Annotated in this window: 217 protein-coding genes, 1 tRNA gene, 1 other RNA gene and 1 pseudogene (2 of these 220 only partly in view); 95 read left to right on the top strand and 125 right to left on the bottom strand. The window is 29.0% G+C overall.

Features of this window, described 5'->3' with window-relative positions; all coding sequences use genetic code 11:
• The 7 genes from BLT70_RS04070 to BLT70_RS04040 form a co-directional block, all read left to right on the top strand.
• Nucleotides 1-646, top strand: partial view of a neutral zinc metallopeptidase gene (locus BLT70_RS04070; RefSeq protein ID WP_091891907.1) — the 3' portion only. It extends 242 nt beyond the left edge of the window; 646 of the gene's 888 nt are visible here — the last part of the coding sequence; its start codon lies off the left edge, out of view; the stop codon is at nucleotides 644-646.
• Nucleotides 647-665: 19 nt separating this feature from the next.
• Nucleotides 666-1181 carry an N-acetyltransferase gene (locus BLT70_RS04065; protein ID WP_091897387.1) on the top strand — a complete coding sequence of 172 codons (516 nt, stop codon included), beginning with the start codon at nucleotides 666-668 and terminating at the stop codon, nucleotides 1179-1181.
• Nucleotides 1182-1427: 246 nt separating this feature from the next.
• Nucleotides 1428-2738 carry a hypothetical protein gene (locus BLT70_RS04060; protein ID WP_091891904.1) on the top strand — a complete coding sequence of 437 codons (1311 nt, stop codon included), beginning with the start codon at nucleotides 1428-1430 and terminating at the stop codon, nucleotides 2736-2738.
• A gap of 14 nt (nucleotides 2739-2752) precedes the next feature.
• Nucleotides 2753-3274 carry a hypothetical protein gene (locus BLT70_RS04055; protein WP_091891903.1) on the top strand — a complete coding sequence of 174 codons (522 nt, stop codon included), beginning with the start codon at nucleotides 2753-2755 and terminating at the stop codon, nucleotides 3272-3274.
• 204 nt (nucleotides 3275-3478) lie between these two features.
• On the top strand, nucleotides 3479-4228 hold the full coding sequence (locus BLT70_RS04050) for a hypothetical protein (RefSeq protein WP_091891900.1): 750 nt from the start codon (nucleotides 3479-3481) through the stop codon (nucleotides 4226-4228).
• A 287-nt stretch (nucleotides 4229-4515) separates the two neighbouring features.
• Nucleotides 4516-4749 carry a CopG family transcriptional regulator gene (locus tag BLT70_RS04045; RefSeq protein ID WP_091891897.1) on the top strand — a complete coding sequence of 78 codons (234 nt, stop codon included), beginning with the start codon at nucleotides 4516-4518 and terminating at the stop codon, nucleotides 4747-4749.
• On the top strand, nucleotides 4749-5036 hold the full coding sequence (locus BLT70_RS04040; protein ID WP_091891894.1) for a type II toxin-antitoxin system RelE/ParE family toxin: 288 nt from the start codon (nucleotides 4749-4751) through the stop codon (nucleotides 5034-5036). The genes BLT70_RS04045 and BLT70_RS04040 overlap by 1 nt, the downstream gene beginning before the upstream one ends.
• Before the next feature lie 42 nt (nucleotides 5037-5078).
• Here the strand turns inward: BLT70_RS04040 and BLT70_RS04035 are convergent, their stop codons facing one another.
• The 3 genes from BLT70_RS04035 to BLT70_RS04025 all read right to left on the bottom strand — a co-directional run bounded on the left by BLT70_RS04035 (nucleotide 5079) and on the right by BLT70_RS04025 (nucleotide 9436).
• Nucleotides 5079-5960: a carbohydrate kinase family protein gene (locus tag BLT70_RS04035; protein WP_091891891.1), complete on the bottom strand. Its 882-nt coding sequence runs from the start codon at nucleotides 5958-5960 to the stop codon at nucleotides 5079-5081.
• Between the two features lie 71 nt (nucleotides 5961-6031).
• On the bottom strand, nucleotides 6032-7306 hold the full coding sequence (locus BLT70_RS04030; RefSeq protein ID WP_091891888.1) for a glycosyltransferase: 1275 nt from the start codon (nucleotides 7304-7306) through the stop codon (nucleotides 6032-6034).
• A 36-nt stretch (nucleotides 7307-7342) separates the two neighbouring features.
• Nucleotides 7343-9436: an HAD-IIB family hydrolase gene (locus BLT70_RS04025; RefSeq protein WP_091891885.1), complete on the bottom strand. Its 2094-nt coding sequence runs from the start codon at nucleotides 9434-9436 to the stop codon at nucleotides 7343-7345.
• A gap of 267 nt (nucleotides 9437-9703) precedes the next feature.
• On the opposite strand from BLT70_RS04025, the gene BLT70_RS04020 reads away from it, so the two are divergent.
• Complete coding sequence (locus BLT70_RS04020) at nucleotides 9704-10276, top strand: YdeI family protein (protein ID WP_091891883.1); 573 nt, start codon at nucleotides 9704-9706, stop codon at nucleotides 10274-10276.
• Between the two features lie 14 nt (nucleotides 10277-10290).
• Here BLT70_RS04020 and BLT70_RS04015 read toward each other — a convergent pair whose 3' ends face one another.
• Together BLT70_RS04015 and BLT70_RS04010 are read right to left on the bottom strand one after the other, a co-directional pair.
• The gene (locus tag BLT70_RS04015; protein WP_091891880.1) at nucleotides 10291-11373 is read right to left on the bottom strand and encodes an HmuY family protein; all 1083 of its coding nucleotides are present in this window, start codon (nucleotides 11371-11373) and stop codon (nucleotides 10291-10293) included.
• 10 nt (nucleotides 11374-11383) lie between these two features.
• The gene (locus BLT70_RS04010) at nucleotides 11384-13510 is read right to left on the bottom strand and encodes a TonB-dependent siderophore receptor (RefSeq protein WP_091891878.1); all 2127 of its coding nucleotides are present in this window, start codon (nucleotides 13508-13510) and stop codon (nucleotides 11384-11386) included.
• 96 nt (nucleotides 13511-13606) lie between these two features.
• On the opposite strand from BLT70_RS04010, the gene BLT70_RS04005 reads away from it, so the two are divergent.
• The 5 genes from BLT70_RS04005 to BLT70_RS17220 all read left to right on the top strand — a co-directional run bounded on the left by BLT70_RS04005 (nucleotide 13607) and on the right by BLT70_RS17220 (nucleotide 19157).
• Nucleotides 13607-14509: a DUF6607 family protein gene (locus BLT70_RS04005; protein ID WP_091891875.1), complete on the top strand. Its 903-nt coding sequence runs from the start codon at nucleotides 13607-13609 to the stop codon at nucleotides 14507-14509.
• A 4-nt stretch (nucleotides 14510-14513) separates the two neighbouring features.
• A complete protein-coding gene (locus BLT70_RS04000) occupies nucleotides 14514-15986 on the top strand; it encodes an ankyrin repeat domain-containing protein (RefSeq protein WP_091891873.1) in 1473 nt (490 codons plus the stop codon).
• Nucleotides 15987-15993: 7 nt separating this feature from the next.
• The gene (locus BLT70_RS03995; protein ID WP_091891870.1) at nucleotides 15994-16488 is read left to right on the top strand and encodes a DUF2271 domain-containing protein; all 495 of its coding nucleotides are present in this window, start codon (nucleotides 15994-15996) and stop codon (nucleotides 16486-16488) included.
• 106 nt (nucleotides 16489-16594) lie between these two features.
• Nucleotides 16595-18793 carry a PepSY domain-containing protein gene (locus tag BLT70_RS03990; RefSeq protein ID WP_172824384.1) on the top strand — a complete coding sequence of 733 codons (2199 nt, stop codon included), beginning with the start codon at nucleotides 16595-16597 and terminating at the stop codon, nucleotides 18791-18793.
• A gap of 10 nt (nucleotides 18794-18803) precedes the next feature.
• On the top strand, nucleotides 18804-19157 hold the full coding sequence (locus tag BLT70_RS17220; RefSeq protein ID WP_172824383.1) for a DUF6686 family protein: 354 nt from the start codon (nucleotides 18804-18806) through the stop codon (nucleotides 19155-19157).
• Between the two features lie 225 nt (nucleotides 19158-19382).
• Here BLT70_RS17220 and BLT70_RS03980 read toward each other — a convergent pair whose 3' ends face one another.
• From BLT70_RS03980 to BLT70_RS03950, 7 genes are all read right to left on the bottom strand, one after another.
• Nucleotides 19383-20309, bottom strand: coding sequence for a leucine-rich repeat domain-containing protein (locus BLT70_RS03980; RefSeq protein WP_091891867.1), 927 nt, complete (start codon nucleotides 20307-20309; stop codon nucleotides 19383-19385).
• 120 nt (nucleotides 20310-20429) lie between these two features.
• Nucleotides 20430-21623 carry a glycoside hydrolase family 99-like domain-containing protein gene (locus BLT70_RS03975; protein ID WP_157691833.1) on the bottom strand — a complete coding sequence of 398 codons (1194 nt, stop codon included), beginning with the start codon at nucleotides 21621-21623 and terminating at the stop codon, nucleotides 20430-20432.
• Between the two features lie 13 nt (nucleotides 21624-21636).
• A complete protein-coding gene (locus BLT70_RS03970) occupies nucleotides 21637-22926 on the bottom strand; it encodes a hypothetical protein (protein WP_091891861.1) in 1290 nt (429 codons plus the stop codon).
• Between the two features lie 20 nt (nucleotides 22927-22946).
• On the bottom strand, nucleotides 22947-24182 hold the full coding sequence (locus BLT70_RS03965; RefSeq protein WP_091891858.1) for an MFS transporter: 1236 nt from the start codon (nucleotides 24180-24182) through the stop codon (nucleotides 22947-22949).
• 13 nt (nucleotides 24183-24195) lie between these two features.
• On the bottom strand, nucleotides 24196-25209 hold the full coding sequence (locus tag BLT70_RS03960; RefSeq protein WP_091891855.1) for a glycosidase: 1014 nt from the start codon (nucleotides 25207-25209) through the stop codon (nucleotides 24196-24198).
• Nucleotides 25210-25229: 20 nt separating this feature from the next.
• The gene (locus BLT70_RS03955) at nucleotides 25230-26723 is read right to left on the bottom strand and encodes a RagB/SusD family nutrient uptake outer membrane protein (protein WP_091891853.1); all 1494 of its coding nucleotides are present in this window, start codon (nucleotides 26721-26723) and stop codon (nucleotides 25230-25232) included.
• Nucleotides 26724-26743: 20 nt separating this feature from the next.
• The gene (locus BLT70_RS03950) at nucleotides 26744-29842 is read right to left on the bottom strand and encodes a TonB-dependent receptor (protein WP_091891850.1); all 3099 of its coding nucleotides are present in this window, start codon (nucleotides 29840-29842) and stop codon (nucleotides 26744-26746) included.
• A gap of 242 nt (nucleotides 29843-30084) precedes the next feature.
• Here BLT70_RS03950 and BLT70_RS03945 point away from each other — a divergent pair, with 242 nt between their 5' ends.
• Nucleotides 30085-30999: an AraC family transcriptional regulator gene (locus BLT70_RS03945; protein WP_091891847.1), complete on the top strand. Its 915-nt coding sequence runs from the start codon at nucleotides 30085-30087 to the stop codon at nucleotides 30997-30999.
• A 246-nt stretch (nucleotides 31000-31245) separates the two neighbouring features.
• Nucleotides 31246-31371: pseudogene (locus BLT70_RS17550) on the top strand (DUF6686 family protein); the annotation flags it as partial.
• A gap of 50 nt (nucleotides 31372-31421) precedes the next feature.
• Here BLT70_RS17550 and BLT70_RS03940 read toward each other — a convergent pair.
• Both BLT70_RS03940 and BLT70_RS03935 read right to left on the bottom strand, forming a co-directional pair.
• Complete coding sequence (locus BLT70_RS03940) at nucleotides 31422-32888, bottom strand: magnesium chelatase (RefSeq protein ID WP_091891845.1); 1467 nt, start codon at nucleotides 32886-32888, stop codon at nucleotides 31422-31424.
• A gap of 126 nt (nucleotides 32889-33014) precedes the next feature.
• A complete protein-coding gene (locus BLT70_RS03935; protein WP_091897378.1) occupies nucleotides 33015-34136 on the bottom strand; it encodes a VWA domain-containing protein in 1122 nt (373 codons plus the stop codon).
• Between the two features lie 125 nt (nucleotides 34137-34261).
• On the opposite strand from BLT70_RS03935, the gene BLT70_RS03930 reads away from it, so the two are divergent.
• Nucleotides 34262-35137 carry a TIGR01777 family oxidoreductase gene (locus BLT70_RS03930; protein WP_091891842.1) on the top strand — a complete coding sequence of 292 codons (876 nt, stop codon included), beginning with the start codon at nucleotides 34262-34264 and terminating at the stop codon, nucleotides 35135-35137.
• A 4-nt stretch (nucleotides 35138-35141) separates the two neighbouring features.
• On the opposite strand, the gene BLT70_RS03925 is transcribed toward BLT70_RS03930, so the two are convergent.
• Genes BLT70_RS03925 through rsfS form a run of 7 tightly spaced genes read right to left on the bottom strand, consistent with a single transcriptional unit; the run spans nucleotide 35142 to nucleotide 40471 of the window.
• The gene (locus tag BLT70_RS03925; RefSeq protein WP_091891839.1) at nucleotides 35142-35777 is read right to left on the bottom strand and encodes a YceI family protein; all 636 of its coding nucleotides are present in this window, start codon (nucleotides 35775-35777) and stop codon (nucleotides 35142-35144) included.
• 31 nt (nucleotides 35778-35808) lie between these two features.
• Entirely contained in the window at nucleotides 35809-36081 is a 273-nt protein-coding gene (locus BLT70_RS03920; RefSeq protein ID WP_172824382.1) for an acyl-CoA-binding protein, read from the bottom strand.
• Entirely contained in the window at nucleotides 36056-36712 is a 657-nt protein-coding gene (locus tag BLT70_RS03915) for a phosphatidylserine decarboxylase family protein (protein ID WP_091891836.1), read from the bottom strand. The genes BLT70_RS03920 and BLT70_RS03915 overlap by 26 nt, the downstream gene beginning before the upstream one ends.
• Nucleotides 36713-36714: 2 nt before the next feature.
• On the bottom strand, nucleotides 36715-37509 hold the full coding sequence (locus BLT70_RS03910) for a phosphatidate cytidylyltransferase (protein ID WP_091891833.1): 795 nt from the start codon (nucleotides 37507-37509) through the stop codon (nucleotides 36715-36717).
• 1 nt (nucleotide 37510) lies between these two features.
• Nucleotides 37511-38095: a hypothetical protein gene (locus tag BLT70_RS03905; protein WP_091891831.1), complete on the bottom strand. Its 585-nt coding sequence runs from the start codon at nucleotides 38093-38095 to the stop codon at nucleotides 37511-37513.
• 6 nt (nucleotides 38096-38101) lie between these two features.
• Nucleotides 38102-40081 (bottom strand): ATP-dependent zinc metalloprotease FtsH, encoded by a 1980-nt coding sequence (gene ftsH / locus BLT70_RS03900; protein WP_091891828.1) that lies wholly within the window; start codon nucleotides 40079-40081, stop codon nucleotides 38102-38104.
• Between the two features lie 21 nt (nucleotides 40082-40102).
• Nucleotides 40103-40471, bottom strand: coding sequence for a ribosome silencing factor (gene rsfS / locus BLT70_RS03895; protein ID WP_091891825.1), 369 nt, complete (start codon nucleotides 40469-40471; stop codon nucleotides 40103-40105).
• Between the two features lie 86 nt (nucleotides 40472-40557).
• Here rsfS and BLT70_RS03890 point away from each other — a divergent pair, with 86 nt between their 5' ends.
• Nucleotides 40558-41295 (top strand): biotin--[acetyl-CoA-carboxylase] ligase, encoded by a 738-nt coding sequence (locus BLT70_RS03890; RefSeq protein WP_091891822.1) that lies wholly within the window; start codon nucleotides 40558-40560, stop codon nucleotides 41293-41295.
• Here BLT70_RS03890 and BLT70_RS03885 read toward each other — a convergent pair.
• Entirely contained in the window at nucleotides 41292-41681 is a 390-nt protein-coding gene (locus BLT70_RS03885; RefSeq protein ID WP_091891819.1) for an orotate phosphoribosyltransferase, read from the bottom strand. The two genes, BLT70_RS03890 and BLT70_RS03885, sit on opposite strands and share 4 nt — an antisense overlap.
• Nucleotides 41671-42336 carry an orotate phosphoribosyltransferase gene (gene pyrE, locus BLT70_RS03880; RefSeq protein WP_091891816.1) on the bottom strand — a complete coding sequence of 222 codons (666 nt, stop codon included), beginning with the start codon at nucleotides 42334-42336 and terminating at the stop codon, nucleotides 41671-41673. The genes BLT70_RS03885 and pyrE overlap by 11 nt, the downstream gene beginning before the upstream one ends.
• A gap of 7 nt (nucleotides 42337-42343) precedes the next feature.
• On the opposite strand from pyrE, the gene BLT70_RS03875 reads away from it, so the two are divergent.
• Both BLT70_RS03875 and BLT70_RS03870 read left to right on the top strand, forming a co-directional pair.
• Nucleotides 42344-42940 carry an NUDIX hydrolase gene (locus BLT70_RS03875; RefSeq protein ID WP_172824381.1) on the top strand — a complete coding sequence of 199 codons (597 nt, stop codon included), beginning with the start codon at nucleotides 42344-42346 and terminating at the stop codon, nucleotides 42938-42940.
• Nucleotides 42941-43116: 176 nt separating this feature from the next.
• Nucleotides 43117-45009: a SulP family inorganic anion transporter gene (locus BLT70_RS03870; protein ID WP_091891813.1), complete on the top strand. Its 1893-nt coding sequence runs from the start codon at nucleotides 43117-43119 to the stop codon at nucleotides 45007-45009.
• 602 nt (nucleotides 45010-45611) lie between these two features.
• On the opposite strand, the gene BLT70_RS03865 is transcribed toward BLT70_RS03870, so the two are convergent.
• The 4 genes from BLT70_RS03865 to BLT70_RS03850 form a co-directional block, all read right to left on the bottom strand.
• Nucleotides 45612-45806 (bottom strand): hypothetical protein, encoded by a 195-nt coding sequence (locus BLT70_RS03865; RefSeq protein ID WP_091891810.1) that lies wholly within the window; start codon nucleotides 45804-45806, stop codon nucleotides 45612-45614.
• A 43-nt stretch (nucleotides 45807-45849) separates the two neighbouring features.
• A complete protein-coding gene (locus tag BLT70_RS03860) occupies nucleotides 45850-48990 on the bottom strand; it encodes a DUF3427 domain-containing protein (protein WP_091891807.1) in 3141 nt (1046 codons plus the stop codon).
• Complete coding sequence (locus tag BLT70_RS03855; RefSeq protein ID WP_172824380.1) at nucleotides 48987-49376, bottom strand: (deoxy)nucleoside triphosphate pyrophosphohydrolase; 390 nt, start codon at nucleotides 49374-49376, stop codon at nucleotides 48987-48989. The genes BLT70_RS03860 and BLT70_RS03855 overlap by 4 nt, the downstream gene beginning before the upstream one ends.
• A 484-nt stretch (nucleotides 49377-49860) precedes the next feature.
• Nucleotides 49861-50415 (bottom strand): transposase, encoded by a 555-nt coding sequence (locus tag BLT70_RS03850; RefSeq protein WP_091891804.1) that lies wholly within the window; start codon nucleotides 50413-50415, stop codon nucleotides 49861-49863.
• Nucleotides 50416-50828: 413 nt separating this feature from the next.
• Here BLT70_RS03850 and BLT70_RS03845 point away from each other — a divergent pair, with 413 nt between their 5' ends.
• A complete protein-coding gene (locus BLT70_RS03845) occupies nucleotides 50829-51227 on the top strand; it encodes a DNA-binding protein (protein ID WP_091891801.1) in 399 nt (132 codons plus the stop codon).
• Nucleotides 51228-51288: 61 nt separating this feature from the next.
• Here the strand turns inward: BLT70_RS03845 and BLT70_RS03840 are convergent, their stop codons facing one another.
• The 7 genes from BLT70_RS03840 to BLT70_RS03810 form a co-directional block, all read right to left on the bottom strand.
• Nucleotides 51289-53502 (bottom strand): xanthine dehydrogenase family protein molybdopterin-binding subunit, encoded by a 2214-nt coding sequence (locus tag BLT70_RS03840; RefSeq protein ID WP_091891798.1) that lies wholly within the window; start codon nucleotides 53500-53502, stop codon nucleotides 51289-51291.
• Nucleotides 53499-53963, bottom strand: a complete 465-nt coding sequence (locus tag BLT70_RS03835; RefSeq protein WP_091891795.1) for a (2Fe-2S)-binding protein — start codon at nucleotides 53961-53963, stop codon at nucleotides 53499-53501. Before BLT70_RS03835 ends, BLT70_RS03840 begins: the two co-directional genes overlap by 4 nt.
• A 324-nt stretch (nucleotides 53964-54287) precedes the next feature.
• Nucleotides 54288-55394: a lactonase family protein gene (locus tag BLT70_RS03830; RefSeq protein WP_091891793.1), complete on the bottom strand. Its 1107-nt coding sequence runs from the start codon at nucleotides 55392-55394 to the stop codon at nucleotides 54288-54290.
• A 2-nt stretch (nucleotides 55395-55396) separates the two neighbouring features.
• Nucleotides 55397-55864: a pyridoxamine 5'-phosphate oxidase family protein gene (locus BLT70_RS03825; protein ID WP_231962812.1), complete on the bottom strand. Its 468-nt coding sequence runs from the start codon at nucleotides 55862-55864 to the stop codon at nucleotides 55397-55399.
• A 53-nt stretch (nucleotides 55865-55917) separates the two neighbouring features.
• On the bottom strand, nucleotides 55918-57675 hold the full coding sequence (locus BLT70_RS03820; RefSeq protein WP_091891788.1) for a M14 family metallopeptidase: 1758 nt from the start codon (nucleotides 57673-57675) through the stop codon (nucleotides 55918-55920).
• 8 nt (nucleotides 57676-57683) lie between these two features.
• Complete coding sequence (coaD, locus tag BLT70_RS03815; RefSeq protein ID WP_091891785.1) at nucleotides 57684-58139, bottom strand: pantetheine-phosphate adenylyltransferase; 456 nt, start codon at nucleotides 58137-58139, stop codon at nucleotides 57684-57686.
• 182 nt (nucleotides 58140-58321) lie between these two features.
• Entirely contained in the window at nucleotides 58322-59296 is a 975-nt protein-coding gene (locus BLT70_RS03810; RefSeq protein WP_091891782.1) for a D-alanine--D-alanine ligase, read from the bottom strand.
• A gap of 94 nt (nucleotides 59297-59390) precedes the next feature.
• On the opposite strand from BLT70_RS03810, the gene BLT70_RS03805 reads away from it, so the two are divergent.
• Entirely contained in the window at nucleotides 59391-59948 is a 558-nt protein-coding gene (locus tag BLT70_RS03805) for a PASTA domain-containing protein (RefSeq protein WP_091891780.1), read from the top strand.
• Between the two features lie 103 nt (nucleotides 59949-60051).
• Entirely contained in the window at nucleotides 60052-61089 is a 1038-nt protein-coding gene (locus BLT70_RS03800; RefSeq protein ID WP_091891777.1) for an RluA family pseudouridine synthase, read from the top strand.
• A 75-nt stretch (nucleotides 61090-61164) separates the two neighbouring features.
• On the opposite strand, the gene BLT70_RS03795 is transcribed toward BLT70_RS03800, so the two are convergent.
• The 9 genes from BLT70_RS03795 to BLT70_RS03755 all read right to left on the bottom strand — a co-directional run bounded on the left by BLT70_RS03795 (nucleotide 61165) and on the right by BLT70_RS03755 (nucleotide 67677).
• Entirely contained in the window at nucleotides 61165-61785 is a 621-nt protein-coding gene (locus tag BLT70_RS03795) for a bifunctional 2-polyprenyl-6-hydroxyphenol methylase/3-demethylubiquinol 3-O-methyltransferase UbiG (RefSeq protein ID WP_091891774.1), read from the bottom strand.
• A gap of 22 nt (nucleotides 61786-61807) precedes the next feature.
• A complete protein-coding gene (locus BLT70_RS03790; RefSeq protein WP_091891772.1) occupies nucleotides 61808-62275 on the bottom strand; it encodes a DUF6428 family protein in 468 nt (155 codons plus the stop codon).
• 126 nt (nucleotides 62276-62401) lie between these two features.
• Complete coding sequence (locus tag BLT70_RS03785; protein WP_091891769.1) at nucleotides 62402-63778, bottom strand: sulfatase; 1377 nt, start codon at nucleotides 63776-63778, stop codon at nucleotides 62402-62404.
• A 12-nt stretch (nucleotides 63779-63790) separates the two neighbouring features.
• Complete coding sequence (locus tag BLT70_RS03780) at nucleotides 63791-64117, bottom strand: helix-turn-helix transcriptional regulator (RefSeq protein ID WP_091891767.1); 327 nt, start codon at nucleotides 64115-64117, stop codon at nucleotides 63791-63793.
• 57 nt (nucleotides 64118-64174) lie between these two features.
• Complete coding sequence (locus BLT70_RS17390; protein ID WP_231962810.1) at nucleotides 64175-65017, bottom strand: hypothetical protein; 843 nt, start codon at nucleotides 65015-65017, stop codon at nucleotides 64175-64177.
• A gap of 82 nt (nucleotides 65018-65099) precedes the next feature.
• A complete protein-coding gene (locus BLT70_RS03770; RefSeq protein WP_091891764.1) occupies nucleotides 65100-65567 on the bottom strand; it encodes a hypothetical protein in 468 nt (155 codons plus the stop codon).
• Between the two features lie 53 nt (nucleotides 65568-65620).
• On the bottom strand, nucleotides 65621-66496 hold the full coding sequence (locus BLT70_RS03765) for a hypothetical protein (RefSeq protein WP_091891761.1): 876 nt from the start codon (nucleotides 66494-66496) through the stop codon (nucleotides 65621-65623).
• Nucleotides 66497-66577: 81 nt separating this feature from the next.
• On the bottom strand, nucleotides 66578-67096 hold the full coding sequence (locus BLT70_RS03760; protein WP_091891758.1) for a hypothetical protein: 519 nt from the start codon (nucleotides 67094-67096) through the stop codon (nucleotides 66578-66580).
• 41 nt (nucleotides 67097-67137) lie between these two features.
• The gene (locus tag BLT70_RS03755; RefSeq protein ID WP_091891755.1) at nucleotides 67138-67677 is read right to left on the bottom strand and encodes an RNA polymerase sigma factor; all 540 of its coding nucleotides are present in this window, start codon (nucleotides 67675-67677) and stop codon (nucleotides 67138-67140) included.
• Between the two features lie 193 nt (nucleotides 67678-67870).
• Between BLT70_RS03755 and yaaA the strand changes: the two genes are divergently transcribed.
• On the top strand, nucleotides 67871-68629 hold the full coding sequence (gene yaaA, locus BLT70_RS03750) for a peroxide stress protein YaaA (RefSeq protein WP_091891752.1): 759 nt from the start codon (nucleotides 67871-67873) through the stop codon (nucleotides 68627-68629).
• A gap of 117 nt (nucleotides 68630-68746) precedes the next feature.
• Here yaaA and BLT70_RS03745 read toward each other — a convergent pair whose 3' ends face one another.
• Together BLT70_RS03745 and BLT70_RS03740 are read right to left on the bottom strand one after the other, a co-directional pair.
• Complete coding sequence (locus BLT70_RS03745; RefSeq protein ID WP_091891749.1) at nucleotides 68747-70171, bottom strand: L-serine ammonia-lyase; 1425 nt, start codon at nucleotides 70169-70171, stop codon at nucleotides 68747-68749.
• Nucleotides 70172-70261: 90 nt separating this feature from the next.
• Entirely contained in the window at nucleotides 70262-70603 is a 342-nt protein-coding gene (locus BLT70_RS03740; protein ID WP_091891746.1) for a DUF2853 family protein, read from the bottom strand.
• Nucleotides 70604-70851: 248 nt separating this feature from the next.
• Here BLT70_RS03740 and dnaK point away from each other — a divergent pair, with 248 nt between their 5' ends.
• Both dnaK and BLT70_RS17385 read left to right on the top strand, forming a co-directional pair.
• A complete protein-coding gene (dnaK, locus tag BLT70_RS03735) occupies nucleotides 70852-72756 on the top strand; it encodes a molecular chaperone DnaK (RefSeq protein ID WP_091891743.1) in 1905 nt (634 codons plus the stop codon).
• A gap of 177 nt (nucleotides 72757-72933) precedes the next feature.
• A complete protein-coding gene (locus BLT70_RS17385; RefSeq protein WP_231962808.1) occupies nucleotides 72934-73110 on the top strand; it encodes a hypothetical protein in 177 nt (58 codons plus the stop codon).
• A gap of 663 nt (nucleotides 73111-73773) precedes the next feature.
• Here the strand turns inward: BLT70_RS17385 and BLT70_RS03725 are convergent.
• Nucleotides 73774-75948 (bottom strand): response regulator, encoded by a 2175-nt coding sequence (locus BLT70_RS03725; protein WP_091891740.1) that lies wholly within the window; start codon nucleotides 75946-75948, stop codon nucleotides 73774-73776.
• A gap of 719 nt (nucleotides 75949-76667) precedes the next feature.
• Between BLT70_RS03725 and BLT70_RS03720 the strand changes: the two genes are divergently transcribed.
• The 11 genes from BLT70_RS03720 (at nucleotide 76668) to BLT70_RS03670 (ending at nucleotide 89828) form a co-directional block, all read left to right on the top strand.
• Nucleotides 76668-77717, top strand: a complete 1050-nt coding sequence (locus BLT70_RS03720) for a hypothetical protein (protein WP_091891738.1) — start codon at nucleotides 76668-76670, stop codon at nucleotides 77715-77717.
• Nucleotides 77718-77762: 45 nt separating this feature from the next.
• A complete protein-coding gene (locus BLT70_RS17380; RefSeq protein ID WP_091891735.1) occupies nucleotides 77763-80741 on the top strand; it encodes a leucine-rich repeat protein in 2979 nt (992 codons plus the stop codon).
• A 568-nt stretch (nucleotides 80742-81309) separates the two neighbouring features.
• Nucleotides 81310-82140: a hypothetical protein gene (locus tag BLT70_RS03710; protein ID WP_091891732.1), complete on the top strand. Its 831-nt coding sequence runs from the start codon at nucleotides 81310-81312 to the stop codon at nucleotides 82138-82140.
• A 275-nt stretch (nucleotides 82141-82415) separates the two neighbouring features.
• Nucleotides 82416-82940 (top strand): hypothetical protein, encoded by a 525-nt coding sequence (locus BLT70_RS03705; protein ID WP_091891729.1) that lies wholly within the window; start codon nucleotides 82416-82418, stop codon nucleotides 82938-82940.
• A gap of 273 nt (nucleotides 82941-83213) precedes the next feature.
• Complete coding sequence (locus tag BLT70_RS03700) at nucleotides 83214-84509, top strand: NAD(P)/FAD-dependent oxidoreductase (protein WP_091891727.1); 1296 nt, start codon at nucleotides 83214-83216, stop codon at nucleotides 84507-84509.
• Between the two features lie 2 nt (nucleotides 84510-84511).
• Complete coding sequence (locus tag BLT70_RS03695) at nucleotides 84512-84817, top strand: hypothetical protein (RefSeq protein ID WP_091891725.1); 306 nt, start codon at nucleotides 84512-84514, stop codon at nucleotides 84815-84817.
• A 1-nt stretch (nucleotide 84818) separates the two neighbouring features.
• Complete coding sequence (locus BLT70_RS03690; protein WP_091891722.1) at nucleotides 84819-85178, top strand: hypothetical protein; 360 nt, start codon at nucleotides 84819-84821, stop codon at nucleotides 85176-85178.
• Entirely contained in the window at nucleotides 85168-86085 is a 918-nt protein-coding gene (locus BLT70_RS03685; protein WP_091891720.1) for a GyrI-like domain-containing protein, read from the top strand. The genes BLT70_RS03690 and BLT70_RS03685 overlap by 11 nt, the downstream gene beginning before the upstream one ends.
• Nucleotides 86086-86235: 150 nt before the next feature.
• Nucleotides 86236-88392, top strand: a complete 2157-nt coding sequence (locus tag BLT70_RS03680; protein WP_091891718.1) for a TonB-dependent receptor — start codon at nucleotides 86236-86238, stop codon at nucleotides 88390-88392.
• 331 nt (nucleotides 88393-88723) lie between these two features.
• A complete protein-coding gene (locus tag BLT70_RS03675) occupies nucleotides 88724-89143 on the top strand; it encodes a DUF2141 domain-containing protein (protein WP_091891715.1) in 420 nt (139 codons plus the stop codon).
• Between the two features lie 61 nt (nucleotides 89144-89204).
• Complete coding sequence (locus BLT70_RS03670) at nucleotides 89205-89828, top strand: M48 family metallopeptidase (RefSeq protein WP_091891713.1); 624 nt, start codon at nucleotides 89205-89207, stop codon at nucleotides 89826-89828.
• Between the two features lie 82 nt (nucleotides 89829-89910).
• Here the strand turns inward: BLT70_RS03670 and BLT70_RS03665 are convergent, their stop codons facing one another.
• From BLT70_RS03665 to kynU, 10 genes are all read right to left on the bottom strand, one after another.
• Nucleotides 89911-90993, bottom strand: coding sequence for an amidohydrolase family protein (locus tag BLT70_RS03665; RefSeq protein ID WP_172824379.1), 1083 nt, complete (start codon nucleotides 90991-90993; stop codon nucleotides 89911-89913).
• 68 nt (nucleotides 90994-91061) lie between these two features.
• Nucleotides 91062-91595, bottom strand: a complete 534-nt coding sequence (locus BLT70_RS03660; protein ID WP_091891707.1) for a 3-hydroxyanthranilate 3,4-dioxygenase — start codon at nucleotides 91593-91595, stop codon at nucleotides 91062-91064.
• Nucleotides 91596-91684: 89 nt separating this feature from the next.
• Nucleotides 91685-91903 carry a DUF6500 family protein gene (locus tag BLT70_RS03655; RefSeq protein ID WP_091891704.1) on the bottom strand — a complete coding sequence of 73 codons (219 nt, stop codon included), beginning with the start codon at nucleotides 91901-91903 and terminating at the stop codon, nucleotides 91685-91687.
• A gap of 77 nt (nucleotides 91904-91980) precedes the next feature.
• A complete protein-coding gene (locus BLT70_RS17505) occupies nucleotides 91981-92115 on the bottom strand; it encodes a hypothetical protein (RefSeq protein WP_302847800.1) in 135 nt (44 codons plus the stop codon).
• A 15-nt stretch (nucleotides 92116-92130) separates the two neighbouring features.
• Nucleotides 92131-93264: a DUF6090 family protein gene (locus BLT70_RS03650; protein ID WP_091891701.1), complete on the bottom strand. Its 1134-nt coding sequence runs from the start codon at nucleotides 93262-93264 to the stop codon at nucleotides 92131-92133.
• Nucleotide 93265: 1 nt separating this feature from the next.
• Complete coding sequence (locus tag BLT70_RS03645) at nucleotides 93266-93511, bottom strand: hypothetical protein (RefSeq protein WP_091891698.1); 246 nt, start codon at nucleotides 93509-93511, stop codon at nucleotides 93266-93268.
• 26 nt (nucleotides 93512-93537) lie between these two features.
• On the bottom strand, nucleotides 93538-94071 hold the full coding sequence (locus BLT70_RS03640; protein WP_091891696.1) for a DUF1697 domain-containing protein: 534 nt from the start codon (nucleotides 94069-94071) through the stop codon (nucleotides 93538-93540).
• A gap of 136 nt (nucleotides 94072-94207) precedes the next feature.
• Complete coding sequence (locus BLT70_RS03635) at nucleotides 94208-95617, bottom strand: NAD(P)/FAD-dependent oxidoreductase (RefSeq protein WP_091891693.1); 1410 nt, start codon at nucleotides 95615-95617, stop codon at nucleotides 94208-94210.
• The gene (locus BLT70_RS03630; RefSeq protein ID WP_091891690.1) at nucleotides 95601-96812 is read right to left on the bottom strand and encodes a S41 family peptidase; all 1212 of its coding nucleotides are present in this window, start codon (nucleotides 96810-96812) and stop codon (nucleotides 95601-95603) included. The genes BLT70_RS03635 and BLT70_RS03630 overlap by 17 nt, the downstream gene beginning before the upstream one ends.
• On the bottom strand, nucleotides 96809-98068 hold the full coding sequence (gene kynU, locus BLT70_RS03625) for a kynureninase (protein WP_091891687.1): 1260 nt from the start codon (nucleotides 98066-98068) through the stop codon (nucleotides 96809-96811). The genes BLT70_RS03630 and kynU overlap by 4 nt, the downstream gene beginning before the upstream one ends.
• 269 nt (nucleotides 98069-98337) lie before the next feature.
• On the opposite strand from kynU, the gene BLT70_RS03620 reads away from it, so the two are divergent.
• Complete coding sequence (locus BLT70_RS03620; protein ID WP_091891684.1) at nucleotides 98338-99525, top strand: C40 family peptidase; 1188 nt, start codon at nucleotides 98338-98340, stop codon at nucleotides 99523-99525.
• A 184-nt stretch (nucleotides 99526-99709) separates the two neighbouring features.
• Here BLT70_RS03620 and serA read toward each other — a convergent pair whose 3' ends face one another.
• Together serA and BLT70_RS03610 are read right to left on the bottom strand one after the other, a co-directional pair.
• Nucleotides 99710-101602: a phosphoglycerate dehydrogenase gene (serA, locus tag BLT70_RS03615; protein ID WP_091891681.1), complete on the bottom strand. Its 1893-nt coding sequence runs from the start codon at nucleotides 101600-101602 to the stop codon at nucleotides 99710-99712.
• A gap of 139 nt (nucleotides 101603-101741) precedes the next feature.
• Nucleotides 101742-102563 (bottom strand): hypothetical protein, encoded by an 822-nt coding sequence (locus BLT70_RS03610; protein WP_091891679.1) that lies wholly within the window; start codon nucleotides 102561-102563, stop codon nucleotides 101742-101744.
• Between the two features lie 170 nt (nucleotides 102564-102733).
• Between BLT70_RS03610 and gcvP the strand changes: the two genes are divergently transcribed.
• The 20 genes from gcvP (at nucleotide 102734) to BLT70_RS03510 (ending at nucleotide 123116) form a co-directional block, all read left to right on the top strand.
• On the top strand, nucleotides 102734-105571 hold the full coding sequence (gcvP, locus tag BLT70_RS03605; RefSeq protein ID WP_091891676.1) for an aminomethyl-transferring glycine dehydrogenase: 2838 nt from the start codon (nucleotides 102734-102736) through the stop codon (nucleotides 105569-105571).
• 316 nt (nucleotides 105572-105887) lie between these two features.
• The gene (locus BLT70_RS03600; RefSeq protein ID WP_091891674.1) at nucleotides 105888-106220 is read left to right on the top strand and encodes a helix-turn-helix transcriptional regulator; all 333 of its coding nucleotides are present in this window, start codon (nucleotides 105888-105890) and stop codon (nucleotides 106218-106220) included.
• Nucleotides 106221-106272: 52 nt separating this feature from the next.
• Nucleotides 106273-106905, top strand: a complete 633-nt coding sequence (locus BLT70_RS03595; RefSeq protein ID WP_091891672.1) for a low molecular weight phosphatase family protein — start codon at nucleotides 106273-106275, stop codon at nucleotides 106903-106905.
• A 2-nt stretch (nucleotides 106906-106907) separates the two neighbouring features.
• Nucleotides 106908-107942 carry an ACR3 family arsenite efflux transporter gene (gene arsB, locus BLT70_RS03590; RefSeq protein ID WP_091891670.1) on the top strand — a complete coding sequence of 345 codons (1035 nt, stop codon included), beginning with the start codon at nucleotides 106908-106910 and terminating at the stop codon, nucleotides 107940-107942.
• A gap of 94 nt (nucleotides 107943-108036) precedes the next feature.
• A complete protein-coding gene (locus tag BLT70_RS03585) occupies nucleotides 108037-108843 on the top strand; it encodes a hypothetical protein (protein WP_091891667.1) in 807 nt (268 codons plus the stop codon).
• Nucleotides 108844-108890: 47 nt separating this feature from the next.
• The gene (locus BLT70_RS03580) at nucleotides 108891-109628 is read left to right on the top strand and encodes a sulfite exporter TauE/SafE family protein (protein ID WP_091891664.1); all 738 of its coding nucleotides are present in this window, start codon (nucleotides 108891-108893) and stop codon (nucleotides 109626-109628) included.
• 109 nt (nucleotides 109629-109737) lie between these two features.
• Nucleotides 109738-110043 (top strand): helix-turn-helix transcriptional regulator, encoded by a 306-nt coding sequence (locus BLT70_RS03575; protein ID WP_091891662.1) that lies wholly within the window; start codon nucleotides 109738-109740, stop codon nucleotides 110041-110043.
• A 52-nt stretch (nucleotides 110044-110095) separates the two neighbouring features.
• Complete coding sequence (locus BLT70_RS03570) at nucleotides 110096-110332, top strand: thioredoxin family protein (RefSeq protein WP_091891659.1); 237 nt, start codon at nucleotides 110096-110098, stop codon at nucleotides 110330-110332.
• A gap of 11 nt (nucleotides 110333-110343) precedes the next feature.
• A complete protein-coding gene (locus BLT70_RS03565) occupies nucleotides 110344-110751 on the top strand; it encodes an OsmC family protein (RefSeq protein WP_091891656.1) in 408 nt (135 codons plus the stop codon).
• The gene (locus tag BLT70_RS03560) at nucleotides 110744-111721 is read left to right on the top strand and encodes a permease (RefSeq protein ID WP_091891653.1); all 978 of its coding nucleotides are present in this window, start codon (nucleotides 110744-110746) and stop codon (nucleotides 111719-111721) included. The genes BLT70_RS03565 and BLT70_RS03560 overlap by 8 nt, the downstream gene beginning before the upstream one ends.
• A 17-nt stretch (nucleotides 111722-111738) precedes the next feature.
• The gene (locus BLT70_RS03555; RefSeq protein WP_091891650.1) at nucleotides 111739-112176 is read left to right on the top strand and encodes a nitrophenyl compound nitroreductase subunit ArsF family protein; all 438 of its coding nucleotides are present in this window, start codon (nucleotides 111739-111741) and stop codon (nucleotides 112174-112176) included.
• Nucleotides 112177-112887: an aromatic aminobenezylarsenical efflux permease ArsG family transporter gene (locus tag BLT70_RS03550; protein WP_091891647.1), complete on the top strand. Its 711-nt coding sequence runs from the start codon at nucleotides 112177-112179 to the stop codon at nucleotides 112885-112887.
• Between the two features lie 520 nt (nucleotides 112888-113407).
• On the top strand, nucleotides 113408-115438 hold the full coding sequence (locus BLT70_RS03545; RefSeq protein ID WP_091891645.1) for an ATP-dependent endonuclease: 2031 nt from the start codon (nucleotides 113408-113410) through the stop codon (nucleotides 115436-115438).
• A gap of 1 nt (nucleotide 115439) precedes the next feature.
• The gene (locus tag BLT70_RS03540; RefSeq protein ID WP_091891642.1) at nucleotides 115440-117242 is read left to right on the top strand and encodes a UvrD-helicase domain-containing protein; all 1803 of its coding nucleotides are present in this window, start codon (nucleotides 115440-115442) and stop codon (nucleotides 117240-117242) included.
• 93 nt (nucleotides 117243-117335) lie between these two features.
• Nucleotides 117336-117770, top strand: coding sequence for a UPF0158 family protein (locus BLT70_RS03535; RefSeq protein ID WP_091891639.1), 435 nt, complete (start codon nucleotides 117336-117338; stop codon nucleotides 117768-117770).
• 129 nt (nucleotides 117771-117899) lie between these two features.
• A complete protein-coding gene (locus BLT70_RS03530; protein ID WP_091891636.1) occupies nucleotides 117900-118481 on the top strand; it encodes an acetate uptake transporter family protein in 582 nt (193 codons plus the stop codon).
• A 218-nt stretch (nucleotides 118482-118699) separates the two neighbouring features.
• Nucleotides 118700-119488 carry a DUF1080 domain-containing protein gene (locus BLT70_RS03525; RefSeq protein WP_091891633.1) on the top strand — a complete coding sequence of 263 codons (789 nt, stop codon included), beginning with the start codon at nucleotides 118700-118702 and terminating at the stop codon, nucleotides 119486-119488.
• Between the two features lie 6 nt (nucleotides 119489-119494).
• Nucleotides 119495-120460, top strand: coding sequence for a sugar phosphate isomerase/epimerase (locus BLT70_RS03520; RefSeq protein ID WP_091891630.1), 966 nt, complete (start codon nucleotides 119495-119497; stop codon nucleotides 120458-120460).
• 159 nt (nucleotides 120461-120619) lie between these two features.
• Nucleotides 120620-122260 (top strand): alpha-glucan family phosphorylase, encoded by a 1641-nt coding sequence (glgP, locus tag BLT70_RS03515; protein WP_091891628.1) that lies wholly within the window; start codon nucleotides 120620-120622, stop codon nucleotides 122258-122260.
• A gap of 229 nt (nucleotides 122261-122489) precedes the next feature.
• On the top strand, nucleotides 122490-123116 hold the full coding sequence (locus BLT70_RS03510) for an outer membrane beta-barrel protein (RefSeq protein WP_091891625.1): 627 nt from the start codon (nucleotides 122490-122492) through the stop codon (nucleotides 123114-123116).
• A gap of 252 nt (nucleotides 123117-123368) precedes the next feature.
• On the opposite strand, the gene BLT70_RS03505 is transcribed toward BLT70_RS03510, so the two are convergent.
• The 3 genes from BLT70_RS03505 to BLT70_RS03495 form a co-directional block, all read right to left on the bottom strand.
• On the bottom strand, nucleotides 123369-124334 hold the full coding sequence (locus BLT70_RS03505) for a YpdA family putative bacillithiol disulfide reductase (RefSeq protein WP_091891623.1): 966 nt from the start codon (nucleotides 124332-124334) through the stop codon (nucleotides 123369-123371).
• A 14-nt stretch (nucleotides 124335-124348) separates the two neighbouring features.
• Entirely contained in the window at nucleotides 124349-125863 is a 1515-nt protein-coding gene (locus BLT70_RS03500; protein ID WP_091891620.1) for an FMN-binding glutamate synthase family protein, read from the bottom strand.
• A gap of 289 nt (nucleotides 125864-126152) precedes the next feature.
• Nucleotides 126153-126404: a type B 50S ribosomal protein L31 gene (locus BLT70_RS03495; RefSeq protein WP_091891618.1), complete on the bottom strand. Its 252-nt coding sequence runs from the start codon at nucleotides 126402-126404 to the stop codon at nucleotides 126153-126155.
• A gap of 254 nt (nucleotides 126405-126658) precedes the next feature.
• Between BLT70_RS03495 and BLT70_RS03490 the strand changes: the two genes are divergently transcribed.
• From BLT70_RS03490 to BLT70_RS03470, 5 genes are all read left to right on the top strand, one after another.
• Entirely contained in the window at nucleotides 126659-127696 is a 1038-nt protein-coding gene (locus BLT70_RS03490) for a glutaminyl-peptide cyclotransferase (RefSeq protein ID WP_091891615.1), read from the top strand.
• A 119-nt stretch (nucleotides 127697-127815) separates the two neighbouring features.
• Nucleotides 127816-129327 (top strand): hypothetical protein, encoded by a 1512-nt coding sequence (locus tag BLT70_RS03485; protein WP_091891613.1) that lies wholly within the window; start codon nucleotides 127816-127818, stop codon nucleotides 129325-129327.
• A gap of 54 nt (nucleotides 129328-129381) precedes the next feature.
• A complete protein-coding gene (locus BLT70_RS03480) occupies nucleotides 129382-129843 on the top strand; it encodes a hypothetical protein (RefSeq protein WP_091891610.1) in 462 nt (153 codons plus the stop codon).
• Between the two features lie 156 nt (nucleotides 129844-129999).
• Nucleotides 130000-130680, top strand: coding sequence for an SDR family oxidoreductase (locus BLT70_RS03475; protein ID WP_091891607.1), 681 nt, complete (start codon nucleotides 130000-130002; stop codon nucleotides 130678-130680).
• 20 nt (nucleotides 130681-130700) lie between these two features.
• The gene (locus BLT70_RS03470) at nucleotides 130701-131294 is read left to right on the top strand and encodes a SprT-like domain-containing protein (protein ID WP_091891603.1); all 594 of its coding nucleotides are present in this window, start codon (nucleotides 130701-130703) and stop codon (nucleotides 131292-131294) included.
• A 41-nt stretch (nucleotides 131295-131335) separates the two neighbouring features.
• Here the strand turns inward: BLT70_RS03470 and BLT70_RS03465 are convergent, their stop codons facing one another.
• From BLT70_RS03465 to BLT70_RS03450, 4 genes are all read right to left on the bottom strand, one after another.
• The gene (locus BLT70_RS03465; RefSeq protein ID WP_091891600.1) at nucleotides 131336-132805 is read right to left on the bottom strand and encodes a DUF389 domain-containing protein; all 1470 of its coding nucleotides are present in this window, start codon (nucleotides 132803-132805) and stop codon (nucleotides 131336-131338) included.
• Between the two features lie 115 nt (nucleotides 132806-132920).
• Nucleotides 132921-132993: transfer RNA gene (locus BLT70_RS03460), tRNA-Lys, on the bottom strand.
• Nucleotides 132994-133053: 60 nt separating this feature from the next.
• Nucleotides 133054-133821 carry an ABC transporter ATP-binding protein gene (locus BLT70_RS03455; protein ID WP_091891597.1) on the bottom strand — a complete coding sequence of 256 codons (768 nt, stop codon included), beginning with the start codon at nucleotides 133819-133821 and terminating at the stop codon, nucleotides 133054-133056.
• Nucleotides 133822-134562: an ABC transporter permease gene (locus BLT70_RS03450; protein WP_091891594.1), complete on the bottom strand. Its 741-nt coding sequence runs from the start codon at nucleotides 134560-134562 to the stop codon at nucleotides 133822-133824. It abuts the gene before it with no gap.
• 111 nt (nucleotides 134563-134673) lie between these two features.
• Between BLT70_RS03450 and pafA the strand changes: the two genes are divergently transcribed.
• Nucleotides 134674-136323 carry an alkaline phosphatase PafA gene (gene pafA / locus BLT70_RS03445; RefSeq protein WP_091891590.1) on the top strand — a complete coding sequence of 550 codons (1650 nt, stop codon included), beginning with the start codon at nucleotides 134674-134676 and terminating at the stop codon, nucleotides 136321-136323.
• A 7-nt stretch (nucleotides 136324-136330) separates the two neighbouring features.
• Nucleotides 136331-137461, top strand: coding sequence for a T9SS type A sorting domain-containing protein (locus BLT70_RS03440; RefSeq protein WP_091891587.1), 1131 nt, complete (start codon nucleotides 136331-136333; stop codon nucleotides 137459-137461).
• Here the strand turns inward: BLT70_RS03440 and BLT70_RS03435 are convergent.
• From BLT70_RS03435 to rpsL, 38 genes are all read right to left on the bottom strand, one after another.
• Nucleotides 137451-138125 (bottom strand): PrsW family intramembrane metalloprotease, encoded by a 675-nt coding sequence (locus BLT70_RS03435; RefSeq protein WP_091891584.1) that lies wholly within the window; start codon nucleotides 138123-138125, stop codon nucleotides 137451-137453. The two genes, BLT70_RS03440 and BLT70_RS03435, sit on opposite strands and share 11 nt — an antisense overlap.
• 14 nt (nucleotides 138126-138139) lie before the next feature.
• Nucleotides 138140-139075 carry a citrulline utilization hydrolase CtlX gene (gene ctlX, locus BLT70_RS03430; protein WP_091891581.1) on the bottom strand — a complete coding sequence of 312 codons (936 nt, stop codon included), beginning with the start codon at nucleotides 139073-139075 and terminating at the stop codon, nucleotides 138140-138142.
• A gap of 65 nt (nucleotides 139076-139140) precedes the next feature.
• Nucleotides 139141-140055, bottom strand: coding sequence for a dimethylarginine dimethylaminohydrolase family protein (locus BLT70_RS03425; RefSeq protein ID WP_091891578.1), 915 nt, complete (start codon nucleotides 140053-140055; stop codon nucleotides 139141-139143).
• 72 nt (nucleotides 140056-140127) lie between these two features.
• A complete protein-coding gene (locus tag BLT70_RS03420) occupies nucleotides 140128-141414 on the bottom strand; it encodes a citrate synthase (RefSeq protein ID WP_091891575.1) in 1287 nt (428 codons plus the stop codon).
• Nucleotides 141415-141589: 175 nt separating this feature from the next.
• Nucleotides 141590-142876, bottom strand: a complete 1287-nt coding sequence (gene eno, locus BLT70_RS03415) for a phosphopyruvate hydratase (protein WP_091891573.1) — start codon at nucleotides 142874-142876, stop codon at nucleotides 141590-141592.
• A gap of 274 nt (nucleotides 142877-143150) precedes the next feature.
• Nucleotides 143151-144269 (bottom strand): glutamine-hydrolyzing carbamoyl-phosphate synthase small subunit, encoded by a 1119-nt coding sequence (carA, locus tag BLT70_RS03410; RefSeq protein WP_091891570.1) that lies wholly within the window; start codon nucleotides 144267-144269, stop codon nucleotides 143151-143153.
• A gap of 92 nt (nucleotides 144270-144361) precedes the next feature.
• The gene (rplQ, locus tag BLT70_RS03405; protein ID WP_091891568.1) at nucleotides 144362-144838 is read right to left on the bottom strand and encodes a 50S ribosomal protein L17; all 477 of its coding nucleotides are present in this window, start codon (nucleotides 144836-144838) and stop codon (nucleotides 144362-144364) included.
• Nucleotides 144839-144898: 60 nt separating this feature from the next.
• Nucleotides 144899-145891 carry a DNA-directed RNA polymerase subunit alpha gene (locus BLT70_RS03400; protein WP_091891565.1) on the bottom strand — a complete coding sequence of 331 codons (993 nt, stop codon included), beginning with the start codon at nucleotides 145889-145891 and terminating at the stop codon, nucleotides 144899-144901.
• A gap of 93 nt (nucleotides 145892-145984) precedes the next feature.
• Nucleotides 145985-146590, bottom strand: coding sequence for a 30S ribosomal protein S4 (rpsD, locus tag BLT70_RS03395; RefSeq protein WP_091891562.1), 606 nt, complete (start codon nucleotides 146588-146590; stop codon nucleotides 145985-145987).
• Between the two features lie 116 nt (nucleotides 146591-146706).
• Complete coding sequence (gene rpsK, locus BLT70_RS03390; protein WP_091891560.1) at nucleotides 146707-147090, bottom strand: 30S ribosomal protein S11; 384 nt, start codon at nucleotides 147088-147090, stop codon at nucleotides 146707-146709.
• A 78-nt stretch (nucleotides 147091-147168) separates the two neighbouring features.
• Nucleotides 147169-147534, bottom strand: coding sequence for a 30S ribosomal protein S13 (gene rpsM, locus BLT70_RS03385; RefSeq protein ID WP_091891558.1), 366 nt, complete (start codon nucleotides 147532-147534; stop codon nucleotides 147169-147171).
• Nucleotides 147534-147650, bottom strand: coding sequence for a type B 50S ribosomal protein L36 (ykgO, locus tag BLT70_RS03380; protein ID WP_004568720.1), 117 nt, complete (start codon nucleotides 147648-147650; stop codon nucleotides 147534-147536). Before ykgO ends, rpsM begins: the two co-directional genes overlap by 1 nt.
• 15 nt (nucleotides 147651-147665) lie before the next feature.
• Nucleotides 147666-147881: a translation initiation factor IF-1 gene (infA, locus tag BLT70_RS03375; RefSeq protein ID WP_004568721.1), complete on the bottom strand. Its 216-nt coding sequence runs from the start codon at nucleotides 147879-147881 to the stop codon at nucleotides 147666-147668.
• Nucleotide 147882: 1 nt separating this feature from the next.
• Nucleotides 147883-149205, bottom strand: coding sequence for a preprotein translocase subunit SecY (gene secY, locus BLT70_RS03370; RefSeq protein ID WP_091891555.1), 1323 nt, complete (start codon nucleotides 149203-149205; stop codon nucleotides 147883-147885).
• A gap of 13 nt (nucleotides 149206-149218) precedes the next feature.
• Nucleotides 149219-149668, bottom strand: a complete 450-nt coding sequence (rplO, locus tag BLT70_RS03365; RefSeq protein ID WP_091891553.1) for a 50S ribosomal protein L15 — start codon at nucleotides 149666-149668, stop codon at nucleotides 149219-149221.
• 14 nt (nucleotides 149669-149682) lie between these two features.
• Entirely contained in the window at nucleotides 149683-149865 is a 183-nt protein-coding gene (gene rpmD / locus BLT70_RS03360) for a 50S ribosomal protein L30 (RefSeq protein ID WP_091891550.1), read from the bottom strand.
• Nucleotides 149866-149876: 11 nt separating this feature from the next.
• Nucleotides 149877-150401: a 30S ribosomal protein S5 gene (gene rpsE / locus BLT70_RS03355; protein WP_091891547.1), complete on the bottom strand. Its 525-nt coding sequence runs from the start codon at nucleotides 150399-150401 to the stop codon at nucleotides 149877-149879.
• A 3-nt stretch (nucleotides 150402-150404) separates the two neighbouring features.
• Nucleotides 150405-150755: a 50S ribosomal protein L18 gene (gene rplR, locus BLT70_RS03350; RefSeq protein WP_091891544.1), complete on the bottom strand. Its 351-nt coding sequence runs from the start codon at nucleotides 150753-150755 to the stop codon at nucleotides 150405-150407.
• Between the two features lie 11 nt (nucleotides 150756-150766).
• Nucleotides 150767-151312, bottom strand: a complete 546-nt coding sequence (gene rplF / locus BLT70_RS03345) for a 50S ribosomal protein L6 (RefSeq protein ID WP_091891541.1) — start codon at nucleotides 151310-151312, stop codon at nucleotides 150767-150769.
• A 10-nt stretch (nucleotides 151313-151322) separates the two neighbouring features.
• The gene (gene rpsH / locus BLT70_RS03340) at nucleotides 151323-151721 is read right to left on the bottom strand and encodes a 30S ribosomal protein S8 (protein ID WP_091891538.1); all 399 of its coding nucleotides are present in this window, start codon (nucleotides 151719-151721) and stop codon (nucleotides 151323-151325) included.
• A 161-nt stretch (nucleotides 151722-151882) separates the two neighbouring features.
• The gene (gene rpsN / locus BLT70_RS03335; protein ID WP_091891535.1) at nucleotides 151883-152152 is read right to left on the bottom strand and encodes a 30S ribosomal protein S14; all 270 of its coding nucleotides are present in this window, start codon (nucleotides 152150-152152) and stop codon (nucleotides 151883-151885) included.
• Nucleotides 152153-152155: 3 nt separating this feature from the next.
• Nucleotides 152156-152707 carry a 50S ribosomal protein L5 gene (rplE, locus tag BLT70_RS03330; RefSeq protein ID WP_091891532.1) on the bottom strand — a complete coding sequence of 184 codons (552 nt, stop codon included), beginning with the start codon at nucleotides 152705-152707 and terminating at the stop codon, nucleotides 152156-152158.
• A gap of 8 nt (nucleotides 152708-152715) precedes the next feature.
• Nucleotides 152716-153018: a 50S ribosomal protein L24 gene (gene rplX, locus BLT70_RS03325; RefSeq protein ID WP_091891530.1), complete on the bottom strand. Its 303-nt coding sequence runs from the start codon at nucleotides 153016-153018 to the stop codon at nucleotides 152716-152718.
• A gap of 13 nt (nucleotides 153019-153031) precedes the next feature.
• Nucleotides 153032-153400, bottom strand: coding sequence for a 50S ribosomal protein L14 (rplN, locus tag BLT70_RS03320; RefSeq protein ID WP_068451523.1), 369 nt, complete (start codon nucleotides 153398-153400; stop codon nucleotides 153032-153034).
• Nucleotide 153401: 1 nt separating this feature from the next.
• Complete coding sequence (gene rpsQ / locus BLT70_RS03315) at nucleotides 153402-153659, bottom strand: 30S ribosomal protein S17 (protein WP_091891527.1); 258 nt, start codon at nucleotides 153657-153659, stop codon at nucleotides 153402-153404.
• Between the two features lie 20 nt (nucleotides 153660-153679).
• The gene (rpmC, locus tag BLT70_RS03310; RefSeq protein WP_091891524.1) at nucleotides 153680-153871 is read right to left on the bottom strand and encodes a 50S ribosomal protein L29; all 192 of its coding nucleotides are present in this window, start codon (nucleotides 153869-153871) and stop codon (nucleotides 153680-153682) included.
• 11 nt (nucleotides 153872-153882) lie between these two features.
• Nucleotides 153883-154314 carry a 50S ribosomal protein L16 gene (gene rplP / locus BLT70_RS03305; RefSeq protein WP_091891521.1) on the bottom strand — a complete coding sequence of 144 codons (432 nt, stop codon included), beginning with the start codon at nucleotides 154312-154314 and terminating at the stop codon, nucleotides 153883-153885.
• A 22-nt stretch (nucleotides 154315-154336) separates the two neighbouring features.
• Complete coding sequence (rpsC, locus tag BLT70_RS03300) at nucleotides 154337-155059, bottom strand: 30S ribosomal protein S3 (protein ID WP_091891517.1); 723 nt, start codon at nucleotides 155057-155059, stop codon at nucleotides 154337-154339.
• Nucleotides 155060-155070: 11 nt separating this feature from the next.
• Nucleotides 155071-155475, bottom strand: coding sequence for a 50S ribosomal protein L22 (rplV, locus tag BLT70_RS03295; protein ID WP_091891514.1), 405 nt, complete (start codon nucleotides 155473-155475; stop codon nucleotides 155071-155073).
• A 6-nt stretch (nucleotides 155476-155481) separates the two neighbouring features.
• The gene (gene rpsS, locus BLT70_RS03290; RefSeq protein ID WP_015482224.1) at nucleotides 155482-155760 is read right to left on the bottom strand and encodes a 30S ribosomal protein S19; all 279 of its coding nucleotides are present in this window, start codon (nucleotides 155758-155760) and stop codon (nucleotides 155482-155484) included.
• A 6-nt stretch (nucleotides 155761-155766) separates the two neighbouring features.
• Nucleotides 155767-156591, bottom strand: a complete 825-nt coding sequence (gene rplB / locus BLT70_RS03285) for a 50S ribosomal protein L2 (RefSeq protein WP_091891511.1) — start codon at nucleotides 156589-156591, stop codon at nucleotides 155767-155769.
• 15 nt (nucleotides 156592-156606) lie between these two features.
• Entirely contained in the window at nucleotides 156607-156897 is a 291-nt protein-coding gene (rplW, locus tag BLT70_RS03280; protein ID WP_091891508.1) for a 50S ribosomal protein L23, read from the bottom strand.
• A gap of 9 nt (nucleotides 156898-156906) precedes the next feature.
• Nucleotides 156907-157536, bottom strand: coding sequence for a 50S ribosomal protein L4 (gene rplD / locus BLT70_RS03275; protein ID WP_091891505.1), 630 nt, complete (start codon nucleotides 157534-157536; stop codon nucleotides 156907-156909).
• Nucleotides 157536-158153, bottom strand: a complete 618-nt coding sequence (gene rplC, locus BLT70_RS03270; RefSeq protein WP_091891502.1) for a 50S ribosomal protein L3 — start codon at nucleotides 158151-158153, stop codon at nucleotides 157536-157538. The genes rplD and rplC overlap by 1 nt, the downstream gene beginning before the upstream one ends.
• 293 nt (nucleotides 158154-158446) lie before the next feature.
• Nucleotides 158447-158752 (bottom strand): 30S ribosomal protein S10, encoded by a 306-nt coding sequence (rpsJ, locus tag BLT70_RS03265; protein WP_004568745.1) that lies wholly within the window; start codon nucleotides 158750-158752, stop codon nucleotides 158447-158449.
• A gap of 19 nt (nucleotides 158753-158771) precedes the next feature.
• Nucleotides 158772-160889 carry an elongation factor G gene (fusA, locus tag BLT70_RS03260; protein ID WP_091891499.1) on the bottom strand — a complete coding sequence of 706 codons (2118 nt, stop codon included), beginning with the start codon at nucleotides 160887-160889 and terminating at the stop codon, nucleotides 158772-158774.
• Between the two features lie 5 nt (nucleotides 160890-160894).
• Nucleotides 160895-161374 carry a 30S ribosomal protein S7 gene (rpsG, locus tag BLT70_RS03255; protein ID WP_091891496.1) on the bottom strand — a complete coding sequence of 160 codons (480 nt, stop codon included), beginning with the start codon at nucleotides 161372-161374 and terminating at the stop codon, nucleotides 160895-160897.
• 26 nt (nucleotides 161375-161400) lie between these two features.
• Nucleotides 161401-161775, bottom strand: coding sequence for a 30S ribosomal protein S12 (gene rpsL, locus BLT70_RS03250; RefSeq protein WP_018943587.1), 375 nt, complete (start codon nucleotides 161773-161775; stop codon nucleotides 161401-161403).
• 290 nt (nucleotides 161776-162065) lie between these two features.
• Between rpsL and BLT70_RS03245 the strand changes: the two genes are divergently transcribed.
• The 6 genes from BLT70_RS03245 (at nucleotide 162066) to rlmB (ending at nucleotide 171052) form a co-directional block, all read left to right on the top strand.
• Nucleotides 162066-163613: a hypothetical protein gene (locus BLT70_RS03245; protein WP_157691832.1), complete on the top strand. Its 1548-nt coding sequence runs from the start codon at nucleotides 162066-162068 to the stop codon at nucleotides 163611-163613.
• 234 nt (nucleotides 163614-163847) lie between these two features.
• Nucleotides 163848-166946 (top strand): SusC/RagA family TonB-linked outer membrane protein, encoded by a 3099-nt coding sequence (locus BLT70_RS03240; protein ID WP_091891491.1) that lies wholly within the window; start codon nucleotides 163848-163850, stop codon nucleotides 166944-166946.
• Nucleotides 166947-166960: 14 nt separating this feature from the next.
• Nucleotides 166961-168463 carry a SusD/RagB family nutrient-binding outer membrane lipoprotein gene (locus tag BLT70_RS03235; RefSeq protein WP_091891488.1) on the top strand — a complete coding sequence of 501 codons (1503 nt, stop codon included), beginning with the start codon at nucleotides 166961-166963 and terminating at the stop codon, nucleotides 168461-168463.
• A 24-nt stretch (nucleotides 168464-168487) separates the two neighbouring features.
• Nucleotides 168488-169327, top strand: coding sequence for a hypothetical protein (locus BLT70_RS03230; RefSeq protein WP_091891485.1), 840 nt, complete (start codon nucleotides 168488-168490; stop codon nucleotides 169325-169327).
• A gap of 11 nt (nucleotides 169328-169338) precedes the next feature.
• Nucleotides 169339-170232, top strand: a complete 894-nt coding sequence (locus BLT70_RS03225) for a hypothetical protein (RefSeq protein ID WP_091891482.1) — start codon at nucleotides 169339-169341, stop codon at nucleotides 170230-170232.
• Nucleotides 170233-170305: 73 nt separating this feature from the next.
• Nucleotides 170306-171052 (top strand): 23S rRNA (guanosine(2251)-2'-O)-methyltransferase RlmB, encoded by a 747-nt coding sequence (gene rlmB / locus BLT70_RS03220; RefSeq protein ID WP_091891479.1) that lies wholly within the window; start codon nucleotides 170306-170308, stop codon nucleotides 171050-171052.
• A gap of 32 nt (nucleotides 171053-171084) precedes the next feature.
• Here rlmB and BLT70_RS03215 read toward each other — a convergent pair whose 3' ends face one another.
• Nucleotides 171085-171780: a rhomboid family intramembrane serine protease gene (locus BLT70_RS03215; protein ID WP_091891476.1), complete on the bottom strand. Its 696-nt coding sequence runs from the start codon at nucleotides 171778-171780 to the stop codon at nucleotides 171085-171087.
• 76 nt (nucleotides 171781-171856) lie between these two features.
• On the opposite strand from BLT70_RS03215, the gene BLT70_RS03210 reads away from it, so the two are divergent.
• The gene (locus tag BLT70_RS03210; RefSeq protein WP_091891474.1) at nucleotides 171857-173128 is read left to right on the top strand and encodes a replication-associated recombination protein A; all 1272 of its coding nucleotides are present in this window, start codon (nucleotides 171857-171859) and stop codon (nucleotides 173126-173128) included.
• On the opposite strand, the gene BLT70_RS03205 is transcribed toward BLT70_RS03210, so the two are convergent.
• The 4 genes from BLT70_RS03205 to BLT70_RS03190 are packed head-to-tail and all read right to left on the bottom strand — an operon-like array spanning nucleotide 173125 to nucleotide 176549.
• Nucleotides 173125-173913: a hypothetical protein gene (locus tag BLT70_RS03205; protein ID WP_091891472.1), complete on the bottom strand. Its 789-nt coding sequence runs from the start codon at nucleotides 173911-173913 to the stop codon at nucleotides 173125-173127. The two genes, BLT70_RS03210 and BLT70_RS03205, sit on opposite strands and share 4 nt — an antisense overlap.
• Before the next feature lies 1 nt (nucleotide 173914).
• Nucleotides 173915-175285: a DUF5723 family protein gene (locus BLT70_RS03200; protein WP_091897362.1), complete on the bottom strand. Its 1371-nt coding sequence runs from the start codon at nucleotides 175283-175285 to the stop codon at nucleotides 173915-173917.
• 1 nt (nucleotide 175286) lies between these two features.
• Nucleotides 175287-175832, bottom strand: coding sequence for a hypothetical protein (locus BLT70_RS03195; RefSeq protein ID WP_091891469.1), 546 nt, complete (start codon nucleotides 175830-175832; stop codon nucleotides 175287-175289).
• Between the two features lie 24 nt (nucleotides 175833-175856).
• Nucleotides 175857-176549, bottom strand: coding sequence for a YjjG family noncanonical pyrimidine nucleotidase (locus BLT70_RS03190; RefSeq protein WP_091891466.1), 693 nt, complete (start codon nucleotides 176547-176549; stop codon nucleotides 175857-175859).
• A 31-nt stretch (nucleotides 176550-176580) separates the two neighbouring features.
• On the opposite strand from BLT70_RS03190, the gene BLT70_RS03185 reads away from it, so the two are divergent.
• Genes BLT70_RS03185 through BLT70_RS03175 form a run of 3 tightly spaced genes read left to right on the top strand, consistent with a single transcriptional unit; the run spans nucleotide 176581 to nucleotide 180076 of the window.
• A complete protein-coding gene (locus BLT70_RS03185; RefSeq protein ID WP_091891463.1) occupies nucleotides 176581-177858 on the top strand; it encodes an oligosaccharide flippase family protein in 1278 nt (425 codons plus the stop codon).
• Nucleotide 177859: 1 nt separating this feature from the next.
• Nucleotides 177860-179452, top strand: a complete 1593-nt coding sequence (locus BLT70_RS03180) for an asparagine synthase C-terminal domain-containing protein (RefSeq protein ID WP_091891460.1) — start codon at nucleotides 177860-177862, stop codon at nucleotides 179450-179452.
• On the top strand, nucleotides 179453-180076 hold the full coding sequence (locus BLT70_RS03175) for a DapH/DapD/GlmU-related protein (RefSeq protein ID WP_091891457.1): 624 nt from the start codon (nucleotides 179453-179455) through the stop codon (nucleotides 180074-180076).
• Here the strand turns inward: BLT70_RS03175 and BLT70_RS03170 are convergent.
• The 4 genes from BLT70_RS03170 to BLT70_RS03155 form a co-directional block, all read right to left on the bottom strand.
• Nucleotides 180054-180959: a hypothetical protein gene (locus BLT70_RS03170; RefSeq protein WP_091891454.1), complete on the bottom strand. Its 906-nt coding sequence runs from the start codon at nucleotides 180957-180959 to the stop codon at nucleotides 180054-180056. The two genes, BLT70_RS03175 and BLT70_RS03170, sit on opposite strands and share 23 nt — an antisense overlap.
• Nucleotide 180960: 1 nt before the next feature.
• Complete coding sequence (locus BLT70_RS03165; protein ID WP_091891452.1) at nucleotides 180961-182265, bottom strand: polysaccharide deacetylase family protein; 1305 nt, start codon at nucleotides 182263-182265, stop codon at nucleotides 180961-180963.
• A 70-nt stretch (nucleotides 182266-182335) separates the two neighbouring features.
• Nucleotides 182336-183022, bottom strand: coding sequence for a DNA repair protein RadC (gene radC / locus BLT70_RS03160; RefSeq protein WP_091891451.1), 687 nt, complete (start codon nucleotides 183020-183022; stop codon nucleotides 182336-182338).
• A gap of 150 nt (nucleotides 183023-183172) precedes the next feature.
• Nucleotides 183173-185386: a tetratricopeptide repeat protein gene (locus tag BLT70_RS03155; protein ID WP_091891448.1), complete on the bottom strand. Its 2214-nt coding sequence runs from the start codon at nucleotides 185384-185386 to the stop codon at nucleotides 183173-183175.
• Between the two features lie 241 nt (nucleotides 185387-185627).
• Between BLT70_RS03155 and trkA the strand changes: the two genes are divergently transcribed.
• From trkA to BLT70_RS03130, 6 genes are all read left to right on the top strand, one after another.
• On the top strand, nucleotides 185628-186974 hold the full coding sequence (gene trkA, locus BLT70_RS03150; protein ID WP_091891445.1) for a Trk system potassium transporter TrkA: 1347 nt from the start codon (nucleotides 185628-185630) through the stop codon (nucleotides 186972-186974).
• 1 nt (nucleotide 186975) lies between these two features.
• Nucleotides 186976-188475, top strand: a complete 1500-nt coding sequence (locus BLT70_RS03145) for a TrkH family potassium uptake protein (protein WP_091891443.1) — start codon at nucleotides 186976-186978, stop codon at nucleotides 188473-188475.
• Nucleotides 188476-189046: 571 nt separating this feature from the next.
• Nucleotides 189047-193360 carry a Calx-beta domain-containing protein gene (locus BLT70_RS03140; protein ID WP_091891440.1) on the top strand — a complete coding sequence of 1438 codons (4314 nt, stop codon included), beginning with the start codon at nucleotides 189047-189049 and terminating at the stop codon, nucleotides 193358-193360.
• Nucleotides 193361-193386: 26 nt separating this feature from the next.
• Nucleotides 193387-193557: a hypothetical protein gene (locus BLT70_RS17215; RefSeq protein ID WP_172824377.1), complete on the top strand. Its 171-nt coding sequence runs from the start codon at nucleotides 193387-193389 to the stop codon at nucleotides 193555-193557.
• Nucleotides 193558-193647: 90 nt separating this feature from the next.
• Nucleotides 193648-194784 carry a hypothetical protein gene (locus tag BLT70_RS03135; protein ID WP_091891437.1) on the top strand — a complete coding sequence of 379 codons (1137 nt, stop codon included), beginning with the start codon at nucleotides 193648-193650 and terminating at the stop codon, nucleotides 194782-194784.
• Nucleotides 194774-195886 carry a nucleotidyltransferase family protein gene (locus BLT70_RS03130; protein ID WP_091891434.1) on the top strand — a complete coding sequence of 371 codons (1113 nt, stop codon included), beginning with the start codon at nucleotides 194774-194776 and terminating at the stop codon, nucleotides 195884-195886. The genes BLT70_RS03135 and BLT70_RS03130 overlap by 11 nt, the downstream gene beginning before the upstream one ends.
• Here BLT70_RS03130 and BLT70_RS03125 read toward each other — a convergent pair.
• Nucleotides 195870-197222 (bottom strand): UDP-N-acetylmuramate--L-alanine ligase, encoded by a 1353-nt coding sequence (locus tag BLT70_RS03125; RefSeq protein ID WP_091891431.1) that lies wholly within the window; start codon nucleotides 197220-197222, stop codon nucleotides 195870-195872. The genes BLT70_RS03130 and BLT70_RS03125 overlap by 17 nt on opposite strands.
• A gap of 171 nt (nucleotides 197223-197393) precedes the next feature.
• On the opposite strand from BLT70_RS03125, the gene BLT70_RS03120 reads away from it, so the two are divergent.
• Together BLT70_RS03120 and BLT70_RS03115 are read left to right on the top strand one after the other, a co-directional pair.
• Nucleotides 197394-204056, top strand: a complete 6663-nt coding sequence (locus BLT70_RS03120) for an alpha-2-macroglobulin (RefSeq protein ID WP_091891428.1) — start codon at nucleotides 197394-197396, stop codon at nucleotides 204054-204056.
• A 91-nt stretch (nucleotides 204057-204147) separates the two neighbouring features.
• Nucleotides 204148-204606 carry a hypothetical protein gene (locus tag BLT70_RS03115; protein ID WP_091891425.1) on the top strand — a complete coding sequence of 153 codons (459 nt, stop codon included), beginning with the start codon at nucleotides 204148-204150 and terminating at the stop codon, nucleotides 204604-204606.
• A 33-nt stretch (nucleotides 204607-204639) separates the two neighbouring features.
• Here BLT70_RS03115 and BLT70_RS03110 read toward each other — a convergent pair whose 3' ends face one another.
• Genes BLT70_RS03110 through BLT70_RS03100 form a run of 3 tightly spaced genes read right to left on the bottom strand, consistent with a single transcriptional unit; the run spans nucleotide 204640 to nucleotide 206536 of the window.
• Nucleotides 204640-204996, bottom strand: coding sequence for a TfoX/Sxy family protein (locus BLT70_RS03110; protein ID WP_091891422.1), 357 nt, complete (start codon nucleotides 204994-204996; stop codon nucleotides 204640-204642).
• 2 nt (nucleotides 204997-204998) lie between these two features.
• Complete coding sequence (locus BLT70_RS03105) at nucleotides 204999-205523, bottom strand: DUF4136 domain-containing protein (RefSeq protein WP_091891419.1); 525 nt, start codon at nucleotides 205521-205523, stop codon at nucleotides 204999-205001.
• 11 nt (nucleotides 205524-205534) lie between these two features.
• Complete coding sequence (locus BLT70_RS03100; protein ID WP_091891416.1) at nucleotides 205535-206536, bottom strand: M28 family peptidase; 1002 nt, start codon at nucleotides 206534-206536, stop codon at nucleotides 205535-205537.
• A gap of 68 nt (nucleotides 206537-206604) precedes the next feature.
• On the opposite strand from BLT70_RS03100, the gene kdsA reads away from it, so the two are divergent.
• The 3 genes from kdsA to BLT70_RS03085 all read left to right on the top strand — a co-directional run bounded on the left by kdsA (nucleotide 206605) and on the right by BLT70_RS03085 (nucleotide 209468).
• Complete coding sequence (gene kdsA, locus BLT70_RS03095; protein ID WP_091891413.1) at nucleotides 206605-207423, top strand: 3-deoxy-8-phosphooctulonate synthase; 819 nt, start codon at nucleotides 206605-206607, stop codon at nucleotides 207421-207423.
• Nucleotides 207424-207544: 121 nt separating this feature from the next.
• Complete coding sequence (locus BLT70_RS03090; protein ID WP_091891410.1) at nucleotides 207545-208504, top strand: transglutaminase domain-containing protein; 960 nt, start codon at nucleotides 207545-207547, stop codon at nucleotides 208502-208504.
• Nucleotides 208473-209468 (top strand): transglutaminase domain-containing protein, encoded by a 996-nt coding sequence (locus BLT70_RS03085; protein WP_091891407.1) that lies wholly within the window; start codon nucleotides 208473-208475, stop codon nucleotides 209466-209468. Before BLT70_RS03090 ends, BLT70_RS03085 begins: the two co-directional genes overlap by 32 nt.
• Nucleotides 209469-209473: 5 nt before the next feature.
• Here BLT70_RS03085 and BLT70_RS03080 read toward each other — a convergent pair whose 3' ends face one another.
• Nucleotides 209474-209845 (bottom strand): DUF1801 domain-containing protein, encoded by a 372-nt coding sequence (locus BLT70_RS03080; protein ID WP_091891404.1) that lies wholly within the window; start codon nucleotides 209843-209845, stop codon nucleotides 209474-209476.
• 32 nt (nucleotides 209846-209877) lie between these two features.
• Between BLT70_RS03080 and BLT70_RS03075 the strand changes: the two genes are divergently transcribed.
• Complete coding sequence (locus BLT70_RS03075; RefSeq protein WP_091891401.1) at nucleotides 209878-210441, top strand: hypothetical protein; 564 nt, start codon at nucleotides 209878-209880, stop codon at nucleotides 210439-210441.
• Here the strand turns inward: BLT70_RS03075 and BLT70_RS03070 are convergent.
• Nucleotides 210438-210659, bottom strand: a complete 222-nt coding sequence (locus BLT70_RS03070; protein WP_091891398.1) for a DUF3820 family protein — start codon at nucleotides 210657-210659, stop codon at nucleotides 210438-210440. The genes BLT70_RS03075 and BLT70_RS03070 overlap by 4 nt on opposite strands.
• Entirely contained in the window at nucleotides 210660-211865 is a 1206-nt protein-coding gene (locus BLT70_RS03065) for an NAD(P)-dependent oxidoreductase (protein ID WP_091891395.1), read from the bottom strand.
• Nucleotides 211866-212117: 252 nt separating this feature from the next.
• Here BLT70_RS03065 and ssrA point away from each other — a divergent pair.
• Nucleotides 212118-212511, top strand: a transfer-messenger RNA (tmRNA) gene (gene ssrA / locus BLT70_RS03060).
• Between the two features lie 238 nt (nucleotides 212512-212749).
• Nucleotides 212750-213835, top strand: a complete 1086-nt coding sequence (locus tag BLT70_RS03055) for a glycosyltransferase (protein ID WP_157691830.1) — start codon at nucleotides 212750-212752, stop codon at nucleotides 213833-213835.
• A gap of 11 nt (nucleotides 213836-213846) precedes the next feature.
• Here BLT70_RS03055 and BLT70_RS03050 read toward each other — a convergent pair whose 3' ends face one another.
• Together BLT70_RS03050 and BLT70_RS03045 are read right to left on the bottom strand one after the other, a co-directional pair.
• The gene (locus tag BLT70_RS03050) at nucleotides 213847-214734 is read right to left on the bottom strand and encodes a glycosyltransferase family A protein (protein WP_091891390.1); all 888 of its coding nucleotides are present in this window, start codon (nucleotides 214732-214734) and stop codon (nucleotides 213847-213849) included.
• Nucleotides 214731-215420: a cell division ATP-binding protein FtsE gene (locus tag BLT70_RS03045; RefSeq protein ID WP_091897359.1), complete on the bottom strand. Its 690-nt coding sequence runs from the start codon at nucleotides 215418-215420 to the stop codon at nucleotides 214731-214733. The genes BLT70_RS03050 and BLT70_RS03045 overlap by 4 nt, the downstream gene beginning before the upstream one ends.
• A 163-nt stretch (nucleotides 215421-215583) precedes the next feature.
• Between BLT70_RS03045 and BLT70_RS03040 the strand changes: the two genes are divergently transcribed.
• The 6 genes from BLT70_RS03040 to BLT70_RS03015 are packed head-to-tail and all read left to right on the top strand — an operon-like array spanning nucleotide 215584 to nucleotide 224639.
• The gene (locus tag BLT70_RS03040) at nucleotides 215584-218613 is read left to right on the top strand and encodes a tetratricopeptide repeat protein (RefSeq protein ID WP_091891387.1); all 3030 of its coding nucleotides are present in this window, start codon (nucleotides 215584-215586) and stop codon (nucleotides 218611-218613) included.
• Nucleotides 218614-218619: 6 nt separating this feature from the next.
• Nucleotides 218620-220401, top strand: a complete 1782-nt coding sequence (locus tag BLT70_RS03035) for a TonB-dependent receptor (protein WP_091891384.1) — start codon at nucleotides 218620-218622, stop codon at nucleotides 220399-220401.
• Between the two features lie 35 nt (nucleotides 220402-220436).
• Nucleotides 220437-221156 carry a CDC27 family protein gene (locus tag BLT70_RS03030; RefSeq protein ID WP_091891381.1) on the top strand — a complete coding sequence of 240 codons (720 nt, stop codon included), beginning with the start codon at nucleotides 220437-220439 and terminating at the stop codon, nucleotides 221154-221156.
• A 59-nt stretch (nucleotides 221157-221215) separates the two neighbouring features.
• On the top strand, nucleotides 221216-222649 hold the full coding sequence (locus BLT70_RS03025) for a M20/M25/M40 family metallo-hydrolase (RefSeq protein ID WP_091891379.1): 1434 nt from the start codon (nucleotides 221216-221218) through the stop codon (nucleotides 222647-222649).
• A 4-nt stretch (nucleotides 222650-222653) separates the two neighbouring features.
• A complete protein-coding gene (locus BLT70_RS03020) occupies nucleotides 222654-223016 on the top strand; it encodes a MauE/DoxX family redox-associated membrane protein (protein WP_091891376.1) in 363 nt (120 codons plus the stop codon).
• Between the two features lie 9 nt (nucleotides 223017-223025).
• Nucleotides 223026-224639 (top strand): amidohydrolase, encoded by a 1614-nt coding sequence (locus tag BLT70_RS03015; RefSeq protein ID WP_091891374.1) that lies wholly within the window; start codon nucleotides 223026-223028, stop codon nucleotides 224637-224639.
• A 24-nt stretch (nucleotides 224640-224663) separates the two neighbouring features.
• On the opposite strand, the gene BLT70_RS03010 is transcribed toward BLT70_RS03015, so the two are convergent.
• A complete protein-coding gene (locus BLT70_RS03010; RefSeq protein WP_091891371.1) occupies nucleotides 224664-226880 on the bottom strand; it encodes an FUSC family membrane protein in 2217 nt (738 codons plus the stop codon).
• Nucleotides 226881-227074: 194 nt separating this feature from the next.
• Here BLT70_RS03010 and BLT70_RS17375 point away from each other — a divergent pair, with 194 nt between their 5' ends.
• Nucleotides 227075-227917 (top strand): FKBP-type peptidyl-prolyl cis-trans isomerase, encoded by an 843-nt coding sequence (locus tag BLT70_RS17375; RefSeq protein ID WP_231962805.1) that lies wholly within the window; start codon nucleotides 227075-227077, stop codon nucleotides 227915-227917.
• 51 nt (nucleotides 227918-227968) lie between these two features.
• Here the strand turns inward: BLT70_RS17375 and trpA are convergent, their stop codons facing one another.
• From trpA to BLT70_RS02990, 3 genes are all read right to left on the bottom strand, one after another.
• On the bottom strand, nucleotides 227969-228736 hold the full coding sequence (trpA, locus tag BLT70_RS03000) for a tryptophan synthase subunit alpha (protein WP_091891368.1): 768 nt from the start codon (nucleotides 228734-228736) through the stop codon (nucleotides 227969-227971).
• A 124-nt stretch (nucleotides 228737-228860) separates the two neighbouring features.
• A complete protein-coding gene (gene trpB / locus BLT70_RS02995; RefSeq protein WP_091891365.1) occupies nucleotides 228861-230045 on the bottom strand; it encodes a tryptophan synthase subunit beta in 1185 nt (394 codons plus the stop codon).
• A gap of 57 nt (nucleotides 230046-230102) precedes the next feature.
• Nucleotides 230103-230686, bottom strand: the 3' portion of a protein-coding gene (locus tag BLT70_RS02990) for a phosphoribosylanthranilate isomerase (protein WP_091891363.1). Its footprint extends 124 nt past the window's final position; the window shows 584 of its 708 coding nt (coding positions 125-708); its start codon lies off the right edge, out of view; it ends in the stop codon at nucleotides 230103-230105.

Raw genomic sequence — 230686 nt, 5'->3', positions numbered from 1 at the left:
AGGCACAGCAAAAGAAAACGAATTGGCAGCTTTTAGCAATAGAGTTTTAGTAAGTACAGAAGATGTTTGGAATCAAATTTTACCAAATTATAAAGAGCCAACTTTAGTACTTTTTACAAATTCAGTTTCTTCTGCTTGTGGTTCTGCATCTAGTGCAACGGGCCCTTTTTATTGCCCTGGAGATGAAAAATTATATATCGATTTAAGTTTTTTTGAAGAAATGGCTACCAAATTAAATGCTCCTGGAGATTTCGCTCAAGCTTATGTAATTGCGCATGAAGTTGGTCATCACATTCAAAATTTAATGGGAACAACAGATAAAATGCAACAAATTCGTGGAAAAGTTAGTCAGAAAGAATACAATCAATTTTCTGTAAAATTAGAATTACAAGCAGATTTTTTAGCGGGTGTTTGGGCGTATCATGCTAAAAATAAAGATCTTATTTTAGATGAAGGCGATTTAGAAGAAGCCTTAAAAGCTGCTTTTGAAATTGGTGATGATCGTTTGCAAAAAAAATCTTCTGGCAGTGTTGTTCCAGATTCTTTTACACACGGAACTTCTGCGCAAAGAATGCGTTGGTTTAAAAAAGGTTTTGAAACCGGCGATTTAAGCCAAGGTGATACTTTTAACACAAAATCTTTATAAATTTTCTCTCTTTATTGTTATGTTTAAAATAGTAAAAGCAACTTTAAAAGATGCTCAAATTTTATCCGTAATTGGTAAAACTGCATTTTTAACTGCTCATGGGCATTCTGCTCCACAAACAGATATTGATAATTATGTTGACAATAATCTTACTGAAAACAACTTTTTAAAAGAATTAGAAGACACCAATAATATTTATTATTTAATTTTTTCTGATGATACAATTGCAGGTTATTCAAAAATCGTTTTGAATACCGAAAATGAAAATATTGATGCAAAAAACATAACATTATTAAGTAGAATCTATTTACTGAAAGAGTTCTATGGATTGAATTTGGGCAAAGAATTATTCAATTTTAATGTAAAGGTATCAAAAGAAAACAATCAAAAAGGAATTTGGTTAGCAGTTTGGGTAGAAAACAAAAGGGCAATAAAATTTTATGAAAAAGCAGGCTTTGTAAAAGTTGGTAAGTTCGATTTCAAAATTTCAGAAACGCATTACAACCCTAATCATATCATGTATTTAGATTTTTAGTTTTTTACTGATATCAGGTTTACTCATCAAGACAGACCAAGTAATTATATACAAACAGAGACTTTTTACTTAGCATCAATCTTTTTATGTGCAGGAGCTTCATTATTAATTGGTTTTAACATCACAAAAAAATTAGACAACGAATTAATAGTATTAAATTTTACTTCTATTAAAGCATTTCAATTTTATTGAAGTGATTTTTTTGTTTTTAAAAAGTCTGTATCTTAGAGCAAAATAATATTGCAAATGAAAAATGACTACAAAGACAATAAATTTAAAGAATTATTAGATAAATTACAACAAGAAAGTTGGCAATTAGAATTACTAATTTCTGGTTTTGCTATTTTTGGTTTATTTTCTGCTTTAGAACCTTTAGAAAGAATGGGGCAAGAAGCTTCAGCATCCGAAAGTTATACAAAAACTTTTTTTGTTGTTGCGGCTATTTCTTGTATCGTTTTAATTGTAAACTTAATAATACATGTTGTTTTAAGAGGTTTATGGATTGGTGCAATTGGTCTTCGGTATGTTTCTGGCGAAATTGATTACGAAGCTCTAAATTATAAAAAACGTTTTACAAACCATTTAAAGAAAAAAGTTGGCTCTTTTGATAAGTATATTGGATCTTTAGAAAACTATTGTAGCATTTTATTTGCAGTTACTTTTTTGTATTTATTTTACATTATATCTTTCTTTATTATATTTCTAGTGATTTTTATTGCTGGCTCTTTTTTTATAGAATCTGGAATATTTCCAGAAATATTTGGTATGTTTTTATTAGGCATTTTTGCCATCTTTTTTCTCTTTCTCTCCTTATTTGTATTTATAGATTTTATAACACAAGGTTATCTAAAGAAAGTAGAATGGACTTCATTTTTATATTTTCCATTGTATAAAATTTTTAGTGTAATTACGTTGTCTTTTTTATACAGACCTTTGGTTTACAATTTTTTAGACAATAAATTTGGAAGAAGGTTATTGTTTATATTATTCCCAGTATATCTATTAACTTTTTATGTAACAACCTTACATAATGTAAGATCAAATTTTGTAAATAATCAATCGTATTCTACTATAAATTATGCTAATAACAACAATTATTTAAACTCTTTAACTAAAAATGAAAACATAAATAAAGCCGCAATACAATCTAAAATAATTGAAAAACCTTTTTTACAAGTTTTTATTCCGTTTAGAAAAAAAATGGAAGATATTATTATAAATCAAAATTTAGATTTAAAATCTGAGAATGACAAAAGAGGTTATAGTAGTTCTCTTTTTTCTTCAAATACGAGTAATACATCAAAAGATAGTTTACAATCAAAATACCTAGCTGCGTTTAAAAAAGCATATCTTTTAAAAATTGATAGTTTGCAAATACAATCCGATTTTATAATTACTGAGATTAATAATCAATTGGGTTTTGAAACTGTTTTTCCAATACATACAATTAAAGAAGGAAAACATTCACTAAATATTAGCAGGTTTATAGCTTCTAAAAAAACAAAAAAAATAGAAAATGAAGCTGTTATAGAAATTCCTTTCTTTTATTATAAATAGTTACACACAAACTAATGACAGAAATCTTCACCACAAAGAAACTTGAAAAAATAATCAATAAAAAAATTGAAAATAATGATTTAATCGTTGAAAGCATTCTAGGGAATTGGAATGCAACAATTATTTATATTGCTAAAAAGAAATGCCTCCTTTTTGTGAATTCTGAAACATTTTTCTCTGTAATCATTCCTAGATTTTCAATGAAAGATATTGACAAAATTGATGAGCTTTTTATAAACTGTTTTTATAATCAACTTTTATTTGAAAAAATAAATATTGACTTTAAAACCATCTCTTCTATACTTGGAAAAATAAGCTTTCATCCAACGAACAATAACAAAAAGGTAATTGGTGTTCTTAACTACAATGTTGAAAAAATAAATTATTTTAAATATGATTACCCAATTTTGAATTCTTCAATAATCAGAAAAATGACTCATAAATTAAATATAACTCCATTCAAACAATTAGGCTGGAAACTTCCTTGTGAAACAATGGTTGCAAAATTGAATATTGAATCAGAAAAAGTAAATTAAATTTGAAAAAAAAGTGAGTAATAAAGTATATTTTTTACTGCTAATTTTAGTAAACTTTAAAAATCTTAACAGATTTTCTACATTGTTATTACATACTAAATTAAGTAATTAAACATACAACTAATTCTACTAAAAAGTTGGCTAGAATTTAAAAAAACTATAAACCAATTTAAAAAGTTAAACTTTAATGCCGAGTAAAAATTTATGCATAACTACATTGAAAAAGATTTTATTGGCGTAATTGGCAACAGACCAGTTTACAAAATTTTAAGAGCAGATATTACAAAACTACCTTTTAAAGCTAATAAGAGAACACTCTTAATTGGAGATGGAATTCACACACCATTTCTAATTGTAAAAGATGCTTTAAAAGCAATGTATCATTTTATTTTAGAAACCCCAATATTTAATTTTAAAGAATTAGATTTTCCTGGAGATTTAGGTTTAACAGATAAAGAAATACTTACCTATATTGTTTTTAAGCACGACACAAATGGTCATTTCATTTATCATAACTTTACACCACAAAACACAAACACTTTTATTCAATTATGTAAGAGCAACTTATTAAAAACGCCATACAATGAAAACAATGAGCTAGATTTTAATAACTGGCTTCATATAAACATTGGCGCTTTTGTTTGGTTTAATTGTAAAGAATTAATAGATTTTATTACTTTTTCTTCGTACGATTATTTTGATGAAAATTATTTAGACAATGTTGCAATTACTAATTCAACAAATAATATTATAGGATTAAAAGATCGTATAAATTCATTCAAAGATTTATTTTTAGAAAACAAAAGAGAACTAAATTATAACACCTTTAAAAGTATCGATGACGATTTTCTTTATACTGAAATGCTAGCAGGAAATAATTGGGACTTAGATAATGTGTACTCTTATTACAAAGAAAGAGAACAAACAAATTCAAAAAGAGATACTGAATTATAAATTAGTTTTTTAATAAATAAACATACAATAAAAAGTATAGAAAAATTTAATAAAAAAGGTAAAAGCTACAGCTAACACTATATAGTAAGAATTACAATATATAGCTAAATTAAAAATTTATTTCATTTTTGAAAACTTTTGAATTTTCAAAGGAAATTCCTTGTTCATAAAAACGTAATTTTCAAAATACAAATACGTTGCAACTATAAAAAATGAACAAACTTAGATTAAAAATTAATTTGCTAAACTAACACTTATGGTGTAAATTAGCACCAAAATAAAATATTATGGCAAGGCAAAGTATTTCATTCACTCAACCAAATGACGAATGGTTAAAAAAACAAGTTGATAAAAAAGAGTATTCAACTAAAAGTGAATTAGTAAACGATTTAATTAGACAAGCTAGAAAACAACAAAGACAAATTGATTGGATAAGTGCTAAATTGGAAAAAGCAGAAAATAGCGGATTTACGAATTTAAGCAAAGAACAAATATTAGCAGAATCTAAGTCGTTGATTTAGTGGCTGATTATAAGTTAAGTAATTTAGCCAAAGAAGATTTAATAAGGATTCATAGATATGGTATTGAAAAATTCGGAACGAATCAGGCTGATAAATATTTCGACTCTTTCTTTGAAAATTTTGATACAATAACTAAAAATCCATTTTCTTTTGAATCTGTAGATTATATAAAAATTGGATATAGACGTTGTGTTTGTGGTTCAGATAGTATTTATTACAAAATAAATGATAATATTGTTGAAATTATGGCAATAATTGGGAAACAAGATTTAATAAAAATCCTCTAATTTGTTAACTAAATAACCATTAAAATCAAAAAAAACATAAACTTATAAACAACTAAAATCTAATATTTCTTTTTCTGATATTACAGGATTTGCGCCTTCATTCTGTGCTACTAAAGCACCAACCGCACAAGCAAAATCTATGGATTTCTGTGGATTTTTGCCATTGATTAACTTACTAATTAAAGAACCTAAAAAAGAATCTCCAGAACCAACAGTATCTGCAACTTTAATTTTGTAACCACTATTGTAAAACAATTTATTATCATATAATAAAACAGCTCCATGTTCACCTTTGGTAACACAAATATGTTTCGTTTTTGTTTTTTCTGATATAAAGTGCATATTTTGCTCTAAATTATTAAACTTAGAACCTAAAAATGCTGCAATTTCATACAATTCTTCATCATTAAATTTGATAAAATCTGCTTTCTGCATCAATTCAACTAAAACAATTTTATCATAAAAAGGTTTGCGTAAATTAACATCAAAAACTTTATAATTTGCAAATTCTAATAATTGATAAAGTGTATTTTTAGAAACCTCATCTCTAGTAATCAAGCTACCAAAAACAAAAGCATCAGATTGTTGTACAACATCTGATGCTGATTTTGTAAATTGTATTTTATCCCAAGCTTTTGGATGTTCAATTTTATAAGAAGCTGCACCTTTATCATTTAGTTTAACGGTAACAGAACCGGTTTCAAAATCATTTAAAACCTGAATATATTCTTTATTTATTTGGTGTTCTTGTAAATAATCTAAAATCAAATTTCCAAATTCGTCTTTACCAATGGCACTAATCATTGCAACGTCATTTTTAAAAGATTTTAAACGGATGGCAACATTTAAAGGTGCTCCTCCTATTTTTTTATGTGTAGGAAAAACATCCCACAGAACTTCACCAAAACATACAATTTTAGACATATATTACTATAAATTTAGGTTCCGATAAAAATCAGAATTTTTTAAATTATAAAAACTTACTTTTTATTTTACTAATAAATATTAGATTCCATTGTTTGCTGATTTATAGAACTACTAAAAATAGACAACATCCTTTTAGCAATACCAGTCCAACCAAAATTACGGCGAGCAAAACGTGCGCCTTCAACAGACATTTCGTTTCTTAATTTTGGATACAAAAGTGGCATTGCCATCATTGCACCAAATTCTGCTGGTCTGTGTGGATCTGCAAATAAACCTTGATTTCCAAAATCAATTAAATCGCATAAACCTCCATGAACTGTTATTACACTTGGCGTTCCACAAGCCATAGCTTCAATAGCAACCATACCAAAAGGTTCATACCTAGAAGGCATTGCAAAAACACTTGCAGACCTATAAACATTTGCTAAATCTTCATCTTCTATATACGTTTTCCATTTAATTTTATCCATTACCCCTAGTTCTGATGCTAGTTCTTTTAATTTTTCTATTCCGTCTTTATCTTGTTGAGAATCTCCACCAATACAAGCCACTAATCTTGCTTCCGGACATAAATTAAAAACAGTTGGCAATGCATTTATTAACAAATCGTACCCTTTATTATGTGCCATTCTTCCTAAAGCTAAAATATCTGTAGGTTTTATATCGTATTTTAATCGAATCTTATCATTTTCTTTTGATGGCACAGGAAAAAATCTATTTTCATCAATTCCAGGAGGAATCATACTACAATTTTTAGAAAGAACATCATACTGTTCAATTAGTAATTCTACTTGTGGAAGCGTTGTTGCAATTACATAATTACACATCTGATATACAAAATATTCTTTTCTAATACGCTCTTTAAATCGATACGTTTTTTCCATTTCCTTTTCATCCATATCACTTCCCATAGAATGCTGTTTCCACCAACCTAAAGAATGCGGTGTATGAACGTGACAAATACCTAACTCTTCTGCAATTTTTTGTCCAGCCCAACCTGCATCCCAATAATGAGAATAAACTACATCATATTTTTTATTTTCTTTTTTAATTGCTGCTAATGTATTGGTTACAAACTTTTTTAAATGGTCATGCATGTCTTCTTTTCTGATGAATTTTTTTCCACCAAAAGGAATTCTCCAAACATTATAATTCTCATTTACTTCATCATATTCTGGTTGATCTTCGAACTGACGTGTAACTAAATCTACTCTTTTACCAAGCCTGCTAAATCTTTCTGCTAATTCTAAAACATATACTACTTGACCACCGGTATCTGGTTTTCCTAATTCTGCATGTGCACCTACATATCCATGTAAAGAGATCATTAAAATTGATTTCATCGTTTTATTTTTTAGTTTTACTTTTTAATTTTAGTTTTACTTTTTTGTTTTTGTTATTTTTAAATCATTATAAGCCGAAATATATTGAGCTGCAGACCAAGCTTGATACGCTTTACCCATTGGTTTACCTGTAACTCCATGTGCCCATTCTGTAAATTCCCATTCTTCTGAAATTCCTTCTTTATTTATTAAAGCTAGTTTGTGTAATTCTGCAATAGCTACATCTCTAAAACCTAATTTATTTACGAATTTTACCCAAAAACCACCAACAAATGGCCAAATTCCTCCATTGTGATAATGATTTGGCAGGTTTAGTAGATTTACAGTATAATAAGGTTTCCAATCTGGATCTCCAGGACTTACAACAGGATACACATTTGCAACAGGAAAAGGATCGTTTGCACCAACACCTAACATAAATCTAAATGTTTGATGTGCTTTTTCTGCATCAATTGTACCGTGTAAAAAGGCTAAAACATTTCCTAGAACATCACAACGCCAACTAAAATCGAAAGGTGTAGTTTGTGCAATTAAATAAGAAGTATCACCTAAAGTAAATTGTTTTTCAGCAAAAGAAACCGATTGAAACAATTTTTGTTGAGTTGATGGCCAAAAGTTTTGTACAATTTCTTTTTTAATTACTTGAGACCATCTAATATATTCTCCAGCTTCTTCATGGCTTCCTAACATTTCTAACATTCGCCCAAAACAAACGTTAGATCTATACCAAAGAATTTCATCATATAAAATATTGTAACTTCTACCAAATAAATCTGTCCAATCACCAGCTTCCGGAATTTCTAACAGTGCATCATTATTACTATCATGTGCGCCTAACCATCTCATTGTTTCTTTAATATCGCCAATATATTTTCTTAAAAATTTAATATCTTTTGTAACATTTACATATTCGTAAAAAGCAATAACTACCCAAATACCACTATCTATAGAACAAATTCCACCAACTCCAGAATAATCTGGCTCTTGATCTTTTAATCTTACATTTGCAGGAATTTGACCATTTCTAGAAATATTTTCTAGCAATGTTATTAATGTTTGTCTTTGGCATTGATGTATTTCTTCATCATCAATTAAAGACAACGAGCCAATTACTGTAATTGCACCATCTCTAGCCCAAACACTATGATAATTTTCATCTGTTCCATTTGGTATATTATCTTTTATAGAACATGCAGAAAAACCAAGCGGTGTAATATTTTTCTTTAATGCTTCAATAGCTTTTAAATATCCTTCTTTAATTAATGCTATTTTTTCATCAGTATCTTCATGCGCAATACTTTCTATTTCCTTTTTGATGAAAAAATCATCTGAATGATCAATTTTTGTATCTTCTAGCGCTTCTTCTGGCAAAATTTCATAAAAAATAAGACCTTCTATTATACCATCTCCTTTTTCTTTTTCTGTGTGATAAACTTTTTTATGTTTTGTGTATATATATAATTCGTCATGAGCATTTGCAACTACAATTCCAAAAACATCTTTTAAATCGAACATTGCAGAATCGTTACCACTATCTCCCGCTACTAAAACCTGATTTGATTTTAAACCTAACATTCTTAACAGCCATTGTAAAGCATTTCCTTTATTTGCCCATTTTGGCAAAACATCTAAAAATTTATTGCCAGAATACACAATATTCACATCCATATCTGCATCAACAAAATCTTGTTCTATGCTTTCTATAAGTTCTGTACTTGCATCATGAAAAAAATAACTTCTCTTGTAAGAATGTTGAAATTTACTTGGTTGATCACTTATTGGATGTTCTATTCTTTGAACTATATTTTCTACAGATTCAAGATTCCAACCATCATCTAAAACATCATTAAATTCTTTTTCTACAGCTCCTTTTTTAAAATTATAAATATGTGTACCAACACCAGAAATAATATAATCTGGTTCTGGCAACACTCCTTTTTCAATTAAATGTAACACGTCGTCTATTAGTCGCCCCGTATTATACGTTAAAATTACTTCGTTTTGATCTTGATACTTTTCCCATATTTTTTTAAAGTTACTTTTATAGGTGTGAAAATCAATTAAGGTATTATCAATATCAAATGATAATAATTTTATTCTATTTTCAGTTATTAAGCTTTTTAGGGTCATTTCATTGTATTTTTAAGAGTAAATCATTAATAAAACTTAATTTAATTAAAAAATTACAAGCAACCAAAACATACGAGTAGTATCGTTATTTCTAGCCCCATTTTTATGATTGTGATAATTATGAGTATCAAAAAATAGTAAATAGGGAATGATAAAAATTATTTTCTTATTTTCCTCTTTATATGTAAAAACTCTTAAAAATTTGAAATTTCAAAGCCCAAAAATTGGATAATAAAACTAAAAGAGTTATTCTTAACATAATAAATTATGAAAGAAATCGAAGTATTTTACTTTAAAAATGATATTGAATGGAGAAATTGGCTATCTAAAAATCATGAATTTTCAAAAGGTGTTTATCTAATATTTTATAAAATAGAAAATAAAGAGGAATCCATGCGTTGGGAAGAAGCTGTTAAAGTTGCTTTGTGTTTTGGTTGGATAGATGCCACTGTTAAGAGTTTGGGTGATGGAAAACGAAGACAATATTTTTGCCCTAGAAAACAAAAAAGTGTTTGGAGCGCTGTTAATAAAAAACACATTAAAAACTTAATTGCTGATAATTTAATGCATCAAAAAGGATTAGAAATTATTGAAATAGCAAAACAAAATGGTTCTTGGTTTGCTTTAGATGTAGTTGAAAAAGGTATAATTCCTAATGATTTACAAGCTGAATTTAATAAAAATAAAACTGCTTTTATCAACTTTAAGAATTTTGCACCAAGTTACAGAAAGAGCTATTTGTATTGGATACACCAAGCAAAAAGAGAAACGACAAGAAAAAACCGAATTATAGAAATAATTCGGTTGTGTAATGCTAATATTAAAACTCGTAATAATTAGTCATAAAAAATAAACTATTGTAATAAACTATATACAAATTCTGGATGACCACGCTCACCATCAGCGTTTGTTAATGCTAAAAATTTAAGCTTGTATAAATTACCATCTGTATCTTTTACAATATAAAACACATTTTCTTTTAATGAAGGTAAACTACCTGGTCCTCCTCCATTTCTCCAACTACTACCAATACTTCGTTGATCGTTTGTAAAGTTTGTATTATTTACATCTAATAGCGAAAAACTATCGTAAGTAAAAGCATCTACATCTGTATCAATCATATACACTTTTACTTCTGCTTTTGTATTATTTGTTACGTAATCTGAATATCCGTAAGAACCGTATCCTGAAATTTCATTTGTAAAAACAGTAAAGTTTAAATCCCATTTTGTTTTTTCTGGCGCTACTATAACTTCACTTTCTGTATTAAAACTGAAAAAAGTAAAACTATGAGTTGCGCTTTTAGAAATTGTTATTTCTTTATGAGTTGTAGCATCTAAATCTGCGTATTGTAAAACATAATCATTTCCGCTTTTTAAAATCCTTATTTTTTTCCATCCTCTAGAATCATCAGAAATATCTACACTTCCTGTTGCTGGTGTTTCAGTACCTATTTCATCTCCTAAATTTAACAAATACACTTTATTATTAGCATCCGTAGCAGAAATTTCTGCAATTGCTGTTGCTGTTATTGTTCCATCTGGCGAATCTACATAAGTAGTATTTGCTGCATCAAAAGTACCTACTGCAACTTTTGGTTGTAATTCTTGTACTTCTGCAGAAGTAGAAATTACTACATCTATATCTGTTTCTGATAATTGACCTGCTGCCATGTAGAGAGATCCGTTTAAAGTTACTCTATATTCTGATCCAGCATAAAAACCTAAGTCCCAAGAATCTCTTTTTACTGCATTGGTTGTATTTGTACTTAAATCAATATATACTTGATTAGGTTCATTTGGGCCACCAACTTCTGGAGAAATTGATGCACCTTCTATGACCACTTTTATTGGTTCTATTGGTGAGTCATCGCTACTACAACTTGTAAATGAAAATACAGCTGAGCATAAAATAAAAGTTAAAAATTTGTTTGTCATATTAATAAATTTAAAAATTAAGGTTATATAATAGTTTTAAGTAATAAGAGCGTCCATAGCCGAGTAGTAAAGAGTTGTTGTTAGAAGCGTGAGTTCCTCCTGCACCTGAGTTACTAACATTAACATTAGTAACATCAAATAAATTTCTACCTCCTAAAGTTGCTTGAATTTTATTTTTAAAAAATGATTTCTTAATGGAAGCATCTAACCAATTATAAGCACTGGTTGTTGATTTTGAGAATATCGAGTTTCCATCAGCATCTGTCTCTGAAGCAATATAATCTTGCTGACTACCATTATGTTTTAATAATAAGGTAACTGTTGTTTGCCATTTTTTTATGTTATAGCTTGCTCTTGTGTTTAATTGAAAAGAATATAAATAGTTGTTTTCTGCATTAACTTCATTATTTAAAATTCTAGAAATACCTTGTAAAGTAGCTCCAAAATTAAAAGTCCAATTATCTTTTTTAATGCTATTTTCTGATGAAATTCCCCATAATTTATAAGCATCAATATTAATATATTGATATTGTAACGGTGTAGGATTAACGATTGCCAAATCTATTTTATCAGCAACATTTAAATAACTAATTTTAATAGTATTTAATACTGAATAATCATCTAAATAACTATATTTTTTTAGGTTGATAAAAGACGTAAATCCATTTTCTGGATTTAAGTTTTCGTTACCTCTAAGATCATGATTAGAATCTACAAAGTAATAATACAATTCTTCAAAATTTGGAGTTCTGTAGGAAGTTCCAATATTTGCACGTAGTTCAAATCCTTTTTTCATTAAATAACGTGCACTAATAGAAGCTAAAATTTTAGATTTAAAAAGAGAATTATATTCATATCTAATTCCATGTCTTACTAAAAAAGCATCAGAAATCGTAAATTCTGATGAGCCATAAACAGCATAATTATCTTGAGATTGTGTTTTATCTTGCTGAGTAACATCACCTGAAGCCTGTGTATCAAAACCACTTATAAATCTTGTTTCGTAACCTAATTGAATATTAAAAAAATCACTTTTTACAAAATTATTAATACTTCCTTTAGAAAAGAAAACTTTACTAGATTGATAAACTTCATCCGTTTCATTACTTCTTTCTTTACTTAAAATAAATAAGTTAAATTCGTTTAAATTCCTTTTTTGTTCTTGAAATGAAAAAGATGCATTATAAACTGCTCCTGTATTTAATTTACCACTAAGATTTATATTATTTACAAATCTATTTGTTGTAAAAATTTTATCTGTTGCAGACGGGTTACTTGTTTGTGCTTGGGTATTTATATTTGCTCTAACACTGGCGTCATAATAATTTAAAAGCTCATTAAAATATTCAAATTTGTAAAAAAGCTTAAAATTTTCTCTTTGATATTGCAATAATCCTGTAGTACTAAATTGTTGCTTTGGCAACCAATCAAAACCTCTTAAACCATCGTTCTTATAATAATTTCCACCTTGCTTTTCATTGTAAAAACCTTTAAAATCATTTCTATTTACACCAATTCTTGCAAACCAATTTTTATTAATATTATTAGCAACATTAAATGTTTGTATATGCCTTCCTTTATTAAACAATGCATATTCATTGCTAATAGTTTCTTCTTGTATAGAAGTATTAATGCGCCACTTAGTGTCTATATTTTTTTTAGTGATGATATTTATTACACCAGAGACTGCATTTGCTCCATACTCTACGCCCATTGCACCTTCTACAATTTCTATACGCTCTATATCTTCTAAATTAATTTGTGTTAAATCTATATTATTACCTAAACCATTATCGCTTACAATTGGAATGTTATCTGCCAAAATATTAAAATATTGAGAGTCTAAACCAAAAAATGAAATAGTAGATTTTCCTGTTTGAGAACTAGGAATAATTGTTAAGTTTAAATTGAAATTTAATAAATCTGCCAAGTTATTTGCTGCTTGACTTTCTATCTGCTCTCTTTTAATTACAGTTACATTATGAACAGATTTTTTTATTGATGCTGGATTGTATTGCCCAGTAACAACTACTTCGTCTAATACAGTAATTCTTGCTGAGTCTTTTTTTTTCTCTTGACAAAAACTAGCAACTGCAAATAAAGTTAAAACAATAATAATTCCTTTATTTAGAAACATTCTTAATAATTTTCGGCAAATATATACCTTATTTTTAATCAATCTAAATAAATTTTATATTTTTGTCAAAAATTAATAAAACCTAAAAATTATATAATGAACAAATTATTATTTAGCTGTTTACTACTTTTAGTATCAATATCAATAAATGCACAGAGCAAAAAATCGAAAGATAAAAATGCCATAAAAGAGATGTGTGGCTGTTTTGAAGTGACTTTCAATTTTTCGGAAACGTTTAATTATAGTGATGATGCTACTTATAAACCATCAAAAACAAAAGTTGATAAAGGTTTAGAATGGGCTGGTTTAGTAGAAGATGAAAATAATAAAATTTCTATTCAGCATCTTTTACAAGTTGGTAATCCTGCAAAACCAATGATTATTAAACACTGGAGACAAGATTGGTTATTTCAAAATAGAGATTTTTACATGTTTAATGGAAACAATAACTGGACTTTTGAACAAAAAGATAAGAAAGAAGTTAAAAAACAATGGACACAAAAAGTATATCAAGTAGATGATAGTCCTCGTTATGAAGGCTCAGGAACTTGGGTGCATGTTGATGGAAAAAGTTATTGGGAAAGCGAAACTACTGCACCTTTACCAAGAAGAGAATATACAAAAAGAAGCGATTATAATATCACCCTTAGAGGAAATAGACATGAAATAACTAATTATGGTTGGGTTCACGACCAAGATAATAGTAAGATCATTCGCGAAGCAGATAAAGAAGATATTCTTTTAGCAAAAGAAAAAGGATATAATACCTACATAAGAGTTGCTGATAGTAAGTGTAAAGCTGCTGCTGATTGGTGGAAAGCAAATAGCAAAAAATGGCAATTAGTTAGAAATAAATGGGATGAAGTTTTTAGTAGAAACACAAATCTAACTTTAGAAACTAAAGTAGATAATAAGCCTTTATACAAGCATTTATTTTCTGATGAAATTACTGAAGAAAAGGAAATGAATAAAGTTATTGAATCGTTTGTAAAAAAATAAAAAAATGATAAAATCAATTAAAATAACACTTCTTTTGTTACTGATTAGTTTTTCTGTATCTGCACAAAAAAACAATATTTTCCATGATAGAAGTTTTTGGAAAACAAATCCTAGTATTACAATTATAGATCAAAAAATTGATGAAGGCAATGATCTTACTGCCTTAAACATCAATGCTTTTGATGGTACTATGTATGCTATTTTAGAGAAAACAGACAATAAAACCATTAAATATCTTTTATCAAAAAAAGGAAATGGAGTAAATAAACTAACACACGATGGTAGAACGTATATCTTTTGGGCAGCATACAAAGGCAATGTAGAAATCATGAAACACTTAATTGCCAAAGGAGCACAAACAGATGTAATTGATACTCATGGTAATACTTATATGAATTTTGCAGCTTCTACTGGTCAATTAAAAAAAGAAGTATATGAATATGCTTTTAAAGTTGGCGCAGATATTACAAAAGAAAAAAATCATGATGATGCTAATGCGCTTTTGTTGATTGCTTCACATTTAAAAGATGATAAATTAGTAGATTATTTTATATCAAAAGGTGCTACTTTAAATGATAAAGATATTAACGATAATGGACTTTTTGAATATGCTGCAAAAGGAGGTAATATTCAATTCTTAAAAATACTTTTAAATAGAGAAGTTAATAAAGGAAAAAATGCAATGATTTTTGCGGCAAATGGATCTAGAAGAAGCCAAAACAAATTAGAAACATATCTGTTTTTAGAAAAAAATGGAATAAAACCAAATATTGTAGATGCAAATAATAGAAATCCATTACATTATATAGCAAGAAACAATAAAGATCTTGCAAGTTTTAAATACTTTATTAATAAAGGTGTTTCTATTAATTTACAAGACAAAGATGGTAATTCGCCATTTATAAATGCTGCAAGTAATAACTCTTTAGAAATTGTAACATTTTTATCTAAATATGTAAAAGACATCAACCTAAAAAATAAAAATGGAGTTTCTGCTTTAACAAATTCAGTAAATAGAAATTCGGTTGATGTAATTGAATTTTTATTAAAGAATAAAGCAGATATTAATACAATTGATAAGGAAGGAAATACACTTTCATATTATTTGATTCGTAATTTTAGTACTAAGAAACCTGAAGTATTTGAACAAAAATTAATCCTTTTAGAAAAAAATGGACTAGTTATAAATCAACTTCAAAATAAAGGAAATACTTTATTACACATTGCAACAAGCGAAAATAATTTGGCTTTATTACAAAGATTATCGAGCTTTAATATTGATGTAAACACAAAAAATGAAGACGGTTTATCTGCTTTACAAATTGCTGTAATGAAAGCAAAAAACACAGAAATTATTAAATATTTAATAAGTATTGGAGCAGATATAAATGTAAAAACAGATTATGATGAAACTCTTTTTGATTTAGCATCAGAAAATGAATTGTTAAAAAAACAAGATATCAACTTTTTAAAATAAACTCTAAATGAAAACTAAAAAAACAATACTTATAACTTCCGCTTTTTTAATATTGATTTCAACATTGTTCAGCTTTAAAAAATTTAGCGAAAGTTCTCCTTACAAATGTATGATTCAAATGAAAAATTATACTGGTGAAGGCGCTTATGTAGTAGTCTCATTATTAAACCCAAAAGGAGAATATGAAAAAACATTATACGTGCAAGGAGATGATGATGAATGGTATTTTGACATTACAGAATGGTGGACTTTTCAAGGAAAAAAAAGAGCTGATATTGATGCAATTACTGGTGCAACTATAAGCGGAGGGCAAAGAACAATTAGTGTTATCAGAATAGATAATGACAAGCTTAATAAAGGATATAAAATCCGTTTTGAAACTGCTGTAGAAGACCAAGAATATCATAAAGATGATGTAGAATTTGATTTAACTTCAGAAAATGTGAAATCTAAAATTGAAGGAAAAGGGTTTATTCGTTATGTAAGAATGATGCCACAATAAGTTAAGATAACACGAATTTTACAAATTAAACGATTAAGAAATCTAAAGATTTTTTCTTTGTAAAATTGGTAAAAATAATAAAATTTAATCCTCAATAAATTTCTAAATGACAATTTCTATTTGGAGATATAGTCACTTAACGTTGGCTATATCTTCTGTTTTATTTATTATAATTGCTTCTATTACAGGAATTATTTTAGCTTTTGAGCCTATTTCTGAAAAGCTAAATCCATATAATATTGTTTCTATTGATGCTGTTTCTGTTTCTGAAACACTATCTGTTTTGAACGAAAAATATGATGAAATAATTACTTTAGAAATTGACGAAAATAATTTTGTTTCCGCAAATGTTGTTTTAAAAGATGGTAAAAGTGATACTTTTTATATCAACCCAAAAACAGGAGAAAAAATCAGTGAAATTTTAGAAAAGAAGCCCATTTTTGAATTTGCAACCAACTTGCATCGTTCTTTATTTTTAAAATCTACGGGAAGATTTATTATTGGTTTTGTTTCTTTTTTACTTTTTTTAATTAGTGCAACTGGCGTTATTTTAATAGCGAAAAGACAAGGTGGATTTTCTAAGTTCTTTTCTAAAATTATTAAAGAAGATTTTAATCAATATTATCATATAATTATTGGTAGATACACTTTAATTCCTATTGTAATTATAACAATAACAGGTGTTTATTTGTCTTTAGAAAAATTTTCTTTATTACCAAAAGACACTTCTTCTCATCAAAATATTACTCAGAAAAAAAATGCTTCAAATATTAATTTAGCTGATTTTGAGTTTTTTAAATCAACTAAATTAGATGAAGTTAAGAAAATAGAATTTCCATTTTCTAAAGATGAAGAAGATTATTTCTTTGTAAAACTTGCGAATAAAGAAGTTGCAATTCAACAATTTACAGGGCAAATTGTAAGTCAGAAAAAAGAACCTTTAGTTGCTTTTGGTTCATATTATAGCTTATTGCTTCATACAGGTAAAGGATCTATTTTATGGTCTATTGTTTTATTATTAGCTTGTTTTGCTATTCTATTTTTTGTTTTCTCTGGATTTTCTATGTCTTTAAAAAGGAAAAAAAATAAATTCGAAATTAAAAACAAGTTTCATAAAGATGAAGTAGAGTTTATCATTTTGGTAGGTTCAGAAACAGGTAGCACTTTTAATTTTGCAAATGCATTTTATAACGCATTATTAATTGCTGGTAAAAGCGTTTATTTATCAGATTTAAACCAATACACTACTTACGAAAAAGCAGAAAACATCATCATATTCGCAGCAACTTACGGAGAAGGTGAAGCGCCTGTAAATGCTACTAAATTTATTAAATTAATTGAAAAAACATATCAGAAAAGGATACTAAAACTCTCTGTAATTGGCTTTGGATCAAAATCATATAAAGAATATTGTAAGTTCGCCATTTTAGTGCAAGCTAGTTTACAACTACATCAAAAATTTGTGCCAATATTACCTCTTTTTAAAATTAATAATCAATCATTTGTGGATTTTGAAAATTGGCTAAAAGAATGGAGTTCTTTTTACAAATTAAATTTACTTATTAATCAAGAAGATTTAGACAAAAAAAATTTTAAAGAACAAATTTTTACAGTTATCAATAAACCTGAAATAAATATTGATGATACTTTTTTAATTGAACTAAAACCATCAAAAAAAATAAAATTTGAGTCTGGAGATCTGCTTTCTATTACTCCTAAAGGAGAGACTAGGAGTCGTTTATATTCTATTGCAAAAATTGATAACACAATTTTATTAAGCATAAAAAAACACGAATTTGGCCTTTGTTCTAACAATTTAAACAATCTAAACAAGAAAGATATAGTTGTAGCTAATATTCAAAAAAATGAAAACTTTCATTTTCCCAAAAAAGCAAAAGGAGTAATTTTAATTGCCAACGGAACTGGAATTGCTCCTTTTTTAGGAATGATAAATGAGAAAAAATCAAAAGGAAAAGTTCATTTATTTTGGGGAGGAAGAACAAAAAAATCATTAGAAATTTATAAAAATTACATAAATACTTCTTTAGAAAATAAAGCTTTAACATCTTTTAATGCTGCTTTTTCTCAAGAACAAAAAGAGAAGTTTTATGTACAAGATCTTTTAAAAAATCATTCTGATTTAATAGCAAACACTTTAAAATCTGGAGGCGAAATTTTAATTTGTGGGTCTTTGTCTATGCAAAAAGGAGTTACTGAATTATTAAGTAATATTACAGAAAATTCTTTAAAAAAATCGTTAAAAGCTTTTAAAGAGAATTATCAAATTAAAACAGATTGTTACTAAATTAAAATGTATGTGTCAGAATTCTAAAATAATATCAAGTGTAAAAAATGGAGAACTTGCAGTTTGCTATGGTTGTAAAAATTATGCATTAACGTTTAATAATGTCTATTTTCAATTTGATAAAAATCAACTTTTAGAATTCAGAAAATATATTGCAAATATAGATGTAAATTACTGGCAAAATTATTATGCATCAACCACTAAAAAAAGAAAAATCCCTGTAACAACATTACATCAAAATTTAATTTTGATTTTTAGTTTAGAAGAAATTGAAGATTTAAAAAAACTCTTATTATTAAAAAAAACTTCAGACAACGATTTTATATCTTTAGAGCAAATCAACTATGCTTTTATTTTAAATTAAAAAATCTCACAAAATTTAGATTGTGAGATTTTTTGAATTCAAATGCTCTTATAGATTTTTTTATCAAAAAAATGAACTAATTTACAAATAGTAAAAAAACAAATTCTACCCTTAAACTCATATTTAGTAATACATTAATAACTGTTAAAAATTACAATACTATTTAATGTTAGGTTTGATAATTCTAAGTTAAAAAACTATCTATAATTAGTATTATAGAAAACCTTAACTTTTTATAAATCTTTTGATAGATTTACCCTTATTCGTTTCTATGAGTGTAAAATATTGTCCTTTTGATAAATTTTGAACATCTATTTTGTTGCTATCTTCAACTAAAATTAATCGCCCCTTAATATCGTAAATTTTGATACTTTTCAAAACTATATTTTGTGGTATATTAATTCGAAGTTCTTTAAATACAGGGTTAGGGTAAACTGTAATTAAATATTCTTTTTCAAAAACATTTGTATTTAACACTCCAATATTAAAGCCTTGCCAGTTTGATGAACTTGAATATGTTGATACGCTTTCACTTGGTACAGATAAATTAATATTAGCTAATACTAAACCTTCAAATGAATTTGCATTTAAAGATGGTGGTGTAATTGCAGAACTGCTTACACTAGACAATGGGTTACAATAAGCAAATGCTTGACTTCCTACAGAAGTTAAACTACTTCCAAAATTAATTTCTTCTAAAGCTATATTTGCAAAAAAAGCTACATTATCTATGGTAGTTACAGAGTTGGGAATACTTATGCTTTTTAACCCAGCTTTGTAAAATGCACCTACTCCAATATAAGTTAAACCTTCTCCAAGACTTACAGAAGTTAATAAGGTATTGTTTGCAAAAGCATCATTAGAAATACTTGCAACTGTATTTGGCAAAGAAATACTTGTTATAGAAGATACTGCTGCTTCACCTTGAGCAAAAGCCCATCCTTTTAAAGAAACAACAGTGTAGGTATTTGTTCCGTCTGTTACTGTTTCAGGAATTACAATATCTCCTGTTAATTCGTTATTACTACCTACTTGGGCAGTCATTGTAATATTGCTTACTATTTCGTAATTAATTCCACCATCTTTAAATTGGGCGAAAGCTGTGTTACAAATTAGTGCGAATAACACATAAATAAAATAAATTTTTCTCATAATAAATTAGTTTTAGTTAATAAAAATTAAACACATTTAGAGGCTAAATTTTAGCATAAATATCCTATTCAGTTTATTCATAAAATTAAACTGTTGATTTTAAGCGAAATAAATTATTTGTTATTTTAGTTTTTCTTGAACTTGTTTGTAGCTTTTTTTACAAAATAATTCAATGGATTCTTTGAGTATTTCTGAAATTGTATCATTATTTTTTTGAATGGCATCATGAATTTCTTTTGCCAGCTCAAATTTTAATGAATTCTCTTTAATACTTGTTCCCTTTAATTTGTTAATATGTTTTACTGTCTTTGTTAAATATTGATAACCATACTCCAGGCTAGGTTCAATCTCAGTACCTTCATTCCAATCATTCCATGTTTCTAATACTACATAATCCATAGGTAATTTTCCTTTGTAATTATGTATAAAGTTCCAAGTATCATCATAGACTTTTCCATTTTGTCTACTAATTAACCTGTTTCCTCCCCAAGAAGTATTTTTTCTATCATCAAAACCTGCCCATACACCTCCAACTACAAAACTGTATTTGGTTTCAAACTTATTTACCTGATCATAGAAATAATTTAAATACCCTTTTCCCCAATTTAAACCTTCTGTATCCCATTCTCCTCCTGGTTGTACCCAAGGATAAAAAGCATTTACATAAGTTTGTACTTCTTCTCCTTCACCAAAGGTGTTCCAGATTAAATAAGGTTTGTTTTCTTTAAATACAGAATCTATAACTGTTCTAAAACTCTTTGCTGTTAAGAACTTCTTAGGATAATCAAAAGAGAAAAATAAAGGATTATTTTTATGAAAAAGATAGTTTTTACGTTTTATGATATGTTCTTTAAAATCTTTCACTTTCACAAAAGTTGTATCTAAAGGTTCTTGCAAATCAAATCCTTGATCATCGTAACTAATTAAGTATTTAAGATTAAATTTTCCTTTAGAAATAGATTGCAACTCATCTATAGTGTTAAATAATTCTTCCATAGTTTCATAATCATATTTATCTTTTACATTAATTGCAATGGCATCTAAACCAGATGACCATGCTAATAAACTATGGTATACTAAAGTGGCTTTACTTTTAGAATTATATGCTCCAATAATTGGTGTGTTTGCATAACCATGCTCCCAATGCCTGAGTTTTTTATTCTGAGAATTTTTATCAGAATACCATCCCATATAATGCGCAATTACCTTTGTCTTGTTTTTTGGCAAGCTACTTTTTGTAATTTTAGATTTGTTACTATCTACACATTGAAACAAAAACAAACAAAAACAAAGACCTATTATAAAGTTTTTCATTAGATTTTTAGTATTAAGAACCAGATATAATCTCTTCTGCCAACTCATAAGCTTTTTGCCCATTTGTTTTTAAATAATGCTTAATAGACTCCTCTAAAACAGGATAATAGACATTGTAATCTCTATCTCCATCTTCAATTAATTTAGCAGCCTCATAAATTCTTATTGGTGCACCATACATCCATTTTTCACTGTCAATTAAAGTAGAGACACCTTTATAAGTGGCAATATGGTTTGCTGTTAAATCCATATACTGATAATTGCCAGAGCCAGCTATTGGTTCAAGCTCGGAACCTTCATTAAAATCATTCCATGTTTCTAAAATAACCCAATCAATTTCACCTGGATGTGTATCGTTTATAAGTGCCCAAGTATCATCGTAAGTTCCACCATTTCTACGATCTATCCATCTTCCTTGCCCCCAAGATGTATTTCTATCATCAAAACCAGGCCAAACTGCACCAGTTACAAACTCAACTTTATTATTTAATTTAAAATCGATTTGTGTGTTGTAAAACCAATTCATATAACCTTCTCCCCAAGCAGACCCATCATCTGCCCAACCTTGAACCCAAGGATAAATGGAATTCATAACAAATTGACCAGGAATTGCTCCTAAATCCAATTCATTTTTTAATAAAAGAGGTATATTGTCTGTAAAAACTAAATTGGCAACATCTCTATAATCTTGAGAAGTTAAATATCCATCGTAATTCCAAATAAAAATAACTGGTTCTCCATCTTTATATAAATAATGATTGGTATTTGGAATTATATCATCTCTTAAATCTGTAAACTCTGCAATTGCAGAAGCTGGTGTTGCATCTTGATCGTCGTAACTTACAGCAATATCATATTTAAATTCTGGATAAATGGCATCAATACGTTCTATAGATTCTACAAATTTCTTAAAAGAGGTCTGATCGTAATCTGTTCTTACATTTATTACAGCGCCATCAATACCTACAGCAGCAGACAATAAAATATGATACAAATGTGTTGCCCAAGATTGTGAGCTATAATACCCAATTAAAGGCTCGTTCACAGTACCATTTTCCCAGTGATTTCCTTCTACACCCTCGCTAAACCAAGGTAAATAATGCATGTATACTTTTTGATTTACTGTAGATGGTTTACCTACCTCAAAAGTTTCATTTAATGGTAATGTAATTCCACTATTTGGTAAATCATTTGCTCCTGGGTCATACCTTCTTTCTCCATCTTCGTTTTCACAAGAAAATAAGGTTACTATTAATAAAATTAGAACAAGTCTAACTTTTGGATTTATTATTTTTAAACTCATATGATTAAAATTTTATTTTATTATTTAGTTTTTTTTATGATATGTTTAGCTAAAGGAATAGATAACAATTGAACTATACCAATAATTATAAGTGAATACCTTAATGCAATGGTATCTGAAGCAAAAGCCGCTAACATTAAAAATAAGCCAATACCAACTATTCTACCTATGTATAAACCAAATTCATGATTTAAGATATAAGAAAACTCACTTTTATTTTCTTTTTCTGATAAAACATCTATTACTCTTAATTGAATTGGAAAATATGAAATATCATGTAATGGTTGATATAATACTTTACTTAAAATAAAGATGATTACACCTAATGCTGAAAACAGATAAGCATGTATAAAAGCGCCGATAAAAAAGATAATATAAGCGATAGCAAAAATGTAAATACGATGATTTGGTTTAGTAAACCTACCTAACAAATACAATGTAACAGCTGCAATAATACCACTGAAGCTCAAAACAGTAGAAAGAGTTTCTTCATTCCCAACCAATTTTAAAATTAAAATCGCAGGAACAGTTACCAAATATCCTTGTGCCAACCCCTTAAGAGCAGAAAGTACTAATAATTTATTCCATAAATTATCAAATTTAAAATAGATGAATTTTTTAAGTTTTGGGTTTTGAAATTTTCCACGATGAATAATAACCGTTGATGTAATAGTAAGTACAAAAACCAAAACAGTTAATAACCTATAACTTATCACTTCTCCTCCTCCAAACCAATTAAACTCATTGGTATAAAAGAATAATGCTCCTACTAATGCAGGAATTATAATAGCAGATATGGTATAAAAGAAAGTTTCTAAGCCATAATAATAATTCCTATTTTCATCATTAGTGGTTTCTAAGGCTAAAAAGTCGCGATTTGACCAGAAAAAACCATAAGACAACCCCATTAAAAAACCTGATATTATTATTGCAGTTAAGTCTAAATTATCTAAAAACATCATTATAAACATAGACACGCCACTAAGTAACATTCCTAAACTATATAAATGTGCAACCCTAATGCGGTTAAGTAAATAACCATTAACTATAAATGTAATTGGAATTCCGGTAAACACAGCTAATTGATACTTTAACACCAAACTTGGATCGTTTTGACTACGCATAATATAAGCACTAACAAACACCTCTATAATTGGTAATACCATAGAATAAATCATGTTAGTAATGAGCAATACTCTCATGCCATGTGGCATAGTTTTAAAATGCAAAAACTCTCCTTTTATCTTGCTTATCATTTATAATTTTTTATTAAGAATTAGGATCTAAAATATGATTAACCAGTTCTTCTGTTTTAACAGTTGCCAAGCAAATACTTGTGTCACAAGCTCCATAGTAGATATATAACAAACCATCTTTTTCTACCAAACTAGTTGGAAAAACAACATTAGGAATAATTAAACCAACTTTTTCATAATATTCTTCTGGCTCCATAATGTAATTTTTAGTTCTTGCAATTACTTTTGTTGGGTCTTCTAAATCTAATAAAAGAGCACCAACTTTATATACAGACCCCTTATCTACACCGTGATACATAACCAACCAACCTTTACTTGTCTTAATAGGATTGGCTGCTGCTCCTATTTTTTTTCCTTCCCATTGTTCTTCAGAACGTGCTATTAAAACTGGTTTAGACCATTCAAATAAATCATCTGAAAAACAAATCCAAATACCAGGTCTATCTGTTCCATATTCATCTCCAACAAATTCAATAGGTCTACGTAACAAAGCAAATTTATCTTTAATTTTTTCTGGAAATAAAATATGATCTCTATCGTCTATTTCCTTTGGTGATGTGTAACATAATTGTTCAAAATTGATTCCATCATCTGAAACAGCAATTCCAGAACGTGTAATCATAGGATAAACTTCTTCTTTCCATTTAGGATAATTAGAAACATCATAAAAAGGAACTCCTTCTCCTGTTGGATAACAATTAAAACCATAAGGTTGAAAAGCATAATTCATATAATATTTACCATCAATTTTAACCACTCTTGGGTCTTGTACACTACCTTCTGGGAAACCTAATTTTTCTGAAGTAAATACAGGCTCATCTTGTAGAGGTTTAAAATCTACTCCATTATCACTTTCAAGAATTCCAATAGTTGTTCTAAAAGGGCTTAAAGTTATTGCTGCTCTATCATATAAATAAAACTTGTTATTATCATAAATTGCACCTGGATTAAAGGTAACTACTTTTCTAATTTCTTGTTCTCCAGGAATTACAATTGGGTTCTGTGGATGTCTTTTAATTTCTAACACTTGATTTTTTTTATAAGTTATTAATTACCTAAATTAGGATTCAATAATATTTCTGATTCTGGAATTGGAGCATAATAATTATCTGTACCTGTGCTTCCAATAATTTTAACTTGTTCTTCTGAACTTCTTTTATTGTTTACTTCTGCTACTTTTTCTGTTCTTATCAAATCATACCAACGTTGTCCTTCTCCTGCTAACTCCCAACCTTTTTCGTCTATTACTGCTTCTATAAACTCATCTGTTCCAAGTCCAGACAATGGTATTAAACCAGCCCTAACTCTTACTTGATTTAAAGCATCATATGCAGAAGAACTTGGAGAACCATCTGCTCTTGATTGAGCTTCTGCATAAATTAATAAGACTTCTGCATATCTAATTAACATATAGGCAGCATTATTAAAAAATGTAGCTGTTGAAGGATTTGTTTCATCAACGGCACCATCTCTAAACTTTGCATAATATGGATGTTTTGTTGCACTATTTGTGTAATGCACTGTAACCCCATCTGATGTTAAAAAGCTGGTTCTAAACGTGGCATCTTTTCTAGGTCCATCAGGAAACTCATTAAAGAAATTTAATTCTACAAAAAAATCATCCCAACCATTTTCTTCACCTTCTGGCATAGAAGCTTTTCCTGAAATGTGAAAGGCATTTGCTCCATCTGAATTATCGTATTGTAAAGAAAAAATAGATTCTGAACTATTATCATAACTTCTAAGCCAAAGACTAGCAAAGTCTGGAAGAAGATCATATCCATATACACCTTTATTGTCTATTACTTCCTTGGCTTTATCTGCAGCTAATTTATAACTAGCTTGCACATTTAAAGGCCAACCTGCTTGGGTTAAATATACTTCAGAAAGTAATGCTTTAGCAGCTCCTTGTGATGGTAACCCTAGTAGACTTTGAATTGTTGGTAATAAATTTTCGGCTTGTAATAAATCGTCTATAATTACTGCATAAACATCTTCAACATTAGACAAGCCAATATCTGTAGGTAAAGTTTTAGCCGAAGTGTATAGAGGAATACGTCCCCAACTTCTTACTAAATAGAAATAGCTAAAAGCTCTAACAAAATACGCCTGGCCAATTAAGTTATCTATTTCTTCTTGGTCTCCAATGGTTAAATATCCATATTCAATAACTTCGTTAGCATTTAAGATAGCATTGTAACAACCACGCCATAGATTCATCATAGCTCCGTTGTTTGCTGATTTATTAAACGAATCGAACTCACGAAATTCTCCTTTGTTTCCTCCAATTTGAGTAGTTAAGTCATCTGCCCCGAACATAGTGGTCATATAAGCAGAAGTAGCAAAACCTCTAGACCAATTAGCATCTCCACGAATGCCTGCGTACATTGCCATTACAGTTGCTTCTAAGTTTGCATATTGTTTATAAATGCTTTCTGGATCGTTAACCTTACCTCTTGGTTCTTCTTCTAAATTATTTGCACAACCCAATAAGGCAACTAGAATTGCAAATACAAGTAATTGTTTTATAGTTTTTAGCATGATTACTTTATGTTTTTTTATTAAAATTTAGCTTTAAGTCCTATTGTAAATGTTCTTGGTACTGGGTAAGCCCCAGTATCTATATTTTGATCTACATCTGTAGTAGAACCTCCACCTGTAGAACGACCAGCACTTGAAATATCTGGACTATAGCCTGTGTAGTTTGTCCAAGTAAATATATTTTCTGCATTAATGTAAAACTGGAATTCTGATAAGTTTAACTTAGATATAAATTCTTTTTTAAAGTCGTAGGAAAGCGTTATATTTTGTACTCTTAAATAACTTGCATCTTGTAACCAACGATTACTATTAGGAAAGTTTTGAGAAGTTGAACTAAAAGCAGGAACATCGGTATCTTCATGATTTACCCTCCATCTATTATACCATTCTGGACTTGTAAATGCTCTATTTTGCCCAAACAATCCAATAGATTTTTGATAAACTCCGTTAAAGATTTTTCCTCCTTTTTGCCCCGTGATAATAAAACTGAAATTAACATCACCAAAATTTAAAGTATTACTAAATCCAAACGTGAAATCTGGTTGTGCATTTCCGATTATTTTTAAATCTTCAGAATCGATTTGTCCATCTCCATTAACATCTTCATATTTAGCATCACCAGGTTTGTTACCAAAAGTAGCAGCTTCTGTTACTTCATTAGATTTCCAAACACCTAAAAAATTATATCCATAAAAAGATCCTAAAGGCTCATCTACTTTTATTGCTGTTATTGGTGTGGTAGAATCTGCATAAAGTGTTGAAGCTAATACCAACTCATCTCCACCCAAATCTACTACAGTATTTCTATTTACTGATATATTTGCAGAAACATCCCAAGAAAAGAAATCATTAATAATTGGTTTTGAATTTACCGAAAACTCAAATCCTTGGTTATTGATAGTTCCAATATTTTTAAGAATACTCTCGCCTCCAATATAATCTGCTAAAGTTACATCTACCAATAAATCGTTAGTATCTTTATTGTAATAGTCTGCTTCAAAATTTAACTTATTATTAAAAAGCCCAATCTCTATACCTAAATCATATTGAGCTGTTGTTTCCCATTTTAAATTCTCATTTCCTGGAGCACCAACTCCCAACCCTACATAAGTTTGAGTACCAGAACCATTTGGATGATAATTACTTTCTCCATTCTGAATAAAATAAGGGAGCGTAGCATAAGAACCTATAGCATGACTACCTGATTCACCCCAACTAGCACGTAATTTTAAATTACTAAATACATCAAAATTTTGAATAAATTCTTCTTTTCCTAGATTCCATGCTAGTGCAAATGATGGAAAAGTACTATACCTATTATTTCCTTGAAATTTAGAAACACCATCTCTTCTTACTGTTGCTGTTACTAAATAACGCTCAAGAAAAGAATAATTTACTCTTAGTGCTAAAGAATTATAGTATTCATCATAATAATATGAAGATGAGGTTTGCGATTCACTTAAAGCCAAATTATTCCAACCTAAAGTTACATCGTTAAGACCATTTGCTCCATTAAAATTTCCTTTTTCTATATAACTTCCAGATTCATAAATCCCAGTAGCCTGAAGTTTATGCTCTCCAATTTCTTTAGAATAATCTAAAATAAAATTTACTTGTCCTCTTTCTCTTCCTATATTATTGATAGAGGCTCTAGAAACCACATCTGGACTAGGGTCTAAAATATGATTGTTTTCTAAATTATATACTGTTGTGTTTGTATTTTCATATGAACCAAAAAGATTTGCTTTTAATCCTTCTATAATTTCATAAGAAAACTTTGCGCTAGGCTGAAATATTGAGGTTTCATTATGACTAATATTTGCATATTGTAATCCTACAGGATTTCCACTTACGGCACCATATTGAGGAGTATTATTATATAACACACCTTCAACATCCCAAATAGGTTCTATAGGAGACCATTGAGGTAAACGACCAATTGCTCCTAATTGATGTCCTACATCTTCATTATTAACGCCTTTTAACTTACTCCAACCCATATTTAGAGTTAAGTCCATTTTATCATTCAACTCTACATCTACTTTTGAGCGAAGATTGTATCTTTTAAAATCAGAATTTATAACAATACCTTCTTGATTTAAATACTCTCCAGACAAATAATATTTAACTTTGTCTGCACCACCTGCAACAGATATTTGATAATTGCTAGAAAATGCTTGTCTAAATAATTCATCTTGCCAATCTGTACCTCCTTCTTGTTCGTAAATAGCAATGTCTGCTGCTGAAAAAGGAGCTGCATAAACACCTGGAATAAAGTTTAAATCTCTATCATAAGAGTTATATAATTCTGCAAATTCGGCAGCATTTAGATAATCTATCTTTTTTGGCAGAAAAGACATACTATGAAAAGTATTAAAACTGATACTAGGCTTTTTATTTTTACCTGATTTAGTTGCAATAATCACCACACCATTTGCTCCACGAGATCCATAAATTGCTGTAGAGGATGCGTCTTTTAAGATTTGAATAGACTCAATATCATTTGGATTAACCAATTGAAAATTAGCACCAATTACACCATCTACAACCACTAATGGTTGGTTATTACCTTTTATTGAATTTGAACCACGAATACGTATTGACAAATTACCTCCTGGAGCTCCAGAATTACTTTTTACTTGCACACCAGCTGTTCTACCACTTAAGGTATGTTCTACTCTAGTTACAGGTTGATCTTTAAAGTCTTTACCTGAAATTGTACCAACAGCACCAGTTAAATCTTCTTTTTTCTTTGCTCCACCATAACCAATTAATACAATTTCAGACAATTGGTTTATGTCTTCTTTTAAAACAATTTCAAATTCTAATTTGTCTACTAATAATACATTTTGAGTTTTGTACCCAAGCATTGAGATTTGAAGTTCCTTAGCATCTTTTGTAATACTTAGCTTAAAAAAACCATCAAAATCTGTTATAGTTCCAATGTTTCTTTCTTTAACCAAAATATTAGCCCCAATTAAAGGCATACCAGTTTCATCAATAACTTTTCCAGAAACTTCTCTTTTTACTTCTTGTGCACTGGCCATAAAAACGGTTTGAAGCACAAAAAATAACAATAAACAACTACGAGTAATTACTTGTTTCTTATTTTTTTTCATTTTTTAGTTTAATTCAATTATTTTAGTTTTTAGTATATTAATGAAAATAATAGCAATCAAATATTAGTGACTTACTAACGATACTTAACATTAATTTTCGGTATGGTAAAATTAGTTATTGTTATAAGTTAAAAAGTACACTTTAGAATTAAAACATAATACTTTTATGAATTTTCTAATATTATATCAATAAAAATGTTAAATTACCTAAAATAGAACTAAAATTAATTAATAATATAAAAATGAAAGTTTATTCAGAAATTACACCTTTAAGAGATGCTAATATTTTTGTTATTCAAAACCACATTAATGCACGTTTTGATTACCCAATACATTTACATCCAGAGTTTGAACTAAACCTAGTGATGAATTGTTCTGGTAGAAGAATAATTGGAGATTCTGTAAATGACTTTCATAAAACGGATTTAGTTCTATTGGGACCTAATTTATATCATAAATGGGAAAGAACTGATGATAAAAACTCGATAGCTAAAGTTATTACAGTACAATTCGATAAAAATTTATTATCAAATAATATTCTAAACAAAAACTCCCTAAAACCCATAAAGAATCTATTAGAAAACTCATTTAGAGGGTTATGTTTTTATGAACAAACTAAAAAAGACTTAATTATTCAGCTCCATGATTTATTTAATTTAAAAGGGTTTGATGCTACAATTAAATTTCTTTCTATATTAAATAATCTAGCTAAATCTGAAAGTTATAATTATATTGCAGGAGCTGGTTTTAGTTCTGATCTTGAGCTTTCAAAAAATCAAAAAATTCATAAAACCTACGATTATATAACTGCAAATTATAAAAGCAATAATCTCAGTGTAAAGAAAATAGCTGAAATTAATAATATGAGTGAATCTGCCTTTAGTCATTTCTTTAAAAAAAGAGCAAATAAAAATTTTACAGAATTTGTTATTGATTTTCGAATTACTCAAGTTATAAAACTACTACAGGAGACTAATAAAACCATAAGAGAAATATGTTATGAGTGTGGTTTTAACAATATATCTAACTTTAATAGAATTTTTAAGAAAAAAATGAATGTAACTCCTAAAAGTTATAGAAATAAAATTCAACGTATATCAAACCTAAAAAATGCAGGTTTTAATGAAGAGCATAATATTAATAAATACACTCTTTAACAATAGTTTAATCTAAAGTATTTATTTTTTCTACACTTTATTATTAAAATTAAATCGATTTAAAAGGTAGTATCGTCCAAATTGAAATTAGCTATACTTTCTTTTTTATTAAGTAAAAATGTATTTTCAGTTTTATAAAAACCAACTTTTACAATTCAGAAATTAAATTACGAATATAGATGTTGCTTATTAGTAAGATTATTATGCTTGTAAAACTAAAAAAAGTCTCTAACTAAATTATATCAAAATTTAATCTTGATTTTTAGTATAGAAGAAATTAAAAATTTAAAAACATTGTTATTATTAAAAGAAAACAGTGCAGAATATTTTTTAAACCCTACAGAAATAGATTACCCATTAATTTTGAATTAATGTTAACTAGAAACCTCATAGTTTTTTGTCTATGAGGTTTTAATTTTTAATTACAATCCACTTATAAAATTACCATAAGGATCTTTAAATTGTGTGCCTTCTGCAAAACGATATTTACTTAATTTTTTAAATTCTACTAACGCCCATAAAACAAATTCTTTTATGAAATAACTTTCTTCTTTTGTAATATTTGGTTGATATTTTTTCACAAAATCATCTAAAGGTTTTACCTTATCTAATTCAGTTTTATATTGTTCCTCAGAATATTCATCTAACAATTCAAAATCTTCATCTGCATTAAAGAACCAAGAAATAATATCATCATAAGGAGATTCTGCATCTTGTCTTTCTAACTTTTTAATCTCGGGAAAATAACTTGGGAATAATGTTTTAATGGCATTCTTAATTAAAGTTTCTGCCACTACTTGTGCGCCTTCTTGTTCGCCTTCATACACCAATTCTACTTTTCCTGTAATTGCAGGAATAATTCCGTCGAAATCATTTAGTCGAATCATTGTTTTATCATCACCAGATATTAATGCTCTTCTTTCTGCTGTGCTTAATAAATTTTCAAAAGCAGAGATACTTAAACGGGCACTTACACCACTTTTAGCATCTATATATTCGCTTTCTCTAGCTTCAAAAACAATTTGTTCTAACAAATCTTTTGCTAATTCTGGCACTTCTATAAATTCTTTTTGAGCATTTACTTTGTTTGCTTCTTGCTGGGTAATGGTTTTAGCCGTTTCTATATCTTCTGGATAATGCGTTAAAATTTGCGAACCAATTCTATCTTTTAAAGGCGTAACAATACTTCCTCTATTGGTATAATCTTCTGGGTTTGCTGTAAATACAAATTGCATATCTAAAGGTAAGCGCAATTTAAATCCTCTAATTTGAATATCGCCTTCTTGCAAAATATTAAACAAAGCAACCTGAATTCTGGCTTGTAAATCTGGTAATTCATTAATTACAAAAATACATCTGTTTGCTCTTGGAATCATACCAAAATGGATAACCCTATCATCTGCATAACTCAACTTTAAATTGGCTGCTTTTATAGGGTCTACATCACCAATAATATCTGCAACGGTAACATCTGGAGTGGCTAATTTTTCTGCAAATCGTTCACTTCTGTGCAACCAAAAAATCGGAGTTTCATCTCCTTTTTCTTTAATCAATTCCAGTGCATATCTAGATATTGGATTAAAAGGATCATCGTTAATCTCAGAACCTGTAACCACTGGAATATATTCATCTAACAAGTTTACCATCAATCTTGCTAAACGCGTTTTTGCCTGACCTCTTAAACCTAATAAATTGATATTGTGTCTACTTAAAATTGCTCTTTCTAATTCTGGAATTACTGTGTTTTCATAACCATGAACACCTTTAAAAACAGTTTCTTTATTCATCATTTTACTGATGAGATTTTCTCTTAACTCATCTTTAATTGATTTAGATTCGTATCCAGATTTCTTTAATTCTCCTAATGTTTTTATATTTTCTAAATTCATAATCCTCTCTCTAACTCTCTCCAAAGTAGAGAGAAATATTCTGTTTGTTTTATTAATTATATTTTACTTTTTACCATAAACCTCTTCAATTCTTCCCTTTGGGAAGATGCCTGAAGGGCAGATGGGCTACCTAATTCTTTTTTTTCTATTTGTTTCGTAATCTTCAAAAATCATTTCTCCCAAACCTTTTAAGCCTGTATAAAATGCTTTTCCTTGATTTGCTTTTGTAAACGCTCTTACAAATTGCATTAAATAAGGATCTTGTGCAATCATAAAAGTAGTAATAGGAATGTGTAATTTTCTGGCTTGTTGTGCCATTGCATAACACTTGTTTACAATATATTTGTCTAGACCATTACTGTTTTTATAATATTGTCCATCAGGTAAACGCAAACAACTTGGTTTTCCATCCGTAATCATAAAAATTTGTTTGTTGGTATTTCGTTTTCTACGTAATAAATCCATTGCCAACTGTAAACCTGCAACGGTATTTGTGTGATAAGGGCCAACTTGTAAGTACGGTAAATCTTTAATTTTAATAGCCCAAGCATCATTACCAAAAACAATAATATCTAAGGTATCTTTTGGATAACGTGTAGTAATTAGTTCTGCTAAAGCCATGGCCACTTTTTTGGCAGGTGTAATTCTATCTTCTCCATATAAAATCATAGAATGACTGATATCAATCATTAACACCGTACTCATTTGGCTTTTATGTAAGGTTTCTTCAACCACTAAATCACTTTCGGTTAAATTAAAATTATCAATCCCGTTGTTAATTTGAGCGTTTCTAATACTTTCTGTCATAGAAACTTTATCTAAAGCATCACCAAATTGATAATTTCTAAAATCTCCTGTATGTTCATCCCCTATTCCTGGAGATTTACTTTTATGATTTCCTGCGCCACTTCTTTTTATTTTTCCAAAAATATGATTCAACGCTTGCTGACGAATAGCACGTTCTGTTTTTGGAGTGATTTTTGTTCCACCGGTTCCATCTCCTTTTATTTCTTCTTTTATATACCCTTTCTTTTTTAAATCTTCTATAAAATCATCAATTGTATAATTTTCATCTGTCAATTTATATTCTTTATCTAAAGAGCGCAACCAATCGATAGCCTCATCAAAATCGCCAGAAGTATGTGTAATTAATTCCTTAAAGATTTCGAATAATTTCTCGAAAGGCGATTGATTTTCTGCCTCATAAGTTTTAAAAACAAAACCTTTTCTCTTACTATTATTTTTCATCGAGGATAAAAATACAGCTTTAAATGCATCAAAAATAAAGATTAACATTGCTTTAATATATCTTAACATAGATTTGTTTTATTAAATCTACAAAACATTAAACAAAAAATAATTATCTTTACAATATGGCAAAAGTAATTATTACAGGTGGCACAGGTTTAGTCGGCAAAAGATTATCAAAATTACTGATTGATAAAAATCATCAAGTTGTAATTTTAAGTAGAAGTCCTAAAAACAAAAATGAGTTTAAATGGGATATTTCTACAAATTATATTGATGAAAAAGCACTTTTAAATGCAGATTATATCATTCATTTAGCTGGTGCAGGAATTGCTGATAAACGTTGGACTACAGAAAGAAAACAAATAATTATTGATAGTAGAGTAAACTCTGCCAATTTACTTTTTGATAAAATAAACGAACTTAGCATAGCTTTAAAAGGATTTATTTCTGCTTCTGGAGTTGGTTATTACGGTGCCATAACTTCGAATAAAATTTACACTGAAACAGACAAACCTGGAAATGATTTTTTAAGTGAAGTTTGCCAAAAATGGGAAAATGCTGCGCATCACTTTTTAGCAAAAGACATTCCTGTAACTATTTTTAGAACAGGAATTGTATTATCTGATAAAGGCGGAGCTTTAGATAAAATGAAAACTCCAATTATATCACCTTTAGGTTCTGGTAAACAATTTTTACCTTGGATTCATATTGATGATTTATGCGAAATGTATATAAAGGCTGTTGAAGACAATTTAACCGGAATATATAATGCTGTTGCGCCAGAACATCAAACAAATACATCTTTTTCTAAAATATTAGCAAAAAGTATTAAAAGACCTTTTTTACCAATTGCTGTTCCTGATTTTTTATTAAAACTTATATTTGGTAAAATGGCTATTATTTTATTAGAAGGAAGTAAAGTTTCGGCAAAAAAAATCGAAAAGAATGGCTATTCTTTTCGATTTAAAACACTTAAAAAAGCATTAAATAATTTATAATTCTTTAAAAAGTTGTTGTAATATCTAAAGCTACATCATTCCAAGTTTTAGAAACTCCATCTGCACCTTTGTGTAAATCAAAACAAGCTTTATTTAAAGCCTCTAAAGCTTTAGAAGCATTCCAATTGTTAATATGCATTGTAGCTTTCATATTAAAAGTTTTATCAACAATGGTATATGTAAAAGGTACATTTTTACTAACTCCGTTCATTTTAATTTCTGCAGTTCCGTTTGCATCATCAGTAATCATTAACTTACCAGAAAGTAATTGTGTATCTTCCATCATACCAAAAAAGAACTTTTTAACTTTAAAGTCTCTACTTGTATCTTTTGTAAAAAGACTACTAACAGGAATTGAAAATTCTGTATTATTAATTGCTTCTTTTACGCTATTACCTTCGCCTCCAGCAATTATATTAATCTCTTTAAATTGACCACCAACAGCTACTTTTTCTGAAGTTTTATAAGCTGTAAAGTTAATTTCATTTTTAGCATTTGTTACAGAAAAAGTAGATTCACTTTTAGTAGTACTTTCTATTTCTTCTGTTTTACTTTCTTCTTTTTTAGTATCAGATTTACATGCAGTAAAATTAAATGCAGTTGCGATCACTAAAAACGAAATAATAAATATTTTTTTCATAATTGTAATTAATTAAATTAGTATTTTTTTATTAAAATTCTTTGGCTAGTTCAATGTACTCTCTTTTTGCCTCTTCTGTAGTCATACCATTTAACTGCATCCAAGCATTAAATTTAAAACCAGTTCTAAGATCAGAACCATTATTAAAAGAAAATTTATTACCAAAATTAGCTTGCTTATAATAAGCATAAAATTTTAGCATAATATCTGGTGCTACAGCTTCTTTTAACTTAGAAATCTTGTCAAAAGCAGCTTTATACTCAGTATCTAAATCTATATTATTTTTCTGCGATAACTTGGACACCACCTTTTACTTTATCTCCTAATTTTACATTCACTTTAGTTCCTATTGGTAAATATACATCAACCCTAGAACCAAATTTTATAAAACCTGCATCTGTTCCTTGTACAACTTTATCTCCTACTTTAGCATAATTTACAATCCTTTTTGCTAAAGCTCCAGCAATTTGTCTGTATAAAACATTACCAAAAGTTTTATTTTCTACAACTACTGTTGTTCTTTCATTTTCTGTTGATGCTTTTGGATGCCAAGCAACCAAATATTTTCCTGGATGATATTTACTGTATTTTATAATTCCGCTCATAGCATATCTTGTAACATGCACATTAATTGGAGACATAAAAATTGAAATTTGTAATCTTTTATCTTTGAAAAACTCTGGTTCTTCTACCTCTTCTATAACCACAACTTTACCATCTACAGGTGCAATTATTTGATTTTCGTCTAATTTTGTATGCCTTGCCGGATTTCTAAAAAACTGTAAAACGATAACTACAAAACCTAACATTATTACTTGTATAGTTTTTAATAACCAAGTAATATCAATAAAATAATCTGCGAGTAAGATTACAGAAATTGCAATAATAAAAGTTATCGAAATAATTTTATACCCTTCTTTATGAAAACGAATCATTCTTAAATTATAAAGTTAATATACAAATATACAAATGGTGCAGCAAACAACAAACTATCTAGCCTATCTAAAATACCTCCATGACCAGGCATTATATTACCACTATCTTTTATTTTAGCTTGTCTTTTAAATTTAGATTCCACTAAATCACCAATTGTACCAACTACAGAAACAATAACTCCAATAACTAGCCAATTTATCATAGAAAATTCTAGATTAAACTTACTAATAAATAATGCAGCTATCAACGAAAAAGTTAAACCACCCAAAAAACCTTCAATAGTTTTTTTTGGTGATACTGATGGAAATAACTTATTTGCTCCAAAATTTTTTCCAATAAAAAAAGCAAACGAATCGTTTATCCAGATAATTGATAAAATACTGATCATTAAATACGGATGAAAGGTATTTTTATGAAACGGAAGTAACACTAAAAAACATATTGAAAATATTATGTATCTAATGGTAACTCCTAATTTTGCCCTATCATTAGAAAAGGTAATTTGTTTTTTTGCAAATAATTGATAAATCAGAAATAAAGAAGACAATAAAGTAATTGATAAAACTAAAACAGTAGCATAACTCTCTTGTCTTTGTAGCATTAAAAATAAAACAAATGCATAAAAAATATAAGATGCATAATTTTTTAAGTCAACCATTTTATTAAATTCCCAAATACATAAAAACCCAAAAATAGTAGTTAATACGATATAAGATTCTCTTGAAAAGAGAATTGCAAAAAGAAATAATAAAACATAAATTATTCCAGAAAAACTCCTTTTTAAAAGGTGGCGCATATTATAAATCTTCTAATAGCAACAAATATAAGTTTTTTGAATTACTGTTACCATAGTTTAGAAAATTATCATCATTTTTATTAATAACATAATTTTTTATTGGAGATATATTTGTTGGTATCTGCTCTTTATTGTTTGTTTTTATACCAGTTAAACCTTGACCAGTATCTTTAACCAATTGACTTGTAGTTGCATAAACAATAAAGTTATCAGAAAAATCACCTAACTTGGTGCTTTTTAATTGATTTGATGAAAATAAAATATCTCCACTATCTGCAATTAAATGCTCGCAAGGGGTAAGTATTGGTGTATTATCGTTAAATTTATTTAATATTTTTACTTCATTTTTATTAAATAAAGACGCTAATTTATCATTTAACAAGTAAACTTCATCCCAACTATTCTCAGAAAGAACTTTTTTAAAATTATCAATTACCTCTTCTTTATTTAAACAATATAAAAACTTACCTCCTTTTTCTACAAAATTATGAACAAAAGATTCATCAAGAGATAAATTTATCTCTTGTTCTTGTATTTCTTTATCCTCTGTTTCTTGGATATTAAAGAGCTTTTTAAAAAAATTCATTAAAACTTATTCTTCTGAAATTTTATCTACTGTAGGTTTTTCTAATTCTTGTTTGGTAGCATCAACTTCTGCTTCTTCAATTTCATCAAAAAGTCTTTTACCAAATATTTCTTGTAAATCATCTTTAAAAATAACTTCCTTTTCTAATAATAATTCTGCTAATGTTGTTAATTTTTCTTTATTATCCTCTAAAAGTTTAATTGCTCTTTGATATTGATTTTCTATCATTTTAGAAATTTCTTTATCAATTTTTCTACCTGTTTCTTCACTATAAGGTTTTACAAAAGCATCGTTACCAGAAGAATCATAATAAGTAATATTACCAACTTCATCATTTAAACCATATACAGTAATCATTGCTCTAGCTTGTTTAGTAACTTTTTCTAAATCACTTAAAGCACCTGTAGAGATTTTATCAAACATTACTTTTTCTGCAGCTCTACCCCCCATTGTAGCACACATTTCGTCTAGCATTTGTTCGGTTTGAACAATCATTCTTTCTGCAGGCAAATACCAAGCAGCCCCTAAAGATTGCCCTCTTGGTACAATTGTAACTTTTACTAAAGGTGCAGCATGTTCTAACATCCAACTTACCGTTGCATGACCAGCTTCGTGAAACGCTATTACTTGCTTTTCTTTTGGTGTAATTACTTTATTTTTCTTTTCTAAACCACCAACAATTCTATCAACTGCATCTAAAAAATCTTGATGATGAATCGCTTTTTTACCATTTCTTGCTGCAATTAATGCTGCTTCATTACACATATTTGCAATATCTGCACCCGAAAAACCTGGTGTTTGTTGTGCTAAAAAACCTATTTTAACATCTTCTGCTAACTTTAATGGTTTTATATGAACTTCAAAAATTTCTTTTCTTTCGTTAATATTTGGTAAATCAACATAAATTTGTCTGTCAAAACGACCAGCACGCATTAAAGCGCTATCTAAAACATCTGCTCTATTAGTTGCGGCTAATACAATAACATTTGTATCAGTACCAAAACCATCCATTTCTGTTAATAACTGATTTAAGGTATTTTCACGTTCGTCATTACCACCAGTCATGCTATTTTTTCCACGAGCTCTACCAATTGCATCAATCTCATCAATAAAAATTATTGAAGGTGATTTTTGTTGCGCTTGTTTAAATAAATCTCTTACTCTAGATGCACCAACACCAACAAACATTTCAACAAAATCTGAACCAGATAAAGAGAAAAAAGGAACATCTGCTTCACCAGCAACCGCTTTTGCTAATAATGTTTTACCTGTTCCTGGAGGTCCTACTAATAAAGCTCCTTTTGGTATTTTACCTCCTAATGAAGTATATTTATCTGGATTTTTTAAGAAATCTACAATTTCTTGTACTTCTTCTTTTGCTCCTTCTAAACCTGCAACATTTTCGAAAGTAGTTTTTACTTTAGTGTCTTTATCAAATAATTTAGCTTTCGATTTACCAATGCTAAAAATTTGACCTCCACCGCCTGCGCCACCACCGGCCCCAGACATTCTTCTCATAAAAAATAACCAAACAGCAATTAAAATAATAAACGGTAAAAATCCAAGAATAGCATCAAAAATGCTCGTACTTTCTTTATTATCTACATCTACAATTAAATTATTTTCTTTTTTTATACTAGCTACATTTTCTTCAAAAGTTCTTAAATCTCCAAAATTATACTCATAAACAGGAGAACCAGGTCTATAAAAAGTTGTGGTAGTTTGTTTAGAATGCTTCTCTTTTTTTAACGCTTCTGTAGTTAAATAAATTTGTGCTATATCTTTGTTAACAACAACAATTTCTTTGATGTCATTATCTTTTAAAATTTCTTCAAATTTATTTTTTGAAATACTTTTTGAAGCTAAATCTCCACTACTAAAAAATTGTACGGCTATAATTATGATAAAAATTGCACCATAAATCCAATACGAATTAAATTTAAATTTAGGTAAATTTGATTTGTTTTCTTTATTTGAATCGCTCATTTGTTATAAAAATCAATAAGATTAAACTGGATTTATTTCTGTAATTTTCGCATCTCCCCAAAGGCTTTCAATATCGTAAAAGTCTCTAACATGTTTTTGAAAAACATGAACCACTACATTTACATAATCCATTAAAATCCATTCAGAATTTCCTTGCCCTTCTATATGCCAAGGCTTGTCTTTTAATGCTTTGCTTACTACTTTTTGTACAGAACCAGAAATTGCGTTTACTTGTGTATTAGAGCTACCAGAACATACTATAAAATAATCACAAACTGTGTTTTCTATTTCTCTTAAATCTAATAATAAAATATTTTCTCCCTTAACATCGTCTATCCCTTTAATAATCAAAGAGATTAAATCGTCTGCGCTTGCTTGCTTTTTTGCCATTAATATTTTTCTAATTTAGTGCAAAGTTATTATTTTTTTGCGAGTATTTTGCGTAATATTGAACTAGTTTACACTTTATTTAACACTTGAAAATAATCAAACTTAATGCCATTGATTCTACCAATTCTTTTTTAAAAGAAATGGGACAAAATTCTACCCTTAAAAATTTCACGGTTGTGGTTACAAATAACCAAGAAAAAGGCCGAGGACAAGTAGAAAATAAATGGATTTCTAAACCTTTTAAAAACCTTACATTCAGTGTGTTTACAAAAGATTTTGATTTAGAAATTAAAGATCAAAAATATTTAAACTTTGCTATTTCATTGGCTATATTTAATACACTTTCTAATTACAAAACACCTAACCTTTCTATAAAATGGCCTAACGACATTTTGTCAGCAAATAAAAAAATATGTGGCATTTTAATAGAAAACAATATTAAAGGTACTAAAATTACGAGTTCTATTATTGGAATTGGATTAAATGTAAATCAAGAAAAATTTGCAGATTCATTAAAAAATGCAACCTCTTTAAAGAATAGTACTAATTCTAAATATGATTATGATTTAGATGATTTATTGCTAGAAATTATTGAAAATTTAAAAAACACGATACACTTACTTTCACTTAAAAAATATCAAGAATTAGAAACGGGTTACTTAAATGTATTGTATAAAAAAAACATCCCTTCTATGTTTAAAGATAGAAACGATGTTTTATTTATGGGTAAGATAATAGGAATTTCTTTATATGGAAATCTTCAAGTTGAACTAGAAGATGAAATCGTTAAAGAATTTGGCCTTAAAGAAATTTCTTTCGCTTAAACTTTTCCTAAATTATCTGTTAATGTATCAATAAAACTGGTTAAAGGTTTTTTAACCATCATTGCCATCATCATATTAAATTCTCCATTAAAATCTAATTGAACTTCTGATGAACTCTCATTAATTTCATCAATAATGGCAACTAATTCAAAACTTAATTTACTACTTGCAGCGCCTAAAGTTATGTTAGAAAACTCTGTACTTTCTTTTAAAATCAATCTTATTTCTGGCATTCCTTTTAATCCAAAAATAAAAGAATCTCCTTCAACTTCAAATTTTTGAATAGATTCTGGCATCAATTGTTCAAAGTTTTTTAATTCTGATAAAAATTCAAAAGTTTCTTTTTGAGATTTTTTAACCACTACTTTAGTACCACTAATATTCATAATTATCTACTTTTTCTTGTTTCCACTGGCTAGGATTTCCCTTCCACTCTTTTAATGTATCTAACTCTTTTAAAGAAATATATTTACTATCTAACGCTTGCTCAAGTAAATTTTCATAATTACTTAAAGTTGTTATACGAATATTATTTTCTTTAAAATTATCTTCGGCTATTTGAAAACCATACGTAAAAATTGCAACCATTCCTTTTACAACTCCACCAGCTTCTTTTATTGCCTTAACAGCATTTAAACTACTATTTCCAGTACTAATTAAATCTTCTATAACAACCACATTTTGACCTCTTTCTAAATAGCCTTCAATTTGGTTTTTTCTTCCGTGGCTTTTAGGTTCTGGTCTAACATATACAAATGGTAATCCTAATTCTTGAGCTACTAAAACACCAATAGCAATTGCACCAGTAGCAACACCTGCAATTACATCTGGTTTACCATATTGTAACTCAACAATTTTAGCTAATTCTTCCTTTAAAAAAATACGAACAGGCGGAAAAGATAAAGTTATTCTATTATCACAATAAATAGGCGATTTCCAACCAGAAGCCCATTGAAATGGATCATTAGGGCTTAACTTTATTGCTTTTATTTGCAATAAATGTTTAGCTGTTTTTTTTGCGTTATCTTTGTTTAAAATCATATTGCAAATGTATAAAGTTTTTATAAATGACAAACCAATTATTATCACTTCTTCTTTAAAAAAAGAAAATATTTTTCCGGTATATAACTTTAAAAATATTCTTTTTGACGAAGTGTTAAACAAGCTTAAGAATGATGACATTAAAGGTATAAAATTAATTTCTTCTGATATAGAAACCGATTGGTTAATTTTCTTAAAAAACATGAAAGTTATTCCTGCCGCAGGCGGATTGGTTTTAAATCAAAAAAAAGAAGTGTTATTTATTTATAGAAATAACTTTTGGGATTTACCGAAAGGAAAAATTGAAAAAGGAGAAAGCATTGAAACTGCCGGAATTAGAGAAGTTGAAGAAGAATGTAGCATTTTTAATTTATCCATCAAAAAAAAGTTAATTACTACGTATCATATTTATTTTTACAAAGGCATAAAACTAAAAGAAACGCATTGGTTTTTAATGACCTCTGACTTTGACAAACCATTAGTGCCGCAAACCGAAGAAGGAATTACAGAGGTTTGCTTTAAAAATGAAAAAGAAATTGATGAAGCATTAAAAAATACTTTTGCAAACATCAAACTTGTTTATGATGCTTATAAAAAAGCCTAATAATCTAGTTTTAAGTTGCAGTAATATATAAATGATATTATTTGTTTAATCTTAAAATTCATCCTAAGAATAAGACAAATTCGTAATTTTAAGCACTAATATGCATAAACTTTTACACTAGAAGCCTATCTAAAAAAAACAAACTATCTTTGCCGACTTTTAAAAGTAACTATATTATGACTGAATTTATTAGAAAAATAATACCAAATGCCAAAGACGATGTATTAGCAGGAATCACGGTTTCTTTAGCAATGATTCCAGAGGTTGTCGCTTTTGCTTTTGTGGCACAAATAAGCCCAATCGTTGCTTTATTTGGTGCTTTTGTAGTCGGAATTATTTCAGCTAGTTTTGGCGGAAGACCCGGATTAATATCTGGTGCAGCAGGCGCTGTAGCTGTTATTTTTGTTCATATGATACAAGAAGGACACGCAAAAGGTTTGCTTTTTGACAATCCTGTTGAAAACATGGGTTACTTTTATCTCTTAGCCGCCGTTGTATTAATGGGAATTATTCAAGTTTTTGCAGGTGTTTTTAAACTAGGTCGTTTTGTGCGTTTAATTCCACATCCTGTAATGATGGGATTTGTAAACGGTTTGGCAATTGTGATTTTTATGGCGCAATTGGGAATGTTTAAAGAGAATAAAAAAGATTTCTTCGGACAAAATATGCGTAAAACCGAATCGAAAGAATTGGTATATAATGTATCTAACAATCAAGTAAAAGATTTAAAATCGAATACCTTACTATTTACGATTGATGGAAAATCCGTAAAAAACAGTAATACAAACGAAGAAGTATTTCTTGTGTCTGATGGTCAAGTTTTTGATGCAAAAACGAAGAAAGTAGTTTTTAACGCTTCTGATGAAGGATTTTATACTGTAAAAGATAGTGGTGTTGTAAAAACAACCATGCAAGGTAACACTTTGTATGTAATGATTGGTTTAGTATTATTAACCATGTTTATTGTTTGGGGCTTACCTAAATTAACTACAAAAATTCCGGCGGCATTAACAGCCATTTTAATTGTTACACTAATTTCAATTTTTAGCGGATTAGGGTCTATTAATGTAGGCGATTTTATTAGAGATGGTGGTGGCGCAGGTTTAAACGGAATTGCAGAACTTTCTAAGAATTTAAACGTTGTAGAATTGTGGAGCAACCTTCCTTTTAATCTTGATACCTTAAAATTTATTGCTCCGTATGCTTTTTTAGCGGCATCCGTAGGTTTAATAGAAACTTTAATGACCATGAATTTAGTGGATGAATTAACAGAATCTAGAGGAAACGGAAATAAAGAATGTATTGCACAAGGAGCAGGAAACATTGTTAGTGGCGCCTTTGGTGGAACTGGTGGTTGTGGTATGATTGGGCAAACTGTTATTAATATTAATGCTGGCGGACGTGGACGTTTATCTGGAATTATGATGGCGTTAACGCTTTTAACTTTTATTTTATTTGCTGATAAATATATAGAACAAGTACCTATTGCAGCACTTGTTGGTGTAATGTTTATGATGGTAATTGAAACATTTGCCTGGTCTAGTTTTAGAATTTTAAAGAAAATTCCAAGATCGGATGCTTTTGTATTAATCATCGTTTCTGCTGTAACTGTATTTTTTGATTTAGCAATTGCCGTTTTTGTGGGTGTTATTGTTTCTGCCTTAGTTTTTGCTTGGGAAAGTGCTAAAAAGATTAGAGCTAGAAAGCGTTTTAGAGAAGATGGCACGAAAGTATATGAAATTTGGGGACCATTATTCTTTGGAAGTATTGCTACTTTTAACGAAAAATTTGATATAAAAAATGATCCTGAAAAAGTAGAAATAGATTTTGTAGAAGCTCGTGTTTCCGATCATTCTGCTATTGAAGCTATTTATGCCTTGGTAGAAAAATACCAAGCTGCAGGCAAAACAATTACGTTAAAACATTTAAGTGAAGATTGTAAATTGCTACTCTATAAATCTAGTCCTGTTTTTACAGATATTATTATTGATGATATAGATGATCCTCGTTATCATTTAGCGGCAAACCCAGAGAAGTTTCCAAAACCTTTGAAAGAGTATAAGTTTTAAAATACTTACTACATATAGTATATAAAAATCCAAGACAACATCTTGGATTTTTTTTGTTTAGTATTTATAGACTTAATTTAAAGATAATACTTATTTGTATGTTAACTGACGTAGATTAACAGTCTATTTTTTCTTAAAATTACTAGCATTACGATACAAATTAGAAGAAGGCAAATTGTTAAATATAAATAGCGCGGATTTGTAATCCGTGCCCACAACTGTAAGAATTAAACAACTTAAAAAACTTTTAAAACAATAACATCTAAGTCTGCATAATTACGAGCAAAATTAAACATGATAGCGCGGATTTGTAATCCGTGCCCACAACTGTAAGAATTAAACAACTTAAAAAACATTTAAAACAATAACATTTAAGTCTGCATAATTACGAGCAGAACTAAACCTGATAGCGCGGATTTGCAATCCGTGCCCAAACTGTAAGAATTAAACAGCTTAAAAAACATTTAAAACAATAACATCTAAGTCTGCATAATTACGAGCAGAATTAAACATACAATCTTTTGGTTAACGGTTTTATATAGATATTTAGTATTCTCGGATTGCAAATCCGCGACATCGGGGTATAAGTTTTAAGGGAATAATTATAAGAAATGTATTTTTTTAATCGATTCTTTACCTGAATATAAAGAAGCGAATTCCTTATCCTCTAAAAAATCCTCATACAATGATGCAATAAGGTATTTTCTTATTGCATCATTAATATTTATGCCTTTTTCATTACCTAAGTGTATACCATTCTTATAAATGGCATATAAAGTATTTGTTTCTTCTTTCATTTTGAAAAATGATTTTATTTTACACTTTTATTAGCACAAATAATTAACCAATTGATAATTTGGCTGCATCCTTCCATAAATAATGAGGCATCGGTTCTTGAAGCTCCCAATTAATACTCATTGGTTTAGAACCTCTATGATCTTTTAAATTTCCTTCTCCAATAAAAATAAACCCTAAACTTTTACCAAACTCATTTATAGCTTTTTCTCTAACAAAAAGTAATATTCTTTTTTTTGTTTTTTTATGGTTTATGTAAGATAAACCCTTGCCTAAATCTGGTCTTGCTGGATTTTGAGTTTGCCAATGAAATAAAGACTCAGTTACAGCATAATCATTATACATGGTTGTTGGTGAAAAATTTTCTTCTGTTTTAATAAGATTGATAAACAACACTTCTGTATTCAAATCTTTGTTTTCAGCAGTTCCTTCTCTGTTAGATGATTTTTTTTCGAAACTACTAAACTTAAAAGCAACTAAAATTTGGTCTCTAGTGTAGCGACTATGTAATTTCAATGGTTGTTGATAAGGAAGTTCAATAGGTAGTTCTTTAAAGTCTATGTTTTCAATTAACACCTCAAGAACTTCTGTTATTTCTTCAACTAAAATTGTATTCAAACCAATTGCCTTTATGCTTTCTTCTAATGAATCAAATCCTCCTTCTTTTTGCCAAACATCATAATGCAACATTAAGAGCATTGTTTTTTCATTCGAATTAAATTCAGAAATATTTATAGCGAAATTTTGTTTTGCAATTTTTAAAATAAAAGTAAAATAGCTCAACGAATTTGTAGAAAGCCACTTATTTGAGATTGCTGAAATAATTGGTTTTTCATTTTTAGAATCAAAATCATTTATTTTACCTGCAAGTTGACATAGTCTTTTCCAACTATTTCTTTTGTAAATTGATTGCAATGGTATATTGTAAAAGGCACTAAAATTTCCAATGGTTAGTGATAAATCAGTATCATGTTGAAATTGCTGAATTCTTTGAATTAATTTATTTTTATTTAATGATGTTGCAGCAGAAATATTTTTAAGAATCGTTTCTTTAGTCTTTTTCTCTAAAACTATTGAGCACCCTAATGGTAAGTGAGGAAAATTATCCTCAACTTCTTTAACAACAGTAGTATTTGTTTTACCTATTAATGCTCTAAACTTACTTTCAAAATTATACTCTGGTCTAGAATTTCCAACAAAATCTAAAACGGTTAAGCAATCTTTTTCTTCAAATAACCTTAAACCTCTTCCTAATTGTTGCAAAAATATAGTTAGGCTTTCTGTTGGTCTTAAAAATAGTAAAGTATCTATTTCAGGAATATCAATCCCTTCATTAAAAATATCAACGACAAACAAATAATTAATTTCCTTCTTCTCTAGCTTTTTACGAATATGAACTCTGTCTTTACTATTGTTACTTGTTAAAAAATCCGCTTTTAATCCTGCTAAAGTAAATTTTTCTGACATGTATTTGGCATGTTCCATTGAAACACAATATCCTAATGCTCTAACATCATTTACATCTTTTGTATACTTATCTAATGCATCAATAATTTCGCGAACTCTTCTGTCATTTACAGTGTAAACATCTGTTAATTCACTTGCTACATACCTTCCTTTAACCCATTTAACATTTGATAAATCGATACTATCTGTAATTCCAAAATATTGAAAAGGGCAAAGCAATTTTTTATTCATTGCTTCAGGTAATCTAATTTCTGCTGCAATTTTGTTGTCAAAATCTTCTAAAATATCTCCACCATCCATTCTTTCCGGAGTTGCTGTAAGGCCAAGAAGTATTTTAGGTTTGAAATAATTAATTATTGACCTATAACTTTTTGCTTTTTGATGATGACATTCATCAATAATTATATAATCATAGTAATCTGCAGATATGTTTACATTTTCAATTTGATTATTGACTGTTTGAACAGATGCAAATACACATTCGAAATTATCAGGAACTTGTCCATCTACCCATAATTCACCAATATTATTATTTTTTAAAACACCTTGAAAAGTTGAATGTGATTTTTGTAATATCTCTTTTCGATGTGCTAAGAATAATAGTTTTGAAGATTCATTATTTTGTTTGAATCTCTTATAATCAAAAGCAGAAATTACCGTTTTCCCAGTTCCAGTTGCTGCAACAACAAGATTTCTAAATCTTTTGTGTACTGTTCTTTCTACTTCTAATTTTTCTAAAACTTCCTTTTGATAAGGAAATGGTTTGATATCAAAAAAGGCAGTTGTATTCTCATAAGGCTTACTAAACTTACTTTGCTTTAATGCATCTTGAAGTTTCTCTTTATGAATAGAATCGTTAAATAATTCGAAATCATTACTTTGCCAATATGCATCAAATGTTTTCTGAAACTTATCAATTATATGGCTAACTTCTTTAGTTGTCACTTTTAAATTCCATTCTAAACCATCAGTTAAAGCAGACCTTGAAAAATTTGAAGAACCAATATAAGCAGTATGAAAGCCAGTATTTCTGTAAAATAAGTAGGCTTTTGCATGCAATCTTTCGTTTGAAGTATTGTAAGATATTTTAACCTTGGTATTTGGTAGCTTAGCAAGTAATTGAACGGCTTTATAATCTGTTGCACCAATATAAGTTGTCGTGATTACATTTAGTTCTCCTCCTCGTTCTGTAAATTCTCTTAATTCTTTTTCAAGAATTATTATTCCTTTGAACTTTATGAAAGAAACTAATAGATTGATTTTATCAGAAGAAAGTATTTCTTTTTTAAGCTCACTTTCTAGAGATAAACCACCATTTCCACCAGTAAATAATTCGCTTTGTGTTAAAGTTGTATAAGGTGTTATTTCTTTGAGGTGCAAATCTAAATTTGAAAAGTGGGCATCAGTTTTAGAAAAAACAGCTTTTAAAATTTCTCCTTCAACATGAACCAAGTCTTCATCAAAATCTTGTTTTTTTAATTCCTGCTTAAGTAGCTTAATTATTTTATTAGCTATTTTTATTTGTTCCTCTACCTTGTTTTGACCTTTAATTAAATCAAAAGCTTGCTTAACCGTTTTAGATAAATGTTTAGATAGAATACCAGAAGCTTCTTCTTTATCAATTAAATTTTTCTTTAAAAAAAACTTGTCCTTATCTATTTCATTTAGTTTATCATTAATAAGTTGTGTTATTAACTCTTCGTATATTCCTTTATTCATAGCTTCATATATTCTTTTAAAATTGGCACATCTGCTTCTGCCCAATCTAAATTTAGCATTTCTTTTTTATTGGCTAATACAAAATCTGAATGTTCTCTCAATTTCAATTCTCCTTTAATATATTCCGCTATAAAAGGTATTAGTTTTATCTTAAAATTAGGATATTGATGAACTACCGAAGTCAATCTTTCTTTGACTTCTATTTGAATGTTTAACTCTTCTAAGATTTCTCTTTTAATGCAATCAATTTCAGATTCTCCAACTTCTATTTTACCTCCAGCAAATTCCCATTTCAAAGGAAGTTTCATTGTTTCACTTCTCTGAACAGCTAAAGTTTTATCCTTAAAACTGATGATAGCACAAGTTACATTTATAATTTTATTCATAGCTAAGTAAAGTACTAAAAATAGTATAAACGAATTTACAAATTATTAAGGATACTGCATAAAATCCTTTTCAATAAAAAACATTTAGCAGAAGCAATAAAAACTCCCCGATAGCGCGGATTTGTAATCCGTGCCCACAACTGTAAGAATTAAACAACTTAAAAAACATTTAAAACAATAACATCTAGATCTGCATAATTACGAGCGGAGCTAAACACATCATCTTTCGAGGAAATATTTGATATAGACATGTAATATTCACGGATTGCAAATCCGCGACATCAAGTTAAAAAACATTTAAAAACCGATAGCGCGGATTTGTAATCCGTGCCCACAACTGTAAGAATTAAACAACTTAAAAAACTTTTAAAAAAATAACATCTAAGTCTGCATAATTACGAGAGGAGCTAAACACATCATCTTTCGAGGAAATATTTGATATAGACATGTAGTATTCACGGATTGCAAATTCGCGACATCAAGATTAAAAAACATTTAAAACAACAACGTCTAATTCACTATCTAAATCTGCATAATTACGAGCAGAACTAAACATATAATCTTCTGGATTTGCTACAATTTTATCAATTACAGGGTTGTTATGGATATAATTTAATTTTTGTTTTATAAAAGTATTAGAATTACATATTTCTGCATGATAGCCATCTTGCCATACTTTATAGGTTTGTTTTCTATTTAAATGTTTACAAGCATTCTTAAAAAAATCTAATAACCATTCACGTCTACTTTCAGGATAATTTATAATAGTATCTATTATTTTTTTTGATGTAAATTTTTTAAAATCTCGCATAATATTAGATAATAAATATCCTTCATTTGCCTTACATAACATGTGTACATGGCTTGGCATAATGCAATATGCATAAATTTCTAAACCTTTTTCTTTTTGGCAATAATTTAAAGCATTAATAATTATGTAGCGTTGCTTTAACCTCGTAAAAACATCTACCCAACCTACAATTGTAATAGTTACAAAATAGCCTGTATCTGTCATGGTTGCTTTATATTTAGTTGACATTGTTTTTTTATTACAATTTAAGTTTTATTTTTTAACTAGCTACTTGATATAGAGATTTAGTATTCACGGATTACAAATCCGCGCTATCAAGTTGCAAATCCGCGACAACATCAGGTATTCACGGATTGCAAATCAGCGATATCAAGGTTAGACTCTAAGTACAAACTACACCCTCATCAACTTTATCAAACATACCTATCTATTTTATCAAAGTATAGATACTTTTACAACACGCACACGTATTAACTTTGTAATTATACTAGTATAATTGCACAGATATACTAATATATTTTTAAGAATATACTAGTATAATTTTTTAAAAAATGTAGTATTTTTACAAAAGAGGTACAAAGAAGCTGTACGATTAGATTTGGCAGCAAAAAATAAAGGTACAAAATAAAATCTAGAAAAGAATGGCAATACGTTACAGAATCACCAAAAGAAGCAATAGCATACAAAACAAAAAAGAACAATACATTATGCAAGCCGTTACTACAGGCACTGTAGATTTAGAAACCATTAGCAATGTAATTAGCAATGAATGTAGTTTACATAGTGTAGATGTGCAAGCTGTATTAATTGCGCTTGGTAAAAAGTTAGATTTTTATTTACAAGAAGGTAATATTGTAGACTTGGGTGCTGTAGGCAAGTTTAAAATGGGGTTTCAATGCACGGCAGAAGAAGACCCAAAACTCTTATCCCCAAAACGAAATATTAAAAAGTACCATGTAAATTACCAACCTTCGGTAAAATTAAAACGCGTATTAAAAAAAGGAATAACTACTTATAAAGAAGGTAGTAGGAGTATCTAGTTTTTATCATAACGTGTTGTTACCAACACACTCCTACTTTCTTTATTTGTTATATGTAGTTTTAAACCATCCCAAAATCCGACAAAGGTAAGCTTCTAACTCTTTTACCAGTCGCATTAAAAATAGCATTACAAATAGCAGGCGCCATTACAGGAACGCCAGGTTCACCAACACCTGTAGGATGTTTATCCATAGCATCTATAATATCTACATGAATCTTTGGTGCATCTTTCATTCTTGTCATTTGGTAATCAAAGAAATTTTGTTGCTCAACGGCTCCTTCTTTTACAGAAATTTTTCCGTACAAAGCTAAAGACATTCCAAAAATAGCAGCACCTTCTAATTGATTTTTAATATTGTCTTTGTTTAATGCCAAACCACAATCTATGGTTGTCCAAACATTTTCTACTTTTACTTTTTCATTTACAACAGAAACCTCTACAATGGTGGCTACATAACTGTAAAAACTATAATGAATCGCCACTCCTAGTCCATGATTCTCAGGAAGTTCTTTGCCCCAATTAGAAATTTTAGCGGTATTTTTTAAAACGGCTTTCATTCGTTTAGAATCATACGGAAACTCAGATCTACCTTCAATAACTCTATCTTCTCCAATTAAATCTAAATGAAATTTAATTGGATCTTTTTTAGCAACAAATGCTAATTCATCTACAAAAGAATTATTACCAAAACCGCTATGAATATGAACTACAGAACGCATCCAACCAATTCTTAAATTTGCTTCTGCTTTTGCGTTTTCTAAACTAAAGTTAGCTAAATTGTAAGGATTATTTGTAAATCCTTGATTAAGCTCAAAACCCCCAGCATATTCAGACAATGGTTTAAAGGTAGAGCCAATTGAAGGAAATGCAACTCTTTGCAACCAACCAGTTACTTGACCATTTTTATCTAAAGAACCTTTTAAATATTGTGTACTTGTAGCATGATAATAACTATTTTGAATATCATCTTCACGGGTCCAAACTACTTGTACAGGTGCTTTTATTTCTTTGGATAAAGCAACGGCTTCAACCACAAAATCAGATTTTGATTTACGCCCAAAACCACCACCTAAAAAAGTAACATTTATAGTAATACTTTCTAAAGGAACTTCAAAAAAATACGCAAGTTCTGCTCTTGCCGTTTGCGGATCTTGTAAAGGTGCCCAAACTTCTATTTTATTTTTTTGATACCAAGCTGTAGCGTTTGGCACTTCCATTGGCGTATGCGCTAAAAACGGAACATAGTAGGTTGCTTCTATTGTTTTTTCTGCAATTTCAAAAGCATCATCTACATCTCCAGAATTACCAGGAACTGATTTTCCTTTTTCTTTAACTCTTTTGGTAAGTATTTCTTTAAATTTTTCTGAATCAAAAGAATGATTTTTACCATAATTCCATTCAATATCTAAGTTTAATTTTCCTTGAAAAGCAGCCCAAGTATTATTTGCAATTACTGCAACGCCACCTAAGGCGCCATAAAACTTACCAGTTGGAGGTTCCATTCTATCTAACTGAAAAACTTTTTCTACACCTGGCGTTTTCTCTGCATCTGTACTATCAAAACTTTTTACGGTTCCAAAAGTTACAGGACACCTTGCAATTGCAGCAAATTTCATATCAGGAATTCTAACATCATTACCGTAAGTTGCCGTACCATTTGTAAAATCTTTTAAATCTACACTTTTTAAGGTTTTACCTATAAATTTAAAGTCTGCTACTTTTTTTAGTTTAATAGTTTCTTCATCTGGAATGGTAACTTTAACAGCATCATCAACCAAATCACCAAAGAAAATTTTATCGTTATTTTTTGTATTAATTATAAAGTGATTTTTTGCAATACAATCAGTTTCTGCAACCTTCCATTTTTTTGCAGCAGCTGTAACTAACATTGCTTTTGCAACTGCACCCATTTTACGCATTGGTGCTAACAACGTTCTTACACTTCGTGAACCATCTGTATTTTGATTGCCGTATTTGGCATCTCCTGTTGCTTGTTTTACAGTAATATATTTCCAATCGGCTTCTAATTCATCCGCAATTGCGGATGCTAAAGAAGTTCTAATTCCTTGTCCCATTTCAGAACGAGAAGCTATTAAAATAACAGTTCCATCTTTTTGAATTTGCACAAATAAGTTAGGCGCTAAAGTGCCATTTGTATGCGGAATAAAATCTTTTTTACCAGATGAAATATTACATCCTAAAAGAAGCCCTCCTGTTGCTAAGCCAAATAATTTTACAAAATCTCTACGATTTATTTGCTGTATGTTACTCATAATGATTCATTTTTAAGTGCAACAGCTTTATGAATTGCTTTTTTAATTCTAGAATATGTTCCACATCTACAAATATTATTGCTCATGGCAAGATCAATATCTTCATCCGTAGGATTTTCTATTTTATCTAACAAAGAAGTTGCTGCCATTAATTGACCAGATTGACAAAAGCCACATTGTGGCACATTACCATCATTCCAAGCTTCACGTAAATATTCTAGATTTTCTGATGATCCTTCTATCGTAAAAATTTCTTTTCCAACTCCGTAGGAAACTGGCATGCTACAAGATTTTGTAAGAGCTCCATCAATTATAACAGAACAAGATCCACATTCACCAGCTCCACAGCCAAATTTTGTACCTGTTAAACCAACAATATCTCTAATTGCCCACAAAAGAGGCATATCATCCTGTACATCAACAGTGTACACTTTTCCATTAATTGTTAAATTTTTACTCACTTATTTAAATTTTAATGCTACAAGTTACGGAATTGAATTTGAATTATAAAAAAGAAAATTCTATTCAATTTAAACTAAAAAACTAAACATTATACTACTATGTTTAAATAGAATTCATTAATATATAATAAAAGACAAAACATCGCTTTTCCTTTAAAACCAAGAACCAGAAATCTTAAAAAAGAACTTTTGTGTCTTTGCGGTAAAATGTCCACAGAAAAATTAACAAATTCAATGTAAGCGTACGAGGTGTACTTACAATACAAATATCTTACATTTCTCGAAAAGCCTTGGGGAATTAACACCTTGGCAATCGCTCTTTGATTAAAACAAAATACAAACTGGCATTGGAGCTGCAATTTCACTTACAAAAGTTAATAATCCGGTTTTAGCGTTTCGTTTAAAAGAAATAATATTGTCTGTATCTTGATTAGCTACTACTAAAAATTCTTCATTTGGCGATAATGAAAAGTTACGCGGACTTTTACCTAAAACATCCTGAAACCCAATAGTTTTTAAGGTTCCATCTTTTTGATTTACCTTGTAAATAACAATAGATTCATGCCCACGGTTTGAAGCGTATAAAAATTTACCATCTTTTGTAATATGAATATCTGCAGCTTTACTATATGATTTAAAATCTGCTGGAAGCAAAGAAACTGAAGATGCAATAAAGTAATTTTTGTCTTTTTCTTTTACCAAAGAAACCGTATTATTTAGTTCGTTTAAAACATACATCCATTTATTATTAGGGTGAAAAGTTAAATGTCTTGGCCCTGCTCCTTCTGCCATTTTTAATGTTTTCTGATTTGTTAAAACCAACTCGTTTTTTTCTTTATCAATTGTAGAAAACCATAATTGATTTGTACCTAAATCTACAGAAATTAATTCGTTTTTTGTTGGATAAAACCAAGCAGAATGTGCATGAGGTGCTTTTTGTCTATTTGTAGATCCTTTGCCAAAATGTTGTTGCACATTTAATAAACTAGATAATTTGCCTGATGTATCCGTTTTTAATAAACCTACATTTCCACCACCATAATTTGCAGTTACAATATAATTATCATCATTTAAAGCCACAAAACAAGGTCCAGCGCCACCACTTTCTTCTTTGCTTATTAATAATAAAGAATCATTTTCAATTTTAAAAGATTTAACAAAACCTGATCCGTTTTCATTGGTTTCTCCTACTGCAAAAAGTGTTTTATTGTCTTTTGATTTTGCTAAAAAAGTAGGGTTTATAGTTTCGGCAACCAAAGCTATTTTTTTGAGCTCTCCTTCTGATGAAATTGCGTATTTATAAATCCCTTTAGATGTTGTTTTTGTATAAGTACCTACATAAAAAGAATAATTTTCTTTCTGTATTGCTTTACATCCTGTTATTAATAAGGTCGAAATTAGCATTAAAAAAACTATTGCTATCTTATTCATTTTTAAAATTTAATTATTGGCGTTTCCCAAGAAATCGAGTCACCCAAAATGTTATATTTTTCGCTAATTATTGTTGCTTTGTTGGGTATAAACTTTATCAACATATAATCTGTTGCTTTGTTCTTATAAAAATTTTCCCACTCATTTTTCCAAAATTTTTCTTTTTCTTTTTGAGTATTTACAATATGTGCAACACCTTGCAAGGTTACATAACTTACATTTTTTGCATCAAAATAATATAAAGTAACCAACTTGTTTTGTTTAATTTGGCGCACTTTTAAACTCTTAGAATTTGTACCCAACCAAACAGTAAAATCTTCTTCTGGCAAAAAAGGATCCATAGTTCTTGCATGTGCAACACCCAAAGAATCTACTGTAATTAATGCGCAGTTTTTTGCACTAATCATAATTTCTTTTGCAATTTCTTTTAGGTCTTTTTTGGCTACTTCTGATGTGTTATTGCAACTCACCAAAATAATTAAGAAAACGGAACAAAGAAAAGATTTCATCAAAAAAATATAATTTAGAAAATTTTAAAAACTGGCAAACGTAAATGTGCATCTTCATAATACGGAGAATTTTTATAGATAAAATCTAATTGCATTCTCGGGTTTTTAGCAAAATCTTCATCCGAAGTTAATTTATTTTCAAATGCTTTTTTTATTGCTGGTTTTTCTGCTAAAATTTGTGCTGCAACATCTTCAAAAACATAGGCAGAATACCCTTCTTTTTTCTGTAAAACTGTATCGAAAAAGTTCCAATTAAAAAACGAATCTGTTGCTGCTGCTTCTAGTGTTTCTATTAGATACCGAACGCCGTTCTGATTGGTATCAATATAAATATCGCCCTTTTTAAAGTTGATTTTTGCTAATGTTGAAGTTACAGTAGTTTTTGAATGCAAGTAATGACCTTCATAAGGCGTTTTTGATGTTTTAAAGTCTTTAATATGATTTACCTCAACAGTAATTATTGTATCTTTTTTAAAACGAGTAAATTCTATATGATTGTTTTTTAATCGATCAATAACGTTGTGCCAACCTTGCTGTAAAATATAGGCTTTCGGAATCGTAATTTCTTTCGTTGCTACAAATTCATCATAATATTTCACCACTTTTTCAAAAGGTTTATTTCTATCGTAAAATAATCTTTTTCCGTTGGTCACTTTACTATCAATTATTTCGCCTTCGTAGCCTTTAAAAGACAAATCTCTGTATGCTTCTTTATCAACTTTAAACTGAATTGGATATGTTTTTTTAGCTAAAATTTTATCCGAAGCATTTAAACGCAACTCTTTTATTTTTTTTGATTTTTCTTCTGTAACATCAAAAACAGAAAATAGCAATTCATAGGTTTGTTCTACTCTAATTTTATAAGGTTTTAACATGTGCGTTTCTACCATTAAACCCAACGTATTAAAGAGCGTTGTGTAACCTGTAGAATACCTTGGCGAATCGAAAAACTGAGAAAAACCAGCTTCTGGCGTTGTGCCCCAAACATTTACATAAGGCGTAATTATAATGTCTTTTTTCTCTAAAGATTCTTCTATTTGAGATTGCATTTCGTTTTGTAAAAACATACCTAAATTACCTCCTAATTTATTGTGCTGCGTAAATAAATGCGTAATTGCATATTGATAATCTGCGCCATTACTTACATGATTATCTACAAAAACATCTGGATTTACGGCATGAAAAATAGCTGCAAAAGCAGCTGCGTTTTTTGTGTCTTGTTTTATAAAATCTCTATTTAAATCGTAATTTCTTGCGTTTCCTCTAAACCCGTATTCTTTAGGCCCGTTTTGATTGGCTCTAGAATGCGAATTTCTATTTAAAGATCCGCCAATATTGTAAACAGGAATTACGCAAATAATCGAATTTTTATATTTTTCTTGTAAAGAGTCGTTTTGTACAATATCTCTTAACAACATCATTGAGGCATCAATTCCGTCAGATTCTCCAGGATGAATTCCGTTATTAATTAGAATTCTGTTTTTTAGAGAATTTTTAATTTCATCAACATTAAAAATACCTTCGCTGTTATAGACTGCCAGATGCAAAGGTTCGCCAGAATCTGTTTGTCCAAAAGAAAATAATGAAATTTGATTATATGCTTCTGATAACTTTTTATAATATGTAATTACATCTTTATATTCAGGAGTTTCTGTTCCGTTAGATTTTTCGAAAAGTGTAGTAAAATCTGTGTTTTCTTTAGATGAGTTATCACAAGAAATCATCAGAAAAAAGAAAGAAAAAAAGAAAATTTGCTTTAAAATATTTTTCATTTAATTATTTATTTAACGATAACTGATTCTGGAACTAAACCTGTATAATCTCCTTTATTTCTAATAACATCTCTAACAATAGACGATGAAATAAAGCTTTTTCCTGAAGATGTTAATAAAAAAACAGTTTCTACTTCTGATAATTTTCTATTTGTATGTGCAATTGCTTTTTCGAACTCAAAATCTGCTGGATTTCTTAAACCTCTTAAAATAAAATTAGCATTTTGTTCTTCGCAAAAATTTACGGTTAAGCCTTGATATGTAAGAACTTTTATTTTTGGTTCGTCTTTAAAACAATCTTCAATAAATTTTTTACGCTCTTCTAAGGTAAACATGTAATTTTTATCTGCATTAATACCAATTGCAATAATTAATTCATCAAACAATTTTACACCTCGTTCTATAATATCAAAATGACCTAATGTTATTGGATCAAATGATCCTGGAAAAATTGCTCTTTTCATATGATTTTGTTTTTAAAAAATTTGGATTCAAGACTTTTTAGATTCAAGAATTACTACTTTTTATGCTAACTTACTATTAAATTTTAATTTACTTGATGTTTTGATATTTTTGAATTATGAAACACGACTTTCAAATCTAACTAAAGTTAAGTCTTGTTTCTTATTTCAAGATTATCCTGATGCTATTCACAAGCACTCTCAATAGCATTTTCAAATAACTCAGATAAAGAAATTCCGGCAACTTGTGCTTGTTGTGGTAAAATGCTAGCTTCTGTTAAACCCGGCACGGTATTCATTTCTAAAAAATGAGGTTCGCCATTTACCAAAATATATTCTGATCTAGAAAAACCAGACATATTTAAAACCTTATACACTTTTTCTGCAATTGCTTCTATTTTAATTTTTTCTTCGGATGAAATTTGTGCAGGCGTAATTTCGTGCGATTTTCCTTCGTATTTTGCTTCATAGTCAAAGAAATCATTTTCTGTAACAATTTCTGTAATTGGCAACACTTTTATAGCTCCTTTATATTGAATAACGCCAACAGAAACTTCTCGTCCGTCTAAAAAAGACTCAATTAAAATTTCTGAATCTTCTTTATAAGCAACTTCAATTCCTTTTAAAATTTCTTCTTTATTATAAGCTTTAGAAATACCGTAACTAGAACCCGCGTTATTTGGTTTTATAAAACAAGGCAAACCAACTTTGGCAATAATTTTATCGGTATTAATAACATCACCTTTATTTAAGTATACAGAAGTTGCTGTTTTAATGCCATATTCTTTTACCACACTTAACGTATCTCGTTTGTTAAATGTTAGCGCCATTTGATAATAAGGCGCAGAAGTATGTTTTAATCCTACTAAATTAAAATAGGCAAGTAATTCTCCGTTTTCTCCAGGATTTCCATGAATTGCATTAAAAACACAATCAAAAGTTACCGATTTACTATCAATAACAAAAGAAAAATTATTCTTATCAATAGGATATTCTTTAGATTCATCATCTAAAGCAACCCATTTTTCTTTTAAAATATGAACTCTATAAGGAGTATATTTTTTTCTGTCTAAATGCTTAAAAACTACATTTCCGCTTTTTAAAGAAATGTTTACTTCGGATGAGAAACCACCCATTACAATAGCTATATTTTTTTTCATCAATGTAAAATAAGAAAAACAAATTTATCAAAATATTAATAGAATCCACGACGTTTAGTTTTTATATCTTTGCGTGTTCTAAAAAATTAAAAAAATGAGTATTCTTAAGTTCTTAAAAAGTAAAACTTTTTTTAAACAAATAGCTTTTGCTATTATCGGTTTGGTAATATTTGTGTTTTTTCTTAAATTTTGGTTAGGTGTTACTACAAATCACGATCAAAAAATTCAGGTTCCAGATTTACATAAATTAACAATTACCGAAGCAGAAAGAACCTTAAAAGAATTAAATTTAGACTTTATTGTTATTGATAGCGCTAGTTATAACCCAACCTATCCTAAAAAATCTGTAATTGAACAAAATCCAGAAGAAGGAGACTTTGTTAAAGAAAAACGTAAAATATACCTTACTTTAAATCCATCAAAATACAGAGATATTACAATTCCTGATTTAAACGGACGCACAAAAAGACAAGCAATTTCTGAACTACAAGCAATTGGTTTTATTGTTGGTACAGATTTTACCTACGTAAATGACATTGGCAAAGATGTTGTTAGAGGTTTAAGACATAAAGACAAAATTATAAATGCAAATGATAAACTACCAAAAAATTCTATAATTGAATTGGTTTTAGGTGACGGAGAAAGAAACTAATTTATCAGTTATCAAAGCTAAAAATTAATAATTAAATAACCTCAACCAATGCCTTTTTATCTGGGTTGAGTAAATTTCAACTTTAAAACTTAAACAATAAATTTTGCAAGAAAATCAATCTCAAGATATAGAAAACGACGATTTATATGAGCATTATAGATTTACAGCTAGTGAAGGTCAAGAACCTTTAAGAGTTGATAAATTTTTAATGAATTTTGTAGAAGGTGCAACCAGAAATAAAATTCAACAAGCGGCAAAAGCAGGCAATGTTTTAGTGAATGATATTGCTGTTAAATCTAATCATAAAGTAAAACCGAACGACATTGTAAGAGTTGTTTTGGCTTATCCGCCTGCAGAAAATTTATTAGTTGCAGAAGATATTCCTCTAGATATTGTTTATGAAGACGATACGGTTATTGTTGTAAATAAACCTGCAGGAATGGTTGTACATCCAGGTCATGGAAATTATTCTGGCACTTTGGTAAACGGTTTAATTTATCATATAGAAAATTTGCCTTCAAACTCTAACGAAAGACCAGGTTTGGTGCATAGAATTGACAAAGATACCAGCGGTTTATTAGTAGTTGCTAAAACCGAATTTGCAATGGCAAATTTATCACGACAGTTTTTTGACAGAACTACAGAACGTTTATATTACGCCTTAGTTTGGGGAAATATAGAAGAAGACGAAGGTAGAATTGAAGGTAATATTGGGCGTAGTTTAAAAAATCGTTTACAAATGTCTGTTTTTCCTGATGGAGATTTTGGTAAACATGCTGTTACTCATTTTAAAGTTTTAGAGCGTTTAACGTATGTAACTTTAGTACAATGTAAATTAGAAACCGGAAGAACGCATCAAATTAGAGCGCATTTTAAACATATTGGTCATACACTTTTTAATGACGAGCGTTATGGTGGAGATGATATTTTAAAAGGAACTACGTTTACCAAATACAAACAGTTTGTACAAAACTGTTTTAAAGTATTGCCAAGACAAGCTTTACATGCAAAAACATTAGGCTTTACACACCCAAAAACTGGAGAATTTATGCAGTTTAATTCAGATATTCCTCAAGATATTGTTGATTGTTTAGAAAAATGGAGAACGTATTCTGAAAACTCTAAACACGAATTTGAATAATTTTAGCACCTATTTATAAAAATAAAGAGCGATTTAGTTTTAACTAAATCGCTCTTTATTTTTATAGCATACTTTTTACTTTTCTTTTTTTCTACCAATAAACCGAATAACACTAGATTCTCCGTTATGAAATTTTCCTTCGGATAAATTTACGTTACTTTCTTCGAGCAGTAGAATTTCAAAATCGGGAAAATCGTTTTGAATGGATTCTTTAGAAAATAGCACTTCTATATTTTTGGGACCACCTAAACTAGGATTCTTCTCACTAAGTTTTAAATGGTTTTTACTAAAGCCCTCTAAAATAACCAATCCATTTGGTTTTATTAAATCACCAATCTTTTTATGATATTTCGACAAAATTGATACTGGAAAATGTGCAAAAATTAAGGCTACAGATTCATATTTATGATTAACAATATCTAAATTAAAAAAATCGCCAACTTTATAATTGATAGTAACATTCTGCTTCGCTGCCAATTTTAATGCTTTTTTTTTACCTTCTTCACTAATATCAAAAGCAAGAACATTTAAACCTTTTTTTGCAGCAAAAACAGCATTTCTTCCTTCACCTTCTGCAGGTAACAAGATAGTACCTTCAAGTTTATATTTCTCTAAAGTTTCTTTAAAAAAAGTATTTGGCTCAATTCCGTAAGCATAATCTTCAGCAGAATATCTGCTTTCCCACATTTCTTTCATTTAAGTAGCTTTTAGAATTTAATTAACAACAACCAGAACCTGGGTTACAACAAGAACCTTGAGCTTCCGAAAATTCTAATTTTGGTTTTTCTTGTGGAATTCCGCATGCATCTTTAGCCAAACAAGCAGTAATTTTAGATGTTAATAAGAAGTTGGTTCCATCAAAATCTAAATTATATTTACCAATAGTTTGTTTTCCTTGATATTCTACTTCAATTTCTAAATCATCAAACTTAAATATCTTTTCTGATAATTCTATTATGCCTATTAATTTCTCTGGATGCAACCTGTGATCGTAATCATTTTCTTCCCAAAGTTGAAAATTAATTACGTTTTCACTTCTTACTTTACCTCCGCAATCAATAAAATCTTTTGTTATTTTACCAACTTCAGTAACATGAAAATGACTTGGAACTAATTCTCCGTTTGGTAATTGAAACGCTATTTTTTCTAATCCTTTTAAATGATTTTTAATTTCTGATAATTTCATATTTTTATATTTATTTTTTTTTTATAATGACGATATTACTTAAGTTGTTTTGAATGTTTTATACTTTCTATTTTTTGTAACAACTTCTTATTTAAAAAATTGTTTAAAGTATTTTTTTATAAAAAACTATTTCATTCGTGGTGCATTTTGATTTTGCCATTTACTTAATTCTTTTTTTAGCTCCTTAGCAATCTCTGGGTATTTATCTATTAAATTTATTTTTTCACCAATATCCTTTTTCAGATTGTATAAATGCAATTCATTCTTAGTTACATAATCTATAAGTTTCCAATCACCTTTTCTAACTGCTGCATCATTGCGTTGCCAAAAAAGAATTTCATGTGGTGAATTTGTGTTTTCTCCTTTTAAATAAGGCATTAAGTTTACTCCATTAAGAGGTTTTGGATTCGCAGATGGGTTTCCTCCTGCAAGTTTTATAAACGTAGGCATTAAGTCTAAAGAAATAACTGGTAAATCATAACGCTTATTTTCAGGTAAAATATTTGGCATACTTAGCAAAAAAGGCACACGTATACCACCCTCCGTTTCTGCCCCTTTGAAACCTTTAAGTGGCCAATTATTGGTATGCATTTTTTTGCCTTGTCCACCATTGTCATTTACCCAAACAACAAGTGTATTTTCACGTAAACCATTGGTTTCAAGATAGTCTAAAAGTTTTCCAAAACTACGATCTAAAGAGGCTGTCATACCTCCTGTTATTCTTCGAACAGGATCTTTTAAATCCTTATAAACCGCAATATCTTCTGGTAATGCGTTTAGCGGTCCATGAATTGCATTATAGGAAAGGTATAAAAAGAACGGTTTTTTCGATTTCTGACTATCTGCCATAAATTCCATTGCCTTATCTGTGAAAAGGTCTGTAGTGTAAAAATCCATAGATGCTTCTGGCAGTATACTATCATTATGGCGAAGATTATCTTTATACCTTCTTTTCTTATTCATCTTTTTAGGTAGCGGAAAATAACTTCTATTACCCGAAAGAAAACCATAGAAATAATCAAAACCTCTGTCATTAGGATGAAAATTTTCTTCAAACCCCATGTGCCATTTACCTATTATACCTGTTTTATACCCATTTTCTTTTAAAGCATCGGCGATAGTAGTTTCATCTTTAGGCAAGTTTTGAGAATCATTTGGATTCATAAAAAACCCAAAACGTTGCTGATAACGCCCTGTTAATATACCAGCACGAGAAGGTCCGCAAACGGAAGCACTTACATAGCCATTGGTACAAAAAATTCCAGAAGCAGCCAATCTATCAATTTGAGGTGTTTTAAAATCTTTAGAACCCTGAAAGCCATAATCATGATACCCAGCATCATCAGTAAGAATAAAAAGTATATTCGGCTTAGATTCTTCAGTTTCTATATTCGTGACTGTACTTAAAACAGTAGTTCTACACGATACATTTATAGTTATAATAACAAATAATATACAAGTAATTGACAACTTATATTTTCTTACTAATTTATTAGAATACATGACAAAATATTTTTAGCAACAACTTTCTGTTGAATTCTTATTTAAAAATTTACCTAAAATGTTTTTTATTTTATCCCAATTTTCTTGGTCTATACAATAACAAACACTTGTGCCATCTATGGTACCTTTTATAATTCCTACTTTTTTTAACTCTTTTAAATGCTGAGAAATAGTAGGTTGTGCCAAACCTATATCTTTTACCAAATCTCCACAAACACAAGATTTTAGTTTAATTAAAAACTCTAAAATTGCTATTCTAGCAGGATGACCTAAAACTTTTGCAATTGCAGCAATTTTATTTTGTTCTTCTGTAAATATTTCTGATTTAGTTAACCCCATATCAATTTGTTTATTGCAATATTACGATTAATAATTATAAATAAAAAGATTTTTAATTTATTTATTCAAATCAAACATATAACCAACTGATAAATTAAAGAAACCTGTTGTTGGCAAATCGCTTTCTGTGGCAGTTGCTCTTGGCAGGTTTAAATTGTAACCCAATTCAAAGTCCCAAGAATTTGTGGTTAAAGAAATAGGAAAATTTAGTTGTGTATTTAGTAAATCAAAAACATTGTCATTTAAAGTTTGTAATACACTTTGACCGTTATAAAAAACTATATTTTTAATTGCTAAAGTTTGTTTTGCTATAATAAAATTAATGCTAGGTCTAAAACGTAACGCAAAATTAGCTGCTCTTGTTAGTGTAAAATTAGCAAATGTACTAGTGATAATTTGGTAAGAATTGTCTTTACCAAAAATATAGGATGCAGAAACCGTGGTTCCTAAAGTTCGTTTTTTATTTCTGATACCTAGACTAATATCTAAAGAATTGGTAAAATCATCATACCCATCAGAATAAAAATATTTAGTATAACCTAAATTATAAAGTAAGTTTTTCTTTTTTCCGAAGGAATTAAAATATCCTAAAGAAACACTTGTAAAATCCCAACTTGGCTCAAAATTTTGATAATAAATTCCTGAAATACTTGCGTTAAAGCCAGAGGAATGATAGTAAGAAACTTGTGGAATTATATTAAATTGATCTGTGCCAGAATCTCGCCCAGAAAAAAAAGTATTGCTATTGTAAGAAACTGAAGTGTATAAAAAATTGAAAGAAAAATCGCTTTCTATTAATTCATCTAAAAATTGTTGATCATTAAAAAAAAGCTCATCAATTAAACTATCTAAATCATCTAAATTTTCTTCTTGTGCATAAGAACAAAAAGAGGTTGCCATTGAAATCAATAGCAACCCAAAAACCTTAAATCTGTTTTTTAAACCCTGAAAAAGACGTCTCATAAATAATTAACTAGTTATCTCAATTTCTTTTTTTCCTTTCATTTTTAGTATTATTTATTCTTGATCCATCTTTAAGCTCTCCTCTATCTTTCGAGTTTCTAATTTTATCTATTCGCTCTTTTAACATTTTTCTTTGTTCATTAGTTAAAGTACTTCTAAAATTTTCTCTAGTTTTTCTTAAACTAATTTGTTGATCGCTAACCATTTTCTTTTGATCTATAGAAAATGTAGCTACTAAACGTTTTCTTATTTCGCTTTTAGATATTGTTTTGTCTTTTAAAATAGCTAATTGCTCTTTTGTTAGTGATGCTTTAAATGCTTCACGATTTGTTTTCATTACCTCTTTTTCTTGTTGTAATAGATCTCTTTGTTGTTTTGTTAATTCTTTTTGAATTAGATTAAAGCTAGATTCTTGAGCAAAAACTTTGGTATTAAATAGCATCAAACTAAAAAAAGCTAGAGTAAATATGATGTTTTTTAATTTCATTTTTATTGTTTTTTTCTCTTTAGAATCTAAAGTACAAAATTATAATTTAAAATTTAACAAGCATCTTTTGCTGCATCATATTCTGTTTGGTCATTAACAGTTGCAGTTGTACCATCTCTATATTCGATATCTACAGGAAAATTTAAACTCTTTTTTTCTGTAGCATCAGGATTTGCTTTACACCATTCTTTAAGTAATTTATAATCTGATCTTTCTGTAATATCTATTACTGTTGCATCTGGCATTGTAAAACTTACAGGCAACACTAATTTAAAACATTTTCTTTTACTTTTTCCTTTTTTGCAAGAATCTTTAATTGCGTCTAAATCAGAACTATCAATTAAAGTTTGCACTGTTCCGTCTTCTATAGTTACATCAACAGGGTACACCAATTCTGGACGCTCTGTAGCACCAGGATTCTCTTCATACCAAGTTCTAATTAAAGTCCAATCATCTTTACTATTTAGGGTAATTGATGAATCATCTGGCATAATAAAATCTATAGGAAATACAAATTCAAAACATTTAGATCTTCTCTTAGTTCTTTTCTCATTTGAGTCTGCCAATTGTTTTCCTTGCAAAGAAAAATATACATCGCTAGTTACTTCTTCTCTAGATTGATTGTCTGTAGCTATTGCTACTTTGTAACCTAAACCAGCTGCAAATTCAGCACTTTCTATATAACTATCTGCTAAATCTCCACTAAATGCCGAAGCAGTTTCTACTGGCAAACTAGCTATGGCAACAGTAACTTTAGATGCACTTTCTATTTTTTCTACTAAAGCTGTATCGCTTATCGCAAGTTCGTTTTCTGAAGTTTCAGAATCTGAACAAGATGTAAATAATAATGCAGATAAAACAAATGCAGAAATTGTTAAAAATAGAATACTCGATTTAAAAATACGTTCTCTTGAAATTGATGTTTTCATAATATGTTTATTTTAGTTAATAAATGATTCTATTATTTAGAACCATCAATTTTAAAATAGTTTGAAAATTTTTATTTTTTTTTACAAAATAATTGTCTTCAACAATTCATCATCAATATAATTATCTAACAATGAGTCCTCTAAAATTAAATTATTAAAGATTAAATTATCAAGTTTTTGTTCAGAAAGTTCAGCTTTTATCACAATTTCATTAAACAAAGTGGCTTCTGTAAAATCATCAATTTCAGAATCTTCTATCAATAATGATTCTAATAAAACATCATCAGAAAAAACTAATAACTCAAAATTAGCATCATTATTCGCTGAATTTTGCAACCAAACCGTTAAAGCAAAAAGAAACACTAAAGATGCTGCAATCATATATTTAAACTGAGGTTTCATCCAAAAAACGATTTGTTTTTTAGGTTCTTCTCTGTTAGATTCTTCTTTTATTTTATCTAAAATTGACAGTTTTGATTTCGTAAAATATCCTTTAGGAATTTCTGTACCTAAATATTTTTTATGATGTTTAGAAATATTACCTTTAAAGCCTTGTTTTAAAAAGTTTTTATTGTTGTTATTTTCTATTGATTTCCCCATAATATATTAGTTAGATTCAAACTTTTAAAAATAGTTTTATTTTATAAAAATATTTTTTCTTCAATTGTTTTTACTGATGAATAATAAGACGATTTTAATGTACTTTCTGATACTTCTAATATTTCTGATATTTGCCGAAAACTTAAATCATCGAAATATTTCATTTTAAAAATTTGTTTCTGTTTTTCTTTAAATCCTTCAATAATTTTATGCAGTTTTTTCTTAATTTCATCTCCGTCAAAATAGGCATCTTCAAACAAAATAGCTAAATGAGATTCTGAAACTTCATCAATATTATCTGCTCTTTTCTTGTTATTTTTTTCTAAAAACCTAATTGATTCATTGTAAGCAATTCTATACATCCAAGTATGTAAACTACTTTTTTCTTGAAAATTTTGTATGCTTTTATAAATTCTGATAAAAGTATTTTGCAAAACATCATCTGCATTTTCATGCGTTGCAACTATTTTTCTAATGTGCCAATACAATCGTTCTTGATAAACGTCAAGAAGCTCACTAAAAGCAGAATCTTTTTGTGTAGCATCTTTTAACTTTTTTACAAGTTCTGCGTCTTTATTCAAGTATTGTTTTGTTGATTTCTATTCTTTTGACCCAAGATAAATGAAATAGTTTGATTATTTGTAGAAAAAAAATATGAATCAATTTTTCAAATAGTTTTATCAATATAAATTAATGAGTTTCTTTGAAGATTGCAACAATCATTTGTACTTTTATCATTCAATTTTTAAGAATTAATTTTTTCAATTTCAGCAAATGAAAATCATAATATCACCAGCAAAATCTTTAGATTTCGAAAGTAAAGTAGCAACTAGTTTACACACGCAACCACGATTTTTAGAAAAATCAGAAAAACTAAATAAGAAACTAAAAACACTTTCCAAAAAGAAATTATCAGAATTAATGAAAATTTCTGATGATTTGGCAGCGTTGAATTATGACCGAAATCAAACTTGGCAAACTCCTTTTACAACCAAAAACTCTAAACAAGCTATTTATGCATTTACAGGCGCTGTTTTTCAAGGAATTGATGTAAACTCTTTAGATGAAAAAAAACTACCAATTTTACAAGAAAATTTAAGAATTTTATCTGGTTTATATGGCATCTTAAAACCCTTAGATTTAATACAACCTTATCGTTTAGAAATGGGAACTAAACTAAAAGTTGGCAGAACAGAAAATCTGTACAAATTTTGGGATGACACAGTTGCAAAGTCTTTAAATGATGAGTTAAAAGATGATGAATTACTAGTCAATTTAGCTAGTTTAGAGTACTTTAAAGTAATACCTAAAAAGGTTTTAAAAGTACCAATGATTACACCTGTTTTTAAAGATTTTAAAAACGGAGAATATAAAACTATAATGACATATGCAAAAATTGCAAGAGGTTTAATGGTACGTTATATAATAGACAACAACGTAAAAACTATCGAAGATTTAAAAGGGTTTAATGTTGATAAATACCGTTTTTCTGAAGAAATGTCTTCTGGAAATGAATTAGTTTTTACACGATAAAAAAGTAAATAGAAATTAGTTGGCAGTATTTAGCAGTCGTAGTTACGGTATTAAGTAACAAACTGACTCCAAACTGCCAACTGAAGACTACTGCATACTGCCACTGATAACTGAAACCTAACAATCAACAATTCTCACAGTAACTGCCAAGCCACCTTCCGACGTTTCTTTATAGTTTTTATTCATGTCTTTTGCGGTTTCCCACATAGTGTCAATTACCTTATCTAAAGGTACCAAAGCTTCTTTAGGATTTGTTTCTAACGCAATTTCTGCGGCATGAATTGCTTTTATTGCTCCCATAGAATTTCTTTCAATACAAGGAACTTGTACTAAACCAGCAATAGGATCGCACGTTAAACCCAAATGATGTTCCATAGCAATTTCTGCGGCAGATAAACATTGAGCTGGCGAACCACCTAATAATTCTGTTAAAGCTGCAGCTGCCATTGCAGATGACACACCAATTTCTGCCTGACAACCTCCCATTGCGGCAGAAATTGTGGCATTTTTTTTAAAAATACTGCCAATTTCGCCAGCAACTAATAAAAATCTTTTTATGTGACTAAAATCTGCTTCATGATTCTCTATTACTAAATAATACATTAAAACAGCTGGTATAACACCGGCACTCCCATTAGTAGGCGCCGTTACAACTCTACCCAAAGCTGCATTTACTTCATTTACAGAAAGAGCAAAACAGCTTACCCATTTTAAAATTTCTCTAAATTTTACTTCAGTACTTCTAATTGCTGTAATCCATTCCTTCGGATTTTTATATGTTGTATCTTTTATTAATTTATTGTGTAAATCAAAAGCTCTACGTTTTACATTTAAACCGCCAGGAAGTTTACCTTCTGTATGACAACCTAAATACATACATTCTAACATCGTATCCCAAATTCTATTTAATTCAAAATCAATTTCTTCGGATGTTCTAAGTTCTAATTCGTTTTTATAAACAATTTCTGATATTAATAAATTTTCCTTCTCACAATATTCTTCTAATTCTATAGCTCTGTTTATTGGATATGGAAAGTTTTTTTCAGTGATTTCAATTTCTTTTTCTAAAGTATCATTTTCTTGAACTATAAACCCACCACCAATTGAAAAATAGGTTTCTGTTGAAATTTCTACATCATTTTGAAAACCTCTAAAAGTCATACCATTTGCATGAAAGGGTAAAAAATCTCGATTAAATTTAATAGAATTTTTAGGAAATGGTAATTTTTTGCCTCCCTTAAAATAAATTTCTTCTTGAGTATTAATTCTCTCTACAATAATTGCAATATCCTCTATAGGAATGTATTCTGGATCCGCCTCGCTCAAACCCAAAAGTATAGCTAAATCTGTGGCGTGCCCTTTTCCTGTTAAAGATAATGACCCATATAAATCAACTTTAACAGCATCAATTGAATCAAATAATTGATTGTTTTTTATTTTTCGAATCCAAGCTTCTGCAGCTCTCCATGGTCCAAGAGTATGAGAACTTGATGGACCAACACCTATCTTGAGCATATCAAAAACACTAATAAATTGCGACATTCGTAAAATTTTGACTTATTATGGCTGTAAATGTAAAAAATCCAACTCAATGAGCTGGATTTATTTTTATTTTATTAAAAGAAATCTTTTTTACATTCCGTAAACAGACTCTTTTCCAAATTCAACAGCCAACATATAGTAAACCACTGCTCTATACTTACTTCTTTCAGATTTACCTATAGCTTCAACAACCTTAGCAATTGCTTCGTCTAATTTTGGTCCATCTTCTAAACCTAACTTTTTCATTAAAAAGTTCTTTTTAACTGTTTCTAATTCTTTTGCATCAGAACCAGATACAGTTTCTGCATCTCTCTTATAGATAGATGGGCCTAAACCTTTTGTTACAGCTTTTAATAATTCTGCATTGTATTCTAGACCTTTATCGTCCATAAATTTAGAATATTGTGCTACTTTTTCGTCAAATTTACTCATGATTTTGTTTTAATTTATTAGATATAATATTTTGATTCATAAAGAACAACCCAAAGATAAGAAAATAATTATGCAATTCAAATCTTATAAGTGTCCTATACTTTAGACACAACTTATGTCATGTTGTCACAAATTTTTTAAAAATATTTTTTAAAACTGACATTTTCTAGATAAAAAGTAGTTGGCACACAGTTTGACAATTAGATAAACGTAAAACTGAATTAAGAATTTTTTAAATAAATATAGTTATGAGTAAAATAATTGGAATAGATTTAGGAACAACAAACTCTTGTGTATCTGTAATGGAAGGTAACGAGCCAGTTGTGATACCTAATGCTGAAGGAAAAAGAACAACACCATCTATCGTTGCCTTTGTTGAAGGAGGAGAACGTAAAATTGGTGATCCAGCTAAAAGACAAGCTGTAACAAACCCAACAAAAACAGTTTCTTCAATCAAACGTTTTATGGGTAATAAATTCTCTGAATCTTCTAACGAAATCAAGAGAGTACCTTATAAAGTAGTAAAAGGTGATAATGATACACCAAGAGTAGATATTGATGGTCGTTTATATACACCTCAAGAAATTTCTGCAATGGTATTACAGAAAATGAAGAAAACTGCAGAAGACTATTTAGGAACTGATGTTTCTGCCGCTGTAATTACTGTACCTGCATATTTTAATGATGCACAAAGACAAGCTACAAAAGAAGCTGGTGAAATTGCTGGTTTAAAAGTAGAAAGAATTATTAATGAGCCTACAGCCGCTGCGTTAGCTTATGGAATGGACAAAGCACATGACGATAAAAAAATTGTTGTTTTTGACTTTGGAGGTGGTACACATGACGTTTCTATCTTAGAATTAGGAGATGGTGTTTTTGAAGTATTAGCTACAGATGGTGATACACATTTAGGTGGTGATGATGTTGATGCTAAAATTATTGATTGGTTAGCGGCAGAGTTTAAAGCGGATGAAAATATGGATTTAACTACAGATCCTATGGCTTTACAACGTTTAAAGGAAGCTGCTGAAAAAGCTAAGATTGAATTATCTTCTTCTGCACAAACAGAAATTAACTTACCTTATATTACTGCAACTGCTAGTGGACCAAAACACTTGGTTAGAACATTAACAAAAGCAAAATTTGAGCAGTTAATTGATGATTTAATCAAGAGAACAATAGAACCTTGTAAAACTGCATTAAAAAATGCTGATTTATCAACTTCTGAAATTGACGAAATTATATTAGTTGGTGGTTCTACAAGAATACCTGCTATACAAGAAGCTGTTGAAAAATTCTTTGGTAAAGCGCCTAGTAAAGGTGTAAATCCTGATGAAGTTGTTTCTTTAGGAGCTGCAATTCAAGGTGGAGTTTTAACTGGTGACGTAAAAGATGTATTGTTATTAGACGTTACACCTTTATCATTAGGTATTGAAACAATGGGGAATGTTTTCACAAAATTAATTGATGCAAACACAACAATTCCTACCAAAAAATCTCAAGTATTCTCTACAGCTGTAGATAATCAACCATCAGTAGAAATTCACGTTTTACAAGGTGAAAGAGCGATGGCTGCAGATAATAATACAATTGGTCGTTTCCATTTAGATGGTTTACCACCAGCACAAAGAGGTGTTCCTCAAATTGAAGTAACTTTCGATATTGATGCAAATGGTATTATTAAAGTTTCTGCTTTAGACAAAGGAACAAACAAATCTCATGAAATTAGAATCGAAGCTTCTTCTGGATTATCTGAAGAAGAAATCGAAAAAATGAGACAAGATGCAGAAGCAAATGCGGATGCAGATAAAGCGGCTAAAGAAACTGCTGAAAAAGTAAATGGAGCTGACTCTATGATCTTTCAAACAGAAAAGCAATTAAAAGAATTTGGTGATAAATTATCTGATGATAAAAAAGGACCAATTGAAGCTGCTTTAGTTGAATTAAAAGCTGCTCATGAATCTAAAGATTTAGCACAAATTGATGCTGCAATGGAAAAGATTAATGAAGCTTGGAAAGTTGCCTCAGAAGAAATGTATGCTGCTGAACAAGCTGCAGGTGGAGCTGATGCAGGTGCACAACAAGGTCAACCAGAAGCTGGTGCAGATCAAGGTGACAATGTAGAAGATGTGGATTTCGAAGAGGTTAAGTAAGCAGAGAACCAATTTTGTAAAACAAAATTGTGTAAATCGCTTATTCCGACGAAAGGAGGAATCTTTTAAAAAGAAAATTATATTTTCTTAAAATAACTAAAACGCAATCATTAATTTGGTTGCGTTTTTTTGTGCAAATAACTACAGAAATTATCTTTTTGATTACTATTGATAAATATGAAAAAACTTCTAATTCTATTTTTACAAATATCAATTACAAACTGTTCTAAAAAAACTATATTTAAAGTAGGTGTAATTGCAGAGTGTAAATATTGTGATAGTGCCATAAAATGGAACAGATATTACAAAATATTACCTCAAAGATTAAAAGATGCTGCAAACAAAAATTATTAAACAAGTTAAATATCAAAAATAAATATTACAGCTTTATAGAAAACGATTGGAAATTTATAGTTTTAGATGGTAACGTCTTTAGTTTTTATGTAACTTTAACTAAAGAAAAAGAACAACAAACAGATTCTCTTTTCAATATATTAAAAGATAAAAAACCTACCATACTTAAAAAATAGGATGATGGTTTAGGCAAAACACAAATCAACTAGTTTAAAAAAGAACTCGACAAAGCATTACAGAAAAAGCAAAAAGTAGCTTTTTATTCTCACTTCCCTATTTTTCCAATTGATAATGATAATCTAAGGAATAGAAATCAGTTTTTAGAGGTAATTAATCCTTACAAAAACATTAAAGCATTCTTTAACGACCATAATCATAATGGTACTTATAAAATGTTGGATAATGTATATTACCTTACTTTTAAAGGAATGGCAAATACCGAAAACACCTCAGCTATTACAAAAATAAAGTTTGATAAAGATACTATTTATGTGGAAGGTTTTCGAAAGAGAACTGTCAAGAAAATTAGTGATTCAATAAATGTCTTTTGTAGAGAAATATAATACTACGAACTTTTTGTGAATTGTAGTTTTTAGTTAACAATTACCCTTAAAACTATTTAATTCTAACAGGTTTTAATATTTTGAAGACAAACAATTACTTTTAAGTACCATAACGTTCTTTTAGTTTATCAAACAAATAGGTAGAGTTTGTAATACCAACAGCTTCTGCAATTTGCTTTTTAGATGCAAAAGGATCTTCTGATCTTAAATTTCGGGCTTTTTCTAAACGCGCCTCTTGTATTAATTGATTAACAGTTTGACCAAGAATACTTTTTACTTTTCGGTTTAAGGTGCTTCTAGAAACTTTCATATATTCAGAAATAGTATCTACTGTAAGTAATGGCGAATTTATGTTTTGGTTAATATAAGATGTAATTTTAGTATTAAATTTATCTGCATATTCATTTAAACTTTTTAAAACTTCGGGAGATTTTCCTTTATCAAATTCTATTACATTTTTATAAAGAGAGATAGAGTTTTTAATATTAATTAAAAGTTCCTCTTCCATAAAAGGTTTGTATAAATAACCATCAATACCTAAACGCAACATAGATAGTTTTCCTTGTTGATCTGTTCTTGCAGTAAGTACTATAATTGGTGTTTTGTTTTGTTGCTTTTTTAATTGTTTTACTAAAGCTTCTCCATCCATAACAGGCATCATATAGTCTGTTAAAATTAGGTCGAAACTATTATTTTGAAGTATATGAAGCGCTTCTTTTCCATTTTCAGCTTCCGTAACATCGTAATTTTGTAAAACTTTTTTTAAATACACTCTCATTTGAACATGATCGTCTACTACAAGTATTTTTTGCTTTTTATTTATTGAAATTGTTTTTGATTGTTTTTTAATATTAGTAGTCGCTACTTCAATGTTGTCTAAAGTATCAAGTATTTTTGTTGATGATTGATTAACTGTAGAGTTTACAAATGTTTTTGGTATCGAAATGGTAAAGCAACATCCTTCACCAAAACTACTTTTTACCGCGATTTTAAAATGATGAGCATTAACAATACTCTTTGTAAAAGCTAAGCCAATACCACTACCTTGACTTTTTGTAATATCATTTTTTACTTGATAAAAACGATTAAAAATAGCTTCTTTTTCTTCTATGTGTATGCCCGTTCCAGAATCTATAACATCAATTTTAAGACCTTCATCAGTAAAAGCAGTATTCATAGAAACGTGTCCGTTTGCAGGTGTAAATTTTAAGGCATTACTTAATAAATTGGTTATTGCTTTAGAAAACAGTTTTTCATCAACTAAAATGGTTGTTTTTAAAGTATTGTTATTAAATACAAAATCTATGTTTTTTTTAGCAAAAAGACTTTGAAAATCTGTAAAATGTTTTTCTAAAAAGGAATTGATATCAACAGGTTCACTTATCAATTGAAATTGGTCACTTTCCATTTTACTTAAATCCATGATACTATTAATAATATCTTGCATTTGTTGGCATTGTTCTTTAATAATAGTTGCTTTCTGCTTGTTTTCTGTATCAGAATCTTTAAAGCTTAATTGATTTGTATATCCCTGAATTAATGTTAAAGGTGTACGTATTTCGTGAGAAAGATTTACAAAAAAATGCGATTTAAATTCATTCAATTCGCGTAATTCTGCTTCTTGTTTTTCAAGTATTATTTTATCAGAAAGCACTTTATCTCTTTCTAATGCTAAAAGTTTTTCATATTTTAAATTATTTGCTTTAAAATAATTTACCAAAAGGTGTATAACTACAAAAATACAAGCGGTTTCTAGAATTATTAATTTATCAACATAATCTGGTGGATAAACGATGTAAATATAATAAGGTGTTAAAAAACATAAGAAACCAATTGCTAAAAATAAGTATGATGTGATTTTTTTCTGATAAAGTGTAATAGCAATAGGCGAAATTAATAAGAAATAATATTCTATATAACTACCTGGAGAAATAATAAGTGAAGCATATAAATTTGCAATAATAACAGTAGTTATAAAGACAAAACGCCCCGGTTTAAATAGAAACCGTTTATTAAGAAAAAGTATGAGTATTAGTAAAATTAATATATATAAATGAGTTAAAAACATATTAAAATCAAAAAAATCTAAAGTAATGGTGTTTTGGCTAATTGTTTCAAGTACCAAACCAACAATTACATCTAAACTTAAAAATAACAAAATTACATGTCCCCAAACTAGACAATAGGTATTTAATAAACGTATTCTTTTATTTAGGCTATTTGAAAAACTATCCTTTGTTCCTAGGGCAATTATACTTTCGTATTTTTTTTTCATAAATAAATTAAATATTAATCGAAAACAATTCCTTGAGGCTTTACCTCAAGGTTTCTGTTAAAATTGTCATCCCCATTAAAACGAGCATCTAAATACAGTTTTTTTTAAAGAAAATGATTGAAGTTTCTACTTAGATTGGCTAGGTTTTAAACTACAGAGACATCCCTATATCTTTGATTTCTATGGTAATTGATTTTAATAATTTCATTATTATCTAACAAAAAACATCTTTAATTTTAACAAACAAAGCAACCAAAAATACCTGATTTTAACACAATTCTTTTTTTTGTAAAAATATCTTTTTTTTAAACAAATATACTCTTCTAAAATGTTTTTTGACTCAAATGGTCATTTTTTGACCCTATTAGTTGTTAAAATAACTCAAAACGTAGGTTTACGAACTATAATCTTGTGCATTTATATGTAAAGCACTAACCAATAATACGAGTAACAATCCTTTTAATTTCATAATTTTTAATTTTAATTAACTTGTATATATAATAAATATAGCAGTAAATAATTAACTTATATAAACTAAATATGACTCATATATATTTTGTTAAATTTTAAGTATAACATCAGTTTGACCCAAATGGTTGTTTTTTGACCTAAATAGTAGTTTTATGGTGTAAATGGATGTTTTTTGAATGATTTAGATGCTTGTTTAGTAATAGTTTTGAAACGAAAAACAAACTAATATCATTACAAAAACAATACAAATGAAAAAAATGAAACAAATAATTTTAGCAATCGTTTTATTAGTTGCTACAGTAACACAAGCACAAAAAAGCTTTTTTGATAACATTTCTGAAGACGATATATATAATGTATATATAAAGATGTCTAAAGCGGGCAATGGAACTTACAAGGCCGAAGAAAGAGGAACTCCTGTTAAATTTAAAAAAGAATATTTACCAACAGGAGAAGGTTATAAATTTTCTACTATTCTACAAGAAGGTCCAAAAAAAGGAGAAACTGATTTTACAGTTGATATTTCTGATAAAAAAATAGAATGTAAAGGATATCCTTATGAATCTGTTATAAGTGGAGAAGATTGGGGTTATCGTTATTACTATGTATCTATTGGCGATTATGTTTTTTCTCTTAAAGGAGTTTCAACAAAATTTGCCACTTTTAAAGGTATTAATGCTGTATATATTAAAGCAGGAAAACCTGAAAAAGCTGATACTGAGAAAAAGACCAAAAAGAAAAATTCTTTTTTCTCAAAAATGAAAGCGTTAAAAAATCAAGCTTTAGGATCTGCAGGTGTTTTTGGATCTGAATATAAAGAGTTCAAAAATAAGAATATGGACAAAATAATTACTGATTATTTAGTTGCCATGAAAGCAAAACAAGAAGGTAGAACTGCAGCCCAAAAACAATCAGATACAAACGTTGCAAACCTTACTAAAAACAAAATGGCAAAAGAAAAAGCAGCCAAAGATGCATCTTATGCAGAAGCTAAAAAATATAATGATTCTGTAAAAGCTACACCAGAATGGAAAGACTTAGAGCGCAGAAAAAGACAAAACGAAGCAAATTATCAAAGTCGTCAAAAAGCAGATTTTGTAACGCTACGAAATACTAGCGGAAGTGCTATTTATGTAGCACGTAGTGGAAGCAAGAACAGAGGAACAAAAATTAGTACTGGAGGTTCTGTAAAGTGGAGTTGTGGTCAAGATGCATATATACAAGTAAATAATACAACTACCAATACAAAAGTGTACAGTAAAAATTCTGGATGTGGTAACACCATTACTGTAAGATAATTAAGCCTTAAAAAACGAAAAAATAAATATTAAAAACATTAAATTATGAAAACAAAATTAATTTTATTCTTAGTAACATTTGTTGCTATGGTGGCAAATGCACAACAAACTGTTGGAACTATCTTTACAGTAGGTGGTTTTAAATATCAAATAACTGTAGCAGGTTCAGCAAATGCTTCTTCTGTTAGAGAAGTCGCTGTTATAGACTACTTAGATGTAAATAATTTTACACCTACCATACCTTCAACCGTTTTTTCTGGAACGACGTATAATGTAACTTCGATAGGAGAAGAAGCTTTTCGTTCAAATTCACTAACAAGTGTTAGCATTCCTACTTCAATAATTTCAATAGGTGAAGATGCTTTCCTTTTTAATTCATTAACAAGTGTTAGCATTCCTAATTCTGTAACTTCAATAGGACAAAGTGCTTTTAGTTATAACCCATTAACAAATATTACCATTCCTGCATCTGTAACGGCTATAGGTGCTTATGCTTTTAATTATAATTCATCTTTAGTATCAGTTGTTTCAGAAAGCACAAACCCATCATTTTTATTAAGTGGTGTTTTTGATAACAATAATAGTATAGATTTAACAATACCAGTTGGTTTAGAACAGACATATATAGATGCCAATTGGGTTGGTTTTAATACCATTAATACAATTGATTATACGTTTACTCAAAATGATATCGTTTATCAAATATTAGACATTACAAATAATGATATCGTTGCTACTTATGATTATATAGGAACAAGCACTACAATTAGCATACCAGCAACAGTTACTAATTCTGGATCTACTTATAATGTTACAACTATAGGAGATGCTTCTTTTGATTACAATTCATTAACAGATGTTACCATTCCTGCATCTGTAACAACTATTAGAGCTGCTGCTTTTAAAAATAATTCATTAACAAGTATCACCATTCCTGAGTCTGTAACAACTATTGGAGCTTCTGCATTTGAAAATAATTATTATTTAACAGACGTTACTTCAAAAAGTACAACACCAGCAACATTATTAAGTTTTACTTTTAGTAATAATAATATTGATACAGATTTAACCATACCAGAAAATACAACAACGGCTTATACTACAGCAGGTTGGGTTGGTTTTAAAAGTGTAACAGAAGTAGCATCACTTTGTACCGTAAACATACCAGACGCAAATTTTAAAGCATATTTAGTAGGTAATTCATTAATAAATACAAATGGAGATACAGAAATACAATGTAGTGAAGCAACTGCTTTTACAGGTTCAATAGTTGCTATATCTTTAAATATTTCAGATTTAACTGGTATTGAAGCTTTTACAGCTTTAACAAGTATAGATTGTCGAGACAACCAATTAACGAGTATAAACCTTCCTTCTAGCACTGCTTTAACAGAATTAAAATGTGGTGAAAACCAAATAACGAGTTTAGATGTTTCGGCTAACACGGCTTTAACTAATTTAAGTTGTCATACTAACCAATTAACGAGTTTAGACGTTTCAAGTAATACAGCTTTAACAGAACTTGATTTTGATACAAACCCAATAACAAGTATAGATGTTTCGGCTAATACTGCTTTAGTAAGGCTAGCTATTAGTAGAACCCAATTAACGAGTATAGATGTTTCTACTAACACCGCTTTAGAGGACTTTTTTGCTACTGATTGCCAATTAACGAGTTTAGACGTTTCTGCGCAACCAAATTTAGTATTATTATGGTGTAATGAGAACCAATTAACAAGTTTAAATATAGCCAATGGAAATAATGGAAATATGACCTCTTTTTATGCTACAGATAATACGGCGTTAACTTGTATTGAGGTAGATGCTGCTATTGTAGGCACTTCGCCAACTGATTGGTATAAAGATACTACTGCTACTTATAGTGCAAGTTGTACAACTTGTACCGTAAACATACCAGACACAAAATTTAAAACGTATTTAGTTGGTAACGCAGCAATAAACACAAACGGGGATACAGAAATACAATGTAGTGAAGCAAGTGCTTTTACTGGAACAATAGACGTTAGTAGTTTAACGATTAATTATTTAACAGGTATTGAGGCATTTATTAATATTACAGAGTTAAATTGTAATTATAATAACTACATAAGCAGTATAGATGTTTCTACCAATACAGCTTTAACATCCTTAGCTTGTAATGGTAATGTAATAACAAGTTTAGATGTTTCTAATAATACAGCTTTAACATATTTAGATTGTGCCAATAATTTAATACCAAGTTTAGATGTTTCTGCTAACACTGCTTTAACAACCTTAGCTTGTAATGGTAATTTATTAACAAGTTTAGATGTTTCCCAAAATACCTTATTAATAAACTTATGGTGCCATATCAATCAATTAACAAGTTTAGATGTTACTAATAATATAAATTTAGAATTTTTAACTTTATATATTAACCAATTAACAAGTTTAGATGTTTCCAATAATATGGCTTTAGAACAAATACAATGTTTTAATAACCAATTAACAAGTCTAGATGTTTCTAATAATACGGTTTTAGAACAGTTACATTGTTCTAATAATCAATTAACAAGTTTAGATCTTTCTAATAATACAGCTTTAACAAGATTATCTTGTGCTATTAACCAATTAACGAGTTTAAATGTAGCAAATGGTAATAACAGTAATATAGTAAACGCAAGTTTTTATGCAGGTACAAATCCTAACCTTACTTGTGTTACTGTAGATGATGTTGCTTATAGTGATGCCAACTGGACAAATATAGATGCACAAACAAGTTTTAGTACAAATTGTGGAGCATTAAGCACAGATAATTTTAGTTTAAATACGGTTTCTATATACCCAAACCCAACAACTTCAGTTTTAAATATAAAAATGGATAGCAACTTAAAACGTGCAACTATCTATTCTGTATTGGGTACAAAGGTTTTAGAAACTTCATCAAAAAATATTACAACATCTAACTTAAATAAAGGTATATATTTAATTAAAATAGAAACTGAAGATGGTGCAGTTTCTTCTAAACGCTTTATGAAAGAGTGAAAATAGTAGTTAGTTTGTTTTTAAACCTTGTAAGCGAAAGCCTACAAGGTTTTTTGCTGTCATATAAATAGAATATAAAAATATTATTACCAGTAATTATTAAAGTTGTAAAGCCTTTAATAGAGTATAAATAAAAATTTTATTATCATTTTAATTGGTAAAGTTTTATGAGGATACAAACTATCATCATTATAATGTTCTTACTAATCAAAAAAATGCGACAATTACATTTTAAATTTATCGATAAAAAGCACTAATAAAGATTTCACCATCTTTTTAATTCATAAAGTTTTTATTACGATTTAAGCTATGACTATTATTTTGTTCTTATTAATCAACAAAACCTGCTATAAATAATATTTTTATAATAAAACAGGTTGTTTTTATGCTTTAAAAAAAATGATTATTGATACTTTTTCAGCATAAATTAGATTAAAAACCACAAATGACTCAAATGGTTGCTTTTTGAAATAAATAGTTACTTTTTGACTCAAATAGATGGTTTTTGAATGACGTAAATAACTGTTTACTAATAGATTTGTGGATATAAACAAAAAAACATATTATAATGAAAAATTTTAAAAAAACACAATTAGTTAGCGTAACAAAATTAGTAGTATTAGCTATCACAATGGTATTTGCTTCATGCTCTTCAAACAATGAAGATGATGTTATTAAAGAACAAAGTATTACAGCTGCAAATTTTGAGTCGCACACAAGTTATAGTGATAATGGCTATACAAACATTCAGTTTGGAGATGTAACCAATAATAGTTTTGTACCTATTATTAAAGTAGAAAATTATAATGATGCTTATAATTATAGTATTGTTATTAAAGGAGATTATTTAGAAAATGAATATAAAGTAGCTTTAACGTTTGATGAGGTTAATAATAGTGGAGACACTATTTTAAAATTTGATAATGCCGAATTTGATGCAGTTCCAGATACTTACCAAGCGTATGTTTTAGAAGAAGATAGCAATACAGAGGTTATTATAAATAATAGACCAAACCAAGGAGAAAGAACATATTACGTATACGATGCAGATCATTCAGAATACTTATATAATTTAACTTTTAAAACATCAAGAACAGACTTTACAAGACCAACTGCAATTTATAAAAATGAAGATATTTATGTTGGATTTTCACAGGGGTTTAGCCAAGATCTTAAACTAGAAATGGTTGTGTATGATACAGACTTAAATGCATTAGGTAGAGTAGATATTCATAATGTTAATACTTCATATACAAATAAGTTTTATGGTACAGATTTAACTTTTATAACAGAAAGTGGAAATTATATTTTTCAAGTAGAAGGAACTCCATTAGCTACAAGTAGTTCAAATACAATTAAAAAAAGTACTTACAAAACAATGACAGTAAATATAAATTAATGTAAAAACTATAATTTTAGTAAAGTATTAAATCACACGTTTTAATAATTACAAAAACCTACAATCCAAATTGTAGGTTTTTGTAATTATTAATTTAGTAAATATTAAAACTACTTTTTTCCAGAAAAGCAGACGCTAATTATACACAGTCTAAAAAGTTTCTGCATCAGCTTTCTAAGACCCTTGTTTTATAGCAATAACCAATTAACAAGTTTAAATATTACCTTTAGATATCATGTAAATATTAAGAATAGTATTTTTGCAAAAACAACGTTTTGAAAAATTTTAACAAAAATAACTTCTTTAAACATACTTTTTGTGAATTTACACAAATAGAAAATTTCGAATTTCCAGAAAACACCAATTACAAAAGTAAATCAGACAGCATGTATTTTTATACTGATGAAGGTGTTTATAGAAAATCGAATCATTGGGGACGCGTTGCCAATTGCAGATGGAAATTGATTTCTACAGAAAATTACAAGAATCAAAATATCGTTATTGCTTTTGCAAAATGGAGTGACTTCTACCCTATTAATTCATCAGAAAAAATATTTTTTATTGATGTTGATTTTGACAGTAAATCAGCTAAACTTCAACCTAAAATAGAAAACTCTACAAACTTTCTATTTACATTTTCTGAAGCTCAAAAAAGAATCAAACAAATAAATCATTTATTTAAAGATGATAAATGGGCAAAATATTTTAATGGAAATTTAAATGATATACGCTTTAAAATTATTTCTGATTTTATGAATTCGGATAAAATACTTCAAGAAATTAAAAGAGAATTTAATTAAAAAACTTCTCGATATAATTTTAATAAAAAATTAAAATCACTCGAAGTGACAATGAGTAAAATCGAATCAAATTAACATACTGTCACTTCTAGTAAAATTATTTTTTCAAGAATTTTGTATCGAAAAGTCTCATAAAATGAAAACTAATAAAACTTAATTTAAGTTTTTAAAACCTATAAAATTCAATTTATTTTTATTGAGAGCAATAAATTCATTTTCAGTAAATTTGCAATCTAAAATTCTAATAATCCAACTTTCAAACCATCATAAAAAATGAATATTCCACAGTCAAGTTTTCCTAGAATTGTTATTATTGGTGGTGGATTTGCTGGTTTAGCTGCTGCAAGAGGTTTAGAAAAACAAGAATTACAAGTTGTTTTAATAGACAAACATAATTATCATACTTTTCAACCTCTATTATATCAAGTTGCAACGGGTGGTTTAGAACCAGATTCTATTGCTTTTCCGTTAAGAAAACGTTTTAATGATGTAGAAAATTTCTATTTTAGATTAGCTGATGTAGAAAAAATAAACCCCGAAACTAATTCTATTGAAACCTCAATTGGGAATTTAGAATACGATGAATTAATTATTGCAACAGGTTCTACAACCAACTTTTTTGGAAATACCAACATCCAAAAGTTTACGATGGAAATGAAATCCATTCCACAATCTTTAAACATTAGAAGTTTAATTTTAGAAAATTTTGAAGAAGCACTTTTAACATCAAATATGGATGAAAGAAATGCTTTAATGAATTTTGTAATTGTTGGTGGTGGACCAACTGGAGTTGAATTGGCTGGCGCTTTAGCAGAAATGAAAAAAGGAATTTTACCTAAAGATTATCCTGATTTAGACATCCGTCAAATGCAAATAAATTTAATTCAAAGTTCTGATTGTCTCTTAAAAGGAATGAGTGCAAAAGCATCAGAAAAAGCAGAAGATTTTTTAATTAATTTAGGCGTAAATGTTTGGAAAAATTTACGCGTTTTAGATTATGATGGAAAAACAGTTACTACAAATAGCGAAGATTCATTTGTAGCAGAAACCGTTATTTGGGCTGCTGGTGTAAAAGGTGAACTAATTGATGGTTTAGCAACAGAATGTGTTATTGAAAGAGCTGCTAGAATAAAAGTAGATGAATTTAATAAAGTTATAAATTATAAAAATGTCTATGCAATTGGTGATGTAGCTTGTATGTCATCAGAAAAAAATCCTTATGGCCATCCAATGATGGCGCAACCTGCTATTCAGCAAGGAAAATTAGTTGCAAAAAATATTTTGGCTAAATTGTTTAACAAAGAACAAAAAGCATTTGTTTATAATGACAAAGGTTCTATGGCTACAATTGGTAGAAATAAGGCGGTAGTAGATTTACCAAAATGGAAATTTCAAGGAGTTTTTGCTTGGTTTGTTTGGATGTTTGTTCACTTATTTTCTTTAATTGGGTTTAGAAACAAAGCTATTGTTTTTCTAAATTGGGTTTATAATTATATTCGTTTTGATAGAGAAACTAGATTAATTATTAGACCTTATAAAAAGAAAAATAAGTATTCTTTTAAAGAATAATTATGAAAGCAAAAACCATTAAATGCCCAAATTGTGGAACTCTAAATACTGGTAAGAAATATTGTACAAACTGCAACAAATCTCTTACTCAAGAGATTCTTCTTCAAGAAAAATTAGAGAAAATAAAACAGCAAGAAATTAATAAAGTAATTTACAAAAGAGAGAATCCAAATTTTATAGAACGTTTAAAAAAACATTCCTTTTTCTTATATCGTATTTTTGGATGGATTTTGTATTCGGGATTTGTTGTTGTCTCTGCAATTGGCGCTGGTTTAGCTTGGTTTATAGCAATGGTTGCAGCTGGTTGATATGAAAAAACTACTTCTATATTATTTTATTTTTTCAATAATAACAGGTGCTTTTATTTACTTTTCTTCGCATTTAAACATTCAACTTCCTCGTTTTGTTCGTCATTATGTAAACGATTTTTTAATAATTCCTATCATTCTTTTTATCAGTTTACAAGTTTTAAAATGGTCTAAAAATGATACAAATTACACTTTAAGTATTTGGGTAATTTTATATTTATGTTTGATGTATAGTGTATTATTCGAATTTATTTTTCCAGAATATTTAGCAAGATATACCAAAGACTTTATCGATATAATTTTATATTTTGCAAGCGGATTAATATTCTACTATCTACAAAAAACTAAAAATGAATTCTGATAAAATTGCGAAAGAAAATATTGCTCGTTTAAATACTGCAATCACTTTTATTGAAGGTAATTTATCAAAAAAATTATCTTTAGAAATTATATCAGAAAAAGCATACTTCTCTCCTTTTCATTTTCATAGGCTGTTTAAATTAGTTGTTGGAGAAACACTTCATAATTTTATCAATAGAAAAAGAATTGAAAAATCTGCAGCATATTTATTACATCAAAAAGAAAAAAATATTACGCAAATTGCAGAAGCTGTAGGTTTTGGTGATTTGTCTGCTTTTTCTAAATCTTTTAAAAAATTCTACGGAATTTCTCCAAACAAATTCAAAGAAGAAAGTCCAAAAAAATATAGCAAAATTAGCAAAAACGAAAGCAAGATTGGAAAAGTGATTGTTACTTTTGAGCAATATATTTGCAACATCAATAACGCTTTAAAATGGTTACAAATGAATGCAAAAACTGAAATTAAAAAAACTCCGAGATTAGACTTGGCTTACATTGCGCATAAAGGAAAAATGGAAGCAATTGGAAGTATTTATAATAAATTAGTAAAATGGGCAACTCCAAAAGGTTTGATAAACGAACAAACAAGAATGGTTACTATTTATCATGATAGCCCTAAAATTACAGATCCTAATAATTTAAGAATGAGCGCTTGTATTGTTTTAAATGACCCTATTGATCTTGATGAAGAAGTAAATTTAAAAATATTAAGTCCTACAAAATGTATTGTTTCTCGATTAGAAATTGCACCTTTTGAGTTTCAACAAGCGTGGGAATCTTCTTTTGCTTTTATGGTAGAAAATGGTTACAAAAAGTCCGAAATTGATCCGTTTGAAATTTATTACAACAACGCAGCAGAACATAAAGAAAACAAGTTTATTGTAGATTTATGTATTCCTATTTTGTAACGTCGTTACAAGTTTTCAGGGCAATCTAATGATAAGAAACAAATAGTTTATCATATTTACAATTCATCATTCAAATTTTACAACTCGGTATTTGTTTTTATTTTAAAAACGAATAACGCTACATCTTTGTATCATCAAAAACCAATACTGATGAAACGAATACTATTTATATTTTTTACTATTTGCCAATTTTCTTTAATTGCACAAAACACAATTTCAGGAAAAGTTACTAATAACAAAAATGAACCTATTATAGGCGCAAACATTTATTTAGACGGCACTTACGATGGAACTTCGACCAACGATAAAGGAGAATTTTCATTTTCAACATCAGAAAAAGGAACACAAACTTTGGTTATTTCTTTTATTTCTTTCGAAACTTATATTAAAACTGCTGATGTATCATCTCTCAAAAACTTAAAAATAAAATTAAGAGATGACGTTAATTCTTTAGATGCAGTTGTTATAAATGCTGGTACTTTTGAAGCTGGCGAAAAAGCAAAAGTTACCGTTTTAAAACCATTAGATATTGTTACAACTGCAAGTGCTTTGGGCGATTTTGTTGGCGCTTTGCAAACCTTACCAGGAACAACAACTGTAGCAGAAGATGGACGTTTATTTGTAAGAGGTGGTGAAGCAGAAGAAACACAGATTTTTATAGACGGTGTAAGAGTTTTTACACCATTTACACCATCAACAAATAACATACCTTCTAGAGGTAGATATTCTCCTTTTTTATTCAAAGGAATTTCATTTTCTACTGGCGGATATTCTGCAGAATATGGGCAAGCTTTATCAAGCGTTTTATTATTAAATACTATAGACAAACCTGTACAAGAAAAAACCGATTTAGCTTTTATGACTGTTGGTTTAGGATTAGGAAATACCCAAATTTGGAAAAAAAGTTCTTTTAGTATCAATACTTCATATGTTAATTTATCTCCTTATTTAGAAGCTTTTCCAGACAGAAATACTTGGAACAAACCTTTTCAAAGTCTTAATGGAGAAATGGTTTTTAGACACGAATTTAAAGATGAATCTCTACTAAAATTGTATGGCGCTTATAGTTATACAGATTTTGACGTAATTCAAGAAGACATCAATTATGCAAATGGATTTCGTTTTGCAATGCAAAATAGAAACCTATATTTTAATACTTCTTACAAAAATAAATTTGGCAATAATTGGAAATTTGAAACAGGAATTAGTTTTACAAATGACAACTCTAAACTAAAAATTATTGATGATAATGTAAATAGCAATCAAAATTCTGCTCATTTTAAATTCAAACTTAAAAAACTATTTTCTAATAGATTTAAATTAAACTTTGGTTCAGAATATTTTATTAGCGATTATAATGAAAATTACACACCAATAAATGCATCAAAATTCGAATACGGATTTAGCAACAACATATTCGCTTCATTTATAGAAACAGATATTTTCTTTTCTAAAAATTTAGCAACTAAAATTGGTGTTAGAGCAGAAAACACAGGCTTATTAAATGAGTTTACCTTATCACCAAGAGCTTCAATTTCTTATAAATCAAGTAAAAATTCTCAATTTTCTTTTGCTTATGGTCAGTTTTATCAAAATCCAAAAAGCAACTATTTAAAATTTTATAACAACTTTAAATCAGAAAACACATCGCATTTTATTGCCAATTATCAAGCAACAAAACAAGGGCAAATTTTTAGAATAGAAGCCTATTATAAAGATTATAACAATTTGGTAAAATACAATGAAACTCAGCCAACTTTTAACAGCACTTTTAATAACAACGGAAATGGTTATGCAAAAGGAATTGATGTTTTTTGGAGACAAAATGGTAAAATTAAAAACACAGATTATTGGGTTTCTTACTCATATTTAGACACAAAAAGAAATTACAGAAACTACACAACCTCTGCAACTCCTAATTTTGCAGCAAAGCACAACCTATCTCTTGTTACAAAACATTGGATTGAAGATTGGAAAAGTCAAGTTGGTTTTAGCTATAATTTTGCTTCTGGCAGAAATTATACAAACCCAAACAAACCTGGTTTTTTAAATAATAAAACAAAAAACTACAACTCATTAAGTTTAAATTGGGCGTATTTAATAAATCAACAAAAAATCTTATATTTCTCTGTAAATAATGCCTTAGGAACCAAAAATGTATTTGGTTATAATTACAAAAACACGCCAGATAATAATGGTAATTTCGATAGACAAGCAATTATACCTAATGCAGATCGCTTCTTTTTTGTAGGTTTTTTCTGGACAATTAGCGATAATAAAAAAACAAATCAGTTAAATAATTTATAATATTATTAGAAGCTATTTCCTGCTTTCACTACTCGCTTTTTTATGCTGAATTTATTTCAGCATCTATTTATATTTTAAATTAATTTTATTATTTGTAAGAGATATTAAAACGAGTTCGGCATAAAAAGAGCTCAAACAGAAAGCCTGTCTTGAGCGTAGTCGAAAGATTCAATCAGGGCTAAGCTTTTTTAGAAAACGAATAGAGAACTTTAAAAACTAGTAAGATTTTAACAATAATTACAGTTCAGAAACAAAAAATTACAATTCGGTATTATTCTTGTGAATTACTCATAAAAACATCAGATATTTGAAATATCAAAAAAAAACAATCATGAAAAAATTACTTTTAATTACAGCTTTTATATTTATTGGCTTCTCATCAACATCAGCACAAGAAAACCATACAATTACTTTAGATTTTAAAGGAATGAAATCTAACAATGGTAATTTATATGTTGCCTTATATAACAAAGAAGATAGTTTCTTAAAAAACCCAATAAAAGCAACTATCCTAAAAATTGAAAACAAAAAAGCATCCGTAATTTTAAAAGATATTCCATCAGGAATTTATGCAGTTTCTGCGTTTCATGATGCAAATAATAATAAAAAAATGGATACAAATTTTATAGGAATTCCAAAAGAACCAATAGGAATATCAAATGATGCAAAAGGATTTATGGGACCTCCAAAATATAAAGATGCAAAATTTGAAGTATCAAAAGATACCGAACTAACTATAATAGTAAAATAAAAAAACCTAATTATTAACACTCTTTTCTAGAGTTTACAACAAAAACTTAAACTTTTACATCATGAAAAAATTTACAATTATCATCGCAATTTTCATTGCGACAGGGATTTCTGCGCAAACAAATTATCAAACAGGAATGCAAAAAGCATTTGGATTATGGGAAAAAGGTAATACAACTGAAGCTTCTCAACTTTTTGAAAGAATTGCTTCTGTAGAAAAAGACAATTGGTTGCCAAGTTATTATGCTGCAACTTTAGAAATATTAGGCAGTTTTGGTTTAAAAGATGAAGCCGTTTTAAAAGCAAAATTAACCAAAGCCCAAGAATTTTTAGATACTGCAAAATCAATATCAAAAAATAATCCAGAAATTATAATTACGCAAGCACTTTTAAATTTAGGTTATATTGCTTTTGATGGTCAAAAATATGGCATGACTTTATCTGGAGCAAACAATCAATTATATGCCCAAGCTTTAGCTATTTCGCCAAACAATCCTAGAGTAATTTTAGGAAATGCAGAATGGAATATGGGCTCTGCACGCTTTTTTGGAAAATCTACAAAACCCTATTGTGACGAAATAAAACGCGCAATTGAATTAGGGAAAAAAGAAGAAATAGATATTGAATTTTATCCAAAATTTATGCTAGAAAGAGCCGAAAGTGTATTAAAACTATGTCAAGGATAACTTTCAGTTTTCAGTCGCAGTTTTCAGTTCTCACTGTTAACTGCTACTGAAAACTGTTATTAGATACTAAAAAAACTAATATTTAAGAAAGTATTTTATCTATTAAATTTTGTTTCGCTTTTTCATCATCTCCAAACAACCATTGCAAAACATTATCTTTCCAAATTTGATCTTTTTCATCATTAGAAATAATACCTTTTTCTACAGCTAAATCTAAAATTTTTCCAGGATAAGATGATTGTTTATCACTTTCCATTTCTCCTAAAGGATAAGGATCATCTAAACCCATTAACACTTGTTTTGTACCCTGTCTTTTAAACATTAAGCCTAAAGAATCTGTATCATGAACCAATGTATCAAAGAAAATGTTTTTATGTCCAACTGCTTTTCTAGGATGTATTTTACCTTCAAATAAATCTGGTCTTCCATCAAAACCTTGAATTCTTCTTCCTAAATTCATTTGTGCTAATTGACCTCCATGTGCAAAACAAGTTCTAATATTTGGATAACGTTCTTGCATGCCATTTAAAGTATAAAAATGATACGCATCTCCACATTGAGCTAACATCCAAATTAGGTGAAAACGCCAGTTTGTATTTTCTAGTTTTATCATTTTATCTCCATCATAAGGATGAATTTCAATGGCTAATTTATACTTGTTTGCCAATTCAAAAATTCGGTCATTTTCTTCATCAAAAACACAACGCCATTGCCCAATAGAATCCATAAAATGTGTTGGCAAACACAACACTTTTAAACCTAATTCTTCTACACAACGTTTCATTTCGTCTAAAGCACCATAAATAAATCCTGGATGAATCACAAAACCACAAGTAAATTTAGAAGGATGATTGTGTTGAACTTTTGCATTAAAATCATTCTGAAAACGCAAGGCTTTTTTCATTTCTTCTAAACGCAATCCATTACCATAAAGTTGAGAAAGATTTAAAACAACAGCATGATCTATTTTATTTTTTTCCATCCAAAGTAATTTTTCGTCTAAGAAAAAACTAGAATCTGTTACAGGTCGTTTCCAACCTTTTTGCAACATATGTTTACGTTCATTATCTACCCAAAAAATTTCTTTTTCCTTCATAAATTGAGGAATTTCTTCTGGATAAGGTAATAAATGTGAATGGCCGTTTATGCGTAGTTTACGTTTCATTATTTATTAAAGATTGAAAAATTAAAAAGATTCAAAAAAAAAGTACTAACTAAAAAAACTACTATTGATTAATTGCTTACTTTTTTGGGTGCTTCCATAATTTCTCCACACTTATCACAAGTACATTTTTTTATATCAGAATAAAAATTATCAAAAATAATTGGCATATCTGTTTCAATATTATCTAACTTAAATTCTTCTCTGTATAACTGATTTCCACATTTTTCACAATACCATTCTAAAGCATCTAACATTTTTTTAGAACGCGGATATTCAATTACCAAACCAACAGTATTTGCTTTTCTCTGTGGCGAATGTGGCACTTTTGCTGGCAATAAATAAATATCACCTTCGTTTATTTCTACATCCATCATTTTTCCCTTATCGTCAATGATTTTTAAAATCATATCTCCTTCAACTTGATAGAAAAATTCTGGAGTTTCGTTATAATGATAATCTTTTCTGTTATTTGGCCCACCAACAACCATAACAATATATTCGCCATTTTTCCAAACTTGTTTGTTACCAACTGGCGGTTTTAATAAATGACGATTTTCGTCAATCCATTTTTTAAAATTTAAAGGCTGTACTAAGTTGCTCATATTCTTTAGATTTTTTTTGATTTTTAGAAACAAGAATCAAGACGCATGTAAGGTCGTCAAAATTATCTTAATTCTAAACATCTTCATTCTTATTTACTATTCAAAATCATTTGTTTAATCTTAGTTGCTTTTTCAAAATGATCTAATTGATGAGTTTCAATCCACCATTTTGCAACTTCCATTAATAATTTTGGGTTATCATTTTTATTCTTAAAAAAAGCGTAAAATGATAAACCTACATTTTCTCCTTTTTTAGTAATTTTATCATTACAAACTTGAATGATTTTTTCTTTTATTTCTTTATTCATATTATTAATTTTAATATTGAATAATTCAAAAATTGAAAATAAACTTTAAATATTTTAATTCTTAAATGCTTCAAAACCTACTTCTCTACATCTTCTTTTGTTGAGTTTGGAATTTTACAATAAGCCTCATCATTTGATGGATTGTAATTATCTATATAATTACCCAAAATAGAATTTTCAAATTCTCCGTTTATGTAGTTTTGGATTTTCATTTATTTGCTCTATTTTTAATTATCTACTTTCAATTTTGAAAGTACTTTTAGAGCACTTTGATTCTTAGGGTTTAATTCTAAAGACTTTTTATATGCTTTAATTCCATTTTCTGTATCTCCCAACAGCAATAAACACTCACCATAACTATCATAAGTATTCCAAGCTTTAGGATATAATTCTGTATTTAATTTAAAAATTTTTAGGGCATCTTTATTGTTTTTTGCAGTATTTATATACCAATATCCTAATGCATTTATATAACTTTCAGAGATATCATAAACTGGTGCATTTTTATCTTGTTTTTTTATAACTGCAATAATCTCATCAATCGTTTTACCAGATTCTATTAGTGTTTCTAGTTTTAATAAACTATTGGTTACACTTTCTATGTTCGCATAAGGATTGCCCAATTCCTCATTTATCAGATTGAATAAATTATTGATAGACGCTAACATAAGTGTAGAACTTTTTAATTGTTCTTGCTCTGTAATATCTTTAAGACTATACGCAGAATTGATAATTAAAGCAATTTTAGAAAAATTATCTTCAACTTTTAAATCTTTATATAATTGATTTGACTGATTACTTTTAATAAGTTTATCAAACACATTTGGCATGAATCCTAATTTTGTTGCATTCATAAACTCTTTCATAAAACTATCATAATTACCTGATGCTGTATTTACTTGAATATCTTGTAACCTTTTTAAATCGATTAATTTGTTCCTTATTTCAGTGGGAATTAATTTAATATCACCTGTATTTTGAAGAGTTTCTATCGTATTTACATTAAATTTTATATACTTAAAATAATAATTAAGTTTACCCGATCTAATAATAAGGTCCTTTACACTTTTTTGTTTTGCAAAATCTTCTTGATATTTTTTGTAGAGTGTTATATTAGCATTTAGCCAACTAATATTACCTCTAAGAAAAATGTAATCTTTGCCTAAATCTTGTAAAATTTGAGCATAATAATTCTTTCTAATAGCATCACTCTTTCTATTTTCATTCCAATTGTTTATTTGAAGTGCAATTAAAATACCAATTACCACCAAAAAGATTTCTCCAATTGCATATTTGAAATATTTTACGTTTTTCCCTTCATTAAGAAGGTTATGTCTGATATTTCGAAAGATTTTAATCATATTAATTTTTCTTAATTGTGTTTTCTAAAAAAGTAGAAATAGCAACTACATCTTTTATTTGTATTAAAAAATAAAAATATTTTTTAAATAAACGACAAGATAAAATCGATGCTATTGGGTGAATATATTTCTTTGTCAAGACAAAAAAATATAAATAATTTATATCCTCAATAAAAATATTCTCTCCATTATTTCCTTGATTGAAAATATGATAATAATTATTTGATTCTAGTACTTCGTATTTCATACCCTTTTTAGTAGACTTCACTGATTTCAAAAACCTGTAAGGTCTTTTGCTAACTCTAACAACTTTAAAGTTGTTCTTAAATTTCTTGTTGTTGCAATTACTTGTAACTTTTTTTCTAATAAATTATTAGAAATTTTTGTTTTTGCAAATGTTGACGGACAGTTTAAATAAACTACATCTCCATTTATTTTATATTCATCTTCTCCAACATTTTTAATTTCAATTTCTGTAATTTCTGATGCTTTGTCTAAAAACGTAAAAGCAACTATTTTTTCGTTTTGTTTTGAAAAAGGATAATTGTTAATTGCTTTTTCCCATTCTAGAATTGTTCTTGCAATTACAGGAACATCAAAACCAAATTTATCTTTAATACCAACATTTATCATTTCACAAGTTACTGATTTTGTTTTACTTGATTCTAAAATAATATTTCCACTTTGGATGTATGTTTTTACTTTTTGAAAACCTAAACTGTTTAATAAATCTCGTAAATCTGCCATCGGAATTTTGTTTTTACCTGAGACATTAATTCCACGTAATAAAATAATGTAAGTATTCATTATAGTTTTTAAATTTTCTATTGATAGCAAAATTCAATAGTTTTTATAAATAGGTTTAGCCCTGATTGAAATGGCATCCTTTTTTCTTTTTCAGAAAAAAGATATAATGGAAAGCAGGAAATAGCTTCTAAAAAAACTACAATCCTGCAATTTTATCTTCTTCTAATATTTTATCTGTTTCGTGAATTACTTTGTCTAAAATAGTTCTTAGTTCTTCTCTTGTCATATTTAAATGCGTGTGGACTTCATCATCTGCAATTAAATTCAACAAAGCTTTATCTTGTGCTCTACCTCTTTTCATAGCTTCATTATAGCCTATATTTTCGTTGAATGTAACTAAAGAATATTTAGAAAAATATTGATTTGGAAACATTTTTTCTAAATCCATTTCAATTTTTCTTTTTTCTTTAAACAACGGATTTGCAACGTGATCTCTCATTTCGTAAAAATTATCAATCGCCAAATCTGCAATGGCATCTGTGTCTTTTTTTCTTGCTTTTTCATAAGCTTTAAAAACAGATTTCCAATCTGATAATTCTTGATTTAGTATTTCATCAAACACAAAAACATCTTCGAAAGAAGCGTTCATTCCTTGTCCGTAAAAAGGAACAATTGCGTGAGCAGCATCACCAATTAACAAAGTTTTGTTAAGATAAGACCAAGGAGAACATTTTACGGTGCCTAAAGCTCCTGTTGGATTGTGTGAAAACTCCTTTTTTATATTGGGAATTAACGCTAAAGCATCTGGAAATTCTTTTTCGAAAAACTCATTTATCTTTTCTGTATTTGTTAAATTCTCGAAATTATATTCGCCTTCATTATAACTTAAAAAGAGTGTTACTGTAAAACTGCCATCTAAATTTGGTAAGGCAATTAACATAAAATCGCCTCTTGGCCAAATGTGTAAATGACTTTTGCTTATTTGGTGATTTCCTGAATTATCAGCAGGAATTTCTAATTCTTTATAGCCGTGATTTAAATAGTTTTGCGAATAACTAAACAAAAATTTACGCTCAGAAATATAGCTTTTTCTTAAAGCAGATCCTGCACCATCTGCACCAAAAATAACATCGGCTTTTACAAAAAACTTTCTTTTACTTTTATAATCTTTAAAATGTGCAATGGTATTTTCTATGTCTACACTCTCACATCCGCTATTAAAATGAATGTTTACATTTTCGTGCTTTTCGGCTTCATCTAACAAAATAGCATTTAAATCTCCCCTAGAAATTGAGTTGATGTACTCACCTTCTCTACCAGAATAATTAGAAGTAAAAGTATTGCCTTCTTTGTCGTGCATTAATCTGCCATACATTGGTATGCTAATTTCTTTGGCTTTTTCTTCCATTCCACATAATCGTAAAGCTTTTAAACCTCTATCTGATAATGCTAAATTTATAGATCTACCTGCAGAAATATCAACCTTTCTTAAATCTGGTCTGCTTTCATACAATTCTATTTTATAGCCCTTTTGTGCTAATCTTAAGGCGAGTAAAGAGCCACATAAACCTGCTCCTATAATCAGTATTTTATCTTGTTTGTTCATCAATTAATTCTAAGGCTTTTAAATACGTTTCTTTATAACTATTTGTTGTAAAATCTGGTTTAAAATATTCTCTAGGTAAACCATTTACATTGTATAATTTCTCAAAAGGATAGCAAAATCTGATTCCTGAATTCTGCAATTGTTTGCACTTAATTGCACCTAATAATTTTGCCATTGTTGTACCTACAACTGTTACGTTATTCATATTAGAAAAACCTTGTGCAATGGCTTCGCCAACACTACCTGTCCATCTGCTTACCAAAACATAAACTGGTTTTGTATACGGATTTTTAAGTGGCGATAATAGTTCTATATATTTTCTTTTGATGCCAAATTCTCTTTCTAAACCTACTCTTTCGTGAATTTGATAAGGCATTTCTTCTTTTACAAATTTGCCCATAATTGATTTTGCAACATCTGTGTTACCACCATTTGCAGTATTTCTTAAATCGATTATAATAGCTTTACTATTTTGTAAACTATCTACAATTTTCGGAAATTGCTTAATAACATTATTATTACCCAAAGAATTATTAATTCTAATATAACCAATATTTTCTGGCAGCAATTTATAATCTAAAAGTGTTGAATTGTATTTTTTAAGATTAGGTTTTGGCAGTTTTAAAATGATGAATTTACCATTACGTAAAACTTTAATTTTTCTTGGTTTATCATGCCTACCTGCAAAAATTAAATTGGCAAAATACTCTTTTACTTTATGGTCTGGACTTTCTATAGATTTAGGTAAGTTCAATTGTACAATATCAGCAAAATTAACTCCATTCATTTTTACAATTTCGTCACCAATTTTTAGATTAAAATTTGTGATTGTATAATTTTGTCTGATGTCTTTAATGTAATATTTATTATTCTTTATAGATACAAAAGCATCAACATCATTAGGAATTAATCGAAATGAAAAAGCCAGATTTTTATTTAAGGTAAAGTGTGCATCATAAAGTTCGTGTTTCATTAACTCTATTAAATAGGTAAACTCCCAATCTTCTTTTATCGAATTTAGACGTTTGCTATATACCTCTTTTACCTTTTGCCAATTGGTTTGTTTTACATCAAAATAAGCATATTCCATTTGGATGGTTTCCCAAAAATAATTGAAATCAGACAAATATTTATTTTGAGAAAAAGTTACAAGAGACTGTAAAGTCAGTAAAATAATTAAGATGTTCTTTCTCATAAAAGATCCTTTAAAATTGTAACCATTTTATATACATCTTCAAACGAATTGTACATTGGTGTTGGCGCACAACGAATTACATCTGGCTCTCGCCAATCTGTAATAATATTTTTTTCTGTTAATTTTTGGTGTAAACTTTTATCCGCATTTTTAACTTGAATGGATAATTGACAACCTCTTTCTTTCGGATTTTTTGGTGTGATAATTTTGATGCTATCTGCACCTATTTCATTGATTAAAAACTCGAAATAACCAGTTAATTTTTCTGATTTTTCTCTTAAAACATCCATCCCAATTTCATCAAATAAATCTAAAGATGCTTTTATGGCTGCCATAGATAATATTGGTGGATTTGACAATTGCCAGCCTTCTGCACCTTCCATAACATCAAAAGGCATTCGCATATTAAAACGAGTAGATTTGTTATGATTCCACCAACCTGCAAAACGTGGTAAATCTTTATTTTTAGAATGTTTTTCGTGTACAAATAAACCCGCTAAACTTCCTGGACCAGAGTTTAAATATTTGTAGGTACACCAAGCTGCAAAATCTACATTTGAATCGTGTAAATTTGGTTGAATATTTCCAGCTCCGTGAGCTAAATCAATACCAACTACACAGTTTTTTGAGTGCCCAATTTCTGCGATTTTTTTAAGATCCAAATACTGACCTGTGTAATAATTTACACCTCCAATTAACAACAAAGCAATTTCATCACCTTGTGTAGCAACGATTTTTTCTAAATCATCAATATTTAATAATTCTTCTCCTTTTCTTGGTTTCCATTCAATGACATCATCCTCAGAAAAACCGTGAAATTTTAATTGAGATTGCACAGCATATCTATCTGAAGGAAAAGCATCTGACTCAATTACAATTTTGTATTTTGTTTTTGTAGGCCTGTAAAATGACACCATTAACAGATGTAAGTTGGTTGTTAAGGTATTCATCACCACAACTTCTACTGGCTTTGCACCCACAATTTTAGCCATTTTATCTGTTAAATATTCGTGATAATGTAACCACGGATTTTTAGCTTCAAAATGGCCTTCTACTCCTAAATTTGCCCAATCTTCTAATTCTTGATTGATATATTCTTTTGTTGATTTTGGCTGTAAACCCAAAGAATTTCCTGTAAAATACAACCAGTCATTTCCGTTTTTATCTTTAGGAATATGAAATCGATTTCGCAAATAAGAAAGTCTATCCTCTTTATCTTGCTGTTGTGCAAAAGCTAATGTGTTTTGATAATTCATCGACAATAAAAATGATTTATCCCAAATATAAAACAATCCTTTTGAGATTTCAATATTTAGATGCTAATTTCATAATTTAATCTACAACCTCGCTCCAAGAGTACTAGGTTTGCTTCGAAAACAAATATGTTACATTTCCAGTCAAAACTTGGGGAATTAAACTCCTTGGCTATCGCCCCACAATTAAATAAATTAAAGAGATGTTAAATGATTTTCTTCATTTTATAAAACAGAATTTTGTTTTGTATTTTAGCATAAAATTTATTCTAATGAAAATCTTAAAATACTTTTCGTTTTTAGTATTGATTGCACTCTTCTCTTGTAAAAATAATTCAGAAATAATTCCTGAACTTGAGAATATTCATGCAAAACTAAAATCAGAATTTGCGCCTGATAAACGTGTTGAATTATTTGATATCAATTTTAAACTGAAAGATAATCAACTTATTTTAGAAGGAGAAACCACTTCTAAAAAAGCATTCTCGATACTTTTAGATAGTTTAAAAAAAAGAGAATTAGAATTCGCAAATAATGTACGTGTTTTACCAGATTCTGCAGTAGGAATTAAAACTTTTGCAGTTGCTAGAAATTCTGTAATAAATATAAGATCAAACCCAAAACATTCTGCAGAATTGGGCACACAAGGTTTGTTAGGAATGGCTTTAAAAGTATTAGATAAAAAAGGTGATTTTTATAGAATTCAAACTCCTGATAATTATATTTCTTGGGTTGATAAAGGCGGAATTCAATTAATGAATAAAGAAGAAATTGATACTTGGAATCAAACAAAAAAAGTGCTTTTTACCAAAAATTTTGGATATGTTTTTACTGATAAAAAAAATGAAACCAACATTATTTCTGATATTACTTTAGGCGGACTTTTACAATACATTTCTGAAGATAATCAATTTTATGAAGTAAAATATCCTGATAATAGAACAGGTTTTATCAAAAAAGAGGAAGCTGTAATTTATGATTCATGGTTAGAAAACTTAGGATCATCCAAAGAAAATATTGAAGTTGTTGCTAAAAATTTCACAGGTTTTCCTTATCTATGGGGCGGAACTTCATCTAAAGGAATGGATTGTAGCGGATTTACAAAAATGGTATATTTAATGAATGGTTTTATCATTCCTAGAGATGCTTCTCAACAAATAAATGCAGGTAAAATTGTAGATGATCAATTAAACTTTAAAGATTTACAGAAAGGAGATTTACTGTTTTTTGGAACAAAAGCAACATCAGAAAAAAAACAACGCGTTGTACATGTTGGTATTTGGTTAGGAAATGATAAAATGGAGTTTATTCATTCTTCTGGTAACGTGCATTTGAGTTCTATGGATGCTTCTCAACCAAATTATGACGAGTTTAATAAAAATAGATATTTAGGAAGTAAACGTTATTTAGGTATAAAAGACAAAATGATTATTGACTTGAAAGAAAGCATAAAGCTTTAGACTTCAAATCAAATAGCTATAAACAAGCTTAGCCCAGATTGAAACGGCATCCTTTTTTGAGGAACGAAAAAAAGATATAGTTGAAAGCTGGAAATAGCTTCAAAAAAATAGCCTTTCAACTAAACATTGAAAGGCTACTATTATTTAAAAGATTGCTTTGTTACTCGCAATAATGTAGATTAGTTTAATATAGAACTCTAAACTTAATTGTACCTTCTACATTTCTTAATTTTTCGATAACTTCTTTGTTATATTCTTTATCTAAATCTGTAATTACGTAACCAACTTTTGGATCTGTAGATAAATACTGACCAGAAATATTTAATTCGTATTTAGCTAAAATCTTATTAATTTTTGCCATTACACCAGGTACATTCTTGTGAATATGTAAGAATCTGTGTGATTTTATTTGTCTTGGCAAACGAATATTTGGAAAGTTTACAGCATCAACTGTATTTCCAGAATTTATATATGCCATAATTTTACTTGGCACAAAATCTGCAATATCTCTTTGCGCTTCTTCAGTACTTCCACCAACATGAGGTGTTAAAATTACGTTTGGTAATCCTTGTAAATCAGAGAAGAATTCACCATTTTTTGCTGGTTCTTCTGGATACACATCAATTGCAGCTCCAGCTAATTTTTTGCTTTTTAAAGCTGTAACTAATGCAGGAATATCAACAACAAAACCTCTTGCTAAGTTTACTAAATACGCGCCATCTTTCATTTGAGAAATTTCTTTTTCTCCAATAAAATTCTTGTTAGCTGCATTGTCATCAATATGTAAAGTTACCACATCAGATAGTGCTAATAAATCTTCTAACTTGTCAACTTTTGTAGCATTTCCTAATCCTAAAGTATCTTCTACATCATAATAATATACATCCATTCCTAAGCCTTCTGCCAAAATTGATAATTGCTTACCAATATTACCATAACCTACAATTCCTAGTTTTTTACCACGAACTTCTCTTGAACCTTCTGCAGTTTTATTCCACTGACCATTATGTATTTCTGTACTTCTTTGAAAAACACTACGCATTAACATAATAATCTCGCCAATAGCCAATTCTACAACAGAACGTGTATTACTGTAAGGTGCATTAAAAACAACAACTCCTTTTTCTTTACAAGCCTCTAAATCAATTTGTTTGGTACCAATGCAAAATGCACTTACTACCATTAGTTTGTCTGCAGCATCAACTACTTTTTGCGTAACATTTGTTTTAGAACGAATTCCTAAAACGTGTACATCTTTAATTTTTTCTATTAATTCATCTTCGGATAAACTTTTAGAAACAGTTTCTACAGAAAAGCCATCTGTAGATAACTTTGTAAAAGCATCTGGATGTACGTTTTCTAATAATAAAATTTTAATTCTATTCTTTGGGTATGAGATATTTCTTGGCAACTTGTTTACGTATAAAAATTCGTCTAAATTTGGGGCAATGAAATCTGCGTTTTCTGTAGTTTTTACTCTAGAAACGTTTTCTGTGTAAGCAAAAAATTTATCTGCTACACCCGCTTTTCGAGTTACATAATCGCTATAACCATCGCCAATAACTTGTATTTCTCCTTCTAGTTCCATGTCTTTTAAACACTTTATTTTTCCGTTATGCTGAGATAATGGATTATTAGCATCAAAGCCAATAATTTTTCCATCATTCGCAAACTCAAAAGTATTTGCAAAAACTCTTTCTGAAGGTATATTGTATTGTGCTACAATAGGATCTATAAATTCTTTAAATCCGCAGGAAATAACATAAATATCATCTGCATAATTTTCGAAAAATTCTTTATTACTTTCTATGGATTTTGATACTTGTTTTTTTAAAGCATTTACTAAATTGGCTAAATCTGCTTCATTAGCATTTAGTAATTTAATTCTTCTTTCTAAAGATTCTGTAAAAGATATTTCGCCATCTATGCCTAAATTGGTAATATCAATTATTTCTTGAATAATTTTATCTTTATTAGGATTATCTTTTAACGTAATTTCTGCTAAAACATCTAAAGCTTCTACTCTTGTTAAAGTACTATCAAAATCGAAAATATAATTTCTTTTTGTGGTAATCATTTGTAAGAATCTTGGTTGAATTTAAGCTGTAAATCTACAAAGATAGTAGGGAATTATGAAGCTTTTTTAAAATTTTTACGAAATCAATTTCTTTAGTTATATATCAATAAAGACTTCATAAGAAAAAGGTTTTTTTAGCTTAAAAATTATGAAATCCTAAAAGAATTAACCACCAAACAATTGGCAAAGACTCAACCCAAAAAGAACTATAGTATTTTGGTTGCTTAATTTTAGCTCTCATCAAGAAAATAGTCAATAAAAAAAAGAACATCATAAAAGGACTCTTCGTTGTAATTTCTGTGGATGACATAAACTCTAAAACCAACGAAAAAACGAGTAATGTTAGTCCTAATTTCTTTGTTTGCTCTACACCTATTTTCTTCGGAATTGTTTGCAAAGAAATGGCGTCAAATTTCATATCTCTTATATCAAAAGGAAGAATTAGAACAAGAACTATTAAAAACCGCTGAATTATAGTAAAAACGACTGACAAACTAAATTCTTTTTCTGCATCAAAAACCGGAATTAAAACAGTAAATCCAGCCCAAACAAAGGCAACTACAATAATTTTTAAATAACTAATTTCTCTTAAATTTTTATCAAATCCGCTTAAAAAAGGAACTGCATACAACACTGTTAATAAGGTGAAAGGCACTGAAAGAAGCAAAGTTTTAAAATCAATTAAATGGCCATAATAACACATGGCAAAAAAGCATCCCAAAGAAAAAATTTGTATAATTTTTAAGCCTTTTGTTAACCTTTTGTGATGCAGTTTTGCAACACCAGCATATTTTACAAAATTGTAACCCGTAATTGTGCCATAAAAGATAAAATAATCGAGGTTTTCATTATACGAAAGTTTAAAATAAATTTCTGTAATTCTCACAAAAGCATATACAGCTAAAGCTACGTGAATACTCGCGTTTATATAAAAATTTAAAATAGTTTTTAAAACCTTCATGCAGCAAAAATAAAGTTTATGTTCATAACATTCACTTTTGGTTGATAATTAATCCTTTTTTAACTGTTTTTGATGAAGTTCAAACTTTATGAAATGATTATTTTTGCCTCAGTAAATTCAAATCAGCAATCAACTTCATCGATTGAAAAAAGACATATAAAAAACTTTAAATGAACACAAATTCGTTTCAACTAAGACATATTGGACCCAATAAAAAGGAACAAGAAAAAATGTTATCAGCAATTAAAGTTGATAGTTTAAATCAGTTAATTAATGAGACTGTTCCAGAAAAAATTAGATTAAAAGAAGAATTAAATTTAGATCCTGCAATGAGCGAATATGAGTATTTAGCTCATATTAAAGAACTATCAGAAAAAAATAAAGTCTTTAAAAGCTATATTGGTTTAGGATATCATGAAGCAATTGTGCCAAGTGTTATTCAACGAAATATTTTAGAAAATCCGGGTTGGTACACAGCTTATACTCCTTATCAAGCAGAAATTGCACAAGGTAGATTAGAAGCGTTGTTAAATTATCAAACGATGATTTGCGATTTAACTGGAATGGAATTGGCAAATGCTTCTTTGTTAGATGAAAGTACTGCTGCTGCAGAAGCAATGGCTTTATTGTTTGATGTTAGAGAAAGAAGTCAAAAGAAAAATAATGTAAATAAGTTTTTTGTTTCTGATGAAATTCTACCTCAAACATTATCTGTTTTACAAACTCGTTCAATTCCTATTGGCATTGAATTAGTTGTTGGAAATCACGAAGAATTTAATTTTTCTGATGAATTTTTTGGAGCAATTTTACAATATCCAGGAAAATACGGACAAGTATTTGACTATGCAGATTTTGTTGCCAAAGCAAATGAAAAAAATATAAAAGTTGCTGTTGCTGCAGATATTTTATCTTTAGTAAGGTTAAAAGCGCCAGCAGAATTTGGGGTTGATGTTGTTGTTGGAACAACGCAACGTTTTGGAATTCCTTTAGGTTATGGAGGTCCTCATGCAGGATATTTTGCCACAAAAGACACTTATAAAAGAAGTATTCCTGGAAGAATTATTGGTGTTACCAAAGACAAAAATGGCAACAGAGCTTTAAGAATGGCTTTGCAAACTAGAGAGCAACATATTAAGCGAGAAAAAGCAACTTCAAACATTTGTACAGCACAAGTTTTATTGGCTGTTATGGCAGGAATGTATGCTGTTTATCATGGAAAAGATGGATTGAAATTTATTGCTGATTATGTGCACACAAACACAAAAACACTCGCAATAATTTTAGAAGATTTAGGTTTTAAACAATTAAACACATCTTATTTTGATACCATTTTAGTTGAAGTTGAGGCTGCTAAATTAAAAAAGGTTGCAGAAGCAAATAACATCAATTTTAATTATGTTGATGAAAATCATGTTTCTATTTCTATCAATGAAACTGCCGGAATTAAAGAAATAAAAGCAATCGTACATTGCTTTGAACAAGCTTTTAATGTAAAAAGTGGCGATTTACCTTTACCAATTAAGGTACTTCCAGAAAATTTATTGAGAAACACTCCTTTTTTAGAAAATGAGGTATTTAATACGTATCAATCTGAAACAGAAATGATGCGTTATATTAAAAAATTAGAGCGCAAAGATTTAGCTTTAAATCATTCTATGATTTCTTTAGGTTCTTGTACAATGAAACTAAATGCCGCTTCAGAAATGTTGCCTTTAAGCAATCCACAATGGGGAAATATTCACCCTTTTGTGCCCTTAAATCAAGCAGAAGGATATCAAGAAGTACTTAAAAAATTAGAACATCAATTAAATATTATTACTGGTTTCTCTGCAACCTCTTTACAACCAAACTCTGGTGCACAAGGTGAATTTACAGGTTTAATGGTTATTAGAGCGTATCATGAAAGTAGAGGAGATTCTCATAGAAATATTTGTTTAATTCCTGCTTCTGCACATGGAACAAATCCTGCTTCCGCAGTAATGGCTGGGATGAAAGTTGTGGTAACAAAAACAGATGAAAGAGGAAATATCGACTTCGAAGATTTAAAAGAAAAGGCAGAAATCCATTCTAAAAATTTAGCTGCTTTAATGGTTACATATCCTTCAACTCATGGAGTTTTTGAAACCGGAATTAAAGATATTACAAATGTTATTCATGAAAACGGCGGACAAGTTTATATGGATGGCGCAAATATGAATGCACAAGTTGGCTTAACAAATCCTGCAACAATTGGGGCTGATGTTTGTCACTTAAACTTACACAAAACATTTGCAATTCCGCATGGTGGTGGAGGTCCTGGAGTTGGCCCAATTTGTGTTGCTCCTCAATTAGCGCCTTTTTTACCTACAAATCCTGTTGTAAAAACTGGTGGAGAAAATGCAATTACAGCAATTTCTGCAGCTCCTTGGGGTTCTGCATTAGTGTGTTTAATTTCTTACGGATATATTACAATGCTTGGTTTTAGAGGATTAAAAAATGCTACTAAAATGGCAATTTTAAATGCAAACTATATTAAAGAGCGTTTAAACGAATTTTATCCAACTTTATACACAGGAGAAAAAGGAAGAGCTGCTCACGAAATGATTATTGATTGTAGAGGTTTTAAAAACAACGGAATTGAAGTTGTAGATATTGCAAAACGTTTAATGGATTATGGTTTTCATGCGCCAACTGTTTCTTTTCCTGTAGGCGGAACTATGATGATTGAGCCTACAGAATCTGAAAGTATGGCTGAATTAGATCGCTTTTGTGATGCAATGATTTCTATTAGAAAAGAAATTGATGAAGCAACAAAAGAAGATGAAAATAATCCTTTAAAAAATGCGCCACACACACAAGAAATGTTAACTGCGGATGAATGGACATTACCATATTCTAGAAAACAAGCTGCTTTTCCTTTAGACTATATTGCTGATAACAAATTCTGGCCAACTGTTAGAAGAGTTGATGATGCTTTTGGAGACAGAAATTTAATTTGTTCTTGTAGCCCAATTGAAGATTATATGTAAACATTAAGTGTTTTTAAATATTTAAAACCATCTCTTTTGAGGTGGTTTTTTTGTTAAACGGTTTACAAATAATTATTCCGTGTAAATAAATTTCAAATTCAAAAAAAGTTCTCGATACAATTTTTATTACGCTACCGCTTCATTAAAATCACTCGAACTGACATGAGAAATATTTAATAACAAATCGCATAGGAATCAATATAACTGATTTTTATAATACACGCTAGCAAACACAAAAAAGACTAAAAAATATTTAATTTTTATTTGTCAATTTAAACTTTAATCGTAACATTGCAATTAATAAATTAAACAAGAAATGGGATTAGCAAAAACCGAAATGTTTACCGACTTACAAAATGAAATTGCCTTATTCGCAAAAGTTTTTGGGCATCCTGCAAGAGTGGCTATTTTACAACAACTCTTTAAAATAGACGCTTGTTATTGTGGCGATTTGGTAAACGAAATTGGTCTTGCGCAACCTACAATTTCTCAACATTTAAAGGAATTAAAAAATTTAGGACTCATTAAAGGAAATGTAGAAGGAACAAGTGTTTGCTATTGCATAAACACCGAGAATTGGACAAAAATGAAAGAAACTATGTTGCAATTTCTAAATCAAGATATTTCTATAAAAGGAGATTGTTGTTAAAAAAATTTAAAAACATTAATCGTAAAATCGCAATAAACAAATAATTAATAAAATGATAACTACACAACCAACATTATTTCTAGAAATAGAAAATTTAATCAAGAATTTAAAACCTGAGAGTATTTCTGATGATCGAAAAGAAATCTTAAAACCGCTAACTGAATTTATTCAAGCTAAAGTTTCAAATGATCAAGAAATTCGAATCAATTTTATTTGCACCCACAATTCACGAAGAAGTCATTTATCACAAGTTTGGGCTCAAACAATGGCAAATTATTTTAACATCAAAAATGTTTTTTGTTATTCTGGTGGTACAGAAGCAACAGCTTTATTCCCTATGGTTGCAGAAACACTAAAAAATTCTGGATTTGAAATCAAAACGCTTTCAGAAGGTAAAAACCCAGTTTACAGCATTAAATATGCAGAGAATGAACATCCAATTATTGGTTTTTCAAAAAAATTAGATGATGGTTTTAATCCAAAATCTAAATTTGCAGCAATTATGACTTGCTCGCAAGCAGATGGAGGTTGCCCGTTTATTGCTGGTGCAGAAAAACGAATTCCTATAACTTTTGAAGATCCAAAAGCTTTTGACAACACACCTCAACAAGCTGAAAAATATAATGAAAGAAGTCTGCAAATTGCAACTGAATTATTCTACATTTTCTCTCAAATAAATTCTTAAAAATGGCTTCAAAAAAATTAAGTTTTCTTGATAGAAATCTAACACTTTGGATTTTTGTTGCAATGGCAATAGGAGTCGGACTTGGATATTTTATTCCAACATTTCCTACTATTATAAATTCGTTCAATAGCGGTACAACCAACATCCCAATTGCAATTGGTTTAATATTAATGATGTATCCGCCTTTAGCAAAAGTAAATTATGCGCTCTTGCCAAAAGTTTTTAGAAACACAAAAATCCTGTCAATTTCATTAATTCTAAATTGGATTATTGGTCCTGTTTTAATGTTCGTTTTGGCAATTACATTTTTACGTGATTATCCAGAATATATGGTTGGTCTTATTCTAATTGGCTTGGCACGTTGTATTGCAATGGTTTTGGTTTGGAACGATCTTGCAGAAGGAAGTAGCGAATATGGTGCAGGTTTAGTTGCTTTAAATAGTATTTTTCAGGTTTTTGCATACAGTTTTTATGCGTGGCTTTTTATAACTATACTTCCACCCTATTTTGGTTTTGAAGGTGCAATTGTAGATATTTCTATCAGCACAATTGCAGAAAGTGTTGCTATTTATTTAGGAATTCCATTTTTAATGGGAATTTTAAGCAGACTCATTTTAGTGAAAATAAAAGGAGAAGAATGGTATACTAAAAAATACATTCCAACAATTTCGCCAATAACATTAATTGCGCTTTTGTTTACGATTGTAATCATGTTTTCTTTAAAAGGAGAATTAATTGTAGAAATACCAATGGATGTTTTAATTATTGCAGTTCCTTTATTAATCTATTTTACAGTAATGTTTATCATTGGCTTTTTCTTTACAAAAGCAACTGGAGCAGAATATGATAAAACAGCAGCAGTAGCTTTTACAGCAGCAGGAAATAATTTTGAATTGGCAATTGCAGTTGCTATTGCGGTTTTTGGACTAAATTCTGGACAAGCATTTACAGGAGTAATTGGACCTTTGGTAGAAGTGCCTGCATTAATTTTATTAGTTCGTGTTTCGTTTTGGTTAAAGAAAAAATATTATTCTTAAAATAATAGCTGACATATGACATAAGTCATATGTCAGCTCATTAACCAATCGTAGTTTTACGATAAGTTTTGTAAAATTAAAAAAGGTGAGTATTATGAAATTCAATCTATTATTGGTGCTATTTTTTGTTGGTTTAATAAGCTGTAACTCAAATAAAAAAAACAAAGAAAATTTAAAATCAGAAAATTCAAATAAAAAAGAAATTGTAGTACATAAAAAAGTTACATCAACCATTAAAGTACAATCTAAAGGATATAAATTGATGCAACAAAAATGCTATATCTGTCATTTTGAAACTCCAAATCCGTCAAAAAGAGATCAAATGATTGCGCCACCAATGTTAAGAGTTCAAGAGCATTATAAACCTACATACACAAATAAAGAGGAATTTATAAAAGCTATTATGGCGTTTACTAAAAACCCATCAGAAGAAAAAACGTTAATGCCAGGTGCTGTTAAAAAGTTTAATTTGATGCCTAAATTGCCTTATGATGACGCCGAATTACAATTGATAGCAGAAACGATTTACGATTATGAATTTGGCAAAGCGCCTAAAATGAAAATGATGGCTAGCGTTTTACAATTGAATAATGGTAAAAAATGGGTTTTAAAAAAAGAATCTATACTTCTGATAAATACCATTATTAAAAAAACATCAAATTTTAAATCAACAAAAATTGAAGCCTATAATAAATTAGGGAAAGATGTTTTTAATGATGCAAAAACAATCATGTTAGACGATTCTTATCAAGATGAATTATTTAATCAAATACATATTTTTTTCGCTGGCATAGAAAACAATATGCACACATTAATGTCTACCACATCAATTTCTGAAGCCAATAAAGAATTAACGGAATTAAACCAACAATTAAAAGGGTTTCACAACTATTTTGAATAGCATTACTTATAAATTTCTTTTTCAAAAAAAATAAATTGTAAGTCTTTATGGATTTTTATTTAGCTATAATTTCATTTCTTGCCGCATTTATTTTCTCTTTAGGAGGCGTTGGTGCTGCCATTATATTAATCCCGATTATGGATGCTTTTGGAATTCCCATTTCGGTAGCAAAACCTGTGGGGTTATTTTATAATACCATAAGTTTAGCAGGAGCAAGTGCTAACAATATCAAAAACAACCGCCTAGATTTTAAATTAGGTATTCCTCTAATTATCTTTTCTTTTATTTTTGCGAGTGTAGGAGCTTATTTATCTCAATACATTCCGTCGAGAATTGTATTAATTATGTTTGTAGGTTTCTTACTTTTCTCTAGTTGTATGTTTCTGTTTTTCAAAAAAAAGGATGAAACTATTTTTAGAGAAGATATCCCTTATTTTCCACTCGCCCTCATTGGTGCTTTTGCAGGTTTATTATCTGGAATTCTTGGTATTGGTGGAGGCGGAATTATTTCTCCACTTTTATTAGTAATGGGTTTTAATCCTAAAAAAATTACAACATTAACGGCTTTTGTTGTTCCTTTTTCTTCTTTGTCTGGTTTTTTAACCTATTGGTCTATCGGCTCTGTTGATTGGAAATTAATAGCAATAACCGCTATCGCCGGAATTTTAGGCGCAACAATTGGTACATCAATAATGCAAAAAAAATTAAATCCTAAAACCGTAAAAAAAATTCTTGCTATTATTTTGATAATTATAGCTATAAAAATGGGCGTTAAAATAATTTAATGATGATAATCGGTTTCCTTTAATAAAAATAAATTCTAACAAAATAAAAAAAATCTGATAATTATCACATTGTATCTAATAAATGTATCGTAAATTTGCGATAGACAATATGAAAAGAAATTTAGAACCTATAACATACAAAGAAAATACAGAAGCTTTAGCTAAATACGCAAAAGCTCTAGCGCACCCAACACGCATTGCTATTTTAAAACATCTAGAAAATCAATCTTGTTGTTTTACTGGTGATTTGGTAGAAGTTTTTCCGTTGGCACAATCTACAATTTCTCAACATCTAAAAGAGTTAAAAAATGCGGGTTTAATTCAAGGAGAATTAAAACCACCCAAAATAAAATATTGTATCAATAAAGAAAACTGGAGCATTGCAAAATCGTTATTTCAGCAGTTTTTTGATTGATATTTTTTTTAATAATCATATCGCTTATTTACGATAAACAAATTTTAAAATTATGAGTAAAGTAATTAAAGTATTAGGTACAGGTTGCCCAAAATGTCAATCTATGACAGCAGTTGTTAAAGATGTAGTATCAGAAAATAACATTGATGCAACTATTGAAAAAGTAGAAGATATTATGGAAATTATGAAATTTAACGTAATGAGCACTCCTGCTTTAGTAATTGATGATGTAATTACCATAAAAGGCAGAATACCATCAAAAGAAGAGGTATTGGCGCTCTTAAACTAAATTATAGTGTTATGAATTATCAGATCAAAGCGTCTTCTATCTCAAATAAAGATGCTGTTATTCATATAAAAGAATCGAACATCAATTTTGGCACAACTTCAAAAACTGCCGAGGTTTTACCAAATCCGGCTGAATTATTTCTTGGCTCATTTGCAGCTTGTATGTTAAAAAATGTAGAACGTTTTTCAATTATGATGAAATTCACATATTCAAAAACTACACTTGAAGTGAATGCTACGCGATTAGAAAATCCGCCAAGAATGGATAACATTTTTTACGATTTAAAAATCTACAGCAACGATAAAAAATTAAATATAGATTTATTAAAAAAGAATATTGAAAAGTTTGGAACAATCTATAATACCATAAAATTATCTTGTGCTATTTCGGGCACAATTAATCAATTTGAAAATGTTTGATTGGATACAAAATATAGCAGATTGGTTTGTTTATGATATTTTGAACTTAACCAAAGGGCAACACTTGGCAGAAGCGCTCAACTTCTTTATTTACGACACCACAAAGATTTTAATTTTACTTTTTGTTATTATCTTTTTTATGGGAATCGTCAATAGCTATTTCCCAATAGATAAAGTCAAAAATTATTTATCAAGAAATAAATTATACGGTTTAGAATATTTAATGGCAAGTCTTTTTGGTGTTGTTACACCTTTTTGTTCTTGTTCTTCTGTTCCTCTATTTATTGGTTTTGTGAGAGGTGGAATTCCATTAGGAGTTACGTTTGCATTTTTAATTACTTCTCCGTTAGTTAATGAAGTTGCAATCGGACTTTTTGTTGGCTTATTCGGACTTCAAACAACTATTATTTATGTAATTAGTGGTATTTTACTAGGAACAATTTCTGGTGTAATTCTTCAAAAATTAAAACTAGAACGCTATTTAACTCCTTGGGTAAAAGAAGTTTTAGCAAATGCACAAAAAGATCAAGATACTTTTATTGCAGAGAAACAAACCTTAAAACAACGCTTACCAATTATTTGGGATGAAGTTCTAAAAATTTTAAAAGGAATTATTCCGTATGTACTTATTGGTATCGCCATTGGCGGATTGATGCATGGCTATATTCCTGAAGGTTTTTTTGAACAATATATGGACAAAGACAATCTATTTGCTGTGCCAATTGCAACTATTTTAGCGGTGCCAATGTACTCTAATGCATCAGGAATATTACCTGTTGTTCAAGTGTTAGTTGCAAAAGGAATTCCGTTAGGAACCGCAATTGCTTTTATGATGGGCGTTGTAGGTTTGTCATTACCAGAAGCAATGTTATTAAAGAAAGTAATGACTTTAAAACTAATTGCTATCTTTTTTGGTGTTGTTACACTTTGCATTATTATTTCTGGCTATTTATTCAACTTACTATTATAAATTTTAAATCTATAAAAATGAAAAAATTCAAATTTCTTACCGTTTTAGTAATTAGTTTAGTACTAAATTCTTGTAATAATCAACCTAAAAATAAAACAGCATCTGTAGATGAATCAGTTTCTAAAATAGAAGTTTTCGATTTCCATTCTACACACAGATGTATGACTTGTAATGCTATTGAAGCCAATACAAAATATACGTTAAACACCTTTTTTGCTGATGAATTAAAAAACAATAAAATTACTTTTCAGGTGATTAATGTTGATGAAAAAAAGAACGAAAAAATTGCCGAAAAATTTGAAGCTTCTGGTACTTCTTTAATTTTAAATGTGATTAAAAACGGAAAGGAAACGCAAATAAATCTAACTGAGTTTGCTTTTATGGAGGGAAACGATCAAGAAGCCTTTTCTAAAGAATTAAAATCTAAAATAGACATGGAATTAAAAGCTCTCTAAATGGATTTTTTACAATCACTTTTAGAGAATTATAACATTCCTATTTTATCGGCATTTATACTCGGATTAATGACTGCCATTAGTCCATGTCCTTTAGCAACAAATATTACCGCAACTGCGTTTATTTCTAAAAATATTTCGAGCAAACGAAAAGTGTTATTAAGCGGATTATTATACTCTTTAGGAAGAGGATTTAGTTATACAACAATTGGCCTGATATTATATTTTGGCGCAAGTAAGTTCCATATTGCTAGATTTTTTAATCAGAATGGAGAAAAATTTTTAGGGCCTTTATTAATCATCATTGGTTTGATTATGCTAAACGTAATCAAACTTAATTTTTTGGGAAAATTAAATTTTCAAGAAAAATTATCAGAAAAATTTAAAGGCAAAGGTCTTTTAGGTTCTTTTCTGATCGGTATCGTTTTTGCGCTCGCGTTTTGCCCATATAGTGGCGCCTTATTTTTTGGCATGTTAATTCCGATGACAATTGCTTCTGCAGACGGATTGTATTTACCAATCGTCTTCGCTTTCGGAACAGGTTTACTTGTATTACTTTTCACCTATTTATTAGCCTTCACAGCAGGAAAAGTTGGTGTTTTTTATAACCGCATTACAAAAATTGAAAAAGTAATGCGAACCATTGCAGCCGTTGTTTTTATACTAACAGGATTGTATTATGTTTTTATTTTTCTTGGAATTATTAAATAGCTGATTTTAAAATTAAAGACGTCTATTAAGTTACCTAAGGACTTTTAAAGAGTGATTTTTTTTATTATTTAATTTCATTTTCTCGTTGTATGTTATTCTTTTTTTTGTACCTTTATAAAACTACTTTTCTACCAAAGAAAAAAGCATTTTTGAGTTAAGCACTAAAAATCCTACAACTTTTTATAATTTAATCTACAATTTTTAAAAATTTATTGTACAATAAATTATAAAATATACTACAACTTTTGCACAATACCTTACAAGCAATGTAACAAAACCTCAGCAGCTTTTAACTAAAACCTTATAAGCTTTTACAAGATTGCTTATAAGGTTTTTAGCAACTGCTTGAAAGCTTTTTGTAAAACCTGAATAAAGGGGTTTTTCTTTATTGATTTTATGATGGGAAAGTGGTAACTTGCTCTTTATATTGAACTTGACAGATGACTTCTATACTAAATTTTCGATGTAAATATATTTAAATCATATAAAATTATACAACCTAGTTCTTAATAATAATAAAATGAAAATTAAAAAAATTGAGGTTACAAATTTCCGCCTATTAGAAAAAATAATTTGTACCTTAGAAGACGACATAACACTAATAGTCGGGAAAAATAACACAGGAAAAACCTCTTTTTTTGAAGCAATAAAGTTAGCTACTTCTACAGATGGGAAATTTATTTTTGAGGACTTTTCTCAGAGTACTTATGCCGTGTTTAAATCCTCTTTCAATAAATATTTAGAATCTAAAAAAGAAGGAATCACAGAAGAAAACCAAGAAGAACTTGAAAAACAACTATTAGCTGAAATTCCTAAAATCAAAATCAATTTTGAAATTGAATACAATAAAGATAATAATGAATCTCTTGTAGAACTTAGTGAATTTATAACAGACTTAGAAGATTCGAGAAATGATGCTACAATTTGTATTTCTTTTGAACCAAAAAACACTTTAAAAGTCTTTCATTCATTTGAAAACAGAGAAGATAAAAGCATTGATATAATAAAATACCTTCAGCAGAACATCAAGTTTTTATACGATACTGTTTGTTATGCAATTGATAAAGAATCTGACTATAAAAGAAAAATTGAAGACAGTTTTAAAACTAAAATTCAGAAAGTAATGCTTTTTGAAAATATAAAAGCAATGCGAATTTTAGATGATATAAATGGTGATTCTAACAATGCTTTATCACTTGGTTTTTCTAATTATTACAAACAAAGAGACAAAACCAGTAATCAGGATGTTAAAGATTTAGAGGATAAATTAAAAACAGTTTCAGGAGAGTTAAAAATCAAATATGAAAAGGTATTAGAAAGTATAATGTCGAAATTAGGCAGATTTGGAGCTAAAACTCGAATTTCAATTCCTACTATAACAATCGATTCAAAATTTGATTCTGAAAAAGTCATTAAAAATAATATACAATATCTTTATTTACAAAATGAAGTTAACTTACCAGAAAGTTATAATGGACTTGGTTATAGTAATCTAATATATATGATATTAGAGTTAGAAAGTTTTATTGAGAAGTTTAAAAACTCCAAAGAAGAGAAATTCTCAAATTTCCTTGTTATACTTATTGAAGAGCCTGAAGCCCATATGCATCCGCAAATGCAACAAGTATTTATCAGTCAAGTTTCAGAAGTTTTAAAAGATGCTAAGAATGATACTGGAATACAAATACAGGTAATTATCACAACACATTCTTCGCATATACTTTCAGAATCAGGGATTGAAACAGAATTAGGATTCAATAGAATTAGATATTTTAATAGATTAGAAACTGAATCTGGAGGATATAAAATAACAAATCAAGATTTTAATAATTTAAAAATTAAAGATGATAAACGAACTTTTAGATTCTTAAGGCAGTATTTAACACTTCATAAATCGGATTTATTTTTTGCTGATAAAGTTATATTAGTTGAAGGTACAACTGAACGTATGCTTTTACCTCAGATGATTAAAAAATCTGCAGAATCATTGTGTAACGAATACGTCTCTATACTTGAAGTTGGTGGAGCTTACGCACATTCTTTCCGTGAAATGTTAGAGTTTATAAATGTTCGAACTTTAATCATTACAGATATTGATTCAAGTAATAAAAAGGATGGCAAATGTCCAGTTGAACAAGGCGAATACACAAAAAATTATACTTTGATAAGGTGGCTACCACAAAAAGAATTAATATCAGAGTTAACTAGTTGCAAAACTGAATACAAAATACAAGAAAACATTCGTGTGGCATATCAAACAAAGGAAAATGGCTTTAACGCAAGGAGTTTTGAAGATGCTTTTATAAACACTAATAAAGAGTTTTTTTTAACTGGACACCCAATTGAAAAAGAAAAAAACATAAAGGATGAGTTTGCTTATCTAAGAAATAAAAACATTGATTTATCTAAAAAAATACCAGATAAATTTAGTTCTAAGCAAAAAACAGAGTTTACATTCGATATTATGTCTTTTAACGAAAAGGAATATGGAGAATGGAAAGTTCCAGAATATATAAATGAAGGTTTGATTTGGTTAGCTAAAAAAGATTAGGATGGTAGCTATTGAACAAATAAAAAAACATATAATAGAAAATAAAAGCTATGTACTTGAAGCTGGTGCAGGTTCAGGAAAAACATATACATTAATTCAAACCATAAATCACGTTTTAGCAACTAAGGGAGAAAGCATCAAATTAAACAATCAAAAAATTGTTTGTATTACTTATACTAATGTTGCAAAAAATGAAATTATTGAAAGGCTTGAAAATAATCCTTTAGTCATTGTTTCTACCATTCACGAATTTTTATGGGATTGCATTAAAAGATTCAACAAACAACTAATTACTGAATTAGATGTTTTAAACGAGTTTATGATTGCTAATAGTAAAAAACCTGAAAAATATAAAACTGGATTAAAAGACAGGATTAAAACAGATGTGAAATATGATGACAGTGGTTATAGAGATTTTGAACAAGGAAGTATCCATCACGATGATGTAATAACTTTGTCGTTACAAATGTTTAAAAATTATTCTACTCTAACTCAAATCCTAGGTCAGAAGTATCCTTATATTTTTATAGACGAATATCAAGACACAGCAAGTGAAACAGTTGATGCTATTGTAAATTATCTACTAGAAAGAAATAAAACAAAACTATTAATAGGTTTCTACGGAGATTCTTATCAAAAAATCTATGATGAAGGTGTTGGCTCATTGCAAACTTATATTGATTCAAACAAACTTGAACTCGTAACAAAAGATGATAATTATCGTTCTTCTGAAAATGTGGTCAATCTTTTAAATAACATACGAGATAACATAATACAAAAAATACCGGAAAGTAAAGAGAGTCTTAAAGGAAGTGTACAATTTATTAATTGTATAAACGCTCCTAAGCAACTAAAAGAAAAAGTAGCAGATTATAAAGAAAGAATTGCACCTAAAAAAGATTCAGACTACAATAGTGTGGTGTCAAGTTTAGAAAAAAATGGTTGGGATTTCTCAGAATTAGGAGACGACAAAATTTTAATAATTGCAAATAGCAAAGTTGCAGAAAGAGCAGGTTTCTTAAATCTTTATAAGATTTATACTAAAAGATACACCTTAGGTGCTAAAGAAGCTTTATTAAAAAGAGAAAATATATTTTCATCATACTTTATGGGTTCTATTGATAAAAAAACTTCTAAAGAACGTGAAACAGGAATTGAACATTTAGTTTCTTTTTGGGAAGACAAAAATTACAATAGAGTTATAAAATATTTAAAACAACAAGGAAGTTTTAGTTCTCTGACTAATCATTCTGATAAAAAAGAAATAGAAAGTAAATTAAAAGAATTAATTACTTTAAGAAAGACTGGAACAGTTCAAGATGTTTTTGATTTTTGCCAAGAAAACAAATTGTCGCTTCCTTCTAGAAAATTACAAAAATTCATAGAAAAGCTAAATATCGACATTACTACTATTACTGATGAAGATGAAAAGAAGAGAGCAACTAAAAATAAAGTATTTTATGATTCATTTATGCTTATAAATTATAATGAGATAATTTGTGCTTTTAAGCATATTCAAGAACAAACTTCGTATTCAACTAAACACGGAACAAAAGGAGAAGAATATAGAAATGTTTTAGTTGTAATTGATGATACCAGTTGGATTGCTAAATATAATTTTGAAAAATTCTTTAATGACACTGATGATAAAGAAGACAGAAAATTAAGAACTAAAAATCTTTTTTATGTTTCTTGTTCAAGAGCTAAAGAGAATTTAGTCGTTTTAGCTCTTTCTCAAATGGGAGATTCAGCAATGAATAAAATAACTGAATGGTTTGGTGTTGAAAACATACAAACAGAGTAAAATTATTCAAATCATTGATAAAAAAGTAATAAATACTACTATTCTAAATAAAACCTAAACACCAATACCTTAAATCTAAAACAAAACTCCAAAATGCATAACTCAAAAATCATAAAAGAGATTGCTCAAAACCTTACTTGTGGAGAAGATTCTTATTACAATTATAAAACAGAAGAATTGGTAACAATCCCGAACGCATCTATCGGATTTGATGAAGAAGAATTTCAAGAAATTTTTAAAGACGATTTAGAAAAGATAGCGAAACATAAAGCCGATTTCATAAAAATAGAAGTTTTAGAAAGCTTTCAATCCTATAAACTCATGGAACTTTTTATAGATCAATTACCAGAAATCGAATTGAAACAAATTCTAAAAAATGTCATCCAAAAGAAAAAATCATTTCAACGATTTAAACATCATATTGATGCTTCAACTTTTAGAGAATCATGGTTTGAATTTCAACAAAATGAACTCGAAAAAATAGTAGCAAAAGAATTAGAAAATGCAATTCGATTAAAAAAGCTTTAAAAACCATCTTTTTTATATGAGAACTCTCTAAAATAAATATACGCTATTCTTTTAAAAAAGAAGCACTTAGAAACTAATAAAAATCTTATATTAGACAGCAATAATAACTAACCAACTAAATATAAAACTATGAGTACTATTAAATTAGGTAATCCTGCAGTAGTAGGTTTATCGGGCTTTGGACTAACAACTTTACTTTTACAATTTCATAATTTAGGCTGGTGTGGCTTAGGACCAATTGTGGCAATGGCGTTTATATTTGGCGGTTTAGCACAATTAATTGCTGGTTTTATGGAACAAAAAACAGGAAACAATTTTGGTTTTGCTGCCTTTTCTACTTACGGTGCTTTTTGGATTGGTTTAGGCATTATTTGGCTCTTAAATTATTTTAAAGTTTATACATCAAGCACAACAGACGTCGGTTTTTACTTAGTAGGTTTTACCCTTTTAACGCTTATTTTTTGGATAGGTTCACTTTTTATACACGCTGCTATGTCAATAACTTTTACCACATTAGCATTAGGTTTTATCTTATTGGATTTAGCACATTTCGGTTTTCCAGAGGTAACAACTTTGGCAGCAATCGTATTAATTATTTGTGCTTTTAGTGCTTGGTATATGATGGCATCAATTGTAATAAATGACGTTGCCGGACGAGAAATACTAAAAACAGGAAAACCTTGGATAAAAAAAACTAGTAAACTTCTTTAAGTTTTATTTAAACAATATTTGTATCACTTTCTTTTAAGAATAAACAAAAGTTTAACTTAAAAGAAAGTGATTCTTTTTTGTAAAAATTTAGTTATACAATTATAGTTTCATAGCATAAAATAAACTCTCAGCCACCTTTTATATATCCTTGTTAACATTAAAGCAAAATATTTAAAATAACTTCGTCAATAATCAACATTATAATCGAAATACAAGATATGCTTAAACTAAAAATAATTCTATCACTAATTACAATAATTTCGTTAAACTCATGTACCTCTAACACTGCCAAAAAAAATAATAAGTGGGTTTATCTTTTTAATGGTAAAGATTTAAATGGCTGGGTTACCAAAATTAACCATCATAAACTAGGCGATAATTTTGCAAACACCTTTAGAGTCGTAAATGGTGCAATACAGATTAATTACAATGAGTATTCTGAATTTAATGAACGCTTTGGACACCTTTATTATGAAAAACCTTTTTCTTCTTACCACTTAAAATTTGAATATAGATTTACAGATCAATGGATGGAAGATGCTCCACACAACACTTATAGAAATAGTGGTATAATGATTCATTCTCAAAATCCAAATAGTATATTAAAAGATCAGAACTGGCCAATTTCTATTGAATACCAAATTTTAGCTGAGAGAAAAGAAAAAGAATCTAGACCTACAGGTAATATGTGCTCTCCAGGAACAGAAGTGTTTTTTAAAGGAGAAATGGAGCCAAAACACTGTATATCTTCAAGCTCTAAAACCTATAAATGGAATCAATGGATATCTGGAGAAGTAATTGTTTATAAAGACTCGTTAATTCAACATATTGTCGAAAACCATAAGGTATTAGAATATACTAAGCCACAAATTGGCGGTAAAATAGTAAAAGGCTATGATAAGCATGTAAAAATTGACGGCAAACCTCTAAAGGAAGGTTTTATCGCTTTACAAGCAGAAGGTCAAGGAATTGAATTTAGAGAAATAAAAATTAAAAATCTTAATTAAAAAACGATGATAAGCAAACCTATACCTTCATTTGTACAATTTATACTCCTTTTATTTGTTAATTTTTTATTACTTTCTTGTAATTCTAAACCAAAATCATCAAAAATAACTGACCAAAAATTAACCATCAAAGCAAAATCTACTTCAGATTTTAAAATATCACTTGCCCAATGGTCTTTACATAGAGCTTTTAAAGACGGTAGCTTAGATCCAATGGATTTTCCTAAAATAGCAGCCTCATATGGCATTTATTCTATTGAACTTGTAAATAGCTTTTATCTAAAAAAAGTAAATGACAAAACCTATTGGAAAACTTTTAAGCAAAGATGTGATGAGAATAAAGTAAGCGTTGGCATAATTATGTGTGATCGTTTAGGAAATCTTAGAAATCCAAATGTGAAGGAGCGAATAAAAACAGTAGAAAACCATTATGCATGGATAGATATTGCTAAATATTTAGGAGCTCATTCTATTCGTGTAAATGCAACCGGTAAAGGTAACGCAGATGAAGTAGCTCTAAATGCTATTGATGGTCTTAATAAACTAAGTAAATATGCATCAGAAAAAGATATTAATATAATTGTAGAAAACCACGGAGGGAATTCCTCTAACGGCAAATGGCTTGCAAGTATTATAAAACAAGTTGACAAAAAAAATGTAGGAACTCTTCCCGATTTCGGCAATTTCTGCTTGAAGCGTGATTCTGATAAAAATTGTCTTTCTGAATATGACAGGTATAAAGGTATTAGTGAACTAACTCCCTTTGCAAAAGGCATTAGTGCAAAATCCTACGATTTTGACAAAAAAGGAAATGAAACAAAAATTGATTTTCTTAGAATGATGAAAATCGTAAAAAACTCAGGATATAAAGGATATATAGGTATTGAATATGAAGGGAACTCTCTTTCTGAACCCGAAGGAATAATTGCAACAAAAACGTTGCTTGAGATGGTTTTTACAGAATTAGAATAAAGAAAACCTTTAAAATCCACTTCTACTTAAAATGATTAATATCATAAAAATTTAAACACATTATAAATTAACTTAAATTACCTAAATTTAACTTACTAAAACAAAATAAACTGTGTATTTTCCTTACTTTTAATACTTAAAATCAAAAAAGATTATTTTATGGAACACATATATAGTAAATGGCATCACCCATACAAACCGGCAGCAAAATACAAAAAGAAAGTTGCATATTTTAGTATGGAATTTGGTATTGATCAGGCTTTTAATATTTACTCTGGAGGACTCGGTTTTTTAGCAGGTTCTCACATGCGTTCTGGATTTGAACTAAAACAAAATATGATTGGTATTGGTATGCTTTGGAAATATGGATACTACGACCAAGCTAGAAATGAAGACCAAACATTAAAAACTGAATTTAATGAAAAACACTTCGATTTTTTAGAATATACAGGTATAGAAGTAACTATTAAACTTCATGACAACCCAAATGTAAAAGTAAGAGCGTATGTTTTAAAACCAGAAGTTTTTGGGACTGTGCCAATGTATTTTTTAAGCACAGATGTTGATGGAAATGATCATTTATCAAGAACAATTACCAATCATTTATACGATCAAAATCCGGTAACTAGAGTATCGCAAAGTATTGTTTTAGGCATTGCGGGCGCAAAAGTCGTTGAAGCTTTAGGTGGCGCTGAAACGTATCACTTAAATGAAGGTCATGCATTACCTGCATTTTATTATTTAAGAGATAAAGGTGTAACAAAAGATCAAATGGTATTTACAACTCATACACCAGAAAAAGCAGGAAATGAAGAACGAGATGCACGTCATTTAAACAGATGTGGTTTCTTTGGAAGAACGCTTTCTGAAGAAGAATTACACAAAGAAATGGTAAATGGAGGCATGATTAATTATACCATTTCTGCTTTACGAATGGCTAGAAAAGCAAACGGAGTTTCTAAATTGCACGCAATCGTAGCAAATGATATGTGGAAAGATTATGATGGTATTTGCGAAATTATTCCGATTACGAACGCTCAAAATCAGAAATTTTGGCAAGATAATGTCATCAAAGAATCTTGGAAAAAAAGAGATGCTGTTGTTTACAAAAACAAAAAAACACAATTAAAAAAAGAACTTTTTGATGAAGTTTATAAACAAACTGGTAAACAATTTGATCCAAATGTGTTAACGATTGTTTGGGCTAGACGTTTTGCTGGTTATAAAAGAGCCGATTTACTTTTACATGATTACAATCGTTTTAAAGAATTAATCCATAACGAAAAATATCCCGTACAAATTATTTGGGCTGGTAAACCTTATCCGTTTGATTATGGTGCTATAGATACTTTTAACCATTTAGTACATCAATCTAAACAAGAAGCAAATCTTGCCGTTCTTATTGGTTATGAAATAGACTTGTCTAGAAAATTAAAATGTGGTTCTGATGTTTGGTTAAACACACCTAGAATTACACGTGAAGCTTCTGGAACTAGTGGTATGACTGCTGCCATGAATGGTTCTGTAAATGTTTCTACGGATGACGGTTGGATTCCTGAATTTAAAAAAGACGAAGAAAACTGTTTCGTATTGCCTGCTTTAGATTATAAATTGCCTACCTACGAACAAGATAAATTAGACACCGATAATTTATACAATATTTTAGAAAACAAGGTGTTACCAACGTATTACGACGCTCCTAAAAACTGGCAAAAAATAGTGTTTAAAGCGATGGATGATGTTATTCCTGAGTTTACAACCCAAAGAATGGCTGATGATTATTATAAAAAATTGTTTTAGGTAAAACCAAAACAATTACTAGTTTATGCATCAATAAAGATGAATGATTTAAACCTTAATATTTAATTATTAAGGTTTTTTTTATTTTAAAACCTTATTTAATTCATAATTAATTTTTCTTAATACTCTAAACCATTTATTTAAATTATTAGATACACAAACTTAACATACAAAGGAAAGACTTGGAATACTAATTGTGTTTAAACAAAACTAACTTTAAAACCATTACATGAAAAAATTAATACTAGTAGCCTTATTAATTGTTAGTGCAATTACTGTAGGACAAGAAAAAAAAGAAAAACAAAACATTAAAAAAGGAACTTGGGTTTTTGGTGGAGATCTTAATTTTTCTAGCGGAGGAAATGATTATACGGATCCATCAATATCAGACACAGATTATACAGGCTTTGGTATAACAGCAAAAACAGGATATGTTTTTACAAAAAACAATTTAGAACTTGGTCTTGGGCTTGGGTTTAGTACTAGTAAAAATGCATCTGGAGACTATGAAAACAAAACCAATTCTTATAAAATAGCTCCTTACGTAAAAAAGTACCTTCCAGTTAACGATATCTTTAGTTTTTTTCTGCAAGGTGAAGTTGCTTTTTCTAATTATAACATAGAAGAAAACTATAATAATTCTACTGATATAGAAAGCAATTCATTATTTATTGGAGTAAGACCTGGTTTTGTTTATTTTGTAACCAAAAAACTTGCCCTTAATGCAAATATTGGAGCTCTAGGTTATAATACAAATACTTATAAAACAGATAATGTAACTCAAAGTAAGAACAATTCTTTTAGCTTTAATTTAAGTTCTTCGGATCTTCTCTTTGGTTTTTGTTATTTTTTGTAATTAAAACTAAAATCGCTTCTTTAAAACTAGACTTCATTTCTGGTTTTAAAGAAGCGATTTTTTCAAAATACTCATAAAAGTGATTTAAATAGATAGTCGCATACATACTATTTTAACTTATTACTTCCTAAAAATATAGTTTTGATTAAATTCAATATAAATATCAATGAAATTTTCATCTATATATTTCAATTTTGTTGACTAAATTACATTTATCTTAAGTATCCTTAAGACAATAGAAAAGAAGAAAATCTATTTTTTATTCAGAATATCATGAACAATCATTTTTGCATGAATTCTAGAGTTTTCTATAAACCATTTGTGCGTTTCCATACCTCCACAAATAACGCCTGCTAAATACACCCCTTTTATATTGGTTTCCATAGTTTCACAACTATAAGAAGGAATTTTCTTTTCATCTTTAGACAATTCAACACCAATTTGATTTAAAAAAGTAAAATTTGGTTTGTAACCTGTTAAAGCTAAAACAAAATCATTTTGTATTTTTTCTATTCCGTTTTCTGTGTTTATTGTAATGTTTTCTTCGGATATTTCTTTAACAGTAGCATTATAAAATACTTTAATACTTCCTTCTTCAATTCTGTTGATAATATCTGGTCTTACCCAATATTTAACACGTTGCCCAACTTCTGTTCCTCTAATAATTAAAGTAACCTCTGCTCCTTTTCTATAACACTCTAAAGCTGCATCTACAGACGAATTACTTGCGCCAATAACGGCTAATTTTTGTCCCGCATAAAAATGCGGGTCATTATAATAATGAGAAACTTTTGGTAAATCTTCTCCTGGAACTTGTAACAGATTCGGAATATCATAAAAACCTGTTGCAATGACTATATTCTTAGATTTGTAGGAATTTTTATCAGAAATAACTGTAAACTCATTTTCTATTTTAGCTACTGATGTTACTTTTTCAAACAGCTTTATATTTAATTTATTTGAAGTTGCAATTCTTCTGTAATATTCTAAAGCTTCACTTCTTCTTGGTTTTGCTTCTTTACTGATAAACGGAATTTCATCTATTTCTAACTTTTCTGAAGATGAGAAAAACTGCATATTCACCGGATAATTATACAACGAATTTACAATAGGTCCTTTTTCTAAAATCACATAACTTAAGCCCTTTTTTTGAGCTTCTAATCCGCAAGCAATTCCTATAGGACCTCCACCAATAATAACAATATCAAAAAAATTCATATAAATATACTTGTTTACTTTTTATAATAAATGTTTTCTAAACTAACAATTTCTTCGTCTTTTCTACGTCTAAAAACCTGATTTGGTTTTAAGTCTGCTATAGAATCAACGCCCATTGAAGCAACAACTTCTTTTACAGATTTAATGGTTTCGTTATGATAGTTTTTTACACGCAGATTTTTCTTTTCTACCACCAAAGCTTTTACTAAATCTTCATCTTGTGTTGCAACACCTACTGGGCACGAATCTAAATTACATTCTCTGGCTTGTATACAACCTAAACTTAGCATAAAACTTCTTGCCATTCCAATAGCATCTGCGCCTAAAGCTAAAATTTTAACAATATCAAATGCATCAATTGCTTTACCACTTGCAATAATTTTAACTTGATTTTTTAACTTATATTTTACTAATAATTTATTTACAAAAACCAAACCTTCAACTAACGGTGTACCAATATAATTTGTAAATTCCATTGGTGCAGCACCAGTACCACCTTCTCCTCCATCTACAGAAATAAAATCTGGATAATTATTGGCATCAGCAAAAGCTTTAATCATTGCTTCTATTTCGTCATTATCTCCAACACAAAATTTAATTCCTACAGGTTTTCCTTCAGATAAATCTCTTACTTTTTGAATAAAGAGAATCATTTCTTCATAATTAGAAAAAGCAGAATGACTTGGTGGCGAATCTACTTGCGTACCTGATACAACTGCTCTAATTTCTGCAATTTCTGGAGTGTTTTTTACTGCAGGTAAAATTCCTCCGTGACCAGGTTTTGCACCTTGAGAAAATTTAATTTCTATCATTTTAACTTCAGGACGAATGGCATTTGCTTTAAAAATTGCGTCATCAAAAATACGTTTGCCATTAATATCGTGTTTACCAGCACCAAAATATCCGGTTCCTACTTGAAAAATAACATCTCCGCCTTGTAAATGATATGGAGAAATTCCGCCTTCACCAGTATTATGCGCAAATTTGCCCATTTTTGCTCCTTGATTTAATGCCATAATTGCATTTTTACTTAACGAACCAAAAGACATTGCAGAAATATTAATAATTGAAGCATCGTATTTTTGAGTACATTTATCAGAACCAAAAACAACTCTTTCACCTTTAATATAATGATGATCTTTAGGAAATAAAGAATGTTTTACAAATTCATAGCCTTTAGCATATACATTATGTTGCGTACCAAACGGAACTGTTTCTTTAGATAACTTAGATCGCTGATAAACAATACTTCTTTTTTCTCTGTTTATGGGCGTTCCGTTTAAATTATCTTCAATAAAATATTGTTGAATTTTATCTCTTTCGTCTTCAAAAAACCAACGTAAACGAGCAATTACCGGAAAAGCTCTTAATAAGGAATGTTTGGTTTGTAAACTATCGTAAATGGCAATAACTGTTAAAAAACATGCTATTGATAATAATATAATAGTTCCTGTTTGCGGAATGAAGTAAACTAAAACTCCAGATAAAATAGTGATTCCTATAAAAATAGAAAGTATGGTATTTCTCATTATAAAATAGTTATTTAAAAAGACTTTAAAAATACTCAATTAGTACGAGATTTTGTACTAGCCTTACAAATAGTTTGCGTTAGGGATTGCAATGACATCCTTTTTGTTTTTTACAAAAAGATATAATGGAAAGCCCGACCTGCAAGGTAACGCCCAACTTATAACTAGAACTCGAATTATATAAATTACCTTAGCAAAAATGCCTTGTAATATTAACGTAAAAATGAAGCACAAAAAAAACTTCAACAAATAAATGTTGAAGTTTATATATTTTAAAATTCTAAAAAGATTACTTTTTGAATTTTGCGTATTTGTTTTTAAATTTATCAATACGTCCTGCAGCATCAATAAGTTTAGATTTACCAGTGTAAAATGGGTGAGAAGTTCTAGAAATCTCTAATTTTACTAAAGGATACTCTACACCGTCAACATCTAAAGTTTCTTTAGTGTCTACAGTAGAACGTGTTAAAAAAACATCATCGTTAGACATGTCTTTAAAAGCTACCATTCTATAATTTTCTGGATGAATTCCTTTCTTCATTGTTTTATATTTTAATACTTTAATGTTATGTTTGTATGCGAAAAGTTGGTAAAGTTTTACGCGATTCTCTAAACAGTTAATAATTAACCATTTTGAGGTTGCAAATTTAACCTTATTTTTTAATTTACAAATAAAAAAATGTTTTTATTTGGTCTTTTAAATACTTTACGTAAAAAACGGATTAACTTTGTAATTAAAATTAGATAATATCACTGATTTTTAAATATTTAAACTAAAAATATAATACTTTAATAATGAAAAAGCTTGCTGTACTAATTTCCTTTTTAACCTTCTTGTTAGTTACTTCTTGTAATGATGATTATAAATTTACCTTAGATGTTGTTAAAAAAACGACACTAAATAGTTCTATTACTATTACACTTAAAGAAAAAAATGACAAACCTGTAGATAATGTTCAGTTTTTTGTTGATGGTGTAGAAATTTCTGCGGATGGAAATTCTGTAACTATTAATACGTCGGATTTTGGCGTTGGTAAACACGCTGTTTCAACTTTGGCATTTTTTCCTGGTAAAACTAAAAAGACAAATAATTCGTTTGAAGTTTTAGCAGATAAAGCACCAGCAATTTATACGTTTAAAATTATAAACTCTTTTCCTCATGACACTAAAGCATACACGCAAGGTTTAGAATACCACAATGGTTTTTTATATGAAACTACAGGACAAAGAGGTGAATCTTCTTTAAGAAAAGTAGAAATTTCTACAGGTAAAGTGCTACAAAAAATTAATTTAGACAAACAATACTTTGGAGAAGGAATGACAATTTTAAACAATAAAATTTATTGGTTAACATGGCAAGCTAAAAAAGGTTTTGTGTATGATTTAGCAACGTTTAAACAAGAAAAAGAGTTTGCATTTAATAAAAGTAAAGAAGGTTGGGGTTTAACTAATAACGGAACTGAATTGATAAAATCTGACGGAACTAACAAAATTTGGTTTTTAAACCCAACAACTTTTAAAGAAAAACACGCTATACAAGTGTATACAAACAAATATGCGCTGGATAATTTAAATGAATTAGAATTGATTGATGGAAAAATATATGCAAACAAATATCAACAAAATGCAATTGTAATTATTGATGTAAAAACAGGAGCCGTTTTAGGTGTTGCAAATTTATCTGATTTAAAAACAGAAATGGAAAAAACACAAACCTTAGTTCCTGAAGATGAAGTTTTAAACGGAATTGCTTTTGACAAAGAAAACAATCGCCTTTTTGTTACCGGTAAACATTGGGGAAAACTTTTTGAAATTGAGTTGATTAAAAAATAATAAACTACTCATTTTTAAGTTCTATTTTATACAAAATATTTAGTTGAAGATTCTTTAAAAAAGTTTACAAGACTTATACTAACCTCTCGATTGCTTTCGAGAAGACAGAAAATAAATATATGCGTTACTTTTTATCATTTCTTATTTGTGTTGCTTTAATATCTATGAGTTCTTGCAGAAAAGATTTTTCTACAATACCAAGTTTTGGAAGTTTAGAATTTTCTAAAGACACTGTTTTTTTAGATACCGTATTTACAAATATTGGTTCTGCTACTTATAATTTAAAAGTTTATAACAAAGGTAAAAATGCAATTACGATTCCTAAAATTGCTTTAGAAAACGGAACCTCATCAAACTACAGATTAAATGTTGATGGAATTCCCGGAAAAGAATTTAACGACATCGATATTTTAGCTAAAGACAGCATTTTTGTTTTTATAGAAACTACAATTGATGTTAATAATACAGTAAATCCTTTATACACAGATAGAATTTTGTTTGATAACGGAACAAATGAACAAGATGTAGATTTGGTTACTTTGGTACAAGACGCTAATTTTATTTATCCGGGTAGAGATGCATTAACAATGAAAATTGATAGTTTAACTATTGATGGAGAACCTACAACTCTAAAAGGACGATTTTTAACAGATACAGAACTTACATTTACAAACACAAAACCAACGGTAATTTATGGTTATGCTGCAGTTGCCGCAAATAAAACATTAACGATTAACGCTGGTGCAAAAGTCCATTTTCATGATAATTCTGGTTTAATTATTGACGATAAAGCTACTTTAAAAGTAAACGGAACTTTAGCTGAAAAAGTAATTTTTGAAGGCGATAGACTAGAAAATAGTTTTAGTCAAACTCCCGGACAATGGGGCACAATTTGGATGCGAGCAGGAAGTAAAGACAATGAGATTTATCATGCACAAATTAAAAACGGAATTATTGGAATTTTAATTGATAGTATTGGGGCTACTTCTACTCCAACTTTAAAGTTACAAAACACCGAAATATACAATCATTCTACCTACGGAATTTTAGCTAGAGAAACCAATATTGAAGCACATAATGTAGTTATTGGTTCTGCTGGTGAAGCTTCTTTTGCTGCCACAATTGGTGGAACTTACAATTTTACACACAGCACATTTGCCAACTTTTGGAACAACGGAATTCGTCAATTACCAGCCGTTTTAATTAATAACTTTTTTACGTATCAAGATGATTCTGGACAAGATATTATAGAAACTAGAGATTTACATGCTGCCAATTTTACCAATTGTATTTTTGACGGAAATAACAATATTGAATTTGTAATTGATAAAGTTGATGGCGGAGGAATCTTCAATTACAACATTAGTAATTGTATGATTCAGTTTAATGACACAAGCAATTCGTTTGAAGATAATACCGAATTAGATTTTACAAACTCATTTTATCAGAACATCATTTTAAATGGATATACTAATTTCAGAAATTCTCAAAATGAAGATTTTATTATTGGGCTAGATTCTGATGCTATAAACAAAGCAAAAACCTCTACTTTTAATGTAGATATTTTAGGAGTTGACAGAACTACAAATCCTGATATTGGCGCTTACCAACATATTACTTTTGAAGAGTAACCTATAGACCTCACGGATTTAAAAAAATCGTAAGGTCTTCTTAATTTCTCAAAAATGAAAAAATTTCGTTTACCAAGAAAGATAAAAAAGAAATTAAGTGGACTTTGGCTATATCCAAAAGATGAAAAAGGAAATTCTTTAATGGCACATCCTAAAACATCCCAAGAAGATTATACTGCAGTAAAACAAGGTCTCGTTCATAATATTCTTGATAGAAAAAATTCAAGAAAAAGAAGTATTGAATTTCACCAAAAGATTGACGTAGAAATTTCTATTTCTGATGAATTGCTAAAAAAATATGTTGATGATTATTTTAGAGAAGATGTAAGAATAGCATCTTATCAAACATTAATAAATGCTAAAAATAATTTACATACTATTAAATATTACTTCAATTTTATAAATGCATATCAACTAAATAAAAAAGATGGCAGTTATAGTAATATTCCTGCTTTGGCTGTAGAACAAGCGCAAAAATTATTAAAGAAGAAATACATCAGAAAAAACAATAAATAAAGTAATTGACTACATAAAATATAGTTAGTTTGCGCGGCTATAATTTATATTATAACAAGCGTAATAAAAACTAAAATTATTTTTCTTTTTGTTTGATTTTAATTCTTAAATGTTTGAAAATTTGAGTAGATTGCTTCATCAAAATTTTTAATTTAAATGAAAAACGTTGTTATTACAGGAACAAGTAGAGGAATAGGTTTTGAACTAGCTAAATTGTTTGCAAAAAAAGGTCATCAAGTTTTAGCTATTTCTAGAAATACAAAACCTTTAGAAACTGTAAATCATAAAAATATCTCTTTACTTTCTGTTGATATTTCTAATAATTCTGATGTTAAAAAAGTAACCGATTTCATCCAAAAGAACTGGAAACAAGTTGATATTTTAATCAATAATGCTGGTAAACTTATTAACAAACCTTTTACAGATTTAACTTCTGATGATTTTTTAGAAGTCTATAAAGTAAATGTTTTTGGAGTTGCAGAAATTACTAAAAATTTAATTCCGTTTTTACAAAAAGGAAGTCATGTTGTTACTATAAGTTCTATGGGCGGTATTCAAGGAAGCATGAAATTTCCTGGTTTAGCAGCATATTCATCAGCAAAAGGAGCCGTTATTACCTTATCAGAATTATTAGCCGAAGAATACAAAGAACAACAAATTGCTTTTAATGTTTTAGCTTTAGGAGCTGTACAAACAGAAATGTTAGAAGAAGCTTTTCCAGATTATAAAGCGCCGCTTTCTGCAGAAGAAATGGCAAACTATATCTTTGATTTTTCTTTAACAGGAAATAAATTTTATAACGGTAGAGTTTTACAAGTTTCAACAACAACACCGTAAGTAGTAAGCAAATTTAAATTTTGAGTTTAGAATACCAAAAACACATTCCACCAAAAGCAATTCCGTTTGTTCAATTTTTAATTGATGAGCATTCTTTTGATTTGTTTATTGTGAATCAAAGAGCAACAAAACATGGTGATTTTAGAAAATTACCAAACGGTAGATTTCAAATTACGGTGAATAATAACTTGAACAAATATCAGTTTTTATTGACTTTAGTTCATGAAATTGCACATCATGTAACACATCAGAAATTTGGACGTGTGCAACCTCATGGCATAGAATGGAAAACTGTTTTTCAGCATTTAATGTTGCCATTTATCAATCCAGATATTTATCCGAAGGAAATATTACCTTATTTAGCAAACTATTTAAAAAACCCAAAAGCAAGCACAGATGCTGATGTAAATTTATCTTTAGCTTTAAAAGGTTTTTCTGCTGATTCTGGAAAACATTTTATTTTTGATATTCCTTTTGGTAATTTATTTGTATTTAAAAATACCATTTACAAAAGAGGTAATAAACGAAGAACACGTTATGAATGCATGGAAATGCACTCTAAAAAGGTATATTTATTCAATCAAAATGTAGAAGTAAAAATTTACAAACCTTAAATAGTTTACATAAAAAAAGCACCCAAATGGATGCTCTTTTTTTATCGTTCTCTTTTAATAAAAAGTGTATCTAACTCCATTTCTTTTTGAAGCCAAGTTCTTAATTCTCTTTCTTTAGGTCTAATAATACTATCAGTTAATCGATAATTCCATTTAATAGTTGCTGTAGGAATTGTATCAATCTTTATAAAATCTTTAGATGATAAAACATTTGCAAAACTAATTTTCTCAACATCACTATATCTTATCTTTGTATCTTTAGCTATTCTACTAAAAGCAACAATGTTTTGGTGTTTGTTTAACGCATCTTGTTCAATTCTATTATTTAAAGAAGATATTGTTGCCTGCAAGTCTACAATTTGGCTTTGCAAATCGACAATAATCTTTTTACTTTCTAGAAGTTCTTCTCTTTTTTCTTTATAAGCTGTTGTTATTAAATCATAACTTTTAGTGTCGCTTCCTTTAATTCTAAGTTTAAAATCGTTTAAATTAGGATATAACTGTTTATTTAAAAGTTCGTTATTTAAATCATTTATGGTTGCATCTGTAACTTCACTTAAAAAATTTAGATATAACTCCTTTTTCTGATAATCTGGATCCCAATCAATTAATTGTAATGAATTGTTATTTTTAATTTCATTTTTTATAAATCCACCAATTTGTGAATCTATTTTACTTTTATTAAAAACATTTATAAAGGTAAAAATAGCTGGTATCATAACAGCTACACCCACTATCGTAGCAATAATTGCATATCTTTTTCTTTTGGCTGCATTGGCATATTTATGCATTGGAAAACTTAAAAGTTTCAAAACCAAAAATGTAGCTAAAGCAATAAATATAGTATTAATTGTAAACAAATACATTGCCCCAGTAAAGTAGGTTAAATTACCTTTTGCCAAACCATAACCAGCAGTACACAAAGGTGGCATTAATGCAGTTGCAATAGCTACACCAAAAATTACAGAAGCAATAGTACCTTTTTTAGTTCTTGCTACCATTAAAGCTAATCCTCCAAAAAAAGCGATTAGAACATCTCTAACATCTGGACTAACTCTACCTAATAACTCCGAATTATCTTCACTTAGCGGAAAAAAGTAAAAGAATAAAAAAGAAGCTAATAAACTTAAAACAATCATCGTTCCAAGGTTTACAAACGATTTTTTTAACGTATTGATATCGTTAATGGCAAAAGACATCCCAATTCCAAGAATTGGCCCCATTAAAGGCGATATAAGCATGGCTCCAATTACTACCGCAGTAGAATTTGCATTTAAACCAATTGACGCCACAAAAACTGCAAAAATAAGAATCCAAGCTGTTGCTCCTTTAAAAGGAATATCTGCCTTAATAGCATTTATTGTAGCTTCATGATCTGTATCATGACGAAAATCTAAGAGTTCTATTAAGAATTCTTTAATACTTAAAAACAATCCTTTTGCATCACTTTTTACGTCATTTTTAGATTGTTCTATGACATCTATATTTTCGTCTTTTTTTTCAGTTTCCATTTCTACCTAATTATATTTTATGTAAATATATATAAAATACAACTATCTAAATTTAAAAAATTATAGTGCATAAAAAAAACTCTGCAATAATTTGCAGAGTTTTTAACTTTGATTGTGACCAGGCTGGGGCTCGAACCCAGGACCATCTCCTTAAAAGGGAGATGCTCTACCAACTGAGCTACCGGGTCATCTTTCTTTCTTAGCGGCTGCAAATATATAAGTTATTTTAAATAAAACAAACATATTTTTTATTTTTTTTCATTTAAATATGCTTCCCTTACTTTTTTAAATAAATTAGAAGAATACACAAAGTCTACAACAGCCTCATTATTAGTTTTAAATATCTCTTCACTACTACCTTCCCAAGCTTTATTTCCATTCTTTAAAAAAATTATTTTTTCTCCAATTTCCATTACAGAATTCATATCATGAGTATTAATTACGGTTGTAATGTTATATTCATCTGTAATTTCTTGAATTAATTTATCAATTACAATAGCAGTTTGAGGATCTAAACCAGAATTTGGTTCATCACAAAATAAATATTTAGGATTCATTACAATCGCTCGGGCAATTGCAACTCTTTTTTGCATTCCTCCAGACAATTCTGATGGAAGTTTTTTATTTGAGTTTGGTAAATTTACTCTATTTAATGCAAAATTTACTCTATCTAACATTTCTGAATATGTATTATCAGTAAACATTTTTAAAGGAAACATTACATTTTCTTCTACGGTTTGAGAATCGAACAAAGCACTCCCTTGAAAAACCATACCAATTTCTTGTCTCCATTGTCTTTTTTCTTCAATAGTAAATTGTGTATTAATTCTACCATCAAAAGAAATTGTTCCTTTTTCTGGTGTATGTAATCCTATTAAACATTTTAAAAAAACTGTTTTTCCTGATCCACTTTGACCAATAATTAAACTAGTTTTTCCTGCCTCAAATGTTGTTGAAATTCCTTTTAACACTTCTACATCGCCAAAACCTTTATATAAATCTTTAACTTCTATCATTTAGGTTAATAACATTTGGGTTAAAATATAATTAGCTATTACTATTAAAATGGTGGTCCAAACTACTGCTTTTGTACTTGCTTTACCAACAGCAATAGAACCTCCTTTTACATAATAACCATGATATGATGGCACAGAGGCAATTAAAAAAGCAAAAATTAATGTTTTAATCATAGAATATACAATTAAAAAAGGCTTAAATTCAGTTTGTAGTCCTATTACATAATCAACTCCACTAAACAAACCAGAAAGAAGACCAGTAAGCCAGCCACCAAAAATTCCTAAAATCATTGCCAAAATGATTAAAAAAGGATAAAATAAAACTGTTGCCAATATCTTTGGAAGTACTAAATAATTTAATGAGTTAATACCCATAACTTCTAATGCATCTATTTGCTCTGTTACCCTCATTGCACCAATGCTTGATGTAATATAAGAACCAACTTTACCAGCTAAAATAATTGAACAAAATGTAGGCGCAAACTCTAAAATAATAGATCTTTTTGCTGCAAAACCAATTAAGGAATCGGGTACAAAAGGATTATCTAAATTTAGCGCAGTTTGTAAGGCAATTACACCACCTATAAAAAAAGAGATAAACATAATAATACCCAAAGATTTTAAACCAAGTTCTTCTATTTCTTTGAACAAAGCTTCATAAAAAACCTTCTTTCTTTGAGGCTTTTTAAAAACCTGAACAAGCATCATAAAATATTTACCAGTGTGCTCTATGTAATTCATAGATTAAATTTTGTGCTAAAGTATTAAATTTACATCAATAGAGGGTAAAATCCATCCATCAAAAATAAAAATTAACGTACTTTTGATCTTATTACTAAAGTTTAATTAATTATGAAAAAACACATTTTATTCTTAACTTTTTTTACAATTCTAATCTCTGGATGTAAAGTTCAAGAAGTAAAACAAGAAACTACATCTGCAAAACCAAAACTTGTTGTGGGCATTGTTATTGACCAAATGAGATATGACTATTTAAGACGATTTTCTAACAGATATAGTGATGATGGTTTTAAACGTTTGTTAAACAATGGTTTTTCGTTAGAAAATGCACATTATAACTACATACCTACATATACAGCTGTTGGACATACATCAATTTATACTGGAACAACACCAAGTAATCATGGTATAATTTCTAACAATTGGTATGATAAATTTTTAAAAAAATCTATTTATTGTGTTGATGATAGTAATTACAAAACTATTGGAAATGAAAGTTCTACAGGAAAAAAATCGCCTGTAAGAATGCAAACAACAACAGTAACAGATCAATTACATTTAGCGCAAAACATGAATGGAAAAACCATAGGAATTGCTATTAAAGATCGATCTGCAATTTTACCTGCAGGTCATACAGCTAATGGTGCTTATTGGTTTGATGGCGGTAAAAATGGAGAATGGGTTTCTTCTTCTTTTTATATGGAAAACTTACCAAAGTGGGTATTAGATTTTAACAAATCTGGAAAAGCAGACAGTTATTTAAAAACGCCATGGAATACTCTTTATGACATTAATACATACACAAATAGTATTGTTGATGATAATATTTTTGAAGGAAAATTTACAGGTGAAACTACAACATCTTTTCCTCATGATATTCCTAATTTAAAAGAGAAAAACGGTGGTTTTAATATTATAAAAGCAATTCCTGCAGGTAATTCTTTTACAGCAGATTTTACAAAAGCTGCTATTATTGGCGAAAATTTAGGTAAAAGTAATTACACAGATTTTTTAGCTGTAAGTTTTTCTTCTACAGATTATGTTGGGCATCAATTTGGACCTGCATCCAAAGAAATAGAAGATACTTATTTACGTTTAGATAAGGATCTTGCAGATTTATTATCGTTTTTAGACCAACAAGTAGGGCAGAATAATTATACTGTTTTTTTAACTGCAGATCATGCTGCTGTTGATGTACCTTCTTATTTACAATCCCTAAAAATACCCGCTCACTATTTAAGTTTTAGCAAATTTAAAAAGGCTGCATTAGAGATAACTAAAAAATATTTTAATTCGATTGAGTTGATAGAAAACATTTCTAATTATCAAATATTTTTAGATAAAGATAAAATTGAATCTTTAGGTTTAGATAAAAATGTTGTTGCAGAAAAACTAGTAGAAGAAGTTATTAATTTCGACGGAATTTATAAAGCTGTATCTGCCAAAACAATGCAAACAAGCAATTTTACAAGTGGTATTTTAAACTCGTTACAAAACGGATACAATCAAAAGTTTTCTGGTGATGTACTACTTATTCCTTATCCTGCAACTTTAACTGGTGGTAGAACTGGTACTTCTCATGGTTCTGGGTATTCTTATGACACACATATTCCTGTTATTTTTTATGGAAACGGAATTAAAAAAGGAGTTTCTAAAAAGAGTTATGAAATTATTGATATTGCTCCTACAATTTCAAATTTATTACAAATAGAAGCTCCAAATTCATCCACAGGAAAAATTATTGATGAAGCTCTTAAATAACTAATTTATGAAAATTAAAACTCCATATTTATTTTTATTAATTTTTCTAAATTCCTTTTTAATTCAAAGTCAAATTACCGAATTTAAAGAAAAGTTTGAAATTCCGGCAGTTGCAAAAGAAACTTCTGGCTTACTTTTTTTGAATGGAAAAATTATTACACATAATGATAGTGGAGATAATGCATATTTATATGAATTAGATAGTTTAACAGGTGTTCTTAACAGACGAATTACCATAACAAATGCCACTAATGTTGATTGGGAAGATTTAGCTGATGATGAAACTTATATTTACATTAGTGATTCTGGAAATAATAAAGGAACAAGAACAGACCTAAAAATTTATAGAGTTTTAAAATCTGACTTAAAAAAAAGTAACACTGTTTCTGCTGAAACAATTTCATTTTCTTATGAAGATCAAACAAGTTTTGATGGTTCTGATACTCATAATTTTGATGCTGAAGCCTTAGTTGTTTATGAGAATAATTTTCTGATATTCACTAAAAACAGAGGCGATTTAAAAACCAATGTTTATAAATTTCCAATTACGCTTGGCAATCATACAGCTGTAAAAGTTAGTTCGGCAAATATAGTAGGGTTAATTACTGGTGCAACAGTACAAAACAGCAACTTTTTGCTTTGTGGTATTAACGCAAATGCAATTCCGTTTTTAGTTCATATTAGTGCTAACAGAAGCCCTGGAGATGATATTTTTAAATCTGGATTTAGCAAATACACACTAACAAATGAACTTGGCGTTGGTAATCAAGTTGAAGGAATTACAAGTTTTGATTACGGTAGATTTTATATTTCTAGAGAAGCTGTAAATGAAGACATTATCTCTCTAAAACAGAAATTATTTGAATTTAGAGATTATAGATCTCTACTTTTATCAATTGAGAAAAATACTTTAGAAAATTTAAATATTTATCCAAATCCTACTTCTGGAAACATAACTATCCGAAGTGAAAAAGAAATACAAACTATTTCTATATATAATACTTTAGGAAAAAAAATTAAAGAGTTTAATGCTAATCAAAAAGAAATAAACATTTCTAATTTTTCTAAAGGAATTTATCTATTAAAAATTAAGTTTGATGACAAAAAAAATGTAATTAGAAAAATAATTAAACATTAAAATTAGAGTTTTTCTGATGTATTTTAATTGCTTTTCTTGATAAAACGATGCCTACTAATAATGAAGATAAAGCACCAATTACTGTTCCTGGAATAAAGTTAATAAACAAAAAGAAATCATAGGCACCATGAAAAATTATTGCAACTAATAATCCAATTAAATTTAACTTTCTTTTATTTTTAGAAAACTTAGCTTTCCCCATATAATAACCCAATAAAATAGCAAAAGTAGCGTGTGCCGGAACCGCCGTAAAAGCTCTTGTAATTCCTGTTTCAATTCCATGTTTATACACAAATAAAACGTTTTCTAGTGCAGCAAAACCCATAGAAACCATAACAGCGTAAACTATACCATCAAAAGGTTCATTAAATTCTTTATTGGGTTGTGCATAATATCTTACTATGATATATTTAGAAAACTCTTCTACCAAAGCAACAACAATAAATGCTTTTATAAATTGATTTAAAATACTATTATCATTCGTTAAATCAAAAAGAAAACCAGTAATAATACTTAAAACAAAAGTAATTAATACGCTTACAAAAGCACCCAAAAGAAAGTTTTTAAATAAAAAATGAATGGGTTCTTTTTCAAATTTATCTTTAAAATAAATGTATAAAATAATTACCATAACGGGAGCTACGGCAAGGAATAATAAATGCATTTCTATATATCTAATTAATTTCTAGGCAAAAAAACTTCTGCCATCATACAACGTGCACTTCCACCACCACAAGCTTCTATTGTAGCTAAAGAACTAGATATTATTTTACAATATCTGTTAATTTGTGATTTTTGACTCTGTGTTAAACAATCATGTGCTGCTTGACTCATTACTAAAAAAAGTTCGTCATTTGCACCTTTTACTTGCAACATATTTCCCGCAAAATTGGCTACTTGTTCTTCAGTAATATCAATAACAAGCTTTTTGTCTTCTTTTAAATTTTTTAACACGTTTTTACGTTCACTTTTATCATCAATAGAAGATAAACAAATTACTGCAAAAGTTTCTGTAATGCACATCATTACATTGGTATGATAAATTGCTTCTCTTCTATTTTCTACTGTTTGATATGAAGTAAAAATAACAGGCGTATATTCAAAATCTTCACAAAACTCTATAAATAAATCTTCATCTGCTCTAGGAGATAATGCACAATATGCTTTTTTATTTTCACGATCTAAACTCATACTCCCTGTGCCTTCTAAAAACACTTGTTCTTCTTCTGCAGCAGTATAATCTACAATATTTTCAATTAAAAAACCTTTTTTTTCTAACTCTAAAAACACATCTTCTCTTCTTTCTAAACGTCTATTCTCTGCAAACATAGGATAAATTGCAGCAGTTGCATCATCATGAAAAGAAACCCAATTATTAGGAAAAATAGAATCTGGAGTATCAAATTCTTTATTATCGGATACAACAATTACCTCAACACCAAAGCTTCTTAACTTTTCTACAAAAGTATCAAATTCTTTTTGTGCTTTAGAATTTATTGTAGCTGGTAATAAATCTTTTAACGATTTTTGATAGTAATTATTTACTGCAGTTTGTTCATTCATCCTAAAATTTATAGGACGAATCATTAGGATTGAATTTGTAGTTTGTTGCATGGGTTAGAATTCTTTCAAAAAATAATATTTTAAAATAATTTAAATTTAAGCTGGTAATTTATAGGTTAATCTCTAATCAAAGGTAATGTAGAACATCTTAATAATCCTTCTTGTTTTGCAATTTCTGTATAAGAAACTTCTTCAACAATAAAATCGTTATTTCTTAACCAAGTATTTAAACGTGTAAAATTTTGTTCTGAAATAACTACTTTTTCAGAAATAGAAAACACGTTACTATTCATGCTATACATTTCTTCTTTGCTAATTTCAAACACATTTTCTTTTCCAAAATAATTTAATAACCACTCATATTCTCTTTCTATTAAAAATCCGTTTTTATGTAAAATTGCTTTATTTTTTCCTATTGGCTGAAAACAACAATCTAAATGTAAGGCATTTTCTTTAGGATCTGTATTAGATTTTCTTAACTCAAACGATTTTACAATTTTATCAGGAAATAACTCTTGTAAAGCGATTACCGCATCTGTATTTGTACGAGCAGTAATATAATCTGCATAATCTTCTCCAGAATATGTACCAACAAAAATATAATCATTCCAAGGCATCACATCACCACCTTCTACATGACATTCTTCTGGCAAATGAATAATATTTTCTTCTTTAATCTGATCTAATACATGTTTTATAGCTAAATATTCCTCTTCTCTATCAGGTAAAATATTTGCTTTTATCAATTTATCTTCAATAACAAAAGCAATATCTCTTGAAAAAATTTGATTATAATTTTGAATAATCGTTGGTCTAAAAACCTGAACATTGTATTTTTCAAAAACTTTAGCAACAGCTTCCATTTCTAAAATCATGTCTTCTTCTTTTGGATAAGTACCAGCTAAGACATGCTGTATACTTTTAGGGTCATAACAATCTTCAACTCTTGGAACTGGCCCATTACTTTTTGCTGTTCCTAAAATAACAGATCTTAATTTAGACGTTTCATTTTGTATATTAAGTTGCAACATATTTTTAAATTGATAAAAAAAGCTTCATATAATATGAAGCTTTTAAATTTTTAGTAAAAATAATACATTTTTTTATCTTTTATCTAATTCGACAAAATGTCTTTCTGTTTCACCAATATAAATTTGACGAGGTCTTCCTATTGGTTCTTTGTTTAATCTCATTTCTCTCCATTGCGCAATCCAACCAGGCAAACGTCCTAAAGCGAACATTACTGTAAACATATCTGTAGGAATACCCATTGCTCTATAAATAATTCCTGAATAGAAATCTACATTTGGATATAATTTTCTTTCAACAAAATAAGGTTCGTTTAAAGCTTCTTGTTCTAATCCTTTAGCAATCTTTAAAATAGGATCATCAACACCTAAATCATTTAAAACTTCATCTGCGGCTTTTTTGATAATTTTTGCTCTTGGATCAAAATTTTTGTAAACTCTATGTCCAAAGCCCATCAATCTAAAAGGATCGTTTTTATCTTTAGCTTTCGCCATGTATTTTTTAGTATCTCCTCCATCTGCTTGTATAGCTTCTAACATTTCTAATACTGCCTGATTAGCGCCTCCATGTAGTGGTCCCCAAAGAGCAGAAATCCCTGTTGATAAAGAAGCAAATAAACCTACATGAGAAGAACCAGCAATTCTAACTGTTGATGTAGAACAATTTTGTTCGTGATCTCCATGTAAAATTAATAATTTATCTAAAGCATCTTTAATGATAGGATTCATTACATATTCTTCATTTGGCTGTTTAAACATTAAATACAAAATGTTCTCTACATAGCCTAAAGATTTTTTTCCATAATTTAAATGCAATCCTTTACTCTTACGCATTGTCCAACCAACTAGTACAGGAAATTTAGCTAAGATTCTAACAATAGCATGATACATATCTTCTTTAGAGGCTGTATTTACAGAAGAAGGATTAAAAGCAGTAAGTGCACTTGTTAATGAAGCCAAAACACCCATTGGATGAGCTGCTTTTGGAAATGCTTCTAAAATTTTTCTTACATCATCATCAACCAAAGAATGCTCTTTAATATCTGCATGAAATTTATCTAATTCCTGTTTTGTTGGTAAATTACCAAATATCAATGCATAAGATACTTCTAAGAAATCTGCTTTTTCAGCTAACTCTTCAATAGGATAACCTCTATACCTTAAAATACCTTTTTCACCATCTAAAAATGTTATAGCACTTTCACAAGAACCTGTATTTTTAAAACCAGGATCGATGGTTATTATACCATTCGTTACTACTCTTAATTTTTTTATATCGATGGCAACTTCATTCTCTGTTCCTTTTACTAAAGGAAATTCATACGAATTATCTCCAATCTGTAATTTAGCTATATCTGACATTTAACGATGATTTTTAGTTTTGTTAAGTTTGACGAAGATACTTAATTTTACAGCATTTTAAAAGGCCACACCAATAGAATTTAGATATTTTAAAATAAGTTTAACTTATTTGCGAAATACACAAAAAAAAACCTCATAATAACTTATGAGGTTTAATTATTTTTAAAATTATTCTTTATAAATTAAACGCATTTTCTTTTGGAAAATATGCAGTTGTACCTAATTCTTCTTCAATACGTAATAATTGGTTGTATTTAGCCATTCTATCAGAACGAGAAGCAGAACCTGTTTTAATTTGACCACAGTTTAAAGCTACTGCTAAATCTGCAATTGTGTTATCTTCAGTTTCACCAGATCTGTGAGACATTACTGTTGTATAACCTGCATTTTTAGCCATATTTACAGCTGCAATAGTTTCTGTTAAACTACCAATTTGGTTTACTTTAATTAAAATTGAATTTGCAATACCGTTTTCTATACCTCTAGATAAACGCTCTACATTTGTAACAAATAAATCATCACCAACTAATTGAACTTTATCACCAATTAATTCAGTAAGATATTTTGTTCCTTCCCAGTCATTTTCATCCATTCCATCTTCAATAGAAATAATAGGATATTTAGCAGACAATTCAGCTAAATAATCAGCTTGTTCTTTACTTGTACGAATTACACCTTTATCTCCTTCAAATTTCGTATAGTCGTATTTTCCATCAACATAAAACTCAGCAGAAGCACAGTCTAAAGCAATTTTTACTTGCTCTCCAAAAACATAACCAGCATTTTTAACTGCTAATGCAATTGTTTCAATAGCATCTTCTGTTCCATCTAAAGTTGGCGCAAAACCACCTTCATCACCAACAGCTGTAGATAAACCTCTATCGTGTAAAACTTTCTTTAAATTATGGAAAATTTCAGATCCCATTTTTAAAGCTTCAGAGAAAGTTTCTGCCAGTACAGGCATAATCATAAATTCTTGAAACGCAATTGGAGCATCTGAGTGAGAACCTCCATTAATGATATTCATCATTGGTAAAGGTAAAGTATTTGCAGAAACACCACCTACATATCTATATAAAGGCATTCCTAATTCAATAGCAGCAGCTTTTGCAACTGCTAATGAAACACCTAAAATAGCATTTGCTCCTAATTTAGATTTGTTTGGCGTACCATCTAAATCTATCATTAATTTGTCTATAGCATTTTGTTCAAAAACAGAAACTCCTAAAAGTTCTTCAGCAATAATTTCGTTTACATTTTTTACAGCTTTTAAAACCCCTTTACCCATGTAGTCTTTTCCACCGTCACGTAATTCAACAGCCTCATGTTCTCCTGTTGATGCTCCAGATGGAACTGCTGCTCTACCTAGTGATCCATTATCTGTAGTTACATCTACTTCTACTGTAGGATTCCCTCTAGAATCGAAAATTTGACGTGCATGAACGCTAATAATTATACTCATTATATTGATATTTATTTTATTAATTTATACGTTTTATTTCTGATGCTAAGTTACAAAATATAGGAGGTTTTAAATAATTTGTCTTTAATTAATTACGAAAACGTTTACTCAAAAAAATAACTTATAAAAAAAAACCCACTCAATAAATTGAGTGGGAAAATTGCTATGAAAAAGAATGTGATTTTTACATCACATCTCAAAAGTAGTAATAAAAAGTTATTAAAACACCAAAAAAAGTTAAAAAATAACTTACTATCGATGAGTAACATTAAAGTTACGATGAAATTTTTTTTGTTTTTTCAATATTTGCTATAAATTGATCAAATAAATACTCAGAATCATGAGGTCCAGGACTTGCCTCTGGGTGATATTGAACAGAAAAAACATTTTTATTTTTCATTCTGATACCTGCCACCGTGTGGTCATTTAAGTGAACATGCGTAATCTCTATATTTTCATTAGCCTCTGCTTCTTCTCTATTTATTGCAAAACCATGATTTTGAGAAGTAATTTCTCCTTTTCCTGTTAATAGATTCTTTACAGGATGATTTATACCTCTATGACCATTGTGCATTTTATATGTAGAGATTCCATTTGCTAAAGCAATTACTTGATGCCCTAAACAAATACCAAATAGAGGTAAATCTCTATTAATAATTTCTTCTGCTACTTGTTGTGCTTCAATTAATGGTTGTGGATCTCCTGGCCCATTTGAAATAAAATAACCATCAGGATTAAAAGCTGATAAATCTTCAAAAGAAGAATTAAAAGGGAAAACTTTTATATATACTCCCCTTTTTGCTAAATTTCTTAAAATATTTTTTTTAATTCCAATATCTAAGGCAGAGATTTTAATATCAGAATTTTTATCACCTACATAATATGGTTCTTTTGTAGATACCTTTGAGGCTAATTCTAAACCTTCCATACTTGGCACTTCGGAAAGTTGTTTTTTTAGCGAATCAATATTATCAACATCCGTAGAAATAATAGCATTCATTGCACCATTATCTCTAATATATGCAACTAAGGCTCTTGTATCAACATCAGAAATTGCTACTAAATTATGTTTTGTAAACCAATCTAATAAGTTTTCTTCAGAATCTACTCTAGAATGTATAAAACTAAAATTTCTACAAATTAATCCAGAAATTTTTATACTATCGGATTCTACTTCATTAATATTTACACCATAATTTCCAATATGGGCATTTGTTGCTACCATTAATTGACCAAAATAAGATGGATCTGTAAAGATTTCTTGATAACCAGTCATCCCAGTATTAAAACAGATTTCTCCTGTAGATGTGCCTTCAATTCCAACAGATTTTCCATAAAAAATTGTACCGTCTGCTAATAAAACTAAAGCCTTTTTACGTGTTTGATATTTCATTGATTAGTGTTATTTTGATGATGTAAAAATATAAAAAAAGGGATAAACGTAAACGCCTATCCCTTTTATATGATTCAAAAAATTTTCATTTTTTATTCTTCAGATTTTTCTTCTGTTGATGCTGATCCTTCTACTTGAGCATTATCTGCTTTTTTGCTTCTTCCTCTACGAGTAGTTTTCTTAGCTTTTGTACCTTTAGGGTTGTAAATTTCATTGTAATCTACAAATTCAATCATTGCCATAGGGGCATTATCTCCTTGACGATTTCCTAATTTGATGATACGTAAATACCCACCAGGTCTATCTGCAACTTTTACAGAAATTTCTTTAAATAATTCTGTTACTGCAAATTTATCACGTAAATAAGAGAAAACTATACGTCTGTTATGCGTAGTATCCGACTTAGATTTTGTAATAAGAGGTTCTGCAAATAAACGTAAAGCTTTAGCTTTAGCTACAGTAGTATTAATACGCTTGTGCTCTATTAAAGAACAAGTCATATTTGCTAACATTGCTTTTCTGTGCGCTGTTTTTCTACCTAAATGATTGAATTTTTTTCCGTGTCTCATGACGTTTGTTTTATACTTTCATCTTGCATCTACTCAGTTTGAGGAGCAAAATATGAAAGATTAATCTCTATCTAATTTATATTTTGTTAAATCCATTCCAAAGTTTAAACCTTTAACAATAACTAGTTCTTCTAGTTCTGTTAATGATTTTTTACCAAAATTACGGAACTTCATTAAATCACTTTTGTTAAAAGAAACTAAGTCTCCTAATGTATCTACTTCTGCAGCTTTTAAACAATTTAAAGCTCTTACAGATAAATCCATGTCGATTAATCTAGTTTTTAATAACTGACGCATGTGTAATGATTCTTCATCATACGTTTCTGTTTGTGCAATTTCATCAGCCTCTAAAGTGATACGCTCATCAGAGAATAACATAAAGTGGTGAATTAAAATTTTTGCAGCTTCAGTTAATGCTTCTTTAGGATTGATTGATCCATCAGTATCTATATCGAAAACTAATTTTTCATAATCCGTTTTTTGCTCTACACGATAATTTTCGATTGCATATTTTACATTCTTAATTGGTGTGTAAATAGAATCTGTAAAAATTGTTCCAATTGGTGCAGAAGCCTTTTTATTCTCTTCTGCTGGTACAAATCCTCTACCTTTTTCTATCGTAATTTCTGCATTTAATTTTACAGATTTATCCATATTACAGATTACTAAATCTGGATTCAACACTTGAAAACCAGAAATAAACTTCTGTAAATCTCCAGCAGTAAATTGCTCTTGACCAGATACAGATATAGAAACAGTTTCTCTATCTGTGTCATCTATTTGTTTCTTAAAACGAACTTGTTTTAAGTTTAAGATAATTTCTGTAACATCTTCTACAACTCCAGATACTGTAGAAAACTCATGTTCTACACCATCTACCCTTAAAGATGTAATTGCAAATCCTTCTAAAGAAGATAAAAGTACTCTTCTTAAAGCATTACCGATTGTTAAACCGAAACCAGGTTCTAAAGGTCTAAACTCAAATCTACCAGAAAAATCTGTAGATTCTATCATTATTACTTTATCTGGTTTCTGAAAATTTAAAATTGCCATTTTCTTCGTTTTAATTGTTATTCAGTTGCGCGGTTTATAAGTGTGAAGAAGTACTTATAAACCCTTTGGCTGAATCTCAATGTTATTAATTTATTACTTAGAATATAATTCTACGATTAATTGCTCTTTGATGTTTTCTGGAATTTGTAATCTTTCTGGTACTTTAACAAAAGTTCCAGTTTTAGTATCACCATTCCAAGTTAACCATTCAAATACATTACTGTTAGATGCTAATGCATTTTCAATAGCTACTAACGATTTAGATTTTTCTCTTACAGCAACTACATCACCTTCTTGTAAACTATAAGATGGTATGTTTACGATTTCTCCGTTAACAGTTATATGTCTGTGAGATACTAATTGACGTGCTCCGCTTCTTGAATTTGATACTCCCATTCTGTAAACTACATTATCTAAACGAGATTCACACAACTGTAATAAAATTTCACCTGTAATTCCAGATGCAGCTTGAGCTTTTTTAAATAAGTTACTGAACTGACGCTCTAATATACCATAAGTATATTTTGCTTTTTGCTTCTCCATTAATTGAGTTGCATATTCAGATTTTTTACCTCTTCTTCTAGCATTTCCATGCTGTCCTGGTGGGTAATTTCTTTTTTCGAAGTTTTTATCTTCTCCAAAAATTGCCTCGCCAAATTTACGAGCAATTTTAGTTTTTGGTCCTGTATATCTTGCCATTTCTTGATAATTATAGATAGGGATTATGAATTAAGGCTTTCTCCTTCGATAATCTAAAAATCCTACCTTGTTAAAATATAAATATAAAATAAATATAAACTGAAAATTAATTCAGCTTATACTCTTCTTCTTTTAGGTGGACGACAACCATTATGAGGAATTGGAGTAACATCAATAATTTCTGATACTTCAATACCTGCATTATGAATAGATCTAATAGCAGATTCTCTACCATTACCTGGTCCTTTTACATAAACTTTTACTTTACGTAAACCTGCTTCTTTTGCAACATTTGCACAATCTTCTGCTGCTAATTGAGCTGCATATGGAGTATTCTTTTTAGAACCTCTGAAACCCATTTTACCTGCAGATGACCAAGAAATTACGTCACCTTTTTTATTTGTTAAAGAAATAATAATGTTATTGAAAGATGCAGTTACATGCGCCTCACCAATAGCATCAATTATTACTTTACGTTTTTTTGAACTTGCTTTTGCCATAATTATTTAAGTTTTAGTAATTTAGTTTTCTAACTTTATAGTTATACTATTATTAGATCTTTATTACTTTATCTAACTTTATTTTTTCTTGTTAGCTACCGTTTTTCTCTTACCTTTTCTAGTACGAGAATTATTCTTAGTTCTTTGACCTCTTAAAGGAAGACCAAGTCTATGACGAATACCTCTTTGACAACCAATATCCATCAAACGTTTGATGTTTATTTGAATTTCAGAACGTAATTCTCCTTCAATAGTAAAAGATCCAACTTGTTCTCTAATCGCTGCAATTTGATCATCAGTCCAATCTTGAACTTTAATACTTTCGTCAACTTCTGCTTTTGCTAAAACTTCTTTAGCTCTACTGCTTCCAACACCAAAGATATAAGTTAAAGCAATAACTCCTCTTTTGTTTTTTGGAATATCTATACCTGCTATTCTTGCCATTACCCTTGTCTTTGTTTAAATCTAGGATTTTGTTTATTGATTACGTATAATCTACCTTTTCTACGAACAATTTTACAGTCCGCACTTCTTTTTTTAACTGATGCTCTAACTTTCATCTGTTTATATTTTTTTTAATATCTGTAAGTAATTCTTGCCTTAGATAAATCGTATGGACTCATTTCAAGTTTTACCTTATCACCAGGTAATAATTTAATATAATGCATACGCATTTTACCTGATATATGAGCCGTTACAATATGTCCATTTTCTAATTCTACTCGAAACATTGCATTTGATAATGCTTCAGTAATGGTTCCGTCTTGTTGAATCGCTGATTGTTTAGCCATATTATTTATTCGATTTTCTGTTACTATTTCCTGTTTTCATTAAACCATCATAATGACGATTTAATAAATAAGAATTTATTTGTTGCAAAGTATCTATTGCAACTCCTACCATTATTATCAAAGATGTACCTCCATAAAACATAGCCCAACTTTGTTGTACTCCAAATTGAATTACAATCGTTGGTAATATAGATAACGCAGCTAAGAATAACGATCCAGGAAAAGTAATTCTAGATAAAACACTATCTAATTTATCTGCTGTATCTTTACCAGGTCTAATTCCAGGTATAAAACCACCACTTCTTTTTAAATCTTCTGCCATTTTATTCGTTGGAATTGTAATAGCAGTATAGAAATAACTAAAAATAATAATTAATAACGCAAATATTACATTATATCCTAAACCATGCATATCTTGCAAACTAGCCATAAATGGAAATCTTTGAGCTAATGCAACTGGCAAAAACATAATTGCTTGTGCAAAAATTATAGGCATTACACCTGCTGCATTTAATTTCAAAGGGATATAATCTCTAGATCCTGCAACATTTTGCACACTTCCTGCAACTGTTCTTCTAGCATATTGAACTGCTATTTTTCTAACAGCAGTAACTAATAATACAGTTAATAAAATTACAACAAACCAAATAATAATTTCAATTAAAACCATCATTAAACCTCCAGCTCCAGCATTTGTTGTTTTAGCAACAAACTCTTGTAAAAATGCAGCAGGGAAATTAGCGATAATACCTACAGTTATTAATAATGAAATCCCATTACCGACTCCTTTATCAGTAATACGTTCACCTAACCACATTGCAAAAATTGTCCCTGCAGTTAAAATAATTATAGATGAAATCCAAAAAGTTGCACCACTTACTAAAAAAGCTTCTGGTCCTAAACCAAATTGAGTTTTAATAGCTGTGATATAAGTTGGCGCTTGAACCAAAGTAATAACAATGGTTAACCATCTAGTAATTTGAGTAATTTTTTTACGTCCACTTTCTCCATCTTTTTGTAATTTTTGCAAATAAGGAACAGCAATTCCCATAAGCTGAACAACAATAGAAGCAGAAATATATGGCATTATACCAAGAGCCATTACTGACGCCCTAGCAAATGCCCCTCCTGTAAATGCATTTAATAAACCTAAAAGACCACCTGAAGTACTTTCTTTTAACGCTGCCAATTGTAATGGATCAATTCCTGGAAGAGGAACAGATGCCATAAAACGGTATACAGCAATTAAACCGATTGTAAGAAGAATTTTGTTTTTCAACTCTTCTATACTAAAAATGTCTTTTAATCTATTTATAAAATTCATCATTTACAATTTCTTATAAAGTAACAACTTCACCACCAGCAGCCTCAATTGCTGCTTTTGCTGTAGCTGTAAATTTATGTACAGTTATATTTAATTTAGCTTTTAACTCACCACCACCTAGTATTTTTACTAAGTCGTTTTTACTTGCTAAACCAATAGCAACTAAAATATCTAAATTAACTGTATCTGTTATCTTTCCATCATCAACTAAAGATTGTAATTTATCTAAATTGATACCTTGATATTCTTTACGGTTTATGTTAGTGAAACCAAATTTTGGTACACGTCTTTGAAGTGGCATTTGACCTCCTTCAAAACCTATTTTTCTAGAATAACCTGAACGAGATTTTTGCCCTTTATGACCTCTTGTAGAAGTACCTCCATGACCTGAACCTTCTCCACGTGCAATTCTTTTTCCTTTTTTAACGGAACCTTCTGCTGGTGTTAAATTATGTAAACTCATTTTTTCTAAATATCTTATTTAATTTCTTCGAAAGAAACTAAGTGTTTAACTGTATTTACCATACCTACTATTGACGGAGTTGCCTCATGTACAACAGTTTGGTTCATTCTACGTAAACCTAAAGCCTCTAAAGTTCTTTTTTGACTTTGTAGACGCCCGATTTGACTTTTTACTTGTGTAACTTTAATTTTTGCCATCGTTCTTAGGTTTATCCGTTAAATACTTTCTCTAAAGAAATTCCTCTTTGTTTAGCAATTGATGCCGCACTACGTAATTGTAATAATGCATCAAAAGTAGCTTTAACAACGTTATGAGGATTTGATGATCCTTGAGATTTTGATAATACATCATGAATACCAACTGACTCTAATACGTGTCTTACAGCTCCACCAGCAATAACTCCAGTACCATGAGATGCTGGTTTAAGGAACACTTTTGCTCCACCAAACTTCCCTTTTTGTTCATGAGGTAAAGTTGCTTCTAAAATTGGTATTCTTACTAAATTTTTCTTAGCATCTTCAATTGCTTTTGCAATTGCAGAAGAAACATCTTTAGATTTACCTAATCCATGACCAACAACCCCATTACCATCTCCTACAACTACAATTGCAGAGAATCCAAATGCTCTACCACCTTTTGTAACTTTAGTAACACGTTGTACACCTACTAATCTATCTACAAGCTCTAGTCCACTTGGTTTAACTCTTTCTACGTTTTTATAACCTTGCATAATTTCTTAAAATTTTAAACCAGATTCTCTAGCAGCCTCAGCTAATACTTTAACTCTACCGTGATATAAATATCCATTTCTATCAAAAGAAACGGTTTCAACTCCTACTTTAGAAGCTTTTTCTGCGATAGCTTTACCTACTGATCCTGCAGCTTCAACCTTAGTATCTGCTTTAATTCCTTTATCTCTAGATGAAACGGAAGCTAATGTTACTCCATTTACATCGTCAACTAGTTGTGCGTATATCTCTTTATTACTTCTATAAACCGATAATCTTGGTTTAGTAGCAGTACCAGAAATAATTTTTCTAATTCTACGCTTAATTCTAGCTCTTCTTTGTAGCTTTGATAATGCCATATTGCTATATATTATGCAGATTTACCTGCTTTTCTTCTTAATAATTCACCAACAAACTTAACTCCTTTTCCTTTATAAGGCTCTGGAGCTCTGAAAGAACGAATCTTAGCAGCTATTTGACCAACTAACTGTTTATCAAATGAAGATAATTTAATGATTGGGTTTTTCCCTTTCTCAGATATCGTTTCAACTTTAACCTCAGGAGCTAATTCTAAAACAATATTATGAGAATAACCTAAAGCTAAATCTAATTTTTGACCTTGACTAGAAGCTCTATAACCAACTCCAACCAACTCTAAATCTTTAGTCCAACCTTTACTTACACCTTCAATCATATTACTAACTAAAGCTCTCATTAAACCATGTTGTGCTTTATGGTCTTTACTTTCTGATGCTCTATCAAATGTGATAATACCATCTTCAATTGTAAGTTTAATACCATCAGAAATAGTTTGAGATAATTCTCCTAACTTTCCTTTAACAGTAATAACACTGTCTACTATGTTTACATCTACACCTTGTGAAATGCTAACGGGATTTTTTCCTATTCTACTCATTTCCTATAGATTAATAAACGTAACATAAAACTTCTCCACCAACATTCTCTTGACGTGCTTTTTTATTTGTCATTACACCTTTAGATGTAGAAACAATAGCAATTCCAAGTCCGTTTAAAACTCTTGGCATCTCCGTAGAGCCAACATATTTACGTAACCCTGGTGTACTGATGCGTTGAATTTTTCTAATTACTGATTCTTTTGTTTCTCTGTCATATTTTAAAGCTATTTTGATAGTTCCTTGAACTTTATCATTATTAAACTGATAGCTTAAAATATACCCTTGATCAAACAAAATTTTTGTCATTTCCTTCTTCAAATTTGAAGCTGGAACTTCCACTACTCTGTGCCCTGCTGCGATTGCATTTCTTACTCTAGTAAGAAAATCCGCGATTGGATCTGTATACATATTTATTTAAATTGCGATTACGGTTTTTAATTACCTCTATTTTCCTACAGATTTCTCTGTGATAATTAAACCTATAATCAGTTAAAATTCTAATACTCAAAAAAAATAGAGCGTGCAAAGATACACATTCTATTTTTAATATTATATTTTATTTTTGATTTCTACCAACTTGCTTTTTTAACACCTGGGATCAATCCTTGATTTGCCATTTCACGAAACGTAACACGAGAAATACCAAATTGTCTCATATATCCTTTTGGACGACCAGTTAATTTACATCTATTATGCATTCTAATTGGTGAAGCATTCTTTGGTAATTTTTGCAAAGCTTCATAGTCTCCAGCTTCTTTTAAAGCTTTTCTCTTTTCTGCATATTTTGCAACTGTTTTTGCTCTTTTACGTTCACGAGCTTTCATTGATTCTTTAGCCATTTCTTAATTTTTTTTGAATGGTAAACCTAATTCTCCTAATAATGATTTAGCTTCCTTATCAGTATTTGCAGATGTAACAAAAGTAATATCCATACCGTTAATTTTTTTCACTTGATCAATATTAATCTCTGGGTAAATGATCTGTTCAGTAATACCTAAATTGTAATTACCTCTACCATCAAAACCGTTAGCTTTTATACCGTTAAAGTCTCTTACACGAGGTAAAGAAGCTGTAACAAGTCTATCTAAAAATTCATACATTTTATCTCCACGTAAAGTAACTTTAACACCAATTGGCATACCTTTACGTAATTTAAAAGATGCAACATCTTTTTTAGACATCGTAGATATAGCTTTTTGACCAGTAATTTTAGTTACTTCTTCTAAAGCGTAATCTATTAATTTCTTATCTGCAATTGCAGCACCAACACCTTTAGAAACAACAATTTTTTCTAATTTAGGTACTTGCATTACATTCTTATAACTGAATTCTTCAGTAAGAGCTTTAATAACTCTTTCTTTGTATTCTGCTTTTAATCTTGGTACGTAACTCATGATTATTCTTATTTTTTAGTTTTTTTAGAGATTCTAGTTTTAGTATCTCCATCAACTTGATAACCTACTCTTACAGCTACACCATCTTGAACTAACATTAAGTTAGAAATATGAAGTGATGCTTCTTTTTTTACAATACCTCCTTGAGGATTTTGAGCGCTAGGTTTAGTGTGCTTAGAAACTAAGTTTACACCTTCTACTAAAACTCTATCTTTATCCTTAATGATTTGTAAAACTTTACCTTCAGATCCTTTGTGATCTCCTGCAATTACTTTTACAGTATCTCCTGATTTAATTTTGAACTTCTTCATCTTATATAATGATTTAAAGCACTTCAGGTGCTAATGATACTATTTTCATGAATTGTTTCTCACGAAGCTCACGTGCAACAGGTCCAAACACACGTGTTCCTCTCATTTCCTCTGTAGGATTTAAAAGTACACAAGCATTATCATCAAATCTGATATATGATCCGTCTTTACGTCTTACTTCTTTCTTGGTTCTTACAACAACTGCTCTTGATACTTGACCTTTTTTTACAGTTCCGTTAGGAGTTGCAGATTTAACCGCTACAACAATCTTGTCTCCAATACTTGCATAACGCTTTCTAGTTCCTCCTAAAACTCTAATAACTAAAACTTCTTTAGCTCCAGTATTATCTGCTACTTTTAATCTTGATTCTGTTTGTAACATATTATTTAGCTCTTTCTAGGATTTCTACTAATCTCCAACGTTTAGATTTACTCATAGGTCTTGTTTCCATGATTCTAACAGTATCTCCTTCGTTGCAATCATTCTTTTCGTCGTGTGCAACGTACTTCTTAGTCTTTAATACGAACTTTCCGTACATTGGGTGCTTAACTCTTTTAGTTTCTGATACAACAATAGATTTCTCCATTTTGCTACTAGAAACAACACCAATTCTCTCTTTTCTAAGATTTCTTTTTTCCATCTTTAAAACTGACTATAGAATTATTGTAATTCTCTTTTTGTTAATTCTGTTGCAATTCTTGCTACAGTTCTTCTTAAACCTCTCAATTGCAATGGATTCTCTAAAGGAGTTATTGCATGAGCCATTTTAAGATCAGTATAATTCTTTTGCAACGCTCCAAGCTTCTCTTTAAGATCTGCGATGGATAATTCTTTTATTTCTGATTGTTTCATTCTATTTCGAATTATGCGTTAATATCAAAATCTCTTGCTATTACAAACTTCGTTTTTACAGGAAGTTTTTGAGCTGCTAAACGTAAAGCTTCTTTTGCAACATTAAGTGGTACACCACCAATTTCGAACAAAATTCTACCTGGTTTAATAACTGCAACAAAATGATCTGGTGCTCCTTTACCTTTACCCATACGAACCTCTAGAGGTTTCTTTGTAATAGGTTTATCTGGAAATATTTTAATCCATAATTGACCTTCTCTTTTCATATGACGAGTTGCAGCAATACGAGCTGCCTCAATTTGACGAGAAGTCAATAGATTCTGATCTATAGATTTGATACCAAACATTCCATTAGAAAGTTGACTACCACGACCTGATAACCCAGACATATTTCCTTTCCCCTTCTGTACCTTACGGTATTTTACTCTTTTTGGCTGTAACATTTTTAATTTCTAATTTTAAAAATTATTTTCTTCTTCGAGGTTGTTGGCGCTTAGATCTATCGCCTCCTTTACCACTGCTTTGTTTCTTAGACAAACCAACTAGTGGAGATAATTCTCTTTTGCCATATACCTCACCCTTCATAATCCATACTTTAACTCCAAGTCTTCCGTATTGAGTATGAGCTTCTACAAGTGCATAATCGATATCAGCTCTAAAAGTAGAAAGAGGAATTCTACCTTCTTTATAATGTTCAGAACGCGCCATTTCAGCTCCATTTAAACGACCAGATATCTGAATCTTAATCCCTTCTGCGTTCATACGCATTGTAGCTTGAATTGCCATTTTAGTAGCTCTCTTATAAGAAATTCTATTTTCAATTTGACGAGCAACACTAACTGCAACTAATTTTGCATCTAATTCTGGACGTTTAATCTCAAAAATATTAATTTGAACCTCTTTGCCTGTAATTTTTTTAAGCTCTTCTTTTAACTTGTCTACCTCTTGACCACCTTTACCGATAATAATACCAGGTCTAGCAGTAGTGATAGTAACGGTTACAAGTTTAAGTGTACGCTCTATAATTACTCTAGAAACACTTGCTTTAGATAATCTAGCATTTACATACTCTCTTATCTTATAATCTTCAGCAATTTTATCTCCGTAGTCATTACCACCATACCAGTTAGATTCCCAACCTCTGATGATTCCTAAACGATTTCCTATTGGATTAGTTTTTTGTCCCATTTCTACTTTGATTAATTACTTAAATTTTTACTACCTAACTCTAAAGTAACATGATTAGAACGCTTACGAATTCTATGTGCACGCCCTTGAGGAGCTGGTCTTAATCTTTTTAACATTCCTGCGCTATCTACATAAATAGATTTTACAAATAACTTAGCGTCCTCGATAGACTCATCTTCATTTTTAGCTTGCCAGTTTGCAATTGCAGACAATAACAATTTCTCTAAATTTATTGATGCTTCTTTAGGGCTAAATTTTAAGATTTGTAAAGCTTTTTCAACTTCAACACCTCTTACTTGATCTGCAACTAAACGCATTTTTCTTGGTGACGTAGGACAGTTAGTAAGCTTTGCGAAAGCACGTTGCTTTCTATCTGCTTTTAACTGATCTGCCATATTTTTTTTACGAACTCCCATTTCCTGCTATTTTTTACCTTTATTTTTTGCACCAGCATGTCCTCTAAAAGAACGAGTTGGTGAAAATTCGCCTAATTTATGCCCTACCATGTTTTCTGTAACATATACTGGTACAAACTGACGTCCATTATGAACAGCAATTGTTTGTCCTACAAAATCTGGAGTAATCATACTTGCTCTAGACCAAGTTTTGATTACAGTTTTGTTACCAGCCTCTACATTAGCTAACACTTTTTTCTCTAATTTATAGTGAACGTAAGGTCCTTTTTTTAATGATCTTGCCATAACTTATTATTTCTTTCTACGTTCTATAATGTACTTATTACTAGCCTTAGTCTTAGATCTAGTTTTAAATCCTTTAGCAGGAATACCATTTCTAGATCTTGGATGACCTCCAGAAGCACGACCTTCACCACCACCCATTGGATGATCTACAGGATTCATTCTTACTGCATTTACTCTTGGTCTTCTACCTAACCATCTTCTTCTACCTGCTTTACCAGATACCAATAATTGATGATCAGAATTAGAAACAACACCAATTACAGCTGTACATGTTAACAAGATTAATCTTGTTTCACCAGAAGGTAATTTTACAGTTGCATATTTACCATCTCTTGCCATTAACTGAGCAAAAGAACCAGCAGAACGAGCCATTACAGCTCCTTTACCTGGATGTAATTCTATACAAGAAATTGTAGTTCCTAAAGGAATTTCACTTAAAGGCATTGAATTACCAATCTCTGGAGAAACTCCTGATCCTGAAATAATTTCTTGACCTACATTTAAACCGTTTTGTGCAATTACATAACGCTTTTCACCATCAGCATAATTTAATAGAGCAATAAATGCAGTACGATTTGGATCGTATTCTATTGTTTTAACTGTAGCAGGAACACCGCTTTTATCTCTTTTAAAATCGATAATACGATATCTTTGTTTATGACCACCTCCTATGTTACGAGTTGTCATTCTACCTTGACTGTTTCGACCTCCAGATCTTTTTTTCGGAGCAAGTAAACTTTTCTCCGGCTTATCAGTTGTTATGGTGTCGAACCCATTTACAACTCTAAAACGCTGACCTGGTGTTATTGGTTTTAATTTTCTAACTGACATTTTGTGTCTTTGTTCTTAAAGATTGTTATAAAAATCAATGCTTTCTCCTTCTGCTAATTGAACGATAGCTTTTTTATACCCACTCTTGATACCAGTAACTAAACCTTTTTTAGTAAACTTAGTATTTCTTTGAATTGGATAATTTAAAGTCTTTACACTCGATATAGAAACTCCATAAGCTGATTCAACAGCATTTTTAATTTCTAATTTATTAGCTTTTTTATCAACAACAAAACTATAACGATTAAATAGTTCGCTATCATTTGTTGCTTTTTCCGTGATAATAGGTTTTATTAAAATACTCATTTTGAATCCCTATTTACTTAAATTAGTATTAATTTCTTCTAAAGAACCTTCAGTAATAACAACTTTATTAGCATTTAAAACACCATAAGTATTTATTTCCGAAACGTTGATTACTTTAGAATTCTTAATGTTACGTGATGATAAATAAACATTTGTATTTTCATTACCTAACACAAATAATGATTTTTTAGTATCTAACTCTAATGATTTTAAAACACTCACAAAGTTTTTAGTCTTTGGGTCTTCAAAATTAAAGTCTTCTATAATCATTAAATTATTATCATTTGTTTGAATACTTAAAGCAGACTTACGCGCTAAACGCTTTAAGTTTTTATTCAATTTAAAAGAATAACTTCTTGGTCTTGGCCCAAACATACGACCACCACCTCTAAAAACTCCAGACTTGATTGAACCTGCTCTTGCAGTACCAGTTCCTTTTTGTTTTTTTATCTTTCTTGTAGAACCTGTAATTTCTGCTCTTTCTTTAGATTTATGAGTACCTTGACGTTGATTAGCCAAATACTGTTTTACATCTAAATAAATTGCATGATCATTAGGTGCTATACCAAATACATCGCTAGAAAGTTCAACTTTCCTACCTGTATCTTTTCCTGTAATATCTAAAACTGCTACTTCCATTATCTCTGAATAGTTACAAAAGCATTTTTGTGTCCAGGAACAGCTCCTTTAACAACAAGTAAGTTCTTTTCAGCAACCACTTTTAATACTCTTAAGTTTTGTACTTTCACTTTATCTCCACCCATTCTTCCGGCCATACGCATCCCTTTAAACACTCTTGCAGGATATGACGCAGCACCAATAGAACCTGGAGCTCTTAAACGATTATGTTGACCATGAGTTGCTTGACCAACACCACCAAAACCGTGACGTTTAACAACACCTTGAAAACCTTTTCCTTTTGAAACACCAGATACATCAACAAATTCTCCTTCAGTAAAATGTTCTACTGTAACAGAATCCCCTAACTTAAATTCACCTTCAAACCCTTGAAATTCAACAACTTTCTTTTTAGCTGTGGTACCCGCTTTTTTAAAGTGACCATCTAACGCTTTGTTAGAACTCTTTGATTTTTTGTCATCGAAACCAAGCTGCAACGCACTATAGCCGTCAACCTCTTCGGTTCTGACCTGAGTGACAACGCAAGGACCCGCTTCGATTACCGTACAAGGAATATTCTTGCCGTTTTCATCAAATAAACTGGTCATTCCAATTTTTCTTCCTATTAACCCAGACATTTAGTTAAAATTTTAGACGATAGATATTTATCCAGCGCGTCTATTATTAATAATTATTTTTTGAAACAATTGTTTCGCTCTGCCATTAAATTTCGATAAAAAAAAACAGCGCAAAACAAATTCAACGCTGATTTTGTTTTTTCCGTTTTTCCTTCGCGAAACGCTCTGGACATGTCACTATTATTGAATAATAATTCAAAAAATAGCTTCCCCTACTCTATTTCGGGTTGCAAAAGTATAAAAAACTTTCGATCTAACAAAATTAAACCGAAAGTTAATTTTCAACTTTTAAATTACACTTTGATTTCAACTTCAACACCACTTGGTAACTCAAGTTTCATTAGTGCATCAATAGTTTTCGATGAAGAACTATAAATATCTAATAACCTTTTATAAGAAGCTAATTGAAATTGTTCTCTAGATTTTTTATTTACGTGTGGAGAACGCAATACAGTAAAAATCTTTTTATGTGTTGGTAATGGTATTGGACCATTTACTACAGCTCCAGTACTTTTTACCGTCTTTACAATTTTTTCAGCAGATTTATCTACTAAATTGTAATCGTAAGACTTTAATTTTATTCTAATTTTTTGACTCATCTTAATTTTATTTAGTAAATTAACCTTTAGATTTAGCTATTACCTCTTCAGAAACATTAGAAGGAGTTTCAGCATAATGTGAAAATTCCATAGTAGAAGTTGCTCTACCAGAAGACATAGTTCTTAAAGCTGTAACATATCCAAACATTTCAGATAATGGCACTAAAGCTTTTACAACTTTAGCTCCGTTACGATCACTCATATCATTAACCTGACCTCTTCTTCTATTTAAATCTCCAACAATATCCCCCATGTTCTCCTCAGGAGTTAAAACTTCTAACTTCATTAAAGGCTCCATAATTTTAGCCTTAGCAGCTTTAGCAGCAGCTTTAAAACCTAATTTTGCAGCTAATTCAAAAGATAGTTGATCAGAATCCACTGCGTGGAAAGACCCATCCTTTAAAGTTACTTTCATAGAATCCATTTCATAACCTGCTAAAGGACCATTCTTCATAGCTTCTTTAAATCCTTTTTCGATAGAAGGCACAAATTCTTTAGGAACATTACCACCTTTAATTACAGATTCGAAAACTAAACCTTGAACACCTTCATCCGCAGGTTCTAAAGTAAATACAATATCTGCAAACTTACCACGACCACCAGATTGCTTTTTATAAACTTCTCTATGATCAGCACTTGCAGTAATAGCTTCTTTATATTCAACTTGAGGTTGCCCTTGATTTACTTCTACTTTAAACTCACGTCTTAAACGGTCTACAATTACATCTAAGTGTAACTCACCCATTCCAGAAATAATAGTTTGACCAGAAGCTTCATCTGAACGAACTGTAAAAGTAGGATCTTCTTCTGCTAATTTACTTAATCCAATACCTAATTTATCTACATCCGCTTTTGTTTTAGGCTCTACAGCTATACCGATTACTGGATCTGGAAAATCCATAGATTCTAAAACAATAGGAAATTTTTCTGCTGATAAAGTGTCTCCTGTTTTAATAGACTTAAATCCAACAGCAGCACCAATATCTCCAGCCTCAATATAATCAATTGCATTCTGTTTATTAGCATGCATTTGATAAATACGAGAAATTCTTTCTTTTTTACCTGAACGGTTATTTAAAACATAAGAACCTGCATCTAAGCGACCAGAATACGCTCTAAAAAACGCCAAACGACCAACAAAAGGGTCTGTAGCAATTTTAAATGCTAAAGCAGCAAACGGTTCATCTACACTAGGCTTACGCAATTCTTTTTCTTCAGTATCTGGATTTACACCTACAATACCTTCCTTATCCATAGGAGAAGGTAAGTAACGACATACAGCATCTAAAAGAAACTGAACACCTTTATTTTTAAAGGCAGAACCACAAATCATAGGAATGATAGCCATATCCATTACAGCAGCTCTTAATGCTTTATGCACCTCCTCTTCAGTAATAGAGTCTTCATCTTCCATGAACTTCTCTAAAAGGTTCTCATCGTAACTTGCTACTTCTTCAATTAAAAGTGCACGATACTTACGAGCTTCTGCTTTCATATCCTCAGGGATTTCGATAACATCAAAAGTTGCTCCTTGAGTTTCATCATGCCATACAATAGCACGATTCTTTACTAAATCTATAATACCTCTAAAATCATCTTCGTCACCAATATTTAAAACGATTGGCACCGCATTAGATTTTAACATATCTTTTACCTGCTGACAAACATTTAAAAAATCAGATCCTTGACGGTCCATTTTATTAACGAAACCAATTCTAGGCACTTTATAGTTATCTGCTAATCTCCAGTTAGTTTCAGATTGTGGTTCTACACCATCAACTGCACTAAATAAAAACACTAAACCATCTAATACACGTAATGATCTATTTACTTCTACAGTAAAATCAACGTGTCCTGGAGTATCAATAATATTAAAGTGATATCCTTTAGTTTCTGGAGTTGGTTTTGCATTTTCTAACGGAAACTGCCACTCACATGTAGTTGCAGCCGAAGTAATTGTAATACCTCTTTCCTGCTCTTGCTCCATCCAATCCATTGTAGCAGCACCATCATGTACTTCTCCAATTTTATGAGAAACACCTGTATAATACAATACACGTTCTGTTGTTGTAGTTTTACCAGCATCAATATGTGCTGCAATACCAATATTTCTTGTAAATTTTAAATCTCTAGCCATTTCTATTAAAATCTAAAGTGAGAGAAAGCTTTATTTGCTTCCGCCATTTTATGTGTATCTGTACGTTTTTTAACCGCCGCACCCTCTTCTTTAGCTGCTGCTAAAATTTCTGCTGCTAAACGCTGTGCCATAGTTTTTTCGTTTCTCTTACGAGTATACAAAATCATCCATTTAATAGCCATAGACACTTTACGGTCTGGTCTAATTTGCATTGGAATCTGAAATGTTGCTCCACCAACTCTACGAGATCTCACCTCGACATGTGGCATTACATTTGACAAACCATCTTTCCAAATTTCTAAAGCCGATTTTTCTTCGCCTTCTCCTTTTCTTTCTTCTACAATGTCTAATGCATCATAAAATACTTTAAATGCTACTGACTTCTTACCACTCCACATTAAGTTATTAACAAAACGCGTTACTAGCTGATCGTTAAACTTTGGATCTGGTAATAAGACTCTTTTTTTTGCTGCTCTTTTTCTCATGTCTTTACATTAAAAAAGTTACTAAATTACTTTTTTGGGCGTTTCGCACCATACTTAGACCTACGCTGAGTTCTTCCCTCAACACCTGCTGTATCTAATGCTCCACGTACCACGTGATATTTAACACCTGGTAAATCTTTTACCCTTCCACCTCTAACTAATACTATCGAGTGCTCTTGCAAATTATGTCCTTCACCTGGGATGTATGCATTTATCTCATTACCATTTGTTAATCTAACTCTGGCAACTTTACGCATTGCTGAATTAGGTTTCTTTGGTGTTGTAGTATAAACACGAGTACACACTCCACGTCTTTGAGGACAAGACGACAAAGCAGCCGATTTACTCTTCTTAGTTATTTTGGTTCTTCCTTTACGAACTAATTGTTGAATAGTTGGCATACTAAATTATTACTGTTTTTCGTTTATAATTAAACATTATCTCTTTTTTAAGAGTGCGCAAATGTACAATTAAATTCTAATTATTCAAGTATCAACAAGTTATTTTTTTAATTTGATTTTATTTTGGCTAATTATTATGATTTTAATTTACATTTGAGCTCAATATCTTAACAATTTTGAATAAAAAAATTACTCATTATATATACGTATTATTTTTTATTTTTTTTTCAAGTGATTTTATTGCTCAAAAAATTAATTTAAAAATCACTTCTAAAAGCAATATTGATAATTTGATTTTAGAAGAAGTTGATTTTAAAAAAACCCATAACAACACGACCTCCATCAATTCAGAAGTTAATAAAGTATCTAACTATTTAAAAAATATAGGATATTTTACAAACACGATTGATAGTATTATAACAATAAAAAATAAACAAATTGCTTATTTTTCTTTAAACGAGAAGACAAAAAACGCCCGAATACGAATTAACAATAACATAAATCTATTACAAACTAAATATAAAATTGAGAATAAAATAATTTCTATTCCGATAAAAAAAATTAAAGCTCTACTATTAGAAATATCAAACTCCCTAGAGAAACAAGGAAGATCATTTTCTAAAGTGCAATTAAAGAACATATATATAAAAGACAAAATTTTATTTGGAGAAACAGAGATTTTATCATCAGAAAAAAGAAATATCAATAAATTAATAGTAAAAGGATATAAAGAATTCCCCAATTCATATCTAAAAAACCATTTCAATCTAAAATTAAATTCAGTTTTTAATCAAAAAAAAATAAAAGACATTTCTAACTCAACAAAAAGTATACAGTTTATAAAAGAAATTAAACCTCCAGAAATATTATTTACTAAAGATTCAACCATATTATATTTATATTTAAAAAAAATTCAAAATAATAGTTTTGATGGCATCATAAGTTTCACATCCAAAGAAAACGGAAAAGTAGTTTTTAATGGAAACATAAATTTAAAACTACATAATATATTAAATACTGGAGAAAAATTTGAATTATTCTGGAATAGCATCGGAGGTGAACGGCAAGAATTTAAAATCTTAACTGAAATTCCTTATATTTTTAACTCTACAATTACTCCAGAAATTTCATTTTCCATCTACAAACAAGATTCAACTTTTTTAAACACCAATTTTAATTCGAAAATTAAATATTCAATCACAAGAAAATTAAAAATTGGTTTGAGTTACAACACAGAAACTTCATCAGAATTAGAACAACCAAATTATATTAATAACATCAATAATTTTACTAATAATTTTATTGGCTTTCAATTATCTTATACAAAACCAAAATTCGACTTGTTTTATAACAACAAATTTTCTCTAGAAATAAATCCATCAATAGGAAAAAGAAAATCTAAGAACAATACATCTAATCAATATAAATTAAGAGCTACTACATCTTATATATTTGACATCAATTACAGAAATAGTATTTACATTAAAAATGATACAGGTTTATTAAATTCTGATACTTACTTAAATAATGAACTTTTTAGGATTGGAGGAGCAAATTCAATTAGAGGATATAATGAACAAAGTATTTTTACAAAAAGTTATACATTTTTTAATCTTGAATATCGATTTTTAACAACTGAAAAATCTTATCTATATTCTATAACTGATATTGGAAAAATAAAAGAAAACAACAATAAATTGTTAAGTTTTGGGTTGGGCTACAAATTCATTAATAATAGCTCTTTTTTTAACATTGGAGCAGCAATTAGTAAAGATCAAACCGATCAAATTCTACTTAAAAACACTAAAATTATTATTGACTGGTCAATTTATTTTTAACAAAATAGCTATTTCAGTTCTAAAAAAACAACAAAAAGCCAAATACCTTATTAATTCCATAAAAAGACCAAATTCACAGCAAACAACTAAATATCTCTTTTGCAATTGTTTACAATATATTATATTTAAAAAAATTATATATTTTCACTTATCTGATTCATTTTTGTGTTAAAAAATTGTTTTTTTAAGATTAATTTAAGACTTTTGGGGTTAATTAATTCAAATAATTATAAAATGAAGACAAAGTTTAATGGAATTTTAACGCTATTACTGGCGTTTGTAGTGCAAATATCCTTTGCACAGCAGAAAACTATTTCTGGAACAGTATCTGACAAATCAGGATCTTTACCAGGGGTAAGTATTTTAGTTAAAGGTACCAACGTAGGTACTGAAAGTGATTTTGACGGAAAATACTCTATAAAAGCTAAAGCAGGAGATGTTTTGGTTTTTAGATATCTTGGTTACAAAATGGTTCAAAAAACTGTTGGTAGCTCGAATAGCATTAATGTTGCTATGGAAGAAGATTCTAGTGTATTAGATGAAATTGTTGTTACAGCATTTGGTATTAAAAGAAAACCAGATGAGTTAACAACTTCTAACCAAGTGGTAAAAGCAGAAGAGCTTACCAAAGCTGGTGCACAAAATTTAGCAGCTGCATTAACAGGTAAAGTATCTGGTTTAGACGTAAGACAAGTAAGTAGTGGTGTAAACCAAGACTTTACTATTACTTTAAGAGGTATGAGGTCTTTTTCTGCAAATAACGAAGCTCTTGTTGTAATTGATGGTGTACCATCTACAGCTGCTTTATTTTTCGCTTTAGATCCAGACATCATTGAAAATGTTAACGTTTTAAAAGGTGCAAATGGAGCTGCATTATATGGTCCAAGAGGATCAAATGGTGTGGTTATTGTTAACACAAAAAAAGGTGGAAACGGTTCTGAAAAAGGATATACAATAAATATCAAAACTTCTTCAGAATTTGAAAGTTATGCATATTTACCAGAGAGACAAACTAGATACGGTCAAGGTTGGGCTAGTGCTGGTCTTTTTCAACACTTTGTATATGAAAATGGAGCTTGGGGTCCTGAATTTGACGGATCAAGTATTCCTGTTGGTTTACCTTTAGAAGATGGTACATTCCGCTATTCTCCTTATGAAACTTTAGGATCAGACAATATTGGTGAGTTCTTTCAGACTGGAAACACTCAAAATTACTCTGCTTCGATTAGCGGTGGTAATTTAGAAGATGGTTATGCTAACTTTAGTGTTTCCCATTTAAATAGAGAATTTATTATTGAAGATGATACACAAAAAAGAACAACTATTTCTTTAAGAGCTGGTAAGCAACTAGGTAAATTTAGTTTAGAAGGAAATATTCAATATGTAACTTTTAGAACTCAAAATGCTGGTACTAGCTTATATGGTGATTTATTACATACAGCAACTAATATTGACTTAAGTCAATTCTCAGATGGGAATAATGCTACACACTGGAATGGTTATTTTGATAGTCCTTATTGGAATCGTAAAAACATTAGAACTTTTTCTCTTAGTGACAGAATTAATGCAAGTGTTAATTTAGGTTATAAAGTAAATGATAACATTAATATAAGATCTACAACAAGTCTTTATTCTTCTACAGGTAGTGGATATAACTACAATAATGGTTATGTAGATCCTACATCTGTTTCTGATTTAAGTGGATTTACAAGAACAATCACATCTTCTTATGGATCTAATACTAGTTCTTATATTAGACTTTACTCAGATCTTATTGCTAATTTCGATTATCAATTAACTGAAGATTTTAATTTAAATGCAAATTTAGGTGCTACTGTAAACCAAACTACAACTACCAATAATGGTCAAAGTGGTACAAATTTAACAATTCCTGGTCTATATAACATTCAAAATGTTATTAATACAAATCCTGCTACGGATTCTAAAACAATATCTAGACAACAAGCTATTTTTGCAGATGTTACTTTAGGTTATAAGGATTATTTATTCCTAAATGCTACTGCTAGAAATGACTGGTTATCTACTTTAAATGGTCAAAACTTCTTTTATCCAAGTGCAGGTGTATCTTTTATACCTACAAAAGCATTTGAAAGCTTAACAGATAATGACGTAATTGATAGAATAAAATTATCTTATAGTTTTGTACAGGTTGGTAACGCAAATGCTGTTAGCGCATATGATACTAATAACTTATATTCTCAAGCTAGTGGTACTTTTTATGGAACATATCCTTTTGGAACTGCAAATGCATTTTTACCATCTGCAAGTATTACTGACCCTAACTTAAAGCCTGAGTTTACTAATAGCCATGAATTTGGATTGACAGCAGAGTTCTTAAAAAGAAAAATTAGATTTGATGTATCCGGTTATATTGGATCTACAACAGATCAAATTAGTGAAATTAGTACATCTTATGCATCAGGATTAACTTCTAATACAATTAATATTGGAGCGGCAGATACAAAAGGTATTGAAATTGATTTAGGGTTAACACCTATTGATACTGAAAACTGGACGTTATTACTTAATGCATCATACGCTGCAAGTAGAATGGAAGTTACAAAGGTTTCTGACCAAAGTGATGAAGTACAAGTAGCTGGTGGTACTGTTGGTATCTTTGCAGAAGTAGGAGAGCAATTTCCAATAATAAAAGGTAGTGACTATGTATATGACCCTGAAGGACACGTTGTTGTAGATACTAATGGTGATCCATTAGTTTCTGAAGAACTTCAAATATTAGGAAAAACTACTCCAGATTATATCTTAAACTTTAATGGATCTTTAAGATATAAAGACTTTACTTTATCTGTTACTGCAGATTATAGAACTGGTCATTCTTTCTATTCAGGAACAAAATCACAATTAGCATGGTCAGGTTACTTAGTTGAATCTGCTGAAAATGGTAGAAACGGATTTATTTTCCCTAATTCAGTTATTGAAACTTCTCCAGGTGTATATACAACTAACACTTCAGTTGTTACTGGAGGACCAGACGATAGTGCATTCTTAAACTATTATTCAGGTAGATATTCTGATATTGCTAGAAACTTTGTTTTAGACGCAACCGCTTTAAAAGTAAGAGAAATTTCTCTTTCTTACACAATGCCTAAAGCTTATTTAGATGGTACTGGAGTATCAGGTTTGTCTGTAACAGCTGTTGCAAGAAACCCATTTACAATTTTATCTGCTGAAAATAGAGGTTATGCAGATCCAGAAGCGTCTAATCAAGGTGGTAATGGTGTAGGACTTAGTACAGTTGGTAATTACCCAAATACTAGAACATTCGGTCTAAACCTTAACTTAACATTTTAAAAATATATATAATCATGAAATTAATTAATAAATATATTTTAACACTATTTGTTCTTACAAGTATATTTTCTTGTTCAGACTACTTAGATGTTAATACAAGTCCAAACGACCCTACAGCGGATGTAGTTGGACCAGAATTAATACTACCAGCTGCGCAAAATGGTTCATATTCAGCAAAAGCAGGTACTCAAAATAGATTTGGTTTAACTTTAATGAATCAATGGGCTGGTGATGTTACTAACTTTACTGGTGGTAATGTTGATGAATACAGATTTAATGTAACCGCTACTTTTTATGGTGGAATATGGAATAATGCTTATTTAGCATCAGATAAACTACAAGCTGTAATTAATATAGACTCACCAGAAAACGTTTATTTTACTGCAATTGCTAAAGTTTTAAAAGCTCAAACAATGCAATATGTTGTTGATATTTATGGAGATGCTCCTTACTCAGAAGCTTTTCAAAGAGGAGAAAATTATCAACCAGCTTATGATGCAGCTTCAGATATTTATAAATCTTTATTTATAGAATTAACAGAAGCTATTACCCTAATTGATGGTGCTGGTTTAGAAGCTGTTAATCCTGGTTCAAGTGATGTTATGTTAGGTGGAGATATGGATATGTGGAAGAAATTCGCAAATACATTAAGATTAAAACTATTAGTTAGAGCTTCTTCTTCATCTGATGGAGATGTTCAATCTTGGGTATCATCAAGCTGGGGTGCTGTTAAATCTTTACCTTTCTTAGGAGTTGGTGAAAATATAACTACTAATCCTGGATACACAAATGGTAATGGACAACAAAACTATTTTTGGGAAATTTATGGTTTTTCTACTGATGGAAACCAAACTAACACTAATAGATTTATTGTTGGATCTCAATATTTTATAGAATATTTAAAAGCAAGTAGTGCTGTTTCTCCAGTAGGAGCTTTTGATGGTCGTATAGCAGCATTCTTTAATACTGCTTCAGGTAGTGGAGGAGATTACCAAGGTGTAATACAAGGTGCGGATGACCCAGTAGATGAAAATATTGGACTATCTTATATCGGAGCTGGTTTATTAGCAGATCCTTCTCAAGATGGATTATACTTTTCTGCAGCTGAAAGCTTATTTTTACAAGCTGAAGCAGCCTTAAATGGAAATATTTCTGGTAGTGCTCAAACATTTTTTGAAAACGGAATTAGTAGTTCTTTTGCTTACTATGGTTTAGACGCTACAACTTACCTTACTGGAATATCTGGTATTAGTGGTATTGGTTGGAGTGCATCTGATAATTTAGAAGCTATTATAAGACAAAAATGGACAGCTCTTCATGGAATTGATGGTGCTGAGATATTTATAGAACATAACAGAACAGGTTTCCCTGATGCACCTTTACCTACATTAGCGACACAAGCTCACAGACCTTACCGTTTGTTGTATCCTACTTCTGAATTAAATGGTAACACAGCAAATGTGCCTGCGGTTGCTGCTTCAGCAATCTTTGCACCTGCTATCTTTTATCAAAAATAATAAACTAACATAACAAAATATATCATGAAAAAAATAAAATTAATATTATTTTCTGCTATCATCAGCTCATTCTTCTTTACTTCTTGTACTGAATTAGGTTCTAATGATTTATCAGGATCTGACTTGACCAATGGAGGAAGTGCTCCGACTATTGTTGGTTGGGCACAAGCAACAGTAAGTGAAAGCTATTTTTCTGACATAGGGACTTTAAACAATAACTATCCTATCGATGTCTTAGGAACATCAGACGGTTCTCCTACACAATCGGATATCAGTTTAACGATTTCTGTAGATCCAGAAACAACCGCTATTGAAGGTGGTGAATATTCTTTACCTTCTACGACAGTAACAATACCTGCTGGATCTAGTTTTGCTGGAGTACCTATAGACTTAAATACAGGAGGTTTTAACTTAACGCAACCTACATTATTGGTATTAAACGTTAGTACTTCTGTAAATGGAGTTGTAGTTTCTGAGGCATCAAAACAAATGAGAATTACATTTGTTGGTTGTAAATCTACATTAGATGCATCAACATATGATGTTACAATTACTAGAAGAAACACTGGTTCTGTAACTACTAGAACAGGTATTACTTTGACTGCTTTAGACGTAAACTATTTTGAATCTCCTTATGTAGGTCATTGGCCTTTAAGTCCAGGAGTACGTTTTACAGACATATGTGGTGATTTATTTATAACTTCTCATGACTTAGCTGACACATACTCAAATCAAGTTACTGGAGCTGCAGGTGCTAATGGTTTAGCAGGTACTGTAGATTCTAATGGTAATTTTACTTTAACTTATAGCGTATCTCCTGCTGAAACTTGGGGGATTTATGATGCTGTATATACTAAAAACTAAAAAAACATAAGATGAATAAAATATTAAAAACTGGAATTTCACTTTTACTTTTTACACCTTTATTTTTATCGTGTGAAACAGTTGAAGATGTTGTACTTCCTAGAAATGATAAATCAACTGTAGATATATCAACTACGGCTGTAACAGTAACAGAAGGTGAATCTTCTACTATAACAATAACTACTGGCACCCCTACATCTAAACCTATGCAATTTAAATTGTTACAAACTGGTGGAAATGCTGTTGAAGGTGTTGATTATGAATTTGCTGCTTATTCAGCAGGAGATTATGGACCTATTGGTGGTGAAGTTGTAATAGCTGCTCACGAATCTACAGGTTCTGTAGAAATTATAGCTTTAACTGATTTTGAAGCTGATAATAAAACAGCTACATTTGAATTAGAGTCAATGGCTGCTATGATAGGTGTTGTAGGCACTACTAAAGAAGTTACTGTTACTGTTGCTAACGCAACAGACGATCAATTAACTATGCAATTAGAGTGGGATAACGGAGTGGAAGATGATCATTTATGTGATGCTGATTTTGATGCTTACTTAGATACCTTTGAAGCTTATATGTTTACCGGTAACTGCCCTGAATTTGTTGATCATTTTGTTGATGGAAGTTCTTTAGTTAGCGGAGTTTTATCTGATGGTACTCACAATATAGTTGTAGATTACTGGGATGATAATGGTGTTGCTGCTGGCATTGATTTTCCAATGAAATTATCTGTTGGTAAAAAAGGTAAATTTTTAGCAGTAATTGATTTAGAAGGTCTTTATACTACAGATAGCCCAATCAGTAACGGTGGTGCTGGTGGTGAAAATGTAGTAGGTAAAATTGTTGTATCTGGTGGTTTGTATTCAATATATGATGCAAGTAATACATTAGTATACCAAGAGTAATATAAAATAATTTACATTTAATAATTAAACCTCTTAGAATATAATTATTCTAAGAGGTTTTTTATAAGTACACATGAAAGAAAACACTACAATTTTTGGTATTAGAGCAATCATTGAAGCAATAGAAAGTGATGCTACGATTAACAAAATATACCTACAGAAAGGATTAAGAGGAAATCTATTTTATATATTAGATAAAATCATAAAAGAGAAAAAAATTACTACAAGTTTAGTACCTGTAGAAAAATTAGATAGATTATCTAAAAACAATAATCATCAAGGAGCAGTTGCACAAATATCACCAATTGATTTTTATGACTTAGAAAGATTAATTGAGGATACAATTGAAAGCGATAAAATTCCTTTATTTTTGGTTTTAGACCAACTTTCTGATGTTCGAAATTTTGGAGCAATTATAAGAACTGCAGAATGTACTGGAGTTAACGGAATAATAATCCAAAAAAATGGAAGTGCACCTGTAAATGCTGAAACCGTTAAAACCTCAGCTGGAGCTGCATTTAAAGTTCCTATTTGTAAAGTAGATCACATCAAAGATGCTTTATACTTACTACAAGCATCCGATATTAAAACTGTTGCTGCAACAGAAAAAACTGAGGATTTAATTTATGATATCGACTTTAACCAACCAATAGCAATAGTTATGGGCTCTGAAGATAAAGGAGTAAATCCTTCTGTTTTAAAAATGGTAAATTATAAAGCTAAATTACCTTTGTTGGGTGAAATTGCTTCTTTAAATGTTTCCGTGGCTTGTGGGGCTTTTTTATATGAATCTGTAAGACAAAGAATAAATAAGCTGTAAGTAGATTTAAATATTTGAGTACTTCTCCCCTATCATTCTTCTGCTATTTCAATTCTTTTCTCTTCAATTTTTTCTAATTCTTCTATATTTGGTGGAGAAAAATTACCATCTTCATCAAATAATAGATCGAATTCAGTTTCTATAAATTGATGTTCTTCTTTTACAATTCCTTTTTTTCGATATATAATAGCAAAAACAAAACCTATTAAAAAACCAGATAAATGTCCTTCCCAAGACATACCATCTTTTATGGGTAAAACATACCAAATCATACTTCCGTAGAGAAATATAATAATTAATGAAAGTGCAACTAATCTGTAGTGTTTTCTTATTATCCCACTAAAAAAGACAAAACTAAAAAGGAGATAAACTATTCCACTTGCGCCTATGTGATAAGAATCTCTTGCAATCATCCAAGTTAAAAATCCTGTTAAAAAACCTCCAATTAATAAAACTTTGTAAGCAACTTCTTTATAAAAATAAAAAAGGCTACATAAAAGGACGAATAGAGGAATTGAGTTATTAAAAAGATGACCGGTATCACTATGGATAAAATGTGTTAAGAAAATACCTCTAAAACCTTCTAATGTTCTGGGATATACCCCAAACTTATTAAAATTAAGATTAAATTGTATTTCTATCCAATAAATTACCCAAATTGAAACCACATATACAATTGGAACTACTAAAAATAATCTTGAAGAGTTTAGTTTTTGTGCGTCTTTCATCTGTCACAAAATAACAAAAATCTAACCAAATACGATTTATACAAAATCTGTCAGAAATCTTTATTATTTTTACTGAATGAATGAACCTTTGGCAGAAAGAATTAGACCTAAAACACTTGATGATTATATTAGTCAGCAACATTTAGTGGGTAAAAATGGTGTATTAACAAAATTGATAAAACAAGGAATCATTCCGTCTTTAATATTATGGGGACCTCCAGGAATTGGAAAAACAACTCTTGCAAATATTATTGCTACTGAATCTAAAAGACCATTTTATACGTTAAGCGCCATTAGTTCTGGAGTAAAAGACGTTAGAGAAGTTATTGAAAAAGCAAAAAAAAGTGGCGGATTATTTACCACGAAAAATCCTATTTTATTTATTGATGAAATTCATCGATTTAGCAAATCTCAACAAGATTCTTTATTAGGTGCCGTAGAAAAAGGTTGGGTTACTTTAATAGGTGCAACAACAGAAAACCCAAGTTTTGAAGTGATACCTGCCCTACTCTCTCGTTGTCAGGTTTATATTTTAAATTCTTTTGATAAAGATGATTTGGTTGCCTTATTACATAGAGCAATTGAAAAAGATACATTTTTATCAACAAAAAAAATTACTTTAAAAGAAACGGATGCTTTATTACAAGTTTCTAGTGGTGATGCAAGAAAACTTTTAAATATTTTTGAATTACTAGTTTCTGCGGATGATGAAATTGAAATTACAAACAAACTTGTTTTAGAGAAAGTTCAAAAGAATGCTGCTAGATATGACAAAACTGGCGAGCAACATTATGATATTATTTCTGCATTTATAAAATCAATAAGAGGGAGTGATCCAAATGGAGCTGTTTATTGGTTGGCAAGGATGATTGAAGGTGGAGAAGATGTAAAATTTATTGCAAGAAGATTATTAATCTCAGCATCCGAAGATATTGGAAATGCAAACCCAACTGCTTTAATTTTAGCGAATAACACTTTTCAAGCAGTATCTGTAATTGGGAATCCTGAATCTAGAATTATATTAAGTCAGTGTGCTGTTTATTTAGCAAATTCACCTAAAAGTAATGCTTCATATTTAGCCATAAATAACGCTTTAGGTTTAGTGCAAAAAACAGGAGATTTATCAATTCCTTTACATTTAAGAAACGCGCCAACTAAATTGATGAAAGATTTAGATTATGGTAAAAATTACAAATACTCTCATGATTATCCTAATAATTTTGTAGAACAAGAGTTTTTACCTGATGAAATTTCTGGCACAAAATTATATGAACCAGGTAACAACGCAAGAGAAAATCAGTTTAAAGAAACTTTAAAAAATAGATGGAAAAATAGATACGATTATTAGAATTTTATTTGATATTCTTTTGTTATTAATTGATTGTTTTCATAAAATTCTGCGACCCAATTATCTCCTAATTTATATAAAATTCCGTTTTTTTCATTAATAATAAAAATGTCTTTTACATTTGTTTTTAAAAGTACAAAAACCACTTTTGGTGTAGTATTTACCAATTGAAACCCGTTACTTGTAGCTTGTGCATATAAAACATCCAAAGTAGTAGATGAAACAGTTGTTTTTTCTTTTAAAGTCTCAATTTTAACATCAGAAGGAGTATCTATTATTGGCGAAATTGTTTTAACTTTATCAACAATAACTGCTTCTTTTCTTTCCACATTTTTAACATTATTTGAAGCAGGATTATAACTATACTCAAAATCAGTCATGGTTTCATAAGCTTTTCTTATAGCTTCTTGATATCCTTTTTTGTAATCTTTATTTTTACTTTTCCCTACTTCTGAACTATATAAAAGTATTCCATAACAATCTTTAATTTCAATAGTATTTTTTATAGTAAACATACTAGAATCATCTTTTACACTTGCAAATAAAGCTAAACATCTATTATTATTTAATTCATTTGGAAGTGTTTCATTACTTAAAAAAACTTTAAACCCTTTCTTTTTTAATAAAAATTTGGTTAATGAACTTGTTTGATATTGATCTGTTTTTTTTACAAAATCAAACTGCACTGGTACAATTATATATTGATATTTATCTAAATTTATTTGCTGACTAAAAAGAGAACTTGTTATAAAAAGAACTAGTAAAAAGGTTATTTTTTTTATCATTTTAATTAAATATTACATTAATTCCTAACTGTAAAGATAAACTATTTGCAGAAGAAAGATTGTCAAATTCTAAAATGTTATCTACCATTCCATAAAAATTTACCCTACTAAATTGCGCAGAAAATCCTGCTCCAATATTAGCGTAAGAAAAATCGTCTATTGTATATGTGAATTTTGTGTGAATTTTATTTGTTATGGATTTTTGATAAAAACCTGTAAGTGCAACTTGCGGACTTAACGGTCTAAAAACACTGTAAAGTTGAACACCTAAAGCATCAGTATAAAAATCTTTATACGTATTATCATAACAATATTTGCTTCTTCTTTCGCCGAAACTATACTTTAAAGCGGCATTAAATTTTGCTGGTCTCCAAGAAATATAAGATTCTTCGTTTTCATCTGTTGGTATTTGTTCTGTAAAATTTTTATCTAGCTGTCCCCAATAATTTGTAGAACTATTAGGGTCATATTCAAATTCTATTCCTTCAAAAACAAAATCTCCTTTTGCAGTAGTATTTTTAACATTTTTGGTATGATTTACAAAACCTAAATCTAAAATACTTGCAGAAAATTCTAACTGTGAATTTATGTGATATGTAATTCCGAAATCGAAACCGATTCCTAAATTTCCTCCCAAAAAAGTATTTTTTAAGTACGCATTTGGGTCTTCTATATATTCATCATCTACAACTAAACCAGAAGTTTTAGCATTAATATTTATATTACTTAAATATTGCTTGTAGATATTATTGTTTCCTAAAACGGTTGTAAAAGTTCCTGTATTGTTGGTAGACTCAATATTTAAAGCCGATGAATAAATTTTAAATCTTCCTCCTACTGTTAATTGTTCATTAATTTTTTTGGAAACTCCTGCATGAATAACTCCTAAAACATCTAATTTATAAAGTAATTGAGAAGCACTAAAATTTTTATTTAGATAAGAACTATTACCTTCATTAATTAAGGTGATAACATCTTTTGGTACATAACTAATCGCATCAATTTCTTCATAAAAACCAAAACTAATATAGGTATTATCATCGACTCTAAAACCACCATTAAAAACTTCTATTTGACTATTAAACTTCACAAAATCTCTGTCTGTTAATCTATTTAACATTGTAGAAATTTTATCATTAACATCTATATTGTCTTTGGCAAAAACATCTGTTAAAACTGCGCCAGAAGATCCATAATCTAACGAAATACCAGACAACAAAGGCACTCCAAAGTGGAATTTATAATTTGTTTCTGCAGCAGGATTTAATAATAATGTTTGTGGTAATTCTGCAAAATCGTACAATACTTGTTTATTTTGCGCAGTGATTCTAACGACTGATAACATCAGCATAAAAAATAAGATTTTTTTCATTCTATATACTTGATTCAATATATATTGTTACTGACGATTTAAACTCAAACTCTCTTGTATCATTTGCATTTAAAGACGAGCCTGTGTTTTCTAACCTTGCAGTTATTCTTACTTTTTCTGTTTCTAATATTGTTGGGTTGGAAACAATTTCAATTTCCTTGTAATAAATATAATTTAAATTCTCTTTTTTTACAATTATTGGTGTAAAACTATAAACAACAGCATTATTTCTATTTAAAAATTCTACCTGAAGTGTTACTTCTCTATCAAATTCATTTTTAATTTCTGCATTAAAATCTATTTTAACAAGATTCTCTTTAATGTAAGAATTTTGAAAACCATAAAAATTAGTTATATCAGAAATAAATAATTTTTGATTACCATTTGAATCAAAGAATTGAGCAGGAACAAAAGTAAAATAAGTTATTGCTGATGTAAAAACAGGTTTAGAAACTTGATCGTCTAATTGATTAAAATCTAAACTTTCGTAGCAAGAAGTTAATAGGAAAATGCAAAATAATACACTTATCTTAATAGGGGGCTTCATAAAATAATAATTATACAAATTAAATCAAAGATATTGCTTTATTTCTAAAAGACACTTTATACTACGAAAATTATTGCTATTTATTTCTAATCCTTCAGAATTAAAATGAATGGCATGCATACCAACATTAATTGCCCCTTCAATATCGGCTTCAATATTATCACCAATCATTATAGAATTCTCTTTTAGGGCTTTTGTTGATTCTAATGCATACTCAAAAACTTTAGGATTTGGTTTTTTAACTCCAACAGATTCTGATGTAATTACTGCATTAAAATACTGTAAAATATTTGAAGATTGCATTTTTTTAGTTTGTACTTCTTCAAATCCGTTTGTAATAATATGTAGCTGATATTTGCCTTTTAAATAATCTAAAATTTCGAAAGTATGCTCAAATAAATGATTGAAATCTGGTAAAAACTCGATGTATTCAATGGCAATTACATCAATTAAAGCGTCTGAAATACTATAACTTACAGCGTCAAAAGTCTTTTTTAACCTTCCGTATCTTAATTCTTCTTTTGTTACTTTTTCTTCTCTATATAATTTCCAATATTCAAGATTTAAGGGTTTATAAACTTCTAAAAAAGAATTTAAATCTAAAGTAATATTTTGTTTATCGAAGACTTTTCTAAAAGTTAGATCAGAATTTTTTTCAAAATCCCATAAAGTATGATCTAAATCAAAAAAGACATGCTGAATCTGTTTCATTTCCATTATATTTGAGGACAGTAATTAGGCCAGTAATATGCAACTATTTTCTTTTTTAAAAAAAGAGTTTGTTAAAAATGTTTTAACATTAATAACGGGTTCTGCTTTAAGTCAAGTTGTTATTTATGCTTCAATTTTAATACTTACACGCCTTTTTTCTACAGAACTTTTTGGTATTTACACCTTATTTTCATCAGCAACTTTAATTTTAAAACCTTTGGCAACTTTACAATATGAATTTGCTATAGTTTTACCAAAAAGAGATAAAGATGCAATCAATTTAGCCGCTTTTTCTTTTATAATCTTAGCAATCTATTGTCTTTTATTACTGATTATAATCTTCTTTTTTAATGAGAGTATTGCTAATTTCTTTAATATTACGAAACTCGCAAATTTCATTTATTTATTACCGCTAAGTGTTTTTCTTTTTGCAAGCGTTTCAATTTTTGATTATTGGAACAACAGAACAAGTATGTTTAAAAACATTTCTAAAGGATTATTAGCAAAATCTGCTACTATGAGTTCTGCTCAATTAGCAACGGGTTTTAGCTCTTTTAATTCTTTGGGATTAATTCCAGGAATGCTTTTAGGACAATGTATGCAGCTCCTTTTTTTAATAAAAGCCTCTGCTAAAACAATGCAAAAACTTATTAAAAATTTATCTTTAAAAAGGATGTTTTTTTTAGCAAAAAGATATAAAGATATTCCTGTTTTTAACACCATTATAAACTTAACAAATAATCTTTCCAACGAATTACCAGTACTTTTAATTACTAAATATTTTGGTTTGGCAAGCTCAGGAATTTATGGTTTGGCAATTAAATTTATGAGAGCACCTGTTGGTATTTTTCAACAATCTATAAATCAGGTTTTCTTTAATAAAGCAAGTAAAATATATAATGAGAAAGGCGATTTACATGATTTAGTTATAAAAACAGCCAAGCATTTATTATTTATTAGCTCCTTTCTTTTTATTCCTTTATTTGTAATTTCTTTTTTCTTAGATATTATTTTTGGAGAAAATTGGGCAGACGTTGGTTTGTACTCAAGAATTATAATTCCGTGGTTATTCTTTGCTTTTTTAAGCAATCCAATAACGCCATTAATTCTGATTTTAAACAAACAAAAAACGATGGTTATTTATGATTCTTTTTTACTGATATTTAGATTTTTGGCGTTATTTTTAGGATACTATTTTTACGACAACATTGTTATTTCTTTAATACTTTTTTCTGGAGTAGGAATGCTTTTTAATATTCTTATATTTATCTATCTTTTAAAAACATCCAAAGAAAAGAAAATTGCATACAGCTAATATGAACATAACTTTAAAACATAACAAAGGCTTTAAATGGTATAAAAATGATTCCCTTTTTTTTAAAGGTTATTTTTATATAAATGCTATTTTTTATGAAAAAGAAAATGCTGTAAACTACCTGTCATCAGTAAGAACCACATCTGATTTTAAGGAACTTTTAAAGAATATAAATGGTGTTTTTACCTTACTTTTTTCTGATAAAAATAAGGTTTTTATTGCTTCTGATATTACAAGATCTTTCCCGATTTTTTATACTTTTCAAAACAATAAACTATTTTTAAGTGATGACATTTTTTATCTAAAAGATACTTTTAATCTTGATACTTTTGATGCATTATCAGAAATTGAGTTCAAAGCATGCAATCATACACACGGAAAAAAAACGTTATTAACAAATGTTTTTCAAGTACAAGCTAGTGAATATCTAATCATCAAAAATGATGAAATAATTGAAAGTAATTTTTTCTATTCGTATGCCATAAAAAAAGAAAGTTCAGATCCTTATACTACTTTAAAAAAGAAAGCAATTGATGCTTTCGAAAATACAATTAAAAGGTTTATAAACTCCTTAAATAATAGAACCGTTGTTATTCCTTTAAGCGGTGGTTTTGATTCTCGATTTATTGCTGTAATGCTAAAAAAATACAATTATAAAAATGTATTTTGTTATACGTATGGTAGAAAAGATAGTTTTGAAATTGAAAATTCTAAAAATACTGCAGAAGCTTTAAATTTTAAATGGATTTTTATTGAATACAATTCTCAAATCATTGATGGATTTTTAGAAACATCAGCATTTAAAGAATATGCGCATTTTGCAGGAAAACTTTCTTCCATGCCAAATTTACAAGAGTATTTTGCCGTTAATTATTTAAAGGAAAATAATTTAATTGCAGAAGACTCCATATTTATTCCTGGTTATGCAGGCGATTTATTAGGAGGCAGTCAGTTTTTAAAAGTAATTCCAGAAAATTTAAACCATACCGACATTGCTGACTTAATAATTGAACAGAAATTTACAAATTACCCTTTATCAGCATCAAACAAGAAAATTTTTAAAAGACAAGTTAAAAAGCAGTTAACTCATATTGATGATAATTATGTAGAGAAAATTCCTTCTTCTGTTTTTGAAGATTTTGACCTTAAAGAAAAAATTGCAAAATATATTTTTAATTCAGCCAATTTTTATACTTATTTTGGATTTGAGCATCGATTTCCTTTCTGGGATAAAGAATTGTTAGATTTCTTTAAAAAAGTACCTGTAAAAAATAAACTGATGAAAACATTTTTTGATGCTATTTTAATCAATGAATATTTTAAAAAATATAATGTTTATTTTGAAAGTGAATTACAACCATCAGAAAAAAATATTAATATTCAAAAAGTAAAGAACAAAATAAAACCATTTTTACCTACTTTTATAAAACAGCAATTTCTAGAAAAAAACGATTGGGTAAATTACAAGCCTTTAACAGATAAAATGCTAAAATCACTTAATTTAAACAAGTTAAAAGTAGAAAAATCATCAAAAGAATATAATGAAATTATTACACAATGGTATTTGTATTTCTCTAAAAACAAGATAAAATAAATGTTTAAAAAAATAGATTTTCTCTTTTTCGGATGGATTATAAATTGGTTGTACCCAAAATATTACAGACCAAAATATAGTTATCAGCGTTATTATATTTTATTTTTCCATTATTTAATTCCGCAAAAATTATTTAGATTAAATCCAAAAGTAAAATGGCCAGTTCATTTTACATCAAAAGTGTTAGCGCCAGAAAATATTCAAAAAGGAATTTTGTGCGATCCAGGAGATAATTACAACAATTATATTCAAGCAAATAACGGAATTATTTTTGGCTCAAATATTGAATTAGGACCTGGTGTTTCTATAATTTCATCCAATCATAAAAGCGATAATTTAAGAGAACACACAAAAGGAAAACCAATTACAATTGGCAATAATGTTTGGATTGGTGCAAATAGCACCGTTTTACCAGAAGTTTCTATTGGTGATAATGTTATCATTGGCGCAAATTCTTTGGTAAATAAAGATATTCCTAGTAATTCTATTGCTGTTGGCAATCCGTGTAAAGTTATAAAGCAGAAAGAATCTTATACAGAAGATTTATCAGCAATTATTTTCAATAAAAAACTACCAAAAAAGTTTGATGAATTTCTAAATTCTAAGGCTTCAACAACTTTATAAAAAAAGGTAAATTATTATATTTTATTTGCTGATATTTTTCTGTTTTCGAACCAAAACTCAAATAATAATTCGCAATATTTTCCATTGATGAACCTCCAAAATTATAGATATCAAAATGTGATTGATATTTAAAAATGGCGCGATCATTAAAAAAAGTATGTACGCCATTTTTTCTATTAGAAATATCTGATGCACAAACCAGTTGTGTTACTTTATTTTTATGTTTCAAGAAAAAAGCCGCAGCTAATAATTTATTATTTTCATCATAAATAGTTAGCAACTCTCCTACTCCTTTTTCAATAGAAAGATTCATCAAATTTAGTAAATTAGTATAATCTTTATCAGAAATCCCTTTTACACGTTCTGCAATATTTTCTTTAAAAATAGCAATTAATTTCTCTGGATTATCTGTCCAGTTTTCTATTAAATGATGTTTGTTTGCTTTTACAATTTCTCTTTTTCTATTTCTATTATAGCCTTTTAAAATAGCTTCATAGCCAATTTTTAAATCTAAATATTGAAACTGTTTAGGCAATAAACAATCCGAATTTAAAAACTGATTCGTAGTATTTAATCGAAGTTCTACAAACTTAAATTTACTATATAAAATTGCTAAAAATGGTTGAATATCTAGGCTTTCATCCAAAGAAAAAACACCTAATTCTAACAACCAAAGAGGCGGATACACATATTTAATTCCTACTTTTTTACGCCAAGTTACTGGCATAACAGCTTTGTAATCGTCTAAAACTAAAACGTCCCAATTATCTGCGACAATATCTAAATACCAAGAAAATGCAGATATTCTAGATTGAACGGAATTTTCTATACAAGTATCAAATTTAGCAATGTCTAAATCTTTTCTTTTTATATAATTTATCATTCTAAGAAGTCGCAATTTTTAACATCGATTCATACAAACGTTTCCAGCCTTTCCAACGTAAATAATCGCTTAAATTCTCGTTATGAAACAGCGTTATAAAAGTACCATTTACAGCTTTTACTTCGTTTTTTAAATCTCTAATTCTACCTAAAGATTGCTTAGGTGTTAATTTCATATAATCGTTTAAAGTAGTATCCATCAAAGCAAAAGGAAATACTTTTAAAGGAGTTTGAATTTCGAAATCTAAATCATAAAAATAAAAAGGTGTACACGTGCTTGCTCTAAAACCAACATTGCTTGCATACCCCATAGAATAATCTTCTTCAATTTCTAAATCTATTAAATTCTGATAAGTTTCTGGTAAAGAAAAACGTAAATAATGCTGTCTAGATCTGCTAACTGGCATATTTGTAATTGCCTCTAAACGTTCTTTTTCTTTCTTTAAAAGCACGGCATTTTGCATAGTAAAATAAGATGGATGTAAACCAACACGAGCATAATCTACCATTTCTTTTATGAGCAGTTTATATTTCATTTTTGAAGCAGAAACATTAGTGTCAAAAGTAGAATAATCGCCAATTAAAAAGAAGAAAATAGTTTTAACATTGTATTCTTTTCTTAACCTTAATATTTTATCAAAAGTATCAAAAGGATCTTTTTTTAAACCCCAAACAACCGTAAATCGATTCCAAACTTCTAACAATTTAAATTTAAACAAATCATTAAAAAAACCACCAACAGTTCTTATTAAACTTTTATGTTTGTAGGCAAATGCATTGTCTATATCTATTGTAGAAATGTAATTGTAAGCTCTTTGCGTGTATGTATAATCTGGAAATCTTTCTTTTAAAATATTTAAAAATTTATATGCCCAAATATCTACAATTGGTTTTTCTAAAAATTGATGTTTAAAAGCCAAACTTTGTTCTGCCGTAAAACGACCGTGAATGTCTTTTACATGTGGTAAATATTCTTCGTATCTAGTAATTAAATAGAAACTTGCAGCAAAAATATCAAAAGGAATTAGGGCTTTTTTATTGGTTGTAAAAAAACAAGGAACATCATCCCATTTTTGAACACTTATTTCTAAATCGTTTACACCTTGCTCAAATAATAAATCGTTACTTTTTATAAAAAATTCGTTTCCTAAAGGTGCTTTTGTATAGGTTAATTTTGGACCACTATGCGCTACAAATTCTTCTATTCTTGTAGTAAAACTAACAGGAATTAATAATGTTCTTGTTATAATATGTTTAAAAATATAACGTACTCTTGGTGTTAATTTATGTGTATAAACTAGTATCATTTTTTTCTATAGTTCCTAAGCTGCAAAGTAACAAAGATTCAAAGTTTATGCATTACTAAAAGTATAAAACTTACAACAAACCTTCATCAGCAAAGCTAAAATACGCTTTTTCGGTAATTATTAAATGATCTAACAATTTTATATCTAAAGTTGTGCCTGCTTGTTTTATTTTTTGCGTTAATTGTTTATCAGCAGTACTTGGTTGTAATTTTCCTGATGGATGATTATGACACACAATCATAGCAACAGAAGTTAGTTCTAAAGCTTGTTTAAACAACAATCGTACATCTACAATTGTAGCTGTTAAACCGCCTTTACTTATTTGATTTTTTGCTAATACTTTATTAGAATTATTTAAGAAAAGTACCCAAAACTCTTCGTGTTCTAAATCACCAATAATGGGTTGCATAATATTAAAACCGTCTTTACTACAGGTAATTTTCAGTTTTTCTAAAGCTATTTCTAGCTGACGCCTTTTACCTAATTCTAATGCAGTTATTATGGTAATTGCTTTGGCTTCTCCAATACCGTTAAACGTCATTAATTTTTCTACAGATAATTTTGCAAGTGCATTAATATTACTATCCGCAGCTTGTAATATTCTTTTTGATAATGCTACAGCGCTTTCTTTTCTGTTTCCAGAACCAATAAGAATTGCAATTAATTCTGCATCAGACAAAGCGTTTTTTCCTTTTGCAATTAATTTTTCTCGAGGTCTGTCGTCTAAAGCCCAAGATTTAATGGTTAATTTTTCCATGTAACAATTTTTGATAAAAATACGAAAATGAATTTTATCAATTTAAGGCTTCTATCTGCATGACATTCCATGACACTACTATGAGACAGCTAAAAGTAAAAACCTAATTTTAAGCGTATATTCTGAAAAGAATTTATTCTCTAAAAAAACCTAAAGCGAATTTAAAAAACTTCTATATTGTTGGTTATTTGGATATAATTGAATTAATCTTAAAACAATATTTTTAGCTTTTTCTTTTTGACTAGATTTAGAATAAATATATGCTAAAGCATATAATAAACTTTCGTTATTTGGATCTATTTTTAGACCAGCAACAATTGTTTTTTCTGCATTTTTTAAATCTTGGTTTTTATCATATAATAAACCTAAATTATAATAAAAACGAATATTATCTGGCATTACTTTAATTGCTGTTTTTAATTGAGCAATTGCATCATCTACTCTATTTAATTCTCCATACATTAAAGCTAGAGAATAATAAACTGGCCCATATTCTGGCTCTTGCTCAATTACAGTTTTAAAAGCTTTTTCTGCTTTTTCATACTGCTTATTATTGTAATATAATGTGGCTAAATTTATTCTAATTTGATTGTTAATATTATCAATTGCTAAGGCATTTTCATAATTTTTAATTGCCTCAACTATATTTCCTTTTTTATTATAATAATCTCCTTTTTTAATTCTTGAACCTACAAAATCTGCATTAGTTTTTAAATTTGTAAAAAACTCTTTTTTTACTTTCTGATAGCTTTCTTTATAAAATTCTGGTATTTCTGATTCATCCATAACCGCTAAACCAAAAAATGCTTTTATTCTAATAGTTCTCTTCGGATCATTTAATAATGGTAAAAAATAAGAAGTATAATCTTTAGTGTTAATAGTGCTTAAAACATCTACACTTGCTCCTCTTACCAAAGCAGATTCATCTTTTAAAAGGTTTAAATATTCCTGTATCGAACTCGGAATATTATAATTTGATAATGCTTTTGTTGCGGATGCTCTTACAATTTCTGGTTGCTGTTTATCGTGCATTAAATCAATTAAACCTTCATGAGCGCCAGGTTGCATGGTAATTCCTGGTGCTAACTTATCAGAAAAATGAACAGAATCTACTTCGCCAAATAGTTTTGTGAAATTTTTAGCCGCCCAAACATCGTCTTTATCTTTATGACAACCTGTACATGCATTCGGAGTTCCGTATTTTACACTTAAATCTGGTCTTGGCACTCTAAAACTATGATCTCTTCTAAAATCATTTCCCATATAATATCTACCAGGCATATGACAATTTATACATTTAGAAGATTCTGTATTTTGCGGATGAAAATGATGTTTAGGAGTATCATAATTTTCTGCAACATGACATTGTGCGCAAAGTTTATTTCCATCAAACTTTAATTTTAAAGAATGTGCATCATGACAATTGGTACAAGTTACATTATTTTGATACATTTTACTTTGCACAAACGAACCATACACATAATCTTCATCTAAAATTTGCCCATCTGCTTGATACAATCTTTCTTCTAATAACTGCGGATAATAATGATCTAACATTGTACCTTCAAAATTAAAAGCTTCAGAAAACTGTTCTCTTCTCATGTGGCAACGTGCACATTCATCTACCAATTCTTTTGGTGCTGTATCACTTGTCATTTGAAAACTACCATTGGCAACATATTTTTCGCCCAAATTTTCTTCAGCTGTAACATGTTCTTTTCCTGGTCCATGACAAGCTTCACAACTTACATTTATAAGTGCAAATTTTGTATTATAACTATGTGTTTCTTGCTCATAATTTTTACGAACATTGGTAGAATGGCAATCAGAGCACATATTATTCCAATTTAAACCTCCTCTTGACCAATGCAACCATTCTGAATGCACTACTTTAAAATCTGGATATAAATCAAACCATTTATTTTTAACAGAATCCCAAGCAGTTCGTAAACATTGGTAATGTCCATCAGGAAATTGAACAATGTATTGTTGCAAAGGCGTTATCCCAAAAGTATAGACAATTTTATAATCGTGATTTTTGCCATCAGGGCCATCTGTGTTTACATAAAAATCTTCTCCTTTTTTAAAGAAGTTTGAAGTTACACCTTGACTCGTAAATGTATGATTGTTAAAATCTGCTAAAACAGTAACACTATCGGCAATTTGCATTGCTTTATCATGATGAGAACCTTCCCATTTTTTAAATTCATTTTGATGACATTCTTTACATTTTTTATCACCAAGAAAATGACTATCAGGAATTAATTCTCCTGATAAAAAAACACTTTTACTTGTTTCAATTTCTTTATATTCAGGCTTTTTATCACACGAAAAAAAAGAAGCAAAGAGTAAAAAAAGAACCAAAAAGTTACAAACTTTTAAAAAGACCGGGGAGTTAACGTATTTTAATTTCAAGAAATGAGTTTTTAGTATCAATTTGTAAAAATAAAGTTTCTATGCTCTAAAAAAGACGATATTTATCAGTTTTTTATAAAAAAAGAAGTAAAATTACTTTATAAATCTTTCGTAAAAACTGAAAATATTTATTTATTTACGTTTCCAACAAAACTCTTTATATATTTGCAACTATTTCTATATTTGAAACATGAAAATTATTATTGCAGGTGCAGGAGATGTTGGCTTTCATTTAGCAAAGCTACTTTCTTACGAATCTCAAGACACTTACATCATCGATTTTGATGGAGATAGGTTAAACTATATCAACAATCATTTAGATGTAATTACCCAAAAAGGTGATGCAACTTCTATCAAACTTTTAAAAGAAATTGGTATTGATTCTGCTGATTTATTAATTGCTGTTACAGAAAGTCAAAATACTAATTTTACAATTTCTGTTATTGGAAAATCTTTAGGCGCAAAAAAAACAATTGCTAGAATTGATAACCCTGAATTTTTAAATGAATGTGAAGTAGATTTTACAAAATTTGGTGTAGATTTTATGATTTCGCCACAAGAATTAGCCGCAAATGAAATTAAAATGCTGCTAAATCAATCTTCATTTAATGACACTGTTGCCTTTGAAAGTGGTTTATTTAATGTATTAGGAACAGCATTAACTTATAATTCGCCTTTAATAGATCTTACTGTAAAAGAAGCAAAAGAAAAGTTTTCTAATGTAGATTTTATAACCATTGCAATAAAAAGAGAAAATGTTTCTCAAACTATTATTCCAAGAGGAGATACAACATATAAACTAGATGATCAGGTCTATTTTTCTGTACCAAATTACAGCATGAAAGACTTGTATCCACTTCTTGGAAAGAAACAATTTAACATTAAAAATGTAATGATTCTTGGAGGAAGTAGCATTGGCGAAAAAACAGCAAGAAATCTTTGTGAAGACAACTTTAGAGTTAAACTGATTGAAAAGAATAAAGAAAAAGCAGAAGTACTAGCAGAAACTTTAACCCATACCTTAGTTATTAATGGTGACGGAAGAGATTTAGAATTATTAGAAGAAGAAAACATTAGAGAAACTGATGCTTTTATTGCTGTTACCGCTAACTCTGAGACCAATATTATGTCTTGTTTAGTTGCAAAATCTAAAGGCGTTAAAAAAACAATTGCTTTGGTAGAAAACATGGATTATATCGATATTTCTCAAACAATTGGTATACAATCCCTTATCAACAAAAAACTAATTGCAGCAAGTAATATTTTTAAACATATTAGAAAAGGTGAAATCTTAGAATTAGCCAATTTACATAATATTGACGCTGAAGTTTTTGAATTTGAAGTAAAAATAAATTCAAAAGTTACAAAAGAACCTATTAAAGATTTACGATTTCCTAGAGAAGCTGTTTTTGGTGGAGTTATTAGAGAAGGAAAAGCTTTAATGTCTTTTGGAAATATGCAAATACAAACAGGAGATAAAGTAATTGTTTTCTGTTTACCCGAAGCAATATCAACCGTAGAGCGTTTTTTTAATTAAAATGGGATCGCTAAATCTAAAAATAATTTATCGCTTTTTAGGCATTACAGCCATTCTTAATGGACTGTTTATGTTTGTTGCTTATCCTTTTAGTTATTTTAATGACGAAAAAGCTGGTGACGGAATTTTAATTTCTGGAATAATTACAGTTCTTATTGGTGTTCTACTCTATTTTCTTAACAAACCTCAAAGTACCAGTATACATAAAAAAGAAGGTTATTTAATAGTAACTTCTGGATGGCTTATACTTTCATTTACAGGAATGTTACCCTACTTATTTTCTGGTGCAATACCGAGTATTACTGATGCTTTTTTTGAAACTATTTCTGGTTATTCTACAACCGGATCTTCAATTCTTACAGATATTGAATCTATGCCAAAAGGCATTCTTTTTTGGAGAAGTGTTACACATTGGATAGGCGGAATGGGAATTATTGTACTAACCATTGCAATTTTACCTCTTTTAGGAATTGGAGGAATGCAACTTTTTATGGCAGAAGCGCCAGGGCCATCTGCAGATAAATTACATCCAAGAATTACAGACACCGCAAAACGATTATACTTAATTTATGTCTCTTTAACCTTTGCTGAATTCTTTTTATTAAAACTTGCTGGCATGACTTGGTTTGATGCTATAAATCATGCAATGGCAACATTAAGTACAGGTGGTTTTTCTACTAAAAACAGTAGTGTAGCTTTTTACAATAATCTACCTTTTGCACAATATATTATCATCTTTTTTATGCTGATTGCAGGCTCAAACTTTGTACTAATCTATTTTGCTTTGAAAGGTAAAATTAAAAAAGTTTTTCAAAGTGAAGAATTTAGATATTATTTATTTGGTGTTTTAGGAGTTTCAGCAGTTGTTGCAATTTTAATTATATTTTTCCAAGATCCTAATTTACAAACTACAATTGCACATCCAAAAGTATATGGCGAAGCAGAAAGTGCTATAAGACACTCTTTATTTATGGTAACCTCTGTTGTAACTACAACTGGTTTTGTATCCGCAGATTTTACTACATGGTGTTTCTTTGCAACTGCTATTTTCTTTGCGCTCTTTTTTACAGGTGGTTCTGCAGGTTCTACAAGTGGAGGCGTAAAAGTTGTTAGACATATTATAATGCTAAAAAATAGCTTTTTAGAATTTAAAAAAGCCTTACATCCAAATGCAATAATTCCTGTAAGATATGATGGGAAATCGGTGAGTCAAACAATTGTTTTTAATATTCTTTCCTTTTTTATTATTTACATGCTAATTTTTATTTTAGCATCAGTTATTTTAACATTATTGGGTTTAGATTTCCTATCTGCGTTAGGTGCTACAGCTTCCTCTTTAGGTAATATTGGTCCTGGTTTAGGTTCTGTAAGTCCTGTTGATAGTTTTGCACATTTATCATCTTCTGCAAAATGGTTTTGTTCTTTTTTAATGTTAATTGGACGTTTAGAGCTTTTTACAGTTTTAATTTTGTTTACACCTTTCTTCTGGCGAAAAAATTAGTTTGCATCTAAGAAAGTCTCGTTTCTAATCAATATTTAAAAGAACCTCGTAAAATAGCTATTTTATAAAGCCAACGTTCATTTACTTCGTTGTTTTTTAAAAAAAGTTGTATCTTTAAATTCCTTTCTATTTAAAGCTTTTAAGGTCTTACAATATTATCTTTGTAAAAATACTACTATAATTTTAAAAATATACTAGTATAAACTACACAAAATACTAGTATATTTATAGAGAGATACTAGTACTTCTACAAAATAGATACGTAACAAATACAAAATTGATTCGTAACAAATACAAAACTTAAACGAACGGAATACAAAAAAGGTTGGTTTGTCTCCTAAAAGTTACATTAAAACTATTTATGCTTGCCTTTCTGTTGTACTTTACTAATGGTAAATGAAATTAATTTCAGTTAGTTTTTTCGAATTTAAAAAAAAGATAACGATAAATTTACGAAAATATTAAAATAAGAGCTCTATTTTAAGTTAACGTTATCTTTCAGTAAAATAGATAATTACTGTTTTCATTCTTTATATTTTTTGTAGTTTTATGGCAACAAAATACATAAATTATGAAACAAAAAAACTTATTAAAAATTGCAATGCTATTTGTTTTTGCAATAATTTCCAATTTTAGTTATTGTCAAGGTACAGAAACATTTACAGGTATCACTGGTAATGTAAGCAGTTATTTATCTAGAAGTTGGACTGGAGATGACGGTTCTACTTGGACAGCCACTAATGCAAGAGTTAGCGAAGATATTAATGGAGATGCAATCACATTAAACGACGACAAATCGGATACTTATGTGCAATCAGGAACAATAAGCGGTGGTATAGGAGACATAACTATATCTACTCAAAGAAAATTCAGTGGAGGCTCTAGTGTTCTTTCAGTTTTTATTAATGATGTAAAAGTTGGAACTGTACCAGTAGAAACTGCAATTACAACAACAACAATATCAAACATTAATGTAAGTGGTGATATAGTTATTAAATTATGGAATGACACCGGAGGTTCGAGCAGTGGTGGTGCTGATAGAGTAGGTATAGACGATGTTGTATGGACAGCTTTCACAGGTATAATTACACCAACGGTAACTTTCGATACTGAAACAAGTTCTGTTAATGAAGCAGATATAGATGTTGTTACCACAGGGATTCCAGTAACTTTAACAAACTATGCTGCAGGTGTTACTATTACCCCAACGGTAAATGGCGCAAGTACAGCAGATCCTGCAGATTATACAATTGATTTAACTCCGATTGTATTTGGTGCTGATGAAACAAAAAATATACCGTTAACAATTCATCATGATGATGATTTTATTAATGGAACTATTATTATTGATTTTACAGTAACTGATGGAACTGCAGATTTAGGGACAAGCCAACATACAGTTACTATTACAGATGATGAAGTTGCACCATCTATTGGTTTTGACACTGCTACAAGCTCTGAAACAGAAACTGACACAACTTTCAACGTATTAATTCCTGTTACTGTTTCAGATTATTCTGGCACACAAATAGACGTTAGTATTGCTGCTTCTGGTACTGCAGATGTTGCAGATTACACTTTAAATACTGCAAGTTTAACTTTTACTGCAGATGGTTCTCAAAACGTTTCTTTAGATATTAATGATGATGCAGATTCTGACATTGAAACTGTAATTTTAACCATTACTGAAACAAGTACTGTAACTGGTTTGGTAATTTCTCAAGATACACATACAGTTACCATTATAGATAATGATATTGCACCAGGTATTTCATTACCTTACACTATTGACTTTACAAGTGTAGATCCTTTTTCTAATGATTGGACTGCTCAAAATATTGCAGGTACTTCAACTTGGGCTTACACTAATGGAACAGGAGTAAGCATGAATGCATATACCGACAGCTGTACTGCAGAAGATTGGCTTATTTCGCCAGCATTTAATTTAGATACTGCTGCAAACGAAATTTTATCTTACGATTTCTCTCAACAATACGGTTCTACTGCAATAGAAATATATTATTCTAATGATTACATAGGCACAGGAGACCCAAATACTGCTACTTGGACATTAATAGAAAGTGTTGCTGCCCAAAGTAGTACTGGTACTATTGTAGAAATTAGCAGTGAGAACCTTACCACTCTACAAGGTGTTGCTGGTACCAATGTATATATTGCCTTTAAGTACGATACTAATGCTGATTGCTCTAATTGGATTGTAGAAAACTTTACTTTAGAAACAGCGTCTTTAACACCAAATGTTACTTTTGACGCTGAAACAACTTCTGTTAATGAAACAGATGTAGATGTTGTTACCACTGGTATTCCTGTAACTTTTACAAATTACAATACAGATGTTACCATTACTCCAACTGTAAATGGTTCTAGTACTGCAGATCCTTCAGATTATACAATCATTTTAACTCCATTAACTTTTTCTGCTAACGAAACTTTAAGTATTCCTTTAACAATACATGATGATGCAGATTTTATTGATGAAACGATTATTATCGATTTTACAGTAACTACTGGTACAGCAGATTTAGGAACAAGTCAACACACTGTTACTATTACAGACGATGAAGTTGCGCCATCTATTGGATTTGATGCCGCTACAAGTACTGAATCTGAAACAGACGCAACTTTTAACGTATTAATTCCTGTTACTGTTTCAGATTATTCTGGTACACAAATAGATGTTAGTATTGCTGCTTCTGGTACTGCAGATGTTGCAGATTACACTTTAAATACTGCAAGTTTAACTTTTACTGCTGATGGTTCTAAAAACGTTTCTTTAGACATTAATGATGATGCAGACACAGACAACGAAACTGTAATTCTAACCATTACAGAAACTAGTACTGTAACTGGTTTGGTTATTTCGCAAGCTACACATACTGTTACTATTGCAGATAATGAAACTCCTAATTATTTTGTAGAAGATTTCACTAACTCTAATGCTACTGGCGGATATAATGATAATAGTTTTTTAGGAAACAATAATATTACATGGACATACGTAGAATCTAGAGATGAAAATGGAGATGCTAATGGAGCTGGAATTGTTGGTAATGCTTTAATGCTTAGAAACAGTGGTAGTAAAGTTACTTCTAGTACTATTACTGGAGGTATTGGAGATTTTTCTGTTAAATTATACAAAGGTTTTACCTCAAGTGGAGATAGACAAGTAGAATTATTTATTAATAGTGTCTCTAAAGGAACGTCTATTGCTTTTGATGATGCTGATGATAAAGATGCATATACATTTGCAGTTGATGATATAAATGTTACCGGAGATATTATAATAGAACTAAGGAATATAACTGGTAAACAAATAATTGTTGATGATATTACTTGGTCTCCTTATTCACCAACAACAATAACTTGGGATGGGAGTGATAGTTCTGATTGGGCTACTGCAGCTAACTGGGATACAAATACTGTACCTACATCAGCTGATAATGTTATTATTCCTGATGTAGCTACTGCACCAATTATTGGAACTTCAACGGGAGCTGAAGCGAATGATTTAACTATTACGGAAACAGATGGTGTTACAATAAGTAGCGGAGGTTCTTTAATAGTAAGTGGTACTTCTTCAGGAAATGTTACTTACAACAGAACTCTAGCTTACGACGCAGATAAAACAAAAGCATGGTATTTAGTTTCTAGTCCTGTTAATGGAGAAATTATGACTGACATGATTAGCAATAACACTTTTGCTACTAGTGGCGCTAATATTGGTTTTGCTCCTTATGATAATTCACAAGCAGATTCTAATGATAGATGGTCTTATTTTGGTAGCGGAGCAACTGATGCTTTAGTAAACGGAAAAGGATACACTGCTAAACTAGGTGCTGCTGGAGACCTTTCTTTTACAGGAACACTTAATACAGGTGATGTTGCAATTGGTTTAACTCAAGGCAGTAATAATTTTAATTTGATAGGTAACCCTTATGCTTCTTATATAAATAGTGGTACTTTTTTAACTACAAATACAGATGAATTAGTACAAGAAGAAATTTATATTTGGAATCAAGGTACTGGTCAATATGACACACAAATTTCTGGAGATTCTTTTAAAATAGCTCCTGGACAAGGATTTTTTGTAGAAGCAAAAACTACGAATGATGTAACATTTACAACTGCATTGCAAAGCAATGAAGCTTCAGATACTTTTCAAAAAAGTGCTACAAGACCAGAAGTTCAATTATTTATGAATAATGGGGATGCTTCAAGATATTTAAAAGTGTATTATATAGATGGTACTACAACTGGTTTTGATAATGGTTATGATGGTAAATTATTTGGTGGAGTGCCACAGCCTTTTGCTCTTTATTCTCATTTAGTATCTGATAGTAAAGGTGAAAATTTCCAAATTCAATCTTTACCTAATTCAGATTTAGAAACCATGGTTATTCCTGTTGGTATTATTGCTGATGCTGGTAAAGAAATTACATTTACTGCACAAGCTTTAAACTTACCTTCTGAATTAAAAGTATTTTTAGAAGACAGAGAAGCAAATTCTTACACAAGATTAGATGAAGCTAATGCAAATTATAAAGTTACTTTAGATGAAGCTTTAAACGGGGTTGGAAGATTCTTTTTACACACTTCTGCTAAATCAACTTTAAATATTGAAGCTGTTTCTTTAGATAACATCAGTATTTATAACACTAATAATTCTAATTTAAGAATTGTTGGTTTATCTCAAGGAAAAGCAAATATAAAATTATTTAATATTCTTGGTAAACAAGTTTTAAATACTACTTTTACATCTAATGGTGTTCAAGATATTTCATTGCCTAATTTAGCAACTGGAATTTACATTGTTCAGTTAGAAACAGAAGCAGGAAAATTAAACAAGAAAATAACTTTAGAATAATTTCTAGAATTTAAATAAGATATATAATGAAAAATAACATAGAAAATAAACAAGAAGAAATTACACGTAAAGACGCTATTAAAAAAATAGGTAATTATGGTAAATATGCAGCTTTAACTGCTTTAGGTACTTACCTTATACTTAGTCCGCAAAAAGCACAGGCTGCAAGTATCGAAGCTCCTGGAACTGGATTTTAAAATAAATTAAATACTTTTTTTTATAAAACGCCTCAATTTTTGAGGCGTTTTTTTATTATAATAAATCCAAAATAACTACTTTTATTCTTTATGAAAAAAACGACCACTTTATATAAAGTTATTGACGATAAAACCATTACTTGGTTTGAAAATAACAACGAATATGTAGTATTAGAAAATACAACGGCAGATATTTTAAAAAGACTACATAAAGGAATAGCAGTTAAAGAAATAGCAACAGTTTTATCAAAAAAACTGGATGTTCCATTAGATAAAACAATAGACCTCATTTTAGAACTTGATAAAAAGTTTTTTACAAAAGAAAAATCTAAAACATCAGAAATAGGTAACGATTTTAGAGAACTAAAAAAACCTAAAGATTTCGAGTTTATAAAATACTATAAAATAAATGATATTATTTTTAAGATTTCTTTTTTAAGTGAAAAAGAACTTTCTTTAGTTCACCCTAAATTTGCACATTTAGTTATTGATGAAGCAACAGAATTTGAAAATGAATTTGAAGTTTTTATCAATCATAATTATATTTTTTTATATGTAAACAATACTTTTATTGGTTCTTGGAGCAGTAAAAATGTTCATTATTTTCAAGGAAAATTCTCAATGGAATTAATTCAGCAAATTCATCAAAAAGAAGAAAATGAATGGTTGGGTGTTTTTCATGCATCTGCAATTAGTAATAGTAAAAAATCAATGCTTTTTTTGGGTGATTCTGGTAACGGTAAAAGTACTTCTTTAGCACTTTTACAAGCAAATGGATTTACTTGTTTAGCAGATGATTTTGTTCCTGTTGATGCAAAAAAACAAGAAGTTTATAGTTTTCCTGCAGCTATTTCTATAAAGAAAAATAGTTTAGAAACTTTATTGCCAATTTATCCTGAATTAGGAACATCCGCAGAATACAACTTTACACGATTAAACAAAATTGTGCGTTATTTAAAACCAAATAACGATGATTTTTTTGCTCATTTACCTTGTAATGATCTAGTATTTATCAAGTATGAAAAAGATGCTGAATTAAGTTGTAAAGAAATTTCTAAAATTGATGCTTTTCAACAATTAATTCCTGATTCTTGGTTGTCACCAAAAAAGGAAAATGCACAAATATTTTTAGATTGGTTTGAAGGTTTAAAATGCTATCAATTAACATATTCTGATAATAAAAAAATGATTGCATCTGTCACAAAATTATTTGATAATGACTTATAAAGAAACACTTTTTTTTATTGGAAAGTGTTTAACTATAAATCACGAACAGCATAATAAAATTTTAGTTGAAACAGAATTAAAATCAGGAAATATTGATTGGAATTCTGTTGTAAAAGTAAGTACAGGGCATTTTGTTTTTCCTGCATTGTATTGTAACTTAAAAAGAGCCGAATTTCTTGATTATGTACCACAAGATTTGGTAGATTATATGATTCATATTACTGATTTAAACAGAGAACGAAATCAGCAAATAATTGATCAAGCAAAAGAGTTAAATGAATTATTATTATCTCACAACATTACTCCCATTTTCTTAAAAGGAACAGGGAATTTACTTGAAGGTTTGTATGAAGATATTGCAGAAAGAATGGTTGGTGATATTGATTTTATTATTTCTAAAAAGAATTACCCACCAGCAATTAAAATATTAGCAAATTTTGGATATAAAAAAGTACATAAAACTGATTATGATTTTCCTCAGTTTAAACATTATCCTAGATTAAATAAAAAAAATAATATTGCAGCTGTTGAAATACATAAAGAACTTTTAACAGAAAAATATGCAAATGAGTTTAATTTTAATTTAATAGAAAAAGACACTCAAAATATAAATAATACAACTTTAATTAGTTTTAAAAATCAATTAGCGCTCACAATAATTGCGAAACAAATAAACGATCATGGTTTTTTATATATAGATATAGCATTAAGAAATGCTTATGACGTTTTTTTACTTTCTAAAAAAACAGATGCATTAGTAGCTTTTAATAATTTAACAAAGCTCAAAAAACCTTTAAATTGCTTTTTAGCAAGTTGTTTTGTAATATTTAACAAACCTAATTCCTTAAAATTTTTAGAAGATAAAAACACTAAATCTTATATTAAATTATTAAACACTTTTCTTAATGATGATATTTTACGAAAAGAACATCAAAAGAAAATTAGTAAAAAAATAATTATTAATCATAGATTATTTATGACTTATAAATCAATTGTTAATAAAGAACATAGAATTTGGTTTATGAACACAATGACAGATAAAAAATGGTTGAGAAAAAAAATGGTAGAATTTGGTTTAAAAAAACCTAAACCAACTTCTTAACTTCTTCAAAATCTAAACCTCCATAATTACCAGAGCTCATTAAAACAACGGCTGTTTTTTCTAAATTCTGACTAAATAAAAACTCCTTAAATTCAGCAGGATTTGTATAAATAATTAAATCATCTCTTTCAAAAGCATTTGCAATTTGTTGTGCTGTAACTTCTTCTAATTGTTTAATTTTTACAGCATGAGGAGAATAAAAAACAACAGCTTTATCAGCAGCATTTAAAGCTCCTTTATACTCAGCTAAAAATTCTGCATTTAAACTAGAATAGGTATGTAATTCTAAACAAGCTAACACCGTTCTTTCTGCATACTGTTCTTTAACAGCTTTTGTAGTTGCTTCTACTTTACTTGGTGAATGTGCAAAATCTTTAAAAATTACGGTTGAATTATTTTCAACAATCTTCTCTAAACGTTTACTCGCTCCACCAAAACTTTCAATCGCTTCGTAAAAATCATCTTCATCAATTCCCATGTGTTGACAAATCCATTTTGCGCCCGCTAAATTTTGAAGATTGTGCTTTCCGAAAATTTCTAAAGGTAAATTTCCTTCTGCAGTTTCTAAGTAAGTAATTCCGTTTTCAATAAAATATTCTGGAGTTTTATATGGATATTTTTTAATATGATTTTCTGATGATTCTACAAGATCTTTTACATTTTCATCTTCCATATTATACACCATACTTCCACCATTCACCATAGAATCTGTAAAAATTTTAAACTGCTCTACATAATTCTCAAAAGTTGGAAAAACATTTATATGATCCCAAGCAACACCACTTAATAAAGCAATATTTGGTTTGTATAAGTGAAATTTTGGGCGCATATCAATTGGCGAACTCAAATACTCATCTCCTTCTAAAACAATAAAATCATTTTCTTCGGTTAAATGCACCATAGTTTCAAAACCTTCTAATTGCGCACCAACCATATAATCTACTTCTTTTTCGTGATAATTCAAAACATGTAAAATCATAGAAGTAATCGTAGTTTTACCATGAGAACCACCAATAACAACCCTCGTTTTATCTTTAGATTGCTCGTATAAAAACTCTGGATATGAATAAATTTTCAAGCCTAATTCTTGTGCTTTTAACAATTCTGGATTGTCTTTTTTAGCATGCATTCCAAGAATAATTACATCTAAATCTGATGAAATTTTTTCTGGAAACCAACCAAATTCTTTAGGCAATAATCCATATTTTTCTAATCTAGATTTTGATGGATTATGAATTGTGTCGTCAGAACCAGAAACTTGGTATCCTTTTTGGTGTAAAGCAATTGCTAAGTTGTGCATTGCACTTCCGCCAATAGCAATAAAATGAATGTTCATATACAAGAATTATAAAAGGTAAAAATACAAAAGCTCGTAATAATATTGATTATATTTAGAACGAAACTCAGTTAAAAATTAGTTTCACGAACTCAAATGACTCGTTTACTAATTATTAGTTGTTTTATTAATTGATTTATGCTTGCTTTGATTGCACAAAATCTTTAGATGATGAAAAAAATTACAACAATACTATTTATGATTTTCCTATTTTCTACAACCTTAAATGCTCAAAATAATTTTGAGGATCTTTGGTTAAAAGTACAAAAACTTGAGGTTGATGGTTTACCTAAATCTGCCTTAAAAATTGTTGAAGAAATCTATACAAAAGCAGATGCCGAAAACAATTCGCAACAAATTATAAAAACGCTTTTTTATAAAAGTAAATTCGCTTTAACACTGGAAGAAGATGCACAATTAAAAGTAATAAACAACTTTAAAAAGCATATTGCTAAAAGTACATTTCCAACAAAAAATGTTTTAGAAAATGTTTTAGCAAATTTATATTGGCAATATTTTAATGAAAATAGATACAAATTTTATAATAGAACAAAAACTACTAATAAAGTTAATACTGACGATTTTAGAACCTGGGATTTAGATACATTGTTTGAAGAAATTCATACTTATTTTAACGCTTCTTTAGATAATGCAGATCAACTTCAAGAAATAGCTATTTCCACCTTTTCTGATATACTACAAATCAATATTGATTCAAAAATTTATAGACCAACGTTATTTGATTTTTTAGCAAACAATACATTACAATTTTATAAATCTTCAGAAACCTCAATTACAAGTCCTGCTTACAAATTTTTAGTTGATGACGTTTCTTTTTTGGGTGATGTAAAAACATTTTCTAATTTAAAAATAACGTCAAAAGATAGTTTGTCTTTGCAATTGAATGCCTTAAAAATATATCAAAAAATTATTGCTTTTCATTTAAAAGAAAACAATAAAAATGCGCTCGCAGAAATTGATATACAAAGAATGAACTTTGTAAATCAGCATGCTACTTTCGAGGATTCAGAAAACATTCTTTTAAAAAGTTTAATTGCATCCGAAGAAAAATTTAAAACACATGAGGCAAGTGCTTTGTATGCTTTCGAAATTGCGAGTATTTATAAAAATAAAGCAAGTTATAGTTCATCAGAAAACAATAAGAACCGCTTTAAAAATAAAGAAGCAATTGCTATTTGTGATGCAGTAATTAAAAAATTTTCTAAAAGTTTTGGTGCAGAAAAATGTGCTATTTTAAAAGCTCAAATTGAACAAAAAACACTTTCTATTGAAGGAGAAAGATTTATTCCTATTGATAAAAATTCTAGATTATTAATAACCTATACTAATGTGGAAAAACTGTTTTTTACAGCGTATAAAATCGACAAAAAAAAGCTAAAACTCTTTAATAAATTATACAAATTAGAGGATAAGAAAACATTTTTCAGTAAGTTAGAAAAAGTTACAAATTGGCAACATCAATTAAGAAATGAACATGATTATTTGCAACACACTACAGAGGTAATTGTGCCAAAATTTGAAAGTGGAATGTATTTAATTTTGGCTTCAGAAAGTGATGATTTAACAGAAAAATCAATTTACGGAACAACACAAATTCAAGTAACTAACTTAACATTAATCGAAAATAATTTTGATAATACATACAATTATCAAATTGTTGATAGAAACACAGGGAAACCAATTAAAAAAGCAGCAATACATTTAAAAAACACAAGTAATAATGAAGATTATTTCATCAACAAAAAACTTACTACAGATAAAAACGGATTTGCTTCTTTTAAAAGTAAAGACCAATACAGAAATGTTGATATTACCGTAAAAACAAAAAATGATTTCGCCAATTTTGGCTCTCATTATTTTTACACCTATGATAGAAATAACTATGAAAACACTAACAAAGAAATCACTATAAAACCATTTATTTTTACAGACAGAAGTATTTACAGACCAGGACAAACTGTTTATTTTAAAGCAATTGTACTAAAAAAACAAGGTGAGAAATCAGAAGTTTTTACAAATGAATTTGTAGAAATCACTTTAAACGATGTAAACAATCAAGTAGTAAAAACATTAGATTTAAAATTGAATGAATTTGGCTCTGTTGCAGGCGAATTTGTAATTCCAAATAATGGTTTAACAGGTGAATTTACTATCGAAGTTGATGAAAGTTTAGAAGAAGATAGTAGTGAATATTTTGAATATGACTATAATAATTCAGCAACAATTTCTGTAGAAGAATACAAAAGACCAAAGTTTGCTACCGATTTTAAACCCGTTACAGAAAGTTTTAAAATCAATGATTCTGTTACAGTAATTGGTTTTGCAAAAGCTTTTTCTGGTGCAAATATTACGGATGCAAAAGTGGTTTACAGAGTTCACAGAAAAGTGCAATATCCGAGTTGGTATTATTGGAGAAGACCAAACTCTAGTTCTAGTTCTCAAGAAATTACACATGGAGAAAGTATCACAGATGCATCTGGTATTTTTTCTGTTAAATTTAAAGCAATTCCGGATGAAAGTGTTGATATAGAGGGTTTACCTATTTTTACCTATGAAATTACTGCGGATGTTACTGATATTAATGGAGAAACTCACAGCGCAACAACTACAGTAAAAATTGGATATCATTCTTTGATTGCTTCTATTTCTATGGATGATGAAATTGATAAAAACGAGAAAGAAACTATCTTAAAAATTGATACAAAAAATTTAAATGATGAGTTTGTTGCTGCAAAAGGAACTGTAAAAATTTACAAGTTGCAATCTCCAAAATCTCCGCAAAGAAAAAGATCTTGGTCTGCTCCTGACTATCAAGATATTTCTGAAAACACATTTAGAACATTATTTCCACATGAACCTTTTACAGATGATGAAAGTGATGAAAAAAACTGGAAAAAAGGTGCACTTATTTTTAGCGAAAATTTTGACACTTCAACATCCAAAGAACTTATTTTAAAAGATATTGATAACTGGATTTCAGGAAAATATATTGTTGTTTTAGAAAGTAAAGACAAGTTTAATCAAGCAGTAAAAGATGAAAAAAGAATAACACTTTTCTCATCCAAAGAAAAAGAAGTTGCAGATAATAAATTACTAACTATAAACTTTAACAAATTATATTACAAAGTAGGTGATGAAGTAGAAATTCAAATTGGTTCTGCAGCAAAAGACATGACAATTGTCTTACAGATCGAAAAGAACTATAAACTTATTGACACTAAAATCATAAAACTTAACAACTGTGTAAAAACTATAAAATTTCCGATAAAAAAAGAAGATATAGGTGGTTTTGCAGTAAAATATCACTTTGTTAAATCTAATTATTTTGAGAGTGAGAACTTCAATTTTGATATTAATGAAGCTCCAAAAAATATAGAAATTATTACTAATATTTTTAGAGATAAGTTACAACCAGGACAAGATGAAACATGGAGTTTTACCATTAAAAACGACAAAAATGATGCAGTTGCTGCAGAAGTTTTGGCTTCTATGTATGATGCTTCTTTAGATGAATTTAAGTCTCATAATTGGCAATTTAACCCAATAACTCCAAAGCCAAGTTATTATTCTTATAGCACTAGTAATGCGAATAAAAGTTTTGATAACACCTATTTTAATATCAGAAATATTGCAAGAAATTATTACGGATTTCCTTCAATTGGCAATGATTCTTATAAATGGTTTGGCTTTAGTTTAAACAATAATAGATGGATTAATCAACAATATTTAAGAGAGACCAAAAGAAATATTAATAGTACAAGAACAGTTTTTGATGGCACAATTACAGGTTTTGTTTCTGATGAAAATGGAAATTCTTTACCCGGAGTAAATGTTCAAATTAAAGGAACAACCTTTGGAACACAAACTGATTTTGATGGTAATTATACGATCAAAATAAAAACTGATGATGTTTTAACATTTAATTATTTAGGATTTAAATCACAAGAAATTTCTGTAAGGAAGCAAACAAATATTGATATTAAATTAGAAGAAGATGCTTCTAATTTAGATGAAGTTGTAGTGATGGCTTATGGAATTAAAAGAACTTCTGCCCAAGTTACTATATCTAACCAAGTTGTAAGAGCTGAAGAAATGACAATGGATGGTGCAGAAAATTTAGCTGCTGCTTTAACGGGTAAAGTTTCGGGCTTAAATGTTAGTCAAAAGAATAACGATAAAGAGCTTACCATTACCTTAAGAGGAATGCGTTCTTTTCCAAAAGATGATAAATTTTTGTATATAGTTGACGGAAAACCTATGCCCCATGAACAAGTGCTAAAATTAGATCCTACTACTATTGCTGATGTTTCTGTTTTAAAAGGCGCAAATGCTGCTGCACTTTATGGAGTTGAAGCTACAAATGGAGCAATTATCATTACTACTAAACCTAGTCAGGAAAAATTAGAAAACCAATTATCACAAGTAAAAGCCCGTAAAAACTTTAATGAAACGGCTTTCTTTTTTCCACAATTAAAAACAGATAAAGATGGAAAAGTGAGTTTCAATTTTACAATACCAGAAGCATTAACTCGTTGGAAACTGCAATTATTGGCACATACTTCAGAATTAAAATCAGCAACAAAAACGTTAACAACTGTTACTCAAAAGGAATTAATGGTTGTGCCAAATGCACCTCGTTTTTTACGAGAAAAAGACACAATTACGTTGAGTGCAAAAATTACCAACTTAACAAATAATCAATTAAGTGGTATTGCAAAACTACTATTAACAGATGCAATTTCAGGAAAAGAAATAGATACTGAATTACAAAACACTAATGCAACCAAAAATTTTACAGTTGATAAAGATGGAAATACAAACGTTTCTTGGAATTTATCAATTCCGGAAACGGTACAAGCTGTTCAATATAAAATTGTAGCAAAAGCTGGTGATTTTTCTGATGGAGAACAAAATGTATTGCCTGTTTTATCAAACAGAATTTTGGTTACAGAAACAATGTCAATGTGGGTTCGTAGTAATGAAACCAAAACTTTTACGTTAGATAAACTTAAAAATTCAACTTCTTCAACATTAAAAAACCACAAGCTAACGTTAGAAATGACATCAAATCCTGTTTGGTATGCTATTCAGTCTTTGCCTTATTTAATGGAATATCCGTATGAATGTGCAGAACAAACTTTCTCTAGATTTTATGCAAATACGTTAGCGAGTTTTGTTGCAAATTCAAATCCTAAGATTCAAGAAGTGTTTAATTCTTGGAAAACTTCGGATGCTCTTTTATCAAATTTAGAGAAAAATGAAGAGCTAAAATCATTGATTATTCAGGAAACTCCTTGGTTAAGAGATGCGCAATCAGAAACCGAACAAAAGAAAAGAATTGCCTTGTTGTTCGATTTAACAAAAATGAAAAACGAACAAGAAAAAGCTATCAATAAATTACAAGATATTCAGATGAATTCTGGCGGATTTCCTTGGTTTAAAGGCGGTAGATATGAAAGCACCTATATCACTCAACATATTGCAACAGGTTTTGGACATTTACAAAAATTAGGAGTTTCTGATTTTAATACATCAACAAAAAAGATGATTGAAAAATCAGTTCATTTTTTAGACAAAGAATTCTTAGATCAATATTTAAAATTGTTAGAAAGAGCATCTGAAATTAAAGAAATATCCAAAACTAAAAAAGAAGGTGAAATCGCTTATAAAGATTATTTAGAAAAGAACAACTTGAATTATTTTACGATTCAGTATTTATATATGCGTAGTTTTTATAAAGATATTTCTTTGGATGAAAAAACTAAAAATGCTGTTGCTTATTTTCAAAATCAATCTGCAACATATTGGAATGAATACAATTTGTATGCAAAAGGGCAGATTGCATTGTCTCTTTTTAGAAATGATGAAAAAGTAGTTGCCAATAAAATTTTAAAATCATTAAAAGAAAATGCTATTTATTCTGATGAATTAGGAATGTACTGGAAAACCAACACTGCTGGTTATTACTTTTATCAAGCTCCAATTGAAACTCAGGCTTTGATGATTGAGACTTTTTCTGAAATTGAAAACGACACAGAAACGATTGATAATCTTAAAATTTGGTTGTTAAAAAATAAGCAAACCAACAGATGGAAAACCACAAAAGCAACTACAGAAGCTGTGTACGCCTTATTATTAAATGGAAGTGATTGGATTTCGGTAACAGAAATGGTTGACATTAAAGTTGGAGATAAAACAATCAATCCTGCAGAAATGGAGAATGTAAAAGTAGAAGCAGGAACTGGTTATTTTAAAACTTCTTGGAATACTGATGAAATTAAATCAGAAATGGCTACAGTTACCATCAACAAAAAAGGAAACGGAATTGCTTGGGGAGGTTTATATTGGCAATATTTTGAAGATTTAGACAAAATAACATCCGCAGAAACTCCTTTAAAAATCAATAAAAAACTATTTTTAAAAGTAAATTCTGATACAGGAAAAGAGTTGAAAGAAATTACTGAAAATTCATCCATAAAAATAGGTGATTTAATTACAGTTAGAATTGAACTACGTTCTGACAGAGACATGGAATTTATTCACATGAAAGATATGAGAGCTTCTGGCGTTGAACCAATTAATGTACTTTCTCAATACAAATATCAAGATAATTTAGGCTATTATGAAAGCACAAAAGATGCTGCAACTAATTTCTTTTTTGATAGAATTCCAAAAGGAGTTTATGTTTTTGAATATGATGTTCGTGTTAATAATGCTGGTAATTTCAGCAACGGAATTACAACAATTCAAAGTATGTATGCACCAGAATTTAGCAGTCATTCTAAAGGAATTCGTTTAAAAATAAGCGAATAAGAACATTCATATGAATCAAAATTTAACTTATTTGAGATCATTAAAATCAAATAATAACCATAATTTTGTACTTATAAATAAACTTTAAATTATGAAAAAAACACTTTTAGTATTTGGCTTATTCTTAGCTACAACACTTTCTATAAATGCACAAGATATTGCAGACAATTCAATTGGACTTCGTTTAGGAGGTAATGATGGTTTTGGATCTGAAGTTACTTATCAAAGAAAATTAGAAGACAATAATCGTCTAGAAATAAACCTTGGTTTAAGAGATAGTTTTAACGATGTAAAACTTACAGGTTTATATGAATGGGTTTGGAGTTTAGAAAATCAATTTAATTGGTATGCTGGTGCTGGTGCCGGAATTTATGATGCTAACAAAACTTCAATTTTTGCTTCTGGTGTTGTTGGTGTAGAATATAACTTTGATATTGAAAATGATATACCTTTATTAATTTCTTTAGATTATAGACCAGAAATAGGAATTACAGGAAGTTTAGATGGTTTAAATTCTGATTTTGGATTAAGTGTTAGATATCAGTTTTAAGAACCTTTTTTTTAAAATAAAAAATCCTCTAAATTAATTTTTAGAGGATTTTCTTTTTTTACTCGCTTTTGCTAACGGATTAAAATCTAAAGCTAATTGTAACCAATACTGTAAATCAACATCTAAATCATAGGCATCATCCGTTAAAAAAACATAACCCTTCATAGATCTTCCTGTAAAATTCATTTCTTTACAACCTTCTTTTTTCAAAGATTCTTCGTAAACTTCAGGATGTATTCTTGCCATAATTTCATCACGTAATACAACAACACACATTTTTTCATTAACCATAAAACAAGTTCCGCCAAACATTTTCTTTTCGTAAAAAGAAACCCTTTTTTCTATAAAAAACTGGGCAATTCTGTCTGCTAAAAACGCATTATAAGCCATTTTTAGTTTTCGTTATTTGGTGGATAATGATTTAAAATCTTTTTTACGACTTCAGTATATTGCAATTCTTTTTCTTCTGGATTTCTATTTTCTTTAATTTTAGAATTTAATGCTCCTTCCCAAATAATTTGGTTGGTTTTAGCATTTACAAACTCAATAACCAATTCTTCATTCAGTTTTTTTGCACCAATTGGGATTCCACCAGAAATTCCAAAACCACTATTTCTTCCTCCACCTCCTACTCCAATTCCTATAGAATTATTGTTACTACTTTCTGAAGTTTTAGAAGTAACATTTATATAAAAATCTGGGCTTTCTGTTTCTTTAAAACCACGTTGATTTAATTCAAAATTAATAGCAAAAATTACTCGTTTAACATCTAGTTCATTTAAACCTCCGCCAACATCTTCATAAAAGCTGTAGGTTTTAAAATCAGAAAAATTAATGGCATTATCATAATCTGTCATTACTTTTGATGATGAACAGCTCATCAATAAAAACAAAAAAAGGTATTTTAAATTTTTCATCAGATCCTATTTTACTTTTCTTCTAACACAACTCTTGTTGGTATATCTTTTCCGTTGATAATACTTTCTGTACCTTTTGCAACAGCTTGAATGGTTTGTGTAATTACAGTCATATTTAAGGTTTCTGCTTCATCAGACACTTTATGATAATCTTTATCAACATCAATTGGTGTTGTAGAAAAAGTATGTGACGGAACACCTAAACGCGCTAAAGATGCATTATCTGATCTAAAAAATAAATTAAAATTTTTATACGGATCTGGAAATAATTGATAACCAGTTCCCATTAAATTCTTCTGAATAATCTTCCCAAAATCTGATCGTTCAAAACCTGTTAACCAAGCTGTATTTGGGCCAAAACTTGGTACTTTCCCAATCATCTCTAAATTGATTCCTGCAACAAATACGCTTGCATCAATTCCTTTTCCAAATTCTGTAGAACCAATTAATCCCATTTCTTCTCCAGTAAAAGCAGCAAAAACAATTGTTCTTTCATTCCCTACTTGTTTAAAATATTCTGCCAAAGCTAAAACACCTGTAACACCAGAAGCGTCATCATTTGCGCCGTTGTAAATTTTATCATCTCCTTTACCTTCATTTCCTAAATGATCATAATGTGCAGAAATAATTACATATTCATCCTTTTTACTTTTTCCTTCTAAAACCCCAATAATATTTGCAGTCGAAATTTCTTCTTTACTATTTCTAGGTGTAAAATTAAAGGTTTGTCTGTAGGTTTCTAAATCTTCAAAAGTGGTTAAACCAATTCTTTTAAATTCGTTTTCTATATATTTTGCAGCTTTCTCAATTCCTTGAGTTCCTGTTTTTCTACCTTCCATTTCATCAGAAGCTAAGGTGTACAAATGCTTTTTAACAGTTACAGAATCAATAAAAAAAGCACTTTCTGTCTTTTCTGTTTTTGCTGATTTGTTTTCTGATTTATTTACATTCTTAGCGCTGTTACAAGAAATTAAAAATACAGATACTATTAAAGTGATAACTATTCTATTCATTTTTTTTGATTTTAAAAGGATAAATATAACGCTAAATTTTTACGTATTTTTGTTAAAAATTTTTACAAATGATTTTATCTGAAATTCCAAATATAAAATACACAAACGAAAACAATTTTTTCCTTTTATCAGGCCCTTGTGCCATTGAAGGCGAAGAAATGGCGTTAAGAATTGCTGAAAAAGTAGTTACCATTACTGATAAATTAAAAATTCCATACATTTTTAAAGGAAGTTTTAAAAAAGCAAACAGAAGTAGAATTGATAGTTTTACAGGAATTGGAGATGAAAAAGCATTAAAAATTTTACGTAAAGTTTCAGAAACTTTTGGTGTGCCAACAGTTACAGATATTCATGAAATTTCTGATGCACAAAAAGCGGCAGAATATGTAGATGTTTTACAAATTCCTGCTTTTTTAGTTCGTCAAACAGATTTAGTAGTTGCTGCAGCAGAAACAGGAAAAGTTGTCAACTTAAAAAAAGGACAGTTTATGAGTCCAGGTGCAATGAAACATGCAGTGCAAAAGGTAAAAGATGCTGGTTCTAACAAAGCGTGGATTACTGATAGAGGAACTATGTTTGGCTACCAAGATATGATTGTAGATTTTAGAGGAATTCCTGAAATGCGTGCTTTTGCACCAACAATTTTAGATGTAACACACTCTTTACAACAACCAAATCAAGTTGCTGGTGTTACTGGCGGAAGACCAGATATGATTGAAACTATTGCAAGAGCTGGAATTGTAAATAACGTAGATGGTTTATTTATTGAAACGCATTTTGATCCTGCAAACGCAAAATCTGATGGCGCAAATATGTTACATTTAGACAATTTAGAAGGCCTTTTAAGTAATTTGGTTGCCATTAGAAAAACGATTAATAATTTATAAAATAATTAGTTTATACTTTTTAAAATCCTTCAAGTTTCTAAAACCTGAAGGATTTTTATTTTTTACTAAATAAACTTAAAGGCACAATTTTTGGTTTCTAAAATAGTTTAACTTTTGGATGATGAAACAACTTATACTTATATTTTTATTTTTTAGTCTTTCTACTTTTTCGCAAAACTTCAAAAAAGTTGATGCTGTCGTTATCAACTATCCGAGATTTAGCAAAGTAGAAGATTTAGCAAATCAGATTGAAAAAGATTTTTCTTCTGATGCTGATAAGTCTAGAGCAGCATTTTTTTGGTTGGCAAAAAACATTCGTTATAATTTAAGAGAATTCTACAATCCAACAAAAAGGAATTATAGTTTTAGTTATAAATCCGAAGAAGAAAAAACAGAAAAAATAAAATCGCATATAGATAATATAGTTTCTGAAACTTTTAGAAATCAAACTGGCGTTTGTGAAGAATATGCACAGTCTTTCAAAAAAATATGTGATTTATTAAAAATTGAAGCTGAAGTTATAAAAGGAAATGCTAGAACAAGTTCTGATGAAATTGGCAAAATCTCTAATACTTCAAATCATGCTTGGAATGCTGTAAAGATTGATAAAAAATGGATTATATTAGATGCAACTTGGGCTGCTGGATATGAAAATAATGGCAAATGGATTCGTAGTTTTAATGATTATTTTTATGACATTCCTGTAAATAAAATATTTAAAACTCATTATCCAGAAGATACAATTTGGAATATCCGTTTTGGGAGAATGAGTGTGCAAGAATTCTATAATCAGCCAATTTATTCTAATACTTTCCTAACGCTAAATACTGATTTAATTTCACCAACATCAGGAATTATCAACTTAAAAGCATCCGAAGATATTGTACTAAAATTTAAAAATTTAGATAAAAATTTACTAGTTTTTTACACCTTAAAAGGGATGAAAAATCCCCTGAAACCGATAATTACATCAGAAAAAAATACAACTACTTTAACTATTAAAAATCCTAAGATTAATACAGATTTAGTTTTATTTATTAACAAAGAAGATGCTTTGCATTTTAGAATTAGCATGCAATAATAAAATTCAGTATTTTAGAGAAATGAATAAAATCTTTTTTATACTTCTTATATGTAGTTTTTCAATTCAATCTCAAAATCTAAAAAAAGTAGATTTAATTATAAGCAAATATCAATCAATTTCATCTGTTGAACAATTAGCCGAAAAGATTAATTATGACTTTAAAACTGATAAAGAAAAAGTTAGAGCAATATTTTCTTGGATAACTTTAAATATTAAATATGATCAAATTTCAACACAAACAAACCTCATAAAAGCTCCCGAAATCATTATGTATTTTAATGAAGATGATTTAGAAAGGAGAACTCAACTTGCTAAAGACGAAATAGTCTACAAAACTATTAAATCTAAAAGAGCTGTTTGTAATGGTATTGCATTAACTTTTCAGAAATTATGTAATCTTTTATCAATAGAAAATGAATTAATAAAAGGTTTTGCAAGAACTTTAACCAATGAAATAAATTATATTCCTAAAAGTAAAAACCATGTTTGGAATGCTGTAAAAATTAATAAAAATTGGATTTTTATTGATGCCACTTTTGGTTTAGCAACTCATAATTCAAAACCTGATTATTTTTACTTTGATATTAAAAAAGAAGAACTAAATCTTACACACTACCCTAGTAAATTTAAATGGGTTAAATATTTTAACCAGAAAAGTCTAAAGTCCTTTTGTTACCAACCACTATTTATGAGTGCATATTTTAACAATGAAATTAAATTAATGGAACCTCAAATTGGAGAAATAAAGACCAGAAATAGAAAAATTTTATTCAAATTTAAAAATATAGATTCAACCACTGAAGTATTATATAAATTTGAAGATTATAATGAAATAAAAAAACCACAAATAATATACAAAAATTCTATTGCACATTTTATGATTGATAATCCTAAGAGAAATACAAATCTATATATTTATTTTAATGGAATATCTGCTTTAGCTTATAAAATTAGAGAATAAAACAATTAACTCCTTTTATAAAATCCTTTCTCTTTTAACTGATGTGCTTCTTCTAAAACAGACAATAAAACTTTTTCATTAATATCTTCTAATTTGTAATATCTTAAAGATTTTACTACTTTTCTATTATCAGAAATTAAAAATTCATTGTACTTTGTTAAATGTGCAGAAACCCAAAAAACAACATCAACATAGCCTTTCTTTTTAGACGGATTTAAATAGCAAAAAGGTCTATCATTTAAATAATAAAAAGGGATTTTCCATTTAAATTTTAAATCAACTTCTGGAAAAGTATTTTCAATTAAAATTTGTAAATGCAATAGAATAGTTTTAAAAGGTTCTGGTTGATTTAATATGTATTCTTCTGCAGGCTTCATTTTTTTCTTATATTAGCAAGATTTATTAATTTATGGAAAAACAAGATAACTTTCAGTTAAACTTTTCTTTAAAGGGATATTCAAGTATCCAGATTGGAGTGTACTTTCTATTAGCTGCTTTTTCTATCAAAAAAATACTCGAAGGTTTTTTAATTGATGGCAACCCAATGAGCTTGTTATCTACTGAAATTATTGAGTATTTAGTTTTAGGAATTATCTTTTTAACAATATTATTTTCTACTTTAACTTTATTTTATAAAGGTAGAAGAAAGGCCAGAAAATTAGAATACAAACTATGGAATTCTAAAACTAAAAAAAACTTTAAGCTATTTTCATTTAGTTTTACTCTTATTTATTTAGTTTTATTTTACTTAACTACCCACCATTTTGCAGATTATTTAACTCCTACTTTTTTATTTTTATATGGTATTTCGCTTTTATTTCTAAAAATTAAAAAAAGTAAAAATCTTTTTGTGTTATCTGGCATTAGCTTATTACTTACAATGATTTGTGTTTTAATTCCAAACTACTGGTATTCTTCTATTTATATTTTAGGGGTTGCTCATGTTATTTACGGCATAATTATTAAAGGTTAAAATTTGTTTCTAATTTCTCTTACAATATCTTCTAAACCATTTAATTGAAGCTCATAAACCAACTCCATTTGTTTCCCTAATTTTCCGTGTGGAAAACCTTTATTTTTGTACCAAACAATATAATGTTCTGGTAAATCAATTAAAAATTTGCCTTTATATTTACCAAAAGGCATTTTCATTTTTGCTAAGTCGATAAGAAATTGTTTATCTTCTGTCATTTATTCTTTACCGTCTAAATAATCTTGTAAGTAAGAAAAACGTGCAGTTAATTTTCCGTTTTCTGTCATTTTCGCACGTTCTAAAACGCCATCTTTATCATCATTAAAAAAAGCAGGAATTACATTTTGCAAAAACATTTCTCCAAAACCTTCGCTCGCATCTTGAGGTAACTCGCATGGTAAATTATCTACTGCCATAACAACAATAGCGTTTTTATCTTTAAAATCTACTTCTAATTCTGTTTGCGGATTGTAGCCATAAAAAGGATCTGCGATTGTAGAAGCTCTTAAAGTTGATGCTACAGGACCATCTACATCACAAGAAATATCTGCCACGAATTTAATTTTAAAGTCTACTGATTTTGCATCTTCTCTTGTAAATAAATAAGGAGCACCGTTACCATAAAAATGCCCAGCAATAAAGAAATCTGTTACTTTTGCAAATTGCATAAAATTAGATTCATATTGTTCTGGATGATCGTAAAAATCGAAATTATCAATAATTTTTCCATCTTTACGTTTGTTATAATCTAGCACGTCTGCCAAACAATACACTGGTTCATTAAACGTTTTAGTTACATAATCATTTACAGAAACTTCTTTTATTTTCATAGCATCTAACATTTCTTTAGCGCCGTAAGCAACTTTTCCGTTACCTGTTAAAAGAATTTTAATATTTTCTATATTTATTTTATTTAACTCGGAAATTAATTCTTGCTGATTTTCTAAAGTCTCTGCTTTGGGCAAATTAAATGTCTCTTTAGATTTACCAATTGCTCTAAAACCATTGTAAACACCAACAATACCAGCATAACGACCAAAGCCTATTAAACGCAACCCATTTTCTTTAACAATTGTTTCGTGATCGAACAACTCAATATTTTTGTCTAAAATTGCTTTTAATAATTGTCTATTATAAGGTTGCTTTTTAATTGTATGGCTAAAGAAAAAATATTTTTTATTAGGAATTAAAGCATCTATAGGAACTTCTTTAACTCCAAATAAAACATCACAATCAGACATATTTTCAGTAACTTCTAATCCGCCTGCTTTATAAGCTGCATCCGAGAATACTCTAATATCTGAAGATTCTACCTTAATGGTTGCCTTCGGATATTTCTCTTTGAATTCTTGTAGCTTTTCTGGTGAAAAAACAACTCTTCTATCTGGTGGATTTTTACGTTCTTTGATAATGCCAAATTTCATGTATTTATGTTTTTGAGCTACTAAATTGTTTAAACAAAACACTTCTAAACAGGTTTAGTAGAGTTGGTATAATATTTGTTCGAAGATATTAGATTTTATAATGATAAACAACTGTATTTTTTTATACTTTTGCAATCCATATTTCTAGATTAGAAATATTTCTTTGAAAAAATAAAATGAAGAGTTGATGAGTTCCTGAATCAAGTTCAGGATCAATTCAATTACGCAAATTAAAATTTGCTATTTCATTGAGGGGACGACTGGTTTTGACAGCAAGGACAGTGAATTTGTAAGCATACCGAGTTATGAAATAACACTCGTAAAACCTAATTTCAACTTTTTAAACGGCGAAGATAACTACGCTTTAGCTGCTTAATCCGAATCATAGTAGGATTGGCCTAGGCACACAAGGTGTGCAAGCTTTATGTCCACGAAAAGCCTTGATTTACGGCGATTCACTTTTGGGCATCGTAAAAGTAAATATAGAAAACTTGAAGCTTTGGCAAGTTTTTGAATCTAAAGAAGATAAGCTAAAAGCAGATTGTTCTTAATCAGCTTTTGGTCGAAAACTAAGAAAGAACTAAGTATGTAGAAAGCATTTTGGCTGCTTGTTTGGACCCGAGTTCGATTCTCGGCGTCTCCACTCCTAACCCTGTAAATACTTAATTTATAGGGTTTTATTTTTCAAGGTATCAGAAAAGGTGTAAATTAATAATTTCCCTTAATTTTTTTTTCAAATTATTTTTTCTTTTTTGTAAGAACTTAAAATAAGAAACGACTATCAATTTGATAAGATTCTTCTTATCATTCTTTTTCATAGCAATTTCCCACTTCTTTTTAAGGAGTGGGTTTTTTATTTTTTATATTGCACTAAAATATGTAAGTTGAAAAAAATTATTGTAACTGTTACAAATGATTTATCTACAGACCAAAGAGTAGATAAAGTTTGTACTACTTTATTTAATGATGGTTATAAAGTGCTGTTAGTTGGTAGAAAATTAAAAAACAGCGTTCCGATAAGTAGAGATTATGAAACAAAAAGAATAAAACTATTTTTTAATCAAGGTTTTTTGTTTTATGCTGAATTTAATTTTAGAATCTTTTTTGTTTTATTATTCTCTAAAAAAAACATTTTACTTTCAAATGATTTAGATTCTCTTGTTGCAAATTATGCAGTTAGTGTACTTCAAAACAAAAAATTGGTGTACGATAGTCACGAATTATTTCCAGAAATACCTGAATTAGTGCATCGTCCTTTTGTGAAAAATTTCTGGTCTTCTTTAGAAAAATTATTACTTCCGAAACTTAAAAATACGTACACTGTTTGTAAAAGTATTTCTGATTTTTACAACAACAGATACGCAACTAATTTTAAGGTTGTAAGAAATTTACCAACCTTTAAAAAAATTGAAAAGAGTAAATTACCTTTTTCTACGGATGGTAAAAAAATTATCATTTATCAAGGCGCTATAAATATTGGACGTGGTTTAGAATTGATGATCGATGCAATGGAATATTTAGATGATTATCTATTAATAATTGTTGGAAATGGAGATATAATATCCGATTTAAGAGAAAGAAGTGAAAATAAATCAACAGAAAATAAAGTACATTTTTTAGGTAAATTATTACCAAATGAATTGCAAAAAATTACTCCTTTAGCTGATATTGGCTTGAGTTTAGAAGAAGATTTAGGATTAAATTACAGATACGCTTTACCTAACAAAATCTTTGATTATATACAAGCAGAAATTCCTATTTTAGTTTCTGATTTACCAGAAATGAAACAAATTGTTTTAGACTATAAAGTTGGCGAAATTATAAAATCAAGATCTCCAAAAGGTCTTGCTAATCAGATACAAACTATGCTTAAGGTTGATTATTATAAATCAATAAAAAAGGCAAAACAAGAATTAACTTGGGATCATGAAAAAACAATACTTCTAAATATTTTCAAAAATTTAAAATAATTATTTTTTATTTATTTTTGAGGATTTTCTTTCCTTTTTAAAAAACAGATATAACTTACTTTTAATAGGTTCAAATATCGTACAGAAGACAATTTCTCTGCTTTCCTTTCGAAAAAAGGATACAGTTTTATCAAAAGATAATTTAATTTTAATCGTGTTAATAAATCTACAAATGCTAATAATCTTTGTTTTTCATTTTCTAAAAAACCTTCTTTCCCTAAAAAAACAAGATTATCCATTGCTTTTTTTGTTTTAGCTATAAAGATTTTATTATCATCTATACCTAGATGAAATACTTCATTCTTTATATGATTGATTGAAAGTTTTTTTTCTAATAAACTAACGGAAAACAATAAATCTTCTTTACCATATTCCAACAGTTTTTCTTCGAACTTAACTTTCTCAAAAACCTTTTTTGCTATAAAAAAATTTCCAGTAAAAAAATATTTAAGAGGTTCTTTTATCCTTTCTTCTAAAGCAACTTCTTCGTGTTTTTTACCATATTTATAGCGTAAATATTTTTTATTTTTAGTATGATTTTCATATGCAATTCCTCCGCAAAAAACATTGTTTTTTTTTGAAATCTGTTTAAAATAAGTTGTTATAAAATCGCTTTTAACAGGAATTACATCCGCATCTAAAAAAAGTAACCAATTAAAATTTGCCTTTTTTGCTAATAAATTTCTAATTGCACTTCTACCAATATTATCTTGTAAAATTTCAAATTTTGAATAAGATAAGGTATTTATTTTCTCATTTAAAATATTTTCTTTCGAATAAGAGCCGTCATCTAAACAAATAATTTCAAATTTTATGTTTGATTTTATAAATTGTCTATGAATTTCTGCAACTAAATTGTATGCATTATAATTGTATGTAGGTATTAAAACTGAAATCATTCAGAATCAGATTGTCTAGAAACTTCGAACAATTCGCCACCTTCTATTTTTAATGTTTTGTGTTTAAATTTAACAATTAATTGATAATCGTGAGTAGCCATTAAAATTGTTTTGCCACTTTTATGAATCTCGTTTAAAAGATGCATTACTTCTAACGATGTTTTTGGATCTAAATTACCTGTTGGTTCATCTGCCAAAATTAATTCTGGGTCATTTAATAACGCTCTTGCAATGGCAATTCTTTGTTGTTCTCCTCCAGAAAGTTCAAAAGTATTTTTATAATATTGAGATTGCATGCCTACTTTCTCTAAAACTTCGTTTATCTTTTGTTTAATTTCATCTTTGTTTTTCCAACCTGTTGCTTTTAAAACAAATTCTAAATTTCCAAAAACCGTTCTATCGCTTAATAATTTAAAATCTTGAAAAACAATTCCTATTTTTCTTCTTAAAAATGGAATTTCTTTATCCTTTAAATTCTTTAAATCGAAGTCTACAATTTTTCCAGAACCACTCTGCAAGCGTAAATCGCCATAAAAAGTTTTCATTAAACTACTTTTTCCACTTCCTGTTTTACCTATTAAATAATAGAAATCTCCTTTATTAATAGTTAAATTCACCTTAGATAAAACCAAATTATCTCTTTGATAAATGTCTGCATTTTCTAAATGTAAAACTGGTTTTTCCATAAAAATAATTGTTTGTACAAACTTATAAGTTTCTGTTGATTTTAACACAATAAATTAGAACAATTCTTACTTTTGATGTAAAACATTTTTTAACTTTTTTTTTCGTTTACATCAAACAAAATTAAAAAATGTTCGTTTATTAGATAACAACAAACACAATTGTATGAAACTACGTTTTGTAAAAAAACATTTCTTATCGGTATGCTGCTTTCTAGCAGTTTTTACTGTTTATTCTCAACAAACTATTGTAGACGCAAATGTTATTACAGATTTTAATAATGCATTAGAATTGTACAATAACAAAGCTTATGCTGCTGCGCAAAAAGTATTTGAAAAAATACAAGTAAACGCTGTAAAAAGTTCTAGCCTAAAGGCGGATGCTTCTTATTATGATGCCATGTGCGCTGTAAAATTAAATCAAACAGATGCAGATCAAAAAGTATTAGATTTTGTTGATGAAAACCCAACAAGCAATAAAAAAAACAAAGCTTTTTTTAATGTTGCCAACTATTATTTTGCGAATAAAAAAGCTTCGTATGCATTAAAATGGTATACCAAAGTGAATGTAGATTTACTTTCTAAAGAAAATCAGAAGGAATTAAACTTTAAAATGGGTTACAGTTTATTGGTAACAAATAACCTAGAATTGGCAAAAAACAAATTTCTTCCTTTAATAAATGATGCTAAATATGGCAACGATGCTAGATATTATTATGGATTTATTTCTTATAAATTAGAAGATTACGGACTTGCTGAATCTACTTTAAAAGAAATTGCCGATAACAAATCTTACAAAGCAGAAATTTCTTATTATTTATTAGACATCAGTTTTAAATCAGGAAAATTTGAACGTTGTATTATTGTAGGAACAGAACTTTTAAAAACTTCTAAACGAAAAGAAGCTTCTGAAATTTCTAAAATTGTTGGAGAAAGCTATTTTAATCTTGGTAGATACCAAGAAGCAATTCCTTATTTAAAAGCTTACAAAGGTCAAAAAGGCAAATGGACAAACACCGATTATTATCAATTAGGTTATGTTTTTTATGTACAAAACGACTATGTAAATGCCATTAATTATTTTAACAAAATTATTGACGAGAAAAATGCTGTTTCACAAAATGCATATTATCATTTAGCAGAATGTTATCTAAATATTGATAAAAAAACGGAAGCTTTAAATGCTTTTAAAACTGCTAGCGAAATGACATTTAATCCTAAAATTCAAGAAGATGCTGCTTTAAATTACGCAAAATTAAGTTATGAAGCTGGTAATCCTTTTCAAAATATTTCTGATGTTTTACAAGATTATTTAAAAAAATATCCAAATTCATCTTCCTATAATGAAATTAATGAACTTGTAGTTTCGTCGTTTATACATCAACAAGATTATAAAGGTGCTTTAGATTATTTAAAAAAGAAAAACTCTGTTGAAAACACCGCTTTAACAACTGAGGTTTCTTTGTACAGAGGAATTCAGTTATTTAATGACAATAAATATAAAGAATCACTTTCTTATTTTGCAAAAGGCAAAGAATCTAAAAACGAAGAAATTTATCAAAAAGCACTTTACTGGGAAGCAGAAACGTTATTTAGACTAAAAAATTACGAGGAAGCTGTTACTAAATTTGTATCAGCAAAAAGATTTATAAAATCTAATAATGAAGAATTTTCTTTGATTGATTACAATATTGGTTACAGTTATTTTAAGTTAAAAGAATACAATAAAGCTATTAATGCATTTAAACAATTTTTAGCTGATGATATAGCTGATAAATCTATAAATGATGATGCTTTAGTTCGTTTAGGTGATAGTTATTTTGCTACTAGAAATTATGCTGATGCTATAAATTCTTATCAAATTGTGGTAAGAAATTTAGGTACAGATGCAGATTACGCAGAATATCAAATAGGAATGAGTCATGGTTTTAGAAATGAAAGTGAAGCTAAAATTAAGGCTTTAACAAGCGTTGTAAATAATTTTAAATCGTCTTCTCTAAAAGACGACGCATTGTTTCAATTGGCAAATACGTATATTAAAATTAAAAATAATGAAAAAGCACATCAAGCGTATGAACGTTTGTTGCAAAATCATCCTAAAAGTTCATTTTTATCAAAAGCTTTGGTAAGACAAGGTTTGTTATATTACGGCGATAATCAGAATAAAAAAGCATTGGAAAAATTTAAACTTACTGTGCAAAAATTTCCAAATACTTCTGATGCAATTCAGGCGGTAAACAACGCAAAAAACATTTATTTAGATGAAGATAATTTAGATGAATATGTTGCTTGGGTTAAAAAATTAAATTTTATAAATGTTTCTGATGATGATTTAGATAACTCAACTTTTTTAATTGCAGAAAGAAAATATTTTGAAGGTAAAAACAACAAAGATATTATTGTTACTTTAAATAAATACTTAGAAAAATATCCAAAAGGAGCTCATAATTTAAAAGCTAATTATTATTTAGCTGATATTTTATTTAAAGACAATCAATTAGACAAGGCAATTGCTAATTATAAAGTGGTTTTAAAGGCAGGTACATCTGAATATAGTGAAGATACTTTAGCAAAATTATCGCAAATTTATCTAGAAAAAGAAGATTTTGAAGACGCTCTCCCGCTATTAGAAAGATTAGAACAAGAAGCGTATATTGTTGAAAATGTACAATTTGCCCAAAGTAATTTAATGAAAGGGTATTATGAAACCGAAGCTTATAAAAAAGCAATTTCTTACGCAAAAAAAGTACTTTCTATTGATAAGGATAAAAATTCTTTAATAGAAGATGCTAAAACTATTATTGCGCGTTCTTCTTTTAAAATTGATGATTTTGATACTGCACAAGAATATTATAATTCGGTTGAAAAAAATGCAACTGGCGAGTTAAAAGCAGAAACACTTTATTACAACTCGTTCTTTAAAAATCAACAAGAAAACTATGAAGCATCTAACAAAGTTATTCAAGAATTAATTGCAGATTATTCTGCTTATAAATATTGGGGAGTTAAAAGTTACGTAATAATGGGTAAAAATTATTACAGTTTAAAAGACGCTTACCAAGCAACTTTTATCTTAGAAAATGTAATTAAAAACTTTTCTCAATATAAAGATATTGTAGATGAAGCTCAAATTGAGCTTACCAAAATAAAAGAAAACGAAGCCAAAACTAATAATTCAATCATCCCAAAAAATTAAAACATAATGAAAAAAGGCTTTTTTATATTTTTATCTTTATTCGGCATTTTAACTATTTCTGCACAAAAAAAATCAACAGAAAAAGAAAATACCGTAAAGATAGATACAGTAAAAACAGAAGTGGTTGAAGTAGAAACCAAATACAATCCTAAGATTGCAGATGCTACTAAGATTAAAAAAAATCCGACTTTAAAATTATTAGACAAAAGCAAAAAGAAAAAGTTAAATTATAACATTTTCTCTGCTCCTGTTGCTTCAACTTTTATACCTAAAACAGGTGTTGTAAAAGGTGTAGATGTTGGCGTAAAAGAACGTATTTATGATAATTATATTGCTGCTGGTTTTGGTAATTATACATCTCCTTATTTAGAAGCTTCTATAAATAGTAGCACTCGTTTTGAAAACGAATTTGGTTTTTATACTAAATATGCTGCTTCTTTAGCTGATATTGATAACACAGTTTTAGACAGTAATTTTTCAAACTTTTTGGCGAGCGCTTTTTACAAAAAAGAAGAACGTTATTTTGACTGGAAAGTGAGTTTAAACTCCGAAAGAAATCAATATAATTGGTATGGATTACCAAACAGTAATTTTACACAAAATACAGTTGATTTAATTAATGAAAAACAGACTTATAATTATTTTAATATTGTTGGTGAAGTAGATTTTTTAGACGCTTACTTAGATAAAAGTAGCATTTCTATTGGTTATTTTTCTGATGCTTTTAACAGCAACGAAATATTAGTAAATATTAACACACACCTAGAACTGCCTTTAGATATGATTTATAATCAACTAGATAATCTTGATATAAAAGCTGGATTAGAACTTTTAAATGGTAAGTTTGAAAAAAACTATACAACAGAAAATGAACTAAAGTATTCTATTTTTACAGTAAAATTAAATCCAGAATACAAAACTACATTCAGTGGTTTTTCTTTAAAAATAGGCGCAAAAATATTTGGCTCTTTCGACACAGAAAACAGCGTAAATAACTTTTTAGTTTATCCAGATCTTCATATTCAAAAACCAATAATTGAAGAGTATTTAAATATTTATGGTGGCGTTTCTGGTGATTTAAAAACAAACACTTACAAAGAGTTTTCTGAAGAAAACCCTTATTTATCTCCTACTTTGTTTATCACACAAACATCAGAAAAATATAATGCTTTTATTGGTTTAAACGGTAATTTTAATAACGATATTAGTTTTAATATTTCTGCAAGTTTAAAAGCAGAAGATGATAAACCTCTATTTTTAAGAAACAACTCAAAATCCGACGGAACTAATACTAGTTTAAATGGAGTTGATTTAAAAGGCTATGAATATGGAAATTCTTATAATGTGGTTTATGATGATATAAAAACGACTTCGATTTTTGCAGAAATTGAATACGATTTTACTAAGAGAATGACTTTTGCTACCAACATTCAGTTTGACGATTTTTCGATGACAAATCAAGCAAAAGCATGGAACTTACCAACATTTCAAACCTCTTTTATAGCGAAATATAAAACGAATAAATGGTATGCTACTTCCAATATTTTTTATATAAATGAACGTCAAGATCTTATTTACAGTGCAACTTATCCTTCAAGTACAAGTGGTTTTCAAACTTTATCTTCTTATGTTGATGTAAATTTAAATGGTGGTTATCATTTTAATGATAAGTTTTCTGTTTTCTTAAAATTAAATAATGTTTTAAATAATAACTATCAACGTTTTGCAAACTTTGATGTGCAAGGTTTCCAAGCATTAGGAGGCGTTACTTATAAGTTTGATTTTTAATTGTTTTAAAAAAACATCTTTAGTATCTTTATAAAATGTTAGTATATTATTTAACCATTGGTTTACAAGTTTTTTGCATGTATCATGCATATAAAAACAGAAGTAATTATTATTGGTATTTAATTATCTTTTTACTTCCTCTAATTGGTTGTTTAATCTATTTATTTACGCAGGTTATCAACAAGCGAGATATATCAACAATTACAGAAGAAATTACTACAATAATAAATCCAACGAAGAAAATTAAAGATTTAAAGAAAGAACTTGAGTTTTCTAACACATTTCAAAACAAAGTAAATTTAGCAAATGCTTATCATGAAAGTAAAGATTACCTAAACGCCATTTTATATTACGAAAAAGCTTTAGAAGGTAATTTTAAAGACGATCCTTATACAACTAATAAATTATTGCATTGTTATTTTAAAACCGCTAATTTTGATAAAGTTATAGCATACGCCAACAAAATAGATATTAATAAAGAATTTAAAGACTCTTTATATTTTTACGGATTGGCTTTAGAAAAAACTGGAAGATTAGATGAAGCAGAAATTCAGCTTAAAAAAGTTGATAAAAGATATTCTAATTATCCAGAAAGATTAGAATTATCTAAATTTTTAATTCGACGAAATAAAAAGGAAGAAGCTAAAGAAATCTTATCAGATATAACTTCAGAAATTACAGCAATGAATTCTAAAAATCGAAAAAAATATAATTCTATTTTATCAGAAGTTCAAAAATTATTAAATCAGCAATAACAACTTATATTTCTCATTTCATTTTTGTAGTTTTATAAAATCTAATTATAAACTACAAAATGAAAAAACTGATTCTCTTATTCGCCAGCGTCATCTGTTTGTTTTCTTGCACTCAAAAGATAGAAAAAACAATAAATTCTGATGCGCTTTCATCCGAAGAAAAAATTGATTCTACAAACATAAAAACCCTTTTCAATTCAGCTTTAACTGAAGGGAAATCGTATGAATGGCTTAGAGATTTAACTCAGAATATTGGCCCACGTTTATCTGGTTCAGAAGGTGCTGCAAAAAGCGTTATTTGGGGAGAAAAAATCATGAAAGAAGTTGGTTTAGATTCAGTTTGGTTACAACCAGTTATGGTTCCTCATTGGGTTAGAGGCGAAAAAGAAATTGCAACATACACAACAAATGGCGTGCAAAAAAATGTGCCAATTTGTGCATTAGGTTTTTCTGTGGCAACACCAGCATCTGGAGTTTTAGCAGAAGTAATTGAAGTAAAAAGCTTAGAGGAAGCAAAAGCATTAGGTAATAAAATGGAAGGAAAAATTGTGTTTTTCAATCGTCCTTTCGATGATACTTTAATTAACACTTTTAGAGCTTATGGAGGTTGTGTAGATCAACGTGTACAAGGCGCTGAAGTTTGTGGCGAGTTTGGCGCAAAAGGCGTAATTGTACGTTCTATGACAAATGCTATTGACGATTTTCCGCACACAGGAGTTATGATGTATGGAGATTTACCTGTTGAAAAATACATTCCTACTGCTGCAATTAGTAGCAGAGGCGCAAATATTTTAAGTGCTGATTTAAAAGAAAACCCTAGTTTACAATTCTATTTTAAACAAAGCTGTGAAACGTTACCAGATGCACCTTCTTTTAATGTTGTTGGTGAAATTAGAGGAAGTGAAACTCCAGAAAATATTGTAGTTGTTGGTGGTCATTTAGATTCTTGGGATTTAGGTGAAGGCGCGCATGATGACGGAACAGGAATTGTACAATCTTTAGAAGTTGCATATTTGTTTAAGAAGAATAACATCAAACCAAAAAACACGTTGAGAGTTGTCTTTTTTATGAATGAAGAAAACGGAACAAGAGGCGCAAAAGAATATGCAGAATTAGCCAAACTTAACAAAGAAAAACACATTGGTGGTTTAGAATCTGATGCTGGTGGTCATACGCCAAGAGGTTTTTCTATTGATGCAAATACAGTAAACACAAAACTTTTACAAAGTTGGAAAAAACTGTTGTCACCTTATGGTTTACACGATTTAGACAAAGGTGGTTCTGGCGCAGATATTGGACCTTTAAAAGATGAAAATGTAACTTTGGTAGGTTACAGACCAGATTCTCAACGTTATTTTGATTATCATCATACAAGTAGTGACACGTTTGATAAAGTAAACAAACGTGAGCTTGAATTAGGAAGTGCTTCAATGGCAAGTATTATTTATTTAATGGATAAATATTTATACAGTAATACGCCTGTAAAACCTTAATTTAATGACACTTTTACTACTAATTCTTAGAATTATTTTTGGTGCTTTTTTCTGCTACGCAGGATTTATGCATTTTAAAAAACCAAAATTCTTTAACGGATTTATTCCTGATTTTTTACCAAAACTAACAGTTAATTATGTTTTTGGAGCCATCGAATTCATTTTGGGAATTAGTCTATTTTTTAATCCAACAATAAAAAATGGAGCATTAGGTATTTTTATTCTGATGACATTATTTCTCCCTATTCATATTTGGGACTTATTGAAAGAAAAACCAGCAATTGGCTCTAAGAAACTAGCAATCATAAGGATTCCTCTTCAATTTTTATTGATGTATTTATCTTATTTAATTTATATAAATTCTTAAATCAATTCCATGAAAAACATATTTATACTTTTTATACTTTCTTTATTGATGGTTTCCTGTCAAAAAGAAAAAGCAGACTTAATTGTTATTAATTCTAACACTTATTTAGTTAACGAAAAATTTGAACACGCAGAAGCATTTGCAATTAAAGATGGTAAATTTATTGCTGTTGGCACATCCAAAGAGATTCAAGAAAAATATAAATCAGACTCTATTATTGATGTAAAAAATCAAACAATTGTTCCTGGTTTAATTGATGCGCATTGTCACTTTTTTAGATTAGGATTACAGCAACAAAAGGTAGATTTAACAGGAACTAATAGTTATGATGAAGTTTTAGCAAAATTGGTCGATTTTCAAAAAGAAAAAAATTCAACTTTTATAACTGGTCGTGGTTGGGATCAAAATGATTGGGACGTAAAAGAGTTTCCAACAAAAGAAAAATTAGATCAATTATTTCCAACAATTCCTGTTGCTGTTGGTAGAGTTGATGGTCATGCATTATTGGTAAATCAAGCTGCAATTGATTTATCAGAAATTACAGCAGACACAAAAGTTTCTGGCGGAGAAATTATTTTAAAGGATGGAAAAATGACAGGTATTCTTATTGATGCTGCAATGGATTTTATCAAATTTCCAGAAATTTCCAAACAAGAAGCTATTCAAGGTTTATTAGATGCTCAAAAAATTTCTTTTTCTTACGGATTAACCACTGTTGATGATGCAGGCTTAGATAGAAATACAATAGAATTAATTGATGAATTACAAAAAGAAAACAAATTAAAAATACGTGTTTATGCCATGGTTTCTGGAGATAAACAGGAACAAATTGATTACTATATCAAAAAAGGAATTACAAAAACAGATCGTTTAAATGTTCGTTCTTTTAAAGTTTATGGTGATGGCGCTTTAGGTTCTAGAGGCGCTGCAATGCGCAAACCATATTCTGATAGAGAAAATCATTTTGGAGCCTTAATTTATGCGCCAGAAAGATATCAAGAAATAGCCAAACAAATTGCTGCATCAGAATTTCAAATGAACACACACGCAATTGGTGATTCTTCAAATACTTGGATGTTAAAAACATACAAAGAGGCTTTAAAAAATCAAGAAAATAGACGTTGGCGAATAGAACACGCTCAAATTATATCATCAAAAGATTTTTCAAGTTTTGATAATATTTTACCATCTGTGCAACCAACACATGCAACTTCGGATATGTATTGGGCAGAAGATAGAATTGGAAAAGACAGAATGAAAGGAGCTTATGCGTATAAAAACTTATTAAATAAATATGGCAAAATCGCTTTAGGAACAGATTTCCCAGTTGAACAAGTAAATCCGTTTTTAACATTTTATTCCGCTACTTATAGAAAAGATTCAAATAATTTTCCTGAAGATGGTTTTCAAATGGAGAACTCATTATCAAGAGAAGAAACCTTAAAAGGAATGACAATCTGGGCTGCTTTTTCTAATTTTGAAGAAGAAGAAAAAGGTTCTATAGAAGTTGGTAAATTTGCAGATTTTGTAATTTTAAGTCAGGATATTATGACTGTTGATAGTGATCAAATAATTAAAACAACAGCTGTTTCAACGTTTGTAAATGGAGAGAAAGTGTATTAAGAAATTTAAAACGAAGTAAAACTCTTAAATTTTTTTCACGGTTTTCACTAAACTTTCTGATAAATTAAATAGCCATCTTATTTGTTCTGACACTAATTGGGTTTCGTGCAATTTCATTCTCATTTCCTTTGAAATTGGCAAACCCTTTTCAATTTCCTTATCTCTTTGAATTGATAAATCTTGAAAATAGTCTTCATAATTTTTATTTGCAATTTCTAACTCTTTACTATCCAAAGAAATAGTAGATTCTTTGTTATTTAATTTGTCTATTGCTTTTTCTAAATTAAATAAAATATGTTTTACAAAAACTTCAAATTCTTTAGGAACTTTACCTGTTTCATTGGTTCTTATGTACATTCCTAAAGATGAAAGCGATGACAAATACGTATTACAAATTGTAATTAACTCATAAATTGTTGCTATATTTTCTTGTTTAGATTTTGGTTCTTGAACCAATCTTTGGTAAGCAGCATTTAAATTTGCAACCTTTACAAAAGCTTCCTTTCTAACCAACAAATATGCTGTAGAAACCTCACCTTTTTCATGGTATAATATATTTATCTCTTTTAAAAACTCTAAAAACCCTTCAATCGAATTTGTGAAAAATTCTTTAATACTTTTAGCTTCCCAAACGGGCCAAAAAAAGTAATTACCAACGAAAGCCAATAATGAGCCAGTTAATGTATCAAAAACTCTAAACTCAATAACCATTAAAATATTTGGATGTATTAACGCATACATAGAAATAACATACAGCGTAATAAATGCGGCGGCATTTCTATAGTTTTGTTTTACTAAAGAAAAGCCAATTATTAAAGATAATGTGGCTATTATACCATAAATAATTGCATTTTTAGTTAAAAACACAATTCCGATTCCAACCGCAGCACCAACCAATGTACCTAATACTCTATTTTTAATTCTATCTTTTGTTAAGCCATAACTAGGTCTCATTATTACAACTATCGTTAAAAGAATCCAATATGGTTGTTGCATTTCGATTGCAAAACCAATTAAATAACCAATTAACATAGTAAGTGTTAATCTTAGAGAATGCCTAAATATTGGCGACTTTAAACTAAAGTTTTCTTTAAGAGTTTTAATATCGTAATCTTGCGGTGTAATAAATTGTTCTGCGTCTTTTATTGCCCTTATTTTATCATTTTTAGCATAGTTATCTATTACTCTAACAATATCTAATAAATTCCGAATTTGTTTTTCTTGATATGCTTTAAAATTTAATAAGAAAATAACACCTTCTCTAGATTCTGGCAAGCCTACATTTACTTTATAAATTTCAATATGATTTTGTATTTTTTTAAGTAATACATTAAAATTAGTTTGAAATGTAAGTTTTTCTTCTTTTAAAATAACTCTTGAAATATGGTTTAATCTTTCTGAAATTTCAAAAATTAAAACTTTAAACTCATCTATTTTCTCATGATGTTCTTTAAATAAATCATCAAACTTTTCATAATCAATAGTATTTGAAATGGCTAATTCATATATTTCAATAATCTTAGAAAAAATTAATTGTTGACGCCTTGTACGATTGCTAAATCCGGCACTTAATCTTTTATCTAAAATAACTTCTCTTATGGTTTCTTGAAGCTCATTAATTGAAATTTGAAGTTTAAAATTCTCTTCTAAAAGAGCACTTCTGTCATTAACTTCAACTAATAATTTACCTCGTATTTTTATAAATTCTGATGTTTTTTCAAGTAATTCAACAAATAGAAAATCAGCTTGCGCTTTTGGAAGTATAAATTCAGTTAAAATTGTTAAAAATAAATACCAAAAACCACCTAAAGCAATAAATAATGCATGTTCAAAAACAGAAACCTCAGCTGTTTGTTGTGCAAAAGCTAAAACTAACGATATTAAACCTGCTAAAGAAACTAAAGAAGCTCTAAAACCAAATACCGAAATATAAGAAACTGAAAACACTAAAATAATTAACAAAGGAATTATAAAAAGAAGAGAACTACTAAAATAACCTATTAAAAGTGTTATTACAAAAGTTAAAATTATAGAAGCCAAAATACCGTAAAACTTATGTTTTAAACTTCCTGGCACATCAGATGGCGCACAAAAAATAGCCCCTAAAGCAATACTAAATCCTATATCAAAACTATCAAAAAAATAAATTGACATCAAAACAGGAATTGCCATTGCTGTAGCAACAATAAATGCTTTAATAAAATGAATACTTTTAAAGTATCTAATTAGATTATTAACCATATATAAAATAAAGTTCAAATTTAAGAAGTATTTTTAGGTAAGTCTATTAATTTTAGTAAATTTAAATAAGTTAAAAACAGCTTAAATAAAAACGAAAAACAATTAAAAAAAGAGGAGTTTCAACTTATTTAAATTGTGAAAAGGTTTTTTAAAATAATCAAAGTATATTCGCTTAAATTTATAAAAACTTAAAAATGAAATCTTATTTATATTTATTTTTTTCCCTAATTCTTTTTACCGCTTGTTTAAATGATGATGATTCTAATTTTAATCCAGAAACAGAAGAAGATATCATTCAATATATAAACGACAATAGTTTAAACGCTACAAGAACAGATTCAGGATTATACTATATAATTAACAATGAAGGTACAGGAAATTATCCAGCAGAAAACTCGGTTATTGATGTTGTTTACACTGGCTATTTTTTAGACGGAACTGTTTTTGATCAAAATGATTCAGGAATAATAAACCTAAATCAAGTTATTGAAGGTTTAAAAGAAGGTTTTCAACTTTTTAGAGAAGGTGGAGAAGGCAAATTAATAATTCCTTATGAATTAGCTTTTGGAGTATCTGGAAATTATTCTGGTTCTATTCCTGGAGGTGCCGTTTTAATTTTTGACATAAAAATTACAGCAATTTACGAAAATTATAAGGCTCAAAATGATGCAGCAATTTTACAATATATCGATGATAATGATTTAATTGCTACTAAAACAGCTTCTGGTTTGTATTATGTAATTGATGATGAAGGTACTGGAGAAAGACCAACAAGTACATCTAACGTTACTGTAGACTATAAAGGTTATTTTTTAAATGGAACTGTTTTTGATGAAAGTCGTTCTACTGGAGTTTCATTTGGTTTAGACCAAGTAATTGCCGGCTGGACAGAAGGAATTACTTATTTTAAAGAAGGTGGTGAAGGTAAATTATTAATACCATATTATTTAGGTTACGGAGAAGAACTGTATAATTATACAATACCAGGATATTCTGTATTAATTTTTGATGTAAAATTAATTAGCATTGACGATTAAAAAATAAAACCATAAAAAAAAAGCGAAACTTTAAAAGTTTCGCTTTTTTTTTTAAGAGATTATTGGTTTTATAAAATCATCAATTTTATCAATTCCATTATTACCTAAGTTTTTAATAAAAGCAGAACCGATAATAGTTCCGTTAGCATAATTACACGCAGTTGTAAACGTTTGTTTATCAGAAATACCAAAACCAATTATTAAATTACTTTGTAAATTCATGCTTTTTATTCTTTCGAAATAAGCAACCTGATTATTAGAAATATCTCCTTTAGCTCCTGTAATAGAAGCAGAAGCAACTACATAAATAAAAGCTTTAGAATAAGAATCTATCTTTCTAATTCTTTCTTCTGACGTATGAGGCGTAATTAAAAATACATTTGTAATTCCGTATTTTTCAAACAAGTCTTTATAATGATTTTCAAACTCTATCATTGGTAAATCTGGAAGAATAACTGTATCAATACCACAATCTACTATTTTCTGGCAGAATTTATCTTCACCATATTTTAACATCTGATTTAAATAACCCATTAAAACTAAAGGCGTTTTATTATAACCTTTAACTTCCATTAATTGATCAAAAATTAAATCTAAGTTAATTCCGTTTTCTAATGCTTTCTGACTACTATCCTGAATTGTTGGTCCATCTGCTAAAGGATCTGAATAAGGTAAACCAACTTCAATAAAATCTACGCCGCTTTTTTCTAATTCAGTAATTACTTTAGTAGTGTCATTCAAATTTGGATATCCACAAGTAAAATAAATAGACAATAAATTTTTATCTTTTTTCTGAAATAATTTTTCGATTGAATTCATAATTATTCGGTTTTGTCAGTTCGAGTGATTTTCGATTTTATTGAGAAAATTGTATCGAGAACTAATTGCATCTCGATACTAATTTATTCGTCTCTCATAAATTCACTCGATGTGACATTTATTTTTAATCTTCTAAATGTTTGATATAAGTACTTAAATCCTTATCTCCTCTACCAGATAAATTCACAACCACAACTTGGTCTTTTTTAAACTTTATTTTTGGTAAAACAGCCAATGCATGAGCACTTTCTAAAGCAGGAATTATTCCTTCAATTCTTGTTAACTCATAAGCGGCAGTTAAAGCTTCTTTATCTGTTGCATTCATAAAAGTTGCTCTTTTAGAATCATATAAATAAGCATGTAAAGGACCAACTCCAGGATAATCTAAACCTGCAGAAATAGAATATGGCTCAACAATTTGTCCATATTCATCTTGCATTAAAATGGTTTTAGAACCGTGAATAATTCCTACTTCTCCTAATTGAGACGTTGCTGCACTTTCTCCAGAATCAACACCTAAGCCTCCTGCTTCAACAGCAATTAACTCTACATCTTTATCATCCATATAATGATAAAAAGCACCAGCAGCATTAGATCCTCCACCAACACAAGCAATAATTGTATCCGGATTTTCTTTTCCTGTTTTTTCTTTTAATTGCCATTTTATTTCTTCAGAAATTACAGACTGTAAACGTGCAACCATATCTGGATATGGATGAGGACCAACTACAGAACCAATTAAATAAAAAGTTTCTGGATTCTGAATCCAATATCTAATAGCTTCATTTGTAGCGTCTTTTAAGGTTTTACTTCCACTTAAAGCAGGTACAACTTTGGCTCCTAACATTTTCATACGAGCAACATTTGGTGCTTGACGCTCAATGTCTTTTTCTCCCATAAAAACAGTACATTCTAAGCCCATTAATGCACAAACTGTTGCTGTAGCAACTCCATGTTGTCCAGCTCCTGTTTCTGCAATAATTTTAGTTTTCCCTAATTTCTTAGCAACTAAAATCTGACCAATCGTATTGTTTACTTTATGTGCGCCAGTATGATTTAAGTCTTCTCGTTTTAAATAAATAAAAGCACCATATTTTTCTGACAAACGTTTTGCTAAATACAAAGGACTTGGACGACCTACATAATCTTTTAATAAAGATTTGTATTCTTCTTGAAATTCTTCAGATTCTAAAATCTGAATATAATTGTCTTCTAATTCTTTTACATTAGGATATAACAATTCTGGAATAAATGCTCCTCCAAATTGTCCGTAATATCCATTTTTGTCTGGTTGAAATTTTGATTTCATATTTTATAATATTCTGTCATTGCGAGGCACGAAGCAATCTCTTAATTAATAAGCAGATTACTTCACTACGTTCGTAATGACGTTCTTTTTAAACTTTTCTAATTCTTCAATTCTCTTAACTCCTGGTTTACTTTCAAATTTACTATTTACATCTAAAGCATAAATAGGCAAATTAGATTTCATAATTTTCTTGACTTCTTCAACATCTTCTAATCCGATTCCTCCACTTAAAAAGAAAGGTGTATCAAAAGGATATTTTTCTAAAACAGACCAATCAAATTTTGTTCCGTTCCCTCCTCTTTCTTTTCCTTTTGTATCAAATAAGAAATAATCTACAACCTCTACATACGGTTTTAAAACATCAAAATTAAATTCGTCTTTAATTCCGAAAACTTTAATAACTTCAACTTCATTTTTAGAAATATAATGTTGATTTTTTTTCTTTTTTATCTGCTTATTTTCTTCAATAAATAAAGTTCTTCTTTCTGTTAACTGATTTTTTAAATCTACAACATATTCTACAGTTTCATCTCCATGTAATTGGATTGCATCTAATCTATATTCTTCAACCAAAGAAATTACAATCTCAATATATTCATTGACAAAAACGCCTGTTTTTTTAATTGAATTAGAAAATTCTG

Source organism: Polaribacter sp. KT25b, assembly GCF_900105145.1.
In the GTDB taxonomy this organism is placed as follows: domain Bacteria; phylum Bacteroidota; class Bacteroidia; order Flavobacteriales; family Flavobacteriaceae; genus Polaribacter.
The sequence above is the reverse complement of the archived record's forward strand: the minus strand, read 5'-3'. Positions and strand labels throughout refer to the sequence as shown.

Coding starts and splice junctions, on each gene's coding strand:
- BLT70_RS03465 (WP_091891600.1), bottom strand. CDS start 132,805: ATGGAAACTGAAAAAAAAGACGAAAATATAGATGTCATAGAACAATCT.
- BLT70_RS03070 (WP_091891398.1), bottom strand. CDS start 210,659: ATGACAGAAGATAAACAATTTCTTATCGACTTAGCAAAAATGAAAATG.
- BLT70_RS03425 (WP_091891578.1), bottom strand. CDS start 140,055: ATGTTGCAACTTAATATACAAAATGAAACGTCTAAATTAAGATCTGTT.
- BLT70_RS03860 (WP_091891807.1), bottom strand. CDS start 48,990: ATGAATAAAGGAATATACGAAGAGTTAATAACACAACTTATTAATGAT.
- BLT70_RS03195 (WP_091891469.1), bottom strand. CDS start 175,832: ATGAAGCCCCCTATTAAGATAAGTGTATTATTTTGCATTTTCCTATTA.
- BLT70_RS04055 (WP_091891903.1), top strand. CDS start 2,753: ATGACAGAAATCTTCACCACAAAGAAACTTGAAAAAATAATCAATAAA.
- BLT70_RS03480 (WP_091891610.1), top strand. CDS start 129,382: ATGAAAAAATTTCGTTTACCAAGAAAGATAAAAAAGAAATTAAGTGGA.
- BLT70_RS03645 (WP_091891698.1), bottom strand. CDS start 93,511: ATGAAATACGAAGTACTAGAATCAAATAATTATTATCATATTTTCAAT.
- BLT70_RS03870 (WP_091891813.1), top strand. CDS start 43,117: ATGACTGAATTTATTAGAAAAATAATACCAAATGCCAAAGACGATGTA.
- rsfS (WP_091891825.1), bottom strand. CDS start 40,471: ATGGCAAAAAAGCAAGCAAGCGCAGACGATTTAATCTCTTTGATTATT.
- BLT70_RS04030 (WP_091891888.1), bottom strand. CDS start 7,306: ATGAAATCAATTTTAATGATCTCTTTACATGGATATGTAGGTGCACAT.
- BLT70_RS03845 (WP_091891801.1), top strand. CDS start 50,829: ATGGCAATACGTTACAGAATCACCAAAAGAAGCAATAGCATACAAAAC.
- BLT70_RS03105 (WP_091891419.1), bottom strand. CDS start 205,523: ATGAAAAATTTAAAATACCTTTTTTTGTTTTTATTGATGAGCTGTTCA.
- infA (WP_004568721.1), bottom strand. CDS start 147,881: ATGGCTAAACAATCAGCGATTCAACAAGACGGAACCATTACTGAAGCA.
- BLT70_RS03620 (WP_091891684.1), top strand. CDS start 98,338: ATGAAAATCTTAAAATACTTTTCGTTTTTAGTATTGATTGCACTCTTC.
- BLT70_RS03210 (WP_091891474.1), top strand. CDS start 171,857: ATGAATGAACCTTTGGCAGAAAGAATTAGACCTAAAACACTTGATGAT.
- BLT70_RS03785 (WP_091891769.1), bottom strand. CDS start 63,778: ATGTATTCTAATAAATTAGTAAGAAAATATAAGTTGTCAATTACTTGT.
- yaaA (WP_091891752.1), top strand. CDS start 67,871: ATGAAAATCATAATATCACCAGCAAAATCTTTAGATTTCGAAAGTAAA.
- BLT70_RS03100 (WP_091891416.1), bottom strand. CDS start 206,536: ATGAATAGAATAGTTATCACTTTAATAGTATCTGTATTTTTAATTTCT.
- rplW (WP_091891508.1), bottom strand. CDS start 156,897: ATGAGTATTTTAATAAAACCTATTATCACGGAAAAAGCAACAAATGAT.
- gcvP (WP_091891676.1), top strand. CDS start 102,734: ATGAACACAAATTCGTTTCAACTAAGACATATTGGACCCAATAAAAAG.
- BLT70_RS03695 (WP_091891725.1), top strand. CDS start 84,512: ATGAAAGCAAAAACCATTAAATGCCCAAATTGTGGAACTCTAAATACT.
- BLT70_RS03495 (WP_091891618.1), bottom strand. CDS start 126,404: ATGAAGAAAGGAATTCATCCAGAAAATTATAGAATGGTAGCTTTTAAA.
- coaD (WP_091891785.1), bottom strand. CDS start 58,139: ATGAAAAGAGCAATTTTTCCAGGATCATTTGATCCAATAACATTAGGT.
- eno (WP_091891573.1), bottom strand. CDS start 142,876: ATGAGTATAATTATTAGCGTTCATGCACGTCAAATTTTCGATTCTAGA.
- BLT70_RS03680 (WP_091891718.1), top strand. CDS start 86,236: ATGAAACGAATACTATTTATATTTTTTACTATTTGCCAATTTTCTTTA.
- BLT70_RS03765 (WP_091891761.1), bottom strand. CDS start 66,496: ATGAAAACATCAATTTCAAGAGAACGTATTTTTAAATCGAGTATTCTA.
- BLT70_RS03240 (WP_091891491.1), top strand. CDS start 163,848: ATGAAGACAAAGTTTAATGGAATTTTAACGCTATTACTGGCGTTTGTA.
- BLT70_RS03175 (WP_091891457.1), top strand. CDS start 179,453: ATGTTTAAAAAAATAGATTTTCTCTTTTTCGGATGGATTATAAATTGG.
- BLT70_RS17385 (WP_231962808.1), top strand. CDS start 72,934: ATGAAAAAACTTCTAATTCTATTTTTACAAATATCAATTACAAACTGT.
- BLT70_RS03435 (WP_091891584.1), bottom strand. CDS start 138,125: ATGCATTTATTATTCCTTGCCGTAGCTCCCGTTATGGTAATTATTTTA.
- BLT70_RS03660 (WP_091891707.1), bottom strand. CDS start 91,595: ATGAGCAACTTAGTACAGCCTTTAAATTTTAAAAAATGGATTGACGAA.
- BLT70_RS03670 (WP_091891713.1), top strand. CDS start 89,205: ATGAAAAAATTTACAATTATCATCGCAATTTTCATTGCGACAGGGATT.
- rlmB (WP_091891479.1), top strand. CDS start 170,306: ATGAAAGAAAACACTACAATTTTTGGTATTAGAGCAATCATTGAAGCA.
- BLT70_RS03970 (WP_091891861.1), bottom strand. CDS start 22,926: ATGAGTTTAAAAATAATAAATCCAAAAGTTAGACTTGTTCTAATTTTA.
- BLT70_RS03950 (WP_091891850.1), bottom strand. CDS start 29,842: ATGAAAAAAAATAAGAAACAAGTAATTACTCGTAGTTGTTTATTGTTA.
- rpsH (WP_091891538.1), bottom strand. CDS start 151,721: ATGTATACAGATCCAATCGCGGATTTTCTTACTAGAGTAAGAAATGCA.
- BLT70_RS03665 (WP_172824379.1), bottom strand. CDS start 90,993: ATGAAACGTAAACTACGCATAAACGGCCATTCACATTTATTACCTTAT.
- rpsM (WP_091891558.1), bottom strand. CDS start 147,534: ATGGCAAGAATAGCAGGTATAGATATTCCAAAAAACAAAAGAGGAGTT.
- BLT70_RS03685 (WP_091891720.1), top strand. CDS start 85,168: ATGAATTCTGATAAAATTGCGAAAGAAAATATTGCTCGTTTAAATACT.
- BLT70_RS03040 (WP_091891387.1), top strand. CDS start 215,584: ATGAAACTACGTTTTGTAAAAAAACATTTCTTATCGGTATGCTGCTTT.
- BLT70_RS03805 (WP_091891780.1), top strand. CDS start 59,391: ATGAGTATTCTTAAGTTCTTAAAAAGTAAAACTTTTTTTAAACAAATA.
- BLT70_RS03235 (WP_091891488.1), top strand. CDS start 166,961: ATGAAATTAATTAATAAATATATTTTAACACTATTTGTTCTTACAAGT.
- BLT70_RS03065 (WP_091891395.1), bottom strand. CDS start 211,865: ATGAAATTTGGCATTATCAAAGAACGTAAAAATCCACCAGATAGAAGA.
- BLT70_RS03905 (WP_091891831.1), bottom strand. CDS start 38,095: ATGAATTTTTTTAAAAAGCTCTTTAATATCCAAGAAACAGAGGATAAA.
- rpsS (WP_015482224.1), bottom strand. CDS start 155,760: ATGGCAAGATCATTAAAAAAAGGACCTTACGTTCACTATAAATTAGAG.
- BLT70_RS03810 (WP_091891782.1), bottom strand. CDS start 59,296: ATGAAAAAAAATATAGCTATTGTAATGGGTGGTTTCTCATCCGAAGTA.
- BLT70_RS03975 (WP_157691833.1), bottom strand. CDS start 21,623: ATGAAAAACTTTATAATAGGTCTTTGTTTTTGTTTGTTTTTGTTTCAA.
- BLT70_RS03080 (WP_091891404.1), bottom strand. CDS start 209,845: ATGAAGCCTGCAGAAGAATACATATTAAATCAACCAGAACCTTTTAAA.
- BLT70_RS03820 (WP_091891788.1), bottom strand. CDS start 57,675: ATGAAAAATATTTTAAAGCAAATTTTCTTTTTTTCTTTCTTTTTTCTG.
- pyrE (WP_091891816.1), bottom strand. CDS start 42,336: ATGATTTTAAACAAAGATAACGCAAAAAAAACAGCTAAACATTTATTG.
- BLT70_RS03875 (WP_172824381.1), top strand. CDS start 42,344: ATGTATAAAGTTTTTATAAATGACAAACCAATTATTATCACTTCTTCT.
- rpsG (WP_091891496.1), bottom strand. CDS start 161,374: ATGAGAAAAAGAGCAGCAAAAAAAAGAGTCTTATTACCAGATCCAAAG.
- BLT70_RS03995 (WP_091891870.1), top strand. CDS start 15,994: ATGAAAACTAAAAAAACAATACTTATAACTTCCGCTTTTTTAATATTG.
- BLT70_RS03740 (WP_091891746.1), bottom strand. CDS start 70,603: ATGAGTAAATTTGACGAAAAAGTAGCACAATATTCTAAATTTATGGAC.
- BLT70_RS03885 (WP_091891819.1), bottom strand. CDS start 41,681: ATGAATATTAGTGGTACTAAAGTAGTGGTTAAAAAATCTCAAAAAGAA.
- BLT70_RS03205 (WP_091891472.1), bottom strand. CDS start 173,913: ATGATAAAAAAAATAACCTTTTTACTAGTTCTTTTTATAACAAGTTCT.
- ykgO (WP_004568720.1), bottom strand. CDS start 147,650: ATGAAAGTTAGAGCATCAGTTAAAAAAAGAAGTGCGGACTGTAAAATT.
- rpsL (WP_018943587.1), bottom strand. CDS start 161,775: ATGCCAACTATTCAACAATTAGTTCGTAAAGGAAGAACCAAAATAACT.
- BLT70_RS03850 (WP_091891804.1), bottom strand. CDS start 50,415: ATGTCAACTAAATATAAAGCAACCATGACAGATACAGGCTATTTTGTA.
- rplD (WP_091891505.1), bottom strand. CDS start 157,536: ATGGAAGTAGCAGTTTTAGATATTACAGGAAAAGATACAGGTAGGAAA.
- BLT70_RS03955 (WP_091891853.1), bottom strand. CDS start 26,723: ATGCTAAAAACTATAAAACAATTACTTGTATTTGCAATTCTAGTTGCC.
- BLT70_RS03990 (WP_172824384.1), top strand. CDS start 16,595: ATGACAATTTCTATTTGGAGATATAGTCACTTAACGTTGGCTATATCT.
- BLT70_RS03190 (WP_091891466.1), bottom strand. CDS start 176,549: ATGGAAATGAAACAGATTCAGCATGTCTTTTTTGATTTAGATCATACT.
- dnaK (WP_091891743.1), top strand. CDS start 70,852: ATGAGTAAAATAATTGGAATAGATTTAGGAACAACAAACTCTTGTGTA.
- rpmC (WP_091891524.1), bottom strand. CDS start 153,871: ATGAAACAATCAGAAATAAAAGAATTATCCATCGCAGATCTTAAAGAG.
- BLT70_RS03935 (WP_091897378.1), bottom strand. CDS start 34,136: ATGAAAAATAATAGTAAGAGAAAAGGTTTTGTTTTTAAAACTTATGAG.
- BLT70_RS03540 (WP_091891642.1), top strand. CDS start 115,440: ATGGTAGCTATTGAACAAATAAAAAAACATATAATAGAAAATAAAAGC.
- BLT70_RS03630 (WP_091891690.1), bottom strand. CDS start 96,812: ATGAGAAAGAACATCTTAATTATTTTACTGACTTTACAGTCTCTTGTA.
- BLT70_RS03725 (WP_091891740.1), bottom strand. CDS start 75,948: ATGAAAAAAAAATACGAAAGTATAATTGCCCTAGGAACAAAGGATAGT.
- BLT70_RS17215 (WP_172824377.1), top strand. CDS start 193,387: ATGAAAAATAACATAGAAAATAAACAAGAAGAAATTACACGTAAAGAC.
- BLT70_RS03125 (WP_091891431.1), bottom strand. CDS start 197,222: ATGAACATTCATTTTATTGCTATTGGCGGAAGTGCAATGCACAACTTA.
- BLT70_RS03690 (WP_091891722.1), top strand. CDS start 84,819: ATGAAAAAACTACTTCTATATTATTTTATTTTTTCAATAATAACAGGT.
- ctlX (WP_091891581.1), bottom strand. CDS start 139,075: ATGCAACAAACTACAAATTCAATCCTAATGATTCGTCCTATAAATTTT.
- rpsJ (WP_004568745.1), bottom strand. CDS start 158,752: ATGAGTCAAAAAATTAGAATAAAATTAAAGTCTTACGATTACAATTTA.
- BLT70_RS03045 (WP_091897359.1), bottom strand. CDS start 215,420: ATGGAAAAACCAGTTTTACATTTAGAAAATGCAGACATTTATCAAAGA.
- rpsK (WP_091891560.1), bottom strand. CDS start 147,090: ATGGCAAAAGCAAGTTCAAAAAAACGTAAAGTAATAATTGATGCTATT.
- BLT70_RS03560 (WP_091891653.1), top strand. CDS start 110,744: ATGTTTGATTGGATACAAAATATAGCAGATTGGTTTGTTTATGATATT.
- BLT70_RS03440 (WP_091891587.1), top strand. CDS start 136,331: ATGAAAATTAAAACTCCATATTTATTTTTATTAATTTTTCTAAATTCC.
- BLT70_RS04020 (WP_091891883.1), top strand. CDS start 9,704: ATGAAAGAAATCGAAGTATTTTACTTTAAAAATGATATTGAATGGAGA.
- BLT70_RS03420 (WP_091891575.1), bottom strand. CDS start 141,414: ATGTCAGATATAGCTAAATTACAGATTGGAGATAATTCGTATGAATTT.
- BLT70_RS03555 (WP_091891650.1), top strand. CDS start 111,739: ATGAAAAAATTCAAATTTCTTACCGTTTTAGTAATTAGTTTAGTACTA.
- BLT70_RS04025 (WP_091891885.1), bottom strand. CDS start 9,436: ATGACCCTAAAAAGCTTAATAACTGAAAATAGAATAAAATTATTATCA.
- BLT70_RS03650 (WP_091891701.1), bottom strand. CDS start 93,264: ATGATTAAAATCTTTCGAAATATCAGACATAACCTTCTTAATGAAGGG.
- BLT70_RS17220 (WP_172824383.1), top strand. CDS start 18,804: ATGTGTCAGAATTCTAAAATAATATCAAGTGTAAAAAATGGAGAACTT.
- BLT70_RS03780 (WP_091891767.1), bottom strand. CDS start 64,117: ATGGGGTTAACTAAATCAGAAATATTTACAGAAGAACAAAATAAAATT.
- BLT70_RS03030 (WP_091891381.1), top strand. CDS start 220,437: ATGTTAGTATATTATTTAACCATTGGTTTACAAGTTTTTTGCATGTAT.
- rplB (WP_091891511.1), bottom strand. CDS start 156,591: ATGTCAGTTAGAAAATTAAAACCAATAACACCAGGTCAGCGTTTTAGA.
- fusA (WP_091891499.1), bottom strand. CDS start 160,889: ATGGCTAGAGATTTAAAATTTACAAGAAATATTGGTATTGCAGCACAT.
- rplR (WP_091891544.1), bottom strand. CDS start 150,755: ATGGCATTATCAAAGCTACAAAGAAGAGCTAGAATTAAGCGTAGAATT.
- rpsC (WP_091891517.1), bottom strand. CDS start 155,059: ATGGGACAAAAAACTAATCCAATAGGAAATCGTTTAGGAATCATCAGA.
- BLT70_RS03745 (WP_091891749.1), bottom strand. CDS start 70,171: ATGTCGCAATTTATTAGTGTTTTTGATATGCTCAAGATAGGTGTTGGT.
- BLT70_RS03140 (WP_091891440.1), top strand. CDS start 189,047: ATGAAACAAAAAAACTTATTAAAAATTGCAATGCTATTTGTTTTTGCA.
- BLT70_RS03530 (WP_091891636.1), top strand. CDS start 117,900: ATGAGTACTATTAAATTAGGTAATCCTGCAGTAGTAGGTTTATCGGGC.
- pafA (WP_091891590.1), top strand. CDS start 134,674: ATGAAAAAACACATTTTATTCTTAACTTTTTTTACAATTCTAATCTCT.
- secY (WP_091891555.1), bottom strand. CDS start 149,205: ATGAATTTTATAAATAGATTAAAAGACATTTTTAGTATAGAAGAGTTG.
- BLT70_RS03015 (WP_091891374.1), top strand. CDS start 223,026: ATGAAAAACATATTTATACTTTTTATACTTTCTTTATTGATGGTTTCC.
- BLT70_RS03455 (WP_091891597.1), bottom strand. CDS start 133,821: ATGATAGAAGTTAAAGATTTATATAAAGGTTTTGGCGATGTAGAAGTG.
- BLT70_RS04060 (WP_091891904.1), top strand. CDS start 1,428: ATGAAAAATGACTACAAAGACAATAAATTTAAAGAATTATTAGATAAA.
- BLT70_RS03545 (WP_091891645.1), top strand. CDS start 113,408: ATGAAAATTAAAAAAATTGAGGTTACAAATTTCCGCCTATTAGAAAAA.
- BLT70_RS03585 (WP_091891667.1), top strand. CDS start 108,037: ATGAAATTCAATCTATTATTGGTGCTATTTTTTGTTGGTTTAATAAGC.
- BLT70_RS03525 (WP_091891633.1), top strand. CDS start 118,700: ATGCTTAAACTAAAAATAATTCTATCACTAATTACAATAATTTCGTTA.
- BLT70_RS03655 (WP_091891704.1), bottom strand. CDS start 91,903: ATGAATAAAGAAATAAAAGAAAAAATCATTCAAGTTTGTAATGATAAA.
- BLT70_RS03640 (WP_091891696.1), bottom strand. CDS start 94,071: ATGAATACTTACATTATTTTATTACGTGGAATTAATGTCTCAGGTAAA.
- rplV (WP_091891514.1), bottom strand. CDS start 155,475: ATGGGAGTTCGTAAAAAAAATATGGCAGATCAGTTAAAAGCAGATAGA.
- BLT70_RS03580 (WP_091891664.1), top strand. CDS start 108,891: ATGGATTTTTATTTAGCTATAATTTCATTTCTTGCCGCATTTATTTTC.
- BLT70_RS04045 (WP_091891897.1), top strand. CDS start 4,516: ATGGCAAGGCAAAGTATTTCATTCACTCAACCAAATGACGAATGGTTA.
- serA (WP_091891681.1), bottom strand. CDS start 101,602: ATGATTACCACAAAAAGAAATTATATTTTCGATTTTGATAGTACTTTA.
- BLT70_RS03865 (WP_091891810.1), bottom strand. CDS start 45,806: ATGAAAGAAGAAACAAATACTTTATATGCCATTTATAAGAATGGTATA.
- rplC (WP_091891502.1), bottom strand. CDS start 158,153: ATGTCTGGGTTAATAGGAAGAAAAATTGGAATGACCAGTTTATTTGAT.
- BLT70_RS03940 (WP_091891845.1), bottom strand. CDS start 32,888: ATGAATTTAGAAAATATAAAAACATTAGGAGAATTAAAGAAATCTGGA.
- arsB (WP_091891670.1), top strand. CDS start 106,908: ATGGCTTCAAAAAAATTAAGTTTTCTTGATAGAAATCTAACACTTTGG.
- BLT70_RS03115 (WP_091891425.1), top strand. CDS start 204,148: ATGAAAAAAACACTTTTAGTATTTGGCTTATTCTTAGCTACAACACTT.
- BLT70_RS03595 (WP_091891672.1), top strand. CDS start 106,273: ATGATAACTACACAACCAACATTATTTCTAGAAATAGAAAATTTAATC.
- BLT70_RS17505 (WP_302847800.1), bottom strand. CDS start 92,115: ATGAAAATCCAAAACTACATAAACGGAGAATTTGAAAATTCTATTTTG.
- BLT70_RS04035 (WP_091891891.1), bottom strand. CDS start 5,960: ATGTCTAAAATTGTATGTTTTGGTGAAGTTCTGTGGGATGTTTTTCCT.
- BLT70_RS03475 (WP_091891607.1), top strand. CDS start 130,000: ATGAAAAACGTTGTTATTACAGGAACAAGTAGAGGAATAGGTTTTGAA.
- BLT70_RS03980 (WP_091891867.1), bottom strand. CDS start 20,309: ATGAGAAAAATTTATTTTATTTATGTGTTATTCGCACTAATTTGTAAC.
- BLT70_RS03130 (WP_091891434.1), top strand. CDS start 194,774: ATGACTTATAAAGAAACACTTTTTTTTATTGGAAAGTGTTTAACTATA.
- rpmD (WP_091891550.1), bottom strand. CDS start 149,865: ATGGCAAAAATTAAAGTTACACAAGTAAAAAGTCAAATCGGGCGTCTA.
- BLT70_RS03050 (WP_091891390.1), bottom strand. CDS start 214,734: ATGATTTCAGTTTTAATACCTACATACAATTATAATGCATACAATTTA.
- BLT70_RS03110 (WP_091891422.1), bottom strand. CDS start 204,996: ATGGCTTATAATGCGTTTTTAGCAGACAGAATTGCCCAGTTTTTTATA.
- rplF (WP_091891541.1), bottom strand. CDS start 151,312: ATGAGTAGAATAGGAAAAAATCCCGTTAGCATTTCACAAGGTGTAGAT.
- BLT70_RS03915 (WP_091891836.1), bottom strand. CDS start 36,712: ATGATTCGTTTTCATAAAGAAGGGTATAAAATTATTTCGATAACTTTT.
- BLT70_RS03635 (WP_091891693.1), bottom strand. CDS start 95,617: ATGAACAAACAAGATAAAATACTGATTATAGGAGCAGGTTTATGTGGC.
- BLT70_RS03790 (WP_091891772.1), bottom strand. CDS start 62,275: ATGAAATTATCAGAAATTAAAAATCATTTAAAAGGATTAGAAAAAATA.
- BLT70_RS03795 (WP_091891774.1), bottom strand. CDS start 61,785: ATGAAAGAAATGTGGGAAAGCAGATATTCTGCTGAAGATTATGCTTAC.
- BLT70_RS03510 (WP_091891625.1), top strand. CDS start 122,490: ATGAAAAAATTAATACTAGTAGCCTTATTAATTGTTAGTGCAATTACT.
- BLT70_RS04065 (WP_091897387.1), top strand. CDS start 666: ATGTTTAAAATAGTAAAAGCAACTTTAAAAGATGCTCAAATTTTATCC.
- BLT70_RS03185 (WP_091891463.1), top strand. CDS start 176,581: ATGCAACTATTTTCTTTTTTAAAAAAAGAGTTTGTTAAAAATGTTTTA.
- BLT70_RS03225 (WP_091891482.1), top strand. CDS start 169,339: ATGAATAAAATATTAAAAACTGGAATTTCACTTTTACTTTTTACACCT.
- BLT70_RS04015 (WP_091891880.1), bottom strand. CDS start 11,373: ATGACAAACAAATTTTTAACTTTTATTTTATGCTCAGCTGTATTTTCA.
- kynU (WP_091891687.1), bottom strand. CDS start 98,068: ATGAATTATCAAAACACATTAGCTTTTGCACAACAGCAAGATAAAGAG.
- BLT70_RS03485 (WP_091891613.1), top strand. CDS start 127,816: ATGCGTTACTTTTTATCATTTCTTATTTGTGTTGCTTTAATATCTATG.
- BLT70_RS17390 (WP_231962810.1), bottom strand. CDS start 65,017: ATGGCAACCTCTTTTTGTTCTTATGCACAAGAAGAAAATTTAGATGAT.
- BLT70_RS03575 (WP_091891662.1), top strand. CDS start 109,738: ATGAAAAGAAATTTAGAACCTATAACATACAAAGAAAATACAGAAGCT.
- BLT70_RS17375 (WP_231962805.1), top strand. CDS start 227,075: ATGAAATCTTATTTATATTTATTTTTTTCCCTAATTCTTTTTACCGCT.
- BLT70_RS03145 (WP_091891443.1), top strand. CDS start 186,976: ATGGGATCGCTAAATCTAAAAATAATTTATCGCTTTTTAGGCATTACA.
- BLT70_RS03520 (WP_091891630.1), top strand. CDS start 119,495: ATGATAAGCAAACCTATACCTTCATTTGTACAATTTATACTCCTTTTA.
- BLT70_RS03020 (WP_091891376.1), top strand. CDS start 222,654: ATGACACTTTTACTACTAATTCTTAGAATTATTTTTGGTGCTTTTTTC.
- BLT70_RS03170 (WP_091891454.1), bottom strand. CDS start 180,959: ATGATAAATTATATAAAAAGAAAAGATTTAGACATTGCTAAATTTGAT.
- BLT70_RS03720 (WP_091891738.1), top strand. CDS start 76,668: ATGAAAAAAATGAAACAAATAATTTTAGCAATCGTTTTATTAGTTGCT.
- BLT70_RS03085 (WP_091891407.1), top strand. CDS start 208,473: ATGCTTTGCATTTTAGAATTAGCATGCAATAATAAAATTCAGTATTTT.
- rpsQ (WP_091891527.1), bottom strand. CDS start 153,659: ATGGAAAAAAGAAATCTTAGAAAAGAGAGAATTGGTGTTGTTTCTAGT.
- rplE (WP_091891532.1), bottom strand. CDS start 152,707: ATGAGTTACGTACCAAGATTAAAAGCAGAATACAAAGAAAGAGTTATT.
- BLT70_RS03200 (WP_091897362.1), bottom strand. CDS start 175,285: ATGAAAAAAATCTTATTTTTTATGCTGATGTTATCAGTCGTTAGAATC.
- BLT70_RS03025 (WP_091891379.1), top strand. CDS start 221,216: ATGAAAAAACTGATTCTCTTATTCGCCAGCGTCATCTGTTTGTTTTCT.
- BLT70_RS03570 (WP_091891659.1), top strand. CDS start 110,096: ATGAGTAAAGTAATTAAAGTATTAGGTACAGGTTGCCCAAAATGTCAA.
- BLT70_RS03855 (WP_172824380.1), bottom strand. CDS start 49,376: ATGAATAAAATTATAAATGTAACTTGTGCTATCATCAGTTTTAAGGAT.
- BLT70_RS03035 (WP_091891384.1), top strand. CDS start 218,620: ATGAAAAAAGGCTTTTTTATATTTTTATCTTTATTCGGCATTTTAACT.
- rplP (WP_091891521.1), bottom strand. CDS start 154,314: ATGTTACAGCCAAAAAGAGTAAAATACCGTAAGGTACAGAAGGGGAAA.
- BLT70_RS03400 (WP_091891565.1), bottom strand. CDS start 145,891: ATGGCAATTTTAAATTTTCAGAAACCAGATAAAGTAATAATGATAGAA.
- BLT70_RS03075 (WP_091891401.1), top strand. CDS start 209,878: ATGGAAAAACAAGATAACTTTCAGTTAAACTTTTCTTTAAAGGGATAT.
- BLT70_RS03505 (WP_091891623.1), bottom strand. CDS start 124,334: ATGAATTTTTTTGATATTGTTATTATTGGTGGAGGTCCTATAGGAATT.
- BLT70_RS03230 (WP_091891485.1), top strand. CDS start 168,488: ATGAAAAAAATAAAATTAATATTATTTTCTGCTATCATCAGCTCATTC.
- rpsD (WP_091891562.1), bottom strand. CDS start 146,590: ATGGCAAGATATACAGGACCAAAAACTAAAATTGCTCGTAAATTTGGC.
- BLT70_RS03760 (WP_091891758.1), bottom strand. CDS start 67,096: ATGGGGAAATCAATAGAAAATAACAACAATAAAAACTTTTTAAAACAA.
- BLT70_RS03710 (WP_091891732.1), top strand. CDS start 81,310: ATGAAAAATTTTAAAAAAACACAATTAGTTAGCGTAACAAAATTAGTA.
- ftsH (WP_091891828.1), bottom strand. CDS start 40,081: ATGAGCGATTCAAATAAAGAAAACAAATCAAATTTACCTAAATTTAAA.
- BLT70_RS04005 (WP_091891875.1), top strand. CDS start 13,607: ATGAACAAATTATTATTTAGCTGTTTACTACTTTTAGTATCAATATCA.
- BLT70_RS17380 (WP_091891735.1), top strand. CDS start 77,763: ATGAAAACAAAATTAATTTTATTCTTAGTAACATTTGTTGCTATGGTG.
- carA (WP_091891570.1), bottom strand. CDS start 144,269: ATGAAATATCAAACACGTAAAAAGGCTTTAGTTTTATTAGCAGACGGT.
- BLT70_RS03600 (WP_091891674.1), top strand. CDS start 105,888: ATGGGATTAGCAAAAACCGAAATGTTTACCGACTTACAAAATGAAATT.
- BLT70_RS03700 (WP_091891727.1), top strand. CDS start 83,214: ATGAATATTCCACAGTCAAGTTTTCCTAGAATTGTTATTATTGGTGGT.
- BLT70_RS03490 (WP_091891615.1), top strand. CDS start 126,659: ATGAAAAAGCTTGCTGTACTAATTTCCTTTTTAACCTTCTTGTTAGTT.
- rplQ (WP_091891568.1), bottom strand. CDS start 144,838: ATGAGACACGGAAAAAAATTCAATCATTTAGGTAGAAAAACAGCGCAC.
- BLT70_RS03675 (WP_091891715.1), top strand. CDS start 88,724: ATGAAAAAATTACTTTTAATTACAGCTTTTATATTTATTGGCTTCTCA.
- BLT70_RS03215 (WP_091891476.1), bottom strand. CDS start 171,780: ATGAAAGACGCACAAAAACTAAACTCTTCAAGATTATTTTTAGTAGTT.
- BLT70_RS03565 (WP_091891656.1), top strand. CDS start 110,344: ATGAATTATCAGATCAAAGCGTCTTCTATCTCAAATAAAGATGCTGTT.
- BLT70_RS03610 (WP_091891679.1), bottom strand. CDS start 102,563: ATGAAGGTTTTAAAAACTATTTTAAATTTTTATATAAACGCGAGTATT.
- BLT70_RS04010 (WP_091891878.1), bottom strand. CDS start 13,510: ATGTTTCTAAATAAAGGAATTATTATTGTTTTAACTTTATTTGCAGTT.
- BLT70_RS03945 (WP_091891847.1), top strand. CDS start 30,085: ATGAAAGTTTATTCAGAAATTACACCTTTAAGAGATGCTAATATTTTT.
- BLT70_RS03965 (WP_091891858.1), bottom strand. CDS start 24,182: ATGATAAGCAAGATAAAAGGAGAGTTTTTGCATTTTAAAACTATGCCA.
- rplO (WP_091891553.1), bottom strand. CDS start 149,668: ATGAGTTTACATAATTTAACACCAGCAGAAGGTTCCGTTAAAAAAGGA.
- BLT70_RS03120 (WP_091891428.1), top strand. CDS start 197,394: ATGAAAAAAATTACAACAATACTATTTATGATTTTCCTATTTTCTACA.
- BLT70_RS03930 (WP_091891842.1), top strand. CDS start 34,262: ATGGCAAAAGTAATTATTACAGGTGGCACAGGTTTAGTCGGCAAAAGA.
- glgP (WP_091891628.1), top strand. CDS start 120,620: ATGGAACACATATATAGTAAATGGCATCACCCATACAAACCGGCAGCA.
- BLT70_RS03135 (WP_091891437.1), top strand. CDS start 193,648: ATGAAAAAAACGACCACTTTATATAAAGTTATTGACGATAAAACCATT.
- BLT70_RS03910 (WP_091891833.1), bottom strand. CDS start 37,509: ATGCGCCACCTTTTAAAAAGGAGTTTTTCTGGAATAATTTATGTTTTA.
- BLT70_RS03180 (WP_091891460.1), top strand. CDS start 177,860: ATGAACATAACTTTAAAACATAACAAAGGCTTTAAATGGTATAAAAAT.
- BLT70_RS03840 (WP_091891798.1), bottom strand. CDS start 53,502: ATGAGTAACATACAGCAAATAAATCGTAGAGATTTTGTAAAATTATTT.
- trpA (WP_091891368.1), bottom strand. CDS start 228,736: ATGAATTCAATCGAAAAATTATTTCAGAAAAAAGATAAAAATTTATTG.
- radC (WP_091891451.1), bottom strand. CDS start 183,022: ATGGAAAAATTAACCATTAAATCTTGGGCTTTAGACGACAGACCTCGA.
- BLT70_RS03165 (WP_091891452.1), bottom strand. CDS start 182,265: ATGATACTAGTTTATACACATAAATTAACACCAAGAGTACGTTATATT.
- BLT70_RS04000 (WP_091891873.1), top strand. CDS start 14,514: ATGATAAAATCAATTAAAATAACACTTCTTTTGTTACTGATTAGTTTT.
- kdsA (WP_091891413.1), top strand. CDS start 206,605: ATGATTTTATCTGAAATTCCAAATATAAAATACACAAACGAAAACAAT.
- trpB (WP_091891365.1), bottom strand. CDS start 230,045: ATGAAATCAAAATTTCAACCAGACAAAAATGGATATTACGGACAATTT.
- BLT70_RS03770 (WP_091891764.1), bottom strand. CDS start 65,567: ATGAAATTAAAAAACATCATATTTACTCTAGCTTTTTTTAGTTTGATG.
- BLT70_RS03535 (WP_091891639.1), top strand. CDS start 117,336: ATGCATAACTCAAAAATCATAAAAGAGATTGCTCAAAACCTTACTTGT.
- BLT70_RS03925 (WP_091891839.1), bottom strand. CDS start 35,777: ATGAAAAAAATATTTATTATTTCGTTTTTAGTGATCGCAACTGCATTT.
- BLT70_RS04050 (WP_091891900.1), top strand. CDS start 3,479: ATGCATAACTACATTGAAAAAGATTTTATTGGCGTAATTGGCAACAGA.
- rpsN (WP_091891535.1), bottom strand. CDS start 152,152: ATGGCTAAAGAATCAATGAAAGCTCGTGAACGTAAAAGAGCAAAAACA.
- BLT70_RS03450 (WP_091891594.1), bottom strand. CDS start 134,562: ATGAATTACATAGAGCACACTGGTAAATATTTTATGATGCTTGTTCAG.
- rplX (WP_091891530.1), bottom strand. CDS start 153,018: ATGAAGAAGTTCAAAATTAAATCAGGAGATACTGTAAAAGTAATTGCA.
- BLT70_RS03830 (WP_091891793.1), bottom strand. CDS start 55,394: ATGAATAAGATAGCAATAGTTTTTTTAATGCTAATTTCGACCTTATTA.
- trkA (WP_091891445.1), top strand. CDS start 185,628: ATGAAAATTATTATTGCAGGTGCAGGAGATGTTGGCTTTCATTTAGCA.
- BLT70_RS03500 (WP_091891620.1), bottom strand. CDS start 125,863: ATGAGAAATACCATACTTTCTATTTTTATAGGAATCACTATTTTATCT.
- BLT70_RS03090 (WP_091891410.1), top strand. CDS start 207,545: ATGAAACAACTTATACTTATATTTTTATTTTTTAGTCTTTCTACTTTT.
- BLT70_RS03010 (WP_091891371.1), bottom strand. CDS start 226,880: ATGGTTAATAATCTAATTAGATACTTTAAAAGTATTCATTTTATTAAA.
- rplN (WP_068451523.1), bottom strand. CDS start 153,400: ATGTTACAAACAGAATCAAGATTAAAAGTAGCAGATAATACTGGAGCT.
- BLT70_RS03550 (WP_091891647.1), top strand. CDS start 112,177: ATGGATTTTTTACAATCACTTTTAGAGAATTATAACATTCCTATTTTA.